215 protein-coding genes, 2 tRNA genes and 1 pseudogene (1 of these 218 cut by a window edge) are annotated in these 228,013 nt (G+C 71.2%); 139 read left to right on the top strand and 79 right to left on the bottom strand.

Annotated features, from left to right (window positions below):
* The 11 genes from H577_RS0106120 to H577_RS0106070 all read left to right on the top strand — a co-directional run.
* Positions 1-958 carry the 3' portion of a CTP synthase gene (locus H577_RS0106120; protein WP_029145208.1) on the top strand. It extends 755 nt beyond the left edge of the window, so the window shows 958 of its 1,713 coding nt (coding positions 756-1,713); its start codon lies off the left edge, out of view; it ends in the stop codon at positions 956-958.
* Complete coding sequence (locus H577_RS15360; RefSeq protein ID WP_036283984.1) at positions 951-1,538, top strand: NUDIX domain-containing protein; 588 nt, start codon at positions 951-953, stop codon at positions 1,536-1,538. The genes H577_RS0106120 and H577_RS15360 overlap by 8 nt, the downstream gene beginning before the upstream one ends.
* A 1-nt stretch (position 1,539) precedes the next feature.
* Positions 1,540-2,442: a site-specific tyrosine recombinase XerD gene (gene xerD, locus H577_RS0106110; RefSeq protein WP_029145207.1), complete on the top strand. Its 903-nt coding sequence runs from the start codon at positions 1,540-1,542 to the stop codon at positions 2,440-2,442.
* Between the two features lie 154 nt (positions 2,443-2,596).
* On the top strand, positions 2,597-3,436 hold the full coding sequence (locus H577_RS0106105; RefSeq protein ID WP_051191810.1) for a ParA family protein: 840 nt from the start codon (positions 2,597-2,599) through the stop codon (positions 3,434-3,436).
* A 118-nt stretch (positions 3,437-3,554) separates the two neighbouring features.
* Positions 3,555-4,370, top strand: coding sequence for a segregation and condensation protein A (locus H577_RS0106100; RefSeq protein ID WP_029145205.1), 816 nt, complete (start codon positions 3,555-3,557; stop codon positions 4,368-4,370).
* Entirely contained in the window at positions 4,360-4,977 is a 618-nt protein-coding gene (scpB, locus tag H577_RS0106095; protein ID WP_029145204.1) for an SMC-Scp complex subunit ScpB, read from the top strand. The genes H577_RS0106100 and scpB overlap by 11 nt, the downstream gene beginning before the upstream one ends.
* The gene (locus tag H577_RS0106090) at positions 4,977-5,750 is read left to right on the top strand and encodes a pseudouridine synthase (protein WP_036283980.1); all 774 of its coding nucleotides are present in this window, start codon (positions 4,977-4,979) and stop codon (positions 5,748-5,750) included. Before scpB ends, H577_RS0106090 begins: the two co-directional genes overlap by 1 nt.
* Positions 5,747-6,871: a prephenate dehydrogenase gene (locus H577_RS0106085; RefSeq protein WP_051191801.1), complete on the top strand. Its 1,125-nt coding sequence runs from the start codon at positions 5,747-5,749 to the stop codon at positions 6,869-6,871. Before H577_RS0106090 ends, H577_RS0106085 begins: the two co-directional genes overlap by 4 nt.
* Complete coding sequence (cmk, locus tag H577_RS0106080; protein ID WP_036283978.1) at positions 6,861-7,547, top strand: (d)CMP kinase; 687 nt, start codon at positions 6,861-6,863, stop codon at positions 7,545-7,547. Before H577_RS0106085 ends, cmk begins: the two co-directional genes overlap by 11 nt.
* Positions 7,537-9,063 carry a ribosome biogenesis GTPase Der gene (gene der, locus H577_RS0106075; protein WP_029145200.1) on the top strand — a complete coding sequence of 509 codons (1,527 nt, stop codon included), beginning with the start codon at positions 7,537-7,539 and terminating at the stop codon, positions 9,061-9,063. The genes cmk and der overlap by 11 nt, the downstream gene beginning before the upstream one ends.
* Positions 9,064-9,135: 72 nt before the next feature.
* Positions 9,136-10,044, top strand: a complete 909-nt coding sequence (locus tag H577_RS0106070; protein WP_029145199.1) for an NUDIX domain-containing protein — start codon at positions 9,136-9,138, stop codon at positions 10,042-10,044.
* Between the two features lies 1 nt (position 10,045).
* Here the strand turns inward: H577_RS0106070 and H577_RS0106065 are convergent, their stop codons facing one another.
* Complete coding sequence (locus H577_RS0106065; protein ID WP_029145198.1) at positions 10,046-10,405, bottom strand: RNA-binding S4 domain-containing protein; 360 nt, start codon at positions 10,403-10,405, stop codon at positions 10,046-10,048.
* Complete coding sequence (locus H577_RS0106060) at positions 10,398-11,066, bottom strand: lysoplasmalogenase (RefSeq protein WP_036283976.1); 669 nt, start codon at positions 11,064-11,066, stop codon at positions 10,398-10,400. The genes H577_RS0106065 and H577_RS0106060 overlap by 8 nt, the downstream gene beginning before the upstream one ends.
* Before the next feature lie 23 nt (positions 11,067-11,089).
* Between H577_RS0106060 and H577_RS0106055 the strand changes: the two genes are divergently transcribed.
* Positions 11,090-12,250, top strand: a complete 1,161-nt coding sequence (locus H577_RS0106055) for a low temperature requirement protein A (protein ID WP_051191800.1) — start codon at positions 11,090-11,092, stop codon at positions 12,248-12,250.
* Here H577_RS0106055 and H577_RS0106050 read toward each other — a convergent pair.
* Positions 12,238-12,825 carry a GNAT family N-acetyltransferase gene (locus tag H577_RS0106050; RefSeq protein WP_029145195.1) on the bottom strand — a complete coding sequence of 196 codons (588 nt, stop codon included), beginning with the start codon at positions 12,823-12,825 and terminating at the stop codon, positions 12,238-12,240. The two genes, H577_RS0106055 and H577_RS0106050, sit on opposite strands and share 13 nt — an antisense overlap.
* A gap of 135 nt (positions 12,826-12,960) precedes the next feature.
* Here H577_RS0106050 and H577_RS0106045 point away from each other — a divergent pair.
* The 4 genes from H577_RS0106045 to H577_RS17300 all read left to right on the top strand — a co-directional run bounded on the left by H577_RS0106045 (position 12,961) and on the right by H577_RS17300 (position 15,155).
* Positions 12,961-13,034 (top strand) — tRNA-Pro (locus H577_RS0106045).
* A gap of 473 nt (positions 13,035-13,507) precedes the next feature.
* Entirely contained in the window at positions 13,508-13,696 is a 189-nt protein-coding gene (locus H577_RS15355; protein WP_036283974.1) for a hypothetical protein, read from the top strand.
* Between the two features lie 38 nt (positions 13,697-13,734).
* Positions 13,735-14,259, top strand: coding sequence for a Fic family protein (locus H577_RS0106035; protein WP_169566254.1), 525 nt, complete (start codon positions 13,735-13,737; stop codon positions 14,257-14,259).
* Positions 14,260-14,618: 359 nt separating this feature from the next.
* Entirely contained in the window at positions 14,619-15,155 is a 537-nt protein-coding gene (locus tag H577_RS17300) for a putative immunity protein (RefSeq protein WP_084515871.1), read from the top strand.
* A gap of 128 nt (positions 15,156-15,283) precedes the next feature.
* Here H577_RS17300 and H577_RS0106030 read toward each other — a convergent pair whose 3' ends face one another.
* From H577_RS0106030 to H577_RS0106020, 3 genes are all read right to left on the bottom strand, one after another.
* Positions 15,284-15,751: a hypothetical protein gene (locus tag H577_RS0106030; RefSeq protein ID WP_029145193.1), complete on the bottom strand. Its 468-nt coding sequence runs from the start codon at positions 15,749-15,751 to the stop codon at positions 15,284-15,286.
* A gap of 165 nt (positions 15,752-15,916) precedes the next feature.
* Positions 15,917-16,633 (bottom strand): Type 1 glutamine amidotransferase-like domain-containing protein, encoded by a 717-nt coding sequence (locus H577_RS0106025; protein WP_029145192.1) that lies wholly within the window; start codon positions 16,631-16,633, stop codon positions 15,917-15,919.
* Positions 16,630-17,040 carry a MerR family transcriptional regulator gene (locus H577_RS0106020; RefSeq protein ID WP_029145191.1) on the bottom strand — a complete coding sequence of 137 codons (411 nt, stop codon included), beginning with the start codon at positions 17,038-17,040 and terminating at the stop codon, positions 16,630-16,632. Before H577_RS0106020 ends, H577_RS0106025 begins: the two co-directional genes overlap by 4 nt.
* Positions 17,041-17,097: 57 nt before the next feature.
* On the opposite strand from H577_RS0106020, the gene H577_RS0106015 reads away from it, so the two are divergent.
* Positions 17,098-18,306 carry an MFS transporter gene (locus H577_RS0106015; protein WP_029145190.1) on the top strand — a complete coding sequence of 403 codons (1,209 nt, stop codon included), beginning with the start codon at positions 17,098-17,100 and terminating at the stop codon, positions 18,304-18,306.
* 93 nt (positions 18,307-18,399) lie between these two features.
* Here the strand turns inward: H577_RS0106015 and H577_RS0106010 are convergent, their stop codons facing one another.
* Positions 18,400-18,885 (bottom strand): GNAT family N-acetyltransferase, encoded by a 486-nt coding sequence (locus H577_RS0106010; protein WP_029145189.1) that lies wholly within the window; start codon positions 18,883-18,885, stop codon positions 18,400-18,402.
* Positions 18,882-19,340: a DoxX family protein gene (locus H577_RS0106005; RefSeq protein WP_029145188.1), complete on the bottom strand. Its 459-nt coding sequence runs from the start codon at positions 19,338-19,340 to the stop codon at positions 18,882-18,884. Before H577_RS0106005 ends, H577_RS0106010 begins: the two co-directional genes overlap by 4 nt.
* An 88-nt stretch (positions 19,341-19,428) precedes the next feature.
* On the opposite strand from H577_RS0106005, the gene H577_RS15350 reads away from it, so the two are divergent.
* From H577_RS15350 to H577_RS0105985, 4 genes are all read left to right on the top strand, one after another.
* Positions 19,429-20,022: a TetR/AcrR family transcriptional regulator gene (locus H577_RS15350; protein WP_245570342.1), complete on the top strand. Its 594-nt coding sequence runs from the start codon at positions 19,429-19,431 to the stop codon at positions 20,020-20,022.
* Positions 20,019-20,579 (top strand): dihydrofolate reductase family protein, encoded by a 561-nt coding sequence (locus tag H577_RS0105995; RefSeq protein ID WP_029145187.1) that lies wholly within the window; start codon positions 20,019-20,021, stop codon positions 20,577-20,579. Before H577_RS15350 ends, H577_RS0105995 begins: the two co-directional genes overlap by 4 nt.
* Before the next feature lie 43 nt (positions 20,580-20,622).
* Positions 20,623-21,318 (top strand): lipoate--protein ligase family protein, encoded by a 696-nt coding sequence (locus H577_RS15345; protein ID WP_051191798.1) that lies wholly within the window; start codon positions 20,623-20,625, stop codon positions 21,316-21,318.
* 339 nt (positions 21,319-21,657) lie between these two features.
* Positions 21,658-22,614, top strand: coding sequence for a diacylglycerol/lipid kinase family protein (locus H577_RS0105985; protein WP_029145186.1), 957 nt, complete (start codon positions 21,658-21,660; stop codon positions 22,612-22,614).
* A gap of 71 nt (positions 22,615-22,685) precedes the next feature.
* Here H577_RS0105985 and H577_RS17920 read toward each other — a convergent pair whose 3' ends face one another.
* Both H577_RS17920 and H577_RS17915 read right to left on the bottom strand, forming a co-directional pair.
* The gene (locus H577_RS17920; RefSeq protein WP_029145185.1) at positions 22,686-23,285 is read right to left on the bottom strand and encodes a TetR/AcrR family transcriptional regulator; all 600 of its coding nucleotides are present in this window, start codon (positions 23,283-23,285) and stop codon (positions 22,686-22,688) included.
* Complete coding sequence (locus H577_RS17915) at positions 23,282-25,696, bottom strand: PEP/pyruvate-binding domain-containing protein (RefSeq protein WP_029145184.1); 2,415 nt, start codon at positions 25,694-25,696, stop codon at positions 23,282-23,284. The genes H577_RS17920 and H577_RS17915 overlap by 4 nt, the downstream gene beginning before the upstream one ends.
* Positions 25,697-25,961: 265 nt before the next feature.
* Here H577_RS17915 and H577_RS17810 point away from each other — a divergent pair, with 265 nt between their 5' ends.
* The 6 genes from H577_RS17810 to H577_RS0105945 all read left to right on the top strand — a co-directional run bounded on the left by H577_RS17810 (position 25,962) and on the right by H577_RS0105945 (position 32,837).
* Positions 25,962-26,123: a hypothetical protein gene (locus H577_RS17810; protein WP_169566251.1), complete on the top strand. Its 162-nt coding sequence runs from the start codon at positions 25,962-25,964 to the stop codon at positions 26,121-26,123.
* A 173-nt stretch (positions 26,124-26,296) separates the two neighbouring features.
* Positions 26,297-27,163: a Rieske (2Fe-2S) protein gene (locus tag H577_RS15340; protein ID WP_036283972.1), complete on the top strand. Its 867-nt coding sequence runs from the start codon at positions 26,297-26,299 to the stop codon at positions 27,161-27,163.
* On the top strand, positions 27,142-29,463 hold the full coding sequence (locus H577_RS0105960; RefSeq protein ID WP_029145183.1) for an FdhF/YdeP family oxidoreductase: 2,322 nt from the start codon (positions 27,142-27,144) through the stop codon (positions 29,461-29,463). Before H577_RS15340 ends, H577_RS0105960 begins: the two co-directional genes overlap by 22 nt.
* Before the next feature lie 8 nt (positions 29,464-29,471).
* Positions 29,472-29,876: a DoxX family protein gene (locus H577_RS0105955; RefSeq protein WP_036283970.1), complete on the top strand. Its 405-nt coding sequence runs from the start codon at positions 29,472-29,474 to the stop codon at positions 29,874-29,876.
* A 113-nt stretch (positions 29,877-29,989) separates the two neighbouring features.
* Positions 29,990-32,377 (top strand): molybdopterin oxidoreductase family protein, encoded by a 2,388-nt coding sequence (locus tag H577_RS15335; protein ID WP_036283968.1) that lies wholly within the window; start codon positions 29,990-29,992, stop codon positions 32,375-32,377.
* Between the two features lies 1 nt (position 32,378).
* Complete coding sequence (locus H577_RS0105945) at positions 32,379-32,837, top strand: hypothetical protein (protein WP_029145181.1); 459 nt, start codon at positions 32,379-32,381, stop codon at positions 32,835-32,837.
* 146 nt (positions 32,838-32,983) lie between these two features.
* On the opposite strand, the gene H577_RS0105940 is transcribed toward H577_RS0105945, so the two are convergent.
* Together H577_RS0105940 and H577_RS0105935 are read right to left on the bottom strand one after the other, a co-directional pair.
* Entirely contained in the window at positions 32,984-33,238 is a 255-nt protein-coding gene (locus H577_RS0105940; RefSeq protein WP_029145180.1) for a hypothetical protein, read from the bottom strand.
* A 341-nt stretch (positions 33,239-33,579) separates the two neighbouring features.
* Positions 33,580-34,086 (bottom strand): O-acetyl-ADP-ribose deacetylase, encoded by a 507-nt coding sequence (locus H577_RS0105935; protein WP_029145179.1) that lies wholly within the window; start codon positions 34,084-34,086, stop codon positions 33,580-33,582.
* A 361-nt stretch (positions 34,087-34,447) separates the two neighbouring features.
* Between H577_RS0105935 and H577_RS15325 the strand changes: the two genes are divergently transcribed.
* Positions 34,448-37,576 (top strand): tetratricopeptide repeat protein, encoded by a 3,129-nt coding sequence (locus H577_RS15325; protein WP_036283964.1) that lies wholly within the window; start codon positions 34,448-34,450, stop codon positions 37,574-37,576.
* 6 nt (positions 37,577-37,582) lie between these two features.
* Here H577_RS15325 and H577_RS0105925 read toward each other — a convergent pair whose 3' ends face one another.
* Positions 37,583-38,116: a DUF488 domain-containing protein gene (locus H577_RS0105925; RefSeq protein WP_029145178.1), complete on the bottom strand. Its 534-nt coding sequence runs from the start codon at positions 38,114-38,116 to the stop codon at positions 37,583-37,585.
* 49 nt (positions 38,117-38,165) lie between these two features.
* Here H577_RS0105925 and H577_RS0105920 point away from each other — a divergent pair, with 49 nt between their 5' ends.
* Together H577_RS0105920 and H577_RS0105915 are read left to right on the top strand one after the other, a co-directional pair.
* Positions 38,166-38,813: a helix-turn-helix transcriptional regulator gene (locus H577_RS0105920; protein WP_029145177.1), complete on the top strand. Its 648-nt coding sequence runs from the start codon at positions 38,166-38,168 to the stop codon at positions 38,811-38,813.
* Positions 38,810-40,027, top strand: coding sequence for an MFS transporter (locus H577_RS0105915; RefSeq protein ID WP_029145176.1), 1,218 nt, complete (start codon positions 38,810-38,812; stop codon positions 40,025-40,027). Before H577_RS0105920 ends, H577_RS0105915 begins: the two co-directional genes overlap by 4 nt.
* 185 nt (positions 40,028-40,212) lie before the next feature.
* On the opposite strand, the gene H577_RS0105910 is transcribed toward H577_RS0105915, so the two are convergent.
* Positions 40,213-40,662, bottom strand: a complete 450-nt coding sequence (locus H577_RS0105910; protein WP_029145175.1) for a hemerythrin domain-containing protein — start codon at positions 40,660-40,662, stop codon at positions 40,213-40,215.
* Complete coding sequence (locus tag H577_RS0105905; protein ID WP_029145174.1) at positions 40,662-41,105, bottom strand: OsmC family peroxiredoxin; 444 nt, start codon at positions 41,103-41,105, stop codon at positions 40,662-40,664. The genes H577_RS0105910 and H577_RS0105905 overlap by 1 nt, the downstream gene beginning before the upstream one ends.
* Positions 41,106-41,349: 244 nt before the next feature.
* Here H577_RS0105905 and H577_RS0105900 point away from each other — a divergent pair, with 244 nt between their 5' ends.
* Positions 41,350-43,068 carry an AMP-binding protein gene (locus tag H577_RS0105900; protein WP_029145173.1) on the top strand — a complete coding sequence of 573 codons (1,719 nt, stop codon included), beginning with the start codon at positions 41,350-41,352 and terminating at the stop codon, positions 43,066-43,068.
* Between the two features lie 183 nt (positions 43,069-43,251).
* Here the strand turns inward: H577_RS0105900 and H577_RS0105895 are convergent, their stop codons facing one another.
* The gene (locus H577_RS0105895) at positions 43,252-43,857 is read right to left on the bottom strand and encodes a TetR family transcriptional regulator (protein WP_036284039.1); all 606 of its coding nucleotides are present in this window, start codon (positions 43,855-43,857) and stop codon (positions 43,252-43,254) included.
* Positions 43,858-43,955: 98 nt separating this feature from the next.
* Here H577_RS0105895 and H577_RS0105890 point away from each other — a divergent pair, with 98 nt between their 5' ends.
* Positions 43,956-44,915: a quinone oxidoreductase family protein gene (locus H577_RS0105890; protein ID WP_029145171.1), complete on the top strand. Its 960-nt coding sequence runs from the start codon at positions 43,956-43,958 to the stop codon at positions 44,913-44,915.
* A gap of 38 nt (positions 44,916-44,953) precedes the next feature.
* On the opposite strand, the gene H577_RS0105885 is transcribed toward H577_RS0105890, so the two are convergent.
* Positions 44,954-46,096 (bottom strand): serine hydrolase domain-containing protein, encoded by a 1,143-nt coding sequence (locus H577_RS0105885; RefSeq protein WP_029145170.1) that lies wholly within the window; start codon positions 46,094-46,096, stop codon positions 44,954-44,956.
* A gap of 31 nt (positions 46,097-46,127) precedes the next feature.
* On the opposite strand from H577_RS0105885, the gene H577_RS15320 reads away from it, so the two are divergent.
* Positions 46,128-46,925, top strand: coding sequence for a glycosyltransferase family 2 protein (locus H577_RS15320; protein ID WP_084515888.1), 798 nt, complete (start codon positions 46,128-46,130; stop codon positions 46,923-46,925).
* A gap of 16 nt (positions 46,926-46,941) precedes the next feature.
* Positions 46,942-47,604, top strand: a complete 663-nt coding sequence (locus tag H577_RS0105875) for a prepilin peptidase (RefSeq protein WP_169566248.1) — start codon at positions 46,942-46,944, stop codon at positions 47,602-47,604.
* 122 nt (positions 47,605-47,726) lie between these two features.
* On the opposite strand, the gene pilO is transcribed toward H577_RS0105875, so the two are convergent.
* The 15 genes from pilO to H577_RS15290 form a co-directional block, all read right to left on the bottom strand.
* Positions 47,727-48,293, bottom strand: a complete 567-nt coding sequence (gene pilO / locus H577_RS0105870) for a type 4a pilus biogenesis protein PilO (protein ID WP_029145168.1) — start codon at positions 48,291-48,293, stop codon at positions 47,727-47,729.
* A 4-nt stretch (positions 48,294-48,297) separates the two neighbouring features.
* Positions 48,298-49,248: a hypothetical protein gene (locus tag H577_RS17805; RefSeq protein WP_029145167.1), complete on the bottom strand. Its 951-nt coding sequence runs from the start codon at positions 49,246-49,248 to the stop codon at positions 48,298-48,300.
* Positions 49,245-50,384 carry a type IV pilus assembly protein PilM gene (gene pilM / locus H577_RS0105860; RefSeq protein ID WP_029145166.1) on the bottom strand — a complete coding sequence of 380 codons (1,140 nt, stop codon included), beginning with the start codon at positions 50,382-50,384 and terminating at the stop codon, positions 49,245-49,247. Before pilM ends, H577_RS17805 begins: the two co-directional genes overlap by 4 nt.
* 16 nt (positions 50,385-50,400) lie before the next feature.
* Positions 50,401-51,210 carry a prepilin peptidase gene (locus H577_RS0105855; protein WP_029145165.1) on the bottom strand — a complete coding sequence of 270 codons (810 nt, stop codon included), beginning with the start codon at positions 51,208-51,210 and terminating at the stop codon, positions 50,401-50,403.
* Entirely contained in the window at positions 51,207-53,021 is a 1,815-nt protein-coding gene (locus tag H577_RS0105850) for a hypothetical protein (RefSeq protein ID WP_036283961.1), read from the bottom strand. The genes H577_RS0105855 and H577_RS0105850 overlap by 4 nt, the downstream gene beginning before the upstream one ends.
* Positions 53,021-53,716 carry a PulJ/GspJ family protein gene (locus tag H577_RS15315; protein WP_036283959.1) on the bottom strand — a complete coding sequence of 232 codons (696 nt, stop codon included), beginning with the start codon at positions 53,714-53,716 and terminating at the stop codon, positions 53,021-53,023. Before H577_RS15315 ends, H577_RS0105850 begins: the two co-directional genes overlap by 1 nt.
* A complete protein-coding gene (locus H577_RS0105840) occupies positions 53,713-55,041 on the bottom strand; it encodes a carboxypeptidase regulatory-like domain-containing protein (RefSeq protein ID WP_036283958.1) in 1,329 nt (442 codons plus the stop codon). Before H577_RS0105840 ends, H577_RS15315 begins: the two co-directional genes overlap by 4 nt.
* A 105-nt stretch (positions 55,042-55,146) precedes the next feature.
* Positions 55,147-55,590, bottom strand: coding sequence for a prepilin-type N-terminal cleavage/methylation domain-containing protein (locus H577_RS18205; RefSeq protein ID WP_051191796.1), 444 nt, complete (start codon positions 55,588-55,590; stop codon positions 55,147-55,149).
* 139 nt (positions 55,591-55,729) lie between these two features.
* Positions 55,730-56,974, bottom strand: coding sequence for a type II secretion system F family protein (locus H577_RS0105830; RefSeq protein WP_029145161.1), 1,245 nt, complete (start codon positions 56,972-56,974; stop codon positions 55,730-55,732).
* 2 nt (positions 56,975-56,976) lie between these two features.
* Positions 56,977-58,413: a type IV pilus twitching motility protein PilT gene (locus H577_RS15305; RefSeq protein WP_245570341.1), complete on the bottom strand. Its 1,437-nt coding sequence runs from the start codon at positions 58,411-58,413 to the stop codon at positions 56,977-56,979.
* Positions 58,414-58,467: 54 nt separating this feature from the next.
* Positions 58,468-60,558 carry a GspE/PulE family protein gene (locus H577_RS15300; protein WP_051191795.1) on the bottom strand — a complete coding sequence of 697 codons (2,091 nt, stop codon included), beginning with the start codon at positions 60,556-60,558 and terminating at the stop codon, positions 58,468-58,470.
* A gap of 353 nt (positions 60,559-60,911) precedes the next feature.
* Positions 60,912-62,093 (bottom strand): sensor histidine kinase, encoded by a 1,182-nt coding sequence (locus H577_RS0105810; protein ID WP_029145159.1) that lies wholly within the window; start codon positions 62,091-62,093, stop codon positions 60,912-60,914.
* On the bottom strand, positions 62,090-62,758 hold the full coding sequence (locus H577_RS15295) for a response regulator (RefSeq protein ID WP_036284028.1): 669 nt from the start codon (positions 62,756-62,758) through the stop codon (positions 62,090-62,092). Before H577_RS15295 ends, H577_RS0105810 begins: the two co-directional genes overlap by 4 nt.
* A 104-nt stretch (positions 62,759-62,862) precedes the next feature.
* Complete coding sequence (locus H577_RS0105800; RefSeq protein ID WP_156876566.1) at positions 62,863-64,587, bottom strand: signal peptidase I; 1,725 nt, start codon at positions 64,585-64,587, stop codon at positions 62,863-62,865.
* Positions 64,588-64,600: 13 nt separating this feature from the next.
* Positions 64,601-65,209 (bottom strand): hypothetical protein, encoded by a 609-nt coding sequence (locus tag H577_RS15290; protein ID WP_029145157.1) that lies wholly within the window; start codon positions 65,207-65,209, stop codon positions 64,601-64,603.
* Between the two features lie 439 nt (positions 65,210-65,648).
* Here H577_RS15290 and H577_RS0105790 point away from each other — a divergent pair, with 439 nt between their 5' ends.
* Complete coding sequence (locus tag H577_RS0105790; protein ID WP_029145156.1) at positions 65,649-66,644, top strand: YihY/virulence factor BrkB family protein; 996 nt, start codon at positions 65,649-65,651, stop codon at positions 66,642-66,644.
* Between the two features lie 217 nt (positions 66,645-66,861).
* Here the strand turns inward: H577_RS0105790 and H577_RS15285 are convergent, their stop codons facing one another.
* Positions 66,862-67,773: a LysR family transcriptional regulator gene (locus H577_RS15285; protein ID WP_036283955.1), complete on the bottom strand. Its 912-nt coding sequence runs from the start codon at positions 67,771-67,773 to the stop codon at positions 66,862-66,864.
* 148 nt (positions 67,774-67,921) lie between these two features.
* Here H577_RS15285 and H577_RS0105780 point away from each other — a divergent pair, with 148 nt between their 5' ends.
* The 4 genes from H577_RS0105780 to H577_RS0105765 are packed head-to-tail and all read left to right on the top strand — an operon-like array spanning position 67,922 to position 71,263.
* Positions 67,922-68,836 carry an NAD(P)-dependent oxidoreductase gene (locus H577_RS0105780; RefSeq protein WP_029145155.1) on the top strand — a complete coding sequence of 305 codons (915 nt, stop codon included), beginning with the start codon at positions 67,922-67,924 and terminating at the stop codon, positions 68,834-68,836.
* Positions 68,837-68,879: 43 nt separating this feature from the next.
* A complete protein-coding gene (locus H577_RS0105775) occupies positions 68,880-70,385 on the top strand; it encodes a CoA-acylating methylmalonate-semialdehyde dehydrogenase (RefSeq protein WP_029145154.1) in 1,506 nt (501 codons plus the stop codon).
* A gap of 24 nt (positions 70,386-70,409) precedes the next feature.
* Positions 70,410-70,637, top strand: a complete 228-nt coding sequence (locus tag H577_RS0105770; RefSeq protein WP_029145153.1) for a hypothetical protein — start codon at positions 70,410-70,412, stop codon at positions 70,635-70,637.
* Positions 70,634-71,263 (top strand): CYTH domain-containing protein, encoded by a 630-nt coding sequence (locus H577_RS0105765; RefSeq protein WP_029145152.1) that lies wholly within the window; start codon positions 70,634-70,636, stop codon positions 71,261-71,263. The genes H577_RS0105770 and H577_RS0105765 overlap by 4 nt, the downstream gene beginning before the upstream one ends.
* Before the next feature lie 163 nt (positions 71,264-71,426).
* On the opposite strand, the gene lpdA is transcribed toward H577_RS0105765, so the two are convergent.
* Together lpdA and H577_RS15280 are read right to left on the bottom strand one after the other, a co-directional pair.
* Complete coding sequence (gene lpdA, locus H577_RS0105760) at positions 71,427-72,824, bottom strand: dihydrolipoyl dehydrogenase (RefSeq protein WP_029145151.1); 1,398 nt, start codon at positions 72,822-72,824, stop codon at positions 71,427-71,429.
* Positions 72,825-72,833: 9 nt separating this feature from the next.
* Complete coding sequence (locus H577_RS15280; RefSeq protein WP_036283953.1) at positions 72,834-73,379, bottom strand: copper resistance CopC family protein; 546 nt, start codon at positions 73,377-73,379, stop codon at positions 72,834-72,836.
* 178 nt (positions 73,380-73,557) lie between these two features.
* Between H577_RS15280 and H577_RS0105750 the strand changes: the two genes are divergently transcribed.
* The 3 genes from H577_RS0105750 (at position 73,558) to H577_RS0105740 (ending at position 75,387) form a co-directional block, all read left to right on the top strand.
* Positions 73,558-74,052 (top strand): FHA domain-containing protein, encoded by a 495-nt coding sequence (locus H577_RS0105750; RefSeq protein WP_029145150.1) that lies wholly within the window; start codon positions 73,558-73,560, stop codon positions 74,050-74,052.
* A complete protein-coding gene (ftsR, locus tag H577_RS0105745; RefSeq protein WP_029145149.1) occupies positions 74,052-74,744 on the top strand; it encodes a transcriptional regulator FtsR in 693 nt (230 codons plus the stop codon). Before H577_RS0105750 ends, ftsR begins: the two co-directional genes overlap by 1 nt.
* A gap of 97 nt (positions 74,745-74,841) precedes the next feature.
* Positions 74,842-75,387 carry a MerR family transcriptional regulator gene (locus H577_RS0105740; protein ID WP_029145148.1) on the top strand — a complete coding sequence of 182 codons (546 nt, stop codon included), beginning with the start codon at positions 74,842-74,844 and terminating at the stop codon, positions 75,385-75,387.
* 113 nt (positions 75,388-75,500) lie between these two features.
* Here the strand turns inward: H577_RS0105740 and H577_RS0105735 are convergent, their stop codons facing one another.
* The gene (locus tag H577_RS0105735; protein WP_029145147.1) at positions 75,501-76,313 is read right to left on the bottom strand and encodes a ParA family protein; all 813 of its coding nucleotides are present in this window, start codon (positions 76,311-76,313) and stop codon (positions 75,501-75,503) included.
* Positions 76,314-76,407: 94 nt separating this feature from the next.
* Between H577_RS0105735 and H577_RS0105730 the strand changes: the two genes are divergently transcribed.
* From H577_RS0105730 to def, 3 genes are read left to right on the top strand one after another with little or no spacing between them, the layout of a single operon-like run.
* Complete coding sequence (locus tag H577_RS0105730) at positions 76,408-79,815, top strand: pyruvate carboxylase (RefSeq protein ID WP_029145146.1); 3,408 nt, start codon at positions 76,408-76,410, stop codon at positions 79,813-79,815.
* Positions 79,816-79,863: 48 nt separating this feature from the next.
* Positions 79,864-82,347, top strand: a complete 2,484-nt coding sequence (locus tag H577_RS17910) for a MinD/ParA family ATP-binding protein (protein ID WP_245570340.1) — start codon at positions 79,864-79,866, stop codon at positions 82,345-82,347.
* Positions 82,347-82,838, top strand: a complete 492-nt coding sequence (gene def / locus H577_RS0105720) for a peptide deformylase (RefSeq protein WP_029145145.1) — start codon at positions 82,347-82,349, stop codon at positions 82,836-82,838. The genes H577_RS17910 and def overlap by 1 nt, the downstream gene beginning before the upstream one ends.
* Before the next feature lie 6 nt (positions 82,839-82,844).
* Here the strand turns inward: def and H577_RS0105715 are convergent, their stop codons facing one another.
* The gene (locus tag H577_RS0105715) at positions 82,845-84,677 is read right to left on the bottom strand and encodes an AMP-dependent synthetase/ligase (RefSeq protein ID WP_029145144.1); all 1,833 of its coding nucleotides are present in this window, start codon (positions 84,675-84,677) and stop codon (positions 82,845-82,847) included.
* Positions 84,678-84,870: 193 nt separating this feature from the next.
* On the opposite strand from H577_RS0105715, the gene H577_RS15270 reads away from it, so the two are divergent.
* Positions 84,871-85,563, top strand: coding sequence for a lysophospholipid acyltransferase family protein (locus H577_RS15270; protein WP_036283950.1), 693 nt, complete (start codon positions 84,871-84,873; stop codon positions 85,561-85,563).
* A 26-nt stretch (positions 85,564-85,589) separates the two neighbouring features.
* Entirely contained in the window at positions 85,590-86,927 is a 1,338-nt protein-coding gene (locus tag H577_RS0105705) for a class II 3-deoxy-7-phosphoheptulonate synthase (RefSeq protein WP_029145143.1), read from the top strand.
* Between the two features lie 183 nt (positions 86,928-87,110).
* Here H577_RS0105705 and pknB read toward each other — a convergent pair whose 3' ends face one another.
* A complete protein-coding gene (gene pknB, locus H577_RS0105700; protein WP_029145142.1) occupies positions 87,111-89,084 on the bottom strand; it encodes a Stk1 family PASTA domain-containing Ser/Thr kinase in 1,974 nt (657 codons plus the stop codon).
* A gap of 59 nt (positions 89,085-89,143) precedes the next feature.
* The gene (locus tag H577_RS0105695) at positions 89,144-90,448 is read right to left on the bottom strand and encodes a LysM peptidoglycan-binding domain-containing protein (RefSeq protein ID WP_051191807.1); all 1,305 of its coding nucleotides are present in this window, start codon (positions 90,446-90,448) and stop codon (positions 89,144-89,146) included.
* A 192-nt stretch (positions 90,449-90,640) separates the two neighbouring features.
* Here H577_RS0105695 and H577_RS0105690 point away from each other — a divergent pair, with 192 nt between their 5' ends.
* The gene (locus H577_RS0105690; RefSeq protein ID WP_029145140.1) at positions 90,641-90,994 is read left to right on the top strand and encodes an Rv2175c family DNA-binding protein; all 354 of its coding nucleotides are present in this window, start codon (positions 90,641-90,643) and stop codon (positions 90,992-90,994) included.
* Positions 90,995-91,005: 11 nt separating this feature from the next.
* On the opposite strand, the gene H577_RS0105685 is transcribed toward H577_RS0105690, so the two are convergent.
* Positions 91,006-92,100 (bottom strand): polyprenyl synthetase family protein, encoded by a 1,095-nt coding sequence (locus H577_RS0105685; RefSeq protein WP_051191794.1) that lies wholly within the window; start codon positions 92,098-92,100, stop codon positions 91,006-91,008.
* A 64-nt stretch (positions 92,101-92,164) separates the two neighbouring features.
* On the opposite strand from H577_RS0105685, the gene H577_RS0105680 reads away from it, so the two are divergent.
* The 24 genes from H577_RS0105680 to H577_RS0105565 all read left to right on the top strand — a co-directional run bounded on the left by H577_RS0105680 (position 92,165) and on the right by H577_RS0105565 (position 118,238).
* Entirely contained in the window at positions 92,165-92,527 is a 363-nt protein-coding gene (locus tag H577_RS0105680; RefSeq protein ID WP_029145138.1) for a DUF3040 domain-containing protein, read from the top strand.
* A gap of 174 nt (positions 92,528-92,701) precedes the next feature.
* The gene (gene mraZ / locus H577_RS0105675; protein WP_029145137.1) at positions 92,702-93,133 is read left to right on the top strand and encodes a division/cell wall cluster transcriptional repressor MraZ; all 432 of its coding nucleotides are present in this window, start codon (positions 92,702-92,704) and stop codon (positions 93,131-93,133) included.
* Between the two features lie 104 nt (positions 93,134-93,237).
* Complete coding sequence (rsmH, locus tag H577_RS0105670; protein WP_029145136.1) at positions 93,238-94,206, top strand: 16S rRNA (cytosine(1402)-N(4))-methyltransferase RsmH; 969 nt, start codon at positions 93,238-93,240, stop codon at positions 94,204-94,206.
* The gene (gene ftsL, locus H577_RS0105665; protein ID WP_029145135.1) at positions 94,203-94,772 is read left to right on the top strand and encodes a cell division protein FtsL; all 570 of its coding nucleotides are present in this window, start codon (positions 94,203-94,205) and stop codon (positions 94,770-94,772) included. The genes rsmH and ftsL overlap by 4 nt, the downstream gene beginning before the upstream one ends.
* Before the next feature lie 4 nt (positions 94,773-94,776).
* Positions 94,777-96,558, top strand: coding sequence for a peptidoglycan D,D-transpeptidase FtsI family protein (locus H577_RS0105660; protein ID WP_029145134.1), 1,782 nt, complete (start codon positions 94,777-94,779; stop codon positions 96,556-96,558).
* A 6-nt stretch (positions 96,559-96,564) separates the two neighbouring features.
* Entirely contained in the window at positions 96,565-97,977 is a 1,413-nt protein-coding gene (locus tag H577_RS0105655) for a UDP-N-acetylmuramoyl-tripeptide--D-alanyl-D-alanine ligase (RefSeq protein WP_029145133.1), read from the top strand.
* Positions 97,974-99,083 carry a phospho-N-acetylmuramoyl-pentapeptide-transferase gene (mraY, locus tag H577_RS0105650; protein ID WP_029145132.1) on the top strand — a complete coding sequence of 370 codons (1,110 nt, stop codon included), beginning with the start codon at positions 97,974-97,976 and terminating at the stop codon, positions 99,081-99,083. The genes H577_RS0105655 and mraY overlap by 4 nt, the downstream gene beginning before the upstream one ends.
* Positions 99,080-100,615, top strand: coding sequence for a UDP-N-acetylmuramoyl-L-alanine--D-glutamate ligase (gene murD / locus H577_RS0105645; protein ID WP_029145131.1), 1,536 nt, complete (start codon positions 99,080-99,082; stop codon positions 100,613-100,615). The genes mraY and murD overlap by 4 nt, the downstream gene beginning before the upstream one ends.
* Positions 100,581-101,831 (top strand): putative lipid II flippase FtsW, encoded by a 1,251-nt coding sequence (gene ftsW, locus H577_RS0105640; protein ID WP_029145130.1) that lies wholly within the window; start codon positions 100,581-100,583, stop codon positions 101,829-101,831. Before murD ends, ftsW begins: the two co-directional genes overlap by 35 nt.
* A 9-nt stretch (positions 101,832-101,840) precedes the next feature.
* Positions 101,841-102,914, top strand: coding sequence for a UDP-N-acetylglucosamine--N-acetylmuramyl-(pentapeptide) pyrophosphoryl-undecaprenol N-acetylglucosamine transferase (locus H577_RS0105635; RefSeq protein ID WP_029145129.1), 1,074 nt, complete (start codon positions 101,841-101,843; stop codon positions 102,912-102,914).
* A 121-nt stretch (positions 102,915-103,035) separates the two neighbouring features.
* Positions 103,036-104,445, top strand: coding sequence for a UDP-N-acetylmuramate--L-alanine ligase (gene murC / locus H577_RS0105630; protein ID WP_029145128.1), 1,410 nt, complete (start codon positions 103,036-103,038; stop codon positions 104,443-104,445).
* An 84-nt stretch (positions 104,446-104,529) separates the two neighbouring features.
* Complete coding sequence (locus tag H577_RS0105625) at positions 104,530-105,546, top strand: cell division protein FtsQ/DivIB (protein WP_342664742.1); 1,017 nt, start codon at positions 104,530-104,532, stop codon at positions 105,544-105,546.
* Positions 105,547-105,724: 178 nt separating this feature from the next.
* Positions 105,725-106,864 (top strand): cell division protein FtsZ, encoded by a 1,140-nt coding sequence (gene ftsZ / locus H577_RS0105620; protein ID WP_029145126.1) that lies wholly within the window; start codon positions 105,725-105,727, stop codon positions 106,862-106,864.
* Positions 106,864-107,550, top strand: a complete 687-nt coding sequence (locus H577_RS0105615) for a YggS family pyridoxal phosphate-dependent enzyme (RefSeq protein WP_029145125.1) — start codon at positions 106,864-106,866, stop codon at positions 107,548-107,550. The genes ftsZ and H577_RS0105615 overlap by 1 nt, the downstream gene beginning before the upstream one ends.
* A gap of 31 nt (positions 107,551-107,581) precedes the next feature.
* Entirely contained in the window at positions 107,582-108,049 is a 468-nt protein-coding gene (locus tag H577_RS0105610; RefSeq protein ID WP_029145124.1) for a cell division protein SepF, read from the top strand.
* A 6-nt stretch (positions 108,050-108,055) separates the two neighbouring features.
* Positions 108,056-108,358, top strand: a complete 303-nt coding sequence (locus H577_RS0105605; protein WP_029145123.1) for a YggT family protein — start codon at positions 108,056-108,058, stop codon at positions 108,356-108,358.
* Between the two features lie 118 nt (positions 108,359-108,476).
* Positions 108,477-109,076, top strand: coding sequence for a DivIVA domain-containing protein (locus tag H577_RS0105600; protein ID WP_029145122.1), 600 nt, complete (start codon positions 108,477-108,479; stop codon positions 109,074-109,076).
* A 9-nt stretch (positions 109,077-109,085) separates the two neighbouring features.
* The gene (locus tag H577_RS0105595; RefSeq protein WP_029145121.1) at positions 109,086-109,646 is read left to right on the top strand and encodes a signal peptidase II; all 561 of its coding nucleotides are present in this window, start codon (positions 109,086-109,088) and stop codon (positions 109,644-109,646) included.
* 1 nt (position 109,647) lies between these two features.
* A complete protein-coding gene (locus tag H577_RS0105590) occupies positions 109,648-110,574 on the top strand; it encodes an RluA family pseudouridine synthase (protein ID WP_029145120.1) in 927 nt (308 codons plus the stop codon).
* 61 nt (positions 110,575-110,635) lie between these two features.
* Positions 110,636-114,154 carry a DNA polymerase III subunit alpha gene (dnaE, locus tag H577_RS0105585; protein ID WP_029145119.1) on the top strand — a complete coding sequence of 1,173 codons (3,519 nt, stop codon included), beginning with the start codon at positions 110,636-110,638 and terminating at the stop codon, positions 114,152-114,154.
* A 102-nt stretch (positions 114,155-114,256) separates the two neighbouring features.
* Complete coding sequence (locus tag H577_RS15265; RefSeq protein ID WP_245570338.1) at positions 114,257-115,345, top strand: hypothetical protein; 1,089 nt, start codon at positions 114,257-114,259, stop codon at positions 115,343-115,345.
* Between the two features lie 69 nt (positions 115,346-115,414).
* Positions 115,415-116,716, top strand: a complete 1,302-nt coding sequence (hisD, locus tag H577_RS0105575; RefSeq protein ID WP_029145118.1) for a histidinol dehydrogenase — start codon at positions 115,415-115,417, stop codon at positions 116,714-116,716.
* Between the two features lie 11 nt (positions 116,717-116,727).
* Positions 116,728-117,198 carry a transcriptional regulator NrdR gene (gene nrdR, locus H577_RS0105570; protein WP_029145117.1) on the top strand — a complete coding sequence of 157 codons (471 nt, stop codon included), beginning with the start codon at positions 116,728-116,730 and terminating at the stop codon, positions 117,196-117,198.
* Between the two features lie 17 nt (positions 117,199-117,215).
* The gene (locus H577_RS0105565; protein ID WP_029145116.1) at positions 117,216-118,238 is read left to right on the top strand and encodes a quinone-dependent dihydroorotate dehydrogenase; all 1,023 of its coding nucleotides are present in this window, start codon (positions 117,216-117,218) and stop codon (positions 118,236-118,238) included.
* Between the two features lie 110 nt (positions 118,239-118,348).
* On the opposite strand, the gene H577_RS0105560 is transcribed toward H577_RS0105565, so the two are convergent.
* A complete protein-coding gene (locus H577_RS0105560; protein ID WP_029145115.1) occupies positions 118,349-118,912 on the bottom strand; it encodes a DUF3043 domain-containing protein in 564 nt (187 codons plus the stop codon).
* A gap of 57 nt (positions 118,913-118,969) precedes the next feature.
* Here H577_RS0105560 and H577_RS0105555 point away from each other — a divergent pair, with 57 nt between their 5' ends.
* The 6 genes from H577_RS0105555 to H577_RS15260 all read left to right on the top strand — a co-directional run bounded on the left by H577_RS0105555 (position 118,970) and on the right by H577_RS15260 (position 124,702).
* Positions 118,970-120,364 (top strand): dipeptidase, encoded by a 1,395-nt coding sequence (locus H577_RS0105555; protein WP_029145114.1) that lies wholly within the window; start codon positions 118,970-118,972, stop codon positions 120,362-120,364.
* A gap of 78 nt (positions 120,365-120,442) precedes the next feature.
* On the top strand, positions 120,443-120,808 hold the full coding sequence (gene erpA / locus H577_RS0105550; protein WP_029145113.1) for an iron-sulfur cluster insertion protein ErpA: 366 nt from the start codon (positions 120,443-120,445) through the stop codon (positions 120,806-120,808).
* Positions 120,809-120,973: 165 nt separating this feature from the next.
* Positions 120,974-121,870 (top strand): aa3-type cytochrome oxidase subunit II, encoded by an 897-nt coding sequence (gene ctaC / locus H577_RS0105545; protein ID WP_029145112.1) that lies wholly within the window; start codon positions 120,974-120,976, stop codon positions 121,868-121,870.
* Position 121,871: 1 nt separating this feature from the next.
* A complete protein-coding gene (ctaD, locus tag H577_RS0105540; RefSeq protein WP_029145111.1) occupies positions 121,872-123,605 on the top strand; it encodes an aa3-type cytochrome oxidase subunit I in 1,734 nt (577 codons plus the stop codon).
* On the top strand, positions 123,606-124,040 hold the full coding sequence (ctaF, locus tag H577_RS0105535) for an aa3-type cytochrome oxidase subunit IV (RefSeq protein ID WP_029145110.1): 435 nt from the start codon (positions 123,606-123,608) through the stop codon (positions 124,038-124,040).
* 185 nt (positions 124,041-124,225) lie between these two features.
* Positions 124,226-124,702: a GNAT family N-acetyltransferase gene (locus H577_RS15260; protein ID WP_051191793.1), complete on the top strand. Its 477-nt coding sequence runs from the start codon at positions 124,226-124,228 to the stop codon at positions 124,700-124,702.
* A gap of 175 nt (positions 124,703-124,877) precedes the next feature.
* Here the strand turns inward: H577_RS15260 and qcrB are convergent, their stop codons facing one another.
* The 4 genes from qcrB to ctaE are packed head-to-tail and all read right to left on the bottom strand — an operon-like array spanning position 124,878 to position 129,262.
* A complete protein-coding gene (qcrB, locus tag H577_RS15255) occupies positions 124,878-126,698 on the bottom strand; it encodes a cytochrome bc1 complex cytochrome b subunit (RefSeq protein ID WP_051191792.1) in 1,821 nt (606 codons plus the stop codon).
* Positions 126,695-127,774 carry a cytochrome bc1 complex Rieske iron-sulfur subunit gene (qcrA, locus tag H577_RS0105520; RefSeq protein ID WP_029145109.1) on the bottom strand — a complete coding sequence of 360 codons (1,080 nt, stop codon included), beginning with the start codon at positions 127,772-127,774 and terminating at the stop codon, positions 126,695-126,697. Before qcrA ends, qcrB begins: the two co-directional genes overlap by 4 nt.
* A gap of 32 nt (positions 127,775-127,806) precedes the next feature.
* Positions 127,807-128,607 carry a cytochrome bc1 complex diheme cytochrome c subunit gene (gene qcrC, locus H577_RS0105515; protein WP_029145108.1) on the bottom strand — a complete coding sequence of 267 codons (801 nt, stop codon included), beginning with the start codon at positions 128,605-128,607 and terminating at the stop codon, positions 127,807-127,809.
* A 16-nt stretch (positions 128,608-128,623) separates the two neighbouring features.
* Positions 128,624-129,262: an aa3-type cytochrome oxidase subunit III gene (ctaE, locus tag H577_RS0105510; RefSeq protein WP_029145107.1), complete on the bottom strand. Its 639-nt coding sequence runs from the start codon at positions 129,260-129,262 to the stop codon at positions 128,624-128,626.
* A 221-nt stretch (positions 129,263-129,483) separates the two neighbouring features.
* On the opposite strand from ctaE, the gene trpD reads away from it, so the two are divergent.
* Positions 129,484-130,539 carry an anthranilate phosphoribosyltransferase gene (gene trpD, locus H577_RS0105505; RefSeq protein ID WP_029145106.1) on the top strand — a complete coding sequence of 352 codons (1,056 nt, stop codon included), beginning with the start codon at positions 129,484-129,486 and terminating at the stop codon, positions 130,537-130,539.
* A 51-nt stretch (positions 130,540-130,590) separates the two neighbouring features.
* On the opposite strand, the gene H577_RS0105500 is transcribed toward trpD, so the two are convergent.
* Together H577_RS0105500 and H577_RS0105495 are read right to left on the bottom strand one after the other, a co-directional pair.
* Positions 130,591-131,526, bottom strand: a complete 936-nt coding sequence (locus tag H577_RS0105500; protein WP_029145105.1) for a 5'-3' exonuclease — start codon at positions 131,524-131,526, stop codon at positions 130,591-130,593.
* A gap of 20 nt (positions 131,527-131,546) precedes the next feature.
* Positions 131,547-132,587: an FUSC family protein gene (locus H577_RS0105495; protein WP_029145104.1), complete on the bottom strand. Its 1,041-nt coding sequence runs from the start codon at positions 132,585-132,587 to the stop codon at positions 131,547-131,549.
* Between the two features lie 68 nt (positions 132,588-132,655).
* On the opposite strand from H577_RS0105495, the gene H577_RS0105490 reads away from it, so the two are divergent.
* Positions 132,656-133,018, top strand: a complete 363-nt coding sequence (locus tag H577_RS0105490; RefSeq protein WP_051191791.1) for a TraR/DksA family transcriptional regulator — start codon at positions 132,656-132,658, stop codon at positions 133,016-133,018.
* Between the two features lie 4 nt (positions 133,019-133,022).
* Here the strand turns inward: H577_RS0105490 and H577_RS0105485 are convergent, their stop codons facing one another.
* Positions 133,023-133,511, bottom strand: coding sequence for a hypothetical protein (locus tag H577_RS0105485; protein WP_029145102.1), 489 nt, complete (start codon positions 133,509-133,511; stop codon positions 133,023-133,025).
* Positions 133,512-133,714: 203 nt separating this feature from the next.
* Here H577_RS0105485 and rpsA point away from each other — a divergent pair, with 203 nt between their 5' ends.
* The 3 genes from rpsA to H577_RS0105470 all read left to right on the top strand — a co-directional run bounded on the left by rpsA (position 133,715) and on the right by H577_RS0105470 (position 138,097).
* Positions 133,715-135,172 carry a 30S ribosomal protein S1 gene (gene rpsA, locus H577_RS0105480; RefSeq protein WP_029145101.1) on the top strand — a complete coding sequence of 486 codons (1,458 nt, stop codon included), beginning with the start codon at positions 133,715-133,717 and terminating at the stop codon, positions 135,170-135,172.
* Positions 135,173-135,296: 124 nt separating this feature from the next.
* Entirely contained in the window at positions 135,297-136,931 is a 1,635-nt protein-coding gene (locus tag H577_RS0105475) for a sensor histidine kinase (protein WP_051191790.1), read from the top strand.
* The gene (locus H577_RS0105470) at positions 136,928-138,097 is read left to right on the top strand and encodes a PleD family two-component system response regulator (protein WP_245570337.1); all 1,170 of its coding nucleotides are present in this window, start codon (positions 136,928-136,930) and stop codon (positions 138,095-138,097) included. The genes H577_RS0105475 and H577_RS0105470 overlap by 4 nt, the downstream gene beginning before the upstream one ends.
* Here the strand turns inward: H577_RS0105470 and H577_RS0105465 are convergent.
* A complete protein-coding gene (locus H577_RS0105465; RefSeq protein ID WP_029145098.1) occupies positions 138,038-138,781 on the bottom strand; it encodes a response regulator transcription factor in 744 nt (247 codons plus the stop codon). The genes H577_RS0105470 and H577_RS0105465 overlap by 60 nt on opposite strands.
* A 110-nt stretch (positions 138,782-138,891) precedes the next feature.
* Between H577_RS0105465 and coaE the strand changes: the two genes are divergently transcribed.
* The 17 genes from coaE (at position 138,892) to H577_RS0105380 (ending at position 157,039) form a co-directional block, all read left to right on the top strand.
* Positions 138,892-139,503, top strand: a complete 612-nt coding sequence (gene coaE, locus H577_RS0105460) for a dephospho-CoA kinase (RefSeq protein ID WP_029145097.1) — start codon at positions 138,892-138,894, stop codon at positions 139,501-139,503.
* A 50-nt stretch (positions 139,504-139,553) separates the two neighbouring features.
* Positions 139,554-141,635, top strand: coding sequence for an excinuclease ABC subunit UvrB (gene uvrB / locus H577_RS0105455; protein ID WP_029145096.1), 2,082 nt, complete (start codon positions 139,554-139,556; stop codon positions 141,633-141,635).
* A 22-nt stretch (positions 141,636-141,657) separates the two neighbouring features.
* Positions 141,658-142,383 carry a DUF4129 domain-containing protein gene (locus tag H577_RS0105450; protein ID WP_029145095.1) on the top strand — a complete coding sequence of 242 codons (726 nt, stop codon included), beginning with the start codon at positions 141,658-141,660 and terminating at the stop codon, positions 142,381-142,383.
* Positions 142,380-142,865, top strand: a complete 486-nt coding sequence (locus H577_RS0105445) for a hypothetical protein (protein ID WP_156876565.1) — start codon at positions 142,380-142,382, stop codon at positions 142,863-142,865. The genes H577_RS0105450 and H577_RS0105445 overlap by 4 nt, the downstream gene beginning before the upstream one ends.
* Positions 142,862-143,860 (top strand): AAA family ATPase, encoded by a 999-nt coding sequence (locus H577_RS0105440; protein WP_029145093.1) that lies wholly within the window; start codon positions 142,862-142,864, stop codon positions 143,858-143,860. Before H577_RS0105445 ends, H577_RS0105440 begins: the two co-directional genes overlap by 4 nt.
* Complete coding sequence (locus H577_RS15250; protein WP_156876564.1) at positions 143,857-145,161, top strand: DUF58 domain-containing protein; 1,305 nt, start codon at positions 143,857-143,859, stop codon at positions 145,159-145,161. Before H577_RS0105440 ends, H577_RS15250 begins: the two co-directional genes overlap by 4 nt.
* Positions 145,158-145,673, top strand: a complete 516-nt coding sequence (locus tag H577_RS0105430) for a hypothetical protein (RefSeq protein WP_029145092.1) — start codon at positions 145,158-145,160, stop codon at positions 145,671-145,673. The genes H577_RS15250 and H577_RS0105430 overlap by 4 nt, the downstream gene beginning before the upstream one ends.
* Before the next feature lie 68 nt (positions 145,674-145,741).
* Complete coding sequence (uvrA, locus tag H577_RS0105425; RefSeq protein ID WP_029145091.1) at positions 145,742-148,639, top strand: excinuclease ABC subunit UvrA; 2,898 nt, start codon at positions 145,742-145,744, stop codon at positions 148,637-148,639.
* A gap of 10 nt (positions 148,640-148,649) precedes the next feature.
* The gene (gene uvrC / locus H577_RS0105420; protein ID WP_029145090.1) at positions 148,650-150,515 is read left to right on the top strand and encodes an excinuclease ABC subunit UvrC; all 1,866 of its coding nucleotides are present in this window, start codon (positions 148,650-148,652) and stop codon (positions 150,513-150,515) included.
* A gap of 41 nt (positions 150,516-150,556) precedes the next feature.
* Entirely contained in the window at positions 150,557-151,438 is an 882-nt protein-coding gene (gene rapZ, locus H577_RS0105415; RefSeq protein WP_029145089.1) for an RNase adapter RapZ, read from the top strand.
* A gap of 50 nt (positions 151,439-151,488) precedes the next feature.
* Complete coding sequence (gene whiA / locus H577_RS0105410) at positions 151,489-152,457, top strand: DNA-binding protein WhiA (RefSeq protein ID WP_029145088.1); 969 nt, start codon at positions 151,489-151,491, stop codon at positions 152,455-152,457.
* Between the two features lie 133 nt (positions 152,458-152,590).
* Entirely contained in the window at positions 152,591-153,217 is a 627-nt protein-coding gene (locus tag H577_RS0105405; protein ID WP_029145087.1) for a superoxide dismutase, read from the top strand.
* A gap of 94 nt (positions 153,218-153,311) precedes the next feature.
* Positions 153,312-154,322: a type I glyceraldehyde-3-phosphate dehydrogenase gene (gap, locus tag H577_RS0105400; RefSeq protein ID WP_029145086.1), complete on the top strand. Its 1,011-nt coding sequence runs from the start codon at positions 153,312-153,314 to the stop codon at positions 154,320-154,322.
* Between the two features lies 1 nt (position 154,323).
* Positions 154,324-155,541 (top strand): phosphoglycerate kinase, encoded by a 1,218-nt coding sequence (locus H577_RS0105395; protein ID WP_029145085.1) that lies wholly within the window; start codon positions 154,324-154,326, stop codon positions 155,539-155,541.
* The gene (gene tpiA / locus H577_RS0105390; protein WP_029145084.1) at positions 155,529-156,338 is read left to right on the top strand and encodes a triose-phosphate isomerase; all 810 of its coding nucleotides are present in this window, start codon (positions 155,529-155,531) and stop codon (positions 156,336-156,338) included. Before H577_RS0105395 ends, tpiA begins: the two co-directional genes overlap by 13 nt.
* Positions 156,339-156,435: 97 nt before the next feature.
* A complete protein-coding gene (secG, locus tag H577_RS0105385; protein ID WP_029145083.1) occupies positions 156,436-156,684 on the top strand; it encodes a preprotein translocase subunit SecG in 249 nt (82 codons plus the stop codon).
* A 1-nt stretch (position 156,685) separates the two neighbouring features.
* Positions 156,686-157,039, top strand: a complete 354-nt coding sequence (locus tag H577_RS0105380; protein WP_029145082.1) for an RNA polymerase-binding protein RbpA — start codon at positions 156,686-156,688, stop codon at positions 157,037-157,039.
* Between the two features lie 13 nt (positions 157,040-157,052).
* Here H577_RS0105380 and pgl read toward each other — a convergent pair whose 3' ends face one another.
* The 6 genes from pgl to tkt are packed head-to-tail and all read right to left on the bottom strand — an operon-like array spanning position 157,053 to position 165,229.
* A complete protein-coding gene (gene pgl, locus H577_RS0105375) occupies positions 157,053-157,853 on the bottom strand; it encodes a 6-phosphogluconolactonase (protein ID WP_029145081.1) in 801 nt (266 codons plus the stop codon).
* Positions 157,846-158,841: a glucose-6-phosphate dehydrogenase assembly protein OpcA gene (locus H577_RS15245; protein ID WP_051191789.1), complete on the bottom strand. Its 996-nt coding sequence runs from the start codon at positions 158,839-158,841 to the stop codon at positions 157,846-157,848. The genes pgl and H577_RS15245 overlap by 8 nt, the downstream gene beginning before the upstream one ends.
* A complete protein-coding gene (gene zwf / locus H577_RS0105365; RefSeq protein ID WP_029145080.1) occupies positions 158,838-160,388 on the bottom strand; it encodes a glucose-6-phosphate dehydrogenase in 1,551 nt (516 codons plus the stop codon). The genes H577_RS15245 and zwf overlap by 4 nt, the downstream gene beginning before the upstream one ends.
* 16 nt (positions 160,389-160,404) lie before the next feature.
* Positions 160,405-162,021, bottom strand: coding sequence for a glucose-6-phosphate isomerase (locus H577_RS0105360; RefSeq protein WP_029145079.1), 1,617 nt, complete (start codon positions 162,019-162,021; stop codon positions 160,405-160,407).
* Positions 162,018-163,136 carry a transaldolase gene (gene tal, locus H577_RS0105355; RefSeq protein ID WP_029145078.1) on the bottom strand — a complete coding sequence of 373 codons (1,119 nt, stop codon included), beginning with the start codon at positions 163,134-163,136 and terminating at the stop codon, positions 162,018-162,020. Before tal ends, H577_RS0105360 begins: the two co-directional genes overlap by 4 nt.
* Complete coding sequence (gene tkt, locus H577_RS0105350; protein ID WP_029145077.1) at positions 163,133-165,229, bottom strand: transketolase; 2,097 nt, start codon at positions 165,227-165,229, stop codon at positions 163,133-163,135. The genes tal and tkt overlap by 4 nt, the downstream gene beginning before the upstream one ends.
* 232 nt (positions 165,230-165,461) lie before the next feature.
* On the opposite strand from tkt, the gene H577_RS0105345 reads away from it, so the two are divergent.
* The gene (locus H577_RS0105345) at positions 165,462-166,394 is read left to right on the top strand and encodes a heme o synthase (RefSeq protein ID WP_051191804.1); all 933 of its coding nucleotides are present in this window, start codon (positions 165,462-165,464) and stop codon (positions 166,392-166,394) included.
* A 13-nt stretch (positions 166,395-166,407) separates the two neighbouring features.
* Here the strand turns inward: H577_RS0105345 and H577_RS0105340 are convergent, their stop codons facing one another.
* Positions 166,408-167,340: a COX15/CtaA family protein gene (locus H577_RS0105340; protein ID WP_029145075.1), complete on the bottom strand. Its 933-nt coding sequence runs from the start codon at positions 167,338-167,340 to the stop codon at positions 166,408-166,410.
* A 247-nt stretch (positions 167,341-167,587) separates the two neighbouring features.
* Between H577_RS0105340 and sufB the strand changes: the two genes are divergently transcribed.
* Genes sufB through H577_RS0105315 form a run of 5 tightly spaced genes read left to right on the top strand, consistent with a single transcriptional unit; the run spans position 167,588 to position 171,684 of the window.
* The gene (gene sufB, locus H577_RS0105335) at positions 167,588-169,006 is read left to right on the top strand and encodes a Fe-S cluster assembly protein SufB (RefSeq protein ID WP_029145074.1); all 1,419 of its coding nucleotides are present in this window, start codon (positions 167,588-167,590) and stop codon (positions 169,004-169,006) included.
* The gene (gene sufD, locus H577_RS0105330; protein ID WP_029145073.1) at positions 169,007-170,227 is read left to right on the top strand and encodes a Fe-S cluster assembly protein SufD; all 1,221 of its coding nucleotides are present in this window, start codon (positions 169,007-169,009) and stop codon (positions 170,225-170,227) included.
* The gene (locus H577_RS0105325) at positions 170,224-170,550 is read left to right on the top strand and encodes a non-heme iron oxygenase ferredoxin subunit (RefSeq protein WP_029145072.1); all 327 of its coding nucleotides are present in this window, start codon (positions 170,224-170,226) and stop codon (positions 170,548-170,550) included. Before sufD ends, H577_RS0105325 begins: the two co-directional genes overlap by 4 nt.
* Positions 170,551-171,345, top strand: coding sequence for a Fe-S cluster assembly ATPase SufC (gene sufC / locus H577_RS0105320; protein ID WP_029145071.1), 795 nt, complete (start codon positions 170,551-170,553; stop codon positions 171,343-171,345).
* A gap of 9 nt (positions 171,346-171,354) precedes the next feature.
* Positions 171,355-171,684, top strand: a complete 330-nt coding sequence (locus H577_RS0105315; RefSeq protein ID WP_029145070.1) for a metal-sulfur cluster assembly factor — start codon at positions 171,355-171,357, stop codon at positions 171,682-171,684.
* A 32-nt stretch (positions 171,685-171,716) separates the two neighbouring features.
* Here the strand turns inward: H577_RS0105315 and H577_RS0105310 are convergent, their stop codons facing one another.
* From H577_RS0105310 to H577_RS0105290, 5 genes are read right to left on the bottom strand one after another with little or no spacing between them, the layout of a single operon-like run.
* A complete protein-coding gene (locus H577_RS0105310) occupies positions 171,717-172,613 on the bottom strand; it encodes a siderophore-interacting protein (RefSeq protein ID WP_036283943.1) in 897 nt (298 codons plus the stop codon).
* A complete protein-coding gene (locus H577_RS0105305) occupies positions 172,610-173,437 on the bottom strand; it encodes an ABC transporter ATP-binding protein (protein ID WP_029145068.1) in 828 nt (275 codons plus the stop codon). The genes H577_RS0105310 and H577_RS0105305 overlap by 4 nt, the downstream gene beginning before the upstream one ends.
* Positions 173,434-174,489: a FecCD family ABC transporter permease gene (locus H577_RS0105300; RefSeq protein ID WP_029145067.1), complete on the bottom strand. Its 1,056-nt coding sequence runs from the start codon at positions 174,487-174,489 to the stop codon at positions 173,434-173,436. The genes H577_RS0105305 and H577_RS0105300 overlap by 4 nt, the downstream gene beginning before the upstream one ends.
* Complete coding sequence (locus H577_RS0105295) at positions 174,486-175,529, bottom strand: FecCD family ABC transporter permease (RefSeq protein ID WP_029145066.1); 1,044 nt, start codon at positions 175,527-175,529, stop codon at positions 174,486-174,488. The genes H577_RS0105300 and H577_RS0105295 overlap by 4 nt, the downstream gene beginning before the upstream one ends.
* Entirely contained in the window at positions 175,526-176,557 is a 1,032-nt protein-coding gene (locus H577_RS0105290; protein ID WP_029145065.1) for an iron-siderophore ABC transporter substrate-binding protein, read from the bottom strand. The genes H577_RS0105295 and H577_RS0105290 overlap by 4 nt, the downstream gene beginning before the upstream one ends.
* A gap of 337 nt (positions 176,558-176,894) precedes the next feature.
* Between H577_RS0105290 and H577_RS0105285 the strand changes: the two genes are divergently transcribed.
* Positions 176,895-178,493, top strand: coding sequence for an ABC-F family ATP-binding cassette domain-containing protein (locus H577_RS0105285; RefSeq protein ID WP_029145064.1), 1,599 nt, complete (start codon positions 176,895-176,897; stop codon positions 178,491-178,493).
* Positions 178,494-178,515: 22 nt separating this feature from the next.
* Here the strand turns inward: H577_RS0105285 and H577_RS0105280 are convergent, their stop codons facing one another.
* Genes H577_RS0105280 through H577_RS16905 form a run of 3 tightly spaced genes read right to left on the bottom strand, consistent with a single transcriptional unit; the run spans position 178,516 to position 180,007 of the window.
* Complete coding sequence (locus tag H577_RS0105280) at positions 178,516-179,427, bottom strand: SURF1 family cytochrome oxidase biogenesis protein (protein ID WP_029145063.1); 912 nt, start codon at positions 179,425-179,427, stop codon at positions 178,516-178,518.
* Positions 179,424-179,633, bottom strand: a complete 210-nt coding sequence (locus H577_RS0105275) for a hypothetical protein (RefSeq protein ID WP_029145062.1) — start codon at positions 179,631-179,633, stop codon at positions 179,424-179,426. Before H577_RS0105275 ends, H577_RS0105280 begins: the two co-directional genes overlap by 4 nt.
* The gene (locus H577_RS16905) at positions 179,630-180,007 is read right to left on the bottom strand and encodes a DUF3099 domain-containing protein (protein ID WP_051191788.1); all 378 of its coding nucleotides are present in this window, start codon (positions 180,005-180,007) and stop codon (positions 179,630-179,632) included. The genes H577_RS0105275 and H577_RS16905 overlap by 4 nt, the downstream gene beginning before the upstream one ends.
* Before the next feature lie 88 nt (positions 180,008-180,095).
* Here H577_RS16905 and fabG point away from each other — a divergent pair, with 88 nt between their 5' ends.
* Entirely contained in the window at positions 180,096-180,809 is a 714-nt protein-coding gene (gene fabG, locus H577_RS0105265; RefSeq protein WP_029145061.1) for a 3-oxoacyl-ACP reductase FabG, read from the top strand.
* Positions 180,810-180,826: 17 nt separating this feature from the next.
* Here the strand turns inward: fabG and H577_RS0105260 are convergent, their stop codons facing one another.
* Genes H577_RS0105260 through H577_RS0105245 form a run of 4 tightly spaced genes read right to left on the bottom strand, consistent with a single transcriptional unit; the run spans position 180,827 to position 184,147 of the window.
* Complete coding sequence (locus H577_RS0105260; RefSeq protein WP_029145060.1) at positions 180,827-181,459, bottom strand: HAD-IA family hydrolase; 633 nt, start codon at positions 181,457-181,459, stop codon at positions 180,827-180,829.
* 9 nt (positions 181,460-181,468) lie between these two features.
* A complete protein-coding gene (locus H577_RS15235) occupies positions 181,469-182,194 on the bottom strand; it encodes an alpha/beta fold hydrolase (RefSeq protein ID WP_051191787.1) in 726 nt (241 codons plus the stop codon).
* Between the two features lie 54 nt (positions 182,195-182,248).
* Positions 182,249-182,881 (bottom strand): phosphoserine phosphatase SerB, encoded by a 633-nt coding sequence (gene serB / locus H577_RS0105250; RefSeq protein WP_029145059.1) that lies wholly within the window; start codon positions 182,879-182,881, stop codon positions 182,249-182,251.
* Positions 182,882-182,902: 21 nt separating this feature from the next.
* Complete coding sequence (locus tag H577_RS0105245; protein ID WP_029145058.1) at positions 182,903-184,147, bottom strand: glucose-1-phosphate adenylyltransferase; 1,245 nt, start codon at positions 184,145-184,147, stop codon at positions 182,903-182,905.
* A gap of 46 nt (positions 184,148-184,193) precedes the next feature.
* On the opposite strand from H577_RS0105245, the gene glgA reads away from it, so the two are divergent.
* The 3 genes from glgA (at position 184,194) to H577_RS0105230 (ending at position 186,538) form a co-directional block, all read left to right on the top strand.
* Complete coding sequence (gene glgA, locus H577_RS0105240) at positions 184,194-185,408, top strand: glycogen synthase (protein ID WP_029145057.1); 1,215 nt, start codon at positions 184,194-184,196, stop codon at positions 185,406-185,408.
* 10 nt (positions 185,409-185,418) lie between these two features.
* Positions 185,419-186,222 carry an ABC transporter ATP-binding protein gene (locus tag H577_RS0105235; RefSeq protein WP_029145056.1) on the top strand — a complete coding sequence of 268 codons (804 nt, stop codon included), beginning with the start codon at positions 185,419-185,421 and terminating at the stop codon, positions 186,220-186,222.
* Positions 186,223-186,283: 61 nt separating this feature from the next.
* The gene (locus H577_RS0105230) at positions 186,284-186,538 is read left to right on the top strand and encodes a type B 50S ribosomal protein L31 (protein ID WP_029145055.1); all 255 of its coding nucleotides are present in this window, start codon (positions 186,284-186,286) and stop codon (positions 186,536-186,538) included.
* Between the two features lie 40 nt (positions 186,539-186,578).
* Here the strand turns inward: H577_RS0105230 and H577_RS0105225 are convergent, their stop codons facing one another.
* Complete coding sequence (locus tag H577_RS0105225) at positions 186,579-187,346, bottom strand: 3'-5' exonuclease (RefSeq protein ID WP_084515856.1); 768 nt, start codon at positions 187,344-187,346, stop codon at positions 186,579-186,581.
* Positions 187,347-187,414: 68 nt separating this feature from the next.
* Here H577_RS0105225 and H577_RS0105220 point away from each other — a divergent pair, with 68 nt between their 5' ends.
* On the top strand, positions 187,415-188,296 hold the full coding sequence (locus tag H577_RS0105220) for an alpha/beta fold hydrolase (protein WP_029145053.1): 882 nt from the start codon (positions 187,415-187,417) through the stop codon (positions 188,294-188,296).
* A gap of 14 nt (positions 188,297-188,310) precedes the next feature.
* Here the strand turns inward: H577_RS0105220 and H577_RS0105215 are convergent, their stop codons facing one another.
* On the bottom strand, positions 188,311-188,784 hold the full coding sequence (locus tag H577_RS0105215) for an Lrp/AsnC family transcriptional regulator (RefSeq protein ID WP_029145052.1): 474 nt from the start codon (positions 188,782-188,784) through the stop codon (positions 188,311-188,313).
* Positions 188,785-188,946: 162 nt separating this feature from the next.
* Between H577_RS0105215 and pdhA the strand changes: the two genes are divergently transcribed.
* From pdhA to H577_RS0105190, 5 genes are all read left to right on the top strand, one after another.
* Positions 188,947-190,083, top strand: coding sequence for a pyruvate dehydrogenase (acetyl-transferring) E1 component subunit alpha (gene pdhA / locus H577_RS0105210; RefSeq protein ID WP_029145051.1), 1,137 nt, complete (start codon positions 188,947-188,949; stop codon positions 190,081-190,083).
* The gene (locus H577_RS0105205; protein ID WP_029145050.1) at positions 190,080-191,090 is read left to right on the top strand and encodes an alpha-ketoacid dehydrogenase subunit beta; all 1,011 of its coding nucleotides are present in this window, start codon (positions 190,080-190,082) and stop codon (positions 191,088-191,090) included. Before pdhA ends, H577_RS0105205 begins: the two co-directional genes overlap by 4 nt.
* Complete coding sequence (locus H577_RS0105200; protein WP_029145049.1) at positions 191,087-192,481, top strand: dihydrolipoamide acetyltransferase family protein; 1,395 nt, start codon at positions 191,087-191,089, stop codon at positions 192,479-192,481. The genes H577_RS0105205 and H577_RS0105200 overlap by 4 nt, the downstream gene beginning before the upstream one ends.
* Positions 192,482-192,737: 256 nt before the next feature.
* On the top strand, positions 192,738-192,992 hold the full coding sequence (locus tag H577_RS15230) for a ribbon-helix-helix protein, CopG family (RefSeq protein WP_036283937.1): 255 nt from the start codon (positions 192,738-192,740) through the stop codon (positions 192,990-192,992).
* Entirely contained in the window at positions 192,989-193,369 is a 381-nt protein-coding gene (locus tag H577_RS0105190) for a type II toxin-antitoxin system VapC family toxin (RefSeq protein WP_029145048.1), read from the top strand. Before H577_RS15230 ends, H577_RS0105190 begins: the two co-directional genes overlap by 4 nt.
* A 349-nt stretch (positions 193,370-193,718) precedes the next feature.
* Here the strand turns inward: H577_RS0105190 and H577_RS0105185 are convergent, their stop codons facing one another.
* Complete coding sequence (locus tag H577_RS0105185) at positions 193,719-194,315, bottom strand: SACE_7040 family transcriptional regulator (RefSeq protein ID WP_029145047.1); 597 nt, start codon at positions 194,313-194,315, stop codon at positions 193,719-193,721.
* Between the two features lie 151 nt (positions 194,316-194,466).
* On the opposite strand from H577_RS0105185, the gene H577_RS0105180 reads away from it, so the two are divergent.
* Genes H577_RS0105180 through H577_RS0105160 form a run of 5 tightly spaced genes read left to right on the top strand, consistent with a single transcriptional unit; the run spans position 194,467 to position 200,465 of the window.
* Entirely contained in the window at positions 194,467-196,029 is a 1,563-nt protein-coding gene (locus H577_RS0105180) for a carboxyl transferase domain-containing protein (RefSeq protein ID WP_425411312.1), read from the top strand.
* A gap of 4 nt (positions 196,030-196,033) precedes the next feature.
* Positions 196,034-198,013, top strand: coding sequence for an ATP-binding protein (locus tag H577_RS15225; protein ID WP_036283935.1), 1,980 nt, complete (start codon positions 196,034-196,036; stop codon positions 198,011-198,013).
* A 9-nt stretch (positions 198,014-198,022) separates the two neighbouring features.
* Positions 198,023-199,183 carry an acyl-CoA dehydrogenase family protein gene (locus H577_RS0105170; protein ID WP_029145045.1) on the top strand — a complete coding sequence of 387 codons (1,161 nt, stop codon included), beginning with the start codon at positions 198,023-198,025 and terminating at the stop codon, positions 199,181-199,183.
* A 5-nt stretch (positions 199,184-199,188) separates the two neighbouring features.
* On the top strand, positions 199,189-199,665 hold the full coding sequence (locus H577_RS0105165) for a MaoC family dehydratase (protein ID WP_029145044.1): 477 nt from the start codon (positions 199,189-199,191) through the stop codon (positions 199,663-199,665).
* The gene (locus H577_RS0105160; RefSeq protein WP_029145043.1) at positions 199,662-200,465 is read left to right on the top strand and encodes an HpcH/HpaI aldolase/citrate lyase family protein; all 804 of its coding nucleotides are present in this window, start codon (positions 199,662-199,664) and stop codon (positions 200,463-200,465) included. The genes H577_RS0105165 and H577_RS0105160 overlap by 4 nt, the downstream gene beginning before the upstream one ends.
* A gap of 30 nt (positions 200,466-200,495) precedes the next feature.
* Here H577_RS0105160 and H577_RS0105155 read toward each other — a convergent pair whose 3' ends face one another.
* Positions 200,496-201,113, bottom strand: a complete 618-nt coding sequence (locus H577_RS0105155) for a histidine phosphatase family protein (protein ID WP_029145042.1) — start codon at positions 201,111-201,113, stop codon at positions 200,496-200,498.
* Positions 201,114-201,177: 64 nt separating this feature from the next.
* Positions 201,178-202,002, bottom strand: a complete 825-nt coding sequence (locus H577_RS0105150) for a Sir2 family NAD-dependent protein deacetylase (RefSeq protein ID WP_036283933.1) — start codon at positions 202,000-202,002, stop codon at positions 201,178-201,180.
* A 69-nt stretch (positions 202,003-202,071) separates the two neighbouring features.
* Between H577_RS0105150 and H577_RS0105145 the strand changes: the two genes are divergently transcribed.
* Complete coding sequence (locus H577_RS0105145) at positions 202,072-202,878, top strand: TrmH family RNA methyltransferase (protein WP_029145040.1); 807 nt, start codon at positions 202,072-202,074, stop codon at positions 202,876-202,878.
* A gap of 107 nt (positions 202,879-202,985) precedes the next feature.
* Here the strand turns inward: H577_RS0105145 and H577_RS15220 are convergent, their stop codons facing one another.
* Positions 202,986-204,878 carry an FUSC family protein gene (locus tag H577_RS15220; RefSeq protein WP_051191786.1) on the bottom strand — a complete coding sequence of 631 codons (1,893 nt, stop codon included), beginning with the start codon at positions 204,876-204,878 and terminating at the stop codon, positions 202,986-202,988.
* On the bottom strand, positions 204,878-205,732 hold the full coding sequence (locus tag H577_RS0105135) for an SGNH/GDSL hydrolase family protein (protein ID WP_029145039.1): 855 nt from the start codon (positions 205,730-205,732) through the stop codon (positions 204,878-204,880). Before H577_RS0105135 ends, H577_RS15220 begins: the two co-directional genes overlap by 1 nt.
* 124 nt (positions 205,733-205,856) lie before the next feature.
* Here H577_RS0105135 and H577_RS0105130 point away from each other — a divergent pair, with 124 nt between their 5' ends.
* From H577_RS0105130 to H577_RS0105090, 9 genes are all read left to right on the top strand, one after another.
* Complete coding sequence (locus H577_RS0105130) at positions 205,857-207,668, top strand: DEAD/DEAH box helicase (RefSeq protein WP_029145038.1); 1,812 nt, start codon at positions 205,857-205,859, stop codon at positions 207,666-207,668.
* 9 nt (positions 207,669-207,677) lie between these two features.
* Positions 207,678-208,196, top strand: coding sequence for an SRPBCC family protein (locus tag H577_RS0105125; protein ID WP_029145037.1), 519 nt, complete (start codon positions 207,678-207,680; stop codon positions 208,194-208,196).
* A 31-nt stretch (positions 208,197-208,227) separates the two neighbouring features.
* A complete protein-coding gene (locus H577_RS0105120; protein ID WP_029145036.1) occupies positions 208,228-209,313 on the top strand; it encodes a VIT1/CCC1 transporter family protein in 1,086 nt (361 codons plus the stop codon).
* Positions 209,314-209,430: 117 nt separating this feature from the next.
* Entirely contained in the window at positions 209,431-209,883 is a 453-nt protein-coding gene (locus tag H577_RS15215) for a DUF2871 domain-containing protein (RefSeq protein ID WP_036283929.1), read from the top strand.
* Positions 209,880-211,550, top strand: coding sequence for an MFS transporter (locus H577_RS15210; RefSeq protein WP_051191785.1), 1,671 nt, complete (start codon positions 209,880-209,882; stop codon positions 211,548-211,550). Before H577_RS15215 ends, H577_RS15210 begins: the two co-directional genes overlap by 4 nt.
* Positions 211,547-212,737: a cysteine desulfurase family protein gene (locus tag H577_RS0105105; RefSeq protein WP_029145035.1), complete on the top strand. Its 1,191-nt coding sequence runs from the start codon at positions 211,547-211,549 to the stop codon at positions 212,735-212,737. Before H577_RS15210 ends, H577_RS0105105 begins: the two co-directional genes overlap by 4 nt.
* A gap of 9 nt (positions 212,738-212,746) precedes the next feature.
* The gene (mnmA, locus tag H577_RS0105100; protein ID WP_029145034.1) at positions 212,747-213,838 is read left to right on the top strand and encodes a tRNA 2-thiouridine(34) synthase MnmA; all 1,092 of its coding nucleotides are present in this window, start codon (positions 212,747-212,749) and stop codon (positions 213,836-213,838) included.
* 388 nt (positions 213,839-214,226) lie between these two features.
* Entirely contained in the window at positions 214,227-216,530 is a 2,304-nt protein-coding gene (gene ligA / locus H577_RS0105095; RefSeq protein WP_029145033.1) for an NAD-dependent DNA ligase LigA, read from the top strand.
* Positions 216,531-216,635: 105 nt separating this feature from the next.
* Positions 216,636-217,682, top strand: coding sequence for a pentapeptide repeat-containing protein (locus H577_RS0105090; RefSeq protein WP_029145032.1), 1,047 nt, complete (start codon positions 216,636-216,638; stop codon positions 217,680-217,682).
* 1 nt (position 217,683) lies between these two features.
* Here H577_RS0105090 and H577_RS15205 read toward each other — a convergent pair whose 3' ends face one another.
* Together H577_RS15205 and H577_RS0105080 are read right to left on the bottom strand one after the other, a co-directional pair.
* A complete protein-coding gene (locus H577_RS15205; RefSeq protein ID WP_051191802.1) occupies positions 217,684-219,606 on the bottom strand; it encodes a DEAD/DEAH box helicase in 1,923 nt (640 codons plus the stop codon).
* Positions 219,607-219,656: 50 nt separating this feature from the next.
* Positions 219,657-221,360 carry a long-chain-fatty-acid--CoA ligase gene (locus tag H577_RS0105080; RefSeq protein WP_029145031.1) on the bottom strand — a complete coding sequence of 568 codons (1,704 nt, stop codon included), beginning with the start codon at positions 221,358-221,360 and terminating at the stop codon, positions 219,657-219,659.
* 137 nt (positions 221,361-221,497) lie between these two features.
* Between H577_RS0105080 and gatC the strand changes: the two genes are divergently transcribed.
* The 6 genes from gatC (at position 221,498) to H577_RS0105050 (ending at position 227,216) form a co-directional block, all read left to right on the top strand.
* On the top strand, positions 221,498-221,797 hold the full coding sequence (gene gatC, locus H577_RS0105075; protein WP_029145030.1) for an Asp-tRNA(Asn)/Glu-tRNA(Gln) amidotransferase subunit GatC: 300 nt from the start codon (positions 221,498-221,500) through the stop codon (positions 221,795-221,797).
* Entirely contained in the window at positions 221,794-223,305 is a 1,512-nt protein-coding gene (gatA, locus tag H577_RS0105070; protein ID WP_029145029.1) for an Asp-tRNA(Asn)/Glu-tRNA(Gln) amidotransferase subunit GatA, read from the top strand. The genes gatC and gatA overlap by 4 nt, the downstream gene beginning before the upstream one ends.
* Positions 223,305-224,810 carry an Asp-tRNA(Asn)/Glu-tRNA(Gln) amidotransferase subunit GatB gene (gene gatB, locus H577_RS0105065; RefSeq protein WP_036283926.1) on the top strand — a complete coding sequence of 502 codons (1,506 nt, stop codon included), beginning with the start codon at positions 223,305-223,307 and terminating at the stop codon, positions 224,808-224,810. The genes gatA and gatB overlap by 1 nt, the downstream gene beginning before the upstream one ends.
* A gap of 224 nt (positions 224,811-225,034) precedes the next feature.
* Positions 225,035-226,318 carry a DNA polymerase IV gene (gene dinB / locus H577_RS0105060; protein WP_029145027.1) on the top strand — a complete coding sequence of 428 codons (1,284 nt, stop codon included), beginning with the start codon at positions 225,035-225,037 and terminating at the stop codon, positions 226,316-226,318.
* Between the two features lie 9 nt (positions 226,319-226,327).
* On the top strand, positions 226,328-226,648 hold the full coding sequence (locus H577_RS0105055) for a hypothetical protein (RefSeq protein WP_029145026.1): 321 nt from the start codon (positions 226,328-226,330) through the stop codon (positions 226,646-226,648).
* Complete coding sequence (locus H577_RS0105050; RefSeq protein ID WP_029145025.1) at positions 226,623-227,216, top strand: nucleoside/nucleotide kinase family protein; 594 nt, start codon at positions 226,623-226,625, stop codon at positions 227,214-227,216. The genes H577_RS0105055 and H577_RS0105050 overlap by 26 nt, the downstream gene beginning before the upstream one ends.
* An 89-nt stretch (positions 227,217-227,305) precedes the next feature.
* Here H577_RS0105050 and H577_RS0105045 read toward each other — a convergent pair whose 3' ends face one another.
* Positions 227,306-227,518 (bottom strand): hypothetical protein, encoded by a 213-nt coding sequence (locus tag H577_RS0105045; protein ID WP_029145024.1) that lies wholly within the window; start codon positions 227,516-227,518, stop codon positions 227,306-227,308.
* A 102-nt stretch (positions 227,519-227,620) separates the two neighbouring features.
* Here H577_RS0105045 and H577_RS0105040 point away from each other — a divergent pair.
* A tRNA-Arg gene (locus tag H577_RS0105040) sits at positions 227,621-227,693 on the top strand.
* A gap of 47 nt (positions 227,694-227,740) precedes the next feature.
* Here the strand turns inward: H577_RS0105040 and H577_RS17800 are convergent.
* Positions 227,741-228,013 (bottom strand): annotated as a pseudogene (locus H577_RS17800) (IS481 family transposase); the annotation flags it as partial.

The raw sequence follows: 228,013 nt of genomic DNA, 5'->3' as shown, positions 1-228,013 counted from the left end.
CGAGCGCGCGGTGGTGAACGCCGTCGACGTGCCGAGCATCTACGACATCCCGTCGATGCTGCACGAACAGGGCCTGGACGAGTACATCGTCCGCGCGCTCGGGCTGACCCGCGTCACCGAGGTGGACTGGTCACGGTGGCAGAAGGTGCTGGGCGCGGTGCACAACCCCAAGCACGAGGTGACCATCGGCCTGGTCGGAAAGTACATCGACCTGCCCGACGCGTACCTGTCGGTGACCGAGGCGTTGCGCGCCGGCGGGTTCGCACACGAGACCCACGTGAACATCCGGTGGATCCCGTCGGACGAGTGCGAGACCCCCGAAGGTGCGCAGGAGGCCCTGGCGAGCCTGGACGGCATCGTGGTGCCGGGCGGCTTCGGCATCCGCGGCATCGAGGGCAAGCTCGGCGCGCTGCGGTTCGCGCGCGAGCAGGGCATCCCGACCCTCGGCATCTGCCTGGGCCTGCAGTGCATGGTGATCGAGTACGCGCGCAACGTGGCCGGCATCCCGGATGCCTCGTCCAGCGAGTTCGATCCCGATACCGCCGACCCGGTGATCGCGACCATGGCCGAACAGGTCGACATCCTCGCTGCCGGTGAGCTGGGCGGTACCATGCGGCTCGGGCTGTACCCGGCCGACCTGGCCGAGGGCTCGCTGGCCGCCGAGCTGTACGGTGCGACCACCGCGAGCGAGCGGCACCGGCACCGCTACGAGGTGAACAACGCCTACCGCGACCGCCTCGCGGGCGCCGGACTGGTGTTCTCGGGCCTCTCACCCGACCGCAACCTGGTCGAGTACGTCGAGTTGCCCCGCGACGTGCACCCGTACTACATCGCGACGCAGGCGCACCCCGAGCTGCGGTCCCGGCCGACCACGCCGCATCCGCTGTTCCGCGGACTGGTGGGCGCGGCGCTGGAGCGCCACCGTGCCAGCGAGCTGTTCGACGTCGACAATGACTGAGCCCGACACGCTGCGCGACGAGCCGTTCGATGCGCCCGTCGTCTCGAGCGAGCTGGTCTACCGGGGCCGGGTGTGGGACGTGCGGCGCGACACGCTGCGCTACAACGGCGACGAGATCGTGCGCGAATACGTCGCGCACACCGGCGCGGCGGCGGTCGTGGCACTCGACGACGACGGACGCGTGCTGCTGATCCAGCAGTACCGGCACCCGATCCGGCATCGCGACTGGGAGATCCCGGCCGGGCTGCTGGATGTCGCCGGGGAGCCGCCCGAGCAGGCGGCGCGCCGCGAGCTCGCCGAAGAGGCCGACATGCAGGCCGATGAGTGGTCCGAGCTGGCGAGCGTGTTCACCACCCCCGGCGGCAACGACGAGGTGGTGCACATCTTCCTCGCCCGCGGGCTGCGACCCGCCGGCGGAGAGTACGTGCGCGGCGACGAAGAGGCCGACATCCGGGTCGAATGGATGCCGTTGGCCGACGCGGTCAGCGCCGTCATGGCCGGGCGCATGCGCAACGGCATCCTCGCCGTCGGCGTGCTCGCTGCGGCCGAACATCTGCGTCGGGCAGCGGCCGAGGGGTGAGATGCGCCTTGACCGGGCGGTCGACGCCTACCTGCGGCACATCACCGTCGAGCGCGGCCTGAGCGACCACACGGTCGCCGCGTACCGGCGCGACCTGTCCGAGTACGTCCGGTGGCTAGCCACCCAGGGGGTCGACGACACCGCCGCAATCACCCCCGAGACGGTGGCCGGGTTCATCGCCGCGAGAGCGGGTGCGCAGCCGCAGCCGGCGGCATCCAGCCTCGCCCGGCTGCAGTCGTCGGTGCGCGGCCTGCACCGGTTCCTGGTGCGCGAGCAGATCGAGCAGGCCGACCCGACCGGCCGGCTTCGGCCACCGAAGCTGCCGCAGCGGCTGCCCAAGGCACTGACCGTCCACGAGGTGGAGCGGCTGCTGACGGCGCCCGATGCGAACGAGCCGCTGGGGCTGCGCGACCGCGCCCTGCTCGAACTGCTGTACGCGACCGGTGCCCGGGTGTCGGAGGCGGTGCAGTTGGACGTCGACGACGTGTCGCACGGCGACGTGTTGCGGGTGCGGGGCAAGGGCTCGAAGGAGCGGATCGTGCCACTCGGCGAGTACGCGCGGGACGCGGTCGACGCGTACCTGACCCGGGTGCGACCGGAGCTGTCGCGACGAGGCAAGGCGACGCCTCGACTGTTCCTCGGCGCGCGGGGAGCGCCGCTGTCGCGGCAGAGCGCGTGGTTGATCATCCAGGCGGCCGCGGAGCGGGCGCAGCTGACCGCCCACGTGTCGCCGCACACGCTGCGGCACTCGTTCGCGACGCACCTGCTGCAGGGCGGCGCCGACGTGCGGGTGGTGCAGGAGCTTCTCGGCCACGCGTCGGTGGCCACCACACAGATCTACACGCACGTGAGCATCGACGCGCTGCGCGACGTGTACACGACCTCGCATCCCCGGGCGCGGTAGACGCGATCGGGTCGGGTTGTGCGACATCCGCCGCCGCCACCGGAAGACCGGGCGCGGCTCTCGCTAGAATCGAGCGGACAGCATCCACGAGAGCAGGAGACCGGTGGCGGGCAGCACGGCGAAGAAGACGGCGAAGCCGAAGGCCGCGGACGACATGCCGATCGGCCCGACGGGTCGCCCGTACCACGGCTTCCCGACGCCGGCACCGCTGACAGGCCACGGTCCGGCGCGCATCATCGCGCTGTGCAACCAGAAGGGCGGGGTCGGCAAGACCACCACCACGATCAACCTCGCCGCCGCCCTCGCCGGGTACGGCCGAAGAGTGCTCGCCGTCGACTTCGACCCGCAGGGGGCCCTGTCGGCCGGGCTCGGCATCGCCACGCACGAGATCCCGACGATCTACGACCTGCTGCTGGACTCCAAGCGCGACCCGCACGACGCGATCGTGCACACCGCGACCGAGAACCTCGACGTCATCCCGGCGAACATCGACCTGTCGGCCGCCGAGGTGCACCTGGTCAACGAGGTCGCCCGCGAGCAGACCCTCGCCCGCGCCCTGCGCGGCGTCACCGGCGAGTACGACGTCATCCTCATCGACTGCCAACCCTCGCTCGGGCTGCTCACCGTGAACGCGCTCACGGCCAGCCACGGGGTGATCATCCCGCTGGAGTGCGAGTTCTTCGCGCTGCGCGGCGTCGCCCTGCTCATCGAGACGATCGACAAGGTGCGCGACCGGCTGAACCCCGCCATCACCCTGGACGGGGTGCTGGCCACCATGTACGACCCGCGCACGCTGCACTCGCGCGAGGTGCTCGAACGTGTCGTCGAGGCGTTCGGCGACGACGTGCTCGAGACGGTGATCGGTCGCACCGTGAAGTTCCCGGACGCCTCGGTGTCGGGCATGCCGATCACCGAGTTCGCCCCGGAGCACGCGGCGGCCCAGGCCTATCTGCGGCTCGCCCGGGAGCTGGTGGCCCGTGGCGCCGTCGCCTGAGGCGGCGCCCGAAGGCACCGCGCCGTCGCCTGAGGCGGCGCCCGAGGGTGGGATGCTGTCGTCTGAGGCGGCGCCCGAGGGTGGGATGCTGTCGTCTGAGGCGGCGCCCGAGGGTGGGATGCCGTCGCCTGAGGCGGCGCCCGAGGCTGGCGAGTCCGGGTTCCGGGTGTCGCTGGGGGTGTTCGACGGGCCGTTCGACCTGCTGCTGACGCTGCTGAGCAAGCATGAGCTCGACATCACCGAGGTGGCGTTGTCGCAGGTGACCGCCGAGTTCATCGCCTACCTGCGTGACCTGGAGTCCGATGCCGAGCTGGACGAGGCATCCGAGTTCCTCGTCGTGGCGGCCACCCTGCTCGACATGAAGGTGGCGGGCCTGCTGCCGCAGGGCGAGCTCGTCGACGCCGAGTCGGTCGCGCTGCTCGAGGCGCGTGACCTGCTGTTCGCCCGCCTGCTGCAGTACCGCGCGTTCAAAGAGGTGTCGGTGTGGTTCGCCCGGTGCCTGCAGCGCGAAGACCGCCGGCACACCCGCGCGGTGCGCCTGGACGAGAAGTACCGTCGGGCAGCGCCCGAGCTGGTGTGGACGCTGTCGCCGGACGACTTCGCGGCCATCGCGATGCTCGCCTTCGCACCCAAAGAGATCCCCACCGTCGGGCTCGACCACCTCCACGCGCCGCTGGTGAGCATCCGCGAGCAGGCCGCGGTAGTGGTGACGCTGCTGCGCTCGGCCGGGACGCTCTCGTTCCGCGAACTGGTCGCCGGCGTCACCCAGACCGGTGTGGTGGTCGCCCGTTTTCTGTCGGTGCTGGAGCTGTACCGGCACGCCGCGCTCTCGTTCGAGCAGCTCGAACCGCTCGGCGAGCTCACCCTGCGCTGGACCGCCGAACGCTGGAGCGAAGAGAACCTCGCGACCCTGGGAGCCGACTATGACCGATAGCCCCACCCCCGCCGATACCGCCGCGCCCGCCGGGCGTGAACCGCAGTCGGTCGCCCGCAAGCTCGAGGCGATCCTGCTGGTGGTCGAAGAGCCGCAGAGCCTGGTCGCGCTGGCGACCGCGGTCGGCGAGCCAGTGGCGGCGGTGCGCCAGGCCATCGAGGGACTGGTCGCCGACTACGACGGCGAGGCAGGCGGCCCGCAGCGCGGCTTCGAACTGCGCGAGGTCGGCGGCGGATGGCGACTGTACGTGCGCGAGGACTACGACGACCTGGTCGGCGAGTTCGTGAACGCGCAGGCGCCGTCGCGGCTGTCGCAGGCGGCGCTGGAGACCCTGGCGGTGATCGCGTACAAGCAGCCGGTCTCGCGCGGGCAGGTGGCATCCATTCGTGCCGTCAACGTGGACTCGGTAGTGCGCACGCTGCTCGCCCGGGGGCTGGTCACCGAGGTCGGGCATGACCCTGAGACCGGCGCCATCCTGTACGGCACCACCGATGCGCTGCTGGTGAACCTGGGCATCAACTCGCTCGACGAGCTGCCGCCGATCTCACCGCTGCTCGACGACGTCGACACGGTGGGCGATGTCGCCATCGACGAGGGGAGGGCGTGATGGCCGACGCCGAGGGCGTGCGCCTGCAGAAGGTGCTCGCGAACGCGGGCGTCGCCTCGCGGCGGGTCGCCGAACAGCTGATCGTCGCCGGGCGGGTGCGTGTGAACGGGGCCGTCGTCGACGAGCTGGGCGCCCGCATCGACCCGGCCGTCGACCTGGTCGACGTCGACGGCGTGGCCGTGCAGCTGGACCAGACCAAGCGCTACGTGATGCTCAACAAGCCCACCGGGGTGGTCAGTTCGATGCGTGACGACCGCGGGCGGCGTGACCTGCGCGAGTTCACCCGGGAGTGGGACGAGCGGCTGTTCAACGTGGGGCGGTTGGATGCCGACACCAGCGGTCTGCTCGTGCTCACGAACGACGGCGAGCTCGCGCACGTGCTCGCGCACCCGTCGTTCGGGGTCACCAAGGTCTACATCGCCCGGGTGCGCGGCGCGGTCACACCGCAGACGATCGGGCGGCTGACGCGCGGGATCGAGCTGGAGGACGGTCCGATCGCCGCCGACAAGGCGCGCCTGCTCGATCGGGGACGCGACTCGAGCCTGGTCGAGCTGACCCTGCATTCGGGCCGCAATCGCATCGTGCGGCGCATGATGGCCGAGGTGGGGCATCCGGTCGTCGACCTGGTGCGTCGCCGGTTCGGGCCGTTGCACCTGGGAACACTCCCAGTGGGCCGCGCCCGCGAATTGACTACAGTGGAACGCGGTGCGCTGCTGACCCTTTCGCGCGCACCGGGGGAGCCGGCGCCGCCGGGAGCCGAGGAGACCCAGTGAGCCAGACCACGACCGTGCCCGCACGCGGCCCCGCCCGCACGTCGGGGACGGTGCGGATCGTCGGCACCGGGCTGCTCGGGGCCAGCATCGGGCATGCGCTGACCGCGCTGGGTGTGGACGTCGCCCTGTTCGACACGTCGCCGGCGCAGCAGCGCCTGGCCGTCGACTACGGCGCCGGCCGGCCCGCACGCGCCGACGACGCACCGCGGCTGGTGGTCGTGGCGGTGCCGCCGGATGTCACGGCCGATGTGGTCGCCCACGAACTCGCCGCCCACCCCGACGCGGTGGTCACGGACGTGGCCAGCGTCAAGTTCGAACCGCTGCGCGCCCTGCGTGACCGTGGCGTCGACCTGACCCACTACATCGGGTCGCACCCGCTCGCCGGCCGGGAGCGCGGCGGCGCCATCTCGGCCCGTGCCGACATCTTCGTGGGGCGCCCGTGGGTGGTGTGCCGCGACGACGAGACCAGCCCGGCCGACCTCGCGGTCGTCGAGGGCCTGGCGCTCGACGTGGGGGCCACGCCCATCGAGATGGACCCGGCCGAGCACGACCGCTCGGTGGCGCTCGTCTCGCACGTGCCGCAGCTGGTCGCGAGCCTGCTCGCCGGACGGTTCGTGACCGCGCCGGAAGGCGCGCTGCGACTGGCCGGTCAGGGGGTGCGTGACACCACCCGCATCGCCGCATCGGCCCCCGAGCTGTGGGTGCAGATCCTCGGCGCGAACGCCACACCGGTCGTCGACGTGCTCGACGACCTGGCCGCCGACCTCGCCGGGGTCGCCGACGCGCTGCGCGCACCGGATGCGCCCGGTGCCCGGCGCACCGTCGCCGACACCATCCGGCGTGGCAACGAAGGGGTCGAGCGGCTGCCGGGCAAGCACGGCCAGAACCGCCGGTTCGCGCAGGTGGTCGTGATGGTCGACGACACCCCCGGCCAGCTCGGGCGGCTGTTCGGCGAACTGGGCGAGCTGGACGTGAACGTGGAGGACCTGCGCCTGGAGCATTCGCCCGGCGCCCAGTTCGGCCTCGCCGAGATCAGCGTGGTCCCCGGCGCCGTGCGGCGCACGGTGGACGGGCTGACCGCACGCGGCTGGAGGATTGCGAGCACCAGTGATGACTACTGACGTGACGATCGTGGCCGTCGACGGACCCGCCGGGTCGGGCAAGTCCAGCGTGTCGAAGCAGGCCGCGCGCACCCTCGGCTACGGCTACCTCGACACCGGTGCCGCCTACCGTGCCCTCGCCTGGCACGTGCTCGAGCGCGGCGCCGACACCGCGGACGCCGACGCGGTGCAGGCCGCGGCACGCGACTTTCCGTACGCCATCTCACTCGACCCCGACGACTACTGGGTGCGGGTGGGACAGACCGATGTGACCGCCGCGATCCGCGAACCGCGCGTCTCGGACGCGGTCAGCGCGGTGGCACGCGTGCCCGCGGTGCGCGCACAGGTCAACGACCTGTTCCGCGCGCTGGCGGCGGCATCCGACCGCCCCGGCGTCATCATCGAGGGCCGCGACATCACGACCGTGGTGGCCCCCGACGCGCCCGTGCGCGTGCTGCTGACCGCCGCTCCCCAGGTGCGTGCCGCACGCCGCGCCGCCGAGGTGAGCGACCAGGATGCTGAGGCCGTCGCGGCCGCGCTGCACCGGCGCGACGCATCCGACTCGGCGGTGGTCGACTTTCTGTCGGCCGCGCCGGGCGTCGAGGTCGTGGATTCCACCGACCTCGACTTCGCACAGACCGTCGATGCCGTGCTGCACGTCATCCGCCAGAAGCTGGAGGCCCGCGATGGGCGCTGAGGACGAATACGAGGCCGGTTCCGACCACCTCGCCGAACGGCTCGCCGAGATCGACGACGAACTCGCCGAGACGCGCGCGGCGGCGCTGCGCGCGTCGCTGGGCGACTACGAGCTCGAAGACGACGACGCCGCCCTGCTGGCCGGGATCGAACGCGGCGAGGACGGCATCGAATACCTGCCCGCGCTGCCGGTGGTCGCCATCGTGGGACGGCCGAATGTGGGCAAGTCGGCGCTGGTCAACCGCATCCTGGGCCGCCGCGAGGCAGTGGTCGAAGACACCCCCGGGGTCACCCGCGACCGCGTCACCTACAAGGCCGAGTGGATGGACCGCCGCTTCACGCTCGTGGACACCGGCGGGTGGGAACCGGATGCCCGCGGCATCGACCGCTCGGTCGCCGCGCAGGCCGAGGTCGCCATCGACCTGTCGGACGTGGTGCTGTTCGTCGTCGACGCGATGGTGGGCGCCACCTCGACCGACGAGCACGTGGTGCGCCTGCTGCGCACCTCGGGCAAGCCGGTGTTCCTGGTCGCGAACAAGATCGACGACGCCCGGCAGGAGCCCGAGGCCGCGGCGCTGTGGAGTCTCGGTCTGGGGGAGCCGTACCCGGTGTCGGCGATCCACGGCCGCGGTGTGGCGGATCTGCTCGACGCGGTCGTGAAGGTGCTGCCGGACGTGTCGGCGGTGGCCAAACAGGAGATCGGCGGCCCGCGTCGGGTGGCGATCCTGGGCCGGCCGAACGTGGGCAAGTCGTCGCTGCTGAACAAGGCGGCCGGCGAGGAGCGTGTGGTCGTCAACGAGCTGGCCGGCACCACCCGTGACCCGGTCGACGAGATCGTGGAGCTCGGCGGCAGACTGTGGCGGTTCGTCGACACCGCCGGCATCCGTCGTCGCGTGCACCTGCAGCAGGGCGCGGACTTCTACGCGTCGCTGCGCACGTCGGCGGCGCTCGAGAAGGCCGAGGTCGCGGTGGTGGTGCTGGATGTCTCGCAGCCGCTGAGCGAGCAGGATGTGCGCATCATCGACATGGTGCTGGAGTCGGGCCGGGCGCTGGTGCTCGCGTTCAACAAATGGGACCGGCTGTTCGACGGCGACATGGAGGACATCGACCGGCGCCGCTACCTGGAACGCGAGATCGAGCAGGATCTCGCGCACGTGGCGTGGGCGCCGCGGGTGAACATCTCGGCGCGTACCGGCCGGCACCTCGACAAGCTGGTGCCGGCGCTGGAGACCGCACTGGCGTCGTGGGACCAGCGCATCCCCACCGGCAAGTTCAACGCGTTCCTCTCGGAACTGGTCGCCGAGCACCCGCATCCGGTGCGCGGCGGAAAGCAGCCCCGCATCCTGTTCGGCACGCAGGCGAGCACGCGGCCACCGACGTTCGTGCTGTTCACGACCGGGTTCCTCGACCCCGGGTACCGTCGGTTCATCCAACGCCGGCTGCGCGAGCTGTTCGGGTTCGAGGGCACGCCGATCGTCGTCAACATGAGGGTGCGCGAGAAGCGGCAGCGGCGCTGAGAACCGTCCGCGGAGCTGTCGTTGCGTGACGCGCGCGGCCCGTGGCATCCGTCGCTGTGACAGGCTGGAACGGTGACGATCGAGTATCCCGTTCCGGGTGAACCGCGACGTCCGCACGGCCCGCGCGACCCCGGGGACGCGTGGGTGGTCACCGACAGCGGGGAACGGTACTGGGGGCGGTTCGGTGCCGCCGGGCTGCTCGCCTACGATCCACAGCGTGGCGTGCTGCTGCAGCACCGGGTGACGTGGAGTCACCACGGTGACACCTGGGCGCTGCCCGGTGGGGCACGGCATCTGGGCGAGTCGGCGCGTGCCGGGGCGTTGCGCGAGGCGCAAGAGGAGGCCGGGGTGCCCGACGGGGCGGTACGGGCACGGGTCGAGAGCGTGCTCGACCTCGACGTCTGGACCTACACGACCCTGATCGGCGATGTCACGACGCCGTTCGAGCCGGTGATCAGCGACCCCGAGAGCCGCGCGCTGGCCTGGGTGCCGCCCGGTGAGGTGACCGACCTGCCGCTGCATCCGGGGTTCGCTGGGTCGTGGCAGCGGTTGCGGCAGCTGCTCGAGGTGCGACCCGCGCTCGTGGTCGACGCGGCGAACGTGGTCGGCTCGGTGCCCGACGGCTGGTGGCGTGATCGGGCCGGCGCGGCGGCGCGGCTGGTCGACCGCCTCGGCGCGCTTGACGCACAGGGCGTGGGCGGGGCGGCCCTGGCATTGCCCGAGGATGTCTGGTTCCCCGAGATCTCGGTCGTCGTCGAGGGGCAGGCGAGGGCCCTGCACACGGCAACGGCCGGTGGGGTGCGGGTGGTGAGGGCGGATGCCGCGGGCGACGACGCGATCGTCGACGAGGCGCAGCGGCTGGTCGAGGCCGGCCGCACCGTGACCGTGGTGACCAGCGACCGCGAGTTGGCCGACCGCACCCGGGCGGTGGGGTCGGTCGTGCACGGCGCGCGCTGGCTGCGTGACCTGCTGCCGGGCTGAACTATGCCCGGCCGCGGAAGCGGTCGATCTCGCGACGTTCGCGTTTGGTCGGCCGGCCCGCGCCGCGATCGCGCTGGGCGACGGTCGGCACCGGGTCGCGCGGCGGTGTGCGGTCCTCCATCGCCGTGGCGGCGATCGCCGCGCCCACGCGCTTGGCGATCGGCTGGCGCACCACCAGGATCCGGTCGAACCCGGCGATGCGCACCCGCAGTTCGTCGCCGGGCCGCACCGGCTGCGCGGCCTTGGCCTTCTCGCCGTTCACGCGCACATGCCCCGCGCGGCATGCGCTGGTCGCGGCCGATCGCGTCTTGAAGACGCGAACCGCCCAGAGCCAGGCATCCACCCGCACCGCCTCAGCCACGGCTCCTCCCGAGGGCGCCCAGCACGCCGGCGGCCAGCAACCCTTGGCCCAGGCAATAAGTGAGCATGACCAGCGGACTCGTCCAGTCGGGCATGGCCTCGGGCAGGAACAGCCGGAACGCGAGGATCGAGTCCGATGCCAAGAAGAACACGCCGCCGACCGTGGTGATCGCGGTGCAGCGGGCGGCGCTCAGGGCAGTGCCGCCGAGCACGAGCCCGTACCCGGCGACCGCGACGGTGAGCACGCCCAGGTGCGGCACGAGGACGGCCAGCATCGCCACCCACCACGCCGCGTAGGCGAGCCACCAGCCGTGCACCGAGCGCCTGGTCAGGTGCCGCAGGAACAGCCAGATGTAGGCGAGATGCGCGAGCCCGAAGAACAGCAGCATGCCGGGGATCTCGGGGGCGAATGCGAAGAACACGCCCGTCTCGTCGCCCAGCCATGACAGTGTGATCGCGGCCAGCAGCAGTGCGATGGGGATGCCGCGTGCCCGGTCACGGGCGGCCCACAGCACACCGACGGCGAGCAGCGGCATGAGCAGCATCTTGGTGACCGCGGCGGTGGGGGTGGCATCCATCGCCAACGCGACCACGTGCACGGCCGAGACCATGGCGTAGGGGGCGAAGCCGACCCAGCGCAGGGCGGGGACGGTACGGGGCATGACGTCCATCGTATGCTCGCACTGTGATCCGCACCGGTCTGGGCCTGCGCCGCATGATGCCGCGTGACCGTACCGAGCCGTTCCGTGCCGCGTCGCCGCTGGAGCTGCTGTTCGATCTGGTGTTCGTGGTGGCGGTGTCGCAGGCGGCCGGCAGTCTGCACGAGCTGGTGAGTGCGGGGCGCGTCGGGCAGGGCGTGCTGGCGTACCTGATGGTGTTCTTCGCGATCTGGTGGGCGTGGATGAACTTCACCTGGTTCGCGTCGGCGTTCGACACCGACGACTGGGCGTACCGGTTGATGACGTTTCTGCAGATGGGCGGCGTGCTCGTGCTGGCCGCGGGGGTGCAGGATGCTGTCGCGTCGTACGACTTCGCGGTGGTGACGTGGGGCTACGTCATCATGCGGTTGGCAATGGTGGGGCAGTGGCTGCGGGCCGCGGCATCCCATCCGGGCTCTCGGCGCACGGCGGTGACGTTCGCGGTGGGGATCGCCGCGGTGCAGGTGCTCTGGGTGGCGCGACTGTACCTGCTGGATGTGACGTGGCAGTTCGCCACGTTCTTCGTGCTGGTGGTCGCCGAGATCGCCGTGCCGGTGATCGCCGAGCGGCAGGGGCGCACGGCGTGGCATCCGCATCACATCGCCGACCGGTACGGATGCTTCACGCTGATCGTGCTGGGCGAGAGCGTGCTGGCGTCGGCGACGGCGGTGTTCGCGGCACGCGGGCAGGGCGCGCACGCGCTGGCGCTGGTGGGGCTGGCTGCGGCGGGGCTGGCGATCGCGGCGGGGATGTGGTGGGTGTACTTCGTGCACGGGCAGGGGGATCGTCTGGCAGAGACAGGGCGGGGTTTCGGATTCGGGTACGCGCACTACCTGATCTTCGCGGCGGCGGGCGCCGTGTCGGCGGGGATCGGGGCGAGTGTGGATGTCGCGACCGGGCGTACCGCGTTGTCGGCGGCGGCCGCGGCGCTGGTGTTGACGGTGCCGGTCGGAGGGTTCGTCGTCGCGGTGTGGCTGATCATGCTGCGGCCGCTGATCTCGCGGACCGCGTCGGTGCTCGTGCTGGTCTCGGCGGCCGTGATCGTCGCGAGCGCGGCGGTACCGCAGGGCGCGGTGGCGGCGACCGCCGTGCTGCTGGCGGTCGTGGTGGTGGTGCTCGAGGTCGACCGGGGCCGTCAGGCCGGCTGAGTCAGATCGAGTTCGACGATCGCGAGCTTCGGCTTGGGTCGCGCGACCTCGCGGAACCCGGCGGCGAGGAACACCGAGAGCACACCGATGTACAGGTTGTTCGTCGGCGTCGTGCCGATGGAGGTGTCGATGGGGTACGCCTCGAGCACGCGGGCGCCGTTCGCGCGGGCGTGGGCGATGGCGGCGTCGAGCAGCCTGGCGTTCAGCCCGCGCCTGCGGAACTCTCGGCGCACCACGAAGCAGGTGACGGCCCAGACGTCGGGGTCGTCCCACGGGTGCGGGGATGCCGCGAAGTTTCGCGTGCGGGCGAGCTTGGACTGTGCGGTGCGCGGGCCGACGCGTACCCAGCCGGCGGCTTCGCCGTCGACGTAGGCGATGAGGGCGGGCGTCGGAGAGGTGCCGAGCTCGATGCGCAGGCGCTCCTCCTTCTCGGCGCGGGGGACGGTGTCGAACTCCTTGCCTGTCATCAGCCACCATTGGCACTGGCAGGCGGCGCCGTCGCCTCCGCCGGTGAGCGCGTGCTCTGCGTCTTCGAACCGGGCCGGTGTGGCGGGTTCGATCGTGATCGTGGACATGTGCGCGACGGTAGTACCGGGCTCCGACATCGACAAGCATGGTGCGGCCTACGGATCGTCGCGACGGCGTGCCGGCGGTTCGCGGCCATGGATCGGAGCGGGTAGGATGGGGGAGTTGTCCGCTCCGGCGGGCATCGGGATGTGGCGCAGCTTGGTAGCGCACCTGACTGGGGGTCAGGGGGTCGCAGGTTCAAATCCTGTCATCCCGACGTAAAAGCCCTGATGAGAAAACCATTTTCGTCAGGGCTTCGTCATGTTCGGCTGGCACTGGCGAGTCGCGGTATCGGAGGGCGCGACCGCCCGTGAATGCCTCCTGCCTGTGGATTGGGGGGACCAGAGCGCGCTCGGGGTCGGCTCGTGGCCGCTCCCGGGGTCACAGTCGGCGATCCTGCCGGCGTTACGTACCTTGGACCTCGCGGTCCCGTGCGCGGATCGGCGAAGGAAGGCGTTGGCCTGTTCCGTGGCAGACGCGAGGTGTTGGTCGTCGGGGCGCAGGTAGCCGCGGGTCGTATCGGTGGAGACGTGCCCGAGGAATCCTGGAGGACATGCACGGCGTTGAGAGGCTTCGTGCTATCCCAAGCGACCGTGAGGAGGCTGCTCTGCTGAAGCCCGTACAGGTGCGGTTGGTCGGGCGCCAGGGGCTCAGCGTGAGTAGGGTGCTGGGGAGTAAACTGGTCGCATCATGGGCGGCACGATCCAGGTCAGTCAGCCGGCGGCGGAGTCGCTGGCGCGTTGGCGTGCGCTCAATGCGGAGCAGAAGCGCGAGGCGCGGCTGGCGGTGATAGTCGATCGGGTCGCCGCGAGCATGGCGATGGAGAACGAACCGGTCTCGGACGCGTGGATTCGACAGGCGAAGAAGACGGGAGTCTGACCCGTCGGTTCGCCACCCGTCACGGCGACCTGACCTACGTGCAGCTCGCCGATGCGGTCGCGCCGCACCTGGCATCCTTGCTCGCTCGGATTGGGCGCGGCGAGTTCTTGCAGCAGCCATACAGCGACGAACTGATCCGTGACTTCCACCGGGAGATCATCGGCGACTTGATCCAGGAGATCGCGGGGCAGTGGCGACGCGAGCCGGTGCAGATCGGCAACCACGTCCCACCGGAGCACTTCCTTGTCCCGATGCTCATGCGCGACTATGCCGAGAATGTCCAAGCGCGCCTCGCGTACGCGGACTCGCTCGAATTCCAACTTGAGCTGCTCGCCTACGCCGAAGGCGAGTTCCTGCACATCCATCCGTTCGCGGACTTCAACGGCCGCACCATCCGGGCGCTGCTGAGCGAGCTGCTGGTCCGGATCGATTGGCCGTTCCTGGAGGTCGCGGTCGAACGCGGCACGCCGGCCTTCAACCAGTACCGCGCCGCACTGGCGGATTACGACAACGGGCAACCCGACCTGCTCGTCGAGTTCTGGACCCGACGCCTCGAATCGTGAACCCAGGAAGAAGCCGTAAATGACCCGCTGCGCCAGAGATCTCACGGGACCCAGCTCGTTCAGGTCGTGTCCACGCCGCGGGGGGACATCGTCGCCGACGTTGCTAGCCTTCCCGTGATCGCGGACGAGCGACGTCACCACGAGCTCGTCTGAGGCGTGACTGGTGCATGCCGTCACCGCAGCGGTCGGATCGACGTTTGCCGGAACCCTCGCTGGGGCAACTTTGGAGGGGGTGCTCGATCGCGGTAGCCATGCGCCCAGAGGCCGGAGCGGGTGCCGGTGGCCAGTCCGGCCATCTTTTCCGACCGTGGACACGTCCTGGCAGGGGAAGCCTCCGCAGAGGCCGCGAGAATGGTTGGATGGCATCTCCACAAGCGCTTAGCGAGGCAGATCGGCGTCTCGTGGCCATGTGGGCCGCCGACTGCGCTGAGCGTGTTCTCGCGTTATTCGAGGCGGAAGCGCTCACCGACGATCGTGCACGAGACGGCATCGCGCGTGCGCGAGCCTTCAGCCGCGGAGAGCTCAGTGCTGCCGGAGAGATCCGTCGCCGCTTTGTCGCTGGGCGGGCCGCACAGTCAGCGACGGGCCCCGCCGCCGTCGCGGCCGCGCGGGCCGCCGGCCAAGCGTCGGGGGTTGCCCACATGGGCGCGCATGCACTGGGTGCCGCCGCATATGCCGCGAAGGCTGCCGAACTGGCCGCACCTGATGACTTGGATGCCCGAGCAAGCGAGGTCCGCTGGCAACTGGCGCACATGACTGCGGAGGTCCGCGCCGCACATAAACGCCTGCCTGCGCTGGGAGAAGACTCGGCCGGACCTTTGGGCTCGGGCCTGCTGGCCTCCGGAGTGCTCGCTAAGACGATCCGCGACATTCAGGCGGAGTTGTCTTCGTCCTGATCGTCGGTCGCACTGTTGCCGGGGCCTCGCTCACCTTCGTGATGGGCGGGAGGCGATGCGACAGCGACGGTTTCGATACGTGTGATGTCGGCGGCGATGGCTACACGTACCTGCTCAAGTCTGTCGCCTTAGAGCAGATCGTTCTCTGCCTCTTCGATGAGCCCGCGCCACCATGAGTCCGGCCCGGTCGCGGTGCGATCGATCGCGTGTAGCCGCTTTCGGAGCTTCCTCAGCCGCACGCGGTGAGAGAGTTCCTTACCTGCGGGCAGGACGGGAGGACGAACCTGCCCGTCCCGGAAGGCACGAAGACGCTCCGCAGCCTGCGCAGCCGTCATCACCACTGGCGCTGGCGCAGCCGGCCCGGAACTCAGATACTCCGCGAAGGCCGCCAAGAAGCCCTCGGTGGCTTTCCGGTCGCGGTTGAGCGGGGAACAATGGCCCGTCGCAACGTCGCACACCGATATCGTCCCGTCACAGGCCTCCATGACCAGGAACTCCCCGCCATGGACATTGCCGATCTCGCGAGCCCCGGGAAGGGTTTCCTCTCTCACCATCGCCGGGTACAGCTGAATGCCGAACGGATGCTCCTCGCGCACGCTCGAATTCTATCGGCCGGCTCGAACCAGCCTGGAAGCGGGAACCTCGGTAAGTACGTGGTCGTGAGCGGTCGCACCTGTCCGATGTGACAGTGTCTATCGAGAAGCGCTCTGCGGTCGAGCGAGCGGGCTGTACATCCATCAACAGCGTGGACGGAATGCGGATCAGGCGCGGATCGTCGACACCACCACGCCATCCGATCCGCGTGTCACCTGCCACACGCTGCCGCTGCCCTCGACGCGCAACCCGTCGTCGCCGGCGATCAGCACGGTGCGCTCGTCGATGCCGAGGGCGCTGTCGATGAGCCCGGACTCCACCGCGGCGACCAGCCTCGAGAGCGTGCCGCGCTGTGCGACGTGCACGTCGATCGACCCGTCCACGAGCCCGATCCCGGCTTCCACTTCAAGCTGCTCCCCGGACTCGTCCGGCTCCTCCGGACAGACGGTCACGCCGCCGACGCGGGTGCCTCCGCCGAGCGCGCCCACGGCGGCCACCATCGCTCCGGCCGAGACACCAAGATACGGCACCCCCGCGGCCACCTGACCGCGGATCTCGTCGAAGAGAGACTCGAGCCCCGCCCGCACCGATTCGACGATGCCGCCGCCGACGAGGATGCCGTCGACACCGGCGATCGCGCCCGGTGACAGCTCCTCCCCGCCTCGCGAGCTCGTCACCGCCGTCTCGACCTGACCGGCCGCCGCGAGCACGCGGCGAAGCACCTCGGCGCGTTCCGGTCCGCCGGGATGAATCGACACGATCGCCACCCGCGGGACGGTACGCCCACCGGCGCGGGCGTGAGCGCGCGACTCCTCGAGGAACGGTGCGTACAGCGGGGCATCAGACGGCTCCAGTGCGCCACCGCCGAGCAGGTGGACGCTCATGCGGTGACCCGCTGGGGTTGCGGCGCCGACGGGGCGGCCGGCGCCAACTCCTCGTACCCGGCCGCGGTGAGCCATTGCCGCATCGTGGCACTGCTCTGCGACAGGCAGCGCAGTCTCTCCTCGACCCGAGCGAGTTCCTCAGCGACCTCGCCTGCGACAGTGCGTGTGCACTGCGCCGCCGTCACGCTGCCCCGCACGCCTTCCATGTCGAGGATCATGCGGATGAGCCGGGTCGTGAGACCGGCGGACAGCAGCCCGCGGATCTGCGTCACCGTGTCCACGTCCGCCTCGGTGTAGTCCCGGTATCCGTTGAGAGAGCGCGTGGACTCCAGCAGGCCCTGCGCCTCGTAGTACCGCAGGAGACGGGTCGCGACACCGGTGCGTCGAGAGAGCTCTCCGATCCTCATACTGTCTCCGGTTCCAGGCTTGACCTTCTCATTGATGTCAAAGTTTACGGTAACGACATGACCCCGTCCACGGCGACCGCCGACCTCTCATTGTCCACCCGACGCACCCGGGCACTGCTTCTCAGCCTCGGGCTCGTCCTCTTCGCATCGGTGAGCACGGAGTTGCTTCCACCCGCGCTGATCCTCGGAATGTCGTCGACGCTCGATGTCGACCCCTCAGCGATCGGCGTCCTCGTCTCGGTGTGGGCGCTGACGATCGTGGTCGGGACGGTCCCGGTCGTCAGAGCCACCCGCGCCGTCCCGCGCAAGCCGCTGCTCATCGGCTCCGTACTGGTCTTCGCCGCTGCGACACTCGTCGTCGCGACCGTGCCCGTCTACGGCGTGACGGTCGTAGCGCGCATCGTGTCGGCCCTGAGCGCGGCCGTCTCCTGGTCCGTCGTCTTCGCGTACGTCCCCACGCTGGTCCCGCCAGAGCGACTCGGGCGCGCGATGGCCATCGTCCTCGGCGGCGGCACGCTCGCATCCGTCCTGGGCGTACCGGTGGGGGCGGCGCTGGCGGCCGCGGGAGCCTGGCAATGGGCCTTCGCGGGCGCGGCCGGCATGCTGGCCGTCTCTGCGCTCGCACTGTCGCGGAGCTTGCCTCGGCTCGCTGACGCCGGCTCGACCCAGGCCTCTGGGCGGCGACTCGACCGTACGGCCGTCCCCGTCGGCGCGCTGCTGTCCGTCGGGGCCCTGCTGCTCACCGGCTACATGACCCTCTACGCCTACATCGTTCCGACGCTTTCAGCCGCCCGAATCAGCGCCGGTTCCGCCAGCGGAGTCCTCCTGGCCGCCGGGATCGCGGGTGCGGTCGCGCTCATGATCGGCGGGGCGGTCAGTGACCGCCACCCCAGCGCCACGCTGCTCGTGCTGGTGGCGACCGTGCCCGCCGGAGTGCTGCTGATCACCGTCGCACCCCCGTCCGCCTTCCCTCAGCCGCTGGCCGCCGTCGGCGCCGCGCTCGTCGGCTTCGGGATCGGCGGTCTGCCTCCGGTGTTCCAAGCCCGGGTCGCTCGAACCGCGTCACCGGGATTCCGTCCACTGGCGACGAGCCTCTTCGTGGTCGTGCTCAACATCGGGATCGCCGGCGGCTCCGCCCTGGGCGGGGGACTCATCGCGACAGCCGGCGTGGGAGCGCTCGGTCCCGCGGCGCTGGCTCTCACGGTGGCCTCGCTCGTGGCGATGGCGGCGCTCGTCCTGCGCCGACCGCCGGTCGTCGAACCGTAGACCGCTCGGCGGAAGCCCTTCGCCGGGCGGGTCGTCCGTCGCGCCGAGCCATGACGGGCACGGGTGCTCGGCCCTCAGGCATCCCTCGAATCGTCATCCCCTCAGACGTCGCTCGTATCGTCGGCACGGCACGAGGACGGGTCCTTCCGGTCCCTCGGCCGCATAGAGCAGCGGCCCGGTGTCGCGCCATCCCTCGCGCTCGTAGAAGCGACGGGCGCGGGAGTTGCCGGAGACCACAGCCAGCCACCCATCCGACCAGCCCTCCGAAGCGATGCGCTCCTCCGCCTCTCGAAGCAGCGCGATCGCGATGCCTGTGCCGCGTGCCCGGCCGTCGACGAACAGCTCTTCGACCTCATCGTCGACGACGGTGGCGAATCCCACCACGTCGCCTGCCCGTTCGGCGACGACGGTGAGCGGCACCCGGCGTTCGGCGCGCGGGAGGAACGACTCAGGGGTGCGGATGCTCTCGAGTGCGGGATCGACGTGACCGGCATGACCGTCGCGCCAGGCGGTCGCCCAGATGGTGCTGACGACGGGGACGTCCTGCTGGGTCATCGGGCGCAGTACGACGGCGGTCATTGCCGTGGCGCCATGCCGGCGACGGCGACGAACACGGCGGCGGCGACGAAGATCACCTGCAGTGCGGTGCGCAACGCAAGCGGCGTGGTCGGGGCCGCGGGATGATCGACACCGTGCGCGGCGCGCACATTGGCGGGGAACATCGCGACCAGGAGCGCCGCGAGGCAGATCGCCGCGACGACGCGAGTCGCCGGCACCAGCAGGCCGAGTGCGCCCAGAAGCTCCAGTGCGCCCGTGACCGTGACGACGAGGCTCGGATGCGGCACCCACGTCGGCACGATCGCGATCAGCCCGTCCCGTCGCGGCTGCACCCAATGGGATATCGCGGTCACCGTGAACATCACCGCCAGCCCCACGGCCAGAGCCGCCGACCAGGAGTTCAGGGCGTCGAGCCCGAATGCGCCGACCGCTCGGGCCGCCAGCGAGACCACGGTCAGGATGATCAGAGGAACCATGACGTGCCTTTCATCTAGTCAGTGCATAGATAGTGGACCACCGCGCGTGATCTTGTCAATGTCTAGATGCTCGATTAGACTGCCGGGTGTGGTCGACACCTACCATCACGGCAGGCTCCGCGAGCATCTGCTGTCCGCCGCCGCGGACGAGATCGCCCGGAACGGGCCGGAGACACTGTCATTGCGCGAGCTGGCGCGCCGTGCCGGCGTGACACACGGCGCCCCCGCACATCACTTCGGCTCACGACGAGGACTGTTCACGGCCCTGGCGATGGAGGGGTTCGAGGCTCTGGCCGATGCTCTCGCGCCGTCCGTCGAGCGTGGGGAGTTCGTGGAGACGGCAGTGGCGTACGTGCGATTCGCTCTGGAGAAGCCGGGGCATTACGCCGTCATGTTCCGGCCGGACCTGCTGGAGGAGACCGCGGGCCTTCGCGAACAGCGCGACCGTGCGGCAGCAGCCCTGACGTCCGGAATGGCGACTCTGGGCCGGGAGCAGCTCCGGACCCCCGAGGCGCAGGCCCGTCAGGCCGCGTGGGGTCTGGTCCACGGCATCGCATCGCTTTTCCTCTCCGGAGCCCTCGGCGACACCGACCCGCTGGCACTCGCCCGGGCCGGCGCCTGGCAGCTGTTCGGATCCGTGACGAGCGAAGAGAGCGCGCGTCGACCGGGGGTGAGCAGATGACCCGGATCGTCTACTACACCTCGACGTCTCTGGACGGCTACCTCGCTGATTCGAACGACTCCCTCGACTGGCTCTTCGCGGTCGAGGGCGGCCGAGAGGCCATCGCCGAAGGCGAGCAATTCGTCTCGGGCGTCACCGTGCAGGTGGAAGGCTCCACCACGTACCGATGGCTGATCGAGCATGAGGATCTCATCGCGCACCCCGAGAAGTGGCAGAAGTTCTACGGCGACCGCAAGACCTTCGTGTTCACCACCCGGACGGATCTGCCCGTCGTGCCCGGCGCCGACATCACCTTCGTCAGCGGACCGCCCGCCGACCACATCGACCGCATCCTCACCGCGGCAGGCGACGGGGACGTCTGGGTGATCGGCGGCGGTGCGCTTGCCGCAGAGTTCGCGAAGATCGGACACCTGGATGAGATCCGCCTGTCCATCGCGCCGGTCACGCTCGGATCCGGAGCGCCATTGCTTCCGGGAGGTTTCGACTCGACCCGGCTTCGACTCACGAGCGTCCACCAGACCGGCCAGTTCATCATGGCCACATTCGACGTGACGTGACGCGCGGGCCGTAGGCTGCGCCGGACCGTGGCAGGCTGAGGACGTGACCGCCCTGCAGCCCGCGCCGGCGACCCGCGTGATCCGCGAACGCGAGTCCGGCGGCGCGGCATCCCTTCTCGACCGCTCCGTCGAGCTGCTGCGTGCGGTCGCATCGGGTGTGATCGCCGACGCCCGCGTCGTGCGACTGTACGTGCCGCCGCCCACGGTCGCGATGAGCCGTCGTGAGAGCCGGATGCCCGGATTCGGGCGCGCCGCCGACGCCGCGCGCCGACGGGGCTTCACACCCGTCATCCGTCCCACCGGCGGACGTGCCGTCGCCTACGACGAGTCGTGCCTCGTGTTCGACCTGATCGAGCGCGAAGACGACCTCGCCGATCAACAGCGCCAGTTCGCCCGCGCCGGCACCGCCCTCGTGGCGGCACTTTCCAGACTCGGCGTCGACGCCCGCATCGGACCCGTGCCGGGGGAGTACTGCCCGGGCGAGTTCAGCGTCAACGCCCGTGGCCGGGCCAAGCTCGTCGGTACATCCCAGCGCGCCGTGCGCGGCGCACGTCTGCTCAGCGGGATGCTGCCGCTTCGCGCCGTCGCCCACCTGAGCGATGTGCTGCTCGAGGTCAATGACGCGCTCGGACTCGACTGGGATCCCGCGACCTTCGGCACCCTGCAGCACGAGGTCGGCGCCCTGCCCGCCGACCGTGTCGGCGACGCGATCGTCGGAGCCCTCGCCGCCATGCCCTGAACCGCGCGTCGGGGCCGTCTTCGACGGCTCCGAACGCTCACGTTCACCACGTGTCGTCGCTCAGACGATCCTCATCCCGCAACAGGCGGCGACCGTCGCCGCGGGGCGCGCCGGTGCGGAAGAGACGTCGGCGGCGCGCCGTGCCCGCGGGGGAGAGGCGACGACCGCACCGAGGTCAGCGACCTACTCGAGCGCGCCGTGCCCGCGGGGGAGAGAGGTGACGACCGCGCCGAGGTCAGCGACCTACTGTGGCGCGCCGTGCGCGCGGGAAAGACAGGCGGCCGATGCCGGCATCGGCTTGAATGGATGTCGCAACCGTCCGCGACGAAAGGCACCGCCATGACCGACCCCCGCATCGGCCTCGTCTGGAATCCGTCCAAGACCGGCCGCGACGACCTTGAGGCCGCGCTGACGGCCGCCGCCGACGGCCACGACGTCGACGTGACCTGGTTCGAGACCAGCGAGGACGACCCCGGTCGCGCCGCGACCCAGGCCGCGCTGGACGCGGGCGTCGACGTCGTCGCGGCGGCGGGCGGCGACGGCACCGTCCGCGCGGTCGCCGAGCACCTCGCCGACACCGGCGCCGATGTCGACCTGGCCGTCATCCCGCTGGGCACCGGCAACCTGCTCGCCCGCAACCTCGAGATCCCGCTCGGTGACACCGCCGCCGCGTTCGCCCGCGCCCTGACCGGCACCGCTCGCCCGATCGACATCGGCTGGGCCGAGGTGGCCGGGCCCGCCGGCGACCGACGGTGCGCGTTCGCCGTGATGGCCGGATTCGGCATCGACGCACACATGATCACCGAGACCGACGACGACCTGAAAGACAAGGCCGGCTGGCTCGCCTACGTCGAGTCGCTCGGGCGCGCCGTCTCGGCCAGCGAGGTCATCGACATCCGACTCGGCCTCGACGGGGCCGACCCGACCGGGCAACACGCGCACACGCTCATCGTCGGCAACTGCGGCACGCTGCAAGGTGGCATCACGTTGCTGCCCGACGCCGACCCCGCCGACGGCGAACTCGACCTGCTGTTGCTGAACGCCGACGGCGTCGCCGGCTGGATGGACACCCTGCGCACCATGGTGTGGGACAACGGACTGAAGCGTCTGCTGCCCGGTGCCGCCTCGGCGGGCGATGAGCGCGCCGTCAGCAGCGACAGCACCGAGCACCGCCGGCTGCGCATCCTCGAGGTCGAACTGGCCGAACCCCGCGCGTTCGAAGTCGACGGCGACCACCTCGGCGAGATCACCCGGGCGCGCATCACGGTGCAGCCGGGTGCCGTCCGCATCCGCTGAACGCGTCGCGCGTACGGAACGTGCGGCGGGCGGTGCGCGCACTCGAACCGGTGGACTGAGACCAGGCCCGCTCAGCCGGGCGCGCGCAGCAGGGGCAGCAGCACCTCGTCGACGAGGTCGACGAACAGGGCGTCGTCCAGAGCCTGGTCGCCGAGCAGAAAGTGGTGGCGAAGCAGCGCCGCCGGCACATCGAGCCGCGCCGGGGCGAGAGCGGATGCCGCCACCTCCCCGCGATCGACGGCACGCCGCACCAGCTCGGTCACGAGGCGGCGATTGCGACCCTGCGATCGGGCACGGATCTCCCGGGTGCGGTCGGCGTCGTCCCGCGACTCCGCGATGATCCCGCGCAACGCCTCGCCCGCCGGCCCCTGCAGCACGGCGGCGGCCTGACGCAGCATCTCGAGCAGATCGGTGCGCAGCGCACCGGTGTCCGGCGGATGCTCGGGGTCGGGCGCCACCCGGTACACCGCGTCGACCACCAGGGCCGCCCGCGACGGCCAGCGCCGGTACAGTGACGCCTTGCTCGCGCCGGCGCGGCGGGCTACGGCATCCATCGTCACCTGCGCATAGCCGACCTCGGCCAGCTCCGCCAACGCCGCCTCGAGGATCGCCGCAACGAGCGCGTCGCCGCGCCGCCGCGGACCGCTGCGGTGGTCGCTCGGCGGGTTCACGGCTGCGCCCTCGTGACCCGCCCACGCGTGCCGTCGACTCTGACGCGCTCGCCGTCGGCGATCGCGGTGGTGCCGTTGCCCGTGCCCATCACCGCGGGCAGCCCGTACTCGCGAGCGACGATGGCCGCGTGCGACGCGGACGAGCCGGTGTCGACCACGACGGCCGCGGCGCGCTGGAACAGCGGCGTCCACGACGGATTCGTGTACGGGCACACGAGCACCTCGCCCGCCTGCAGCCGGTCGAAGTCCGCCGCGCCGTGCACGACGCGGGCCACGCCCGTCGCCGTGCCCGCCCCCGCGGGCGTGCCCGTCACCAGGGCGTCGCCGCGCCCCGAAGCCGGGAACACGCTCGCCATGTCGATCAGCGGCACACCCGCCAGTACGGCGCGCCGGGCGGCCCGGCGGGTCACGAACCCGCGCAGCATGGCCGTCTGGGCGGCACTGACACGGTCGACGTCGGCGATGTGCGACACCTCCTCCCATCGCAGGTGCAGGATGTCGGCGGCGCGCTCGAGCACACCGGCATCGGCCATGCGGCGGCCGGTCTCGAGGATCGCCCGGCGCAGGGTGGGCAGGGACGCCGTGAAGAAGAAGTGCGTGTCTTCGCGGAACGCGACGGCATCCTGCGCCGCCGCCACCGCGCGAGCCACCCGCGCTGCGCGCCGCGGTGAGCGCAGCAGGGGATGCGCGAGCAGTCGCGCCAGGGCGTCGGCCGAGCGCGACATGGGCGACGGATGCGCGTCGACCGCCGCCAGCGCGAGCACCATGCCGAGGGCGACATCGGGCGATTCGGCCAGCGTCGGTGCGCTGATCAGCATGGGAGAGGTCGTCTCGCGCCGGCCGAACTCGCGCAGGAACGCGGTGATGTCGGTGCGCAGCCGGGCGAAGTCGTCGTCGTGTGCGACCAGCTGCCACCCCGCCTGCGCGTCGAGGCCGGTCAGCCGGTCGCGCAGGGCCGGCTCGGCACGCAGCCGCGCCGCCATCCGGCCGAGCGCCCGGGTGCCGTCCTCGGTGCGGGTGCGCGCCCCACCGAGCAGATCGGCGAGCAGGCGGCGTCGGCGCAGCAGCGTCAGCACGACGACCAGACGCAGCACGGCCAGCCCGGCGCCGGGCAGGTAGTCGATGCGCAGGTCGCGGCACAGCTCCTGGGCGGACAACGCCCGGTCGGGCACCGCCACGAGTTCGCGCCACGGCAGCGCGGGAAGGTCGAGCGTCTCGAGCCGGTCGATGCGGGCGAGGAACTCGCGCTGGCGTGGGTCATCGATCCAGCTGGCCGGGTGGAACCGGCGCGACTTGGCGATGAGTCGGAACGGTGTGGCCAGCGCCCGCAGCGACAGGTGCGGGCTGCCCGGGACGAGCTGCACCGCGACGCCGTCCTCTTCGCGCAGGAACCCCGTGAACAGCCCCTCGATGCCGTACTCGTGCGTCATCTGCGCCATCAGCAGCGCCGGCCCACGCAGCACCTGGGTGCTCACGTCCATCGGGTACGGGCGCACGGGCAGCAGCTCGGACAGGATCGCCGCCTGCAACCGCTGGAACCGGTTCAGGCGCTGCGGAGGTGGTGGCAGCGCCGTCATCGGTCGCGCCTGCAGGATCCACACCCGCCCCTGCGCGATCGCCCATTCGATGTCTTGCGGGCGGCCGAAGTGCCCGGCGATCGCGCGCGCCTGCTCGGCGAGTGCGGCCAGGTCCGCGGCATCCAGCAACGGTGCCGTACCGTCGGGTCGCAGCTGCAGCGACAGGCGGTGCCCCCGGTCATCGAGCTCGTAGTGGTCGGGGGTCACCTCGCCCGACACGACGGCCTCGCCCAGGCCCTGGCCCGCGTCGACGACGATGCGATCGCGCGCCCCGCTGGCCGGATCGGCCGTGAACATGACGCCGGCGACGTCGGCGTCGACCATGCGCTGCACGACCACCGCGATGCGCACGTCGGCGGGGTCGATCCGGCGCTCGCGGCGGTAGGCGATGGCACGGTCGGTCCACAGCGATGCCCAGCAGCGCCTCACCGCGTCGACCACCGCATCCGCGCCGACGACGTTCAGGTAGGTGTCCTGCTGGCCGGCGAAGGCGGCACCGGGCAGGTCTTCGGCGGTGGCGCTCGAACGCACGGCCACGGGCACGTCGTCGCCCAGCCGGGCGTACGCCGCGGTGACGGCATCCCGCACCGCGGCGGGCACCTCGACGTCTGTGATCGCCTGTCGCAGGGATGCCGGGGCCGTCGCCGGATCGGTGACCAACACGTCGATGCCCGCCTGCCGCGCGATGTCGATGTAGGCGGCGGTGGTCACGACGAACCCGGGCGGCACCGGGAGGCCCGCTCGCAACAGCTCGCCCAGGTTCGCGGCCTTGCCGCCGACGGCGGCCACGTCCGCGGCGCCGAACGACGACAGCGGTGCGACGATGTCGGTCATGGCAGCCTCCCTGTAGAGAACGTTGCGTTCTCTAACTGTAGCGCGCCGCCGGCACGGATGTCGCGGGCTCGCGCGGGCTCGTCACGGTCCCGGCCACACGACTGCGCCACGGATCGGCGACGGCGCCACAGATCGACGGTGCAGTCGCCGCGAACAGGCGCAGTCGTGTGACGGAGGATGTCGCGACGTCCGCGTCATGTCCGGTGGGCCTCGGCGATCAGTGACATCTGCGCGATCATGGACGTGAGGGATGAGGAGCGGATCCATGTTCGGTGAGAAGCGACGTCGCGAGGAAGAACTCGCACAGGCGAAGCAGCAGGCAGACGAAGCGGTGGAGGCGAGCGAGGTCGACGACTCGTTCGTCGATCCCGACGAAGACCTCGAGACCCAGGAGGAGCCCGATTCCGGCGACGCCCCACCGCGGTGACCGGCGGCCGAGCTTCACGAGCCGGTCAGCACGTCCCGCAACACGCATGGTCAGTGCGGGAGGCGCGACACCTGTCGCGTGACGGACGAATCCGCCTCTCGCTGTCGCAGGAGGGGCTGCGCGGCGTAGCCTGCTGGTGACCGCCGATGTGGGCGGGTGCGAGGAGGTCCGGCGTGGGACAGCTCAGGAGGAGTCTTCACTTCGTCATCGGTGCCGTGGAGGGTCTCAAGGCTCTGGACCGGGTGTCCGCCCCGGTTGCGGCGTCCGTCAAGAAGGTCACCGGAAGCCCGCCGGTCAAGAACGCGCTTTCGGGAACCTGGCTCGGCCACCAACTGCATCCGGCGCTCACCGACGTTCCGATCGGCCTGTGGACCGCGGCATCCGTCCTCGATCTCACCTCCGGGGACGCCGGCTCCGACGCCGCGCGCCGTCTGGTCGGGTTCGGCGCGCTCAGCTCGATCCCCACGGCGGCGGCAGGCGCCGCGGATTGGTCCGACAGCTATGGACCCGAGCAGCGGGTCGGGATCGTGCACGCCGCGCTGAACAGCACCGCCCTCGTGCTGCAGGTCTCGTCATGGCTGGTGCGGCGCCGCGGCTCGCGCGGCGTGGGCACGGTGCTCAGTCTCGCCGGCCTCGGCCTCACCCTCGCCTCGGCGTATCTCGGCGGCCATCTGTCGCTCGTGCGCGGCGTCGGCGTGAACCACACCGCGTTCCAGGAGGGGACGGAGAGCTGGACGGATGTCGCGGCCGACGGCGATCTCGCCGAGAACAAGCCGCTGCGGGTCGAGGCAGGTGGCGTGCCGGTGGTGCTCGTTCGGCGCGGCGGTGCCGTGCACGCGCTGTCGGCGACCTGCACGCACGCGGGAGGGCCGCTCGACGAGGGCACTGTCGACGAGAACGGATGCGTGCAGTGTCCCTGGCACGGCAGCAGGTTCTCGCTGGCCGACGGCACGGTCGCCCAGGGTCCGGCAACGGTGTCCGAGCCGGTCTGGGAAGTGAAGTCCGAGAAGGAGCGGATATGGGTGCGTCTGGCGGGCTGATGCCCGACGTTCCACGGCAAGGCGGGCTCGGGCCGGCGACCGATGGACCCTGGTCGAGCCGCCCCTACACCCACCCGGCCGCCGGATGGGGAGCCGCGTTCTCGGTGCTCGACGTGCTCGTGCGGGAGCGGGAACCGGTCACGGGCACTCGTGCGATGTTCACGATGAACCACCCGATCCGCGGCTTCGACTGTCCCGGCTGCGCGTGGCCCGACGACAAGGGCGTGCGCCTGGACATCTGCGAGAACGGCATCAAGCACGTCACATGGGAGATGACCGGCAAGCGCGTCGGGCCGGATTTCTTCGCCGCACACACCGTGACCGAACTGGCGGAGTGGACCGATTTCGCGCTCGAGGACCAGGGCCGCCTCACCCACCCCATGGTGTACGACGCGGCGACCGATCACTACGTCCCGATCGACTGGGACGACGCGTTCGCGCTCGTCGGCTCCCACCTGCGCGGCCTCGCGAGCCCCGACGAGGCGGCGTTCTACACATCCGGTCGGCTCGGCAACGAGGCATCCTTTCTGTACCAGCTGATGGTGCGGGAGTTCGGGACCAACAACCTGCCCGACTGCTCGAACATGTGCCATGAGGCCTCGGGACGCGCGTTGCTCGAGTCGTTGGCGACGGGCAAGGGCACCGCCGATCTCGACGACTGGGAGCAGTGCGATGCGCTGTTCATCTTCGGCGTCAACGCCGCCTCGAACGCGCCGCGCATGCTCACGACGCTCGCGGCCGCGGTGAACCGCGGCGCCCAGGTGGTGCACGTGAACCCGCTCGTCGAGGCCGGGGCCACACGCACGATCGTGCCCCACGAGATCGTCGACATGGCGAGGTTCAAGACCACGAGGACGAGCACCGGCAACCTGCAGGTGCGTCCGGGCGGCGACTTGGCGCTGGTGCGCGGCATGGCGAAGGCGGTGTTCGAAGCGGCGCAGGCAGACGCCGACGTGCTCGACCGCGAGTTCCTCGCGCAGTACACACACGGATTCGAGGAGTACCGCGCGCTGGTCGAAGCGACCGACTGGCACGAGCTCGTCCGCCAATCGGGACTCGCCGAATCCGCCATCCGAGGGGCGGCGGAGATCTACCTGGCCTCTGAGCGCACCGTGATCAGCTGGTGCCTCGGAGTCAGCCAGCACGAGCACGGCGTCGAGACGGCGCGCGAGATCGTCAATCTCCTGCTCCTGCGCGGCAACATCGGCCGGCCCGGCACCGGCCCCTCGCCGGTGCGCGGGCACAGCAACGTGCAGGGCAACCGCACATGCGGCATCGACCATCATCCGACGGATGCGTGGCTCGACCGGCTCGACGAGGTCTGCGGCATCCGGTCGCCGCGAACGCGTGGCCTCGACACCGTGCACACGGTCGCGGCCATGCACGACGGCTCGGTGAAGGTCTTCGTCGGCATGGGCGGCAACTTCGTTCGCGCCGCACCCGACACCGTCTACACCGCCGAGGGGCTGCGCGGCTGCGCCCTCACCGTGCAGGTGAGCACGAAGCTCAACCGCAGCCATCTCGTGCACGGGCGCGAGGCGCTCATCCTCCCGTGCCTGGGACGCACCGAGCGCGACGAGCAGCGCTCGGGCATCCAGGGCATCTCCATGGAGGATGCGATGAGTTCGGTGCAGCTGTCGATCGGGATGCGTCGGCCCGCGTCGGAGCACCTGCGCAGCGAACCCGCGATCATCGCCGGCATCGCGCAGGCGACCCTCCCGGGCTCCCGCACCCCCTGGGCGGAGTACGTCGACGACTACGACCGCATCCGCGACGTCATGGCGCGTGTGCTTGACGGGTTCGAGAGCTACAACGAACTCGTCCGACGCCCCTACGGATTCCGCATCCCGCAGCCCGCACGTGAGCGTGACTTCCGGACGCCGTCGGGCAAGGCGGAGTTCTCGCATGCACCCCTGCCGAACGTGATCCCGGACGATGCCGAGGTGCTCGTGCTGCAGACGATGCGCTCGCAAGACCAGTGGAACACGACGATCTACACGGCGAACGACCGCTACCGCGGGGTGAAGAACCTGCGCGAGCTCATCTTCATGAACGCGGCGGACATGCGCGATCGTGGACTGCGGGAGGGCGATTTCGTCGACATCGTCGCGACCTCCAAGGACGGATCGAAACGCGCGGTCCGCAGCTTCCGCGCGCTGGCCTACGACCTGCCGCGGGGAAGCGCCGCCGGGTACATGCCCGAGCTGAACGTGCTCATCGGGCCGGACGACTACAGCACACGCAGCGACCAGCCGCTGATGAAAGACATCCGGGTGCGGGTGACCGCGGCGGTGCGGTGAGTGGGGGGATGCTCATGATCGTGACGGGGCCGGGGCTTCTCGCCTCGATCGTGCTGTTGCTGGTGCGCGCGATGCTGACCGTCGCATTCGCGCACGAGTCGCAGTTGAAGCTGAAGGACATCCGCGGCTTCGCGAAGAACGACCAGGTGCCGCTTCCGGTCGCGTGGGTCGTCGCAATCGCCGAACTGGCGGCCGCGCTGTCGTTCGCGAGCGGGGTCCTCGCCCCGTGGGCCGGGCTCGGCGTCGTGGTGCTCATGCTCATCACGACGAGCATGCAGATCTTCCGCTGGCACAGCACCTACTGGGCGGCCAAGAGCGGCCCCGAGTACGACCTGCTCATGCTCACGCTCGCCGCGGTCATCGCGGTGTTCGGGCCGGGCGTGATCGCGATCCCGACGCTGTTCGGGCTCTGAGCCCGGGAGCGACCCGCCCTCAGGCCCCGTTGACCGCATCGGACGGCGGGACTAGACAGGGAAACAGCCGCAGGGCGCAGCAACGGGGCACACACGCGCGACGAGGGACGGACATGGCCGGTACGGAACGGATTCAGGACATCTGGGGTGCGCGCACCCCGTACGCGGCGGGGGATGCCTGGCCCGCCCGGGTGGACGAGTACCTCGTCGACGGGGTCGAGGCCGGCGACGTCGAGAAGTGGGTGCGCGGGGCGTGCCTGCTGTGCAGCAACGGCTGCGGTGTCGAGGTCGCCGTCGCCGGCGGCCGGATGGTGGGCATCCGCGGCCGCGCCGACGACCGGGTGAGCCACGGCCGGCTGGGGCCGAAAGGCCTCTACGGCTGGCGCGGCGAACAACGCGACCGGCTCACGACGCCGCTGATCCGCCGCGACGGCCGGCTGGTCGAGACCGACTGGCCGACGGCGATGGCGGCGATCGCGGAGCGCTCCCGCACCCTGCTCGAGACCAAGGGCCCGCTCTCGCACGGCTTCTACACCTCGGGCCAGTTGATGATCGAGGAGTACTACACCCTCGCCGTCATCGGCAAGGCCGGCATCGGCACCCCGCACATGGACGGCAACACCCGGCTGTGCACCGCGACCGCGTCGGCGGCGTTCCAAGAGACGTTCGGCACCGACGGGCAGCCCGGCTCGTACACCGACATCGACCACTGCGACACACTGTTCCTGTTCGGCCACAACGTCGCCGAGACCCAGACCGTGCTGTGGGCACGGATGCTCGACCGGCTCGACGGGCCCAACCCGCCGCAGCTGGTGTGCGTCGACCCGCGCCGCACCAAGGTCGCCGAACGGGCGACCGTGCACCTGGCGATCCGCAACGGCACCAACCTCGCGCTGATGAACGCGCTGGTGCACGAGCTGATCGCCGCCGGCGCGGTCGACCGCGAGTACGTCGACGCGCACACCGTCGGCTTCGACGACCTGGCAGCCGCCACCGCCGAGGCCACACCGGAGTGGGCCGCCGAGATCTGCGGGGTCGCGGCATCCGACATCCGCCGCGCCGCCGAGATCTTCGCCGGCGGGCAGCGGATCGTCTCCACCTGCTCGATGGGGTTCTACCAGTCCCACCAGGCGACGGCCGCGTCGTGCCAGGTCAACAACCTGCATCTGCTGCGGGGGATGATCGGTCGGGAAGGATGCGGCATCCTGCAGATGAATGGTCAGCCCTCGGCCGAGAACAACCGCGAGGCCGGATGCGGTGCCGCGCTGCCGGGTTTCCGCAACTGGAGCAACCCGGAACACGTCGACGAGCTGGCCGCGCTGTGGAACGTCGACCGCCTCGTCATCCCGCACTGGACCCCGCCGACCGACGCCATGACGATGTTCCGTTACGTGCAGGAGGGATCGATCTCGTTCCTGTGGATCGCCGGCACGAACCCGGCGGTGTCGATGCCCGACCTGGCCCGCATCCGCGCCACCCTCGGCGGTTCCCAGTGCTTCGTCGTCGTGTCGGACGGCTACCTCACCGAGACCGCCGAGCTCGCCGACGTCGTGCTGCCTGCGGCGCTGTGGGCCGAGAAGACCGGCACCTACACGAACGTCGACCGCACGGTGCACCTGCAAGAGAAGGCGGTCGATCCTCCCGGGCAGGCGCGCAGCGACCTGGACATCTGGGTCGACTACGCCCGCCGGCTCGGCCTGCACGACCGCGACGGCAACCCGCTGCCGGCCTGGGACACGCCCGAGCAGGCGTTCGCCGCCTGGCAGGCCTGCAGCGCCGGCCGCCCCTGCGACTACTCGGGCCTGAGCTACGAGCTGCTGCACGAGCGCGGCGGCATCCAGTGGCCGGTCACCGACACCGCGCCCGACGGAACCGAGCGGCTCTACGGCGACGGCGCGTTCGCCACGCACGCCGACTACTGCGAGACCTACGGCCACGACCTGACGACCGGAACCGCGGTGACGCGCACGCAATACCTCGCCGACCACCCCGACGGGCGGGCCGTGCTCAAGACCGCCCCGTACCAGCAGGCGTTCGAGACGCCCGACGACGAATACCCGCTGCGGTTGACCACCGGCCGCACCGTTTACCACTTCCACACCCGCACCAAGACCCGACGGGCCGGGCCGTTGCAGCAGGCTGCGCCGGCGATGTGGGTCGAGGTGTCGCCGACGGATGCCGCGGCCCGCGGCATCCGTGAAGGAGACATCGTGCGCGTCACCTCTCGGCGCGGACACATCGAGGCGCCGGCACGGGTCTCGCACGTGCGCGAGGGCGTGGTGTTCGCGCCCTGGCACTACGGCGGCGATACGCTGACCGCGGCCAACGAGCTGACCCTGACCGCGTGGGACCCGGTGTCGAAACAGCCCGAGTTCAAGGTCGCCGCGGTGCGGCTGCAGAAGGTGCGCGACGGCGACGGCCCCGCGCCGGCCCCGACGAACACGGCGTCCGCGCCCGCGGTGATGGGTGCGGCCGCCGCGCCGGCCGGAACGGAGGTGTGACATGCAGTTCCCGCGCTATCTGGCGATGCTCGTCGACGCCGAGCGGGCGCTGTCGGATGCGTACCGGGATGTCTCGGCCGCGCACGCCGGGGTCGCCGACGCGTCGCTGACCTGCCGGACGTTCGCGGCGCAGGCCCTCGAGCGGGCGATCGATCTGGCCCGGATCGGCGACGAGCGTTATCCGGCCGACGGCGACGACCTCGACGATCTGCGCGCGCCCGCTCTGGGCGGCACGCGCTCCGGCCCGCTCGGGCTGGTGCGCGACCTGCAGGAGCTGGCGCAGCTGTGCGCGTTCGTGCAGACGTCGTGGCAGCTGGCCGGTCAGGCGGCGAGTGGGCTGCGCGACCATGACCTCATCGCGCTGGCCGCGCACGGCGACGAGCAGTCCGGCACCGAGCTGGCCTGGATCCACACCAAGCTCAAGAACGAGGCGGCACAGGCGCTGCTGGTCGCCGAGTAGCCGGCGGGCGCGCGACCCGGCAGTCGTGTGCCGACGGATGCCGCGGGCCGCGCGATCACGCCAGCCGGGCGATCGCGTCCTGCACCGCGTCGTCGTGCGCGCGCTCGTCGAACGCGACGATGCGCTCACGCTTGGGCGTGATGGGTTCAGGTCTGGGCGTTCTCGGAAGGCGGGAGGCGGCGTGCGAGCGAGCGATGCACGAGGATGGCTCCCACGCCGATGACGACCGCGGCGATGAGCGCAGCCTGCGCCCAGCCGACGGTCGCATTGAATGCGGCAGATCCGCGGTCAAGACCCGTGAACGCGTAAATGGTCATGGTGATGCCGATCACCAGAAGCACGGCGGTCAGAGTCATCGACGTGTAGGTCAGCGCCTTGAAACGGCGAGGTGAGGCTGTCATCGGTCCGGTTCCCTTCTTGGGCGTGTGGTGCCTGATGAGGACCCTGCGAGGGACTCCCGGGGGTAATGCGTAGCCGTCCGGTGAGTTCCTCGCTGTCCAGTGTGACCCCTTACGGGCCCCAGCGGAACGGGGTACCCGTGTACAGCGTGTTTCAGTGCGTCCGGGCGCACGCGCGGCCCGGGCTGTGCACCACGACTGCGCCATGGTTCTGCGACTGCGCCACCGATCGACGGCGCAGCCGCCGGGAACTGGCGCAGTCGTGTGACGACGGATGCCGCGACCTGGCGCAGCCGCCGGGAACTGGCGCAGTCGTGTGACGACGGATGCCGCGGGCCGCGCGCTCACGCGAGCCGGGCGATCGCCTCCTGGACTGCGTCGTGTGTGCGCTCGTCGAACGCGACGATGCGCGCGTGCTGCACCGAGGTGGTGCTGCCGAGCACCGTCGAGACGGCGACCTCGACGGCATCCTGTTTCGGCCACCCGTAGATGCCGGCGCTGATCAGCGGGAACGCGATGCTGCGCACGCCCAGTTCGTCGGCCACCTGCAGGCTGCGCCGGTAGCACGACACCAGCAGTGACCGGTCGCGCTGGCCGGCGGCGTGGTTCGGGCCGACGGTGTGGATCACCCACCGCGCCGGCAGCGCCCCGGCGGTGGTCCAGCCCGCGTCGCCGGTGGGCAGCCCGTGCGGGAACCGGGCGATGCAGTCGCGCAGGATGTCGGGGCCGCCGGCGCGGTGGATGGCGCCGTCCACGCCGCCCCCGCCGCGCATCGCCGAGTTCGCGGCGTTCACGATCGCGTCGACGTCCTGGACGGTGATGTCGCCGTGTACGGCGATGAGCTCGGTCATGATCCTCCCGCACTGCGTGCGCTGAGATTCTCCCCCGAACCGCGCCGCGCCGCCACTCGCGACCACCCGCTGCCACCGCGAGCGGCCGTGCGTGGCGGACCGCCGTCGAACCCCGTCGCGGACGGCCAGGCGGTGCCCTGCCGTCGAACCCGTTGCGGACGGCCAGGCTGTGCCCCGCCGTCGAACCCCTTCGCGGACGGCCAGGCTGTGCCCCGCCGCCGGCCCGTGCGTGGCGGACCGGCCCGATAGAGTGGGGCCCGCAGCCGCAGGGGGATGACGCGGCCCGGCACGTATCGGCGCCCGGGTCCGGGCACGGCCCCGCACGGTCGAGGAGGCACCGGCCGGGATGGGGGGATCACGGATGGACGCGCACGGCGAGGGGCTCGGCGTCGCGCTGAACGCCGCGCGATCGGACGTCGACAGCGGCGATCCGCAGCGCATTCAGCAGGCGGTGACCCGCCTGCGTGTGCTCGTCGCGCGGGCGGTCGCCGAGCAGGGCGAGGGGTCGGGCGCCCACCGCGGCGCGCTGCGCCTGCTCGCATCGGGCCTGGAACAGCTCGATCACCCCGACGACGCCCGAGACCTGTATCTCACGCTGACCGACGTCATCGATGCGGCGTTGGCGCAGGCCGATCCGGACGACCCCGACCGGCAGGCGCTGCTCGAAGACCGGCTGTACGCGCGCGGCTGCGCGCTGGTGAGCGCCGATCACCACGGCGCCGATGCGGGCGCCGACGCATCCGAGCGGATCGCCGCGCTCGACGCCCTGATCGCGCAGGGGGAGCAGACCCTCGGCGGCGCGCACAGCGTCGTGCTCTGGCTGCTCGAGCAGCGCGCGCGCCGCCTGGTGCAGGTGGATCGCGACGAGGGCCTGCAGGCGTTCGATCTGCTCATCGCCCGGGCCGCGGCAGCGGACGAGGGCGGGGTGAACCACCTGACCGCGCTCGCCGCCAAGGCCGAGGCGCTGTCGCGCCTCGACGAGGATGAGCAGTCCGCGCTGCTGTGGGACCGGGTCCTCGCCGGGCGACGCGCGGTGCTCGGCCTCGACCATCCGGCGACGCTGGATGCCTGGGGCTGGCGCGCGCGCACCCGATTCTGGTCGGGAGACGTGGCTGCCGCCGACGCCGACCTGGCCCTGCTCATCCCCGCGCTCCAGCGCGCCCGTGGTGACGACGACCCCGCCGTGCTTCAGGCCATGCGGTTCCACGCCGGCGTGCTGCGGCGCCGGGGCGACCTGGCCGGCGCGGCAGCACTGCTGGAACGGATCACCCAGCTCGAGACGGCCCGCTTCGGCCCGCTGAGCCCCGACGTGCTGCGCACCCGCACCGTCGCGCTCGAGGCGCAGCTGGACCGTGACGACCGCACCGAGCGGATGCCGCAGCTGCTGAAGACGGCGCAGTCGCTCGTCGACGACGCCGAGGCCGCGGGCGAGGGCACCGGGCAGATCGGCCTGAACGCGCTGAAGATGCAGGCGCGCGTGCTGCGGGCCTCCTACGAACACGACGGATCCCCCGAGCTCGCCGAGCGCGCCCGGACCCAGGCCGACCTGTTCTGCGACCGGACAGAGCTCGCGTGCGAACGCTGGGCCGCCGAGCATCCGGCCGCCGACGGCCCCGGCGACGGACCGTTCGACACCCTTCGACAGGCGTTCATCGACCGGGCGCGGTGCGGAACACCCGACGAGGCGTTCGATGTGCTGCGGGGCGGCGCCGAACGGCTCGCCCGCTTCGGGTTGCCCGGCCGGGTGCACGAGATCGCGCTGCGCGACGAGCTCGCCGACCGGCTGCGCTCGGCCGGCCGGGGCGAGCAGGCGCTGGCCGAGCTGCGACACTCCCTGCAGCTGGAGACCGACCTCGCCTCGCGGGGTGCGTGGGGACCGGACGGTCAGGTCACCGCCGCGACCCGGATCGCGCAGGCACGCGGCGCGCTGGCGACCGCGCTGCGCGAACAGGGCGACACCGCCGAGGCCGACGACCTGCTCGCCCAGGCCATCGCCGAGGCCGAACAGGGATCGGCCGCGACCAGGGTCATCGACAGCCTGCGCCACGCCCGCGCCCTCGCGCTGCAGGAACTCGGCCGCCCCGACGAGGCGGCACGACAGCTGCGGGCGCTGTACGACGCGACCGGCGACATCGACGACGCCAACGACCTGGCCGTCGTCTACCTGAACCACGACCGGCCCGCCGAGGCCGAGGCGCTGCTGCGCCCGCTGCTGGCCGACCTCGAGCAGGCCGGCACCGCCGACAGCCCGACGGCGATGCGCGTGCGTGGCAACCTGGCGTTGGCCGCCTGTCGGCAGGGTCGTGACGCCGAGGCGGCCGCCGACTACGACCGGCTGCTCGACCTCCAGCTGCACACGCTCGGGCCGACGCACCGCGACACGCTCATCACCATGCACAACCGCGCGACCGAAGAGCGACACCTCGGCCGTCACGGCGAGGCGGTGCGGCGGTTGGAGAACGTGCTGCAGCTGCGCACCGACGCGCTGGGTGCGCGCGATCCGCAGACGTTGAGCACGCTCGCCGCCCTCGCCATCGCGGTGCGCGACACCGGCGACCTCGACCGCGCGCGAGGGATCGCGACCGAGGCGGTCACGCTCTCGCGCGAGGTGCTCGGCCCCACACATCCCGAGACGCTGAGTCGCATCCGCGACCTCGACCACATCCTGTCGCTGTGCGGTGCCGCCCCCGCCGAACACGACGCGTTGGCAGCCCAGACCCGCGCCGCATCCGGCGGGGCCGGGTCAGACGTGCTGGCGGCGCTGCGGTACGCCGACCACCTCGCCGAACAGGAGCGGTACGGCGACGCCCTCATCGAATACGGACGGGCGCGCGATGCCCTGGCCGACGACCCGGGCGTCGACTGGCTGCGCGCCGAACGCGGGGTGGCCGCCTGCGCCCGGGGATTGGGCGCGTACCGTGAGGCGGCCGAGGCATACGAGCGGATCGTGCCACAGCTCGAACGTCTGCTGCCCGACGACCGGTGGGCCCTCGCCGACGCCCTCGACGGGCTCAGCCTGATGCGGTTCCGGCTCGACCGCATCGACGAGGCGGTGCAGGCCGCGCACCGCGCGATCGAGATCGCCGACAATGCCGCATCCGACCCCGAGCGCACCATCCGGCTGCGCATCTGGCTCGGCCGCCGCCTGGCGGGTGCGAAGCACTTCGAGCAGGCGCTCGCCGCGTACCGGGATGCCGCAGAAACCGCGTCGGCCCGGATCGGCGCCGAGCACCCCCTCGCCGTGGACGCGACCGACGACGTGGCCGAGACACTCGCCGCCCTCGGCAGGCACCGCGACGCGCTGCGCGTGTACCGCCGGAACATCCCGGTCATGGAGCGCGTACTGGGGCCGGGGTCCGACGCGGTCGCCCGCGCCAAGCGCATGCGCACCCGGTCGGCGAACCACCTGAAGAAGCGCCGTCAGACGATCATCGGCGGCGTGGTCCTCGTGCTGATCCTCGTCTGCATCGTGTGGAGCCGGCTGTCCTGACCCCGGTCATCCCTCCGGTTCGGGCGGGTAGGTGATCGTCGTGCCCTCGACGTGCGCGAACGGGGTGATCGTCTCGTCGCGGGTCTTGCCCGCACCCATGATGTCGACGACGTGGATGCCACGCACCAGCAGTGCGTCGCCGACCAGCGACCGGTGGCACCGCCACGGCACCGCCTCGGCGCACATGATCGCCGTCGGGCGTTCGCCGGCGATGTGCATCAGCTCGTCGAGCCCGGCCGCGAACTCGGGGGTCTGCATGTAGTCGGCGTATCCGCGAAAGCTCGCGTTGCGCCATCCCGTGTTCGTCGATGCCTTCGTCGTGTGCCGCAGTCCGCCCAGCGCGCCCAGATGACAGTAGGCGATGTCGCGGGCGGCCAGGGCATCGCCCAGTGTGTCGGCGTTGAACTGCGGCGTGTGCCGTGAGCGCGGCACGGTGCGCACATCGACGATGCCGCGCACGCCGTTCTCGGCGAGCAGACCCGCGAACTCGTCGAGCGTTCGCGTGGAGTGCCCGATCGTCCAGACGGTGGTGGGCGCCATGTGCCGACTCTACGACGCCCGTCCCGGGTGCGGCCGGTAAACTGCCGATATGGCAACGGGCGTCCGGGCCAGCCGGCGAGAGGACGTGCTGCGCCTCCTCGATGAAGCACGGGAGCCGCAGACCATCGCAGCGCTCGCCGAGCGGCTCGGCGCGCACCCGAACACGGTGCGCCTGCATCTGGAGCGGCTGCTCGCCGACGGACGCATCGAGCGCACCGTCGACGACCGCGGTCTGCCCGGCCGACCGGCGCAGTTGTTCCGCCGGGTGCGCGCGATGGACGGCGCCGCGGCACGCCGGTACCGGATGTTGGCCGAGATCCTCGTCGACGAGTTGTCTCGCGCCGACGAACCGGCCCGGGCGGCGACCGAGGCCGGGCGGCGCTGGGGGCAGCGTGAGGCCGCGCAGACCGCCGGCGACGATCCGGTGACCGACCTGGTCGCGCTGTTGGAGCGCATCGGCTTCCGGCCGCGGATCGATCAGGCCGGCAGAGTCGATGTCTGCCACTGCCCGTTCCTCGAGCTCGCGCGGGAACGCCCCGACATCGTCTGCTCCATACACCTGGGTCTCATGCAGGGCGCTCTGCAGGCGTGGGATGCCGACACGTCGGTGGATCGGCTCGAACGCCGCGAATTGCCGGACGTGTGCACCGCGCATCTGTCCGGCACCCGTATCGCCGAGCCCGCACACACGCTATGACCGACGCACCCGTGCAGGGCGATTCCCTGCTGCGCCAGACCGGCCTGCCCTACTTCGTCATCGCGTTCATCGCACGCCTGCCGTTCGCCATGATGGTGGTCGGCGTGCTCACCCTGGTGGTGTCGGCGCGCGACTCCGTCGCCCTGGGTGGCATCACCTCGGCCGCGGTGGGGCTCGGCACCGCATGCTTCGGGCCGTTCCTCGGCGCCGCCGCCGACCGGTTCGGGCAACGACCCGTGCTGCTGATCGTGGGCGTGGCCAACGGGGTGCTGCTCGCCCTGTTCGCGGCGATCACCTACAGTTCGCTGCCGGATGCGGTCATGCTGACCAGTGCGTTCCTGATCGGTGCGACCGCCCCGCAGGTGGCGCCGCTGTCACGTTCACGACTGGTGACCATCATCGCCGAGCGGATCACCGCATCCCGCCGTCCCCAGGTGTTCAACTCGACGATGGCCTACGAATCCGCCGCCGACGAGACCGTGTTCGTGATCGGTCCGTTCGTGGTCGGCGTGCTCGCCTCGTGGATCGCACCCTGGGCGCCGCTGGTGGGGGCGGCCGCGCTGACCGTCGTGTTCGTGGGCGTCTTCGCGTTGCACCCGACCGCTCCGCCCCGGCAGACCCGGGCCCACGCCGACGCGCGCGGCGCGGTGTCGTCGCTGTTCCGGCCCGCGCTGGTGGTCGTCGTGGTCGGCATCCTCGGGGTCGGACTGTTCTTCGGATCGATGCTCACCTCGCTCACCTCGTTCATGGACGATCGCGGCGTGCCCGAGCAGGCCGGCCTGCTCTACGGCGTGATGGGCATCGGGTCGGCGGCGTTCGCGCTGGGCGTGGCGCTGTTCCCCGAGAGGTTCACCCGCGCGTGGCGCTGGCTGCTGTTCGGGGCCGTGATCCTGGGCGGCACGCTCACCCTGCCGCTCGTGCACTCGGTCGCGGCGATGGCGCTGGCGCTGGGGGTGATCGGCATCGGCATCGGCCCGACACTGGTCACGCAGTACAGCTTCGGCGCCGAGCGCAGCCCGGCGGGGCGGTCGGCGACGGTCATGACGATCCTCGGCTCAGCGGTCATCGTCGGCCAGTCGCTGGGCGCGGCGATCACCGGCGAGGTGGCGCAGCGGCTGGGGACGGATGCCGCGGTGCTGCTGCCCGCGGCATCGGCGGCCATCGTCGTGCTGACCGCGGTGGTCAACGTGTTCCTCTCACGCCCCGCCCGCTGAGCGAGCCGCCTGTTGAGCGACTCGCCCGCTGAGCGCACCGGCGCCGAGCACCCGACCTGCCGAGCACCCGGCCCGCTGAGCGACTCAACTACTGAGCGCCCCGCCTGCTGAGCACCCCGCCCGCTGAGCGGACCGGCGCAGCCGGCGAGACGGCACATCCCGAAGACCACCGCGGCCGGTGCCTGTCACGCCTTCTCGCACACCCACCCGTCGGGGAACGTGCCCTCCGCCAGGAACCGCGCGAGCTGGCCACGCACCTCGGGGGCCAGGTCGGCGTCCGCGTGCGGGTACACCACCGGTTCTTCCTTCTGGTTGTGCAGGTCGAGCAGCGACAACAGGTCGCGGCACCGCTCCGGCACATCCGCGCGGCCGGTCTCGAGTGCGGCGTCGACGGCATCCATCTCGTGCCACAGTTCGCCGTGCTCGCGCAGCATGACGAAGATCGGCATCATCATGGTCGCCCGCAGCGGCGGGAACAGGAACGTCTCTTCGAGGTAGATGTGGCGGCGCAGCGCGTGCATCGCCTCGCGCAACGGTTGCGGGTCGGTGTCGTCGGCGAGGTAGGCCTCGATGCCGGCGTCGATCGCGTGGTGCTCGCGGGTGAGCGCGTCGGCCAGCCGCGTGCCGTCGGTCATCAGCCCTCGAGCTGCGCGTCGACGGTGATCTCGGCACCCGCGAACAGACGCGAGACGGGGCACAGCTTGGCGGCCTCGTCGACGATCGACGCGAAGGTGGTGGCATCCACACCCGGCACCTGTGCGCGCACGGTGATCTTCGACGTCGTGATCGTCGGCACCCCGTCGACCGGGTCGAGACTCACCTCGCTGGTGACCACCAGGCGCTGCGGTGGCGTCTTGTGCTCACCGAGGGTCAGCGCCAGCGCCATCGAGAAGCACGACGAGTGTGCGGCGGCCAGCAGCTCTTCGGGGCTGGTCTTGCCGCCGGGCGCCTCGGTGCGCGAGACCCAGGTCACCTCTTGGCCGTCGAGCGCCCCGCTGCTGGTGTCACCGAAGGTGCCGGTGCCCTGTGCGAGGCTGCCGTCCCAGGTCGTCGTCGCGCTGCGAACCGCGATGCTCATGTCGCTCCCATCGTCGAGTGGTTGTCGTGGTTTTCCACAGGTAAGCCTGTGGAAAACACTCTACCGCGCCGGGACGGATGCCGCAGCCGGCCGCCGGGCGCGGTAGCGTCACGCCGAGACGGATGCCGCGGCCGGCCGCCGTCGTCGAACGCATCTCATCGGTGGGCCGGGCGCGAGTAGGCTTCGAGGGTCGCGACGCTGCGTTCAGGGTCGCGACCAGGCGACGACGAGCGAAGGAGCACGGATGCCGGCACAGGGACGCACCGCGACGCAGGCGACGAAGGCCGTTCGGGAGGCCCGGGACTTCCTGTTCGACCACGCGACCGATTACCAGGGCGCGGTCTCGCAGTTCACCTGGCCGCAGGTCGACGAGTTCAACTTCGCGCTCGAGTGGTTCGACGTGGTCACCGGCGAGCATCCCGACCGCCCCGCCGTGACGATCGTGGAGTCCGACCTGTCGGCCCGCTCCTGGACCTACGGGCAGCTGTCGCAGCGCAGCGACCAGGTGGCCAACTGGCTCGCCTCGCTCGGCGTGCGCCGCGGCTCGCACGTGATCGTGATGTTGAACAACACCATCGAGCTGTGGGAGGTGATGCTCGGCATCGGCAAGCTCGGCGCGGTGTCGATCCCGACCTCGACGCTGCTGTCGGCCGCCGACCTCGCCTATCGGGTCGAGAAGGGCGAGGTCGACGCCGTCGTGACGCTCACGGATCTGGCCGACCGGCTCGCGCAGGTGCCGGCATCCGTCACCCGCATCGGCGTCGGCGACGATCTGCCCGACGGCTGGGTGGGGTGGGATGCCTCGACCGCCGCGCCCGCGGACTTCGAGCCCGACGGCCCGACGCCCGCCGGCGACATCGGCCTGCTGTACTTCACCTCGGGCACCACGAACCGGCCCAAGCTCGTCGCGCACACCCAGATCTCGTACCCGATCGGGCACCTGTCGACGATGTGGTGGCTCGGTGTGCGGCCCGGCGACGTGCACCTGAACATCTCGTCGCCGGGCTGGGCCAAGCACGCGTGGAGCAGCTTCTACTCGCCGTTCCTCGCGCAGGCGACGGTGTTCGTGTTCACCTACGCCCGGTTCGACGCGGGCGAGCTGATGCGGGTCATGGACGCGCACCACGTCTCGACGCTGTGCGCGCCGCCGACGGTGTGGCGCATGCTCATCCAGTCCGACCTGCGTCAGCTCGCGCATCCGCCGCGCGAACTGGTCGGCGCGGGCGAGCCGCTGAACCCCGAGGTCATCCATCAGGTGCGGGATGCCTGGGGCTCGACGATCCGCGACGGGTACGGGCAGACCGAGATGACGTGCTGTGTGGGCAACTCGCCCGGGCAGCTCGTCAAGGACGGCTCGATGGGGCGGCCGACGCCGGGGTATCCGGTGGTGCTGGTCGATCCGGCGACGGGGGAGCAGGTGGCCGACGAGGGTGAGATCTGCCTCGACCTGTCGCAGCCCGTGCTGGGCCTGATGGCCGGGTACTACGAAGACGACGAGGCGACCGCCGCCTCTCGCGCCGGCGGCTACCACCACACCGGCGACATCGCGTCGCGGGATGCCGACGGGTATCTCACGTATGTGGGTCGCGCAGACGACGTGTTCAAGGCATCCGATTACAAGATCTCGCCGTTCGAGCTGGAGTCGGTGCTGCTCGAGCACGACCTGGTGATCGAGGCGGCGATCGTGCCGAGTCCCGATCCGGTGCGGCTGGCGGTGCCGAAGGCGTACGTGTGCGTGACGGCCGAGGCGGCCGCGGACCCGGCCCAGACCGCCCGTGCGATCTTCGTGCACGCGCATGAGCGGCTGAGTGCGCACCAGCGCGTACGCATCATCGAGTTCGTCGAGGAGCTGCCCAAGACGATCTCGGGCAAGATCCGGCGGGTCGAGCTGCGGGCGCGCGAGGCCGAGCGGGTGGCGTCGGGGGATGCCACCGGCCAGCACCTCGACCGCGACTACCGCTGACGCGGTGCCGGGCGGGCCCGGCGCGGCGGCCGGGGCTCCGTGCCGGAGGCCGCGGTGGCCCGTGCGGCTCCGGACCGCGGGCCCCGGTGGCCCGGGCTCCGGACCGCGGCAGAGTTGGCGACATCCTGCACCCGGTCCGTCGCGGGTGCGAGATCGTGCCGATTCTGTGTGTGGGGCCGCGCGTCACGATGACGCGAGGCCGACGACGACCCGCAGTGTGTCGGCGAAGACGTCATCGCCGGTGCGTCCGGCTGCGAAGTACTCGCGGATGGCGCGCACCGCCGTCGGCACGCGGCGTTCGAGTTCTGCGACATCGGGCCCGTCGCCGGTGGGGGCCGGTGCCTGCTCCTCGAGCACATAGCCGACGGTGAAGCGCTCGGCGGCGAGCACCCGCAGTCGCGCCTCGGCCAGCGGCACGCCCCGCTCCACGAGCGCGGCCATGGCGCCATCCGAGAACTCCGCTCGCGTGAATGAGTCACGGGCCCCCGCCACGACGCGGGCGCCGTCCCGGTGCGCGCGCAGTGCGTCGCGCATGGCGCATGCCGCCGCGAACAGCCACTCGCGCGCGTCGCGGATCTCGCCGAGCCCGGCCACCGCCTGCAACGCAGGAGCCATGATGCGGTCGGCCAGGGCCAGATGCAGCTCATCCTTGTCACGGATGTGCCAGTAGAGCGTCGACGCCGCCACGCCCGCCCGACGCGCGAGCACACGCATGGTCACCGCATCGAGCCCGTCGTCGTCGAGCAGTGCGAGTGCGGCCTGCACCACGGCATCCCGCGTCAGCGCCATGTTCGCTCCCTTGTCTCGCACTCGAAAGGTGTGAGACACTGTAGTTCTCGAACAGTGTTCGAGAGCTGTTCGAGGATCACGCCATCGAGGAGGGCGGCATGAAGGCTGCAGTGGTGACCGCGCGCGGGGGAGTTCCGGAGTATCGGGATGTACCCGACCCGCACCCCGCCGAGGGTCAGGCTGTGCTGCGCGTCGAGGCGGTCGCGGTCGAGAATGTGGATCGCGCGATCGTCGACGGCACCCATTACACCGCCGCGGCGTTCCAGGCCGCCCTGCCGGCGGTCCCGTGCTTCGACGGCGTAGGACGCACGCCCGACGGCACGCTGGTCGGCTTCGGCGGGCTGCAGCCGCCGCACGGCGCGCTCGCAGAGTACGTCGTCGTGCCCGACCGCCAGTGGGCGCCGATTCCTGAGGGCATCGAGGCGCCCACGGCCGCGGTGCTGGCGACGGCCATCACCGGCATGTGCATGAAGACGGCAGCGGGACTGCAGCCCGGCGAGACCGTGCTGGTGCAGGGCGCGACGGGCGTCGCCGGCCGACTCGCGGTGCAGATCGCGCGGCTGCTGGGCGCGGGGCGCGTCGTCGGCACGGGGCGGGATACCACGGCCCTGGCCTCGCTCGCAGACCTCGGCGTCGATGCGGTCATCGACACGACGGCGCCGGACGACGACCTCGTCCGGTCGTACCGCGACACCGCAGGCGAGGGCTACGACGTGATCGTGGACTTTCTTTGGGGGAGACCCACCGAGCTGCTGTGCCGGGCGCTCACACCCGAGAGCTTTGCTCTGCCGAAGCCGACCCGGCTGGTGCAGGTGGGCGAGGCGGCGGGGGAGGCGTTCGAGCTGCCCGCCCGCGCGCTGCGCACGTCGGGCCTGGAGATCTACGGCGCCGCGCGCAACCTCATGACCGGTATGGCCGACGCGTACGCGCAGGTCGTCGAGTGGGTGCGCAGTGGCGAGCTGCACGTCGACGTCACGACGATGCCTCTCAGCGGCATCGCCGAGGCGTGGCAGCGCACTGATCTGCGCGGCTCACGCCTGGTCATCGTCCCCGACTGATCCCGGGCGACCACTCCGGCCGGCCCGAGGCATCCGAGCTACCGACCGAGCCCCTCGTAGACGGCGTGCTCGAATGCTGCCACGCCCTGCTCGGCCACCGGGTCGAAGAACGGCAGCAGCTGCGTCGCCCACACGGCCGCGATGCCCGAGGAGCGGTCGATCCAGTAGAAGACGTTCGCCAGGCCCGCCCAGGTCAGCGACCCGGCCCGCCGCCCGCCGGGCACGTCGTCGTCGTTGCGCAGGAACGAGTACGCCCACGACTTGCGCGCGCCGGGAAAGAAGTCCGCCTCGCGCGTCAGCGCCGGGATCGCCGACGGCAGCGGCGTCACCTCGACCCCGGGCGCGCCCTGCACCGCCCACGCCACGGTCGCAGCCTGCAGCACCCGGCCGTGCGCACCCATCCCGTCGCCCAGCCACACCCGCAGCAGGGCCAGCAGGTCGGGCACCGTCGAGAACAGTCCCTGCCCGCCCATGTCGAGCTCCGGCACGTCCGGTGGCGACACCTTCGTCGGCACGATCGATCCGTCACGCTGCCGGCGGTACACCGTCGCTAGCCGCTCCCGCATCGCGGGCGACACATCGAACGACGTGGACCGCATGCCGCACGGAGCATATATCCGCTCGGCGAACACGTCCTCGAGCCGTTTGCCCCGCACCTCTGCGATCAGAAGGCCCATCCAGTCCATCGACGTGCCGTACGTCCACCGCTCGCCGGGGTCGTGCAGCAGCGGTGTGGTGATCGAGTCGCGCAGTGGGGTGGCGGACGGATGCCGCATCCGCTCCCGGGCGAGAATCGCGTACCGCCTGTCGAACATGTCGTAGGCGAGCCCCGACGTGTGCAGCAGCAGCATGCGCGGGGTGATGTCGCGCACCGGCGGCCGGGTGCGCACCGCGCCGTCGTCGCCCAGGTCGGTGAGCACCTGCAGCTCGCCGATGGTGGGCAGGTATTCCTTTGCCGGCACGTCCAGGTCGATCAGGCCGTCCTCGACGCACTGCAGCGCCGCCGTGGCGGTGAACGCCTTGGTCGCCGAATACAGGGCGATGACCGTGTCGGGCGCGGCGCCATCGCCTGCCGCATGCAGGTAGCCGGTGGCATCCGGGCCGGTCACTCCGGCGATGACGAGGGGGGCTCCGGCGCCGACGGCGGAATCGACGGCACTGTCGAGGTTGTGGGTTCGCACACCTTCACTGTGCCATGGGTAGGGTGTAGAGGTGCCTCTGCAGCCGCGTGTCACGGTCGTGATCCCGTGTCGCAACGACGCGGACTTTCTCGAACCCTGCCTGACCGCGCTGCGCGCGCAGACGCATGCCCCCGACCGCATCCTGGTGGTCGACAATGCGAGCACGGATGCCACGGCCGACGTCGCTCGCCGTTTCGGCGCCGACGTGGTGACCGAGAGCATGGTCGGCATCTGGCCTGCGGCCGCCCGCGGGTACGACGAGGCGATGGACTCGGCCGAGATCATCGCACGGGTGGATGCCGACTCGCGCCCACACCCGGACTGGATCGCCCGGATCGTGCGGGCATTCGTGCATGACCCGCACCTGGGCGTGCTCACCGGGGGCGCGGAGTTCTACGACGGCGGCCGGCTGACGAACTACTTCGGCTCGCACTGGTACATCGGCGGTGGCACGTACTGGGTCGAGAAGATCACCGGCGTACCGCTGGTGTTCGGGTCGAACTTCGCGATGCGCACCGCGGTCTGGGCGCGCGTGCGCGACCGTGTCGATCGCACGAACCCCGACATCCACGACGACCTCGACCTGACGATCCGGCTGCGCCCGTCCGACGGGGTGCGGTACGACCCGGCATTGCGGATGCCGGTGTCGGCGCGTCCGTTCGCTACCCCGGCGGCGCTCGGGCAGCGGCTGTACAAGGTGATCCCGACCTTCGCGGTGAGCTGGCCCGAGGGTGCGCGGTGGCTGCGGCAGGACGATGCGGCCGGTGACCGGTCGCCGGTGACGGGCTGGGAGGGCGACGAGCCCGAGCCGCGCGCACAGGACGCGTGAGGCACCGATGTCGGGTGTGGCGCTTGTGCTGACCGCCGTCGCGACCGGCGTGATCGGGCTGGGCACGGGGTGGCTGGTGCGTATCCTCGCCGGGCGCGCCCGCACCCGGGTTCCGGTGATCGAACTGGCGTGCGCGGTGGGGTTTTCGATCGTCACACTCTGGTGGATGGGGGGCCGGGGCGACGCGGCGTCCTGGTTTGCGCTGGCCGCGCTGCTGTACCTGGTGGCGATCACCCTGCTGCTCGGGCTCATCGACATCGCGGTGCACCGGCTGCCGAACCCGATCGTGCTGACCAGCTACCCGGTCGCCGCGGTGCTGCTGTCGGTGGCGTCGCTGCTGGGCCGCGACGGCGAGGCGCTGTTGCGTGCGGCGGTCGGGATGGTCGTGCTCTACCTCTTCTATGCGTTGCTGCGGCTGGTGCGCCCCGACGGCATGGGCGGCGGTGACGTGAAGCTCGCCGGCGTGCTCGGTCTGTATCTGGGCTGGTCGGGGTGGTCGTCGCTGGCGGTGGGCGCGTTCGCGGCGTTCCTGCTGGGCGGGGTGTTCGGCATCGCGCTCATGGTCGGCCGCCGCGCCGACCGGCGCACGGCGATCCCGTTCGGCCCCTTCATGCTGGCCGGCGCCTGGGTGGGGCTGATGGCCGGCCCCACCATCGGGCGCTGGTACTTAGGGCTGTAGCCGGCGGCTCCGGGGCCTGTTTTGGGGCGGATTCGTGCGGATTCGGCTGCACAGATGCGCCCCGAACGCACAAACCCGCCCCAAACCGCAAGCGCCGGTCGGCCGGGCATGTCAGCGGCGGGCTACTGCGCAGGCATCAGCACCCAGGTGGTGCCCGACAGGGTGAGCGAGGCATCCGCCGGCCCGGTGTAGTGGCTGTCGGCGATCGTGACGATCCGCCGGGAGCGCTGCAGGTTGGCGACGAACGACTCGAGGGCCGACCGCGAGCCGTCGACGGTCATGGTCAGCGGCACGGCCACGAGCGTTCCGCCCGTGGGCACGGGTGCGTTCACCTGCTGCGGCGGGGCGAACGTCGAGGCATCGGCGAACGCCAGCGTGCGGATCGTCACCTTCGCCGCACCGGCGGCCGCGTCGAACTGGTTGATCAGCGCCTGCTGCGAGCGGGATGTCGGGATCTCTTGCTGCAGTGAGGCGAGTTGCGCCTTGTCGTGGTCGAGGTGCTCGCTCTCTTTGCGCAGCGCCGCGTTCTTGATCTGCTGCACGTCGTTGAGCTGACGGATCGACGCGGTCTGCGCGTCGGCCGTCGAGATGCGGTCCAGCTGCGGCTGCACGCCGAGGAACCAGCCGCCGGCGAGGATCGCGACGGCGAGGGCGGCGATGACGATGAGGCTGAGGCGGTACTTGTCCATGTCGTCAGTTCCCCGTCGAATCGGTGCCGGTCGTGTCGGCGCCCGTGCCTGTGTCGTCAGCGGCGGTGCCGTCGCCGTCGGTGCCCTTACCTGCGGCGTCGTCACCGGCGGCCGTCGCGCCGGTGGCGGCATCCTGCAACTGCCGGTGCAGGTCGGCGAGCGTGTCGGCGTCGAGCGCGCCGGTGCGGGCGGTGCCGCCGAGGGCGTCGGCATCCAGTTGCACGATGCCGGTGATCACGTACCCGTCCTGATCCGACGCCGATACACCGTCGACGGTGGCGCTGACGTGCCCGGTGAGCTTCTGTAGCGCGTTCAGCAGCGGCGTCGGCGAGTCGAACGAGTCGGCGGTGGCGGTGAACGAGATCTCGATCACCCCGGGGGCATCCAGCCCTGTCGACTCGGCGGTTGCGCCGCCGGGCGCGACGCCCTTGACCGTGATCTGTTCGCTGGTCAGCGTGATCGTGTCGGGCAGCACGTCGTCGAGCTGGGTCATCAGCCGCGCCCAGTCCGCCTCGGCGAACAGGGCCGCCGTCTCGGCGCTCTCGTAGTCTTTCAGTTGCGACTTGACCGTCGAGACCTCGGCGTAGGTGCCCTGCTCGAGCTTGAGCATCTGGCTGCGCTGCTGTTCGGCACCAAGGCCCGCCTCGGCGGCACCGGCCAGGAACGAGACGGCGAGCCCGACCGCCGCCGAGACGAGCACGAGCCCGACGAGCCCGAGCATGAGCAGTCGGATGGTCCCTCGCTGCCGGCGCCGCACCTCGACGATCGGCGGCAGCAGGTCGACCCGTGCGAGAAAGGATGCCGGTGCCGCAGGCGCCGTGCCCACCTGCCCAGTGCCGGCCTGCCCCGTGCCGGCGTGCGCCGTGCCGGCGTGCGCCGTGCCGGCCGGCGCCGTGCCGGCCTGCCCCGTGTCGCGGCGGCGTCGAGGCGGAGTCTCGGTCAGTTCCGCGGTCACCTCGTGCCACCCTTCTGCGCCTTCTGCGCCCGTGACGCCCGCGGCGGCTTCGCCGGCTTCGCCGAAGCCGGCTTCGCCGACGCCGCCTTGGCCGAAGGCGTCTTCGCTCCGACGGTCACGCCCAGCGGGGCGGCGAGTTCCAGGGCCCAACGGTCGAGGTCGGCACCGCGCACCGAGCGTGAGAGAGCGAACGCCGACATCGTGTCGCCGTACTCGACCGGCACGCCCAGGGCGCGGTTGAGCACGGCGGCCAGCCCGTTGAGCCGACTGCCGCCGCCGGTGAGCACGGCGCTCGAGACGGGCAGTTCCGGGTGCGCGTGCGTCCAGAAGTTGAGCGTGTTGCGGATGCTGTCGATCAGGCCGGCCACGTTCTCGCGCAGCACCGTTTCGGCCTCGACGTCGCGGGTCGAGACCGCGCCGCCGCGCAGGCCGCGTGCCTTCTTGTCGGCCTCGGCCTCGGCGAAGCTGATGCCCAGGGCGCGTTCGATGCTGCGGGTGGCATCGTCGCCCCCGCTGGCGACGATGCGCGCGAACTGCGGCGCCTGTCCGGCCGAGATGACGACCGTGGTGGTGGCCGCGCCCACGTTGATGATGGCCTGCGCGCCCCGCTGCGGGGCCGGCAGCAGGCGTCGCAGCGCGAATCCCGAGAAGTCGATGGCGTCCACGTACCGGCCGGCGCGTTCCATCGCGGTGACCGTGGATTCGAGACTGCTGCGCACCGTGGCCACCAGAAGGCCCTCTTCGTGCGGTTCGCCTTTGACGGTGACATCCCGCAACGGCAGGAAGTCGAGGATCGCGTCGTCGAGGTCGATGGGCACCTGACCTTCGACGGCGAACCGCAGCGCGCTGCGGCGGCGGGGCCCGGTGGGTGTGGGCAGCGTCACTTCGCGCACCACGATCTTGCGGTTGCTGATGCCGAACACGACCTTCTTGGTGGTGAAGCCGCCGGCCTTCCACAGGCGTTTGAGGGCGTCGGCGCCGCGACGCTGGTCGAGGATCTCGCCGTCGAAGACCGTGCCGTCGGGCACGTCGACGGCGGCGAAGCGGCTGATCTTCGGGCGCGCGGTGTACGGCGCGTCCACCTGCACCCCGCGCAGTCCGCCTCGGCTGAGATCGAGCGCGACTACTGCTGCCATGTGTCCTCCGTATGTGTCATGCGAGCCCGGTCGCAGTGAGGTAGAGCCGTGCCAGCGCCGGCCCGGCGAACACGCCGATCCATGCGCCGGCGAGCATGAACGGGCCGAACGGGATGCGGGTGCGCCGGCCCGCGCCCCGCACCGCCATCAGCGCCACACCGAACACGCCGCCGACGACGAACGCACTGAATCCGCCGACGACCAGCTGTGGCCAGCCCAGCCAACCCAGCAGCATTCCGAGCGAGCCGGCGAGTTTCACATCGCCGAGCCCCATGCCGCCGGGATAGCCGAGGTGCAGCAGCAGATAGAGGCCGCCGAGCGCCGCCAGACCCGCGGCGGCCGACGCCAGCCGGGTGAACTCGCCACTCAGAGCGGATGCCACCACCACGAGCGCCGCCGTGACGATGTACGCCGGCAGGGTGATCACATCGGGAAGCTTCTGGTGGTCGAGGTCGATGAGCGCGAGGGCGATGCCGATCGCCGCCCAGTACAGCAGGACCGGCACGGCCGCGAGCGGGTAGGCGCCGGCCAGCCCTGCCCACACGACCACCGCGAACCAGACGGCGGTGCCCGCTTCGACTGCCGGGTAGCGCGCCGAGATCGGGGCCGCACACCCGCGGCAGCGTCCGCGCAGCACGAGGTACGAGAGCACCGGCACGTTGTCGTAGGGGGCGATCGCCCGCTCGCACTGCGGACAGGCGCTGGCCGGTCGCACGATGCTCATGCCGCGCGGCACCCGCCACACCACGACGTTGAGGAACGAGCCGATGAGCGCACCGAACACCCCGGCGGCCACCACCGGGAAGAAGATCGGGATGCCGGTCATCGCGCCGACCCGTCGGCGGCCCACACGGCGGCGGTCTCGACCCACGAGGTGACCCCGTAGGTGGTGGTCACCGGGTTCAGGAACTTGGGCGGCGCCTTGTACTTGAACCGGTCGTCGTAGACGTAGTTCTTGGCGTAACCCGTGGACAGGGTGACGCCGTCGCCGGTGCCGACGGGGCCGCGGTACTTCTGGGCGATCGCCCCCAGGATGGTCAGCGTTCCGCGGGTGGTGTCTTTGTCGTAGTTCTGCACCTGGAAGGTGTGCGCGACCGAGAGGATGGCGGCGTCGATCGTGCGGTTCTTGCCGGTGTCGAGCAGGTGGTAGGTGACGTTGCCTCTGCGGTCGGTGACCGCCCTGACCGGGTTGTACACCCAGACCGCGTTGTTGCCGACGAGCCCGAGCATGTCGTCCTGCGCATCGTCGTACACCAGGTCGCCGACGACGAAGACATAGTTCTCGGCGGCGAGGGTCGCCGAGCCGTTGAACGTGCCTTTCACGAACACGTCGCCCGAGCGGCAGCCGTAGGTGGTGGCGGTGGGTGCCGTTTCGGTCGTGGCCGCATCCGAGGTCTTTCGCGGATAGCCGGTGGCGTTCTTTCCGGTGCCGAACGTCCACCCCCGCGTACCGGCCGACCCGCTCGCGGTGCAGGTGAAGTCGCGCGGGTTGTCGGTCGGTGCCCAGTAGTTGACGTCGGCGGCGGTGGCCGGCACGTTCTGCACGTACATGACGTTGTTGTCGGGCACCGTGATCGTGGCGCCGGCGGGGGACTGCAGCGCGGCGATGGCACCACACTCGGTCGGAGTCGACCCGCTGGTGGCGTTCGCGTTGCCGATGCGGGTGTATCGGGTGAACGGTGAGATGACGTTGACGGTGCCGTTCGCGTAGAACGTGAACTGTGTCGGCCCGGTGTAGAGGCATCCCGGCCGGGGGACGTCGTCGTTCACGAGGTCGGTGCGGGTCTCTTTCTTCAGCTGCGAGTTGGTGGCTGGCATCCCGATGATCCCGCCGGACGGCGCGGGGTAGCCGGTGAGTCTGAACTTCGCGGCGTCGCAGGCGGCGTTGTTGGCGTCCCGGTTCAGATAGAACGGCGCGCTGGGCTTGGCGGTGGTGACGGCCCCGGTGAAAGTCGCCCCACAGGCGCGGATGGTGTCGTTCGAGTGCACCGGCCCGTTGTTGGTGTCGCTGCCACCGAACGCGATCTCGTTACAGGTGCTGCCGGCCGTGCGGCCTTCCCAGCTGTACTTCAACGTGCCGCTGGCGTTGTAACAGCTCGCGCCCGTCGAGGCGGCGATGCTCGGGTCTTGCACCTCGTAGTCGGTGAAGTAGAGGAAGTCGATGAACCCCTGCTGCTTGAGGTCGGCGATGACGGTGCGCGTGGCGGTGCCGACCTTTCCGGTGGAGCGGATGCGGATGCGGCCGGTGGTGGCGTACGTCGAGTTGTCGACCTCGTAGCGGAACTGCGCCGCGCCGCCGCTGCCGGCGACGGTGGCCCAGCTGCCACCGGGGCCGACGCCGAACGCCGGGTTGGCCGTCGGCGGCGCGGTCACCGTGCCGGAGCTGAACGGCGAGGCCGGGTTGCCGTATCGGTAGTAGCCGGTGTCTTCGGCCAGTCGGCTCTGGTACTCATCGACGCCGGCGTATGCGGCGGCGAGGGCCGCGTTCCAGTCGGCATCGGAGTGGGCCTGGCGCATGCCGTTGATCGAGAGCCCGACCAGCAGCGTCATCAGCATGGCCAGCACGGCGGCCACGGCGAGGACGATCAGCAGTGCGGCGCCTTCTTCGCCGTCGGCGGCCCGACGTGCCGGTGACATCAGTGCACCTCCACGCGGGCGACGCCGAGGTTCGGCAGGCCCACCATGTTGCGGATCTCGACGGGGTCGACGCGGCCGCTGCCGTCGCCTTGCACCTGCATGGTGATCTGCACGCTGGCGATGTTGCGGATCTGCGAGACCGAGAGGCTGCCGCCGCGCGGTGGCACCAACTCGGTACCGTCCGCGTCGTAGTACCGGAACAGCGGTGCGGCCGGGTCGGGCGGCAGCAGCGAACGGGCGATCAGGCGCGCGTAGGTCGAGGTGGTCTGGAACTTCCAGTACGTCGTGTGGTCGTGGTAGGCGCTCCACCGCGTCTCGGTGAGCTCGTTCTGGCCGTTGCGGGCGAACCGCACCCGCACCGGCGGCGGATCGTCGGAGGTGCCGGCGTCGATGAACGCATTGAGCGTGAGCTGTTCGGCGCCGGCCGAGACGAACACGGGGTCGTTCTCGGCGCTGCCCCACACCGGGATCTCGGTGCCGGCGCGGACGATGCGGGTCACCTCGTTCATCGAGGTCGAGGCGAGGCGGCTGTTGTCGACGGCGCCGCGCTCGTCGCTGAACGCGCGTGCGGTGGAGACGAACATCGACACCACCAGGGTCAGCAGCAGCGCGAACACGCCCATGGCGACGACGAGTTCGATCAGCGTCATCCCGTCGTCGTCGCCGTGCAGCCGTCGGCGCAGCGCCCGGATCATCCGGCCGTCCTCGGGTCGAGCACGATGCCCTGTGCGGTGATCGCGCCGTCGGTGAGCAGCGTGAGGCCGCTGTCGATCGCCGTGGTCTGCGCGTTCCTGCTTCCGCGGTAGAGCTTCCAGGTGCCGTAGGGCAGCGCGATCGTGGTGGTCGCCCTCGAGCTGAGCACGCTGCCGAACGTGTACGTCATGCCGCGCTTGCATCCGGGGTCGCCGTCGCCGCCGCCGACATACTCGGCCTTCAGGTAGGTGTTGGTGCCCGATACCGCCGGGATCCGGATGACGCCCATCCCAACGTCGACCGAGGCGGCGCCGCCGGGGGTGCCGGCGACCGGGGCGGGGCGTGTGGCGACCGTGTCGGACTCGGCCGCCCATTGGCCGGGGTCGGGGGCGAGGCAGGCCGAACCCGGGTCGGACGACTCGACGTAGGCGCCGGCGACCACGCTGTAGCCGGATGAGAAGGGGAACAGCGTGAACGTCTTCGTCAGGCCGGTGCCGCTGGTGGTGATCGGGAAGGTGCCGTAGGTGGACAGGAAGGTCGTGGTCAGGTCGGTGGGGACCAGCGTCGTCGCGGGGGCGTCGGGCGCGTAGGTCGCGGTGAACGTGGTGGCCTTATCGAACGCGAAGCTGACGCGCGACGAGTTGCCGGCGGTGACCGACACGGTGGCGCTGGGAGTGTCGACCAGCGCGCCGTTGGCATAGCCGACATAGCCGGGCTTCGAGACGGTGACGGTGTAGGTGTCGGCCGGGGGCACCTTGAGCAGGTACGCGCAGCCGTCGCTGTCGGTGGTGGCCGCGGGCACGTTCGCCGGGGCGAGGCTGACGGTGGCACCGGCCACAGCGGTGCCGGCGGCGTTGACGACACCCACCAGCACGGTGCCGAGGGTGGGGTTGTTGATCTTGGTCTTCGGGGCCATCACGGTGTCGCTGCGCACCGGCTGCGCGCCGCCTCGCATGTTGTCCCAGGTGACCTCGACCGAGACCTGCTTGTACGAGAGCGCCCCGGTGGCGGTGCCCGCCTCGCAGCTGGCGGCGGTGCCGCCGTCGGTGATCCACGAGGTCGTGACCGCCACGTGGAAGGTGTCGCCGTTGAGGGTGATCGGGGCGAGGGTGTGGTTGGTGATGTCGAAGACGCTGGCGGCCGAGCGGGCCAGGTCGATCTGCTGGGCGGCGAGATTGGCGGCCACCACCCGCGCTCGGGTATCGCGGGTGGTGACCAGGGCCGCGGTGACCGTGTAGAGGAAGCCGGTCATCACAATGGCGAACACGAGCATGGCGACGATCACCTCGACGAGCGTGAACCCGTCGTCGTTCGTGTGCGCGGTCATGACCACCGACCTCCCTCCTGTCTCGGTCTGCGGATCTGACGTGTTGTGCCTGCGCGGCGCCCGCGCAGGCACAACACGGTCGGGGTGAACTGACAGGCTCAGGCCCTACTTGTCATCCCACTTCTTGGAGCCGTCGCTGCTGATGTACGTGTACTTGTGGGCTTCGCCGTAGCTCTTGTTCGTGCCCACGACCGTGTAGGTGTTACCCGTGATGTCAACGGTGATGACGTTCCCGTCGCTCGCGGTGAACGCTTCGTTGCCGACCTTCCCCTGAACCGGCGTGGCGCCGGTGGCGTCGGCGACACCGTCCTCCAGCCCGTCGTAGGAGCCGTTGTTCGCCTGGGCGGCCTGCTCGACGGCGAGCACGGCGTTGTTGACGTCCGACTCCACGGAGGCCTTCCACGCACCGGTGCGCATGTTGAGGAAGACGGGGATGGCGATGGCGGCGAGGATGCCGATGATGATGACGACGACCAGGAGCTCGATCAGGGTGAAGCCCTGCTCGCCGTCCTTCCTCTTGGCCAGTGCCTGCGAAACAGCTTTGATCATTTCTTTTCCTTTGCCTGGGGTGCAAACGGTCGGGACGGGAGCCTCGACGGAGCCGACGCTAGCAGTCGGCCGAAATCGTGAGAAGACTCTCATATAACAAAAATGAAACGATTCTCATGAACCACTTCCGGCGCACCCGTCACATGGACTGGATGGTCTGGAAGACCATGAACATCGGCATGTAGAGCGCCACGATCATGAAGCCGAGCAGGCTTCCCATGAACACGATCATGAGCGGCTCGAGCATCGCGGTCAGCTGCGAGCTCATCTGCTCGACCTCGTCGTCGTAGAAGTCGGCGGTCTTCTCGAGCATGCTGTCGATCGCTCCGGACTCCTCGCCGATGCCCACCATCTGGATGAGCATCTCGGGAAAGATGCCCACGTCAGACAGCGATTCGGCGATCGGTCTGCCCTGCCGCACGCTCTCTTGCACGCGCTGCAGCGACGAGGTGATGACCTGGTTGCCGCTGGTCGCGCCGACGATCGACAGCGACTGCAGGATGGGCACGCCTGAGGCGAGCATCGTGGCGAAGTTGCGGGTGAACCGGGTCAGCGCGATCTTGGTGTTGAGCCTGCCGAACACCGGGATCTTGAGCTTGAGCGGGTCGACCACCCGACGCACCGCCGCGGTGTTCTTGTTGCGCCCCCACCAGATCGCGAACCCGACGCCGAGCACCAGGATCACCGGCCCGGCGATCGGCATCGCGTGGGACAGATCGACGAGCAACTGGGTCACCGCGGGCAGTCTGCCGCCGAGGTCTTTGAACATCTTGTCAAACACCGGCACGATGAAGATCAGCATCGCCGCCACCGCCACAAGCGCGATCACGAGCACGACCACCGGGTAGGTCAGCGCCGATTTCACCTTGCTGCGCAGCTTGGTCTCGGCCTCGAAGTTGTCGGCCACCATCACCAGTGACCGGTCGAGGAACCCGCCGGTCTCACCCGCTCGCACCAGGTGCACCATGATCGGCGGCACGATCCGGGGGAACTGTTCGAGCGCCGCCGACAGTGCCGTGCCGCCTTCGACCTGGGCCGCGACCTCTTCGAGCGTGCGTCTGAGCTTGGCGTTGTCGGTCTGTGCCTGCGCGATCGCCAACGCCCGCAGGATCGAGACCCCGGCGCCCACCATCGTCGCCAGCTGGCGGGTGAGGATCGCCAGGTCTTTCAGCGACGGCCCGCGCTCGAGCCCGGGGATCGTGATCTCTTGCTGCAGGCCGGTGCCGGCCCCCTTCTGCGCCAGCTTGTCGGGTTGGATGCCGCGGGCCCGCAGCAGCTGGATCGCCTGCCCCTCGCCGGTGGCCTCCAGCACGCCCTTGACGCGCTTTCCGGTCGGGTCGCTGCCGCGGTACGCCCACTGGCCCGTCTTGGTCGCCGTGGCCATGCTCACAGCCCTCCCACGGTGCCACCGGCGACCTGTCGCATGCCCTCGGGCACGACGGCGTCGGCCGCCTGACCCGACAGACCGCGGTTGCGCACCAGCTGGTCGAACTCGGTGACATCCTGCGCCAACTCGACGGCCTGCGCGTACTCGATCTCACCCGCCAGCACCAGCCGGGCCAGGTCTTGGTCGAGGGTGTGCATGCCGACCGCCTGCCCGCCCTGCAGGGCGGTGCGCAGCTGGTGCGTCTTGCCCGCGCGGATGAGCGCCTGGATCGCCGGGGTCGAGAACATCACCTCGGTCGCCACGGCGCGGCCGGTGCCGCCCGCGCGCCGGATGAGCGTCTGCACCACCACCGCCTTCAGCGTCGCGGCCAGCTGGGTGCGCACCTGCGCCTGCTGGTGGGCCGGATACACGTCGATCACCCGGTCGATGGTCTGCCCGGCATCCTGCGTGTGCAGGGTCGCGAACACCAGGTGCCCGGTCTCGGCGGCCGTCAGCGCGGTCGAGATGGTCTCGAGGTCGCGCATCTCGCCGACCAGGATGATGTCGGGGTCCTGCCGCAGCGCATGCTTGAGCGCGTGCGCGAAGCCGTGCGTGTCGGCGCCGACCTCGCGTTGGTTGATGATGCCGCGCTTGTGATGGTGCAAGAACTCGATCGGGTCCTCGACGGTGATGATGTGCGCAGCGCGCGACGCGTTGGCCTTGTCGATGATCGCCGCCAGCGTGGTCGACTTGCCCGACCCGGTGGGACCGCACACCAGCACCAGCCCGCGCGGCAGGTGCGCGAGGTCGACGAGCTCGGGGGGCAGCCCCAGCTGCGCGACCGACTTGATCTGGGTGGGGATCAGGCGCAGCGCCGCGCCCAGGCCGCGCTGGTCTTGGAAGATGTTGACGCGGAACCGGGCGAGATCGCCGACCGCGTACGCGAGGTCGAGCTCGAGCTCCTGCTCGAACACACGCAGCTGGTCGGCCGGGACGAACCCTTCGATGACCCGGCGCACGCGGTCGCGGCTCCAGATCGTCGTGCCGGCCACCGACTGCAGCTGCCCGTCGATGCGCACCACCGGCGTCGACTCGGCCACCAGGTGCAGATCGGATGCCCCCAACTCGAGCACGGCGCGGATCGCGGTGACGAACTCGGGGTCGACCTCGGGATTTCGGGCACGAAGCAGCGCGGGCACCTCGCCCGAGCGCGCCTGCGGCGAGGGAGGGGCGGCCGGGTCGCGGCGGGTGCGGCGCTGCCCGGTGGCAGGATCGAAGCCCCCGGGCGAGGGTGCCGCCGGCGCCGCGGTCGTGGCGGGCGCCGGGGCCGACGGCAGGGTCACCCCGGGCAGCCCGTCGAGCAGCGAGCGCAGCTCGGCGTCGCCGTCGTGCCCGCGCAGCAGCTCGTCGAAGCGGGAACCGCCGCGCCCGGGCGGGTATCCTTCCTCAGCCGTCACCGTGTTCGCCTTTCGTTGTGCGCCCCGCCGCGACGGGGTGATCGCCGTCGACCCTCAGACCGTGACCCGCAGGATCTCGTCGACGGATGTCTCCCCCAGAAGCACCTTCGCCCAGCCGTCCCCGCGCAGCCGGGTCATGCCGCTCGCCTCGGCGTGCGCGGCGATCTCAGCGGTGGGCGCGTTGGCCACGGCCAGCCGCTCGATCTCGTCGTCGATGGCCATCACCTCGTGCAGCGCGATGCGGCCCCGGTAGCCGGTGCCCGAGCACTGCGGGCATCCGGCGGGCCGGTACACCGTGGGAGGCTCTGCCGCGGCGTCGGGCGTCACCCCGAGGATGCGCAGCTCGGTCTCGGTGGCCGTCGACTCGGTGCGGCACCGGTGGCACAGCCGGCGGGCCAGCCGCTGCGCGACCACCGAGTCCAGCGCCGAGCCCACCAGGAACGGTTCGACGCCCATCTCGATGAGCCGGGTGACCGCGCTCGGCGCGTCGTTGGTGTGCAGCGTCGAGAGCACGAGATGGCCGGTCAGGGATGACTCGATGGCGATCTTCGCGGTCTCTTGGTCTCGGATCTCGCCGAGCAGGATGACGTCGGGGTCCGAGCGCAGGATGGAGCGCAGCGCCGCGGCGAAGGTCAGGCCCGCCTTCGGGTTCACCTGCACCTGGTTGATCCCCGCCATCCGGTATTCGACCGGGTCTTCGACGGTGATCACGTTCACCGACGGGGTCGAGATGGCCGCGAGCGTCGTGTACAGGGTGGTGGACTTGCCCGACCCGGTCGGGCCGGTGACCAGGATCATGCCGTACGGCTTCGAGAAGCTCGCGCGGAAGATCTGCATGTTGCGCTCGAGCATCGCCAGGTCGTCGAGCTTGAGGCTGGCGACCGGTGCGTCGAGCACGCGGGCGACGATCTTCTCACCCCACACCGTCGGCAGCGATGCCACACGCAGGTCGACGGTGCGGCCGGCGTGCACGATCGACAGCCGGCCGTCCTGGGGTTTGCGGCGCTCGCCGATGTCGAGCTCGGCCATGACCTTCAGCCGGCTGATCACACCGGGGATCATCGAGCGCGGCACGCTCTGCACCGTGGTGAGCACGCCGTCGATGCGGTAGCGCACCCGGAGGTCGTCGCGGCCGGGCTCGATGTGGATGTCGGAGGCGCGGTCCTGGATCGCCTGGCTGATGATGAGGTTGACGAACCGGATGATGGGGGCTTCGTCGTCGGCGGTGGCCCCGACATCCTGCGCCCACAGGTCGCCGTCGGCGTCGGGTCCGCCCTCGAACGCCGAGGTGAGCTCCTGCAGCTCGGAGTCGGCGCGCCGGTACCGGTCGATGGCGGCGAGGATCGCGTCGCGCTCGGCCACCACCGGCACGATCGCGGAGCCGGCCACGGCGGCGACGTCGTCGAGCACGATGACGTTCTCGGGGTCGGCCACCGCGACCATCAACCGTTCGCCCACCCGCGAGATCGCCAGCACCGCCTGCCGGCGGCACATCTGCTCGGGGATCAGATCGACGACGGCCTGGTCGACCGCGAACTCGGTGAGGTCGACATATGCCAGCCCCAGGCGCCCCGCCAGCGCGACGGCGGCATCGTGCGCGGTCACCGGCTGTGCGGGCGGCTCAGGCTCGGCCGGCTCGTCGTCGACCCCGACGGCCGCGTGGGGGTCGCCGTCGGCGTCGCCGGGGCGGGTCGCCTCGGCAATCAGGTCGTCTTTGACCCGGTCGGGGCTGCCGATGTACTGGTCCAGCCAGTCGAACGGGTCTTCCTCGTCGGGCTCGGGTTCTGCTGCGGCGGCGGGTTCGCCGGGCTCGACGCCGGCGGGCACAGGTTCTGCGGTCTCGGTGTCGTCGGTGTCGGCAGGGTGGGCGGGTTCAGCAGGCTGGAAGTCGGGCTCGGCGTCGGTGTCGGCGGCGTGGGCAGGTTCAGCAGGCCGGAAGACGTCCTCGTCGAGCAGGTTCGGGCGCTGTTGCAGTAGTGCCCGCCAGATCAGCCCGTCGGTGGCATCGTCGGCGGCGGTGGCATCGTCGCCGGCGGTGCGGTCGGCGCCGAACGCGCGCGCCGCGTCCTGCGCGGCGCCGAGGGCGGGTTCGAGCGTGCCCTCGACCTGCGCCTCGCGCCGCGAGCGACGACGAAACTGCTCCATGTGTCCCCTGTCACCCACCCGCCGGTCCACCGGATCTTCGGTGCGCGTCAGCTGCCCCGTTTCGGCGGGTGACGGCGACCGTTCTCCTCTGTCCCCCTAATCATGAGAGCATTCTCATGTTGTTGTCAACGAGAAAATCGTGACGGGTGTGACGCACGCCTCACGCGCGGGCGAACGCCACGGGGCGGTCGGGCATGACCGCGATAGGACGGTCGGGTGCGACCGTGACCGGACTGTCGCGCAGGACCGGGAACGGGCGGCCGGGCTCGCCCGTGACCGGACGGTCGGATGCGACCGTGACCGGGCCGTCGCGCGCGACCGCGACCAGTGACCGCCGCGCCACCCGCCGGGCCTCATTCGGCGGGGGTGAGGGATGTCGGCAGCTCGACGCGCAGGCAGGCGCCACCCATCGACGAACCGGTCAGAGCGGCCGTGCCGCCGCGCAGCGCGAGGCGCTCGGCGATCCGCGCCAGCCCGTTCCACGTCGCCGTCTCGGGCGCACCGGTGCCGTCGTCGTCGACGGTCAGCACGATGCGCGACGCCGCGGGGTCGAGCGCGATGCGGATGGCGAGGGCGGTCGCGGCCCCGTGGCGAAGGGCGTTGGTGATGCCCTCTTCGACGGCGCGCACCAGTGTGATGCGCCGTCCCACCGCGTCGGTGTCGGTGCCGTCGAGGGCGTGTCCGGCCTCGGGCGAGATGTCGGTGTCGACGGCGATGTCGGCGGGCAGCCGACGCACCAGCACCTGCACCGCGTGCGCGATGCCGACATCCACCCCCACCGGGTAGACGAGCTGGCTCAGCTCGCGCACGTCCCGCTCGCGGATCGACTCCAGATCGCGGCGGATGTCGTCCAGACGGGCCAGGTCTGCGGCATCCCACCCCGCCGCCTGGCCGCGACGGCGCAGCGCCGCCAGGGCGCTCTGCGTCACCACGAGGCGGCCCTGCAGCGTGCCGTGCAGGCCCTCGGCCACCTCGCGGCGCACCCGCATCTCTTCGGTCGCGAGTTCGGCGAGCGCGAGCGAGGCGCGGGTGCGGTGCTCGGCGGCCGCGCGCTCGTGCTCGCGCAGCCGCGCGCGGGCCCGCACCTGGGCCAGGGCGAGCAGCAGCGACACCGTGACGACGACGGCGACCGAGGTGATCTCGATGAGGCTCGTCTCCAGCGCGGGGCGCACATAGATGCCGAGCAGCAGCTGTGCCCCGTGGCGGAGCATCCCCGCCGCCACGCTCAGGGCGACGATGGCCGCCAACGCGACCGGCAGGCGCCGTTCGTTCAGCCGCACCGCGGCGCAGGCGACCAACACCGAGGCGACCGTGGCGACGTTCGTGAGCAGGCGCATCGGCAGCATCGAACTCTGTGCCAGCAGATGCGCGGCGTCGAGCCGTTCGGGGCGGAACACGAAGATGGCCTGCACGGTGGCGCCGATCGCGAAGGTGAGCAGCAGCGCCCCGGCGGCCAGCACGAGCACGCGCAGGTCGTCACGCCGGTCTCGGGCGGCGAGGGCCTCGGTGACCGGTGGTGGGGCGGGCGCGTTCATACGGCACCACTCGCGCCGTCGCGCACCAGGTGCAGCGCGGCGGCGACCCGGCTGTTCAGATCGCCGTCGTCGCGGACGCCGAGCGTGGTGTACACGCCGTTGAGCAGGTTGTCGACCGAATGCGCAGAGATGCCCATCTCGCGGGCGATCGCCGCGTTCGACAACCCCTGCGCGAGCAGTCGCAGCGCCGCCAGCTGGCGGGCGGTGAGCTCGGCCAGGGCGCTGCCCCGGCGGGGCGTGAGGCCGGCGACCAGGTCGGGGTCGAGCATGCTGCCGCCGTCTGCACTCAGGCGCAGCGCCCGCAGCAGCGTCTGCCGCGAGGTCGACGACACCTTCGACAGGTAGCTCCAGCCGCGTCGGTCGGACTCGGGCAGGGCCAGCAGCAGGTCCATCATGTCGTGCGCCGACAGCAGCACCACGCCGAGCTCGGGCCGCGCGGTGCGCAGCGATCGCCCCAGCGCGAAACCGTTGCCATCGGGCAGTTCGATGTCCAGCAGCAGCACGTCGACAGGACGCGTGGCCGCCAGCATGCGCGCCTCGGCGACGCTGCCGGTCGCCGCCACGAGCGCGAATCCGTCCTCGCGACGGATGAGGTCCCCCAGCAGCGAGCGGTACAGCGCCTGGTCCTCGACGAGGATCACGCGGACGATGCGCTCGGTCTCCATGTTCGCGCACAGTTTATCCGCGGCGAGCGCGTCATCCGCGTCGCGCGCGTCGGCATCGCGGTCAGGGTGAGGCATCCGTCGGCGGGTCGTGACGGATGCCTGCGTCAGGGCACCCCCGCCAGGTCGTGCGCCTTCACCTGCGCTGGGGTCAGCGCGACCGTGTAGACCGCCGCGTACTGCAGCCAGCCGTCGAAGTAGGACGGGCCGTTGTAGCCGGTGTTGTTGCCGCTCGTGACGGTGCCGTTGGCCCACGAGGTCAGATTGCCGCACCCGATCTTCCAGTAGCCGGCGTAGCTCTGCGCGGTGGTCACCGCCGGGTTGGATGCCGCGAGCTGCCCGTCCAGGTACAGGGCCATGCCGGCGGCGGGCGAGAGCGTGGCCACCACGTGGTGCCACCGGTCGTCGGCGTTGTTCGACGTCGTCGAGATCGTCCGCACGCTTCCCGGGTAGACGCCGAACACGACGCGTCCGCTGGAGTCGAGGTAGATGTGGCGGTCGTACGAGCCGTCGGCGGCCGATCCGTTGGCGTCGCCGAAACCGATGATCTTGCCGTTCGACTTCTTGTTCGTGCGGAACCACGCCTCCAGCGAGAACGTGCTCGGGTTGGTGAGACGCCCGGGCACGTACAGGCATTGGTTGGTGCCGTTGAAGGTCACCGACGCCAGCGGGGTGTCGCGCGTGCAACCGTACGAGTTCACGACCGAGCGTGAGCGCGCCCAGGTGCCGTCGCGGTTGTTCGTGGTGAGGTCCTGCTCGGTGGACGGGCCGCTCGTGCCCATCGCATACGCGGCGTAGGTGCCGGGTGCCGCCACGCTCGTGGCGGCGGCCTTGCAGGTGAAGTACGGCCGGGTGCCCGCCGTGTTCGCTGAGTCGGTGATGACGGCCGAGAACGCCGCCGTCGACCAGATCGTGTTCACCACCGCCACCAGCATCACCGCGAGGATCGTGACGGCCAGGACGATGATGCCCTTCGCGACCGGATGCGCCACGGCTGTGGCATCCGTGGCTGTGGCGCCATCGGCCGCGGCGGCGGGCACCGACACGGCAGGCGACGGCAGTAGCAGCGCGATGATCAGCGGCACGAGGCACACGACGAGGATGCCCAGCCGCCACGCCCACGACAGGTCGGGGACGGGCGCCAGCCCGTAGGCGCCGGACGGCAGCCGGTCGATCACGTGCACGAGCGCGTCCTGCCCGCTGCGCAGGCTGACCGATCCCGCCCGCACCGGGAAGAGTCCGGTGTTGACCACGTGCATGAGCACGCCGCGGTCCCCGGCGGGCTGCACGCTCAGCAGCGCGACGCCCACCCAGGGCCGCAGCCACAGCGAGACGATCGCGACGGTGAGCGCACAGCCCACCAGCCGGATGACGTGGCGCCCAGGCCCTCGCCCGGTGAGCCGGGCGAGGGTCTCGGTCAGCGCGATGCCGAGCACCAGCCAGGGCGCAGCCTGCAGCAGTCGGCCGAGCCCGGGGGCGATCCAGGCCGCGGCGCCGATGACGGCGTCGGGTGCGACGTGCCAGGCATCCGGCGCCGCATTCACATCGCCCTTCGTGGTGAACCCGGCCTCGTCGGCGGCGACGATGCGGTGGGTGACCACGCGCTCTTCCGCCCTGAACGAGATGACCTCGCCCACGTGGTACTCCGACTGCGGCTGGGCGACGACGAGGGATCCAACCGGTGCGGTCGTTCCCATGCTCGCCGTCGTGATCACCAGCATCCGCAGCCCGAACGCCGTGAGCGCCGCGACGGCCAGACCCACCACCGCGATGACGATCGCGACGCCGATCCATCCCGGCATCCGGGTGCGGCCGGCCGTCGCAGCGCTCACCGTCACCGCCGGTTCAGGAGCTGAACTGCCACACCAGCGGCTGCGATGCGGTCAGCCCCTGGTAGGCGTTGTCGGCGCTCGAGTCGATCGAGACGCTGAACGTGAACGTCGAACTGGCGCCCGCGGCCAGGGCGGGGCGCGAGAGGACCGCGGTGAACCCCGCGGCCGTACCCGCGTAGATCTGCGTGCCGTCCTGCGCGACGACGACGCGGAGCTTGTCGCACAGGTTGGCCGTCTGCGACGTCGGCGCGCTCGTGCACGCACCGGGTGCGAGCGTGAACGTGTTCGCCGGTGCGGTGCCGGTGTTGGTGATCGTGACCGTGGTCACCACCGGAGCGCCGCCGGGGACCATCGCGGTGTTGCCGCCGTACTTGTTGATGGTCGCGCAGGTGGCGGCCCCGGTGGGGCCGCTGGTGCAGGTCGCGGTGCCGCTGGACTCCTTCATGGCGAGCGTGCCGGTTGCGGCGGTGTTGCCGTTGTTGGCGATCTGCGCGGTGAACGCGGCCACCGACGGCGACAGGCTCAGCGCGAGCAGCAGGGATGCCGCGGCGCCGGCGACGACGACGGGGAGGGCCAGCCGCCTGCGGCGCGAGGCGGGACGCGGGGTGATGGGTTCGGACATGGGGGGCTCCTCTGGACGGACCCGCCGGGCGGGTGGTCGGTTGCGGTGTCTTCGACGCGCGCGAGCACGCCGCGACGGCGGGATGCCGCCGCAGAGGCTGCGGGCGATCGGGGACCGGACGGGGCGCATCCGAGCGGACGGTGCCGAATCTCAGGCGAGCCGTCCGTGCCGGGGAAGGGTGTCGTCTGACGTCTCGTAAGCGGATTCGGGTCCCGGCATCGCGAATGCGGGTTCACGGTAACAGCGGCGCCGGCGCCGTCGAGGCGGCGTGACCGATCCGTGACCTGACCGGGCTCCAGAAGGGGGAGAAACCTCCTGCCACCAGGGAGAAAACTCCTCGCCTCCCGCCTGAGAAGCCCCGAGCCGGCTGATCCTAGTCGAACGCACGGGGTCGGAACAGGCCGTTCGGCCCCGGCCGCGGTCCGGATAGGGTGGGCGCGTGCGAGAGACCATCCGCAGGGTCACCGCCTGGGCGCTGACGCTCACACCCGTCCGGGCGTTCCTGCACTACACCGAGCACGGCGGGCCGCGCCTGGCCGATGCGATCACCTATCGGGCCCTGTTCAGCGTCTTCGCCGCCGTGCTGCTCGGCTTCAGCGTCGCCGCGGCCTGGCTGGCCGGCGATCCCGATGCCATGCACCGGTTGACGACGACGGTGGATGCCGTCATCCCCGGCCTGGTCGGATCCGGCGGTCTGGTCGACCCGGCCGCGATCACCGCGCCGGCCGGCCTCACCATCGCCGGAGTGGTCGGCGCCGCAGGCCTGGTCGGCGCGGCGCTCGGCGCCATCGCCTCCACCCGCGCCGCCCTGCGCACCATCGCCGACCAGACCGGCGACGACGGCTTCTTCCTCTGGGTGCTGCTGCGCAACCTGGGTCTGGCCGTCGCGATCGCGCTCGGCATCGTGGCATCCGCCGCCGCCACCTTCTTCGTCACCGTGCTGGCAGGGCTTGTCCGCGACTGGGTCGGGCCGGCGGCCACCGCGCTCGTGCACACGCTCACCTACGCCGGCACGGTGCTGGTGGTCTTCGTGCTCGACGCCGGCATCGTCGCCCTGCTGTTCGTCGTGCTGTCGGGGCTGCGCGCGCCCGCCGGCGCGATCATCCCGGGCGCGGTGATCGGCGGTGTCGGCCTCACCGTGCTGCAACAGCTGTCGAGCCTGTTCGTCCGGGGCGCGACATCCAACCCGCTGCTCGCCTCGTTCGCGGCGCTGATCGCCCTGCTGCTGTGGATGAACCTGTCGGCGCAGGTGCTGCTGGTCGCCTGCTCGTACATCGTCGTCCGGGTGCGCGAGCGCGACGACCGCGTGCGCGAACGGTTCGGCAGCCCGACCATGGCGGCCCGCCGCATCCGCCGGGCCGAAGACGCCGTGCAGGTCGCCGTCGGCGAGCTCGAACGCGCCCGATCCGCCGCCGGCACGACCGCCGGGCGGTGAGCCACGCGTTCTGCCCACGTGCGGGTCCCCAGAACAGGAGATATCACCGGCTCAGGACGATCTCGGCCGGATCCTCCTGATTCCGTGTCATCTCCTGATCTCGAGACCCGCGCCGGCGGCCGCGCGGTGAGCCACGCGTTCTGCCCACGCGCGGGTCCCCAGAACAGGAGATATCACCGGCTCAGGACGATCTCGGCCGGATCCTCCTGATTCCGTGTCATCTCCTGATCTCGAGACCCGCGCCGGCGGCCGCGCGCGCCCGCCGCACCTGCGCGTGGACGGCCTCGAGCGTCGCCGCGACCGCCGCGTTGCGCGGACCCTCGTCGCGGGCGACCGCCCAGTATTCGAGCGGATGCGCGAAGTCATCGGCCAGCACCGGCACCAGGCGCGGATCGTGGTCGGCGAGGAAGTCCGGCAGCACGCCGATGCCCGCCCCGGCGGCCGTCGCCTCGACGTGCGCGAACACGCTGGTCGACCGGATCGACGGGGGAGAGGCGGGCAGGGTCTGCACCGCCCGGTCGAGCTCGTCGACCTGCAGGGATGATTCGACGTAGTAGATGACCGGATGCCGCGACAGCTCGTCGAGCGAGGCCGGTGCGCCGCGACGCGTGAGGTAGTCCGCGGTGGCGTACAGCCGCAGCGAGTAGTCGCACACCGGTGTCGCGAACGCCCGGTGCACCTGCGGGCGACCCACGACCACCTCGAGATCGACGCCCGACCGGTTCTGCCGCACCCGCTGGGTCGCCGCCAGCAATTCGACGGCCAGGGCGGGATGCTCGGCCTGCAGGACCGTCATCGCCGGAACCAGGAACGCCGAGGTGAACGCCTCGGGCGCGGCGATGCGCACCATGCCCTGCACCGGGTCGCCGCCGGTGTCTTCGCCGAGCGCCCGCAGCGACGCCTCGATCGCCTCGGCGGCCGCCACCGCGCGGCGGCCGAGGTCGGTCACCTCCCATCCGGCGCCGGTGCGCACCAGCACCCGTCCGCCCATCGCGTCTTCGAGCGCGGCGATGCGGCGTGACACGGTGGAGTGGTTGACGCCGAGCACCTCGGCGGCGGCGGTGTACCGGCCCAGCCGTGCCACGGCCAGGAACGTCGTCAGCGCCTCCGGCTGCGGTTCGTGCCCCATGGGTCCGAGTGTGCATCAGTGCACAGCGTGCGTGCAACTTTGCCACGTGTTCGTGCATTGATCTGCAGTGCCGGGCGTGCGTATCCTGGCCGTGACGCGGCCCCGGCTCTCGCGGCAGGCCGCTGCGGGCAACCTTCGAGGAGGCAGGATGTCGACGATCGCGTGGATCGGACTGGGGCACATGGGCGCGCCCATGGCCGCGAACCTCGTCGCCGCCGGGCACACCGTGCGCGGCTACGACATCGCGCCGGCGTGCGTGCAGGCCGCACAGGCGCGGGGCGTGACGACGGTCGCCAGCGTGGCCGAGGCGCTGGAGGGTGCCGAGGCGTGCTTCACGTCGCTGCCGATGCCGCAGCATGTGCGCGGCGTCTACGACGGACCCGACGGTATCTGGGCGCACGCCGCCGAGGGCACACTGCTGCTGGACACCTCGACCGTCGACGTCGAGACCTCGCGCTGGTGCCACGACGAGTCCGCCGCCCGCGGCTTCGCGTTCGTCGACAGTCCCGTCTCGGGCGGTACGGCCGGCGCCGAGGCGCACAGTCTGACGTTCATGCTCGGCGGGGCGCCCGGCGACCTCGACCGCGCGCGTGGGTACGTTCAGGCCATGGCCGGATCGGTGATCTCGTGCGGCGCCGGAACCGCCGGCATCGCCGCCAAACTCGTGAACAACATGATGCTGTTCGTCTCGATGATGGGCGTGGCCGAGGCCTCGCAGCTGGCCGAACAGCTCGGGCTGGACGCGCAGGTGTTCTACCAGGTCGCCGACGTCTCCAGCGGCCAGTCCTGGCCGCAGCGCACCTGGTACCCCGTGCCCGGCGTCGTTCCCACCGCGGCGGCCAACCGCAACTTCGACGCCACGTTCTCGGTCGACCTCGCCCGCAAGGACTGCTCGCTGGCCGTGCAGGCCGGGCAGACCACCGGCGTGCACCTTCCGGCCGCGACGCTCGCCCTCTCGCAGCTGGACGAACTGATCGCCGAGGGCTTCGGCGGCAAGGACTGCACGCTCGTCACCAAGTTCGCCTCACCCGACGGCACGCTGCGCGGCTGGGACGGCCGCTGACAGCCGGGCACCGAGGCATCCGACCCCTCACGAAGGAACACACATGAGCACCACCCTCTCCGACACCCTGACCCGCATCCCGCACATCGTCGGGGGCGAGCGCATCGACCCGGGCGAGCGTCGCGGCACCGTCTACAACCCGTCGCACGGGGTCGCCACCGCCGAGGTCGGCCTCGCATCGGCCGAGCTGGTCGCCCGCGCCGCCCGCACCGCGCAAGAAGCGCAGAAGAAGTGGCGGGATGTCGGTCTGGTCAAGCGCGCACAGCTGATGTTCCGGGTGCGCGAGATCATCACCTCGCGGGCCGAGGAGTTGGCGCGCATCATCACCGCCGAGCACGGCAAGACCGTTCCCGACGCGCTCGGTGAGGTCGCCCGCGGGCTCGAGAACGTCGAGTTCTGCACCGGCCTCATGCATCACATGAAGGGCGAGTACTCCGAGCAGATCGCCACCGGTCTGGACGTGCACCAGGTGCGCCAGCCGCTGGGCGTGGTCGCGTGCATCACGCCGTTCAACTTCCCGGCCATGCTGCCGCTGTGGATGGTACCCACCGCGATCGCCGCGGGCAACGCGGTCGTGCTCAAGCCCAGCGAGCGCGACCCCTCCGCCGCGGTGTGGATCGCCGATGCGTTCCGCGAGGCGGGTCTGCCGGACGGCGTGCTCAACGTCGTGCACGGCGACAAAGAGGCCGTCGACGCGATCCTCGCCGACCCGATCATCAAGGCGGTGTCGTTCGTCGGCTCGACCCCGATCGCGAAGTACATCTACACCGAGGCGGCGGCCCACGGCAAGCGGGTGCAGGCCCTCGGCGGCGCCAAGAACCACATGGTGGTCATGCCCGACGCCGACCTGGATGCCGCGGCCGACGCGGCGGTGTCGGCGGGCTTCGGTTCGGCGGGGGAGCGCTGCATGGCGATCTCGGCGGTGGTCGCCGTCGGCGGCGTCGGCGACGAACTGGTCGCCAAGATCGCCGAGCGCATGAAGAACCTGCGGATCGGCGACGGGTTCGACCCGGCCTCGGAGATCGGGCCGCTCATCACCGACGCCGCCCGCGAGCGGGTGCGCGGCTTCGTCGCCGGTGCCGAGGGCGAGGGCGCGAGACTGGTCGTCGACGGGCGCGAGCAGCAGTTCGACTCGGACGGCTTCTTCCTCGGGGCGTCGCTGGTCGACGACGTGAGGCCGGGTATGCGGGTGTACGACGAAGAGATCTTCGGCCCGGTGCTGTCTGTGGCGCGCGTGGACAGCTACGACGACGCGGTGCGGATGATCAACGAGAACCCGTACGGCAACGGCACCGCCATCTTCACCCGCGACGGCAAGACCGCCCGCCAGTTCGAGTACGACATCGAAGTGGGCATGGTCGGTGTCAACGTGCCGATCCCGGTGCCGGTCGGGTCGTTCTCGTTCGGCGGGTGGAAGAACTCGCTGTTCGGCGACACGCACATGTACGGGTCCGAGGCGTTCAACTTCTACACCCGGCGCAAGGTGGTCACCAGCCGGTGGCCCGAGCCCAGCGAGAGCCAGATCAGCCTCGGGTTCCCGTCGCACTGAGCCGGCACCCAGTACGCTGGGACCATGGCCATCGCACGTCTTTCCGGAGGCCCGCTCGACGGGCAGCTCATCCCGCTCGAACCCGGGGTGACAGACTCGCTGATCATGCCCTACGGCGAGGGACAGCTCATCTACCACCGTGCCGGGCGCGACGTGAACACCGGCGACCACGACGGACCGACCGAGGCGCGCTTCGTGTACGTTGAGGCGACCGAAGACATCAACCCGGACCCCGACGGCCGCGACGAGTGAGCGGCGCGCACTCGATCGAGATCGAGCGCGCCTACGACGTCGACGACGCCGCCGTGCTGCCCGACTGGACGGCGCTGCCCGGGGTCGTGCAGGTCGATGCGCCTGAGGTGCGCGAACTGGATGCCCGGTACGTCGACACCGCCGAGGCGACGCTCGCCCACGCCGGCGTCGCGGTGCGGCGCCGCGAGGGCGGGCCCGACGCCGGCTGGCACATCAAGGCGACCCGCCCCGATGGGCGGCACGAATGGCACTGGCCGCTGGATGCCACGCACCCCGCACCCGGCGAGGACACAGCGCCGGCGGTGCCCCACGAGGTCGCGGCCGCGCTGGCCGCGTACGCGTCGGGCCCCTACCTGCCGCTCGCGCGGATCCGCAACCACCGCATCGCCCACCTGCTGCGCGATGCGGCGGGAGACGTGGTCGCCGAGGTGGTCGACGATCACGTGATCGCGCGCAACGAGCGCACCGGCGCCGAATCGACCTGGCGGGAATGGGAGGTCGAACTCGGTCCCACCGCCCCGGCCGACACCGCGGCGTTCTTCGCCGCGGCCGACGCACTCGTGGCCGCCGCCGGCGGCCGGGTCGCGGCATCCGATTCGAAGCTCGCCCGCACGCTCTCGCTCTGACCCGCCCGCCGGCTCGGGCGCTCGGATGCGGCGACGCCGCCCCGAGTCGGCCGCCCGTGCACTCAAGCGAGCGCACGGCCGCCCGGACGCGGCGACGCCGCCCTCGGCTTCGTACAGGGCGGCGTCGTCGTGTTCCGGAAAAACCGGGGACCGGGCAGTCGGTCTAGAGGTTGATCATGTGCCCCACCAGGCCGTGGAAGGCCTCTTGCAGCGCCTCGGACAGCGTCGGGTGGGTGTGCACGTTGCGGGCCGCCTCCAGGGCGGTGAGGTCCCACTTCTGCGCGAGCGTCAACTCGGGCAGCAACTCCGACACGTCGGGGCCGATCAGGTGGCCGCCCAGCAGCTCGAGGTGCTCCGCGTCGGCGATGAGCTTGACGAACCCGACCGGCTCGCCCAGGCCGTTGGCCTTGCCGTTCGCCGAGAACGGGAACTTCGCGACCTTCACGTCGTAGCCGGCGTCGCGGGCCTGCTGCTCGGTGAGCCCGAACGACGCCACCTGCGGCGAGCAGAACGTCGCCCGCGGCATCATCCGGTAATCGCCCAGGGTCATGGTCTCGGCGCCCGCGATGGTCTCGGCGGCCACCACCGCCTGTGCCTCGGCCACGTGCGCGAGCTGCAGCTTCGCGGTGACGTCGCCGATCGCGTAGATGTGCGGCACGTTCGTGCGCATGTGGTCGTCGATGTCGATCGCGCCGCGCTCGGTGAGCTTCACGCCGGTCTTCTCGAGGTCGAAGCCCTCGACGTTCGGGGCGAATCCGACCGACATCAGCACCTTGTCGGCCTGGATCGAACCGGGCTGGCCGTCTTTGCCGGTGTAGGTGACGGTGACCTTCCCGCCCTCGTCGGTGACGGTCTCGACCTTCGTCGAGGTGAGGATCGGGATGCCGTAGCCCTTGTACTGCTTGGTGATCTCCTTCGAGACCTCGACGTCTTCGTTGGGCAGGGCGCGGTCGAGGAACTCGATGATCGTGACGTCGACGCCGTAGTTGCGCAGCACGAAGGCGAACTCCATGCCGATCGCGCCGGCACCGACGATGACGATCGATCCGGGCAGGTCGCGCGAGAGGATCTGCTCTTCGTAGGTCACGATGTTGCCGCCGATGGTCACACCCGGCAGGGTGCGCACCGTCGACCCGGTCGCGATGATCGCGTTGTCGAAGGTGACCTCTTCGGTGGTGCCGTCGGCCTTGGTCACCGTGATCGCGTTCGGGCCGGTGAACGCGCCGCGCCCCTCGTACTCGGTGACCTTGTTCTTCTTCATCAAGAAGTGGATGCCTTTGACGTGGGTCTCGGCGACCTTGCGGCTGCGGTCCCACGCGACGCCGAAGTCGAAGTGCACGTCGCCCGAGATGCCGAACAGGTCTGCCTTGTGCAGCACCTGGTGGGCGAGGTCGGCGTTCTTCAGGAGCGCCTTGGAGGGGATGCACCCGACGTTCAGGCACACACCGCCCCAGTACTTCTCTTCGATGATCGCGGTGGACAGTCCGAGCTGCGCGCTCCGCACGGCCGCGACGTACCCGCCGGGGCCGGCGCCGAGGATGACGACGTCGTAGTGTGGCATGGCTCCAGCCTACTGGTCGGCGCTGCGCCGCGAGCGGGTGATCAACAGATGCGCGATGCCCGCGATCACCACCACCAGCACGATGCCGGCGATGACCCAGGGCAGCGGCGACGCGCCCTGCTCGGCGTCGGCGGCAGGGGCGGCGTCGCCGGCCGCGCAGCTGGGGGATGCGGCGGCCTGGCCGTCGCCGACCGTGAACGAGAACTCACCCGAGACCGGATGGCCGTCGCGCGACACGGCCCGCCACAGCACCGTGATCGGGCCGGTGGCCTGGCCGTGCACCTGTTGCGTGATGGTGTTGTCTACGACCTTCGCGGCGCCGGTGTCCAGGCGCGTGCACGACGAGTCCAGCACGTGCACCTGGTTCGCGTCCCCGCCGGCGTCGGTGACCAGGTCGTTGAAGGTGAGCGTCACCTCGGCCGGCAGGGCGTCCACGTGCGACCCGTTCTCGGGCGAGGTCGACAGCAGCTGGTCGTGGGCGGATGCCGGTGCGGCCACGCCGAGGACGGCGAGGGCGGCAAGGGCCAGGGCGGCGAGGGCGGCGGCGGGTCTCACACCGCCGAGCCTACCCGCGCGGCCGACGGCGGGCAGGTCGCGCCCGGGCGTCGCCGGCGGTGGCACGGCCGTGCTCGAGTGGACGTACGGCGCCCGGTTTCATTAGGGTCGAAGACCCGGCACATCCCTCTCGCGGCGGTGCCGGGATCGGTTAGTCTGGGGGAAAGGGAGGACGACCGTGGACGAGACCCGGCGACACGATTCCGGCGAGATCCGGCGCGGCGCCGACGCGCCTGCGGGCCCGTCGCACGATGCGACGCAGACCTTCGGGCACGACTCCGACCTCTCGTTCGTCCCGTTCGGCAGCGACCTCAGCGAGGCCGAGCTCGACGCGATCGACGCGCTGCCGGCACGGTCCGCGCTGCTGATCGTGCGCTCGGGCCCCACCGCGGGCGCCCGCTACCTGCTCGACAGCGACGTGATGACCGTCGGGCGGCATCCCGAAGCCGACATCTTCTTCGACGACGTCACCGTCTCACGCCGGCACGCCGAGATCACCCGCGACGGCAGCCGCTTCGAGATCGTCGACCAGCGCTCGCTGAACGGCACCTACGTGAACGGCGAACGCGTCGACCGTGCCGAGTTGAGCAACGGCGCCGAGGTGCGCATCGGCAAGTTCCGCTTGAACTTCTTCGTCTCGCCCGCCGATCTTCCGGCCTCAGCGGAGGGCTGATGGCAGCGGCATCCGCCCCCCGTCGCGCGAGCGCGAGCGGGGGAGTCCTGAGCATCGGTCAGGTGCTCGCCCGCCTCAGCCCCGAATTCCCCGCCCTCACCGCCTCGAAGCTGCGGTTCCTTGAGATGCAGGGCATCGTCACCCCGCTGCGCACCCCGTCCGGGTACCGCAAGTTCACCCCCGCCGACGTGGAGCGGCTGCGGCTCGCGCTCACGCTGCAGCGCGACCATTACCTGCCGTTGGCGCGCATCCGCGAGTACATGGCCGACGTCGACGCCGGTCGCGACCCGTCGCCGCCGGCCGCGGTGCCGCCCTCGATCACGCCCGCCGCCCGCCGCTACCGTCGCGCCGAACTGCTCAGCGCCGCCGGGGCCGGCCCGCAGCTGCTCAACGATGCGATCAGCACCGGTGTGATCGGTGCCGCCGACACCTACACCGAGCAGACCCTCGCGGTGCTGCGGGCACTGGTCGCACTCGAGCGGCACGGTATCGAGCCGCGCCATCTGCGCCCGCTGCGCCAGTCGGCCGAGCGTGAGGCGGCGCTGATCGAGTCGGCGCTGGCGCCGCTGCTGCGGCGGACGGATGCCGCGTCCCGCGGCCGCGCCGGAGAACTCGCGCCCGAGATCGCCGGGCGCATCGACGAGGTGCGCACCCACTTCGTGCGCGCGGCGCTGGACCGCCTGCTGCGGTGACCGCGACACGCCGCACCGTCGGGAGCGGATGTCGTTGCCGCGGGGGCGGACGTCCTCTAGCGTGGAGTCAGGTGCTGTGCAGCAGAGGGGGATGTCGATGACCGCCGAGGATGCGGCAGGCGAACAGCGGTTCGCCGTGGACCTGCTGTTCACGGACGGGCTTCCCGCGATGGACGACGAGGTCGGCTACCGGGGAGCGGTCGCCGCGCGTGCGGCGGGCATCACCTACCGACAGCTGGACTACTGGGCCCGCACCGAGCTGGTCGAGCCGACCGTGCGCAGCGCGAGCGGGTCGGGGTCGCAGCGGCTGTACGGCTTCCGCGACATCCTGGTGCTCAAGCTCGTCAAGCGCCTGCTCGACACCGGCATCTCGCTGCAGCAGATCCGCACCGCGGTCGAGCAGTTGCGTGCCGCCGGCATCCGCGACCTCGCCGGAACGACGCTGATGAGCGACGGCGCCTCGGTGTACCTGTGCACCTCGAACGACGAGGTCATCGACCTGGTCAGCCGTGGACAGGGCGTGTTCGGCATCGCCGTGGGCAAGGTGCTCACCGAGGTCGAGTCGACGCTGCTGGACTTCGACCCGCAGAAGCCCGACCCGGTCGACGAGCTCGCCGCCCGCCGCGCCAAGCGCACCGCGTAGCCGCTCCGCGAGCCCGCGGCATCCGTCGCCACGGCGACGGGACCGATCCGGCGCGACCGAGGCGACGGGGTTCAGACGACCGGGCGCAGAGGACGGGGCTCAGACCACCGGGCTCAGACGACGGGGGACCCGTCGGGCGAGGGGATGCGACCGGTGCGCATCACCCGGTCCAGAAGTGCGTCGAAGTCGGCGGCCAACTCCTGCGCCGAGTCGCCCGGCCAGATGTGCAACGGCTTGGCGGCGCCCTGCGCCTGCTGCAGCGACGTGCGCTCGGGAAGCTGCGGGCTCAGCACCAGCGGCCCGAACATGTCGCGCAACTCCTTGATGCGGAACTGGTGCTCGATCGACTGCGGGCGCACCCGGTTCACGACGATGCCCAGCGGCTGCAGTCGCGGCGACAGTCCGCGGCGGATCTCTTCGATGGCACGCAGCGCGCGGTCGGCGGCGGCGACCGAGAACAGTCCCGGTTCGGTGACCACGATGACCCGGTCGCTGGCCGCCCACGCGGTGCGGGTCAGCGCATTCAGCGACGGCGCGCAGTCCACCAGCACCAGGTCGTAGTCGGCCTCGACCGCGGCCAGGGCCTCTTCGAGCTTCCACACGTCGCGCACGCTGGGATGCGGGCCGTCGAAGTTGATCGCCGAGGGGCTGCCGATCAGCACGTCGATGGTGCCGGGGTGCACCTTCGCCCAGCCACTGGAGGTGATCGCCTGACGGACCACCTTCTCCTTCGGGTTGGCCAGCACATCCGCGATGTTCAGGCGCCCGGCCACCTGGATGTCCATGCCGGTGGACACGTCGGACTGCGGGTCGAGGTCGACGACAAGGGTCTTCACACCGCGCGCGAACGCCGCCGAAGCGAGGCCGAGCGTCACGGTCGTCTTGCCGACGCCGCCCTTCAGGGAACTGACGGAGAGGACGTGCACAAGGCCCTACGTTACCGTCCCCTAGGCTGAGAGCACACTCAGCCACACAGGCGGCCGTCCGCCCGGGACGGTCGTCGCCCATCGGGGGGTCTGCATGTTCCGAAAGATCCTGGTCGCCAACCGCGGTGAGATCGCCATCCGTGCCTTCCGTGCCGCGTACGAGCTGGGGGCGCGCACGGTCGCCGTGTTCCCGTACGAGGATCGGCACTCGCTGCACCGGCTGAAGGCCGACGAGGCGTACCGGATCGGCGAGGCCGGGCATCCGGTGCGCGCCTACCTGGACGTGGACGAGATCATCCGCGTCGCCCGTGAAGCCGGCGCCGACGCCATCTACCCCGGCTACGGCTTCCTCTCTGAGAACCCCGAGCTGGCCGAGAAGGCCGCAGCCGCCGGCATCACCTTCATCGGGCCGCCTGCGGCGGTGCTCGAGATGGCCGGTGACAAGGTGCAGGCCAAGCACCACGCCATCGCCGCGGGCGTTCCGGTGCTGCGCTCCACCGAGGCATCCGACGACGTCGACGCCCTGGTCGCACAGAGCGACGACATCGGGTTCCCGCTGTTCGCCAAGGCGGTCGCCGGCGGCGGCGGGCGCGGGATGCGGCGGGTCGAGACCAAGGCCGAGCTCGCACCCGCCCTGGCCGAGGCCATGCGCGAAGCGGCCAGTGCCTTCGGCGACGCGCGCATGTTCCTCGAGCAGGCCGTCATCCGTCCCCGCCACATCGAGGTGCAGGTGCTCGCCGACGCGACCGGCGAGACCGTGCACCTGTTCGAGCGGGACTGCTCGGTGCAGCGCCGCCACCAGAAGGTGGTCGAGATCGCGCCCGCCCCGAACCTCGACGACGAGGTGCGGCAGCGGCTGCACCGGCACGCGGTCGCCTTCGCCCGCTCGATCGGCTACCAGAACGCCGGCACCGTCGAGTTCCTGCTCGAGACGGCGGGGGAGCGGGCCGGTGAGGTGGTGTTCATCGAGATGAACCCGCGCATCCAGGTCGAGCACACCGTCACCGAAGAGGTCACCGACGTCGACCTGGTGCAGGCGCAGATGCGCATCGCCGCCGGCGCCACACTCGCCGAGCTGGGGCTGCGGCAGGACGAGATCCAGCTGCGCGGCTCGGCGGTGCAGTGCCGCATCACCACCGAGGACCCCGCGCAGGGCTTCCGTCCCGACACCGGCAAGATCACCACGTACCGCTCGCCGGGCGGCGCCGGCATCCGCCTCGACGGCGGCACCACCGCGGCCGGCTCGCAGATCAGCCCGCACTTCGACTCCATGCTCGCCAAGCTCATCTGCCGGGGGCGCGACTTCCCCTCGGCGGTCAAGCGGGCCCGGCGGGCGCTGGCCGAGTTCCGCATCCGGGGAGTCGCCACCAACATCCCGTTCCTGCAGGCGGTGTTCGACGACCCGGAGTTCCTCGCCGGCGACGTGTCGACGCTGTTCATCGAGCAGCGCCCCGAACTGCTGCGCGGCCGCGTCTCGAAGGACCGCGGCACCAAGATCCTCACCTGGCTCGTCGACACCACCGTGAACAAGCCGAACGGTGCCAACCCGCTGTCGGTCGACCCCGCCGCCAAACTCCCCGCCGTCGACCTCGCCGCGCCGGTGCCCGACGGCTCCCGGCAGCGGCTGCGCGAGCTCGGTCCCGCCGGGTTCGCCGCCGATCTGCGCGCGCGCACCGCGCTCGCGGTGACCGACACCACGTTCCGCGACGCGCACCAGTCGCTGCTGGCCACCCGGGTGCGCACCAAGGACCTGGTAACCGTCGCGCCGTACGTGGCGCGGCTGACCCCGCAGCTGCTGTCGGTCGAGGCATGGGGCGGCGCCACCTACGACGTCGCCCTGCGGTTCCTGGGCGAGGACCCGTGGGAGCGGCTCGACAAGCTGCGCGAGGCGATGCCGAACCTCGCGATCCAGATGCTGCTGCGCGGCCGCAACACCGTCGGCTACACCCCGTACCCGACGCAGGTCACCGACGCGTTCGTCGCCGAGGCCGCCGCATCCGGCATCGACATCTTCCGCATCTTCGACGCCCTCAACGACGTGTCGCAGATGCGGCCCGCGATCGACGCGGTGCTCGGCACCGGCACCGCGGTCGCCGAGGTCGCCGTCTGCTACACCGGCGACCTGCTGAACCCCGCCGAGGACCTCTACACCCTCGACTACTACCTGCGCCTGGCCGAGCAGATCGCCGATGCCGGCGCCCACATCCTGGCGATCAAGGACATGGCCGGTCTGCTGCGGCCGACTGCGGCATCCCGCCTCGTCACCGCGCTGCGCGAGCGCTTCGACCTGCCGGTGCACGTGCACACGCACGACACCGCGGGCGGGCAGCTGGCGACGCTGCTGGCGGCGAGCGCGGCGGGGGCGGATGCCGTCGACGCGGCCGCCGCGCCCATGTCGGGCACGACCAGCCAGCCGTCACTGTCGGCACTGGTCGCCGCGCTCGCGCACACCGACCGCGACACCGGGCTCGACCTGGACGCGGTCGCGGCGCTCGAGCCGTACTGGGAGGCGGTGCGGCACCTGTACCGCCCGTTCGAGTCGGGGCTGCCCGGCCCCACCGGTCGGGTCTACCACCACGAGATCCCGGGCGGGCAGCTGTCGAACCTGCGCCAGCAGGCCATCGCCCTGGGACTGGCCGACGACTTCGAACTCATCGAGGACATGTACGCCGCGGCCGACGACATCCTCGGCCGGGTGCCCAAGGTCACCCCGTCGTCGAAGGTGGTCGGCGACCTGGCGCTGCACCTGGCGGCGGTCAAGGCCGACCCGGCCGACTTCGCGGCGAACCCCGAGCGGTACGATGTGCCCGACTCGGTGGTGTCGTTCATGGCGGGGGAGCTGGGCGACCTGCCCGGCGGCTGGCCCGAGCCGTTCCGCACCAAGGTGCTCGCCGGGCGTGCCGTCGACCCGCGGGTCACCCCGCTCACCGACGAGCAGCAGGCCGCGCTCGACGGCGATGCGGCCGGGCGGCGGCAGATGCTCAACGAGCTGCTGTTCCCCGCTCCCACGCGTGCGTTCCGCGAGCAGCGGGAGCGGTTCGGCGACCTCAGTGTGCTCGACACCGCCGACTACCTGTACGGGCTCACCCCCGGCGTCGAGCACGTCGTCGACCTCGAGCGCGGCGTGCAGCTGTACGTGGGCCTGGAGGCCATCGGCGAAGCCGACGACAAGGGGATGCGGTCGGTGATGACGACGTTGAACGGTCAGCTGCGACCGGTCTTCGTGCGTGATCGCAGCATCGAGGTCGCCGCCCGCCAGGCCGAGAAGGCCGACACGTCCAAGCCCGGTCAGGTGGCCGCACCGTTCTCGGGTGCGGTGACCGTCAAGGTGGCCGAAGGCGAGCGTGTCGAGGCCGGTGCGCCGGTCGCGTCGATCGAGGCGATGAAGATGGAGGCGGCGATCACCGCACCCGTCGGCGGACTGGTGGAACGGGTCGTGCTGCCGGGAACAGCCCAGGTCGAGGCGGGAGACCTTTTGGTCGTGATTCGCCCGGGGCAGTAACCTGGGGACGGGTTTGCCCGACCCGCACCAGTCCTGGAGAGTCCCGACGTGAGTCCCGATCAGCCCGATCATCATCCCGAGGACGCCGACGAGTTCGGCGTCCTGCCCGATGTACCCATGCCCGATACCGCCGTCCTCGGCATCCTCGGCGCCGCCACCGCACAGGTGAGCGTGTCGTTGTCGCTGCCCGTCGACGATGACGAGCTGAGCGATGACGATGTCGTCGGTGACGAGGTCGACTTCCGCCTCGACGACGACCTCGAGGTGATCGAGGCCGAGCACGTCGACGAGGTCGAGTCGCGTGAGACGGCGACGGATGCCACAGCCGGCGCGATCGCGTCCGCCGATGAGCGATCCACCTGGGAGGACGCCGTCGTCGTCGACGATGCGGCCGCCGATGCGCCCGCCGACGAGGGCGAGACGACGATCGCCATCGTCACCGGCGAGGTCGAATCGATCGGTGATTCCGGCGGCGAGCCGGGCACCGAGGTCGACGAGCTGGTCGACGCGGAGGAGCCGGTGGACGCTGACGAGGTGCCGGTCAGTGCCGCCGACGCCGACGCGGACGAGCCGGTCGACGACGACGGGCCGGTCGACGACGAGGCCGATGCGTTCGCACGGATCGACGCCGCCGCGGATGAGCCGGTCGATGCTGACGAAGCCGACGGGTTCGCGCGGATCGACGCCGCCGCTGACGAGCCGGTTGATGCTGACGAAGCCGACGCGTTCGCACGGATCGACGCCGCTGCGGATGAGCCGGTCGACGCTGTCGACGACGAGTTCGCCGGGTCCGCCGAGGCGGCGGGTGATGAGCCGGTGGGCCAGCCCGACGACGAGCCGGTCGTGGCTGACGAGCCGGGCGACGCTGAACGGCCGGTCGGCGCTGACGGGCCGGTCGACGCTGACGAGCCGGTCGGTGCCGCTGGCGCCGACGAGTTCGCGCGGATCGATGCCGCCGCGGACGAGCCGGTCAGTGCCGCCGGCGCCGACGCGTTCGCGCGGATCGATGCCGCCGTGGATGAGTCGGTCGACGCTGTCGACGCTGTCGACGGCGCCGAGTTCGCCGGGTCCGCCGAGGTGGCGGGCGATGAGCCGGTGGTCGAGCCCGACGTCGCTGTGGACGCCGACGACGAGCCCGCCGTGGCCGCGCAGGCGTCCGGGGATGAGCCGGAGGGCGATGTCGGCGACGAAGTAGAGGTCGACCTCATTCAGACCGAGCCCGCCGCTCGCATCCTGCCCGACGACGCGCCCGAACACGACGCGGCGATCGGCGGGCTTTCCGAGGCTTCGGCCGGCACCGTGCCCGGCGATACGGTCGCTGCCGGGCCGGAGCTGCTCGCCCCGGTCCGGCTTCCCATACGGTCGCAGGCTTCGGCCCACGCCGAGCCGGGCCCTGCCTCGCAGCCTGCGGAGGCAGCCGCCGTCGTGGCCGCGTCGATCGCGGGCGACACGTCCGATTCCACCGTGGAGGAGGCATCCATGGACCCCACACCAGACGCGCACCGGCGCGACGTCGAACGCGTGCGGCGCCACACGCCCGAGGTCTCGCTGACCTCGAAGCGCATCGGCGAGTTCGAGGCCGACAAAGAGACGTCCGACCTGCTCACCCCCGACCGGCTGCTCGAACACGGCCGCATCGGCCGCGGCGAGCCGGAGGGCGCGTGGCAGCACTTCGTGTACTCGATCTCGGGCGGGCGCATCAACCTCGGCGACGGCAAGCGCGCCCGGGCCCGCAAGCAGCTGACCGGTCGCATCGCGGCGCCGCTGTCGGGCGGCGCGCGGTTCGTGCCGGTGCTCTCGCGCAAGGGCGGGGTCGGCAAGACCACCGTCACCACCCTGCTCGGCATGGCCCTGGCCGACGCGCGCGACGACCGGGTCATCGCGATCGACGCGAACCCCGACCGCGGCACGCTCGCCGAGCGGATCGCCAAGCCCAGCGGCCGCACCGTGCGCGACCTGGTGCGGATGAAGGGCGAGGTCAACGGGTACAACGACGTGTCGACCGTGGTCGCCCGCGACGAGACCCGGCTGGACGTGCTCGCCTCGGACGCCGACCCGCACGTGTCCGAGGCGTTCAGCGACGCCGACTACGAGGATGTCGCGGCGTTGGCCGCGCACTACTACTCCATCGTGCTCACCGACACCGGCACCGGCATCGTGCACTCGGTGATGGGCTCGACCCTGGGCCTGGCCGACCAGCTGGTGATCGTGTCGGGCCTGAGCATCGACGAGGCGCGCCTGGCATCCGAGACCCTCACCTGGCTGGAATCGAACGGTTACGCCGCCGGGGTGCGCTCGGCCGTCGTGGTGCTCAACAACGCCCGACCGGGTGCCCCGCTGGTGCGCGAGGACGAACTGGAGGCGCACTTCGCCACCCGCGTGCGCGCCGTGGTGCGCATGCCGTACGACCCGCTCATCGCGACCGGCAGCGCCATCACCTTCCGAGACCTGCAGCCGGCCACGCGGCAGGCGGCGCGCGAACTGGCGGCGACGGTCGTGGAGGGCCTGCGGTCCCTGGCGGCGGCGGCCTGATGACCGTCCGGCAGATCCGCCTGTTCGGCGACCCCGTGCTGCGCAGCCCGTGCGCACCGATCGACCAGATCGACGACGGCGTGCGCGCTCTGGTGCGCGACCTGGTCGAGACCGTGGAACTGCCCGGTCGCGCCGGCGTCGCGGCGCCGCAGATCGGCGTCGGCCTGCGGGCGTTCAGCTACAACGTCGACGGGCGCATCGGCTATGTGCTCAACCCCGTGCTCGTCGACGTGTCGGGCGAGCCCGAGCTCATCGGCGAGGGATGCCTGTCGGTGCCGGGCCTGTGGCACGAGGTGCTGCGGCACCCGCACGCCACGGTCACCGGCATCGACCTCGACGGTGACGAGGTCACGCTCACCGGCGACGGCGTGCTCGCCCAGGCGCTGCAGCACGAGACCGACCACCTCGACGGCACCCTCTACATCGACCGGCTCGACCCGGCCACACGCCGCATCGCGATGCGCGAGATCCGCGAATCCGGTTGGTTCTGACCCGCGCTACGACAGCGAGGTGTTGGTGGTGGACACCGGCACGTTGTAGATCTCGTCGATCGCGTCGGCGAAGTCCTCGAGGATCACGTGGCGCTTGATGCTCAGCTTCGGGGTCAGGTGCCCGGATGCCTCGGTCCACTCGGTCGGCAGGATCGTGAACTTACGGATCGACTCGGCGCGCGAGACCAGCGCGTTGGCCTCGTCGACCGCCCGCTGCACCTCGGCCTGCACCTGCGGGTGCGCTGCGGCCTGCTCGAGGGTGAGGTCCGCGGGCAGGTTGTTGTTGGCCAGCCAGGTCGGCAGCATCTCGGAGTCCAACGTGATCAGCGCCGCGATGAACGGACGTTTCTCACCCACCACCACCACCTGACCGACCACCGGGTTGGCGCGGATCGGGTCTTCGAGCACCGCCGGGGCGACGTTCTTGCCGCCCGCGGTGACGATGATCTCCTTCTTGCGGCCGGTGATCGTGAGGAACCCGTCCGCGTCGAACGAGCCGATGTCGCCGGTGCGGAACCACCCGTCCTCGAACGCGGCCGCGGTGGCCTCGGGGTTGCGCCAGTACTCCTTGAACACGTCGATGCCGCGCACCTGCACCTCGCCGTCGTCGGCCAGCCGCACCGACACGCCCGGCAGTGCGGGGCCGACGGTGCCGATCTTGGTCTTGTCGGGCAGGTTCACCGTCGCCGGAGCCGTGGTCTCGGTCAGGCCGTAGCCTTCGAGCACGGTCACGCCCAGGCTCGCGAAGAAGTGCCCGAGTCGCTCGCCCAGCGGAGCCGACCCCGAGATCGCGTACACCACGCGGCCGCCCATCGCCTCGCGCAGCTTGCCGTAGACCAGCTTGTCGAACAGGCGGAACTTCACACCGAGCAGGAACGGGATCTTCTCGCCGGCCTGACGCCGCCGCGAGTGCTCGACCGCGGCGCGCGCCGCGGCGCGGAAGATCTTGCCCTTGCCGCCGGACTCGGCCTTCTGCTCGGCCGAGTTGTACACCTTCTCGAACACCCGTGGCACCGCGAGCAGGAAGGTCGGCCGGAACGAGCCGAGCGCGGGCAGCAGCTGCTTGGTGTCGGGCTGGTGACCGGTCTTCACCCCGGCGTGCACGTCGAGGATCGAGATGAACCGGGCGAACACGTGTGCGGTGGTGATGAACAGCAGCGTGGATGCCCCGGGGGTCTCGACCACCTCGTGCAGCGCGCGAGCCGAGTTGCGGGCCAGCTCGACGAAGTTGCTGTGCGTGAGCACGCATCCCTTCGGACGCCCCGTGGTGCCGGCGGTGTAGATCAGGGTGGCGATGTCGTCGCCGTTCGCCAGGCTGCGGCGCCGTTCGATCTCGGCGTCGTCCACCGACGCGCCCTGCGCGCGCAGCGCGTCCAGTGCGCCGGCGTGCATGTGCCACGTCGTGCGGATCAGCGGCAGCTCGGGCTGCGCCTGGGCGAGCCGCTCGGAATGCTCGGGCAGTTCGGCGATGCACGCGATCGCGCCCGAGTCCGACAGGTTCCACTGGATCTGCGCGGCCGAGCTGGTCTCGTAGATCGGCACCATCACCGCGCCCGCGTAGAACAATGCGAAGTCCACGAGCGTCCACTCGTAGGTGGTGCGGGCGATGAACCCCACCTTGTCGCCGGGCTCGATGCCGCCGGCGACCAGGCCCTTGGCGACGGCGATCACGTCGTCGCGGAACGCGGTGGCCGTGACATCCCGCCAGCCGTCGCCGTCGGGCACCGCGAACAGGGCGATCTGGGGTGTCGCCTTCACCCGCTCTTCGAGCAGGTCGGCGATGTTCGCCTTCGGGTCGGCTGTCACGATCGCGGGGGCGTCAAACTGGACGGGGGACATGTCCGGCATCTCCTTCGGTACCGTTCGGGCGGTGCGCTTGCTGCGAGTCTAGCCCGTGCCGGCGCTCCAACGCCCTGGGATTGAGTCTCACCGTAGGCGAGACGCGATCTCGCACCCGGTCGGTCGGGCGAGGGATGCCACCGGGCTCCGCACGCATCGTCGGTAGACTTTGGCACCGGAAGGAGGGTGGGCGATGTTCTACTGGCTGATGAAGTACGTCGTGATCGGGCCCGTGCTGAAGGCGATCTTCCGGCCGTGGATCGTCGGCCGGCGCAACGTGCCCGCCTCGGGCGCGGCCATCCTCGCCAGCAACCACCTCTCGTTCGCCGACTCGATCTTCCTGCCGCTGCTGGTCGACCGCCCGGTCGCGTTCCTCGCCAAGAGCGACTACTTCACCGGTCGGGGCATCACCGGCTGGGCGACCCGCATGTTCATGAAGGCCACCGGCCAACTGCCCATCGACCGTTCCGGAGGCAAGGCCTCCGAGGCATCCCTCAACACCGGCCTGCAGGTGCTCGGCCGCGGCGAACTGCTGGGCATCTACCCCGAGGGCACGCGCAGCCCCGACGGGCGGCTCTATCGCGGCCGCACCGGCATCGCACGGATGGCGCTGGAGGCGAAGGTGCCGGTGGTGCCGGTGGTGATGGTCGACACCGACACGATGATGCCGATCGGGCGACGGATGCCGCGCATCGTGCGCGTGGGGGTCGTGATCGGCGAGCCGTTGGACTTCTCGCGCTACGCCGGAATGGAGAACGACCGGTACATCCTGCGCTCGGTCGTCGACGAGATCATGGTCGCCCTGCAGCGGCTCGGTCAGCAGCGCTACGACGACGTGTACGCGTCCACCGTCAAGGATCGGCTGCCGTCATCTGCGAAGGGGTGAGAAAGGCCGGCCGGTAGACTGAACGGATGCTGCAGCAGCTCGACGCCCTCGACCACTGGCGGACTCTCCCCATCAAGCAGCAGCCGCAGTGGGACGACGCCGAAGCGGTGGCCGCGGCATCCGCCGAGATCGCCTCGATGCCGCCGCTGGTGTTCGCCGGCGAGGTCGACCAGTTGCGCACCAAGCTCGGCCGCGCCGCCGCTGGCAAGGCGTTCCTGCTGCAGGGCGGGGACTGCGCCGAGACCTTCGCGGGGGCGACCGCCGACAAGATCCGCAACCGCATCAAGACGGTGCTGCAGATGGCCGTCGTGCTCACCTATGGCGCCTCGCTGCCGGTGATCAAGATGGGGCGCATGGCGGGGCAGTTCGCCAAGCCGCGCTCGAGCGATTCCGAGACGCGGGGCGATGTGACGCTGCCGGCGTACCGCGGCGACATCGTCAACGGCTACGACTTCACCGATTTCTCGCGCCGGCCCGACCCGCAGCGGCTGCTGCGCGGGTACCACACCGCCTCGGCCACGCTGAACCTGATCCGCGCGTTCACGCAGGGTGGCTTCGCCGACCTGCGTGAGGTGCACAGCTGGAACCAGGGCTTCGCGAAGAACCCGGCCAACCAGCGGTACGAGCGCCTGGCGAGCGAGATCGACCGGGCCATCAAGTTCATGGAGGCCGCCGGTGCCGACTTCGACGAGCTGCGGCGCGTCGAGTTCTACACCGGGCACGAGGGCCTGCTGATGGACTACGAGCGACCGATGACCCGCATCGACTCGCGCACCGACACCCCGTACAACACGTCGGCACACTTCCTGTGGATCGGGGAGCGCACCCGCGACCTCGACGGGGCGCACGTGGACTACTTCTCGAAGATCCGCAACCCGATCGGGGTCAAGCTCGGCCCGACGACCTCGCCCGAGACCGCGCTGGCGCTGATCGACAAGCTCGACCCCGAGCGCGAGCCCGGCCGGCTCACGTTCATCACCCGGATGGGTGCGGGGCGCATCCGCGACGCACTGCCGCCGCTGCTTGAGGCGGTGAAGGATGCCGGGGCCACGCCGCTGTGGGTCACCGACCCCATGCACGGCAACGGCATCACCACGCCCACCGGGTACAAGACGCGCCGGTTCGACGACGTCGTCGACGAGGTGCGCGGATTCTTCGATGCGCACCGGCAGGTCGGCACGTTCCCCGGTGGCATCCATGTGGAGCTCACCGGCGACGACGTCACCGAGTGCCTGGGCGGCTCCGAGCACATCGACGAAGAGACCCTCGCCACCCGGTACGAGTCGTTGTGCGACCCACGGTTGAACCACATGCAGAGCCTGGAACTGGCGTTCCTGGTCGCCGAGGAGCTCGAGAAGCGCTGACGCGCCCGCCGCGGCATCCGGTGTGCATGGCCGCGGCGCCGGTTTGGGGCGGATTCGTGCGCGAACACCCGCACAGATCCGCCCCGAACGCACAAGTCCGCCCCGAACCGGGTGGGGTCCGCCGAACCGGGTGGGGTCCGCCCCGAACCCGGTGGGGTCCGCCCCAAACCGGGCGGGGTCCGCTCAGAACGGGACGGTGAGCGTCATCGTCAGGTGGATGACCGAGCCGTGCGTGCACATCAGCGAGCCATCGCCCGAACAGGTCGCGCTGCCGCTGAGCGGCGTGCTCGCGGTGACCTTGGTGGCCGAGTCGGCGATGGCGTTCCACGCGGGGTTGTAGTCGACCCCGAATCCCGCCTTCTTCAGCGCGTCGACGGCCTGGTCGCGGGTCAGATCGAGCACCGAGGGCACCGCGAACAGCTGCGGCCCCTTCGACACCACCAGCGTGACGGTGTCGCCCGGCCGCCAGTCACCGCCGCCGCTGCGATCCTTCATGCCGATCACCGAGCCCTGTGCCACCGAGTCGCTGAACTCCTGCGTGCTCTTGACCTTCAGCCCGATGTCGGTCAGTGCGGCGGTGGCATCCGCCAGCGGCTTGCCGACGACGTCGGGCACCGGACCGTTCGACACCGACAGCGTGGCCGTGCCGCCCTCGTACACGGTGCAGCCGCTCGCGCAGTCGACCTTCTTGTCGCTGCCGGCGGCGGTGAAGGATGCCGCGATGACGGTGCCGTCCTCGGCCTTGGTGAAGAACACCTGGGGGTCACCGACGCTGACCTTCGCCCGCTCCAGCTCGGCGCGCGCCTGCTGCTCGGTCATGCCGACCAACGCCGGCAGATCGTGGGGCGCCGGACCCTGCGAGACCACGACCTGCACGCGCGAGTCCTTCTCGACCCGTGCCCCCGCCGCCGGATCGGTCGAGATCACCTTTCCCGCCGCCACCTCGAGGCTGTACGCCTGCTTCTTCACGGCGACGAGGGTCTGTGCCTTCAGCGCCTGCTGCGCCACCTCGTAGGTCTGCCCGGTCACCTGCGGCACCGCGACCAGCGACCCGGGCCCCGAGCCGAACCACCAGCCCGTCGCCCCGGCCAGCGCGGCCAGCACGACGACCAGCACCAGCAGCCAGGCGCCCTTGGCCTGCCGGGCGCGGGTGCGCCGACGCAGGCGGGTGGCGTTGTCGTCGTCCTCGGCGGCCGGGGCGGTGGATGCCACGACCCCCGCCGGCAGCACTTTGGTGACCTCGTCCGAGTCCAGGCGGTCGGTGGTGACCGTGCCCGAGACGTTCAGGCTGCGCTGCACCTGCGGGGCGATTCCCAGCTGCTGCTCGATCTCGCGCAGCCGGCGCAGCATCTCGTCGGCGTCGGCGGGCCGCTCGTCGGGCACCTTCTCGGTCGCCCACAGCACGAGTTCGTCCAACTGTTCGGGCACGCCCGGGTTGCGCACGCTCGGGCGCGGCACCGAATCGGTGGCGTGCTGGAACGCGATCTGCATGGGCTGCTCGCCCTTGTACGGCTGCTCGCCGGTGAGCATCTCGTAGAGCATGATGCCCAGCGCGTAGATGTCGCTGCGGGCATCCGCCGTGCCGCGCGTGACCAGTTCGGGTGCGAGGTAGGCGATGGTGCCCATCAGCAGCTGGCCGCTCGCGGTGTTCGCGGTGGTGGCCCGCGCCAGGCCGAAGTCGCCGATCTTGATGCGACCGTCCTCGGCCAACAGCACGTTCTCGGGCTTCACGTCCCGGTGCACGATGCCGGCACGATGGGCCGCGGCCAGCCCCGACAGCACGGCATCCATGATCGTCACGGTCTGCGGCACGGTCAGCCGCTTCTGTTCGCGCAGCAGCTCGCGCAGCGTGATGCCGGGCAGGTATTCCATGACCAGGTAGGCCATCTCGCCTTCCTGGCCCTGGTCGAACACGTTCACCACGTGCGGATCGGCCAGCCGTGCGGCTGCACGTGCCTCTTGGATGAACCGGCTCTGGAACACGGCGTCGTCGCTGAGGTGGCTGTGCATCACCTTCAACGCCACGCGGCGCTCCAGGCGCAGGTCGGTGGCCACGTACACGGTCGCCATGCCGCCGCGCGCGATGCGCGCGCGCACCCGGTATCGGCCGTCGACCAGACGTCCGATCAGCGGGTCGGCCTGCTGACTCGTGCTCACCCTGGAAGTCTACGGAGAAGCGGGGCGAAGCCCGGGCAGCGGCTCACCCCCGCCGCCGCTCAGCCGATCGCGGCCAGCCACGCGTACGCGGGCTTCTCCCACTGGGCGTACAGGCTCGGGTAGGCCGAGATCTGCACCGCCTGTGCCGCATCGGCGAAGCCCATCGACTGCCACCCGGGGACATCGAGCAGCCCGCGGGTGCGGGTGCCGTTGGGGTCGGACGGCCCGCCGAAGAACACCCGGATGGACCGTTCGGCGTCGCGCACCTGCGCCGCGGTGCCCCACCCGGTGCTCGGGCGCTGCTGGAACAGCCCCAGCGAGTCGCGGTCGCCGTAGTCGAGGTTGCGCAGTCCGGACTCCTGCATCGCGGTGCCCAGCGCGATCGCGATGCCCCGATCGGGAACACCCAGCGCCCGACCCACCCGCACGATCAGCCGCGCGTTGGCGGCCTGCTCGGTGGTCAGGCCCGGCACGCCGCTGGTCGGGATGGTGATGCGCTGGCCCGGATAGATGATCGAGCTCCAGTCCATCTTGTTCGCGGCCAGCAGGGCGGTCACGCTCACGCCGTGGCGCGACGCGATCGCCGACATGGTGTCGCCGGCGCGCACCGTGTAGGCGTCGCCGGGTGAGACGGTTCCGGATGCCGCGGGCGCCGGCGCGGGCTTCGGAGCAGGCGCGGCGGCGGGAGCCGGCGCAGGCTTCGGGGCCGGCTTGGCGGCGGCGGTGCCGGGGATGACCAGCTTCTGCCCCGGATAGATGATCGACGACCAGCGCAGGCCGTTGGCGTTCAGCACCGCCTGCGTCGACTGGCCGTACCGCCGGGCGATGGCACTGACGGTGTCACCGCGGCGCACCGTGTACGTCGCCCGTGCGGTGCTGGGGGCCTTCGCCTTCGCCGGCGCGGGCTTGGCCTTCGCCTTCGGTGCGGCCCTGGCGGGAGCCGGCGCCGCGGCGGGCTTCGCGCTCGCGCCCGCCGGCGGCCGCAGCCGCAGCACCTGGCCGGGGTAGATGATCGTCGACCATCCCAGGCCGTTCCAGCCGAGCACGTCGGCGGTGCGCAGCCCGTAGCGCGCGGCGATCGCGCTGACCGTGTCGCCGCGCACGATGCGATATGTCGCGGGGGCGCGTCGCGCCGCGGGTAGGGCGGCGTGAGCGAGGGCGCCGGCGTGGGCGGCGGCATCGTGCACGACCGAGGAGGCCGCCAGCGCGGCCGACAGCTGCGCCACCGTCAGCGGTCCGGTCGCGGCGGCGTCGTGCGCGCGGTGCGGCACGTGTCCGCCCAGGTCTGCAGGAGCGGGTTCGGCGGCGTGCGCCGGCGCGGCGCTCAGCGACAGCGCCAGCGAGCCGGCGATGGCAGCGGGCAGCGCCGCGGTGGCGCGGCGGATGGACGGGTGCGGTTTCGGCACGAGCTTCCCCCCTCGGTGACCATCACACCGTGTCACGGATGGGTATTCGTGTCAACTGGTGATATAGGAGCGACGCATGTGAAAACTGTGAGAGAAGTATGCTCCTCGCGACCCGCCCGTCCCCGGCGGCAGTCGTGAGATAGTGGCCTGGTGACCGGTGAGAACACAGCACCCGCTCCGATCGAATGGCTGACCCTTCCCGAGCTCGCCGATCTGCTCGGCGAGACCGTCTCGCGCGTGCGCCGCATGCTCGACGACCGCCAGTTCGTGGCATCCCGCCGCGACGGCGGCGTGCTCAAGGTGCCCGCCGCGTTCGTGCTCGATGATCGCCCGCTGTCGTCGCTGCGTGGCACGCTGTTCGTGCTGCACGACGCCGGGTTCAGCGACGACGAGGCGATCGACTGGCTGTTCGCGCCCGAGGACACGATCGGCATGACCCCGCTTGACGCCCTGCGCGCGGGGCGCAAGAGCGAGGTGCGCCGGGTCGCACAGACCCTCGCCTGACAGCCCTGGGCTCAGGCCGCGCGCACCGCGGCGGCCCGGGCCAGATCGCGCAGTCGCCCCACGGCGGCGTTGCCCAGCCGCGCGCCCGACAGCGCCCGGTCACCGGCACGCACATAGTCGTCGATGAGTGCCTCGACCCGGGCGAGGGCCCCGCTGTCGCGGATCGTGTGCTGCAGCGCGGCGATCTGCGCGTCGTCGAGGTCGGGGTCGCCGACCAGCTCGTCGAGCGTGCGCCGGGCGCCGGCCGGCAGCGCCTCGCGCGCGTACGCGATGAGTACGGTGCGTTTGCCCTCGCGCAGGTCGTCGCCGGCGGGCTTGCCGGTCACCCGGGCGTCGCCGAACACGCCGAGCACGTCGTCGCGCAGCTGGAACGCCATGCCCACCGGGTGCCCGAACCCGCTCAGCGCACGGATCTGCGCGTCATCGGCACCGGCCAGGCGAGCACCGATCAGCAGCGGTTGTTCCACGCTGTACCGGGCCGACTTCAGCGATGCCACCCGCAGTGCCCGGCGCGCGTGTTCCGCGTCGGGGGCGACCGCGTGCGCCGACTCCTCGGCCACGTCGAGGAACTGCCCGATCGTGACCTCGCGTCGCATCGCCGCATACTGCGTGCGGGCGGGATGCGCCACCTCGGCCGGGAGGGTACGCAGCCCCTGCTCGAACAGGTCGTCACTGAACGCGACCAGCAGGTCTCCCAGCAACAGCCCGCCCGCACGCCCGAACGCCACGGCATCCCCGCTCCAGCCCGCCTCGCGGTGGGCGGCCTCGATCAGCCGATGCGCGGAACGGCGCCCGCGTCGGGTGTCGGAGTTGTCGATGATGTCGTCGTGCACGAGCGCGGCGGCGTGGAAGACCTCGAGTGCGGCCGCCGCGGTGACCACCTCGGGGCCGGGCTGGGCGCCGGGCACAGCGTGCTCGGCCACGGCCTGCCAGCCGGTCAGACAGAATCGGGCACGCAGGCGCTTTCCGCCCCCGATCGCGTCGGCCGCGGCATCCACCAGCATCGCCGCCTCGGCCCCGAGATCGGCCACCTCGGCCCGCTGCGCCGAGAAGAACTCATCGAGTTGCTGGGAAAGCGCCGCGATCGGTTCGGGGGAGGGTGCCACGGGCCTAGCCTAGTGATCGAAGCCACGAGTAGACTTGTGGGAAGAGCTCACCCGAGGGGGATGCATGCCACTCTCCGAACAAGAGCAGCGCCTGCTCGACGAGATGGAACGCCATCTCATGCACAACGACGCCGACGTCGTCCACGCGTCGCGCGATGGCCGCGCCCTGAGCTACCGCAACCTGGTCTACGGCACCGTGCTGGTCATCCTCGGCCTCGGCGGACTGATCGCCGGCGTCGCCGTCCCGCTCATCGTGGTGGGCGTGATCGGATTCGTCGTCATGCTCGGCGGCGTGATCCTCGCCGTCACGCCCACGCGCACCGCGACGCGGGATGCCTCCACCTCGCCTGCCGCGCCGCGAAAGACGTCGACCTCTTTCATGGACCGCATGAACGACCGCTGGGATCGCCGCCAAGAAGGGCGCTGATCCGCCGCAGCACACCACCGACACCGACCTTCGGGTCGGTGTTTTTTGTGCCCGGAAACAGGCCGGGGGAGCGCGAGTGGGGCGGACCGCGGCGGAATGGTGGTGAAGTGGAGGGTAGTGGAGTAAAGTGGCGGACAACCTCACGGGGGCCGGACGAAGGGGGGTGATGCGGCGATGCTGCTCGGAACACACACTCCGAAGCTCGATGACAAGGGTCGCGTCATCCTGCCCGCCAAGTTCCGCGACGACCTGGGCGCCGGAGTGGTCGTCACCCGCGGCCAGGAGCGCTGCCTGTACGTGTTCGCCGCCGACGAGTTCGAGCGCATCCATGAGCGCATCCGCGAGGCCCCGCTGACCAACAAGCAGGCGCGGGACTTCCTGCGCATGTTCCTCTCGGGCGCCAGCGCCGAAAAGCCCGACAGCCAGAACCGCATCACCATCCCCGTGCCGCTGCGCACCTACGCCGGACTGCAGAAGGAGCTCGTGGTCACCGGCGTCGGCGCACACGCCGAGATCTGGGACGCCGACGCGTGGAACGACTACGTGACCGGCAACGAAGCCACGTACGCCGAGATGGAGCAGGAGGTGATTCCGGGACTGTTCTGATCCCTGACCGTGATGCCCAGCCGCTCACGCCCTGACACACCTTCCCCGGTGCCAGGTCAGAGCGGATGGGGATCAGGGTTCGGGAGCAGGGCCCCGCCTGAGCCATGGACATCCGCGACATCCACACCCCGGTGCTGCTCGAGCGCTGCATCGACCTGCTCACTCCGGCGATGGACCGGCCCGACGCCGTGCTGGTCGACGCCACCCTCGGCATGGGAGGCCACGCCGAAGCGTTCCTCGAGCGCTTCGGATCGCTGCATCTGATCGGCCTGGACCGCGACACCGACGCGCTGCGCATCGCCGGTCGGCGACTGGAACGCTTCGCCGACCGGGTCACCCTGGTGCACACCGTCTATGACGGCATCGCCGACGCGATCGCCGGCACCGGCCGCACGGCGGTGGATGCGATCCTGTTCGATCTGGGTGTCTCGTCGCTGCAGCTGGACGAGGCCGAGCGCGGCTTCGCGTACGCGCAGGACGCCCCGCTGGACATGCGCATGGATCAGACCTCGGGGACCACCGCGGCCGACGTGCTCGCGTCGTACGGCGAAGGCGACCTGCGCCGCATCTTCGAGCGATACGGCGAAGAGAAGCTCGCCGGCCGCTATGCGCGCGCCATCATCGCCGCCCGCGGCCAGGCGCCGATCACCCGCTCGGGCCGGCTGGTGCAGATCATCTCCGACGCCACCCCGGCGGCGGCCGCGCGCACCGGCCACCCGGCCAAACGCGTCTTCCAGGCCCTGCGTATCGAGGTCAACGCCGAACTGGCAGCGCTCGAGCGCGCCGTCCCGGCTGCGCTGTCGCGACTGCGCGTGGGCGGACGCATGGTGGTGCTGTCGTACCAGTCGTTGGAGGACCGCCTGGTCAAGCGCGCGTTCGCGCAGGCGGTGGCATCCACGGCCCCTGCCGGCCTGCCCGTCGAACTGCCCGAGCACGCCCCCCGGTTCCGCGCCCTGGTCAAGGGCGCGGAGCTGGCCGGCGACGCCGAGCGCGCACGCAATCCGCGTGCCACACCGGTGCGCCTGCGCGCGATCGAGCGCGTCCGTCCCGACGCCGCGAAGGAGAACGCATGAGCACCCCGGTCGCGCTGGCCCGCCCCCTGCGGCAGCCGCACGAACAGAGCCCGCGCCGGCTGCGCGCCCTCGACGCCCCCGCGCCGCGCCGCCGGCCGAGGTTGCTGTACGGGCTGAGCGCCGTCGCCGTCGTGCTGGCCATCGTCGGCGCACAGATGGTGTTGTCGGTGATGAGCACGCAGAGCTCCTACGAGCTCGCCCGCCTGTCGAGTCAGCAGCGCGAGCTCACCTGGCAGAAGCAGATCCTGCGCGACGAGGTCACCGGACTCAACTCGCCGCAGTACCTGGCCGCCAACGCCGCTGCGCTGGGCATGGTCGTCGACCAGACGCCCGGCTACCTGCGGCTGAGCGACGGCAAGATCCTCGGCCCCGCCAAGGCCGCCCAGCGTTCGAGCGTCGACCCGCTGCACAGCGGTCCGGTCGCCAACGCGCTCATCGCCGACACCCCGCTCGTGACCGACCCGAAGACCACCATCGACGGCGCAGCCGACACACCCGACACGGCCACCGAATCGGTGACACCCGTGCCGGTGACCGACGGTTTGCCCACGGTGCGCACACACTGAGACCATGACGACGCGCAGCACCCGCAGCCCCCGCCGCCGCACCGTGGTGGCCCTCGCCGTCGTCCTGGTGGTGCTCGGCGCCTTCGTCGTGCGCCTCATCGACATCCAGGTCGTCAACGCGCGCGAGAACATCGCCAGCGCCATGGACTACGGGTTGGCCGGTTCGCAGGTGCTGTCGGGAACACGTGGATCCATCGTCGACGCGCAGGGCCGGCCGCTGGCGACCAGCGTGCTCGACTACGACTGCCAGTTCACGCCCGAGAACGTGCGCACCATCAGCCGGATGACCGCATCCGGCGACACCGTCAAGGTCACCTGGCCCAAGCTGTCCGACCAGATCGCGGCGATCACCGGGCAAAGCGGCGACCAGGTGCGCCAGATCGTGTCGGACGCGCTGACCGCCGATCCGCATTCGCAGTACGCCAAGCTGCAGAACGGGCTGAGCACCGAGCAGTACCGCGCGCTCATGGAGCTGGGCGCCGACTTCATCAGCTGCACGCCCACACCGTCGCGCACCTACCCGAACGGCGCGGTGGGCGGCAACCTGATCGGTTTCGTCGGCGGTGACGGCGAGCCGCTGGCCGGTCTCGAGAAGACCGACGACCAATGCCTGGCGCCCACCGACGGCAAGCTCACCTACCAGCGCGGCAAGGACGGGGTGATCATCCCCGGCACCGAGAGCGAGACGCCCGCCCAGGACGGCGGCACGCTGGCGCTCACCATCGACACCGACCTGCAGTGGTACATGAACCAGCTCACCAAGCAGGCCAAGCAGCAGACCCACGCCCAGTACGCGACCGCGACCGTCGTGGAGGTGAAGACCGGCAAGATCAAGGCGGCCGCCGAATACCCCGGCGTCGACCCCAACGACTTCACCGCCCGCGGGTCGTACCTGAACAGCCGCATCTTCAACGACACCTTCGAGCCGGGCTCGACCTTCAAGGGCATCACCGCCTCCACCCTCATCGACGCCGGCGGGCAGAGCCCCACCTCGACGGCGACGGTGCCCTGGAAGCGGTCGTTCCCCAACGGGGCGCAGGTCAACGACGCCACCCGACACCCCACCTACGACTACACACTGGCCGGGGTACTGATGGACTCGTCCAACGTCGGCGCCGCCACCTTCAGCCAACGGATCAGCCCCGACATCCGCTACGACTACCTGAAGAAGTTCGGCATCGGCTCGGGCAGCGCCGTCGGATTCCCCGGCGAGGCCCACGGTCTGGTGCACCCGGTGCAGGACTGGGACAACCAGATGCTGTACGACACCGCGTACGGGCAGGGTCTGACCACCACGATCCCGGAACTGCTCGGCGCCTACGACGGCATCATCAACGACGGCGTCAAGATGCCGCTGCGCCTGGTCGAGTCGTGCACCAAGCCCGACGGCACCGTGGTCACCCCCACCCTCCCCAAGCCCACCCGGGTGATCAGCGAGAAGACCTCGGCGCAGATGCGCGAGATCCTCGAGAACGTCGCACTGCAGGCCAGCTACAGCAAGATGATCAAGATCCCCGGCTACCGCATCGGCGTCAAGACCGGAACCGGCCAGATCTCGAACAACGGCCACGGCTACAAGAGCGGCGTCTACTACACGACGATGATCGGCTTCGCCCCCGCCGACGACCCGCAGTACCTGGTCGCGATCACGCTCGACGAGCCCACTACGGTAAGGTCGTCTTCGGCCAACGCGCCCTACTTCCAGAAGGCGATGACCCAGGTGCTGAAGACCTACCGGGTCATGCCCTCCACGTCGAAGCCGAAGATGCTGCCGAAGTTCGGCTGACCCGAAATGATCGCTCTCACCCTCGCCCAGATCGCCCACGCCGTCGGCGGAGAACTCCGCACCCACGGCACCGACACCGACGCCACCGTCGTCTGCGGCGACGTCGAGACCGACTCGCGCCTGCTCGAAGCGGGTTCGGTCTTCGTCGCCAAGCCCGGTGAGGTCACCGACGGGCACCTGTTCGTGGATGCCGCAGCCGCCGCCGGCGCGGCACTGGCGATCGTCGAGCACACGGTGCCGGCCCCGATCTCGCAGATCGTCGTCGCCGACGCGGTGCAGGCCCTGGCCGACCTCGCCCGTGAGGTGGTCGCCCGGGTGCGCGCAGGCGGACGGCTTCAGGTGATCGGCATCACCGGCTCCAACGGCAAGACCACCACCAAGAACCTGCTCGCCCGCATCCTGCAAGACGAAGGCGAGACCGTCGCCGCCCGCGCGTCGTTCAACAACGAGGTCGGCGCCCCGCTGACCATGCTGCGGGTGCGGGAGAGCACCCGCTTTCTGGTCAGCGAGTTCGGCGCATCGGGCCCCGGCGCCATCGCCCGACTGGCCGGGCTGGTCTCACCCGACGTCGGCATCGTGCTCATGGTCGGCATGGCCCACGCCGGTGGCTTCGGCAGCATCGAGGGCACCGTGAAGGCCAAGTCCGAACTGGTCCGTGCCGTGCGCGCCGGCGGGCTGGCCGTGCTCAACGCCGACGACGCCCGGGTGGCGTCGATGGCGCAGATCGCCGACGAGCGCGGGCTGCGGGTGCGCTGGTTCGGCACCGGCCCCGCGGCCGACGTGCGGGCCACCGACATCGACACGGATGCCGCGGGCACCAGCTGCACGGTCAGTGTCGACGGCGTCGCCCGGCCGCTGCGGCTGCAGGTGCTCGGGTCGCACCATGTCATGAACGCGCTGGCCGCGCTGACCGCCGCCGTCGCGCTCGGCGTCGACCCCGCGGCGGCGATCGCACGGCTTCAGACCGTCGAACTGGCCGAGCGCTGGCGGATGCAGCCGTTGGGCGGCGACCGGGTGCGCATCATCAACGACGCCTACAACGCCAGCCCCGACTCCATGGCGGCGGCGCTGCGCACCCTCGCGCAGATCACCGCGCCCGGCGAGCGCACCGTCGCCGTCCTGGGCGCGATGAGCGAACTGGGGGAGTACGCCGGCGAGGAGCACGACCGCATCGGCGAGCTCGCCGTGCGGCTGCGCATCCAGCGCATCGTCGTGATCGGCGCCGAGGCGCGCCGGCTGTACCTCGCCGCGGTCGGCGAGGGGTCGTGGGACGGCGAGGCGGTGTGGTTCGACACCGCCGACGAGGCCTACGACTACCTGATGGGCGAGTTGCGCGACGGCGACCGCGTGCTCGTGAAGTCGTCCAACTCCGCGGGGCTGCGGTTCCTCGGTGATCGTCTGGGAGAATCGTTCTCGTGAGGTCCCTCCTGACAGCTGCGGCGATCTCGCTGGCGTTCACGCTCTTCCTGACGCCGGTGTTCCTCAGGCTGTTCCGCCGATGGGGCTGGGGTCAGGTGATCCGCACCCCGGACGACATCCACAACCCCAGCCATTCCGCCAAGCGCGGCACGGTGACCATGGGCGGCACGATCTTCATCGTCGGCGCCATCGTCGGCTACCTGGTCGGCTGCTTCGTCGGCAACAACCCGCCGACCGCGTCGGGTCTGCTGGTGATCTGGATGATGGTCGGCTTCGGCGTCGTCGGGTTCATCGACGACTACATGAAGGTGCGCCGCCAGCGCAGCCTGGGGCTCAGCGGCTGGCGCAAGATCGTCGGGCAGGTGATCGTGACCGTGCCGTTCGGCGTGTTCGCGCTGCAGTTCCCCGATGCGTACCGGCAGACGCCCGCCTCCGGGTACGTCTCGGTGTTCCGTGACGTGCCCGTGCTGAACTTCTTCGCGCTGGGCGCCGTGGTCGGCTGGATCCTGTACCTGCTGTGGATCACGTTCATCGGTGTCGCCTGGTCGAACAGCACCAACGTCACCGACGGGCTGGACGGTCTGGCCACCGGCATCGGCATCTTCACGATCGCCGCGATGAGCCTGGCGACGTTCTGGCAGTTCCAGCAGACCTGCACCGGTGCCGCACTGGTCGACGTGTACCAGCCCGCCTGTTACAGCACCCGTGACCCGCTGGATCTGACCATCATCGCCGCCTCGTTCGTGAGCGCCCTCGTCGGCTTCCTGTGGTGGAACGCCCCCAAGGCGAAGGTGTTCATGGGCGACGTCGGGTCGATGTCGATCGGCGGCGTGATCGCGGCGATGTCGATCCTGTCGCACACCGAGCTGCTTGCGGTGCTGATCGCCGGCGCCTTCATCATCGGCCCCGGCTCGGTCATCCTGCAGCGGCTGTACTTCAAGGTGACCCGCGGCAAGCGGTTGTTCCTGATGAGCCCGTTCCACCACCACCTCGAGATGCGCGGCTGGCCCGAGATCACGATCGTGGTGCGGATGTGGATCATCGCCGGGATGCTGGCGGTGACCGGGATCGGTCTGTTCTACGTCGAGTGGCTCTCGCGCACATGAGCGGGCGGCTGGATGCGTTGACCGGCTGGAACGCCGACTGGTCCGGACTGCGGGTGGCGGTGCTGGGACTGTCGACCACCGGCTTCTCGGTCGCCGACACCCTCGCCGAACTCGGCGCCGAGGTGCTCGTGGTGACCGAGGATGCCGACCCGCAGTACTCCCGTCTGCTGCCGGTGATCGGCGCCGGACTGCACGTCGGCCCGCTCCATGAGGTGCCCGACGAGTTGGCGTCGTTCGCACCCGAGCTGGTGGTGGCATCCCCGGGCTTCGCGCCACACCACCCGCTCGTGCGGTGGGCGCAGGCCGCCGGCGTGCCGCTGTGGGGAGACATCGAGCTGGCGTGGCGGGTGCGTGACAAGGTCACCCGGCCCGACGGCACCCCCGCCGACTGGGTGATGATCACCGGCACGAACGGCAAGACCACCACCACGCAGATGACCGCGACGATGCTCGCCGTCGGCGGGCTGCGCGCCGCGCCCTGCGGCAACATCGGTGTGCCGGTGCTCGACGCGGTGCGCGACCCGGCCGGTTTCGACGTGCTCGTGGTCGAGGTCTCCAGCCACCAGCTCTGGTACCTGTCGCATCAGATGAGCGGGCCGGACCCGGTGTCGCCGCACGCCAGCGTCTGCCTGAACCTGGCCGCCGACCACCTGAAGTGGCACGGGTCGTTCGAGGCCTACCGCGACGCCAAGGCCGTCGTCTACGCGAACACCCGGGTCGCGTGCGTCTACAACCGCGCCGACGAGGCGACCCGGGCGATGGTCGAGCGTGCCGACGTGGTCGAGGGGGCGCGGGCGATCGGCTTCGGTCTGGACGTGCCCGGGCCGAGCGATCTCGGCGTGGTCGAAGGCATCCTCGTCGACCGGGCGTTCCTGGCCGAACGGCGCACCAGCGCGCTCGAGTTGTGCACGATCGCCGATCTGCGCGAGCGCGGTCTTGCCGCACCGCACGTGGTCGCCAACGCCCTGGCCGCCGCCGCGCTGGCACGCTCGCTCGAGGTCTCACCCGCCGCGATCCGCGACGCGCTGCTCGGCTTCCGCCTCGACGCCCACCGCATCGAGGTCGTCGCCGTCGCCGACGGGGTCACCTGGGTGGACGACTCGAAGGCGACCAATCCGCACGCCGCGTCATCCTCGCTGGCCGCCTACCCGGGAGCGGTGTGGGTCGTGGGGGGTTTGCTCAAGGGCGTCGACATCTCCGAGCTGGTCGCCGCACGCGGCCGGTCGGCGAAGGCGGCCGTGGTGATCGGCGTCGACCGCGAGCCGATCGTGGCGGCGTTCGCACGACACGCGCCGGCAGTGCCGGTGATCGAGGTCGACGCCGACCAGACTGAAGATGTCATGGCACGGGTCGTGCAACTGGCGGCCGAACTCGCCGGTGACGGGGACGTGGTCTTGCTCGCCCCCGCCGCGGCGTCGTTCGACCAGTTCGCGTCCTACGCCGACCGCGGGGAACGTTTCGCCGCGGCAGTGCACCGGATGATCGCGGAGGGGGCCGATGACCAGCACGACGACCCGGCCCCCGGCGCCTGAGGCCGCACCCGCCACGCGTGCGCGCTCGGCGCGGGTGGTGCTCGGCCGGGTGTTCGCCCCGGTGCCCAGCGAATTCCTGCTGATCCTGTCCACCGCGCTGCTGCTGACCGGGTTCGGGCTGGTGATGGTGCTGTCGGCGACCTCGGCCGTGGGCACCGCGAACGGCGACGCCCCCTACGAGGCGCTGCTCAAGCAGGCGGTGTTCGCCGCGATCGGTATTCCGCTCATGCTCATCGCGAGCCGGTTCTCGATCGGCTTCTGGAAGCGCATGGCCTGGCCGGTGCTCATCGGCGCGACCGCGTTCCAGCTGCTCGTGTTCGTGCCCGGCGTGGGCATCGACAACGACGGCAACCGCAACTGGATCTCGATCGGCGGCCTGCAGGCGCAGCCGTCCGAGTTCCTCAAGCTCGCCCTGGCGCTGTGGATGGGGTACGTGCTCTTCCGCAAGCAGACCCTGCTCGGGCTGTGGCGGCACGTGTTCATCCCGGTCGTGCCGGTGTCGGCGCTGGTGATGGCGACCGTGCTGGCCGGGCACGACCTGGGCACCACCAGCATCCTGGTCCTCGTCGTGCTGGCCGCGCTGTTCTTCTCCGGTGTCAAGCTGCGCATCTTCGTCATCCCGCTGATCCTGGCGGCGGGCGGGCTCGTGGCGTTCGCGGTGACCAGCCCGAACCGCATGCGCCGCATCCTGAGCTTCCTCGACCCGGTGTGCAGCGACTACTACAACGCCTGCTACCAGCCGTTGCACGGCATCTGGGGGTTGGCCAGCGGCGGGGTGTTCGGGCTCGGGCTGGGCAACTCGAAACAGAAGTACGACTGGCTGCCCGCCGCCTCCAGCGACTACATCTATGCGATCGTCGGCGAAGAGCTCGGACTCATCGGGTGCTGCGTCGTGCTCGTGCTGTTCGCGTTGTTCGCCGTCGGCGCCTTCCACATCGTGCGCAAGACCAACGACCCGTTCGTGCGCATCGTGGCCGGCTCGATCACGGTGTGGATCGTCGGTCAGGCCCTGTTGAACATCGCCGTGGTGCTGCGCCTGGCACCGACGTTGGGCGTGCCGCTGCCGTTCATGTCGCAGGGCGGCACCTCGCTGATGTCGGTGCTGCTGGCGTGCGGGGTGCTGCTCTCGTTCGCCCGTACCCTGCCGGCCCGGCACCCGGCCGCGCCCCCGGCGCGCACGGCCGCAGCGCCGGGGGCGCGGCCTGCGACGCGTTAGCCTTCAGAGGTGACGACCTACCTTCTGGCCGGCGGCGGCACCGCCGGTCATGTGAACCCGCTGCTGGCCGTCGCCGACGCGTTGCGCGAGCGTGACCCCGACGCCCGGATCCTCGTGCTCGGCACCCGGGAGGGGCTCGAGGCGCGCCTGGTGCCCGCCCGCGGATACGAGCTGCTGTTCGTCGACAAGGTGCCGTTCCCGCGGCGGCCGAACCGGGATGCCGCGGCCTTCCCCGTCCGCTTCCGTCGGGCGCTCGGGCAGGTGCGCCGCCACCTGCGTGAGCGTGGCGTCGACGTCGTGGTGGGCTTCGGCGGATACGCCTCGGCCCCCGCCTATGTGGCCGCGCGCCGCGAGAAGGTGCCGTTCGTGGTGCACGAGGCCAATGCCAAGCCCGGCATGGCGAATGTGCTCGGCGCCCGCCGCGCGGCCGCGGTCGGCGTGGCGTTCGAGGGCACGCCGCTGCGCGGCGGCGAGGTGGTGGGGATGCCGCTGCGCCGCGAGATCGTGGATCTGGACCGCGATCGGCTGCGGGAGGAGGCATCCGCGTTCTTCGGCCTCGACCCGCAGCTGCCGACGCTGCTCGTGTTCGGCGGGTCGCTGGGCGCCCTGCGGCTGAACGAGGCGTTCGCCGGCGCCTGGCAGGACGTCCTCGACGCCGGGTGGCAGCTGCTGCACGTGACCGGGGAGCGCAGCGAGCTGCCCGACCCCGGCGCACCCGGGTATGTCGTGCGTCGCTACGTCGACCGGATGGACCTGGCGTTCGCCGTCGCCGACGCGATCGTGTCGCGCTCGGGCGCGGCCACGGTCAGTGAGATCAGCGCGCTGGGCATCCCCGCGGTGTACGTGCCGTACGCCGTCGGCAACGGCGAGCAGAGCCTCAACGCCGCGTCGGCGGTGCGCGCCGGCGCCGCCCGGATCATCCCCGACGGCGAGTTCACCGCCGACCGGGTGCGCACCGAGGTCGTGGCGCTTCTGAACGATGACGCGGCGCTTGCGCGGATGCGGCAGGCCGCGGCGTCGGTCGGCACCCGTGCCGGCACCGAGAACGTCCTCGCGCTGATCGACCGCGCCCTCGGCCGGTAGTGCCGCCCGGTAGCGCCGCGCGGTAGCGCCGCGCGGTCACACCGCGCGCATCCGCCCCCCAGCGACCTCCCAGCGCGCCCTGACCGGGGCGCGAGGGCGGCCGACCTAGGATGGAGCCGACATGATCAGACCCGACCTGAGCCTCCCCATCCCCGACGAGATCCACGCCGCGCACTTCATCGGCATCGGAGGCTCGGGCATGTCGGGTCTGGCGAAGATGTTCCTCGAGCGCGGCATCCGCGTCTCGGGCTCCGACCGTGCCGACAGCGACAACGTGCGCGCGCTGGTCGCGCTCGGCGCCGATGTGCACGTCGGGCACGACGCCGCGCATCTGGGCGATGCCGACACGGTCGTGCACACCGGCGCGATCTGGCCCGAGAACCCCGAGTTCCTCGCCGCGAAACAGCGCGGACTCGCCGTCATCCACCGTTCGCAGGCGCTGCACTGGCTGATCGGCGGACGCCGGCTGGTGGCCGTCGCGGGCGCCCACGGCAAGACCACCTCGACCGGCATGATCGTCACCGCGCTGCAGGCGCTGAACGTGCACCCCACGTTCGTCAACGGTGGGGTCATCGCGCAGCTGGGCACCTCGAGCGCGACCGGATCGGACGAGATCGTCGTCATCGAGGCCGACGAGTCCGACGGCACCTTCCTGCTCTACGACACCGCGATCGCGCTGATCACCAACATCGACCCCGACCACCTCGACCACTACGGCAGCGCCGAGGCCTTCGACGCGGCGTTCGCGCAGTTCGCCGACAAGGCCCGCGAAGCCGTCGTCATCTCCGCCGACGACCCGGGCGCCCGGCGCGTGCGCGAACGCATCACCCACCCGCACGTGGTCACGTTCGGGCAGGATGCCTCCGCCGACGTGCGGGTCACCGGCATCCACACCGACGGTCCGGCATCGTTCACCGTGCTGCACGAGGGCACCTCGGTGACGGTGCAGTTGGCGGTGCCCGGCGCCCACAACGCCGTCAACGCCGCCGGCGCCATCGCGGTGCTGCTCACCCTCGGCCACCCGCTCAAGGACGCGGCCCGGGCCGTGGCCGGCTTCACCGGTACCGTGCGCCGCTTTCAGCTGCACGGCATCGAACGCGGCGTCAGCGTGTACGACGACTACGCGCACCACCCGACCGAGGTCGCCGCCGCCCTGACCGCCGCGCGCACCGTCGCCGGCTCCGGCCGGATCATCGCCGTGCACCAGCCGCACACCTACTCGCGCACGCAACAGATGCACCGCGAGTTCGCGCGGGTGCTCGAGTCGCTCGCCGACCACACCGTGGTGCTCGACGTGTACGGTGCCCGCGAAGACCCCATCCCGGGAGTGGGCGGCGAGCTGGTCAGCGCCGACTTCACCGACCCCGAGCGGGTGCACTTCGTCGCCGACTGGCAGGCCGCCGCCGAGCACACCGCCTCCGTCGCCCGCGAGGGCGACTTCGTCATCACCCTCGGCTGCGGCAACGTGTACCTGATCATCCCGCAGGTGCTCGAGGCGCTCTCCCGCATCCCCGCCGCGCCGGGGGAGTAGCCCATGCGTCGGCCCACGCCCCTGCCCGCAGCGCCCCGGCAGACGCCGAACCGGTCGACCAGGCCCGCCGCCACGCCCACGTCCGTGCCCACGCCCGAGCCCGAGACGGAACAGACCGCTCCGCTCCTGCCGCTGCGCGCCGCGGCGCGAGACCGACGGCATCCAGAATCCGACGCGCCGGACACGGCACCGGATGCCACGGCACCGGGCGCGGCGACGGATGCCACGACGCCGGGCGCCACGGCACCGGATGCCACGACGCCGGGCGCCACGGCACCGGATGCCACGGCACCGGGCACGGCGACGGATGCCACGGCACCGGCACCCGCGGACGACGCCGTCGGCATGCGCGACGTGTGGAAGGCGGCCCGGGCGCGCCGGCGGGCGCTGCGCGCGGAGATGCGGCGGTTCACCGCACGAGCGCGACGCCGCCGCGCGGTCTGGATCGGCATCGGCGTCGCCCTGGTCGTGCTCGTGGCCGGTACGCTCGCGGCGGCCTACAGTCCGTTGTTCGCGGTGCAGCGCGTGCACGTCGTCGGCACCCATGCGCTCGATGCCGCGGCCGTCGAGAAGGCGTTGGCCGACCAGGTGGGAACGCCGCTGCCCCTGGTCGACGAGGCCGAGATCAAAGCCGCGCTCGTGGCCTTTCCGCTCGTGCAGTCGTACTCGCTTCAGGCGCGGCCGCCGCACGAGCTCGTGGTGCGGATCGTCGAGCGCACGCCGGTGGGTGTCGTGAAGGGGCCGGCCGGGTACACGCTGGTCGACGCGGCCGGTGTCGCGCTGGCGACCACCGCGACCGCGCCGAAGGGGCAGCCGCTCATCGAGGTCGGCCCCGGTGTGCACTCCGACGCGTTCCGCGCCGCCGGGCAGGTCATGCGCTCGCTGCCGTCGGGCATCCGCAGTCAGGTCACCAAGGTCACCGCCACCACCCCCGACGACGTCACCCTGGCCCTCGGCAAGACCCGCACCACGGTGGTGTGGGGCAGCGCCGACGACTCGGCGTACAAGGCGCTCGTGCTGCAGACACTCATGAAGAAGGTGCCTCCGGCGAAGGTGTACTCGTACGACGTCTCGAGCCCGAACGCAGCCGTCGTCCGCTGAGACCCGGCTGTCGGATGGATTCCGCCCACGAAACCGGCGACACGCCCAGCATGTCGCAGCCGCCGGGCCCGGTGCCGCTTACCGTCAGACGAAAGGAATTGCATACCGGGCAATTCTTTAAACCTCTAGATGAGGTTGAAGGTTTACACGCTTGGTTCGGGACGAGACGGAGGCCGGCATGAGCCAGAACCAGAACTACCTCGCGGTGATCAAGGTGGTCGGCGTCGGCGGAGGCGGGGTGAACGCCGTCAACCGCATGATCGAGCTGGGTCTGCGCGGCGTGGAGTTCATCGCGATCAACACCGACGCCCAGGCACTGCTGATGAGCGACGCCGACATCAAGCTCGACGTCGGCCGCGAGCTCACCCGCGGGCTCGGCGCAGGCGCCGATCCCGAGGTCGGACGCCGCGCCGCCGAAGACCACGCGGAAGAGATCGAGGAGGCCCTCGCCGGCGCCGACATGGTCTTCGTGACCGCGGGCGAAGGCGGCGGCACCGGCACCGGCGGCGCGCCGGTGGTCGCCAAGATCGCCAAGTCGATCGGTGCCCTCACCATCGGCGTGGTCACCAAGCCGTTCTCGTTCGAGGGCCGCCGTCGGCAGAGCCAGGCCGAGGCCGGTGTCGCCAAGCTGAAAGAAGAGGTCGACACCCTCATCGTCGTGCCCAACGACCGGCTGCTCGAGATCAGCGACCGCGGCATCTCGATGATCGAGGCGTTCGCCACCGCCGACCAGGTGCTGCTGGCCGGTGTGCAGGGCATCACCGACCTGATCACCACGCCGGGGCTGATCAACCTCGACTTCGCCGACGTCAAGTCGGTGATGCAGGGGGCGGGCTCGGCGCTCATGGGCATCGGGTCGGCCCGCGGCGCGGACCGGGCGATCAAGGCCGCCGAGCTGGCGGTCGAATCCCCGCTGCTGGAGGCCTCGATCGAGGGTGCACACGGTGTGCTGCTGTCGATCCAGGGCGGCTCGAACCTGGGCATCTTCGAGATCAACGACGCCGCGCAGTTGGTGAAGGAGGCCGCGCACCCCGAGGCCAACATCATCTTCGGCACGGTCATCGACGACACCCTCGGCGACGAGGTGCGGGTCACCGTCATCGCCGCCGGGTTCGACGGTGGCGAGCCGCAGCCGCGCATCGAGCCGATCCTGGCCCGCTCGTCCGCTCCCGCCGTGCCGGCCACGCCCGCCGACGAGGCCGCCCGTGCGGTGCCCGACGAGGCCGAGAAGCCGGTGCCGGTGCCGGTGGTGGCCGAGTCCGGCTACGACTCGGCGTTCGGCGAGGACGACCTGGACATCCCGGACTTCCTGAAATAGTGGACGACCTCGCCGACCGGCTCGCCGCCGTCGACGCGCGCATCGCCGATGCCGCGCGCGCGGCGGGCCGGGACCCGTCCGCGATCACCCGGATCGTGGTCACCAAGTTCCACCCGGCCGAGATGGCCGCGCACCTGTACCGTCTCGGGGTGCGCGACCTGGGCGAGAACCGCCAGCAGGAGCTGACCGCCAAGTCCGCCGAACTGGGCGGGCTGGAGGGTCTGCGCTGGCACTTCATCGGGCAGGCGCAGACCAAGAAGGCGCGGGCGATCCGGGCGGCGGCATCCGTCGTGCACTCGGTGGACCGGGAACGTCTGGCCGACGCACTCGAGCAGGCCGCCGGGACCGGGGCCGATGTGCTCGACGTGCTGCTGCAGGTGAACCTCACCGACGACCCCGACCGGGGCGGCGTCACCCCCGACGCGCTGGAACGGCTCGCCGAGCATGTGGCGGGATGCCGCACCCTGCGCGTGCGCGGCATCATGGCCGTCGCTCCGCTCGACGAGCACCCCGCTGCGGCGTTCGCGCGCCTGGCCGGGTACGCGCAGCGGCTGCGCACCGTCGTGCCCGACGCCGACTGGATCTCGGCCGGCATGACCGCCGACTTCGCCGAAGCGATCGCCGCGGGCGCGACACACCTGCGCATCGGATCGGCAATCACGGGTTCCCGCCCCGTGCGCAATTAGCCTCGAACCAGACGAGCAAACGGAGGATGCGATGTCGAACCCGCTCAAGAAGACCATGGTGTACCTCGGTCTCGCCGACGAAGAGGAGGTGTACGACGAGGAGCCGGCCGAGCAGCAGCCTGCCGCCCGTGGCACCGCCAAGCCCGTCGAGAAGGCCGCCCCGGTGACCCCGATCCACCGTCCCGCCGTGGTGCGCCAGCCGGCGCCGAGCGCGGTCAGCGAGATCCTCACCGTGCACCCGAAGCAGTACCGCGACGCACAGCTGATCGCCGAGAACTTCCGCGAGGGCATCCCGGTGATCATCAACCTGTCGCAGATGAGCGATGCCGACGCGCGCCGCCTCGTCGACTTCGCGAGCGGCCTGTCGCTGGGCCTGTACGGGCGCATCGAACGCGTGACCAGCAAGGTGTTCCTGCTCTCGCCCGAGAACATCGCGGTCTCGGGCGACGGCACCGTCGCGCAGGCGGACCCCGAGGTCACGCCGTTCTCGCAGCCGTAGCCCGCCGTGGCGGTGGTGCACCTGGCGGCATCGATCCTGTACGGGGTCGTGCTGCTGTACATCCTCCTGCTGCTGGTGCGGATGGTCCTGGACTACATCCCGCTGTTCAACCGCGGCTGGCGACCCAAAGGAGCGGGCCTGATCGCCGCCGAGGTGGTCTACACCGTCACCGACCCGCCGATCCGGTTCCTCCGCCGGTTCATCCGCCCGCTGCGCATGGGCGGCGTGGCGATCGACCTCTCGTTCACGATCGTGTTGCTGGCCTGCTTCGTGCTGCTGTCGATCCTCCGGGTGATCGCCTCGTTGTGACGGCCGCACGTCTTCAGGTGCGCAAACCGTCGAGACTATGCTTTCCTGATATGACCGGTCGGCTGGGCCGGTTATCCTGACATCGGTCAGCACACTTCGAGCCCCGAAAGAGGAAGACATGCCTTTGACCCCGGATGACGTCGTCACCAAGCAGTTCCAGCACGTCCGGTTCAAGGAGGGCTTCGACCCGGATGAGGTCGATGACTTCCTCGACGAGATCGTGGTCGAGTGGCGCAAGACCATCGCCGAGAACGACGAGCTGAAGGCCAAGCTCGCCGCGTACGAGTCGGGCGCCGCCGCACCGGCCGAGGCTTCCGCCGAGGCGGCTCCCGCCGCGGCCGAGGCACCGGCACCGGCTCCGGCCCCCGCCGAGCAGCCGGCCGCCGGCGGCGCGGCGCAGAGCGCCGGCATCATCGAGCTCGCCCAGCGCCTGCACGACGAGCACGTCGCCGAGGGCAAGGCCCAGCGCGACAAGCTCATCGCCGACGCGCAGGCGCAGGCCGCCTCGATCGTCTCGGAGGCAGAGGCCCGCGGCCGCGAAGAGATCGCCCGGCTCGAGAAGGAGCGCGGCACCCTCGAGGCGAAGATCACCGAACTGCGCAACTTCGAGCGCGACTACCGCGCCCAGCTGCGCAGTTACATCGAGGGCAAGCTGCGTGACCTCGAGACCACCGCGACCGGGTCGGGCTCGGCCCAGGTCTCGGCCGTCGGTCTCTAGGCCGGTTCGTTGAGCCGCGCCCCCCTGCGTACGGCGGCGGCCGGCACCATCGTTGTGATCCTCGCAGCGGTGGTGCTGGCCGCCGACCAGTTCACCAAGTACCTCGCCCTGCAGCACCTGCCGCCCGAGCAGCCGGTGCACGTGGTCGGCAACGTCCTCATCTTCATCCTCACCGCCAACGCCGGCGCCGCCTTTTCGCTCGGCAGTGACGTGACCTGGGTGTTCACGATCGCGCTGGCCGTCGTCTCGCTCGCCATCATCTGGCTCGTCGGCACCCGGGTGCGCTCCCGTGCCTGGGCGATCATCCTCGGCCTGCTGCTGGGCGGCGTGCTGGGCAATCTCAGCGACCGGCTCTTCCGCGCGCCCGGGTTCGGGGTCGGGCACGTGGTCGACTTCATCAACACGCCGTGGATGATGCCGGCGATCTACAACGTCGCCGACATGTTCATCACCACGATGATGGTGGGCGTGGCGATCCTGGTGCTGGTCGGCCTGCGGTTGGACGGCACGCGCGACAAGCGGGCGACCGCGCCCGACTCCGCCGCAGCGCAGCACACGTCGGAGCACTGAGGTGGAGTCCCGCACGTTTGCGGTGCCGGACGGGCTGGACGGCGAGCGCGTCGACGCCGCCCTCGCCAAGATGCTCGGCTTCTCGCGGACGTTCGCCGCCGAGGTCGCCGACGCCGGCGGCGTGCAGGCCGACGGGCACACCCTCGGCAAGTCCGACCGGCTGCACGCCGGGTCCTGGCTCGAGGTGAGCTGGATGCCCAAGCAGCCGCCGCAGGTCGTGCCGCAGGCGGTGCCGGAGCTGGGCATCGTGTACCGCGACGACGACATCATCGTGGTCGACAAGCCGGCCGGTGTCGCCGCGCATCCCTCGCTCGGCTGGGAGGGCCCGACGGTGCTGGGCGCGCTGGCCGCCGCGGGGTTGCGCACCGCCACGAGCGGACCCGCCGAGCGGCAGGGCATCGTGCACCGATTGGATGCCGGGACCAGCGGCCTGATGGTCGTGGCATCCAGCGAGCGTGCCTATGCGGCGCTCAAGCATGCGTTCAAGGAACGCACCGTGCAGAAGGTGTACCACGCTGTGGTGCAGGGCCACCCCGACCCGCTCGCCGGCACGATCGACGCGCCCATCGGCCGGCATCGCACGCATCCGTGGAAGTTCACCGTCACCCCCGACGGCAAGGACTCGATCACGCACTACGAGACGATCGAGGCGTTCCGTGGGGCATCCCTGCTCGAGATCCATCTCGAGACCGGCCGTACCCACCAGATCCGGGTGCACATGGCCGCGCACCGGCACCCGTGTGTCGGCGACCCGCTGTACGGGGCGGACCCGACACTGTCGGCACGGCTGGGCCTCGACCGCCAGTGGCTGCACGCGCACCGGCTCGGATTCGCGCATCCCGCCACGGGGGAGCAGATCTCGTTCACCTCGCCGTACCCGGAGGACTTCCGGCACGCGCTCGCGGTGCTGCGCGCCGACGAGGCCTGAGCGCCAACCCGGTCGCACGCGTCGGGCCGCCGGCGTCCGAGGCGGTCCGTAGACTCGAACCGTGGCATCCGATTCCTTCGTCCATCTGCACGTGCACAGCGAGTATTCGATGCTGGACGGGGCCGCGCGCATCGGCGCGATGGTCGACGAGGCGGTGCGGCTGGGCATGCCCGCCATCGCGGTCACCGACCACGGCAACACGTTCGCCGCGTTCGAGTTCTACAAGACCGCCAAGGCCGCCGGCATCACACCGATCATCGGCATCGAGGCGTACGTCACCCCCGGCACCCACCGCTCCGACAAGTCGCGCGTGCGCTGGGGCACCCCCGAGCAGAACGACGACGACGTGTCGGGCTCGGGCGCCTACACCCACATGACACTGCTGAGCGAGACCACCGAAGGGATGCACAATCTCTTCCGGCTCTCGAGCCTGGCCAGCCTCGAGGGCTACTACTTCAAGTCGCGCATGGACCGCGAGTTGCTGCAGAAGTACAGCACGGGCCTGATCGCCACCACCGGCTGCCCGTCCGGCGAGATCCAGACCCGGCTGCGGCTCGGCCAGTACGAGGCGGCGCGCGCGGCCGCCGCCGAGTTCCAAGACATCTTCGGTCGCGACAACTACTTCTGCGAGATCATGGACCACGGCCTGTCGATCGAGCGCCGGATCGTCGACGATCTGCTGCGCATCGCGAAGGACCTGAAGATCCCGCTGGTCGCCACGAACGACTCGCACTACACGCACCGTGAGGACGCCACCAGCCACGCCGCGCTGCTGTGCGTGCAGTCCGGGTCGACCCTCGACGACCCCAAACGGTTCAAGTTCGACGGCGACGGCTACTACATCAAGTCTCCCGCCGAGATGCGGCAGCTGTTCCGGGAACGCCCACAGGCCTGCGACAGCACGCTGCTGATCGCCGAGCGGTGCAACGTCGAGTTCAACACGGCCGCCAACTACATGCCGCGCTTTCCGGTGCCCGACGGCGAGACCGAAGAGAGCTGGTTCATCAAAGAGGTCGAGAAGGGCCTGCACTTCCGCTACCCGAACGGCATCCCCGACGCGGTCCGGAAGCAGGCCGACTACGAGTGCGGCGTCATCGCGCAGATGGGCTTCCCCGGCTACTTCCTGGTCGTCGCCGACTTCATCAACTGGGCCAAGGACAACGGCATCCGGGTCGGCCCCGGCCGCGGCTCGGGCGCCGGGTCGATGGCCGCCTACGCGATGCGCATCACCGACCTCGACCCGCTCGAGCACGGGCTGATCTTCGAGCGCTTCCTCAACCCCGACCGGGTGTCGATGCCCGACTTCGACGTCGACTTCGACGACCGCCGCCGGGCAGAGGTCATCCAGTACGTCACCGAGAAGTACGGTGACGACCGGGTCGCCCAGATCGTCACGTACGGCACCATCAAGGCCAAGCAGGCGCTCAAGGACGCCGGGCGCGTGCTCGGCTTTCCGTTCAGCATGGGTGAGAAGCTCACCAAGGCGATGCCCCCCGCGGTGATGGGCAAGGACATGCCGCTGAACGGCATGTTCGACCCGGCCCACCCGCGCTACAAAGAGGCATCCGAGTTCCGCGCGGTCATCGAGACCGATCCCGAGGCCAAGACGGTGTTCGACACCGCTGTGGGGCTCGAGAACCTGAAGCGGCAATGGGGCGTGCACGCCGCGGGCGTCATCATGTCCAGTCACCCGCTGATCGACATCATCCCGATCATGCGCCGCGAACAGGACGGTCAGATCGTCACCCAGTTCGACTACCCGGCGTGCGAGACCCTCGGCCTGATCAAGATGGACTTCCTGGGGCTGCGCAACCTCACCATCATCAACGACGCCCTCGACAACATCGCAGCCAACCGCGGCCATCCGCTCGTGCTCGAAGAGCTGCCGCTGGACGACCGGCCCTCGTACGACCTGCTCGCCCGAGGCGACACGCTCGGAGTGTTCCAGCTCGACGGCGGCCCGATGCGATCGCTGCTGCGGCTGATGAAGCCCGACAACTTCGAGGACATCTCCGCCGTCATCGCGCTGTACCGGCCGGGCCCGATGGGCGCGAACTCGCACATCAACTACGCGCTGCGCAAGAACGGCCAGCAAGAGATCACGCCGATCCATCCGGAGCTCGCCGAGCCGCTGCAGGACATCCTCGAGACCAGCTACGGCCTGATCATCTACCAGGAACAGGTCATGGCGATCGCGCAGCGGGTCGCCGGGTTCTCGCTCGGCCAGGCCGACATCCTGCGCCGCGCCATGGGCAAGAAGAAGAAGTCCGAGCTCGACAAGCAGTACGAGGGCTTCCACCAGGGCATGGTCGACCGCGGTTACGGCGAGGGCGCCATCAAGGCACTGTGGGACATCCTGCTGCCGTTCTCGGACTACGCCTTCAACAAAGCCCACTCGGCCGCCTACGGGCTGGTCTCGTATTGGACGGCCTACCTGAAGGCGCACTACCCGGCGGAGTACATGGCGGCGCTGCTGACCAGCGTCGGCGACGCGAAAGACAAGCTGGCGCTGTATCTGAACGAGTGCCGCCGGATGGGCATCAAGGTGCTGCCGCCGGATGTGTCCGAGTCGATCAAGTACTTCGCGGCCGTCGGCGAAGACATCCGGTTCGGCCTGGGCGCCGTGCGCAACGTCGGCTCCAACGTCGTCGACGGCATCATCCAGGCGCGCGCGGAGGGCCCGTTCGCCTCGTTCCACGACTTCCTGCGCCGGGTGCCGGTGCACGTGGCCAACAAGCGCACGGTCGAGTCGCTCATCAAGGCGGGTGCGTTCGACTCGTTCGGCGTGAGCCGGCGCGCCCTGATGGAGATCCACGAGGACGCCACCGAGGCGGCCGTGCTCGACAAACGCCGCGAGGCGCATGGCGAGGTGGGGTTCGACTTCGACTCGCTGTGGGGCGACGACGAGCCCGCGCAGGACGCCAAGGTGCCCGACCGGCCGGAGTGGACCAAGAAGGACAAGCTGGCCTTCGAGCGCGAGATGCTCGGGCTCTACGTCTCCGACCACCCGCTGGCGGGTCTGGAGATTCCGCTGGCCAAGCACGCGTCCACGAACATCCACGACCTGCTCTCGAACGAGGACGTGCGTGACGGCGACCAGGTGACCGTGGCAGGACTGGTCACCAGCGTGCAGCACCGGGTCGCGAAATCCAGCGGCAACCCGTACGGCATGATCACCGTCGAGGACTTCGACGGCGAGGTCACCGTGATGTTCATGGGCAAGACGTACACCGAGTTCTCCGCGATGCTGCAGGCCGACTCCATCCTGGTCGTGCGCGGGCGGGTGTCGCGTCGTGACGACGGGCTCAACCTGCACGCCCAGTCGGCGTTCGCCCCCGACCTGGGCGTGGTGGACGTGTCGGGGCCGCTGGCCCTCACCATCCCTGAACACCGGGCCACGCAGCGGGTGGTGACCGAACTCGCCGAGATGCTGGCGCGTCACCGCGGTGACACCGAGGTGACGCTGCGGCTGCACCGCGGCGGGGTGGCGAAGGTGTTCGAGGTGCCCATGCCGGTGCGGGTCAGCGCCGACCTGTACGGCGAGTTGAAGAGCCTGCTCGGCCCGCAGTGCCTGGGGTGATGCACGTGATGCACCCCCGGGCGCACGCAGCACCGGGCGTCCGCGGCAGCGGGTAGTATCGGACGACGCGCGCCGCGGCGCGCCCACCGGAAGGAGCCACACGTGACCGACGAGAAGCTCAACGGCCCGGACCCCGACGACCTGGCGCACACCCGAGCGCGGGCGGACGAGTACGCGGTGGACGACACCGTGCCACGGGCATCCATCGCCGCCGATCCGACAGCCGGGAACCCGCCCGCCGAGGCGCAGGCGGCCGAATCGGCCTCGCAGCCGGCGGATGCCACCGAGCCGGGCGATCAGGCCGCATCCGGCGACGGGGCCGATGAGGCGGTGCCGGTGCAGTACGGGGTCGGCCCGTTCTCGCTGCGCGAGGTCATCCTCGCCGGGATCTGGCTCGTCGCATTCGTCGTCTCGTTCTTCTCCACGAGCAGCTACGTCTTCACCTCGGTGTTCACGCGCGGCATCGACTGGATCCTCACCATCGGCGTGCCCACCGTGGCGGTGTTCCTCATCGTGCTGCGCCGGCTCTCACCCAGCGGCATCCGCCGCGTCGGGTCGCTGGGCATCGACCAGTTCGCATCGGTGGGGTTCTCGGTGTCGGCCGTGGTGTGGCTCGGGCAGCTGTGGTCGCAGGTGTCGGTGGCGGTCTCGGGCGGACCGTGGGTGCTCTCGTGGGTGCCCTGGGTGGAGTTCGTGCTGATGCTGGCGGGCGTGGTCGCCACGGTGTTCGCGGTGCTCGTGCCCGGGCTGGCCGACGACTTCCGTCACCGCCCCGAGACCGTCGCACACCGCGCCGCGCGGCCGGCGCGGCCGGTGGCCGTGCGGCCCCGGCCGGTGCCCGCGCCCGCCGCCGAGCCCGTGGCCGCGCCGACCGCCGCGGCCGGTGCACACGACCCGGCCGCGGGCGAGCCCGCTGCGTACGAGCCCGCCGCATATGAGCCGACCGCACCAGAGCCGACCGACGATCGCACCCATGCGGTGCCCGTGGTCGCACCGGCGTCGCCGCAGCCGTTCTGGGCGCTCGTGCCCGAAGACCGCGACGTGGTGGACGACCACGGCGTGCCGCTGTTCCGCATCGGCCCGACCGCGTGGGCGCTCGTGATCGAAGACCGTGGCAGCGTCTTCGTCGTGCGGCACGAAGACGGCCGCGTCGGCTATCTGCACGACACCTCGGGCGTCACCCGCGGCTGACGCGGTGCCCGGCCGCACCGGCGCGTCACGGCGGCCGGGCCGGCGCATCCCACCGGTTAGCCTGGAAGGATGCTGCGCACCATCGATCTTCGCGGCCGGTCGCTGACGGCCGCCGAGCTGCTCGCCGTCGTCCCCCGTGCCCAGGCCGCCCGGGCCGACGCCCTGGCCGCCGCCGCGCAGCTGGTCCGAGACGTCGCCGAGCGGGGGGAACAGGCGCTGCGCGAGCAGGCGGAACGGTTCGACGCGGTCGCCGGCCACGCGATCCGGGTGCCCGCCGAGCACCTCGACGAGGCGGTCGAACGCCTCGACCCGCGGGTGCGCGCCGCACTCGACGAGGCCATCGCCCGCGTGCGTCGCGCATCGGCCGCCCAGGTGCCCGCGCCCGCGGTGACCGCGTTCGGCGACGGCGCCCGCGTCACGCAGCGCTGGCAGCCCGTGGCCCGTGCGGGCGTCTACGTTCCCGGCGGCAAGGCGGTCTACCCGTCCAGCGTCGTGATGAACGTGGTGCCCGCGCAGGTCGCCGGGGTCGGGGCCGTCGCCCTCGCCTCACCACCACAGGCGGCGTTCGACGGTCGTGTGCACCCCGACATCCTCGCCGCCGCCCGCCTGCTGGGCGTCGACGAGGTGTATGCGATGGGCGGCGCCGGGGCGGTCGCCGCGTTCGCCTACGGCGTGCACTCGATCGGACTCGATCCGGTCGACGTGGTGACCGGCCCGGGCAACAACTTCGTCGCGGCCGCCAAGCGCGCCGTCGCCGGCGTCGTCGGCGTCGATGCCGAGGCCGGCGCCACCGAGATCCTCGTCGTGGCGGATGCCACTGCCGACGCCGTGCTCGTGGCCGTCGACCTGATCAGCCAGGCCGAACACGACGAGCAGGCCTCGGCCGTGCTCGTCACCGATGACGCCGACCTCGCCGACCGGGTGCGCGCCGAGGTGCAGGCGCGGGTGGACCGGACCCGCAACGGCGCACGTGCCCGCACCGCGCTCGAGGGCGTGCAGTCGGCGATCGTGCTGGTGGACGACCTCGAGGCGGCCACCGCGTTCAGCAACGCCTACGCGCCCGAGCACCTGGAACTGCATCTGGCCGATCCGCGTCCGGAGCGCTTCACCAGCGCCGGCGCCGTGTTCGTCGGCCCGTACGCGCCGGTCAGCCTGGGCGACTACCTCGCCGGCAGCAACCATGTGCTGCCCACCGGCGGCCAGGCGCGCTACGCCGCCGGACTGTCGGCGGCGACCTTCCTGCGCCCGCAGCAGGTGATCACATACGACCGCGCGGCCCTCGCCGAGGTGGCCGACCACATCGTGGCCCTGGCCGACGACGAGGCGCTGCCCGCGCACGGCGAGGCCGTGAAGGCCCGGTTCGCCCGGTAGTCTGTCGGCTGATGCACTGCCCGTTCTGCCGCCACCCCGATTCCCGGGTCATCGACTCGCGCACCAGCGACGATGGCCTCAGCATCCGTCGCCGCCGGCAGTGCCCGGAGTGCGGCGGCCGGTTCTCGACGATCGAGACCGCCAGCCTCACCGTGATCAAACGGTCCGGCGTGGCCGAGCCGTTCAGTCGTGAGAAGGTCGCCGCCGGCGTACGCAAGGCCTGCCAGGGCCGGCCGGTGACCGACGACGACCTCGCGCTGCTCGCCCAGCGCGTCGAAGAAGACCTGCGCGGCACCGGCTCGTCGCAGATCGAGGCCGGCGACATCGGTCTGGCGATCCTCGGGCCGCTGCGCGAGCTCGACGAGGTCGCCTACCTGCGCTTCGCGAGCGTCTACCAGGGGTTCGACTCGCTCGAGGACTTCGAGACCGCGATCGCGCAGCTGCGCGCCGACCACGCCCGCGACGTGGCCGCCGAGGCCTGACCGTTACGCTGGAGGGGATGTATCCCTTCCTCTTCCGCGTCGTGCTGTCGCGCCTGGACGCCGAGTTCGCCCACCACTGCGGCATGGCCGTCGTCCGGGTGCTCGGCGTGCCGCCGTTCTCGTGGGCGGCCCGCGCGCTCACCCGGCCGGCGCCGCAGCTGCACACCACGGCGCTGGGGCTGAGCTTCGATTCGCCGTTCGGGGTCGCGGCGGGCTTCGACAAGAACGTCGTCGGTGTGCGCGGGCTCACCGCACTCGGATTCGGCCACGTCGAGGTGGGCACCGTCACCGCACTCCCGCAGCAGGGCAACCCCAAGCCGCGGCTGTTCCGGCTGATCGGCGACCGCGCGGTGGTCAACCGGATGGGCTTCAACAACCGCGGTGCCGCAGCGGCCGCGACCCGGCTGGCGAGACTGCGGCGCCGGCGGGGGCACCGCGCCGTGATCGGCGTGAACATCGGCAAGAGCCGCGTCGTCGACGTCGCCGACGCGACCGCCGACTACGTGCGAAGCGCACGTCTGCTGGCTCCGCTGGCCGACTACCTCGCCGTGAACGTGTCGTCGCCGAACACCCCGGGACTGCGCGGGCTGCAGGCGGTGCAGACGCTGCGGCCGCTGTTGCAGGCGGTGAAGGATGCCGCGGGCCCGACGCCCCTGCTGGTGAAGATCGCCCCCGACCTGTCCGACGACGAGATCGACCACATCGCACGGCTGGCCGTCGAGGTGGGTCTTGCCGGCATCATCGTCACCAACACCACGATCTCGCGCGAGGGCCTGTCGGCCGACCCGGCGACCGTCGCCGCAGCGGGGGAAGGCGGCCTGTCCGGCGCGCCGCTGAAGGCCCGCTCGATGGCCGTGCTGCGCCGGGTGCGCGCCGTGGTGCCCGCCGCGTTCACGGTGATCTCGGTCGGCGGGGTCGAGACCGCCGACGACGTGCGCGAGCGGCTGGAAGCCGGTGCGAACCTGGTGCAGGGGTACACCGCGTTCCTGTACCGCGGGCCGTTGTGGGCCCGGCAGATCAACCGCGGCCTGGCCCGCTGACCACCACCGGACGACCGACGCCGACCGGACGACCGACGCCGACCGGACGACCGACGCCGACCGGACGACTGTCGCCGACCGGACGACCGGACGACTGACCCCGGCCGAGGTCAGGCCGGATACTGCCCGCGCTTGACCTGCGGCTTGGGCAGCCGCATCCACCGCATCTGGATGGTGCGCATCGCGCCGTACCAGCCGAGCCCGCGCTCACGTCGGTCGCCGAACTTGCGGCTTGCGGCGCGTTTGACCCGGATCGAGGTGATCACCATGTCGATGATCACGATCACGACGTACGCCCACAGCACGATGAACGCGTAGAACTGCACCTCGGGCATCGACTGCAGGAACGTCACCAGGATCACCAGGATCATCAGCGGCATGATCAGCTCGCCGATGTGCCAGCCGGCATCGATGTAGTCGCGCACGAACCGGCGCTGCGGACCCTTGTCGCGTGCGGGCAGGTACTTGTCGTCACCGGCGGCCATGCCGATGCGGGCCCTCTCGCGCTGGGCGGCGAGTTCGGCCTTCTGCCGGGCGCGGGCCTCTTTGGTGTCCGCGACCAGCGGGCGCTTGCGCGCCGCCTCCCGCTCGGCCCGCGTCGGCGTCGGCCGGCCCTTGCCCGTCGCGGGCGTCGGCTCTGCCTCGGCAGGGGTGTCGGCGGTCTTCTTGGCCACGGATGATCCTCGATCGCGAAAGGGGGACGGAAAGGGCGTGCCCTTAAGATTACCCGCATGACATCCGAACAGTCCCGCCCCGCCGCGGTCCGCGAGGCCGCGGCCGGGAACATCCCCGCCGCCCTGGCCGACCTGGGATCGCTCGTGCGGATCCCGTCCGTCGCGTTCGACGGCTTCGACCACGCGCAGGTGCGCCGCAGCGCCGAGGCGGTCGCGGCCCTCGCCAAGAGCACCGGAGTGTTCGAGTCCGTGCAGATCCGCGATGCCGCCATCGACGGCGGCGACCGGCGCGGCATGCCCGCGGTGCTGGCCACCCGGGCCGCACGCGACGGGCGGCCCACGATCCTGCTGTACGCGCACCACGACGTGCAGCCGGTCGGCGACGAGGCACTGTGGGACACCCCGCCGTTCGAGCCGACGGTGCGCGACGGGCGGCTGTACGGCCGCGGCGCCGCCGACGACAAGGCGGGCGTCATGGTGCACATCGGCGCGCTGCGGACGCTGCGCGACACGCTCGGCGACGACATCCGCCTGGGCGTCGCCCTGTTCGTCGAGGGTGAAGAAGAGGCCGGATCCCGCTCGTTCGCGCAGTTTCTGGCCGACAACGCCGACGCGCTGCGCGCCGACGTGATCGTGGTCGCCGACTCCGGCAACTGGGATGCCACCACCCCGGCGCTCACCGTCTCGCTGCGCGGCAACGCACGGTTCACGCTGACGGTGCGCACCCTCGAGCACGCGTCGCACTCCGGCATGTTCGGGGGAGCGGTGCCCGACGCCATGATGGCGACCGTGAAACTGCTGGCCACACTGTGGGACGACGACGGCGCCGTCGCGGTGCCGGGCCTGGCGCAGCGGGATGCCGCCACCCCCGCCTACTCGGAGCAGACGCTGCGGGACGAGGCGGGCCTGCCCGACGCGGTCACCCCGATCGGACGCGACAGCATCCTCAGCCGCATCTGGAACAAGGCATCCATCACCGTCACCGGCATCGACGCGCCGAGCGTCGTGAACGCCTCGAACACGCTCACCCCCGAGGTGACCGTCGTCATCAGCGCCCGGATCGCACCGGGGCAGCCCGCCCGCGAGGCATACGAGGCGATCGCCGCACACCTGCGCGCGCACGCGCCGTTCGGCGCCGAACTCACCTTCTCGGACGTCGACTGCGGCGACGGATTCCTCGTCGACACCGGCGGGTGGGCGGTCGGTGAGGCGCGCGACGCGCTCGCGGCCGGTTACGGCGCCGACCCGGTCGAGCTCGGCGTGGGCGGGTCGATCCCGTTCATCGCCGACCTGGTGCGCACCTTCCCCGAGGCGCAGATCCTGGTCACCGGAGTGGAGGACCCGCACGCGCGGGCGCACAGCCCCAACGAATCGCTGCACCTGGACACGTTCCGGCACGCGCTGATCTCCGAGGCGCTGCTGCTGGAGCGCCTGGACGCGCGCGGTCGGTGACATGCCCCCTCGTCACGCCCGGGGTGGGCGGCGCGGCGTAGACTTGCGGCATCCGACGCCCACACCCGGAGGAAACACATGACCGACACCGCACTCACCGCCGACCAGCCCGTCCGCGACCACGGCGTGCTGCTGACCGATGCGGCCGCCGACAAGGTGAAGAGCCTCCTGGCGGCCGAGGGCCGTGACGACCTGCGGCTGCGCGTGGCCGTGCAGCCGGGCGGATGCAGCGGGCTGATCTACCAGCTCTACTTCGACGAGCGGTACCTCGACGGCGACCGCACCGTCGACTTCGACGGCGTCGAGGTCATCGTGGACGAGATGAGCATCCCGTACCTCGACGGCGCGACCATCGACTTCAAGGACACGATCGCCGAGCAGGGCTTCACGATCGACAACCCGAATGCGGCCGGCAGCTGCGCCTGCGGCGACAGCTTCCACTGAACCGGCCCGACCCTTCCACCGGCCGGTGGCCGGCGTTTCGCGTACCCGGAACATCCGTGTCGCGGCACCGTCGGCCTGCGCCCCGCCTGGGCGATTGGCCAGAATCCGGTGGGAGGTTGCTCTAGACTGGCCACTGTCAGTTCGTTGATCCCGGAAAGGTGCGCTGTGCCCTCGAAACGTCGCCTCCGCTGGGTCGCCCTCCCGCTCGGGACGGCCGCCGCCGTCCTACTCGCAGGATGCACCCCCACTCAGTTGCACGGGTTCCTGCCCGGCTTCGAGGATGCGAGTGCACCGCCGGCCACCAACCGCACCGAGATGGTGTCGGGGCTCTGGGTCAACTCGTGGGTGGTGCTGCTCGTGGTGGGCTTCATCACCTGGGGACTCATGCTGTGGGCGATGGTCGCGTACCGTCGCCGCAAGGGACAGACCGGCCTGCCGGTGCAGCTGCGCTACAACATGCCGATCGAGATCTTCTACACCGTCATCCCGGTGCTGCTGGTGGCGGGCATGTTCGCCTTCACCGCGCGCGACCAGGCGGTGCTCGAGACGCAGGACCAGCACCCCGACGTGTCGGTCGTGGCGATCGGCAAGCAGTGGTCGTGGGACTTCCAGTACAACGGTCAGGCCGCCGACAACTCCGACGCGGTGTGGACCATGGGCGTGCAGGCCGAGCCCGACAAGGCCGGCAACGTCGACCAGGACGCACTGCCCACCCTGTACCTGCCGGTGAACGAGCGGGTGCGCATCGACCTCGAGTCGCGCGATGTGGCGCACTCGTTCTGGATCATCGACTTCCTGTACAAGAAGGACCTCTACATCGGCCGCGACAACTCCTGGTCGTTCACGCCGACCCGTGAGGGCACCTATCAGGGGAAGTGCGCCGAACTCTGTGGCGAGTACCACTCGGCGATGCTCTTCCGCGTGAAGGTGGTCAGCGCAGACGAGTACCAGCAGTACCTGCAGAAGCTGCGTGACGAGGGCAACACCGGAGACATCACCGACGCCTACGACCGGCTCCAGAACGAGCCCGGGACCGGCGCGTCGACCAACGGAGGCAAGTGAGATGGCGACAACGCTCCCGCTTCAGGAATCCACGAAGAGCCGGACGACGACCCTGCCGCCGCGACAGGCCGCTCTGATGAGCTCCACCCGGGTGGAGCAGAAGGGCAACATCGTGGTGCGGTGGATCACCTCCACCGATCACAAGACCATCGGGTACATGTACCTGATCTCGTCGGTGATGTTCTTCATGCTCGGCGGCGTGATGGCGCTGATCATCCGCGCCGAGCTGTTCGAGCCGGGCATGCAGCTGATCCCGACCAAGGAGCAGTTCAACCAGCTGTTCACGATGCACGGCACGATCATGCTGCTGATGTTCGCGACGCCGCTGTTCGCCGGGTTCGCCAACGCGATCCTGCCGTTGCAGTTGGGGGCGCCGGATGTGGCGTTCCCTCGGCTGAACGCGTTCGCATTCTGGCTGTTCCTGTTCGGCTCGACCATCGCCACGGCCGGGTTCCTCACCCCGCAGGGTGCGGCCTCGTTCGGGTGGTTCGCGTACCAGCCGCTGGCGAACGCGACGTTCTCGCCGGGCGCGGGCGGCAACCTGTGGTTCCTGGGATTGGGCATCAGCGGTTTCGGCACGATCCTGGGTGCGGTGAACTTCATCACCACGGTGATCACGATGCGTGCCCCGGGGATGACCATGTGGCGCATGCCGATCTTCTCGTGGAACACCCTGATCACCAGCATCCTGATCATCATGGTCTTCCCGGTGCTGGCCGCCGCGGTCTTCGGCGCCGCCGCCGACCGCGTGCTCGGCGCGCACATCTACGACTCGGCCAACGGCGGTGTGCTGCTCTGGCAGCACCTGTTCTGGTTCTTCGGGCATCCCGAGGTGTACATCATCGCGCTGCCGTTCTTCGGCATCGTGTCCGAGGTGTTCCCGGTGTTCAGCCGCAAGCCGATCTTCGGGTACAAGACCCTGGTGTACGCCACGATCGCGATCGCGTCGCTGTCGGTGTCGGTGTGGGCGCACCACATGTACGTGACCGGCGCGGTGCTGCTGCCGTTCTTCTCACTGATGACCATGCTCATCGCGATCCCGACCGGCGTGAAGATCTTCAACTGGATCGGCACCATGTGGCGCGGCTCGATCACGTTCGAGACGCCCATGGTGTTCGCGATCGGGTTCCTCGCCTCGTTCGTGTTCGGCGGGCTCACCGGTGTGATCCTCGCGTCGCCGCCGCTGGACTTCTTCCTGTCGGACTCGTACTTCGTCGTCGCGCACTTCCACTACGTGGTGTTCGGCACCGTGGTGTTCGCGATGTTCTCGGGCTTCTATTTCTGGTGGCCGAAGTGGACCGGCAAGATGCTCAACGAGCGGCTCGGGATGGTGCACTTCTGGATGCTGTTCATCGGCTTCCACATGACCTTCCTCGTGCAGCACTGGGCGGGCGTCGACGGGATGCCGCGACGCTACGCCGACTACGCCCCGTCGGACGGCTGGACGTGGATGAACCAGGTGTCCACGATCGGTGCGATGCTGCTGGGCTCGTCGATGATCCCGTTCCTGCTGAACGTGTGGATCACCGCACGCAAGGCGCCGAAGGTCACGGTCAACGACCCGTGGGGCTACGGGGCGTCGTTGGAGTGGGCGACCAGCTGCCCGCCGCCGCGGCACAACTTCACGTCGATCCCGCGCATCCGCAGCGAGCGGCCGGCGTTCGACCTGAACCACCCCGAGGCGGCGCCGGACGGCATCCCGGTTCTGGCCGGTGCGAGCGGAGAGGTGAAATAAGTGCGCACGAACATCGGCATCTGGTGGGTCATCTGCGGCTTCTTCGTCGTGATGTCCGCGGTCTACACGTTCTGGAACATCGTCGACCACCCCGACATCGTGTGGTTCCACGCGATCGAGTGGGTCGGCACCATCGCGCTGCTGTTCGTCGGGTTCATGGCGGCACTGATCGCGTTCTACATCGGCCGCGTGCACCGCGCACAGGGCGGCGAGCTGCCTGAGGACGTGTTGACGGCCGACATCGACGACGGCGACCCCGAGATCGGCGAGTTCTCGCCGTGGTCGTGGTGGCCGATCGTGCTCGCCGGCTCGGCCGCGATCGCGGCGATCGGGCTGGCGGTGGGCTCCTGGATGCTGCCGATCGGATTCGGCGTGTTCGCCGTCGCGATCGTCGGCTGGGTGTACGAGTACTACCGCGGCAACTTCGCCCGCTGAGAGACTGTCGACGGGCCCCGCGCCGGGTGATGAACCCGGCTCGGGGCCCTTTGGCATCTCTCCGGAAAGGTCCATCGTCAGGCGCTCGGGGCGCCGTCGACAGCTCGGACACCATCGACAGCTCGGGCGCCGTCGACAGCTCGGACACCATCGACAGCTCGGGTGCCGTCGATAGGCTGGGTCGCATGGCGCTCTCGGTTCGTCTCGCCCGTCCCGCCGACATCGACGCGATCCTGCAGGTGCAGGCGCACGGCGACGGCGCGACGGGGGAGCGGTTCCGCGCGTGGGTGACCGGTGCCATCCCGACCGCGCACGAGCGCGTGTGCGTGGCCGTGCGCGACGGCACGGTCGTCGGCTGGGCGGCGACCCGCCGGTTCGACGATCCGACGGCCGACGCGCCCGCCGGCGAGTACCTCATGGGCGTGCGGGTGCGCACCGGGTCGCGACGTACCGGTGTCGGGTCCTGCCTGATCGCGGCGCGCCTGGAGCTGATCCGCCGCTCCGGTGCCCACAGCGCCTACTACGTCACGAACGTGCGGAACACCGCATCCATTGCCGCACACCGCCGCTGGGGCTTTCGGGAACTCGGCCGCGCGGCCCGGTTCCGTGACGTCCCGTTCGACGGGGGAGAGGGCATCCTGTTCGCGGCCGGGCTCTTGTAGCGGCACTGGCACCCGTAGCCGCCGAGGCGGCCGTGTGGACGATCGGAGTGCCGGCGGCCGCCCACGGCCCCCGGGGCGGCCGTGCGGGCCGATCAAACCGCGCCGGCGGCCGCCGCCCACGAGAAGGGCCCCGCCGCACGGTGTGCGGACGGGGCCCGGACGGAAGCGGCGGTGACTACCGGTCGCGGTCGCCCTCGTGGCTCGTTCCGGTCTCGTCGTCGGCGATCACCGTGGTCGGGTGCACCGGCAGCTCACCGGACGGTGCGTTCTCGTCCTCGGGATGCAGCGGCGCCTCGGGGTGGCCGGCACGCTCGTGCGCGCCCTGGATCTCGGCGTCCTCGACCGACTGCATCTGGTCGAGCGAGTGGTGCTGGTGGGCGACGGCCGCCTCGAGCTCGGCCTGCGTGATCGGGGTGAGCCGGTCCTCGAAGAACCAGCGCGAGAACGCGGCCCGCGTGTTCTGCCAGAAGCCGATCCGGCCCTTCGCGTTCGGGCGCACCACGAGCGGCTCGTACGTCTCGTAGTCGACGAGCTTGAACCGGTCGAAGTGGTCGACGGGACGGTGCACCTCGACGAACTCGCCGCCGGGCAGCCGCACGATGCGCCCGGACTCGTACCCGTGCAGCACGATCTCGCGGTCCTTCTTCTGCAGCGCGATCGCGATGCGCTTGGCGACGAAGTAGCCGATGATCGGGCCCAGGATGAGCAGCGCCTGCAGGGTGTGGATGACGCCCTCCATCGTCAGATGGAAGTGTGTGGCGATGAGGTCCGAGGATGCCGCGGCCCATAGCACCGCGTAGAAGATCACGCCGGCCACACCGATGGCGGTGCGGGTCGCGGCGTGCCGCGGACGCTGCGCGATGTGGTGCTCACGCTTGTCACCGGTCACCCACGCCTCGATGAACGGGTAGATCAGCACCAGCACGATGAACAGACCGAGCACCAGCACCGGGAGGATGATGTTGAACGACCAGGTGTGGTCGAGCCACACGAACTCCAGGTGCGGCGGCACCAGGCGCAGCGCGCCGTCGGCGAAGCCGATGTACCAGTCCGGCTGCGTACCCGCCGACACCGGGGAGGGGTCGTACGGACCGTAGTTCCAGATCGGGTTGATCGTGAACAGCGAGGCGATCAGCACGATCACACCGAAGACGATGAAGAAGAACCCGCCCATCTTCGACATGTAGACCGGCATCATCGGGTAGCCCACGACGTTGCTGTTCTTGCGCGCGGGACCGGCGAACTGGGTGTGCTTGTTGATCACCATCAGCATCAGGTGCAGCACGAGCAACCCGACCAGGATCGCCGGCAGCAGCAGGATGTGCAGGGTGTACAGGCGCCCCACGATCTGGTCACCGGGGAACTCCCCGCCGAACAGCAGGAACGAGGTCCAGGTGCCGATGACCGGCAGGCCCTTGATCATGCCGTCGATGATGCGCAGACCGTTGCCCGAGAGCAGGTCGTCGGGAAGGGAGTACCCGGTGAAGCCCTCGGCCATCGCCAGGATGAACAGGATGAATCCGATCACCCAGTTCAGCTCGCGCGGCTTGCGGAACGCGCCCGTGAAGAAGATGCGCAGCATGTGCACACCGATGCCGGCGACGAACACGAGCGCGGCCCAGTGGTGGATCTGACGCACCAGCAGCCCGCCGCGGATGTCGAACGACAGCCGCAGCGTGGAATCCAGCGCCGCCGACATCTCGACACCGCGCATCGGGATGAACGATCCGGCGTAGTGCGTGGGCACCATGGAGGCCTGGAAGAAGAACGTCAGGAAGGTGCCCGACAGCAGCACCACGACGAAGCTCCACAGCGCGATCTCACCCAGCATGAACGACCAGTGGTCGGGGAAGATCTTGCGGCCGAGCTCCTTGACGAAGCCCGACAGGCTGGTGCGCTCATCGAGGTAGTTCGCCGCCCAGCCGACGAAGCGACCGCCCAGCGGCTTCTGGCTCGTCTCCTCCGGGGCGGGGGAGGTGGTGGTTGCGGTACTCAATGGCGCTCCCAGAAGCTCGGGCCGACGGGTTCGTGGAAGTCGCTCTTGGCGACGATGTAGCCTTCGTCGTCGACTTCGATGGGCAGCTGCGGCAGCGGCCGCGCGGCCGGGCCGAAGATCACGCGCGCCCCGTGCGAGACGTCGAACTGCGACTGGTGGCACGGGCACAGCAGGTGATGCGTCTGCTGCTCGTACAGCGCCACCGGGCAGCCCACGTGGGTGCAGACCTTGGAGTAGGCGACGATGCCGTCGAAGCCCCAGTCCTCGTGGCCGGGCTCGGGGTGCAGCTGGTCGACCGGAAGTCGCATCAGCAGCACGATCGCCTTGGCCTTCTCTTCGAGGTAGCCGTCACCGTGGGCGACGTCCTTGAGCGGCTCGGGGATGACATGGAACGCCGAGCCCAGGGTGACGTCGGACGCCTTGATCGGCACACCGGAGGGGTCGTGCGCCAGGCGCATCCCCTTCTTCCACATGGTGTGGCTGAGCAGGTACACCGGGTCACCGGCGTGCGGGTCGCCCGGGCTGTTGTGCGGGGCGAGCCCCCGGAACAGCGTGATGCCGGGGATCACCGAGGCCACCAGGGCGGCGAACAGCGAGTTGCGGATCATCGCGCGGCGGCCGAACCCGGACTCCTCGTTCGCGTCCGCGAACGCCTGCACCGCCGCCTCACGGGTGGTGTCGCGCCCTCGGGTCGCATGCCGTGGCTCGATGAACTCCTTGTCCGACATGATCGCCTTCGACCAGTGGATGGCGCCGATGCCGATGGCCAGCAGCGCGAGCGCGATGCCCAGGCCGATGAACAGGTTGTTGTGCCGGATGCTGGTGATCCGGCCGTCCTCGATCGGGAAGATCATGTAGGCGGCCACGGCCCAGATGCTCGCGGCGACCGACAGGTAGAACAGCGTGTACACCGTGCGGACCGCGCGCTTCATGGCGGCCGGGTCCTTGTCCGTGACGCGCTCACGGTGCGGCGGCAACTCGGCGTTCTGCACCGGGTCGGGGACCGCGACGGCGAGCCCGGGGGAGGGCTTCCACGAAGCCCTCTCATGCTCGAGCGGGTCTTCCTCGTGTGCCATGGTGCTCCTCGTACGTGGGAATCAGTGAACGATCAGTTGGACTTCGCGGTGATCCACACCGTCACCCCGATGAGGGTGCCGATGCCGAAGATCCAGATGAACAGGCCCTCGGCCACCGGGCCGAGCGACCCGAGCGCGTAGCCGCCGGGCGACTCGTGCTGCTGCAGGTACAGCAGGTACGAGATGACGTCGCGCTTCTCTTCGAGGTTCAGGTTCAGGTTGCTGAACACCGGCATGTTCTGCGGGCCGGTGACCATCGCCGCGTACATGTGCAACGGGCTGGTGTTGGTCAGCGGGGGCGCGAACTTGCCCTCGGTGAGAGCACCGCCGGCGCCGGCGACGTTGTGGCACATGGCGCAGTTGACGCGGAAGATCTCGGCGCCTTCGGCGACGTCGCCCTTGCCGTCCAGCACCTCGTCGGACGGGTAGGTGGGGCCGGGCGAGACGGACTGCACGTACGCGGCCATCGCCTTGATCTGGTCTTCGGTGAACTGCGCCGGCTTCTGCGGGGCCTGCGGGCCCTGCTGTTCCAGAGGCATCCGACCGGTCGCCACCTGGAACTCGACCGACAGCTCGCCGACGCCGAACAACGACGGGCCGTTCTCGGTGCCCTGCAGGTCCATGCCGTGGCAGGTCGCACAGTTGGCCTGGAACAGCTTCTTGCCGTCCTCGACGGTCAGCGCCGTCGAGGTGGAGGTGTCGCCGGTGGCCGCCATCGCCGCCGATGCGCCGGCGTAGATCCCGCCGGTCATGAGCAGGCCGACGCCGATCAGGACGACGGCTGCCAGGGGACTACGGCGCCCGGAGGCGCGACGCTTCTTCTCACGTGCCATGTCAGGTGCGGCCTTCTTATTTCAGGAAGTAGATGACGAGGAACAGGGCGATCCAGACGACGTCGACGAAGTGCCAGTAGTACGACACCACGATCGAGGTCGTCATCTCTTTGCGACCGAAGTTCTTCACCGCGTAGGCGCGGCCGATCACGAGCAGGAACGCCACCAGTCCGCCGGTCACGTGCAGGGCGTGGAAGCCGGTGGTCAGATAGAACGCCGACGCGTAGGGGTTGGCGTAGATGGGCATGCCCTCCATGGTCAGCTGCGCGTACTCCCAGACCTGCCCGGACACGAAGATCGCGCCCATCGCGAAGGTGAGGAAGAACCACTCGACCATGCCCCAGCCCAGGGGCCCGCGTTTGCGCGTCGAGTACGGCTGGAATCGCTCCGCCGCGAACACGCCCATCTGGCAGGTCACCGACGAGAGCACGAGGATGATCGTGTTCACCGCGGCGTACGGCACGTTGAGGTGCTGCGTCATCTCCGCCCACAGATCAGGGGAGGTGCTGCGCAGCGTGAAGTAGATCGCGAACAGACCCGCGAAGAACATCACCTCGCTGCCGAGCCAGACGATCGTGCCGACGGCGACCGGGTCGGGTCGCTTCACTGTGCGCAAAGCCTGGTTGAAAGTCGCTGGGGTCGTCACGCTCCCCATTATGGCCGATTCCGCGCCCGGATTTTCGCATCGACGTGCCCCGGAACGGCCGGATCCGGACTTAGGGGAGCCTAAGAGAACGCCTCGGATCGGGCGAGCGTCACCCGCCGATGCGCTGGGAGCGGACTGAGAATCCCCGGTGAACGCCAGGATGGTCCGTGCCCGTCACAGAGCCGACGTCGGAGCGGGCCGGACCGGGCGCCTCGGTAGGATCTTCACTCATGGCAGACCTCACCTCGTGGCCGACGATCCTGACGACCCTTGTTCAGGGCCGCGATCTGAGCGTGTCGGAGGCCACCTGGGCGATGCGGCAGGTGATGGGCGGGACGGCGACGCCCTCGCAGCTGGCCGGGTTCCTCGTCGCCCTGCGGGTCAAGGGCGAGACCGTCGACGAGATCGTCGGGTTCCGGGATGCGATCCTCGAGGCCGCGCTGCCGTTGCCGGTGGACGCGGACGTGCTCGACATCGTCGGCACCGGGGGCGATCGGGTGGGCACCGTGAACATCTCGACCATGGCGGCCGTGGTGGCCGCGGCATCCGGCGTACCCGTGGTCAAGCACGGCAACAAGGCGGCCAGCTCGGCGTCGGGGTCGTCGGACGTGCTGTCGGCACTGGGCCTGGACCTCACCCTCGAGCCGGACCGGGTGGCCGACACGCTGCGCCGCGTGGGCATCACGTTCGCGTTCGCGTCGGCCTTCCACCCGGGGTTCCGGCACGCCGGCGCCACCCGCGCGGAGCTCGGCGTGCCCACCGTGTTCAACTTCCTCGGGCCGCTGTGCAATCCGGCCCGCGCCGAGGCCAACGCGGTCGGCGTCGCCCAACTGGACCGGGTGCCGCTGATCACCGGCGTCTTCCGCACCCGGGGCGCGACCGCGCTGGTGTTCCGTGGCGACGACGGGCTCGACGAGATGACCACCACCGGGCACAGCCGGCTCTGGGAGGTCAGCCTCGGCGACATCCACGAACACGACATCTACCCGCCCGACCTGGGCATCCCGCTCGCCGAGCTCGACGATCTGGTCGGCGGAAGCCCCCAGCACAACGCCGAGGTGGTGCGGCGCACGCTCGGCGGACAGACCGGCCCGGTGCGCGACATCGTGCTGCTGAACGCGGCGGCGGGGCTGGTCGCCTACCGCCTGTTCCGCGACCCGCTGCAGGTGCAGCGTCCGATCCTGGAACGGCTGGCCGAAGCCCTGCAGACGGCGGCGGCCACGATCGATTCGGGCGCGGCGATCGCCAAGCTCGACGCCTGGGTCGAGGCCACCCGGGCGATGTGACCTCCTCCGCGCTCCGCGCTCGCTGAGATCGCCGTCCGGCCCGAGGGGCGGTCAGACCGCGGCCGCGGCCTCAGCCACCGCGTCCAGGGCGCGCGTCATCGCGCCGCCCAGGCCCCATCGCCGCGCATGCTCCTCGGCGCGGGCGCGGGCGGTGGCATCCGGCACCTGCAGCCGCGCCGCGCCCGCCGTCACCGGCACGTCGCGGGCGACGGCCACGACCGTCGGGGCGACGTCGAGGTAGTCGGCGCCGTCGACCAGGCGACTGCGGACGCGTGCGGTCATGCCCTCGCCGGCCGCGGCGGCGGCCCGGATCCCGGCCAGGTCGCCGTGCGCCGCCAGCAGCGCGGCCGCGGACTTCTCGCCGATGCCGGCGATGCCGGGCAGGCCGTCCGACGGGTCCCCGCGCAGCGCCGCGAAATCGGCGTACTGGCGCCCGTGCACGCCGTACATCTCGACCAGGTCCCGGTCGGTCACGGTCTTCAGGTTCGACATGCCGCGGGCGGTGTACACGACGCGCACGTCGCGGTCGTCGTCGACGAGCTGGAACAGGTCACGGTCGCCGGTGACCACGTCGACCGGACCGCCGGCTCTCGCGGCCAGCGTGCCGATGACGTCGTCGGCCTCGTAGCCGGCCGCGCCGACCACCGGCACCGCCAGCACCGCCAGCGTCTCGCGGATCAGCGGCACCTGCGCGGCCAGGCGCTCGGGCACCTCTTCGACGTCGGGCCCGCCCGGAACAACACGGGCGACGCGGTGCGCCTTGTAGCCGGGCAGCAGTGCGACCCGCCACGCCGGGCGCCAATCGTCGTCCCAGCAGGCCACCAGCGCCTGCGGCCGGTAGGTCCTCACCAGTTTCGCGACGATGTCGAGCAGGCCGCGCACCGCATTCACCGGCGTGCCGTCGGGCGCGGTCACGGTGTCGGGCACGCCGTAGAAGGCCCGGAAGTACAGGCTCGCCGCATCGAGCAGCATCAGGCGGTCGGTCATCGGTTCAGCATGCCACGCGGTCACGACACCTCGTCGGTGAGCGTGTCGTGGATGCGGTGCAGGTCGACCAGCAGCGAGCCCACCAGCACCCAGTGACCCGAACGCGGCGCCGCCACCGACAGCGGTCGGGTCAGCGCCGGCTCGTCGGGCTCATCGGGCACCGGATCGGCTCCGTCCTCGAGCCGGTGCACGAGCAGACGCACGTCGTGCGCGGCACGTCGCAGCTGCTCGGCGATCGCCGCCACGCTCGGCTCGTGCCCCAGCGTGTCGTCGTACCGGTCGCAGAACGCGCGCGTCATCCCGATCGTCTGCGTCACCACCGTCGCGAACCGTTCCAGGAGCCGCCGCACCTCGTCGAGTTCGGCCCGGTGCCGGCCCGCCCGCGGGTTGAGCGTCAACGACTCGGCCGCGTCGGCGATCGCCCGCTCGGCGGACTCGCGCATCGGACGCAGCAGCCGTGCGGTCACGATCAACTCCGTCAGTGCCGCCCCGGTCTGGGGGCGGCCGAGCGCGGCAGCCAGCCGCTCCAACGTGTCGGCCAGTTCGGCGCCCAGCCGGTCGACGCTGCGGTGCGCCGCCGCCACCGCCACCGGCGGCACGATGACGATGTTGACGACGAACCCGATGGCGGCGCCGATCATCGTCTCCACGATCCGGTCGAACGCGTAGCCGGGGGTGCCGGTGCCCAGTGCGAGCACCAGCATCGCGCTGATCGCGACCTGGTTGGCGGTGCCGGTGGTCATCTTCAGCGCCCACGCCAGCACCAGCGCGATGAGGATCGACACGATGATGATCCAGGTGCCGTTGCCCAGGGCCAGGCCGAGCACCCCGGCCACCGCGACGCCGACGATCACCCCGACGGTGCGCTCCACCGCCTTCGCGAACGACTGGTTCAGGCTCGGCTGCACCACCAGCAGCGCCGCGATGGCCGCGAACACCGGCAGCGGCCCGGGCAGCAGCCATCCGGCCAGCAGCCAGGCCGCAACGGTCGCCACCGCCGACTTGATCACCTGCAGCAGCGGGGCACGGCGGGCGGCACGCAGGCTCACGGTCATGCGCATGCTCCCACGGTAGGCCGCGGCCCCGGCCCGCGCCCGCACCGGTGCCGCGCGCCCTATAGTCATCGACTATGGATGACGCACACCGCGCGGAGTTCGGCGCCCTGCTGCACGAGCGGCGCGCCGAGATCGAGCGCACCCTTGCTGCGCTGGCCGCCGACCTGGACGCGCTGGCGGTGGCGCGCACCGATGCCACCGCCGACGACGAGCACGACCCGGAGGGGGTGACCCTGTCGGGAGAGTGGTCGCGGCTCGAAGGCGTGCGCGCCGAGCAGGAACGTGAGCGCGCCCAGCTCGATGCGGCGCTGGCGCGGTGGGATGCCGGCAGCTACGGCGTGTGCGCATCGTGCGGCCGCCCGATCCCGGTGGGGCGGCTGCGGGTGCGGCCGGCCGCGACGCTGTGCGTGGCCTGCGCGGAACGCGCCGCCCGCTGACCGGTCAGGCCGGGCGACGCCGCTGCAGGTCGCGTGCCGCTTCGCCGGGGGAGCGGCCCAGCAGCCGGGCCGGCCAGACGAGGTCCCAGCCGGCGTTCTGCGCCCGCGACGCGCGCAGGCTCTCGGCGGTGTGGCCGGCACCGCGTGGGGCCGACGCGAGCAACGCGTCGTAGCGGCGCAGGCGGATGCCCAGCGCGGTGGTGGTCGAGCCGATCCGGTCGACGTCGGCCCACGGCACCCGCCCGCCGCCGCCGAACGCGATGCCCTCGTCGTCCGCGAGCACCACGACGCTGCGCCGCCACTGGCTGACGAACGCCCAGCCGCCGCCGACGCCGAAGAAGCCCACCGCTCCGGTGCCGACCACCACGTTCAGCGTCTTGGTGGGCGCCAGCAGCAGGATCACGACCCCCATCGCGGCGAACAGCGCGCACACCACGGCGAGCACGATGAGGCCGCGGCGCGGCGAGACGATTCTCAGAACGGGGTCGGCCATGACTCCACGGTAGACGGCGCCCGGGAACACCGCGGGCGCCGCGGGCGTTCTGATACTCTGGAGTGTCACGCCTGTGGCGATCTTTTCGCGCGCGCGTGACACGCAACACAATCCGCTCCGCCCCGGCATCCGTCGCCGCCGTCATCGGTGCCGCACGTTCGGCCGGGGCCCGACACCCCAACCCAACAAGGACAACCCACTACATGACTACCGCAACGACCGCCCCGGCCACCACGCAGGTCGCCATCAACGACATCGGATCTGCTGAGGACTTTCTGGCCGCGGTCGAGAAGACCCTGAAGTTCTTCAACGACGGCGACCTCATCGAAGGCACCGTGGTGAAGATCGACCGCGACGAGGTGCTCCTCGACGTCGGCTACAAGACCGAGGGCGTCATCCCCTCGCGCGAGCTTTCCATCAAGCACGACGTCGACCCCAACGAGGTCGTCGCCGTCGGCGACCAGGTCGAGGCCCTGGTCCTCCAGAAGGAGGACAAGGAAGGCCGTCTCATCCTCTCCAAGAAGCGGGCGCAGTACGAGCGCGCCTGGGGTGATGTGGAGAAGATCAAGGAGAACGACGGCGTCGTCACCGGCCAGGTCATCGAGGTGGTCAAGGGTGGTCTCATCGTCGACATCGGGCTGCGCGGCTTCCTGCCGGCGTCGCTGATCGAGCTGCGCCGCGTGCGCGACCTGACCCCGTACCTGGGTCAGGAGATCGAGGCGAAGATCCTCGAGCTCGACAAGAACCGCAACAACGTGGTGCTCTCGCGCCGCGCGCTGCTGGAGCAGACCCAGTCCGAGTCGCGCACCAACTTCCTCAACAACCTGCACAAGGGCCAGGTGCGCAAGGGCACCGTCTCGTCGATCGTCAACTTCGGCGCGTTCGTCGATCTGGGCGGCGTGGACGGCCTGGTGCACGTCTCCGAGCTGAGCTGGAAGCACATCGAGCACGCCAGCGAGGTCGTCGAGGTCGGCCAGGAGGTCACCGTCGAGATCCTCGAGGTCGACCTGGACCGCGAGCGCGTGTCGCTGTCGCTGAAGGCGACGCAGGAAGACCCGTGGCAGGTCTTCGCCCGCACCCACGCGATCGGTCAGATCGCCCCGGGCAAGGTCACCAAGCTCGTCCCCTTCGGCGCGTTCGTGCGCGTCGCGGACGGCATCGAGGGCCTCGTGCACATCTCGGAGCTGTCGGGCAAGCACGTCGAGCTGGCCGAGCAGGTCGTGTCGGTGGGCGAAGAGGTCTTCGTCAAGGTCATCGACATCGACCTGGAGCGCCGCCGCATCTCGCTGTCGCTGAAGCAGGCGAACGACGCGGTCGACCCGTTCGGCACCGAGTTCGACCCGGCCCTCTACGGCATGGCCACCGAGTACGACGAGAACGGGGAGTACAAGTACCCCGAGGGCTTCGACCCGGAGACCAACCAGTGGAAGGAAGGCTTCGACGAGCAGCGCGAGAAGTGGGAGCAGGAATACGCTGCCGCCCAGGCGCGCTGGGAGGCCCACAAGGCGCAGGTCGCCAAGGCGGCCGAGGCCGAGGCCACCGGCTTCGGCGGTGCGCCCGAATCGACCGCATCCACCTTCTCGAGCGAGTCCAGCCCGTCCGGCACCCTCGCCGACGACGAGGCGCTGGCCGCTCTGCGCGAGAAGCTCTCCGGTCGCTGATCGGCGACTGACACCGGGAAGGACCGGGGCCTGGCGGCCCCGGTCCTTCCCGCATGTGCGGGCTGCGGGCGTGTCCGTGTACACGCGCGCGCCCGCACGCGCGTGTACACGGTACGGTCGCTGTATGGCGGAGCCGAACCTGCAGACCGGGCCGCTGGCTCCGGACCGGACGCGGGATCGCACGGCCGTCCTGAACCAGCTCATGCTCAGCGCCGTCGTGGTCGCGCTGGCGGCGCTCGGGGTGATCACCACCCCGTTCCCGGGCGACATCGCACTGTTCTTCCTGGGCGTGCTCAGCGTGTTCGTGATGACCGCGCTCACGCTGCTGATTCCGTGGAACCGGGTGGCCGTGGGCTGGATGGCCGTGGTCCCCGCGGCGGACATGCTCGCCATCGCCGTGCTCCGAGCCTCGAGCCCGCCCTCGGGGCTCGGTCTGCTGTGGCTGTTCCCGGTGATGTGGCTGGCCAGCAGCTTCGGCCTGGCGGGACTGGTCGGGGGCGTGGTGGCCACCGTGGTGCTGTTCGCCACCGTGGTGCTGCTGGACCCGGCCCACCACGTCACCTACTCGACGTTCCTGCTGCCGCTGGTGCTGCTCGCACTGGCGGCCAGCTCCTACCTCACCGCCCGCCGGTTCGCCGCGCAGCGGTCGCTGCTCGACAAGCAGGCCCAGGTGCTCGCCGCGGCGCTGGAGCGCACCCGCCGGCAGGAGCAGGAGGTGACCGAGGTGTTGGATGCCGTCGACTTCGGCGTCGTCCGCATCGACGCCGACGGCAGCACCGCGGTCACCAACGAGGCGCATGGCCGGCTGCAGCGCGCGCTTCAGGTCGGCCACGCGCCGGCCGCCTACCAGGACGACGGCACGACCCCGCTGCCGCCCGACGAGTTCCCCCTCGAGCGCGCATTGCGCGGCGAGGCGTTCAGCGGCCAGCTGGTGTGGTTCGGCGACCCGACCGGCCCGCGCCACGTGCTCAGCGTGACCGCCCGCCGTCTCACCGACACCGCCGGGCACGACCTGGGTGCGGTCGTGGTCTCGCGCGACGTGACCGCCGAGCTCGCCGCACTGCAGGCGCGCGACGAGCTGGTGGCGTCGGTGTCGCACGAGCTGCGCACGCCGCTGACCTCCATCCTCGGCTACCTCGACCTGGTGCTCGACGACCCCAGCGTGCCCGTTGCCGCCAGGCGCAGCATCGAGATCGCCGAGCGCAACGCCGAACGGCTGCTGGCCATCGTGGCCGACATCCTGGCGGCATCCCGTCGCCCCCACGCGGTCACCGCGCAGCTGCCGATCGAGCCCGCCGACATCGACGTGCGCCCGCTCGTACGCGCCGCCGTCGAGTCGATGCTGCCGCGGGCCGCCGAACGCCGCGTGCGCATCGACGACACCGGAGTGGGCGAGGTGTGGGCGCACGTCGACGCGCACCGGCTGCGGCAGGTGCTCGACAACCTCATCGCCAACGCCGTGAAGTACAACGTCGACGGCGGCCAGGTGCGCATCGACGCGGCCGTCGACGGCTCCGACGTGTGCATCGAGGTGACCGACACCGGCGTCGGCATCGCCGAGCACGACCTGCAGCGACTGTTCCAGCGGTTCTACCGCGGCCGGTCGGTGCGTTCGTCGGGCATGACCGGCACCGGGCTCGGGTTGGCGATCAGTCGCGAGATCGTGCGTGCGCACGGCGGCGACATCACCGTACGCAGCGAGCCCGGCGTCGGCTCCACCTTCACCGTGCGGGTTCCGCAGGCAAGGAGTGTTCCGTGATCTTCGATCTGCCGTCCGTGGTGATGATGACCGCCGTGGTGGTGACCGTCACCGCGGCCGTGTTCATCCTCGAGACGATCCTGCGCCGCGACGAGGGCGCCGGCCGGCTCTGGTCGGTGGCCTTCTTGTCGGGCACCGTGTCGACCCTGGCCTACCTGGTCTGGGCGTTCGACCGCGGCGCCTGGTGGGCGGTCGCGGTCGGCAACGCGGCGTACGTCGCGGTGGCCGGCCTGCTGTGGCTGGGGTGCCGCTCGTTCAACGGCAGACGGATGCCACAGGCCGGGGCCCTGACCGCCGTGGGCATCGTCGCGGCCGGGGTCGCGGCGCTGGCGGCGGGTCCGGACGGCGGCGACTGGGCGGGGGCGGTCGTGATGTTCTGCGGCATCGCGCTGTTCTGCGTGCTGGGCTGCGTGGAGTGCCTGCGGGGCGAGCTCACCCGCACCCGCAGTGCGTGGGCGCTGGCCGCGGTGCTCGGGGTGGACGGCGCGTACTTCGTGGTGCGCACGGTCGTGTTCCTGGCCGCCGGGCCCGACTCCGACCTGTTCCGCACCTGGTTCGGCACCGTCACCGCGTGCGTGCTGCTGGTGACGTTCACGATCGTGTCGTTGACGGTGACCTCGGTGCTGCGGGCCGGTCGCACACCGGTGCGCAGCGTGGAACAGATCGCCCGCAGCACCGGCGCCGACACCGGGGTGATGCGTTACGAGCAGTTCGCCATCGCCGCGCGCGGCCTGCTCACCCGGGCGGCGTGGCACGACGAGCTGGTGGCGGTGTTCGCGGTGCGCATCGACGACCTCGACCAGATCTCCACCGCGTTCGGCAGCGAGGTCGCGCACGGCATCGTCGAGGCGTGGCGGCGGGGGGTGCGCCGGCACACCCCGGCCGCGGCCCGGGTGGGCGAGGACGGCACCCGTGGGCTCGTCGTCGCCACCGTCGTGCTCTCGGCGGCCGAGGCGCGCCGGATCGCCACCACGATCGCGCAGGGGGTGTTCGAAGAGCTGCGCGCGGTGCCCGGCTCGGTCATCCCGGTGGTCGGGGTCGGGCTCGCCCTGAGCGACACGCTCGGCGACGACCTCGACACCCTGCTGGCCGCGGCCCGCGCCGACTCAGCCGGGCGTCAGGCGGTAGCCGACTCCGCGGACGGTCTCGATCCAGCGGGGCTGTGACGGCGACTCGCCGAGTTTGCGCCGCAGGTTCGCCACGTGCACCTCGATCGCGCGGGCGTCGCTGTCGCTGACGTACTCGACACCGGTGTAGCGTCCTCCGCGCAGCGTGAGTGCCAGTTCGGCTTTGCCGAGCACCCGACGGCCGTGCACGAGCAGTTCGGCGAGGATGTCGAACTCGGTGCGGGTCAGGTCCAGTTCGGTGCCGTCCACGCTGGCCACCCGCATCTGTGGGTGCAGGCGCAGCCCGCGGTGCTCGAGCCACCCCTCGTCGGCGCGTGCCGGATCGGGGGTGGGCGGCGGGGCGAGCACGTGCGTGCGCGGCCGGCGCAGCATGGCGTCGATCCGGGCCCGCAGTTCGCGCGGCCGGAACGGCTTGGCGATGAAGTCGTCGGCACCGGCCTCCAGGCCCTGCAACGCGTCGATCTCTTCGGTGCGGGCGGTCAGGATGACCAGGTAGGTGGCACTGATCGCGCGGATGCGCCGCGCCGTCTCGAACCCGTCCATGCCCGGCATGTTCACGTCGAGCGTCGTCACCAGCGGGTCGGTCTGACGGATCAGCTCCAGCCCCTCGACACCGGTCGACGCGGTGCGCACGGTGAAGCCCGCCTGTTCGAGCACCGCGGCCAGCAGTGACCGGATGTCCTGCTCGTCCTCGATGACGACGGCGGTACGGGCCTCGTGCACGGCTGACCTCCGGGATGTCGATGACGACGACCCTCCCGGCCGCCCCCCAGCTCGGGCCAGAATACCGGACGATGCACGCGCGGGCGTCCGGGGGTGGCATCCTCGATGGCATGCCCCTTGTCGCACTCACCGGAGGCATCGCCTCGGGCAAGTCCACCATCGCCGGTCGCCTGGCCGCGCACGGTGCGGTCGTCGTCGACGCGGACGCCATCGTCCGCGAGGTGCAGACGCCGGGTTCGCCGGTGCTCGCCGCGATCGCCGACGCGTTCGGTGAGCGGATGCTGCGCCCCGACGGCACGCTCGACCGCCCCGCGCTCGGCGCGCACGTGTTCGGTCACCCCGACCGGGTGGCGCGGCTGAACGCCATCGTGCACCCCGCGGTCGCTGCCGAGTCGTCCCGGCGGTTCCGGGCCGCGTTCGACGCCGACCCGGACGCGGTGGTCGTCTACGACGTGCCGCTGCTGGTGGAGGCGCGCCGCGACGGCGAATGGGATCTGGTCGTGGTGGCGCACGCGCCCGCCGCGCTGCGGGCGCAGCGGCTGATCCGGCTGCGGCACCTCGCGGCGGCGGATGCCGAGGCGCGGATCGCCTCGCAGGCGTCCGACGACGAGCGTCTCGCCGTCGCGGACGTCGTGATCGACACGTCCGGGACGATGGCGGACACCCTCGCGCAGACCGATGCGCTCTGGGAACGCCTGACCGGCTCAGGTCGCAACGCCTGACGGGCTCCGGTCGCTGAGCCGGTGTCGGTGACCCGACGTAGCCTGGAGTGATGCAGACCACTCGCTCCGTGCGCCCGTTCGAGGTCGTCAGCGACTACGCGCCCAGCGGCGACCAGCCGCAGGCCATCGACGAGCTCGCCCGGCGCATCAACGCCGGCGAGACCGACGTGGTGCTGCTGGGCGCGACCGGCACCGGCAAGTCGGCGACCACCGCGTGGCTGATCGAGCGGGTGCAGCGACCGACCCTCGTGCTCGCCCACAACAAGACCCTGGCCGCGCAGCTGGCCAACGAGTTCCGCGAGCTCATGCCGCACAACGCGGTCGAATACTTCGTCAGCTACTACGACTACTACCAGCCCGAGGCCTACGTGCCGCAGACCGACACCTTCATCGAGAAGGACTCGTCGATCAACGCCGAGGTCGAGCGGCTGCGGCACTCCACCACGAACTCGCTGCTGAGCCGCCGCGACGTGGTGGTGGTCTCGACGGTGTCGTGCATCTACGGCCTGGGCGCCCCCGAGGAGTATCTGCGGGCCATGGTGGCCCTGCAGGTGGGGGAGCGGTACGACCGCGACGCGCTGATCCGGCAGTTCATCTCGATGCAGTACAACCGCAACGACGTCGACTTCTCGCGCGGCAACTTCCGGGTGCGGGGCGACACGATCGAGATCATCCCGGTGTACGAGGAGTACGCCATCCGCATCGAGCTGTTCGGCGACGAGATCGAGGCGCTGTACATGCTGCATCCGCTGACCGGGGACGTGGTGCAAAAGCTCGACTCGGTGCCCATCTTCCCGGCATCCCACTATGTCGCCGGTGCCGACGTCGTGCAGCGCGCGATCGGCACCATCGAGGCCGAGCTGGCCGAACGGCTGGGTGAGCTGGAACGGCAGGGCAAGCTGCTCGAGGCGCAGCGGCTGCGCATGCGCACCACGTTCGACCTCGAGATGCTGCAGCAGCTGGGGTTCTGCTCGGGAATCGAGAACTACTCACGGCACCTGGACGGACGGTCGCCGGGCGAGCCGCCGCACACCCTGCTGGACTTCTTCCCCGACGACTTCCTGCTGGTGATCGACGAGTCCCATGTCACGGTGCCGCAGGTCGGCGCCATGTACGAGGGGGATGCCTCGCGCAAGCGCACCCTCGTCGAGCACGGCTTCCGGCTGCCGTCGGCCCTCGACAACCGGCCGCTGCGGTGGGACGAGTTCAAGGAGCGCATCGGGCAGACCGTGTACCTGTCGGCCACGCCGGGTCGCTACGAGATGGGTGTCGCCGACGGGGTGGTGGAACAGATCATCCGGCCCACGGGCCTGGTCGACCCCGAGATCGTGGTCAAACCGTCCAAGGGGCAGATCGACGACCTGCTCGAAGAGATCCGGCTGCGGGTCGAACGCGACGAGCGCGTGCTGGTGACCACGCTCACCAAGAAGATGGCCGAAGAGCTCACCGACTTCCTCGGCGAGCACGGGGTGCGGGTGCGGTATCTGCACTCCGACGTCGACACCCTGCGGCGCGTCGAGCTGCTCACCGAGCTGCGCGCCGGGGTGTACGACGTGCTCGTCGGCATCAACCTGCTGCGCGAGGGCCTCGACCTGCCCGAGGTGTCGCTGGTGGCGATCCTCGACGCCGACAAAGAGGGATTCCTGCGCAGCGGCACCTCGCTGATCCAGACGATCGGCCGCGCCGCCCGCAACGTGTCGGGTCAGGTGCACATGTACGCCGACAACATGACTGACTCGATGCGCAGCGCCATCGACGAGACCGAGCGTCGCCGCGAGAAACAGATCGCGTACAACCGCGAACACGGCATCGACCCGCAGCCGCTGCGCAAGCGCATCGCCGACATCACCGAGGTGCTCGCGCGCGAGGCGTCCGACACCGACCGGATGATGCGGGGCAAGACGGCCGCGAAGACGAAGTCGGGCAAAGGCAAGAGCCCCACGCCGCAGTTGCGTCGCGAAGGCATCGCCGCCGAGGGGGCGACCCAGCTCGAGGCCACCATCGCCGACCTCACCGACCAGATGCTCGCCGCCGCCGGTGAGCTGAAGTTCGAGCTGGCCGCCCGTCTGCGCGACGAGGTGCAGGACCTCAAGAAGGAACTGCGGGCGATGGAGAAGGCGGGGCACGCCTGAGCCTCGCGATAGCGTGGAGCACGTGATCGGACAGCGGGGTCGTCGGTTGCTCGTGGCGGGCGTGGCGGCCGCCGGCGCACTCGCCGTCCTCGGCGTGCTCACCGCCGGGCCGCTGCCGGCCGGGCCGCCGCGCTGGCGTGATGCCGGACCGGCGGTGTGGCCGACCATGCCGCCGCAGCCCGAGTCGTCGTCGACGCTGCCACCGGTGAGCGTGCCCCCCGCGGCGGGAGCGGTGCTGCGCACGATCACCGCGGTGCTGTTCGCACTGGCCGTGCTCGCACTGCTGACGGTCGTGGCGCTGCTCGTGGTGCGGCTGATCCGCAATCGGCGTCGACGTGTGCGCCGTGCCGCGGCTGTGGCATCCGGTACCGGCGCCGCCGCCGTGCTCGACGCGCAGGCGATCGCCCCCGCGGTGCGGCGCGGCATCGCCCGCGCGCTGGCCGAGCTCGACGACGCGCGCGACGCGAACGACGCGATCGTTCAGGCCTGGCTGTGGCTCGAGGATGCCGCCCGGCAGGCGGGCGCGCCGCGGACGCCCTCCGAGACCCCGGCCGAATACGCGGTGCGCATCGTGCGCCGTTTCGAGGCCAACCGCGCGGCGGCCGACATCCTGCTGCGCCTGTACCAGGACGTGCGGTTCGGGGGCCGCACCGCCGACGCCGCCACCGTGCGCACCGCCCGCGAATGCCTGGAACACCTGGAGCGGTCATGGCATGCGCCCGCCGAACCGGCCGGGAGCGGCACATGAGGGTCGGACCGGTGCTCGCCGGCACGTTCGGGGGCCTGGTGGCCGGCTTCGTGCTGTGGGTGCTCGGTGTGGACTGGCCGGTGTCGGCCGCGGTCGTGCTGTTCGGGGTGGCCGCCGGGCTCGCCTGGGCGGGCTTCGCGGACGGGCAGCGCCCGGTGCTGGTGCGCCCGCAGCCCGAGCCCCGGCCCGGCACCCGCGGTGACGTGACGCAGATCGCCTGGGCACTGCGCGGCCGGCACGGCGAGATCGGCGACGCCGCGCGCAAACGGCTGCGGGCGTTCGCCCGGTCGCGCCTGGCCCGGCACGGCATCGACCTGGACGACGCCGCACACGCCGCCGGTGTCGCCGATCTGATCGGACCCGACGCGGCAGCGCTGCTGGACGGCGCCGCGCGCACCGTCGCCGACGTGCAACTGTGCCTCGATCGACTCGAGGCGCTCGGAGCCCACGGCCGCCCGCCGGCCCGGAGAGGAGAGGCATGACCACCGACCAGACACCGCCCGCACCCGCCGCACCCGACGAGGTGGGGGCCCTCGCCCGCCGCATCCTCGCCGAGGTCGGCACCGTCGTCATCGACCAGGAGGAGCCGCTGCGCCTGGCACTGGCCGCCGTCCTGGCCGGCGGGCACGTGCTGTTCGAAGACGTGCCGGGTCTGGGCAAGACGCTGGCCGCACGCTGTCTCGCCCAGGCGTGCGGGCTCGCGTTCCGGCGGTTGCAGTGCACCCCCGACCTGCTGCCCGCCGACATCACCGGGTCGTACGTGTACGCACCCGACACCGGCCGGTTCGAATTCCGACCCGGTCCCGTGTTCACCGGCCTGCTGCTGGCCGACGAGCTGAACCGCACCGCCCCCAAGACCCAGTCCGCGCTGCTGGAGGCCATGGCCGAAGGGCAGGTGACCGTCGAGGGCACGAGCTTTCCGCTGCCCGCGCCGTTCCACCTCATCGCCACCGCGAACCCGATCGAGTACGAAGGCACCTATGCGCTGCCCGAGGCGCAGCTGGACCGCTTTCTGGTGCGGCTGAGCGTCGGCTACCCCGACCGCGCCGGTGAAGAGCGCATCCTCGCCAACCGCCTGGCCCGCCGCACCGAGGCGGTGCGACTGCCCGAGGTCGTCGACGCCGGGCAGCTGCGCGCGATGCAGGCCGGCGTCGAGGCGGTGCACGTCGATCCCGACATCGTGCGCTACTGCGTCGACCTGGCCGCCGCGACCCGCACCGACCCGTCGGTCGAGGTGGGCGCCTCGCCCCGCGGGTCGCAGGCGCTCATGCTCGTCGGTCGCGCGCTCGCCGTGATCGACGGGCGCGATTATGTGGTGCCCGACGACGTCAAACGGGTGGCTGTGCCGGTGCTGGCACACCGGCTCACGCTGACCCCGGGCGCCTGGGCGGCCGGCACCGATCCGGCCCAGGTGGTCGCGGCGGTGCTGGCGGCCACCCCCACCCCGCCCACGCTCGCCCGTGCGGAGGTGCGATGACCCCGCCCGCGACGCGGCCGGCGGCACGGACGCTGACACCCGCGCCGATGGCGGGCATCGCGACGGGTGTGGTGCTGCTGGGCGCCGGGCTGGGGTTCTCCCGCGTCGAGATCGCCGTGATCGGCGTGGTGGTGCTGGTCGCCGTGGCGCTCGCGCTCGCCGCCGGCGGGCATCCGGATGTCTCGGGCCCACACCTGAACCTGACCCGGGCACCCGAACGAACCGGGCCCGACCGGCAGCGGGTCGTCCCGGTGCGGGTCGAGGCGGTGGCGCCCGGCGCCGAGATCGTGCTGGTCGACGCGACCGCCGCCCGCCACCGCACCGAGCGGATCGCCCTGGTCGGACCGACCGGGCACGTCGTGGTTCCGGTGCACACCGCGCACACCGGCGACCAGGAGCTGCTGGCGGCCGAGATGGTCGCCGTGGGTGCGGACGGCGCGTGGACCGCGCCCGCGCCGGCACGTGTGCGGCTCGCCGCACGGCTCGAACCGCAGGCCGTGCGACTGCCGTTTCTGCCGCTGCCGCCCGCCCCGGCCGGTCTCACCGGTGCCCACGACGCCGCCCGCCCCGGGGACGGCGGCGAGTTCCGTGACATCCACCCGTTCAGCTACGGCGATCGACTGCAGCGCATCGACTGGAAGGCCACCGCGCGTCTGGCGCGCCGCCCCGGCGACCTGTTCGTGCGACGCAGCTTCGCCACCTCGGACGTCGAGGTCGCCCTGATCCTCGACGACGCCGACGACCTCACCGGTCAGGTGGGGGATTGGGTGCGCGGGGCGCGGGGACTCGGCCTGCCGGGCTCGCTCGATGTGGCACGCGAGGCGGCCTGGTCGTTCGTGTGCGCCTACCTCGACGCCGGCGATCAGGTGTCGTTCCACGTGCTGTCACGCCCGGGCCAGGCGGTGCGGCACGGCTCGGGCGCCCGTCACCGGCAGCGGCTGCGGGCGGCGATATCGGCGACCTCGGCACAGCCGCGCATGAGCCGCACCCGCAGCCCGCACGTGGCCCGAGGCGCGTTGATCGTGCTGCTGTCGACGTTCCTCGACGACGAACCGGTGCGACTGGTGCGGCTGTGGCGTGCGAGCGGGCACCGCGTGGTGGCCGTCGACACCCTGCCTGCGTTGCGCGGTGAGCGGCTGCGGCTCGAAGAGATCGTCGCGTCGCGCATCGTGCTCGGGCTGCGCGCCGACCGCATCGACGAGGTCCGGGCGATGGGCGCGGACGCCCTGGTCTGGGACGGCGACGCCGGCGCCCGCATCGCCGCGCTGCGCACGATGAGCCGGCGCCGGCGGGTCGGATGACCCCGCACGACGCGCCCGGCGAGGGCCGCGGCATCCCCCTTCCACTGCTGCGCGGTGCGGCCGTGCTGGTCTCCTGCGCGGCGTTCGCCGCGGTGCCGGCGCCGTACGCGATCGCCGTGGTCGCGTTGACCGCACTGGGGGCGCTGCTGCCCACGACGCTGGCGACCTGGGGCGCCGTGCTCGTGGTGGGGCTCGGGCAGCTGCTGCACCCCGGCTGGCTCGCCACGCCCGCCCCGTTCGTGGCCCTCGCGCTCGCTCACGCCCTGCACGTGCTCGGCGGGTTCGGGCTGGCGCTGCCCGGCCGCGGCCGGCTGCAGCTGCGCGCCCTGATCGCGCCGGCACGCCGCTGGCTGGTGGTGCAACTTGTCGCGCAGCCGGTGCTGGCCGCCGCGCTGCTCGTGCAGCACGCGCCGGTGCGCGCACTGCTGCCGGCGTGGGCGGTCGTGATCGTCACGGCGCTGTGCGCCGTCGTGATCGTCGTGCTGCTGCGCCTGCTCGCCGCCCGGCGCTGACCCGGTGGTTCGCCCCGGGCGCAGCCGGCTCCCGGCCCGGTGTCGGAGGCCCCACCTAGACTTGTGCGGTGCCCATCATCCCTGTCGCCAGCACCGGAAACACGTCCGGAAAGCTCAGTGTGCGCGGCGCCCGCGTGCACAACCTCCAGGACGTCGACCTCGACATCCCGCGCGACGCCCTCGTCGTGTTCACCGGCCTGTCCGGGTCGGGCAAGTCGAGTCTGGCCTTCGACACGATCTTCGCCGAGGGCCAGCGCCGCTACGTCGAATCGCTCAGTGCCTACGCCCGCCAGTTCCTCGGCCAGGTCGACCGTCCCGACGTCGACTTCATCGAAGGGCTGAGCCCGGCCGTCTCGATCGACCAGAAGTCCACCAACCGCAACCCGCGTTCCACGGTCGGCACCATCACCGAGATCCACGACTACATGCGCCTGCTGTGGGCGCGCATCGGCGTGCCGCACTGCCCGGAGTGCGGCGAGGTGATCCAGCGGCAGACCGTGCAGCAGATCGCCGACCAGCTCATGGAGCTGCCCGAGCGCACCCGCTACCAGATCGTGGCGCCCGTGGTCACGCAGAAGAAGGGCGAGTTCGTCGATCTGTTCCGCGAACTCGGCGCCAAGGGCTACGCCCGGGCCGTCGTCGACGGCGAGCTGGTGCAGCTGGCCGAGCCGCCCACCCTGAAGAAGAGCTACAAGCACGACATCGCCGTCGTCGTCGACCGCCTGGTGGCCGGCCCCGACATCCTCGGGCGCGTCACCGACTCGGTCGAGACCGCACTGGGACTCGCGGGCGGCATCATGCAGGTGAACCTCGTCGACGAAGAAGGGGATGCCGCGTGGCAGAGCTTCTCCGAGAAGCTCGCCTGCCCGAACGGGCACCCCCTGCACCTGACCGAGATCGAACCTCGCACCTTCTCGTTCAACGCGCCGTTCGGCGCGTGCCCTGCCTGCTCGGGCCTGGGCACCCGCATGTCGGTGGACGTGGAGCTCATGCTCGGCGACGAGGATCTCTCCATCCGCGAGGGCGTCATCATCCCGTGGACCACCCAGGGCAAGGGACTGTTCCAGTACTATGAGCGGTTGCTCGAAGGGCTGGCCGACGACCTCGGCTTCTCGCTCGACACCCCGTGGCGGATGCTGCCGCAGCGAGTGACCGACGCGGTGCTGCACGGCAAGGACTTCAAGGTCACCGTGCGGTGGAAGAACCGGTATGGCCGCGAGATGCGCTACACGTCCGGGTTCGAGGGCGTGGTCCCCTACATCGAGCGGCAGTACCTGCAGGCCGAGTCCGACACGCAACGGCAGCGCTGGTCGGAGTTCCTGCGCGAGGTGCCCTGTCCGGTGTGCGACGGCGACCGGCTCAAGCCCGAGGTGCTCGCGGTCAAAGTGCACGGTCGCTCCATCGCCGAGGCATCCCGGCTCAGCCTCGCCGAGGCGCAGGAGTACTTCGCGAACCTGCGCCTGACCGAGCGCGAGGCCAAGATCGCCGCGCAGGTGCTGCGCGAGATCCGGGTGCGGCTCGACTTCCTCATCCAGGTCGGTCTGAACTACCTCAACCTGGGCCGCTCGGCCGGGTCGCTGTCGGGCGGTGAGGCGCAGCGCATCCGGCTGGCCACCCAGATCGGATCCGGCCTGACCGGGGTGCTCTACGTGCTCGACGAGCCCTCGATCGGCCTGCACCAGCGTGACAACCGCCGGCTCATCGAGACGCTGCTCACCCTGCGCGACCTGGGCAACACGCTCATCGTCGTCGAGCACGACGAAGAGACCATCCACGCCGCCGACTGGATCGTCGACATCGGGCCCCGCGCGGGCGTGGACGGCGGCACCGTCGTGCACTCCGGGCCGCTGGACGCGCTGCTGGCCGAGCGGGCCTCGCTCACCGGCGACTACCTGTCGGGGCGGCGCGAGATCGCGGTGCCCGAGCGGCGTCGCCGCATCGACAAGAAGCGACGGCTCTCGGTGGTCGGCGCCCGCGAGAACAATCTCAAGAACGTCACCGTCGACTTTCCGCTCGGCGTGATGACCGCCGTCACCGGCGTCAGCGGGTCGGGCAAGTCGTCGCTGGTCAACGACATCCTCTACCAGGTGCTGGCCGCACGCCTGAACGGCGCCCGCACCGTGCCCGGAAAGCACACCCGCGTCACCGGCCTCGACGACCTCGACAAGGTCGTGCACGTCGACCAGGCCCCGATCGGGCGCACACCCCGGTCGAACCCCGCCACCTACACCGGCGTGTTCGATCGCATCCGCACCCTGTTCAGCGAGACCCCCGAGGCCAAGGCGCGCGGCTACCGGCCGGGACGGTTCAGCTTCAACGTCAAGGGCGGCCGGTGCGAGGCGTGTTCGGGGGACGGCACCATCAAGATCGAGATGAACTTCCTGCCCGACGTGTACGTGGACTGCGAGGTCTGCCACGGCAAGCGGTACAACCGTGACACCCTCTCGGTGCACTACAAGGGCAAGAACATCGCCGAGGTGCTCGAGATGCCCATCAGCGAGGCGGCGGAGTTCTTCGAACCGATCCAGGCCATCCACCGTTACCTGCGCACCCTCGTCGACGTCGGCCTCGGCTACGTGCGGCTGGGGCAGTCCGCCACCACCCTGTCGGGCGGCGAGGCGCAGCGGGTCAAGCTCGCCACCGAGCTGCAGCGGCGGTCGAACGGCCGGTCGGTGTACGTCCTCGACGAGCCGACGACCGGGCTGCACTTCGAAGACGTCGCCCGCCTGCTCGAGGTGCTGAACGGCCTGGTCGACAAGGGCAACACCGTGATCGTCATCGAGCACAACCTCGACGTGATCAAGTCGGCCGACTGGATCATCGACCTCGGCCCCGAGGGCGGGTCCGGCGGCGGCACCATCGTGGCCTGCGGCACGCCGGAGCAGGTCGCCCGGGCCGACGGATCGCACACCGGTGTGTTCCTCGCCGAGATCCTCGGCGAAAACCGGCAACGCAAGGCGGGCTGACCACACCCCGATGGCCGATCAGCTCGCGTACAAGCCCCGGAACGGAGAGATCCCCACCGAACCGGGCGTCTACCGCTTCCGTGACCGCGACCGCCGCATCCTCTACGTCGGCAAGGCGAAGAACCTGCGTGCGCGGCTGTCGAACTACTTCGCCCCGCTGCACACCCTGCACGAGCGCACCCGGCGGATGGTCACCACCGCGGCATCCGTGGAATGGACCGTCGTCGGCAGCGACGTCGAGGCGTTGCAGCTGGAGTACATGTGGATCCAGGAGTTCAAACCGCCGTTCAACGTCCGGTACAAAGACGACAAGTCGTACCCGTACCTGGCGGTGACCCTGGCCGACGAAGCCCCGCGCGTGCTGGTCACCCGCAACCACAACATCCGCGGCGCCAAGTACTTCGGGCCCTACCCCAAGGTGTGGGCGGTGCACGACACCATCGACCTGATGATCAAGGTGTTCCCCATCCGCACCTGCTCGGACGCGTCGTACCGCAAGGCGATGGCCACCGGCCGGCCGTGCTTTCCCGGGCAGATCGGCCGCTGCGGCGGCCCGTGCTCGATGACCGTCACGATCGACGAGCACCGCGCGATCGTCGACGACTTCGTCGCGTTCCTCTCCGGCGGAGACGAGCGCTTCCGCCGCGATCTGACCCGGCGCATGAACGCGGCCGCGGCGGCGATGGACTACGAATCGGCCGCCGTCTACCGTGACAAGCTGCAGGCGATCGACGCGGTGCTCAGCCGCAGCGCCCTCGTGCTCTCACCCGACATGGACGCCGACCTGTTCGGCATCGCCGAAGACGAGCTGGCCGCCGCCGTGCAGCACTTCGTGGTGCGGGGCGGCCGGGTGCGCGGTGTGCGTGCCACCACCATCGAGAAGGAGCTCGACATCTCGGGCGCCGAACTGGTCGACCAGGTGCTGCAGCGGGTGTACGGCGACGCGGCGTCGGCCGACATCCCGCGGCAGATCCTCGTGCCGCACCTGCCCGAGGACGCCGCCGAGCTGCAGACATGGCTGAGCGGGCGGCGTGGGCGCAAGGTCACGATCGCCGTCGCGCAGCGGGGACGCAAGGCCGAACTGATGAAGACGGCCACCCGCAACGCCCAGCAGGCGCTCATGCTGCACAAGACCCGCCGCACCAGCGACTACGTCGCCCGCACCCAGGCGCTCACCGACCTGCAGGAGGCACTCGGGCTGGCCGAGGCGCCGTTGCGCATCGAGTGCTTCGACATCTCGCACCTGTCGGGCACCAACGTGGTCGCCTCGATGGTGGTCTTCGAAGACGGCCTGCCGCGCAAGGACCAGTACCGGTCGTTCACCGTCACCGACACCACCGACGACACCGACTCGATGCACCAGGTGCTCACCCGACGGCTGGCCCGCCTCGACGACCCGCACGAGACGGATGCCGTCGACTCCGGCACCAAACGGCGGTTCTCGTACCCGCCGCAGCTGCTGGTGGTCGACGGCGGGCAGCCGCAGGTGGCCGCCGCCGCCCGCGCGCTGACCGAGACCGGGCACACCGAGATCGCCCTGTGCGGCATCGCCAAGCGGCTCGAAGAGGTGTGGCTGCCCGACCAGGACTATCCGGTGATCCTGCCGCGCACCTCCGAGGCGCTCTACCTGCTGCAGCGGCTGCGCGACGAGGCGCACCGGTTCGCGATCACCCATCAGCGCAAGCGCCGCAAGCGCGACATCACCACGGTGCTCGCCGAGGTGCCGGGGCTCGGCCCGGCGCGCATCCGCGCCCTGCTGCGGCACTTCGGCTCGGTCGCCGCGCTGCGGCAGGCCACCCCCGAGCAGATCGCCGAGCTGCCCGGCATCGGCCCGACCCTGGCCGCGGCCGTGCACGGCCACTTGGCGCAGAGCTGACCGGCCTCGCTAGGCTGGAGCCGACAGGAGCGGGGGAGGCCATGGCCGACGGCGAGCACACGACCGGCGAGATCCTGATCGTCACCGGCATGTCCGGCGCGGGACGCTCCACCGTCGCGAACGCGCTCGAAGACATGGGCTGGTACGTCGTCGACAACCTGCCGCCGCAGATGCTTCGGCCTCTGCTCGACCTGTCGGGACTGGCCGGCGGCGCACTGCCGCGGGTGGCGGCGGTCGTCGACGTGCGCGGCGGGAGCCTGTTCACCGAACTGCCCGAGGTCACCCGGGCGCTGCGCGGCGCCCGACAACAGCTGCGGGTGGTGTTCCTGGATGCCTCCGACGACGTGCTGGTGCGTCGCTACGAGGCGGTGCGGCGCCCGCATCCGCTGCAGGAGGACGGCACCATCGTCGACGGCATCCGCCGCGAACGGGGGCGGCTGGCCTCCATCCGCGAGAGCGCGGACGTGGTCATCGACACCAGCGACTTCAACATCCACCAGCTCGCGAGCCACGTCGTGGAGCTGTTCAGCGAGAGCGGCGCGGCCCGGCACACGCTCACGATCCTCAGCTTCGGCTTCAAGTACGGGCTGCCCGTCGACGCCGACATGGTCGCGGACATGCGGTTTCTGCCCAACCCGTACTGGGAGGACGACCTGCGTGCGCTCACCGGCGAGGACGCCGCGGTGCGCGAGTTCGTGCTCGCCCAGGCCGGCGCGGCCGACTTCCTGGACGCCTACACCGCCGCGGTGACCCCGGTGCTGGAGGGCTACCAGCGCGAGAACAAGCGCCACAGCGTGATCGCCATCGGCTGCACCGGCGGCAAGCACCGTTCAGTGGCGATGGCCGCCGAGCTCGGCGCGCGACTGTCCGCGGTGCCCGGGGTCGCGGTGCGCGTCATGCACCGGGACCTGGGCCGCGAGTAGCACGGGTAGGCTAGGTGGCCGTCCCGCCGTTCGATTCCCCGAGGAGAGCCGTGCCGCTGACCGCCGACGTGAAGGCAGAGCTGACCGCCGTGCGCGACCCGCGACCCAGCGCGCGCGTCGCCGAGCTCACCGCGCTGCTGCGGTTCTCGGGCGGACTGCACTCCATCGCCAACCGGGTCGCCGTCGAGGCGGAACTGGACTCCGAAGTGCTCGCCACGCGGGTGGCCCGTGAACTGATGGAGCTGTACGGGGTGCGTCCCGGGCTCGTCCAGGTGCAGGCATCCGGTGCCCCCGGCGGCGCACGCTACGCGGTGCGCGTGATCGAAGGCGGCGAGACCCTCGCCCGGCAGACGGGCCTGCTCGACCAGCGCCGCCGCCCGGTGCGCGGCCTGCCCAACCGGCTCACCACCGGGTCGCGGCCCGACCTTGCGGCGGTGTGGCGCGGTGCGTTCCTGGCGGCCGGTTCGCTCAGCGACCCCGGCCGTTCGGCGGCGCTGGAGATCTCCTGCCCGTCGTCCGAAGCGGCCATGGCGCTGGTCGGCGCCGGGCACCGGCTGGGCGTGGCCGCCAAGGCGCGCGAGGTCCGCGGCATCCCGCGGGTGGTCGTGCGCGACGGCGAGGCCATCCGCGCGGCGCTGGCCGCCATGGGCGCCGTGCAGGCGGCCGCCGCCTGGGACCGGATGCGGCAGCGGCGCGAGGTGCGGGCGGGCGTGAACCGCCTGGTGAACTTCGACGACGCCAACCTGCGCCGCTCCGCGCAGGCCGCGGTCGCCGCGTGCGCCCGCGTCGAGCGTGCGCTCGAGATCCTCGGCGACGAGGTGCCCGACCACCTGCGCGAGGCCGGCCGGCTGCGGTTGGAACACCGCGACGCCAGCCTGGACGAGCTCGGTCACCACGCCGACCCGCCGCTGACCAAGGACGCGGTGGCCGGCCGCATCCGCAGGCTCCTGGCGATGGCCGACAAGAAGGCGGAACTGGACGGGATCCCGGGCACCGAATCGGCTGTTCCCGTCGACTGATCGGAACGGTCGATCGGGAAGCATGCCCCGGCCGGTGACGTTGGCCCTCAGTAGGATGAAGACGTCACCCTCGCTGCACCGGGGAGCGAGACCGCTTCCGCGATCGGTGCCGCGCCGACAGGAAGAAGAGAACATGGCGATCTACACGTTGCCCGACCTCCCGTACGATTACGCGGCGCTCGAGCCGCACATCAGCGGCAAGATCATGCAGCTGCACCACGACAAGCACCACGCCGCGTACGTCGCCGGTGCGAACACGGCGCTCGAAAAGCTCGCCGAGGCGCGCGAGTCGGGGGACCTCGGTGCGGTCAACAAGCTCGAGAAGGACCTCGCGTTCAACCTCGGCGGCCACGTCAACCACTCCATCTTCTGGACCAACCTGTCGCCGGACGGCGGCGGGCAGCCCGAGGGCGAGCTGAAGGCGGCCATCGACGAGTTCTTCGGTGGGTTCGAGAAGTTCCAGGCCCACTTCACCGCCGCCGCCACCGGCATCCAGGGCTCGGGCTGGGCCGTGCTCAGCTGGGACCCGATCGGGGCGCAGCTGATCATCCAGCAGCTGTTCGACCAGCAGGGCAACACCGCCCAGGGCACCATCCCGCTGTTCCAGCTGGACATGTGGGAGCACGCGTTCTACCTCGACTACCTCAACGTCAAGGCGGACTACGTCAAGGCGGTGTGGAACATCGCGAACTGGCAGAACGTGCAGCAGCGGTTCGACACAGCGCGCGAGAAGACCGCGGGCCTGCTGGTACTGTCATAGCCAGTGCGGGCGTCCCGGCGGGATGACCGCCGGGACGCCGTTGTCCCTTCGTGAAGAATCCGCGCATTCGCGCACAACCACAGGGAGATATTCCGTGACCGTCAAGATCGGAATCAACGGCTTCGGCCGCATCGGACGCAATTTCCTCCGAGCCGCACTCGCGCAGGGAGCTGACCTCGACCTGGTCGCCGTCAACGACCTCACCGACAACAAGACGCTCGCCGACCTGCTGAAGTACGACTCGGTGGGCGGACGGCTCGGCCGCGAGGTCAGCTACGACGCCGACGGCATCACCGTCGGCGACACCGCGATCCGCGTGTTCGAAGAGCGCGACCCGGCCAACCTGCCCTGGGGCGAGCTCGGCGTCGACATCGTCATCGAGTCCACCGGCCGGTTCACCAAGGCCGCCGATGCCGCCAAGCACATCGCCGGCGGAGCCAAGAAGGTCATCATCTCGGCCCCCGGCACCGACGTGGACGGCACGTTCGTGATGGGTGTGAACGAAGACACCTACGACCCGGCCACGATGAACGTCATCTCCAACGCGTCGTGCACCACCAACTGCCTGGCGCCGCTGGCCAAGGTCTTCAACGACGCGTTCGGCATCGAGCGCGGGTTCATGATGACCGCGCACGCCTACACCGCCGACCAGAACCTGCAGGACGGTCCGCACAAGGACCTGCGCCGCGCCCGCGCCGCCGCGATCAACATCGTGCCCGCCTCGACCGGTGCCGCCAAGGCCATCGGCCTGGTGCTGCCCGAGCTCAACGGCAAGCTCAGCGGCTCGTCGTACCGGGTTCCGGTGCCCACCGGCTCGATCGTCGACCTCACCATCGTCACCGGCCGCGACGGGCTCACCGTCGACGAGATCAATGCCGCCTACCGGGCTGCGGCCGCCGAGGGGCGCCTGGCCGGCTACCTGCAGTACACCGAGGACCCGATCGTCTCCAGCGACATCCAGCTGAACCCGCATTCGTCGATCTTCGACTCCGAGCTGACCAACGTCAGCGGCACCCTCGCCAAGGTGTCGGGCTGGTACGACAACGAGTGGGGCTACTCGAACCGCCTGGTCGACCTCACCGAGTACGTCGCGGAGCGCCTCTGACATGGCACTGCGCACCATCGCGTCGCTGGGCCCGCTCACCGGCCGCCGCGTCATCGTCCGTTGTGACCTGAACGTCCCGCTGGACGACGGCGTCATCACCGACGACGGTCGCGTGCGTGCGTCCCTTCCCACGCTGAACCGGCTCATCCACCAGGGCGCACGCGTCGTGGTCTGCTCGCACCTGGGCAGACCCGGCGGCGTTCCCGACCCGGCGTACAGTCTCGCCCCGGTCGCGCAGCGCCTGAGCGAACTGCTCGGCACCCCGGTCGCGTTCGCGCGCGACACCGTCGGGGAGTCGGCCCAGGAGGCGGTGGCAGCCCTGTCGGACGGCGACGTCGCGGTGATCGAGAACCTGCGGTTCAACCCGGGTGAGACCGCGAAGGACGACGCGACCCGACGCGCGTTCGCGCAGCAGCTGGCCGGGCTCGGCGACGCGCTGGTCTCGGACGGCTTCGGCGTCGTGCACCGCAAGCAGGCCAGTGTCTACGACCTCGCCGAGATCGTGCCGTCGGCGGCCGGGCTGCTCATTGAGAAGGAGGTCGACGTGCTCGACCGCCTGACCGAGAATCCGCAGCGGCCGTACACGGTCGTGCTGGGCGGCTCCAAGGTCAGCGACAAGCTCGGGGTGATCGAGCACCTGCTGCCCCGGGTCGACAAGCTGCTGGTCGGTGGCGGCATGATGTTCACGTTCCTGGCCGCGCAGGGCCACAAGGTGGGCAAGAGCCTGCTCGAGCAGGACCAGCTGGACACCGTCCGCCGCTACATCGACACCGCCCGCGATCGGGGGATCGACCTGGTACTGCCGGTGGATGCGGTGGTCGCGGCATCCTTCGACGCGTCGGCCGACCACGTGGTGGCCGCCGCGGACGCGCTCGAAGACACCCCGTTCGGCGCCGACGGGCTGGGGCTGGACATCGGACCGCGCACCGCGGAGCTGTTCGCCGACGCGATCCGCTCCAGCACCACGGTGTTCTGGAACGGGCCGATGGGCGTGTTCGAGATGCCGGCGTTCGCCGCCGGCACGAAGGCGGTCGCGCAGGCGCTCACCGAGGTCGACGGCCTGTCGGTGGTCGGCGGGGGAGACTCCGCCGCCGCGGTACGGCAGCTGGGCTTTTCGGACGACCGGTTCGGGCACATCTCGACCGGCGGAGGCGCCAGCCTGGAATTCCTCGAGGGCAAGACGCTGCCCGGACTGGAGGTGCTCGGATGGGAGCAGTGACCGAGACGGCGCTCGCGCGCCGCACGCCGCTGATCGCCGGCAACTGGAAGATGAACCTCGACCACCTGCAGGCGGTGGCACTGGTGCAGAAGCTGCACTGGACGCTCAAGGACGCCAAGCACGAGTCGGATTCGGTCGAGGTCGCCCTGTTCCCCCCGTTCACCGACCTGCGCACCGTGCAGACGCTGCTCGACGCCGACAAGATCCCGTTCGCACTGGGCGCGCAAGACCTGTCCGAGCACGACTCCGGTGCGTACACCGGTGAGGTCTCGGGTCAGTTCCTCGCCAAGCTCGACTGCCGGTACGTCCTCATCGGGCACTCCGAGCGGCGCGAGTACCACGCCGAGACCGACGAGGTCGTGGCGGCGAAGGTGAAGGCGGCGATCCGGCACGGGCTCGTGCCGGTGATCTGCGTGGGCGAGACCGCCGACGACCTTGCGCAGCACGGTGCCAGCGCGGTGCCGGTCGCGCAGCTGACTGCGGCGTTGTCGGGGCTGAAGGCGGGCACCGAGGTCGTCGTCGCCTACGAGCCGGTGTGGGCCATCGGGTCGGGGCAGGCTGCGACCCCCGAGCAGGCCCAGGACGTGTGTGCGCGGCTGCGCGAGGTCGTCGCCGACGCGCTCGGCGGCGACGCCGCCGACCGCACCCGTATCCTGTACGGCGGCTCGGTGAAATCGGGCAACATCGCCGGGTTCATGCGCGAGCCCGACGTCGACGGCGCTCTGGTCGGCGGCGCGAGCCTGGTGGCCGACGAGTTCGCCGCGATCATCCGCTACCAGAAGCACGTCGGCGTCTGAGCGTGCGGCGGGGCCCGGCCCCGCCGCATCCTCTCCCGTATACTTGACCGGTACTCGAGCACTGGGCGGCCCGCCGGGCCGCCGCGAAAGGCGAAGCGTGGAAATCCTGGAGTTCGTCCTGCAGGTGGTGCTGGGCATCACCAGCCTGCTGCTGACCCTGCTGATCCTGCTCCACAAGGGGCGCGGCGGCGGTCTGTCCGACATGTTCGGTGGCGGCATGAGCTCCTCGCTCGGGTCTTCGGGACTGGCCGAGCGCAACCTGAACCGGTTCACCGTGGTGCTGGCGCTCGTCTGGTTCATCGCGATCGTGGCACTCGGCCTGATCACGAAGCTGCAGGGGATCTGACATGGCCGCCGGAGGCAACGCGATCCGTGGCACCCGCGTCGGTGCCGGTCCGATGGGCGAGCAGGACCACGGCTTCCACGCGGAGCGCATCGCCGTCTCGTACTGGGACGCGCTGGGGAACGAGACCGTCCGCTACTTCGCCGCCGGGATCCCCGACGAAGAGATCCCCGACATCATCGACTCGCCGCACTCCGGACTTCCCGCCGGTCGCGACAAAGAGAACCCGCCCGAGGTCGCCAAGGCCGAGCCGTACAAGACGCACCTGGCCTATGTGAAGGAACGGCGCACCGACGAAGAGGCCGAGGCCCTGCTCGACGACGCGCTGCGTCAGCTGCGCGAGCGTCGCGGCCAGTGAGCGCGGCGACGGGTCAGTAGGACCCGTCGATGAGCTCCGGCGGCACCTGTGCGGCCGCGGCCTCGTCGACGAAGAAGACCGTGCGGCGCCGGCCCTTGGCACCGGCGGCCGGCACGCTGTGATAGCTGGCACCGGCCAGCGCCAGCCCCAGGGCGGATGCCTTGTCGGTGCCGGCGAGTACGAGCCACACCCGCTTCGAGGAGTTGATCACCGGGCGGGTGAGGGTGATCCGCTGCGGCGGCGGCTTCGGCGAGTCGAGCACCGGCACCGCGGCGCGGTCGGTGATGCGGATCTCGGGCCGGTCGGGGAACAGCGACGCGATGTGCGCGTCGGGGCCCACGCCGAGGAAGCAGATGTCGAACGACGGCCACGGTCCCGTGATGTAGCCCGTGGCCGCAGTCGCGGTGGGGCCGTACCCGGCGAGCTCGGCGGCGTAGTCGGCGGCGCCCTGCTCGATGGTGCGCCCCTGGTCGCTGGCGGCCATCCGGTGCACATTGCCGGCCGGGATGTCGATGGCGCGCAGCAGTGCCGTGTCGGCCGCGACGTCGTTGCGGTCGGACGAGTCGGCCGGCACGAACCGTTCGTCGCCCCACCACACGTGCACGAGCGACCAGTCGATGCGATCCCGTTGCGGGTGGGCGGATGCCGCGGCCAGCACGGCGGTGCCCATGCCGCCGCCGGTCAGGCACAGGTGCACGGTCTTGCCGGCACGCACCCGCTTTGCGATCCGGTCGTAGAGCCGGTCGGCGACCGCGCGGGCCACCGCATCCGGGTCGGGCCCGATCACGACCCGCTTTCCCGCCGTCTCAGTCATCTCGCTCCGCGTCATCTCGCTCCGCGTCATCTCGCCGCCGGTCCTCCCCGTCGAGGTGCAGCAGGTCCCAGCCTTGCGAGATGACCCGACCATACAGCAGGTCGGGGTCGAGGCTGCGCAGTTCCTCCGCGAGGCACTCGCGCAGTGTGCGGCGCGGGAATGCCAGTTCGTGCGAGGGTTGACCGGGCTGGGTGAGCACCGCGACGCCGGGCTCGGGGCGCTCCAGCAGGATGTCGCCGCTTGCCCGGGTCAGCCGCACCGACTTGATCCCGTGTGCCCACTCGGAGGCGTCCATGTACGTCCACGCCACCGGCGCGTCCAGCTTCAAGCGCAGCCACGCGGCCAGGAACGCGGTCGAGGGGGAGTCCGCCGCCCCGCGCACCTCGACGGCCGTGACCGGCTCGTACGGTGGCTGGTCGAGCACGGCGGCCAGCTGCTCGCGCCAGTGCGTCACGCGCGTCCACGCGAAGTCGGTGTCACCGGGGGCGTAATGCCCGGCCAGGCCCGCGACCCACGCCGCCGGGTCGGGCTGGGTCGCGGCATCCGTGATGCGACGCTGGGCGATGCGGCCGATCGAGGACCGTGACGGTTGGGTGGGAGTCTCGCGCGGCCACCACGCCACCACCGGGGCGTCAGGTAGCAGCAGCCCGGTGACCAGGCTCTCGGAGTTGTTGCCGGCCGCGCCGTACGCGCGCAGCACGATGACCTCGCTGGCCCCGGCGTCGCCGCCGACACGGATCTCGGCGTCCAGGCGCGGGTCGGTGTCGGCGCCGGGCCCGTGCGGGTCGCTCATCAGCACGATGACGCGCATGGGATGCTCGCGGGAGGCGTCGTTCGCGGCCTCGATGACCTCTTCTTCGGCGCCGTGCCGGGTGAGGATGATGAGCGTCAACACGCGGCCGAGCGCGACCGCGCCGCCCTCCTCACGGACGCTGACCAGCGCCTTGGCGATCTTGCTGACGGTGGTGTCGGGCAGGTCGATGATCACGGGCGCCTCCAGGTGCGGCCGTCGCGGGCGAGCAGTTCGTCGGCCGATCGCGGCCCCCAGCCACCGGGCGTGTACTGCTCGAGCGGTCCGCCCTGCTGCGCCCAGAACCGTTCGATCGGGTCGAGGATCTTCCAGCTGAGCTCGACCTCTTCGTGTCGGGGGAACAGCGGCGGGTCGCCCAGCAGCACGTCGAGGATGAGCCGCTCGTACGCCTCGGGGCTCGCCTCGGTGAACGCGTGTCCGTAGCCGAAGTCCATGGTCACATCGCGCACCTGGGTGCCCGCGCCGGGCACCTTGGAGCCGAACCGGATGGTGACGCCCTCGTCGGGCTGCACCCGGATCACCAGGGCGTTCTGGCCGAGACCGGAGGTCTGGCTGCGGCTGAACAGATGCTCGGGCGCCCGTTTGAACACCACCGCGATCTCGGTGACGCGGCGGCCGAGCCGCTTGCCGGTGCGCAGGTAGAACGGCACATCGGCCCAGCGCCGGGTGTTGATGCCGAGCTTGATCGCCGCGTACGTCTCCGTCGTCGAGTTCGGGTCCATCCCCTCCTCGTCGAGGAAGCTGCGCACCTTCTCACCGCCCTGCCAGCCGCCGCCGTACTGGCCGCGCGCGGTCGCCCGTGCCAGATCGGCGGGCAGGGTGACCGCGGCGAGCACCTTCTCCTTCTCGGCCCGCAGGTCACGGGCGTCGAACGAGATCGGCTCCTCCATGGCGGTGAGGGCCAGCAGCTGCAGCAGGTGGTTCTGGATGACGTCGCGGGCCGCGCCGATGCCGTCGTAGTAGCCGGCCCGGCCCCCGACGCCGATGTCTTCGGCCATCGTGATCTGCACGTGGTCGACGTAGTTGCGGTTCCAGATCGGCTCGTACAGCTCGTTCGCGAACCGCAACGCGAGGATGTTCTGGACGGTCTCCTTGCCCAGGTAGTGGTCGATGCGGAAGATCGAGTCGGCCGGGAACGCGCTGCGCAGGGCGCTGTTGAGTTCGCGCGCCGACGCCAGGTCGTGGCCGAACGGCTTCTCGATCACGACGCGACGCCACCGGTCGGGCTGGTCGGCGGTGTCGTCGACCAGGCCCGAACTCTTCAGCTGCTCGGCCACGGTGGCGAACGCCTTCGGCGGGATCGACAGGTAGTACGCGTGGTTGCCCATCGTGCCACGCTCGACGTCGAGTCGTTCGACGGTCTCACGCAGCCGGCGGAACGCGTCGGGGTCGTCGAACTCGCCCGAGACGAACCGGATGCCCTGCAGCAGCTGACGCCAGGTCTCTTCGCGGAACGCGGTGCGGGCGTTCTGTTTGACGGCCTCGTACACCACCTGCGCGAAGTCCTGGTCGGCCCAGTCGCGGCGGGCGAACCCCACCAGGGCGAATCCCGGCGGCAGCAGGCCCCGGTTGGCCAGGTCGTACACCGCCGGCATGAGCTTCTTGCGCGACAGGTCGCCGGTCACCCCGAAGATGACCAGGGCGCTCGGGCCGGCGATGCGGTTCAGACGGCGGTCGTCGGGGTCGCGCAGCGGATTGCGGTCCCGTGTGATCTGCACGGTCATGGGTGGAAAGCGACTCCTACTGTGCGGCCTCGAACAGGGCGAGCACCTCGGCCTGCGGGTCGGTCAGGGTGAGGGTGACCACGGGGCACCCGCGAGCGGCCAGCACCGCGGCATCCCCTGCCGCCTGTGCGGCGATCAGCTGACCGAACGTGAACGGCAGTCCAGGGATCTGCACGTCGAGGTCGGTGCGCTCGGTGATCTGCAGGAACACCCCGGTCGCGGGCCCGCCCTTGTGGTACTGGCCGGTCGAGTGCAGGAACCGGGGTCCCCAGCCGAACGTGGTGGGCCGGCCGGAATCGGCCGCGACCATTTCGCGCAGCCCCGCCAGTTCGGGCACACGCAGCCGGTCGACGTACGCCTGCACCGCCACGTAGCCGTCGGGGCCGAGCCGGGCCCACAGCGCGTCGAGCACGCCGGCGATGGTGCCGGATGCGGCCAGCGCCGGGTCCGAGACCCGCACCTCGACGCCGTCGACGGTGAACGCCGCCGGCACCGGGTCGGGCCGGCGCTCCAGCAGCTCGCGCGTCGCGGCCTTCGCCGACTCGACGTCGGGCTGGTCGAACGGGTCGATGCCGAGCAGACGCCCCGCGATCGCGACCGCGTACTCCCAGACCACGAACTGGGCGCCCAGCGACCCACTGATCTGGATCTCGTCTTCGGGGCGTTCGAACAGGCGCGGTTCGTCGGCCTCGTCGACCAGGCGCAGCACCTGCAGGTCGGCGGGCCGGCTCTCCAGCTCGGGCGAGACGGGCAGGGCGACGACGGGCAGGATGCCGGTGCCGGCCTTGCCGGTCGACTCCGCCACGAGCTGCTCGATCCAGTCGGGCAGCTGCTCGAGGTGCGTGCCGTCGGCGACCAGCGCCAGCTTGTCACGGCGGTCAGGGCCGCCCGCGATCGCGGCGGCCAGCACCAGGGCCGGGTTCTCGGGGCTGTCGATGGCGACCTCGAGCAGCGTGGCGTCGGCCTCGTCGAGCAGTTCGCCCAGGTCGGCGCCGGCCAGCCCCGACGGCACCAGGCCGAACGCGGTCAGGGCCGAATACCGACCGCCGACGGTCGGGTCGGCGTGGAACACGCGGTAGCCGGCCTCGGTCGCGGCCTGATCCAGTGCGGTGCCGGGATCGGTGACCACCACGATGCGCTCGGCGGGGTCGATGCCGACGTCGCGGAACGCCGCCTCGAACGTGCGGCGGGCGGCATCCGTCTCGACCGTCGTCCCCGACTTCGACGAGACCACGAGGGCGGTCTGGGCCAGGCCCCCGTCCTCGTCGCCGTCAATCGCGGCGAGCACTTCGCCGGGCGCGGTGGTGTCGAGCACCACCAGCGGCACCCCGGCGGTGCGGCAGATGACCTCGGGGGCCAGCGACGAGCCGCCCATGCCGGCCAGCACCACGCGGGTCACCCCGCCCTCGCGCAGCCGGTCGCGCAGCGACTCGATCTCGGCGACCAGCGGGCGCGAGACCGAGACCGCTTGCACCCAGCCCAGGCGCCGGGATGCCTCTGCCTCGGCGTCGGGCCCCCACAGGGTCGGGTCCTGTGCGGTGACGCCCGAGGCGACCAGGTCGGCCACCAACTGCGGCAGGGTGGCCTCGACGGCGGCGCGTGCGTGCCCGCTGACACGGATCTCGAAGCTCACCGGCTGCCGCCCCGGGCCGAGTCCAGCGCGGCGGTGACGGTGTCCTTGAGCTCGTGCCACGAGCCGATGAACTTCTGCACGCCCTCGTCCTCGAGCAGCTGGGTGACGTCGTCGATGTCGACGCCCACCGCGGCCAGGCCGTCCATCACCGCGTGCGCGTCGGCGTAGTTGCCGGTGACGGTGTCGCCGGTGATCACGGCGTGGTCGTACACGGCCTCAAGGGTCTTCTCGGGCATCGTGTTGACGGTGCCGGGCGCGACCAGATCGACCACGTACAGCGTGTCGGGCAGCGACGGGTCCTTCACTCCGGTCGAGGCCCACAGCGGCCGCTGCGGGCGGGCACCGGCATTCAGCAGCGCCTGGGCGCGGTCGGTGGCGAACGTCTGCTCGTACAGCTCGTACGCGAGCCGGGCGTTGGCGACGCCGGCCTTCGATCGCAGCGCGGCCGCGGCATCCGTGCCGATCGCGTCGAGGCGCTTGTCGACCTCGGTGTCCACGCGCGAAACGAAGAACGAGGCCACCGAGTGGATGCGGGACAGGTCCCGGCCGGCGTCACGGGCCTGCTCGAGTCCGGTGAGGTAGGCGTCCATCACCTCGGTGTAGCGCTGCAGCGAGAAGATCAGGGTCACGTTCACCGAGATCCCGGCCGCGATCGACGCGGTGATGGCGGCAAGGCCCGCCTTGGTGGCGGGGATCTTGATGAACGCGTTGTCGCGGTCGACGGCCTGCCACAGCTGCGCGGTCTGCGCGATGGTCGCGTCGGTGTCGTGCGCGAGGTCGGGCGAGACCTCGATCGACACCCGGCCGTCGACGCCGTCGGTGGCCGCGTTCACCGGCTTCATGATGTTGCACGCGTCGCGCACGTCGGTGGTGGTGATCTCGAAGATCGCGTCGTCGGTCGACGCGCCGCGGCCGGCCAGCTCGGCGATCTGGTCCTGGTAGCCCTCGCCGTGGCTGATCGCGCCGGCGAAGATCGTCGGGTTCGTGGTGATGCCGGTGACGTTGCGGTTCGCGATCAGGTCGGCGAGGTTCCCGGTGGTGATGCGGCGCCGCGCGAGGTCGTCGAGCCAGATGCTCACGCCCTGGGCGGCCAGCTGCTGGGTCGGGGTGCTCATGCGTTCTCCTTCAGGGTCTGCCGTGCCGCCTCGACGACGGCGTCGGTGGTGATGCCGAACTTCTCGAACAGCGTCTTGTAGTCGGCCGAGGCGCCGAAGTGCTCGATCGAGACCGAGCGGCCCCGGTCGCCGACAATGCCCCGCCAGGTGAGCGCGATGCCTGCTTCGACCGACACCCGGGCGGTCACCGACGCGGGCAGCACGTGCTCGCGGTAGGCCGCGTCCTGCTCGTCGAACCACTCCAGGCACGGCGCCGACACCACGCGCACGTTCACGCCGTCGGCCTGCAGCCGCTCGCGGGCGGCGAGTGCCAGCTGCACCTCGGAGCCGGTGCCGATGATGATGACGTCGGGGGTGCCGTTCGCGGCCTCGGCGAGGATGTAGGCGCCGCGGGCGACACCGGCCGCCGAGGCGAGCGTGTCGCCGGATGCCTCACCGGTGCCGCGGGCGAAGGTCGGCACGTTCTGCCGGGTCAGCGCGATGCCGGCCGGGCCGCCGTGGCGGCGCAGGATCTGCAGCCACGCCTGCGCGGTCTCGTTGGCGTCGGCCGGGCGCACGACCGACAGGTGGGGGATGGCGCGCAGCGAGGCGAGCTGCTCGATCGGCTGGTGGGTGGGCCCGTCTTCACCGAGCGCGACCGAATCGTGCGTCCACACGAACGTGGACGGGATGTTCATCAGGGCCGCCAGGCGCACCGCGGGCCGCATGTAGTCGCTGAAGATCAGGAACGTGCCGCCGAACGCGCGGGTCGGGCCGTGCAGCGTGATGCCGTTGAGGATCGCGGCCATCGCGTGCTCGCGGATGCCGAAGTGCATCACCCGGCCGTACGGGTTCGCGGTCCACTCGTGCGTCGACCACTCGACCGGGTTGAACGATCCACCGCCGGCGATGGTGGTGTTGTTCGATTCGGCGAGGTCGGCCGATCCGCCCCACAGCTCGGGCATGCGTTCGGCGAGCGCGTTGATCACCTTTCCGGACGCGGCGCGGGTCGAGACATCCGTGCCCGCCTCGAACACCGGAAGCGCCTCTTCGATGCCGTCGGGCAGCTCGTGGGCCTCGAGCCGGTCCAGCAGTGCCTTGCGCTCGGGGTTCGCGGCGGCCCACGCGTCGAACGCCTGCTGCCACTGCGCGTGCTCGGCGGCGCCGCGCTCCAGAAGCGCGCGGGTGTGCTCGAGCACGCCGTCCGGCACGTCGAAGCTGCGCTCGGGGTCGAACCCGAGCACCTTCTTGACGGCGGCGACCTCGTCGGCGCCCAGGGCCGAGCCGTGGATCTTGCCGGTGTTCTGCTTGCCGGGGCTCGGCCAGCCGATGATGGTCTTGAGGATGATGATGGAGGGCCGGTCGGTCTCGCCCTTGGCGGCCTCGATCGCGCGGTACAGTTCGGCGACGTCCTCGACGTACTGGCCGGTCTTCTTCCAGTCCACGGTCTGCACGTGCCAGCCGTAGGCGGCGTAGCGGGCGGCGACGTCCTCGGTGAACGCCACGTTCGTGTCGTCTTCGATGGAGATCTGGTTGGCGTCGTAGATCACCACGAGGTTGCCCAGGCGCTGGTGCCCGGCCAGCGACGACGCCTCGCTGGTGACGCCCTCCTGCAGGTCGCCGTCCGAGGCGATGACGTACACGAAGTGGTCGAACGGCGAGGTGCCCGCCGGCGCGTCCGGGTCGAACAGGCCGCGCTCGTAGCGGGACGCGTAGGCGAACCCGACCGCCGAGGCCAGGCCCTGGCCCAGCGGGCCGGTGGTGATCTCGACGCCGGCGGTGTGCCCGTACTCGGGGTGGCCGGGGGTCAGCGACCCCCAGGTGCGCAGCTGCTCGAGGTCGGCCAGCTCGAGGCCGAAACCGCCCAGGAACAGCTGGATGTACTGGGTGAGCGAGGAGTGCCCGCACGAGAGCACGAACCGGTCGCGGCCGATCCAGTGCACATCGGCCGGGTCGTGCCGCATCACCCGCTGATACAGCAGGTAGGCCGCCGGCGCCAGGCTCATCGCGGTGCCGGGGTGGCCGTTGCCCACCTTCTGCACCGCGTCCGCAGCGAGGACACGCACGGTGTCCACGGCACGCTCATCGATCTCTTCCCAAACCAGATCCGACACGAGGCCGCCTTTCGCAGGTAGGGCGCCCGACAACCGGTCGGCGAAGCGTCGCCACGGCAGGGATTCGGCGCAGGGCGCGCGTGTACGCCCCAGCATAGCGAAGCGACCGGGGCCCGCTCCCTTCGGCGACGGGGGTTGACAGCGGCCGCAGGGGGTGCTCCGCGCTGAGCCGGAACGGCCGGATGCCGTAGACTTGACAGGTTCCCGCGTCGGTTGTCAGGAGGCGATCGCCATCACCACGACGTCACGTGCCCAGGCACGTTCTGCTCGTCCCGCCGGCTCCCGTTCGATCGGCCGCACCGTGCGCGCCTACTTCCAACTCACCAAACCGCGCGTGATGGAACTGCTGCTGGTGACCGCGGTGCCGGTCATGTTCCTCGCCCAGCGCGGCCTGCCGAACCTGTGGCTGGTGGCGGCCACCGTGATCGGCGGGGCGATGTCGGCGGGGTCGGCGGCCTCGTTCAACATGTACCTCGACCGCGACATCGACCAGCACATGCACCGCACCGAGAACCGGCCGTTGGTCACCGGGGAGGTGTCGCCGCGCGGCGCGCTGATCTTCTCGTGGACCCTCGCCGTGCTCTCCACGGTGTGGCTGTGGCTGACCACGAACTGGCTGGCCGCCGTGCTGTCGGCGGTGGCGATCTTCTTCTACGTCGTCATCTACACCATGCTGCTCAAACGCCGCACCGAGCAGAACATCGTGTGGGGCGGCATCGCCGGCTGTTTCCCGGTGCTGATCGGCTGGACCGCAGTGACCGGGTCGCTGGCCTGGGCGCCGTTCGTGCTGTTCGCCGTCGTGTTCCTGTGGACGCCGCCGCACTACTGGCCGCTGTCGATGAAGTACAAGGACGACTACGACGACGTCGACGTGCCGATGCTGGGTGCGACCCGTGACGGCTCGCAGGTGGGGTTGCAGATCATCCTGTACGCCTGGGCGACGGTGGCGTGCTCGCTGCTGCTGATCCCCGTCGGGCACATGGGGCTGGTGTATTCGGTGTCGGCCCTGGTGTTCGGCGGCTGGTTCATCTACGAGTCGCACGTGCTCTACAACCGTGCGGTGCGGGATGCCGGTCCCAAGCCGATGCGTGTGTTCCACGCGTCGATCACCTATCTGACGCTGCTGTTCCTCGCCGTCGCCCTCGACCCGCTGCTGCCGTTCTGAGCCGCGGCGCGGGTCAGTCGGCCGGCTTCTTCAGCGCGAGCACGAGCGCGGTCATGGCCGCGACGGCAAGGCCGGCGAGCACCATGTGCACGCCCACGGCGAGGGCGGGAAGGCCGGTGCGTGCCTGATAGATCCCCACCGGGATCTGCACCACCAGCACGACCAGCAGCAGCACGCCCCAGCGCAGCGTCTGCAGGCGCTGCACGGATGCGGCGGCCACGAGCACGACGACCAGGCCGAACAGCGTGTACCCGGGGATCGAGTGCACGTGCGCGAGGATCTCGGCGCTCGGGCCGTGGCGCACTACGTCGGCGTCGCCGGAGTGCGGGCCGGAGCCGGTGGTCACGATGCCGACCGCGAGCGTGAGCACCAGGAACAGCGAGGTGACGTGCGCCAGGATCGCGTACCAGCGCGGCACCGCGAGGGTGCGCGGCCCGGGCGTCGCATACGCCCGCACCAGGTAGGCGGCCGAGGCGGCCACCAGCACCAGCGTGGCGAAGAAGTGGAAGCCGACGATCCAGGCGTTCAGACCGGTCAGCACGGTGATGCCGCCGACGACCGCCTGGGCGAGCACGCCGGCGACGACGACCACCGCGAGGACGAACAGTTCGCGGCGCTCGCGGCGCATCCGCAGTGTGAGGATCAGCACCGCCAGGGCGGCCAGGCCCACCACCCCGGTCATCAGGCGGTTGCCGAACTCGATGTACGAGTGCAGTCCCATCCCCGCGATCGGCACCAGCGAGTCGGGCGCGCACAGCGGCCACTCGCAGCCCAGCCCCGACCCGGTCAGGCGCACCGCACCGCCGGTGCCGATGATGAGCACCTCGGTGACGAACGAGATCCACGCCGCCACGATCACCCGCCGGTCCACCTGCGCGGGCAGCCACCGCCAGAAGCGGTTGCCCGGGACGGTGGTGCGGTCGGCGGTGGACAGATCGGTGGACACGGATGCCTCCAGCACGGTCCGCCACGCGGGCGGAGCGCCGCCCGGCCCGGGTGTCGGGCGGAACCTATAGAATCGAGGGGTCGGGTGCGCGGCAGGAACGCGGCGCATCACCGACAGTCTAGGCGCGGCGAACGCGCCGCGAAGCGGGCCCGGAAAGCGGCGTCCTCCCTCCAGCACTCCCGTGGAGGAACCGGGACGCCGGGACGGATGACACCGTTGCGGCCCATTGAGGAGAGTGTGTGACGTCATGTCCGATGTGCTGATCGAACGTCCCGAACTCGAAGGCCTCGGAGTCTACGAGTTCGGCTGGCACGACGAGGACGGCGCGGGGGCCAGTGCCCGCCGCGGCCTGTCCGAAGCCGTCGTGCGCGACATCTCGCGGTTGAAGGGCGAGCCGGAGTGGATGCTGAAGACCCGGCTCAAGGGTCTGGCGCTGTTCCAGCGCAAACCGATGCCGACGTGGGGTGCCGACCTCTCCGAGATCGACTTCGAGAACATCAAGTACTTCGTCCGCTCCACCGAGAAGCAGGCCCAGTCCTGGGAGGAGCTGCCCGAGGACATCCGCAACACGTACGAGCGGCTGGGCATCCCCGAGGCCGAACGGCAGCGCCTGGTCGCGGGTGTGGCCGCCCAGTACGAGTCCGAGGTCGTCTACCACCAGATCCGTGAAGACCTGGCCGCCCAGGGCGTCATCTTCCTCGACACCGACACCGCGCTGCGCGAGCGCCCAGAGTTCTTCGAGGAGTACTTCGGCACGATCATCCCGCCCGGAGACAACAAGTTCGCCGCACTGAACACCGCGGTGTGGTCGGGCGGCTCGTTCGTCTACGTCCCCAAGGGTGTGCACGTCGAGATCCCGCTGCAGGCCTACTTCCGGATCAACACCGAGAACATGGGCCAGTTCGAGCGGACCCTGATCATCGCCGACGAAGACTCCTACGTGCACTACATCGAAGGCTGCACCGCGCCGATCTACAAGTCCGACTCGCTGCACTCGGCGGTCGTCGAGATCGTCGTGAAGAAGGGCGCCCGGGTGCGCTACACGACGATCCAGAACTGGTCGAACAACGTGTACAACCTGGTCACCAAGCGGGCGATCGCGCACGAGGGCGCCACCATGGAGTGGGTCGACGGCAACATCGGCTCGAAGGTGACGATGAAGTACCCGTCGATCTACCTCGCCGGTGAGCACGCCAAGGGCGAGACCCTGTCGGTGGCGTTCGCCGGGCCCGGCCAGCACCAGGACGCCGGCGCGAAGATGATCCACCTCGCCCCGTACACGCAGTCGTCGATCATCTCGAAGTCGATCGCGCGCGGCGGCGGCCGCAGCGGCTACCGCGGGGAGGTGCGGGTGGAGCCGAACGCACACCACTCCGCCAACACCGTGCGCTGCGACGCGCTGCTGGTCGACACCATCTCGCGGTCCGACACCTACCCGGCCATCGACATCCGCGTCGACGACGTCGAGCTCGGCCACGAGGCGACGGTGTCGAAGGTCAGCGCCGAGCAGCTGTTCTACCTGCAGTCGCGCGGCGTGCCCGAAGACGAAGCGATGGCGATGATCGTGCGCGGCTTCATCGAGCCGATCGCGCGCGAACTGCCCATGGAATACGCCCTGGAACTGAACAAGCTCATCGAGATGGGCATGGAAGGATCGGTCGGCTAGATGGCGGCCACATCGACAGCGTCCGCGCAGGCATCCGCCGTGCGGACGGAGGACAACCACGCGCACATCGACCCGGCCGCAGCGCTGGGCGGCTACCGGCCCCCGGTGCAGACCCGCTCGGAACGGCCCCGCTCGTACGACCCGGCCGAGTTCGGCGTGCCCACCGGCCGCGAGGTGAACTGGAAGCACACCCCGATGGACCGCATCGCGCCGCTGCTGGACGCGCAGGCCGGCAGCGCGGACGCCGTCACCGTGCGCATCAGCGCGGGTGCGGCCGAGGGCCTGGCCGTCGGCGACGCCCCGCGCGGCAGCGTGTTCGAGCCCGAAGACCTGCCCGCCGCGATCGCCTGGACGAAGGCATCCGTCGCCCGCCACATCGTGGTCGACGGCGAACCCGCCGAACCGATCCTGGTCGAGGTGGTCGGCACCGGCGGGGTCGCGCACGAGCACCTCGTCATCGAGGCGCGGCCAAACGCCCACGGCACCGTGCTGCTGCGCCACTCGGGAAGCGTCGCCCTGGCCGAGAACGTCGAGATCATCGTGGCCGACGACGCGCACCTCGAGGTCGTCAGCGTGCAGGAGTGGCAGGACGACGCGGTGCACCTGGCCGCCCACCAGGCCACCGTCGGGCGCGGCGCCACGCTGCGCCACATCGTGGTGAGCTTCGGCGGCGGCGTGGTGCGGGTGAACCCGAACGTGCGCCTGGCCGGCACCGGCTCGCACGCCGACGTGTACGGCATCGGGTTCTGCGACGCCGACCAGCACCTCGAAAGCCAGGTGTACGTCTTCCACGAGGGCGCCGACACCAGCGCCGACGTGCTCTACAAGAGCGCGCTGCAGGGCGAGTCCGCGCACACCGTCTGGATCGGCGACGTGCTGATCGGCCCGAATGCGGTCGGCACCGACTCGTACGAGGCCAACCGCAACCTGGTGCTCACCGAGGGGGCGCGCGCCGACTCGATCCCGAACCTCGAGATCGAGATCGGCGACATCCGGGGCGCCGGCCACGCCAGCGCCACCGGCCGGTTCGACGACGAGCAGCTGTTCTACCTGCGCTCGCGCGGCATCAGCGAGCACGAGGCGCGTCGCCTGGTGGTGCTCGGGTTCCTCAGCGAGATCGTGCAGCGCATCGGCCTGCCCGAGATCGAGGCCGAGCTGATCGCCGAGATCGAAGGCGAGTTGGCGGCCGGGGCGATGGATGCCGCGGAGGTGGGCGCATGAGCGCATCCCGCGCGTGCGCGCTGGGCGAGCTCGAGCAGGACTCACCGCTGCGCGTGGTCATCGACGACGTGCCCATCTGCATCGTGAAGGACTCCGCCGGCGAGGTGCACGCGATCGGCGATACCTGCACGCACGGCAACATCTCACTGTCCGAGGGCTTCGTCGAGGACGACACGGTGGAGTGCTGGGCGCACGGCTCCCGGTTCTCGCTGCGCACCGGAGCGCCGTTGAACCTGCCCGCCTATGAACCTGTGCCCGTGTACGCCGTCGTCATCGACGGCGACGACGTGCTCATCGACCCGAACGTCACGAAGGAAGTCTGAATGTCAGTCCTGGAGATCCGAGACCTGCACGTGAGCGTGGAGACGGAGGCGGGCGTCACCCCGATCCTCAACGGCGTCACCCTCACCATCCGCACCGGAGAGACCCACGCCATCATGGGCCCGAACGGCTCCGGCAAGTCCACCCTCGCCTACACCATCGCCGGACACCCGAAGTACACCGTCACCGGTGGCACGATCACGCTGGACGGCGAGGACGTGCTGGCGATGACGGTGGACGAGCGGGCCCGTGCCGGCCTGTTCCTGGCCATGCAGTACCCGGTCGAGATCCCGGGCGTGACCGTGACGAACTTCCTGCGGACCGCGAAGACCGCCATCGACGGCGAGGCCCCGGCCGTGCGCACCTGGATGAAGGACATCAAGCAGGCGATGAAGAACCTGCGGATGGACCCGAAGTTCGCGCAGCGCAACGTCAACGAGGGTTTCTCGGGCGGCGAGAAGAAGCGGCACGAGATCCTGCAGCTCGAACTGCTGCGGCCCAAGATGGCGATCCTCGACGAGACCGACTCGGGCCTGGACGTCGACGCACTGAAGATCGTGTCGGAGGGCGTGAACCGTGCCAAGGCCGAGACGAACCTCGGCGTGCTGCTGATCACCCACTACACGCGCATCCTGCGCTACATCCACCCCGACTTCGTGCACGTGCTGGTGCAGGGGCGGGTGGCCGAAGAGGGCGGTCCCGAACTCGCCGAACGGCTCGAGGACGAGGGCTACGACCGGTATCTGACCACGGGTTCCGAGTCGGCGGCCGAGCCCGCCGAGCAGATCGACGCGTAGACTCGGACCATGACCGCGACCCTGTCACCCGAGAAGTACGACGAGGTCACCGAGGCGCTCAAAGACGTGATGGACCCCGAGCTGGGGATCAACGTCGTCGACCTCGGACTCATCTACGATCTCGCGTGGGACGACGAGAACGACGCGCTGGTCATCCACATGACGCTCACCAGCGCGGGATGTCCGCTCACGGACGTCCTCGAGGAGCAGACCGCCCAGGCGCTGGATGCGGTCGTCGACCGGTTCCGCATCAACTGGGTGTGGATGCCGCCGTGGGGGCCGGAGCGGATCACCGACGACGGCCGCGAGATGATGCGCGCCCTCGGCTTCGCGATCTGACCGACCGGTCCGCGATCTGACCTGCCCCGCCGTCACGCCTCGGCGCGGCCGAGCCGCCAGTACCCCATGAAGGCGACTGCGCGCCGGTCGACGCCGTGGTCGGCGACCAGGTGTCGGCGCAGCTGTCTGATCGCCCCGGCCTCGCCGGCCAGCCACGCGTACAGCGGCGCGCTGCGCAGGGCCGCCCCGCCGCGGGCGGTGCGCGGCACCTCCCAGAGCAGGCCGCCGTCGATGTCGACCTCTTCGACCTCGCTACCCCGGCCCGGCGGCACCAGCGCGGCCGCGGCCTCCTGCACCGCCGGCACCAGGTGTGTGTGCCGTGCGCCGTGGGCCCGTGCTGCCACCCGGTAGGTGAAACCGGGGTGGTGCGGCAGGTAGCCGACGTCGTCGGGGTGCGGCACCTCGACGACCACGATGCCACGGGCATCGGCCGGCACCTGTTCGAGGATCGCCGCGATCGCCGGCGCGGCGGTCTCGTCGCCGGCGAGCAGATAGGCGCCGGTGTGCGCCGGCGGCACGAAATCGACACCGAAGCTCACACCGTTGTGCGGTTCGGCGGGACCGAGGATCAGCACCTCGTCGCCGACGCCGGCACGGGCGATCCACGCCGACGCCGGCCCGATCACCTCGTGGGCGACCATGTCGACGTCCAGCTCCGGGATGCCACGGCGCACCGCCCGGGTCGTGTAGGTGCGGAACGGGGGACGGGCGTCGGCGTCCATGCGTCGCCACACGTCGTACCAGTCGTCGCCGGTCGGCATCGCTTCCAGCGCGGCGGCGGAGGCGGGGAAGACGATCTTGATCCGCTGGTCGAAGCCCGGGTCGGCGAACCCGGCCAGCTCGGGTCCGGTGAACGTGAAGCGGCGAAAACTCGGCGTCAGATCGGTGACCGCGCCCACCCGGGCGCGGAAGAAGCGGTACCCGCTCATCGGGCACCTTCCGTGCAGGCATTCTCACGCACGTGGTGCCGCCCGCGCGGCAGCACGATCGGGGCTCCTGAGACCGGGTCGGCGATCACCGCACAGTCCAGATCGAATACCTCGCGGATGAGCGTGGTGGTGACCACGTCGGCGGGGGCGCCGGATGCCACCACCCGGCCGTCGCGCATCGCGAACAGGTGGTCGGCGTACCGGGCGGCCAGGTTCATGTCGTGCAGCACCATCACGATGGTCGTCCCGTTGCGACGGTTCAGATCGGTGAGCAGGTCGAGCACCTCGACCTGGTGGGCCACGTCGAGGAACGTGGTCGGCTCGTCCAGCAGCAGGATGTCGGTCTGCTGCGCCAGGGCCATCGCGATCCACACCCGTTGACGCTGCCCGCCCGACAGTTCGTCGACGCAGCGGTCGGCCAGCTCGGCGGTGCCGGTGGCCTCCAGCGCCTGCGCCACCACCTCATCGTCGTGCGCGCTCCACCGTGCCAGCAGTCGCTGGTGCGGCTGACGGCCGCGTCCGACCAGGTCGGCGACGGCGATGCCCTCGGGCGCGACGGGGCTCTGCGGCAGCAGGCCGAGCGTGCGCGCGAGCTGTTTCGTGGGCCGACGGTGCAGCGGCTCGCCGTCCAGCAGCACCTCACCGGCGCGCGGCGCCAGCAGGCGGGCCAGGGCGCGCAGCAGGGTGGACTTGCCGCAGCCGTTCGCGCCGATCACGGCGGTGATGGCCCCGGCGGGAACGTCCAGGTCGATCTCGTGCACGACCACCCGGTCGCCGTAGGCGAGGGTGAGGTCGGCGGCACGCAGAGTGTGCGAGACGGTCACAGCGATGCTCCCGATCGGTTGAGGCGGATCAGCAGGAAGACGAGGAACGGCGCGCCGAGCACGCCGGTGACCACGCCCACGGGGTAACGGCCCTCGAACGCGAACCGGCCGACCAGGTCCGCCACCGTCACCAGCAGCGCGCCCACCAGGCCCGATGCCGCCGGCAACGCCGTGGACGGGCCGACCAGACGCACCGCGATCGGGCCCGACATGAACGCGACGAACGCGATCGGGCCGGCCGCCGAGGTCGCCACCGCCAGCAGCGTGACGGCGGCGATCAGGGCGAGGATGCGGGTGCGCCCGGTGCGCACGCCCAGCCCGGTGGCGGTGTCGTCACCGAGCCGCAGCGTGCCGAGCGCCCGGGACTGCGCCAACAGCAACGGCACGAGCACCACGGATGCCACCGCCAACGGCACGATCGACGGCCAGGCGGCCGCGTTCAGGCTGCCGGTGAGCCAGCGCGTGGCCGCCTGCAGGTCCCATGCGGCGGCGCGCGAGAGCACCCAGGTGGTGACGCTTGTCAGCATCGCGCCGACGCCGATGCCGATGAGGATCAGCCGGGTGCCGGCGAATCCGCCCCGGTGGGCCAGCAGGTAGATGGCGGCGGCGGTGATCAGGGCCCCTGCCACGGCGAGCAGCGACACGGCGGCCGGTTGCAGCGAGAACAACACGATGCCCGCCACCGCGGCCGCACCGGCGCCGGCGCTGATGCCGATCACATCGGGCGAGGCGAGCGGGTTGCGCAGCATGGTCTGGAACGTGACCCCCGCCAGCCCGAACGCCAGGCCCGACAGCACCGCCAAACTCGCGCGCGGCAGCCGCAGGTCGCCGACCGTGAACGACGCACCCGGCACGGCCTGACCGGCCAGCACCCGCAGCACCTCGTCGGGGGAGTAGAAGGCGTCGCCGATCATGAGGGCGGCGGCGAAGGCGGCCAGCACCGCCACACCCAGCCCGGCCACCACGAGGGTGCGCCGCCGGCGGCGCGCCCTCCGGCCGGCCGCGATCGCGCGCACGGTCGTGGCATCCGCTGTCAGTACGGGGGCGGTCACAGCTCGCGCACCTTCTGCCGACGCACGATCCAGATGAAGAACGGTGCGCCCACCAGCGCGGTGACGATGCCGACGTCGAGTTCGCCGGGACGGGCGACCAGGCGCCCGATCACGTCGGCGCCGACCAGCAGCCCGGCTCCGGCGACCGCCGAGAACGGCAGCAGCCAGCGATGGTCGGGCCCGGCCAGCAGCCGGCACAGGTGGGGCACCACGAGGCCGACGAAGCCGATCGGGCCGGCGATCGCGGTGGCGGCACCGCACAGCACCACGGCACCCGCCGAGGCCACCAGTCGGGTGCGGGTGACGTGGGTGCCCAGGCCCGCCGCCAGATCGTCGCCCAGCGCGAGGGCGTTCATGCCGCGCGCGCTCAGCAGGCACACCGCCGCGCCGACGACGAGGGCGGGCAGCACCAGCGCGATCCGGTCCCAGGTGGCGCCGCCCACGCCGCCGATCTCCCAGAACCGGAAGCTTTCCATCGCGTCGGCGCGGGGGAGCAGGATCGCCCGCACCAGTGAGGCGAAGGCGGCCGACGCGGCAGCGCCGGCGAGGGTGAGTTTCAACGGGGTCGCCCCGCCCGAGCCGAGGGAGCCGACCGCGTAGACGAGCACTGCGGCCGCCGCGGCGCCCAGCACGGCCGCACCCATGAGCGCGGCCGGGGCCGTGGTGCCCACCAGCACGATGCACACCACCACCGCCAGCGACGCCCCGCCCGACACGCCCAGGATGCCGGGGTCGGCGAGCGGGTTGCGGGTGACCGCCTGCATGGCGGCGCCCGACAGTGCGAGCGCGGCGCCGACGAGCACCGCCAGCACTGTGCGCGGCAGCCGGGCCAGGACCGCGGCCTCACCGACGGTGTCGGCCTGTCCGCCGAGCGCCGAGAACACCTCGCCCGGGGTCACCGCCCGCACGCCGAGTGCGACGGATGCCACGCACAGCACCGCCAGCACGGCCACCGCGGCGATCAGCCAGGCGGTGCGCGTGGTGCGGCGTCGCCGGACAGGGACCGCGGGTACCGCAGCCGCGGTCGCGGTCGCGGTCATTCGCCCAGGGCTCCGGACAGCAGTGCGAAGTAGTCGTGGATGCCCCAGCCGATCGACAGGGGAGACGGGTTCGCCGATGCGGCCAGCGGAGTGTTGTTGCGCAGCACGGCGATGTGTCCGGCGGCGACGGCCGGGATCTTGCCCAGCAGCGGGTCGGCCTTCAGCTTCGCGATCATCGCGTCGGCGTCGTCGCCGTAGGTGACGAACAGGTCGACGTCGGCGAACCGGTCGGCCTGCTCGGCGCTGACCGTCGTGTAGAACTGGTCGGTGGTGGCCGACTCGTCGGCGACCACCTGCGGCACCGGCATCCCGAGGCTCTGCAGAAACCCGGGCCGGGTGTCGTGGCTGGTGTAGAAGCCGATCTTGCTGAAGTCGGCGGGGTCGATGTACGAGAACAGCACCTTCGCGTCCTTCAGCTTGGGGAAGTCGGCGAGCGCGGCGTCGACCTCGCCGTGCAGCTTCTGAATGAGCGCGTCGCCTTCGGCCTTCTTGCCGATCGCCGCCGCATCCATGCGGATCATGTCCTCGTACGAGGTGCCCCAGGCGACGTCGGGGTAGGCGACGACCGGGGCGATCTTCGAGAGGGTGTCGTATTCGGTGCGACTCAGGCCCGAGTAGGCGGCGAGGATCACGTCGGGCTTGGTGGCGGCGACGGCCTCGAAGTCGATGCCGTCGGTCTCGTCGTAGAGGGCGGGGGTCGTGCCGCCGAGCTCGGCGATGCGGTCTTCGGCCCAGGGGAGGACTCCGTCGTGGTCGTCGTCGCCCCACGTGACCTTGGCCATGCCGACCGGCACCACGCCCAAGGCCAGCGGCACCTCGTCGTTGCCCCAGGCGACGGTGGCGATGCGGGTGGGCTGGGCGGGGATCGTGGTGGTGCCGTACGCGTGTGTGATCGTCACCGGAAAGCCGTCGGATGCCGGCGACGCCGGGCCGTCGGCCGCGGGTGCGGCGCTGCCGGAAGCGCAGCCGGTGAGGGTGAGGGAGAAGGCGGCGAGGCCGGCCAGGGCCAGGGACAGTGCGCGGCGGATGGGCACGGGGGACTCCTCGGGAAAGTGAATAGGTAAGGCTAGCCTAACAGCGCACAGGGAGTGGGTTCGTCCGGGCGACGGATGGAGCGGCCCGGCCGCACCCGCCGCGGCAGGGACCGACCGGACTGCCGCCGCAGGGATCGACCGTACCCGCCGCCGATGGCCTGGCTGCACCCGCCGCCGAGGCCCCGGCTGCACCCGCCGTGCCAGCGCCCCCTGCCCGCCGTCGAAGGCGCGACCACACCGCCGCCGCCGAAGGCCGGTGCGGGCGCCGCCGTATACTGGGAGGCTGGCCCCGTCGGGCCGAACACCCACCCCCACCGCGAAGGATGTCCCTGTGCTCGCCGTGCACGACCTGCAGATCCGCGTGGGCGCGCGCGTCCTGATGGAGGACGTGTCGTTCCGGGTGTCGGCCGGCGACAAGATCGGGCTCGTGGGGCGCAACGGCGCCGGCAAGACGACGCTGACCAAGGTCCTCGCCGGGGACCTGCTTCCCTCTGAGGGGCGCGTGGAACGCGGCGGCGAGCTCGGCTACCTGCCGCAGGATCCCCGGTCGGGCGACCCCGACATGCTCGCCCGCACGCGCATCCTCGACGCCCGGGGACTCGGGTCGATCCAGCTGGGCATGCGCGAGGCCTCGGAGCAGATGGGCAGCGACGACGTGGATGCCGCGGCCCGCGCGATGCGTCGCTACGGCACCCTCACCGAGCGGTTCGAGACCCTCGGCGGCTATGCGGCCGAGGCCGAGGCCGCCTCGATCGCCCACAACCTGGCGCTGCCCGACCGCATCCTCGACCAGCCGCTGCGCACCCTCTCGGGCGGTCAGCGCCGGCGCATCGAGCTGGCCCGCATCCTGTTCTCCGACGCCGAGACGATGATCCTCGACGAGCCGACCAACCACCTCGACGCCGACAGCGTGGTGTGGCTGCGCGAGTTCCTCAAGGGCTACAAGGGCGGGCTGATCGTGATCAGCCACGACGTCGAACTGGTCGGCGAGACCGTGAACCGGGTGTTCTACCTCGACGCGAACCGTCAGGTCATCGACATCTACAACATGAACTGGCGCAACTACCAGCGCCAGCGCGTCGCCGACGAGGAGCGTCGCAAGAAGGAACGCGCCAACGCCGAGAAGAAGGCGACCGCACTGCAGCAGCAGGCCGCCAAGTTCGGGGCGAAGGCCACCAAGGCCGCGGCCGCGCACCAGATGCTCGCGCGCGCCGAGAAACTGCTGAACGGCCTCGACGAGGTGCGCCAGGTCGACCGGGTCGCCAAGCTGCGGTTCCCCAAGCCTGCGCCGTGCGGCCGCACCCCGCTGACGGCCACCGGGCTGAGCAAGTCGTACGGGTCGCTGGAGATCTTCACCGACGTCGACCTCGCCATCGACCGCGGCTCGAAGGTCGTGGTGCTCGGGCTCAACGGCGCCGGAAAGACCACGCTGCTGCGCATCCTCGCCGGGGTCGACGAGCCCGACACCGGGCAGGTGGTGCCCGGGCACGGGCTGAAGATCGGCTACTACGCGCAGGAGCACGAGAACCTCGACGTCGGGCGGACCGTGCTCGAGAACATGACGTCGGCGGCGCCCGACATCACCGCGACCGACGCCCGCAAGGTGCTCGGATCGTTCCTGTTCACCGGCGACGACGTGCACAAGCCCGCGGGCGTGCTCTCGGGCGGCGAGAAGACGCGGCTGTCGCTGGCGACCCTGGTCGTCTCGAGCGCGAACGTGCTGCTGCTGGACGAGCCCACGAACAACCTCGACCCGGCCTCACGCGACGAGATCCTCGACGCGCTGGCGCACTACGAGGGCTCGGTCGTGCTCGTCTCGCACGACGAGGGGGCGGTGCAGGCGCTGAACCCCGAGCGGGTGCTCATCCTGCCCGACGGCGTCGAAGACATCTGGGGCCGCGACTACGCCGACCTCGTCGCGCTGGCGTAATCAGCGGACCCGCCCCGCGCGGTCAGCGGGATGCGTCGTCGAGGAGGGCGTCCTCGTCCTGCGCGTCGCGGTCGCGGCGTGCGGCCCGACGCTCCCGCATGCGGCGGGCGGATGCCTCGGCCTCGAGCGCCGCGGCCGCCTCGGGGTCGGTGGCGGCCAGAGCCGCCACGGCGGCGGCGTCCTCGGCGGCCTCGCGGCGCGCGCGGCGTTCGGATCGGATCACGTACCAGATGAACACGAAGCCCATCACCGCGAACATGATCCACTGGATGCCGTACGACAGGTACGGTCCCGGGTCCTCGGAGGGTGACTCGAACGCGGAGGGCACCTCGGCGGGCGCGGAGTCTTCGCTGATCAGCTCGCCGTAGGCGCCCCGGTCGAGGTCGGCCAGCCCGGTCTTGTGGGCGACCAGTGGCAGGTTCACCGACGGCACCTGTCCGGCGGGGGCTGCGGCCCCCGAGTTCGGCAGGCCCTCGCCGGGCACCAGCCGGGCGACGACGGTGACCTGACCGGTCGGCGCGGCCGGGATGCGGTCGGGGGTGGGCTGGCGGTTGCCCGGCGGCTCCCAGCCGCGGTCGATGAGGAACACGCGGCCGTCGGTGAGCTGGAAGGGCACGATGATCTCGTAGGCGGCGGTGCCTTCGTGCACGCGGTTGCGCACGAGCAGCTGGTCGTCGGTCAGGTAGTGCCCGGTGAGGGTCACCGGACGCCACTTGTCTGCTGCATCCAGCGTCGCCCCCGCCGGCAGCAGGCGGTCCAGTGCCACCGGCGCGGCGTCGTAGTTGCGTGAGATGAGTTCGAGCTGCGCGGTGCGGGCCACGTTCTTGCTCAGCTGCCAGTGGGCCAGGAACGCGCAGGCGATCGCGAACACGATGGCGACGCCGATGTAGGCGGTCCAGCGGACGGCGGCGGGGGCGGACTGGCGGCTGCTCATCGCGGCTCCGGCTCGTCGGCGGGCAACGGTTCGACCGCCACCGGAAAGCGGCGGGCGGCCAGGAAGTCGCGCAGGTAGTCGACGTGCGCGGGACAGGCGGGCCAGAGCTTGCGCCGGTCGGTGGCGTGGATGCGCGGGTTGCGCCACACCACGAGGGCCGTGGCGGCGGCGGTGCATCCGGCGCGCGCGCAGGTCGGGGCGCTCATTCCCGGCCGTCCCCGTCCACTCGGTCGGGCTGCGCGGCCCCGCCCACCTCGCGGGTCTCACGCACGCGGATCACCGTCTCGTGCCCGGCGTCGGCTGCCGCGGCCGGCAGCGCCCGCTCGGGCGGCACCGCGGCGACGGTCTTCGACTCCTGGCCGACGTTGGCGAGCACGACCGCGACGTACGGCAGGAAGATCGCTCCCGCGCCGAACACCCAGGTGTACCAGCCGAACGGCTGCACGAACACCATCGCGACGAAGCACGCCACGCGCACGGCCATCATGAGCAGGTAGCGCACCGAGCGCGCGCCCACCTCGTCGCGCGGCGCGCGCGGCAGCGAGGTCGCCGACTGGGGGTGTGACGGGGTGGTTTTCACGGTGCTCCCAGACTACGCCGCACCGGCCGTGCGGTCGTCGCCGCGTAGGCTGGTGCGAGCATCCGTCCCCGACCCTGTGGAGTGATCCATGTCAGCAGCAGACCGCGTCGTCCTGGTCACCGGCGGCAACCGCGGCATCGGCCGCGCCATCGCCGCCCGCTTCGTCGCCGACGGTTACAAGGTCGCCGTCACCGCGCGTTCGGGCGAGGGGCCGGCCGGCACACTGACGGTGCGGGCCGATGTGACGGATGCCGCGGCCGTGGACGCCGCGTTCACCGAGGTCGAGCAGAAGCTCGGGCCGGTGACGATCGTGGTGGCGAACGCCGGTATCACCAAGGACACGCTGCTGCTGCGCATGACCGAGGACGACTTCGACGCCGTCGTCGACACGAACCTGGGCGGCACCTTCCGGGTCGTCAAACGGGCCGCCAAGGGGATGCTGAAGGCCCGGTGGGGCCGCGTCATCCTCATCTCGTCGGTGGTCGGGCTGTACGGCTCGGCGGGACAGATCAACTACTCGAGCTCGAAGGCCGGGCTGGTGGGTTTCGCCCGGTCGCTGACGCGCGAACTCGGTGCCCGCGCGATCACCGCGAACGTGGTGGCGCCGGGCTTTATCGAGACCGAGATGACCGCGGAGCTGCCCGAGGAGAAGAAGGCCGAGTACAAGAAGGCGATCCCGGCCGGCCGCTACGCGTCGGCCGACGAGGTCGCCGGCGTCGTGGCCTGGCTCGCCTCGGACGAGGCGTCGTACATCTCCGGGGCCGTCATCCCCGTCGACGGCGGCCTCGGCATGGGGCACTAGGCCGGCGACTGCCCGGTCTACGCGGCGTACGCGGTGAGGAAGTCCTCGATCGTGGCGATCGTGGTCGCATTGTCGGTGTGCAGATGACCGCGGATGCCGAGGTCGGCGGCCCCGTCGAGCGACACCCGGTGGTCATCGATGAACAGCACGTCGTCGGCGCGGGCGCCCATCTGTGACAGCGCGGCCGTGTAGGCGGCGGCATCCGGCTTGGCGACCCCGATCTCGTGGCTGTACACGATCGGATCGACGACACCCGACAGACCGAAACGCCGCTCTTCCTCTTCGCGCGCGCCGTCCACAGAGTTCGAGAGGGCGGCTCGCCCGATGTGCGCGGGCAGCGAGCGTGCGTATGCGATCAGGTCGGCGTTGGCCGTGCCGCAGTAGGCATCCCAGAACTCGGTGCGCACCTCGTCGCGGGTCGCGGCATCGAAGCCCAGGGCGTCACCCAGGCGCCGCCAATACTCCGACTGCACGCCCTGCTCGAGGTCGAGGCGAGGAAGATCCGCCGCGTCGACGCGTTCAGCGAAGGCGTCGAGATCGAGCCCGGCCCGTTCGCGCAGACGCGCGGAGAACCGCGGCTGCCACTGGCCGTCGTCGGCGAGGGCGAACACGCCGCCGATGTCGAACAGGATCCACGGCTTCGTCGTCATCGCGCCACTCTAGCGGGCGCGTCCGATCGTCGGCCGGTCGACGCGTCGCCGCTGCAGCGCACGCACGATCGCGGTGGCCAGCCGACCGGGCTGCGACAGTTGCGGCCAATGCCCGGTGTCCAGATGGACGATGTCGACGTCGCGGATGGCCGCGAACTCGTCGTCCCAGGGGCCCCAGTGGGCCAGCTCGTTGCGCAACGCGGTCTCGTCCTGTCGGCCCGACAAGAGGGTCACCGGAATCGCGTGCCGTGCGGGGTCGCGCAACTCGACGGCGTCGGTCGGCACGCGCGCCGGCACCGAATGCATGCGCACCCGGCTGCGGACGGCGTCGTCGAGATCGGCGATGTCGGCGCCGTCGAAGTAGTCCCACCCGGGGAACGGCACCACCCCGTCGTGTGGGGGATACTGCGCGATGCCGAATCCGGATGCCGGTGGCACGGTGTCGACGAAGACCACGCGCGTCACGTGGGCGGCGCGGGCGTCGGCTGCGGCCCACACGACGTTTCCGCCGCCGGAATGGCCGACCAGGGCCGCCGGTCGTGGAGACGCGTCGATCTCGGCCACCACCGCCGCCACCCAATCCGCCATCCGGATGTGCGCCGACCGGGACGCCGGCTCACCGACGCCGGGCATGGTCAGCGGGCGCGGCACGTGGCCGGCACGCTCGAGCACCGGCACGACGCCGTCCCAGCACGACGCGTCCAGCCAGAGCCCCGGCACCAGGATCACGTCCATGACGGCACGGTAGCGCGCCGATGGGGGATCGCGGGGAGCGGGAGCGGCGTTCCGTCAGGGCAACAGCGGCACGATCTGCGACAGGTCGACGGGGCCGACGACCAGGTCGGCCTGCGCCCGCACCGCCGGCTTGGCATTGAAGGCCACGCCCAGGGCGGCGGCCGCCATCATCTGCAGGTCGTTCGCCCCGTCGCCGATCGCCAGGGTGCGCGCGGTCGGCACCTCGTACCCGGCGGCCCACTCGCCGAGGGCGGCGGCCTTGCCCGCGGCATCCACGATGTCGCCGTCGACCCGGCCGGTCAGCACGCCGTCCGAGGCCTCGAGCCGGTTCGCGCGCCAGACGTCCACGCCCAGGTCGGGCGCCACGGTGTCGAGGATCTCGTGGAACCCGCCCGAGACCACCCCGACGACGCCGCCGCGGTCGTGCACGGCGTCGATCAGCTCGCGCACCCCGGGCGTCGGTTCGATCCGCGCCAGCACGCGCGCGAACGCCGTCAGCGGCACGCCCGCCAGCGCCTGCACGCGCGAGCGCAGGCTGGAGGCGAAGTCGACCTCGCCGCGCATGGCCGCCTCGGTCGCCGCCGCCACCTCGGGCCCGCGCCCGGCCTCATCGGCGATCAACTCGATCACCTCGTTGCGGATGAGCGTGGAATCGGCATCGAGGACGACGAGCAGACGCGCGGGCACGCGTCCACAGTACCGGCGCGGTCAGGCCTCGACGTGCACGCCCTTGCCCACGATGGTGATGCCCGAATCGGTCACCGTGAACCCGCGCGCCAGGTCGCGCTCGCGGTCGACGCCCACGGTGGCACCGTCGGCGAGCACCACGTTCTTGTCGAGGATCGCGCGGTGCACCCGTGCGCCCTGACCGACCCGCACATGCTCGAACAGCACGGCGTCGGTGATCGTCGAGCCGCCGGCCGCCAGCGTCCACGGCCCCACCACACTGCGCTCCAGATGGGTGCCCGACAGCACCGACCCCAGCGAGACGATGGAGTCGATGGCGTTGCCGATGCGTCCCACCGAGTCGCGCACGAACTTCGCCGGCGGCGAGTTCACCGTCTGCGAGTGGATCGGCCAGTCCATGTTGTACAGGTTGAACACCGGCAGCGTCGAGATCAGGTCCATGTGTGCGTCGAAGAACGAATCGATCGTGCCCACGTCGCGCCAGTACGAGCGGTCGCGGTCGTTCGACCCGGGCACATCGTTGAGCTTCATGTCGTACACGCCCGCCTCGTCGCGGTCGACGAAGTAGGGCACGATGTCGCCGCCCATGTCGTGGTTGCTCGTGGTGTCTTCGCCGTCGGCGGTGACCGCCTCGATCAGCGCGTCGGCGTCGAAGATGTAGTTGCCCATCGAGGCGAGCACCTCGTCGGGCGCGTCGGCCAGCCCGGTCGCGCTCTGCGGCTTCTCGAGGAACCGCCGGATGCGCCCGGGATGCTCGGGGTCGACGTCGATGACACCGAACTGGTGGGCCAGGCCGAGGGGCTGACGGATGCCGGCCACCGTGGCCCGTGCGCCGGATTCGAGGTGCGCGTCGAGCATCTGCCGGAAGTCCATGCGGTACACGTGGTCGGCGCCGATGACGATGACGATGTCGGGCTGCTCGTCGTTGATCAGGTTCAGGCTCTGCAGGATCGCATCGGCCGACCCCGAGAACCAGCGCTTGCCCAGGCGCTGTTGCGCGGGCACCGAGGCGACGTAGGAGTCCAGCAGCGCCGACATGCGCCAGGTCTGCGAGATGTGCCGGTCGAGGCTGTGCGACTTGTACTGGGTCAGCACCACCACCTGCCGCAGCCCCGAGTTGATGAGGTTCGAGATCGCGAAATCGATCAGCCGGTACTGCCCGCCGAACGGCACCGCCGGCTTCGCCCGATCGGCCGTCAGCGGCATGAGTCGCTTGCCCTCACCACCGGCGAGGATGATTCCGAAGACCTTGGGCGAGGCTGGCATGGCACCACACTATGCCCGCCGCCCCGGCTGTACTAGCGTTCCTGACATGCGCGTCGACATCGTGACGAAGGAGTACCCGCCGGAGGTCTACGGCGGGGCGGGAGTGCACGTCGCCGAGCTCGTGAAGGCGCTGCGCCGGCTCGGTGTCGGCGAGGGCGGACCGGTCGACGCACGGGTGCGCGCGTTCGGCGCGCTGCGCGATGAGCGCGGCACCCGCTCCTACGGCGTGCCCGATGCGCTGCGCGACGCGAACCCCGCCGTGCAGACCCTGGGCACCGACCTCGAGATCGTGCCCGACATCGCCGGCGCCGACGTCGTGCACTCGCACACCTGGTACGCGAACTTCGCCGGGCATGTGGCATCCCTGCTGCACGGCATCCCGCACATCGTGACCGCCCACAGCCTCGAGCCGCTGCGTCCGTGGAAGGCCGAGCAGCTCGGCGGCGGGTATGCGCTCTCGAGTTTCGTGGAGCGCACCGCGTTCGCCTCTGCCGCGGCGGTCATCGCCGTCAGCGACGGCATGCGCTCCGACATCCTGCGCACCTACCCCGACCTCGATCCGCGCCGGGTGCGCGTGATCTACAACGGGATCGACGTGCAGGCGTGGCATCCCGTCGACGACCCGACGCTGCTCGCGACGCTCGGGGTCGACGCGTCGCGGCCGAGCGTCGTGTTCGTCGGCCGCATCACCCGGCAGAAGGGTCTGCCGCACCTGCTGCGGGCGGCTCGGATGCTGCCGCCGGAGGTGCAGCTGATCGTGTGCGCCGGCGCCCCCGACACCCCGCAGATCATGGCCGAGGTCACCGAGCTGGTGCAGGGGCTGCAGGCCGAGCGCGACGGTGTCGTCTGGATCGACCGGATGCTCAGCCGCCACGAGCTGTGCACGGTGCTGACGGCGGCGACCGTGTTCGTGTGCCCGTCGGTGTACGAACCGCTGGGCATCGTGAACCTGGAGGCGATGGCGTGCGGCGCCGCGGTGGTGGGCACCGCGACCGGTGGCATCCCCGAGGTCGTCCTCGACGGTGTCACCGGGCGGCTTGTGCCCATCGACCAGGCCGACGACGGCACCGGCACCCCGCGCGACCCGGAACGGTTCGCGGCCGACCTGGCCGCCGCGCTCACCGAGGTGGCGTGCGACCCCGAGCGTGCCGCCGCCTACGGCAGGGCCGGGCGCGAGCGGGCCGCGACCGACTTCGGATGGGACCAGATCGCCCGGCAGACCGCGGCGCTGTACGCGGAGGTGAGCGGGTCCGGCCGTTAGGCTGGATGCCATGCCCCAGGTCCTCGAGTTCGCCGACGTCGTCGTCCGCCGCAACGCCCGCAACATCGTCGATCACGTGGACTGGTCGGTGCGCGGCGACGAGCGCTGGGTGGTGCTCGGGGCCAACGGTGCCGGCAAGACCACGATCCTGCAGTTGGCGGCGACACTGCTGCATCCCACCAGCGGCACGGTCACCGTGCTCGACGAGCGGCTCGGCCGCACCGACGTGTTCGAGCTGCGCCCCCGCATCGGCTTCGCCTCGTCGGCGATGGCGCGCCGGGTACCGCCCGAAGAGACCGTGCTGAACGTGGTGATGACCGCGGCGTACTCGGTGCTCGGCCGGTGGAACGAGTCCTACGAAGACATCGACGAGCGTCGCGCCCTGCGGGTGCTGGCCGAGTGGCGGCTCGACCACCTCGCCGACCGCACCTTCGGCACCCTGTCGGAGGGGGAGCAGAAGCGCGTGCAGATCGCCCGTGCCGTGATGACCGATCCCGAGCTGCTGCTGCTGGACGAGCCGAGCGCGAGCCTGGACCTGGGGGCCCGGGAGGAGCTGCTGCAGTTGCTCGGCGGATACGCGCAGGCGCCGACCACTCCGGCCATGATCATGGTCACCCACCACGTCGAAGAGATCCCGGTCGGGTTCACGCACGTGCTGCTGCTGCGGGACGGTGCGGTCGTGGCATCCGGCCCGCTAGAGGAGACCCTCACCGCCGAGAACCTCAGCGCCACGTTCGGCATGCCGATCACCCTGGCCACCGAGGACGGGCGCTACGCCGCCCGTGCCGCGTCGCAGAACCCCGGCGATCGCTGATAGACTCGATCCTTGGTGCTTCGGCGCCGCAGATTTCCCTTCCGCACCGCAAGGAATCCCAATGAAGACTGACATCCACCCCGACTACCACGCCGTTGTCTTCCGCGACCTCGGCTCGGGCGAGACCTTCCTGACCCGCTCGACCGCGACCAGCGACAAGACCATCGAGCTCGATGGCGTCGAGTACCCCGTCATCGACGTCGAGATCTCGTCGGCGTCGCACCCGTTCTACACGGGCAAGCAGCGCATCCTCGACTCGGCCGGCCGCGTCGAGAAGTTCAACCAGCGCTTCAAGGGCTTCGGCGCCGCCAAGTAATCGCGCACCCGGTGAAGGCCCCGCTGCGGCGGGGTCTTCGTCATGTGCGGGCGCGGATCGGCCAGCTGCCGTCGAGGGTGTCGGCCGGATCGATCCGCCCGATGCGCACGAAGTACTCGGTGAGGCTTTCGGCCTGGTCGCGCGCCCAGCCGATCTGCCGGGTGTGCAGTTCGACCGCCGATGCGGGCAACGCCGTCGCGTACCGCTGGGCGAGGGCCAACGCCACCCGACCGGCCGCGACCGCGTCGGACGCCGCCTCGTGCGCGTCCTCGAGCGCCACCGCATAATGCGCGGCCACCGCGGTGAGGGTGCGCTTTCCGCGCCGATACCGGTCGAGCGCCTTGTCGAGCACGAGCGGGTCGATCACCGGCTCGGGACGTGCGATCTCGGCCACGCCGTGTCGCCGGCACTCGTGGGCCAACAGCGAGAAGTCGTACGGCGCGTTGTAGGCGACCACCGGAACACCCGCCTCGAACAGGGCCCGCAGCGCCGCGGTCACCTCGGCGACCACGTCGGCCGCGGGTCGGCCATGGGCACGGGCGTACTCGGTGGTGACACCGTGCACCGCCGCCGCGGCATCCGGGATCTCGACCCCCGGGTCGGCGAGCCAGTCCTGCGCCTGCACCACCGCACCGGTGCCGTCGAGCACACCGACGTGTGCGGTCACCACGCGATCGCCGGTGACATCGATGCCCGTGGTCTCGAGATCGAACACGCCCACCCGGCGCGACCAGTCCGGCACGGCCGCGTCCGTGTGCGGGGTGGCGGCGTCGTCGGGATCGAGGTCGAAGAGTGCCGGCTGGTCCATGCCGCCCACGGTAGGGCACACCTCCGACAACGCCCGGCAGCGACGCCGCGGCATCCTAGACTCGACGGGTGAGCGCCCCGAACCCGTACGCCGCACAGCTGGCCGAGATCCCGGTCACCCGTCGCGAGGCGACCGTGCTCGGCGGCACCACCGCCTACTGGGTGTACGGGCCCGACGACGCCGCGGTGACGATCCTGGCCGTGCACGGGTTCCGTGGCGAGCATCACGGTCTCGAACCGATCGTGGCGTTCCTGCCCGGCATCCGCGTCATCTCGCCCGACCTGCCGGGATTCGGCGAGACCGCGCCGCTGCCGGGGCGCCGCCACGACCTGGGCGGATACGTCGATTGGCTCACGTCGTTCGCCGCCGACACCTGCCCCGGCGCCGTCGTGCTCGGCCACAGCTTCGGGTCGATCGTGGCGGCGGCCGCCGTCGCCGCCGGCCTGCCGACGCCGGGGCTGATCCTGGTCAACCCGATCGGCGCGCCCGCACTCGCCGGGCCGCGCGGGGTGTTCACCCGCCTGGCCGTGCTCTACTACCTGCTGGGCGCGCGGCTGCCGCGCCGTGTGGGCGAGGCGCTGCTGCGCAACCGGATGATCGTGCGGGTCATGAGCCTGGCGATGGTCAAGACGCGGGATGCCACGCTGCGTCGCTTCGTGCACGACCAGCACGACACCTACTTCTCGCGCTTCGCCGACCGCGATGTGCTGCACGAGGCGTTCGTGACCAGCGTGTCGCACGACGTGCGGCAGTCGGCCGCGGGCATCGCGCAGCCCACGCTGCTGATCGCCGCCGAACGCGACGACATCACCCCGATCGAGAAGGAACGGGAACTGGTGCGGTTGTTCCCGGACGCCCGCCTGTACGAGATCCCCGCGGTCGGGCACCTCATCCATTACGAGACGCCGCGACCGGCCGCCGAGGCGATCATGCGCTTTCTCGCACGCTGAGCCGCGCCGGGGGACTATGCGCCTTCGCGGGCCAGGTCCATGAGCGGACGCACCCGGTAACCGATGACCTCGCCCATCGCCAGCGAGGTCTCGGTGCGCTCCACCCCGTCGATGGCGAGGATGCGGGCATCCGTCTCGAACAGGTGCTGGGTGTCACGGCACGCCACATGCACGAGCAGATCGACCTGGCCGCTCATCCCATGCGCCTGCAACACCTCGGGGATGCGGTGCAGTTCGCCGGTGATGTAGGGCAGATCGGCCTGCCTGACCGTGACGGCGATGAACGCCTCGATGGGAAAGCCGAGCGCGGTCGCCGAGATCGCCCGCTCGAAGGAGAGGAACACCCCCGACCGCTCCAGTCGCGCCATCCGCGCCTGCACCGTGTTGCGACTCATCCCGAGCTTCTCGGCGAGCGCGACGACGGTGGCGCGCGGATCCTGCGACAAGGTGGCCAGAAGCTCCAGATCGACACTGTCCAGGTGGGCCATAGTGCGAAACACTAGCACGACGCTGCCGGGTGATACTGCGCAACATGCTCAGTCGGCTTCGTGTTGCTTGAGCTAGGTGCAAAATGCACGTACTCTCACGGTATCCGGCGGTGTAGCCGGCTCATCACGCGGCGCCCCACGAGGGTGCCGCGAGAAGGAGGGATGACGATGGTGCACACCCTGACTGGGACAGCCGACCTCAAGACGGATGTCGACGACGTCGCACGACTGCTGACCGCCGACGGCGAGCGGATCGCCGACCACGACCTGGACCCGTGGGTCGCCGACATCGACGTGCAGGCGCTGCGCGACCTGTACCGCGACATGGTCGTGCTGCGCCGGATCGACGCCGAGGGCATGGCGCTGCAGCGTCAGGGGCAGGTGGGCCTGTGGGCGCCCTGCCAGGGCCAGGAGGCCACCCAGATCGGAACCGCCCGTGCGATGCGGGCCGACGACTTCGCGTTCCCGAGCTACCGCGAGACCGGGGTGACGTACGCCCGCGGCGCGAAGCCCGAGGGGTACATCCGTGCCTGGCGGGGCGAGGCGCACTCCAGCTACGACCCGAACGAGATCGGCGCCGCCATCCCGCAGATCATCATCGGTGCGCAGACCCTGCACGCGGTCGGCTACGCCATGGGCATCCAGCGCGACGGCACCGACCAGGTCGTGGCGACCTGGTTCGGCGACGGCGCCACCAGCCAGGGCGACGTGAACGAGGCCATGGTGTTCGCCGCGTCGTACCACGCGCCGGTGGTGTTCGTCTGCTCCAACAACCAGTACGCGATCAGCGAGCCGGTCGGCGTGCAGGCCACCGCGCCCATCGCCGGCCGTGCGCCCGGGTTCGGCATCCCGAGCATGCGCGTGGACGGCAACGACGTGCTCGCCGTCACCGCCGCGATGCGCTGGGCGCTCGATCACGCCCGCAGCGGCAAGGGACCGGCGTTCATCGAGGCGGTCACCTACCGGATGGGCCCGCACACCACCAGCGACGACCCCACGCGCTACCGCAGCCCGGGCGAGCTCGATGCCTGGCGCGGCCGCGACCCGCTGACCCGTGTCGAGGCGTACCTGCGCAGCCAGGGCGCGTTCGACGACGAGTTCGCCGCCGTCGTCGCCGCGGCCTCGGACGAGATGGCCGCCGCCGTGCGCAGCACCTGCCTGGCCATGACGACGGCACCGGCGCTGAGCATCCTGGACGATGTCTACGCCGAGCCGCACGCCGGCCTCGACGAAGAGCGCACCTGGTTCTCGGCCTACCTCGACGGCTTCCAGGACGAGTCGGCGGAGGTGGCACGATGACCCAGCTCACCATGGGCAAGGCCCTGAACGAGGGCCTGCGTCGCGCCATGCGCGATGACGACAAGGTGCTCATCATGGGTGAGGACATCGGCAAGCTCGGCGGGGTGTTCCGCATCACCGACGGCCTGCAGACCGAGTTCGGCGCGCAGCGCGTGGTCGACACCCCGCTCGCCGAGTCCGGCATCGTGGGCACCGCCGTGGGCCTGGCCTACCGCGGGTACCGGCCGGTGGTCGAGATCCAGTTCGACGGCTTCGTGTACCCCGCGTTCGACCAGATCGTCTCGAACGTCGCCAAGCTGCACTACCGCTCGCAGGGTGCGGTGAAGATGCCCATCACCATCCGCATCCCGTGGGCCGGCGGCGTGGGTGCCGCGGAACACCACTCCGAGTCGCCCGAGGCGTACTTCGTGCACACCGCGGGTCTGCGGGTGGTGGCCGTCTCGAACCCGCAGGACGCCTACACGGTGCTGCGGCAGGCGATCGCCTGCGACGACCCGGTCGTGTTCTTCGAGCCCAAGCGGCTCTACCACACCAAGGGCGAGGTGGAGCTCGACGGCGACCTCGCCGACGCCGCGCCGATGGGCCTGGCGCGCATCGCCCGGCCCGGCCGCGACGTGACGCTGCTCACCTACGGTGCGCAGGTGTCGACGGCGATGGATGCCGCGACCGCCGCCGAGGACGAGGGCGTCGACATCGAGGTGATCGACCTGCGGTCGCTGTCGCCGGTGGACTACAAGACCATCACCGCCTCGGTGCGCAAGACCGGCCGTGTCGTGGTCACGCACGAGGCGGCCCGCGAGGCGGGGATGGGCGCCGAACTGATCGCCAGCGTCACCGAACGCTGCTTCAACCACCTCGAGTCGGCACCGGTGCGGGTGACCGGGTGGGACATCCCGTACCCGCCGGCGAAGCTCGAGAAGCACCATGTGCCCGACCTCGACCGCATCCTCGACGCGGTGGACAGCGTGCTGGACCGGCCGAACAGCCTGACCGGAGTCGAACTGTGAGCCAGGATTTCCGTCTGCCCGACCTCGGTGAGGGACTGCCCGACGCCGAGCTGGTCTCGTGGCTGGTCGCCGAGGGCGACGAGGTCGCCCTGAACCAGAACATCGCCGAGGTCGAGACCGCCAAGGCCGTCATCGAGCTGCCGAGTCCCTTCGCCGGTACGGTGCAGAAGCTGCACCATGCCGCCGGAGACGTCGTCGAGGTGGGTGAGGTGCTCATCACGTTCGGCGGCGGGGAACCGGATGCCGCAGCCCCTGCGGCGGCCGACGAGGACGCCGCCGAGGAAGAGGAGAAGGCCACGCCGAACCTCGTGGGCTACGGTGCCGCGCCGCGCAAGTCGGCTCGGCCGCAGCGGCGCGCCCGCGCCGCCCGCACCGGTGGCGCAGGTACCGGTGCCGAGACGGCCGTGCTCGAGGCGGCCCCGCACGACGCGATCGTCGAGCAGCCCCTGGAACGCCCGATCGAGCGTCCGCGGTCCACACCGCCGGTGCGCAAGCTCGCCAAGGACCTGGGCATCGACCTGGCGCTCGTCGAGGCCACCGGGGCCACCGGTCTGATCACCCGTGCCGACGTCGAGGCCTATGCCGCACGGGTCGGTCTCGACGCACACCCGGCCGCCGACGAGGCGCGCACGGCCGGTGCGGCGGGAACCGGGCAGTCGGTGGCCGCCGGGCGTGAGGCGGCACCGGGTGAGCGGGTCACCCGCATCCCGATCCGTGGGGTACGCAAGGTCACCGCCCAGGCCATGGTGCGCAGCGCGTTCACCGCGCCGCACGTGACGACGTTCCACACCGTCGACATCACCGAGACGATGCGGCTGGTCGCGTCGCTGAAGGCCGACCGGTCGCTGGAGGGGCACCGCATCGGCGTGATGGCGGTCGCCGCGAAGGCCGTCTGCCTGGCACTCGGGCGCAACCCGAGCCTGAACGCCAAGTGGGATGCCGATGCGGGCGAGATCGTCGAGCACCACTACGTCAACCTCGGCATCGCCGCGGCCACCGAGCGCGGGCTGATCGTGCCCGTGATCCCGGACGCCGACGCGATGACCCTGGTCGAGCTGGCCGACGCGATCACCGAGCTCGCCCAGGTCGCGCGCTCGGGCAAGACGCCGCCGTCGGCGATGACCGGTGGCACGTTCTCGATCACGAACTTCGGCGTGTTCGGGGTCGAGGCCGGCACCCCCATCCTGAACCCGGGGGAGTCGGGCATCCTCGGCCTGGGCTCGGTGGCACGGCGGCCGTGGGAGCACGACGGCGAGATCGCCCTGCGCGACGTGATGACCCTGAGCCTCTCGTTCGACCACCGGCTGGTGGACGGCGCCGAGGGATCGCGTTTCCTCGTCGACGTCGCCCGGGTGCTCGAAGAGCCCGGGCGGGCGATGCTGCTGCGCTGAGTCGGCACGGACTGCCCGTCGCGTGGACCGGCGCGAACTGCCGGTCGCGTGCACCGGCGCGGTGCGCCGTGGCACCGGGTTTGGGGCGGATCTGTGCGTTTGGGGCGGATCTGTGCGGCCGAATCCGCACAAACCCGCCCCAAACCCGCGGCAAACCCGCGGCCAGGGTCAGGCGCGCAGCGCGGCACGGGCGAGCTGCTCGAGCAGCGCGCGCATCGAACGAGCCGGTATTCGGATGATGTAGTAGTATTACATCATGGTCCTGTCGCGCACCCAGATCTCCCTGAGCGAGGACGACCGGAGAATCCTCGACGTGGCCGCCCGGCGGACCGGGTTGTCGATGAGCGCGCTCATCCGTGATGCGATCCATTCGACCTACGGCGCGCCGACTGCTGCCGACGCCGTGCGCACCGCGATCGACACGTCATTCGGTGTTGTGGCGATCGAGCATGACGGAGAACGCGAGGTCGAGCGGCTACGCAGCGGGCGGAGACTGGCAGAGCTCGCATGACCGCGTGGTTCATCGACACATCGGTGCTGATCGATCACACCCGGGGGGTGGCAGGGGCGCGCGATGCGCTGCTTCGCGCAGCGGAGAGCGGAGAACTGCATTCGAGTGAAGTTGTGCGAGCGGAGCTGCTGGTGCTGATCCGGCCTGCCGAACGCGAGGCCGTCTCTCCGCTCCTGAAAGTCATCACCTGGCATCCCGTCGATGAGCCGGTGGCTGAGCGCGCCGGTGAACTGGGGCGGCGCTGGCTTCCGTCGCACAACGGCATCGATGTGGCGGACTTCCTCATCGCTGCGACCGCGACGCTGATCGGCGCGGAGCTTCTGACGAAGAACATCACGCACTTCCCGATGTTCCCGGGCCTCGTGGCGCCCTACTAGCGATGGAGAAGGCGAGTCGCTCCGCGCCATGCGGAACGGCGCGCCCTCGCAGCTTGGGCGCAGCCGGCAACGCACCGACGAACTCGTCGCGGCTCGGGCGCGGCCGGGAACGCGACGAACTCGCGCCTCCGCTGCGGCGAGGTGATCTCGCGGCGTTCGGCGACCGGGTGGAGGTCGAGCTGAGCAAGGCGGTGGGCGGGTTCAGGCCGGGTTCGTCCGCTGACGGGGCGCGGGCTGCTCTCACAGACTCCGGATGATCGCACGTACGTCGGGTGATTCTGCGGGAATCGTCCGAGGTACGTCGACTTCTCCGAAGTCTGTGCTCCAAAGTCTGTGCACCGCAGCGGGCTCACGCGCGCAGCGCGGCGCTCGCCAACTGCTCGAGCGTCGCGCGCACCTCGGCTTCTGCCGGTGCCGCCCGTAGGCCGCGCACGCTGTGCGGCGTCGAGTTGATGAGCCCGAACACGGCGTGTGCGCGCACGCGCAGGTCGGCGTCGGTGCGCTGGGGGTGGATGCCGCGGAGTACGCCGACCCACAACTCCACGTACTCGCGCTGCAGTCGCCGCACCCGGTGCCGGTCGGCGTCGGCAAGCGATGCGAGGTCGCGGTCCTGCACGCGGATGACGTCGGCATCGGTCAGGGCGAAGTCGACGTGGAACCGGATCAGCGCATCCAACCGCGCCGTGGCATCCGTCTCACGTTCGAGCACCGCGGTGCCCCCGTCGCGCAGTCGTTCGCTCACCCCGACGAGGATGGCCGCCAGCAGCGCCTGCTTGCTGGCGAAGTGCCGATACACGGCCGGGCCGCTCACGCCCACGGCGGCTCCCAGGTCCTCCAGGCTCACCCCGGCGAACCCGCGCTCGGCGAACAGCCGCGCCGCGGCACGCAGCAGCGCGGACTGCCGATCCGACTTCGCCCGCTCACGATCGGTGGGGACCGTTGCCATTTCAGTTAATCCTCGCTAACATGACTTCTCAGTTAGTGAACACTAACAGCAGTGGCGGCATCCGTGCACGGGGCCGCAGGACGTCGAGGGAGATGGCATGGCCCCACTGGCTCCGGTGATCGACACCGCCCCGGCCGCGGGCGACGCGTTCATGCGAACCGCGCAGGCGCAGCGCGACCTGGCCGCGCAGCTGCGCGAACGCCTGGCGGCCGCCGCGCTGGGCGGCCCCGAGGCATCCCGCGAGCGCCACGTGAAGCGCGGCAAGCTGCTGCCGCGCGACCGTGTGAGGCGGCTGCTCGACGAGGGCAGCCCGTTCCTCGAGATCGCGCCGCTGGCCGCGAACGGGCTCTACGACGACCAGGCGCCCGCGGCGGGCGTCATCGCCGGCATCGGGCTGGTGCACGGTCGGCACGTCATGGTGGTGTGCAACGACGCCACCGTCAAGGGCGGCACGTACTACCCGATGACGGTCAAGAAGCACCTGCGCGCCCAGGAGATCGCCCTCGAGAACCGGCTGCCCTGCGTGTACCTGGTCGACTCGGGCGGTGCCTTCCTGCCCATGCAGGACGAGGTGTTCCCCGACCGCGATCACTTCGGCCGCATCTTCTACAACCAGGCGCGGCTGTCGGCCGAAGGCATCCCTCAGATCGCCGCCGTGCTCGGCTCATGCACCGCCGGCGGTGCGTACGTGCCGGCGATGAGCGACGAGACGGTCATCGTGCGGAACCAGGGCACGATCTTCCTCGGCGGACCGCCGCTGGTGAAGGCGGCGATCGGCGAGATCGTGACCGCTGAAGAGCTCGGCGGGGGAGAGCTGCACGCCCGCCGCTCGGGCGTGGTCGACCATCTCGCCGAAGACGACGAGCACGCCCTGCAGATCGTCCGCGACATCGTGGCCACGCTGCCGCCGCCGGCGGACCCGGCGTGGGAGGTGCTCGACTCGCGCGAGCCGGTGGCCGACCCGGGCGAGCTGTACGGTGTGGTGCCGGTTGACGTGAACCAGCCGTACGACGTGCGCGAGGTCATCGCGCGCCTCGTCGACGGCAGCGAGCTGCACGAGTTCAAGAAGGAGTACGGCACCACCCTGGTCACCGGCTTCGCGCACATCCACGGTCATCCGGTGGGCATCGTCGCCAACAACGGCGTGCTGTTCGGCGAGTCGGCGCTGAAGGGCGCCCACTTCATCGAACTGTGCGACCAGCGGGGCATCCCGCTGCTGTTCCTGCAGAACATCTCGGGCTTCATGGTGGGGCGGGATGCCGAAGCCGGCGGCATCGCCAAAGACGGGGCCAAGATGGTCACGGCCGTCGCCACCACCCGCGTGCCCAAGCTGACCGTCGTGATCGGCGGCTCGTTCGGCGCCGGCAACTACTCGATGTGCGGCCGCGCGTACTCGCCCAGGTTCCTGTGGACGTGGCCGGCCAGCCGCATCTCGGTGATGGGCGGACCGCAGGCCGCCTCGGTGCTGGCGACCGTCAAACGCGACCAGCTCGCCGCGCGCGGCCAGGAGTGGTCGGCCGACGAGCAGGCCGAGTTCGAGGCGCCCATCCGTGCGCAGTACGACGAGCAGGGCAGCCCCTACTACGCCACCGCGCGGCTGTGGGACGACGGTGTCGTCGACCCCGCCGACACCCGCGACCTGTTGGGCCTCGCGCTCGACGTCGTCTCCCGTTCCCCCCTGCCCGAGCCGCGCTTCGGCGTCTTCCGGATGTGAGGATATGACCCCGCTCACCGAGGTGTTCGACACCGTCCTCGTCGCCAACCGCGGCGAGATCGCCCGCCGCGTCATCCGCACGCTGCGCCGTCTGGGCATCCGCTCGGTCGCCGTCTACAGCGACGCCGACGCCGACGCCCCGCACACCCGCGAGGCCGACGTCGCCGTGCGCATCGGCCCCGCCGCGGCGGCGCAGTCCTACCTGGACATCGACGCGATCATCGCCGCCGCCCGCGCCACCGGCGCCCGCGCGATCCACCCCGGCTACGGGTTCCTGTCGGAGAACCCGGCGTTCGGCGCCGCGTGCGCCGCGGCCGGCATCGTGTTCGTCGGGCCCGGCGCGCAGGCGCTCGAGGTGATGGCCGACAAGATCCGTGCCCGCGACCACGTCGCCGCCTCCGGCGTGCCGATCGTGCCCGGGTTCAGCGCCGCCGGCATGACCGACGCCGAGATCACCGCGGCCGCCGTCGCGGCCGGCTTTCCGCTGCTCATCAAACCGTCCGCGGGCGGCGGCGGCAAGGGGATGCAGGAGGTGCACGACGCGGCGCAGATCCCGGATGCCGTGGCCACCGCCCGTCGCGTCGCGAAGGCCGCGTTCGGCGACGACACGCTGCTGTTCGAACGACTGATCCGGACCCCGCGCCACATCGAAGTGCAGGTGCTCGGCGACACCCACGGCCACGTCATGCATCTGGGCGAGCGCGAATGCACGCTGCAGCGCCGCCACCAGAAGGTGATCGAAGAGGCGCCGTCGCCGATCATCGACGCGGTCACCCGAGCCCGACTGGGCGAGGCCGCCTGCGCGGCCGCGGCATCCGTGGCCTACACGGGTGCCGGCACCGTGGAGTTCATCGTCTCGGCCGACGCGCCCGACGAGTTCTTCTTCATGGAGATGAACACCCGGCTGCAGGTCGAGCACCCGGTGACCGAACTGGTCACCGGCATCGACCTGGTCGAACAGCAGCTGCGCATCGCCGCCGGCGAGCCGCTCGCCCTCGGCGAGGTCGTGCTCGACGGCCACGCGATCGAGGCGCGCGTGTACGCCGAGGCCCCCTCGCGCGGCTTTCTGCCCGCCACCGGCGATGTGCTGCGGTGGCAGCCGGCGCCCGGGGTGCGCACCGATGCCGCGGTCGAGTCCGGCAGCGTCGTCACCGCCGACTACGACCCGATGATCGCCAAGGTCATCGCCCACGGTGACGACCGCGCCACCGCGCTGGCCGCACTGGACGCCGCCCTGGCCGACACGGTGCTGCTGGGCGTCGACTCGAACATCGCGTTCCTGCGCACGCTGCTGGCCGACCCCGCCGTCATCGAGGGACGGATGGACACCGGTCTCATCGACCGGATGCCGCCGTTCGAAGACCCCGTACCGGCGGATGCCGCGTTGGCGGCCGCCGCCGCCGTCGTGCCGGCGGCCGCGGAGCGCGGGCACGCCTCGCCGCTGTGGCTGGCGGGGTCGGGGTGGCGGATGGGCGAAGAGCCCGTGCCCGCCCGGGTGTGGTTCGCCACGTCCGACGGCGCGATCATGGTCGCCGAGCGGGCGCCGCGGGCCGAAATGACGATCGCGGCGCAGGCCGACCGGGCCGCGGTCGGACCCGACGGCCAGATCTGGGTGCACGCCGACGGCGTCAACACCGCGCTGACCCCCCTCAGTCGACGGCAGCTGCTGGCACGGCGCCTGGCCGAACGCGAACGGGCGGATGCGGCATCCGACCCCGACCTGCGTGCCCCGATGCCGGGGGCCGTCGTCGCCGTGCACGTCGCCGACGGCGCCCGGGTCGCCGCCGGAGACAAGATCCTCTCGATCGAGGCGATGAAGATGGAGCATCCGCTCACCGCACCGCACGACGGCGTCCTCGCCCTGTCGACCGCCGTCGGCGACCAGGTGCGCCGCGACCAGGTGCTCGCCCGCGTCATCGCCGACACCCCCGCACCCGAGACCACGGACGCTGCGGCATCCGTGACCACCGACAGCCCCGAATGAAGGACCCGCATGGACACCTACAGCACCTATGACGTCACCGACGACGAGCGCGACCTCGCCGGCATGGTGCGCGATTTCGCCGACACCGTCGTCGCCCCGGTCGCCTACGAGGCCGACCGCACCCACACCCTGCCGTTGGACGTCGTCGCCCAGATGGGCGAGATGGGCCTGTTCGGCCTGCCGTTCCCCGAGGAGTACGGCGGGCAGGGCGGTGACTACTTCGCCCTGTGCCTGGCGATCGAGGCGCTCGGCCGGGTCGACCAGTCCCTGGCGATCACCCTCGAGGCGGGTGTGAGCCTGGGCGCGATGCCGGTGTTCCGGTTCGGCAACGAGGAGCAGAAGCAGCAGTATCTGCCCGACCTGCTGGCCGGCCGTGCGCTCGCCGGGTTCGGGCTCACCGAGCCCGACGCGGGGTCGGATGCCGGGGCCACCCGCACCACGGCGCGCCTCGAGGACGGCCACTGGGTGATCAACGGCGCCAAACAGTTCATCACCAACTCGGGTACCGACATCACCCGGTTCGTGACCGTCACCGCCGTCACCGGCGAAAGCGACGGGCGCAAGGAGATCTCGACGATCGTCGTACCGAACGGCACCCCCGGCTTCACCGTCGAGCCCGCCTACGACAAGGTCGGCTGGCACGCCTCCGACACGCACCCGCTCACCTTCGCGGACGCGCGGGTGCCCGAGCAGAACCTGCTCGGTGAGCGTGGCCGCGGATTCGCGAACTTCCTGCACATCCTCGACGAGGGGCGCATAGCGATCGCCGCGCTGTCCGCCGGCGCCGCCGAGGGATGTGTGGACGCGGCCGTCGACTATGCGCACAGCCGCACCGTGTTCGGGCAGCCGCTGGCGAGCAAGCAGGCCATCCAGTTCATGATCGCCCGCATGCACGCCCGGGTGCACAACGCGCGCCTGGCCTGGCACCACGCGGCCCGGCTGCGCGACGCCGGCAAGCCGTTCAAGACCGAGGCCGCGATCGCCAAGATGACCGCCAGCGACGCCGCCATGGACAACGCCCGCGACGCCACCCAGATCTTCGGCGGCAACGGGTTCATGAACGAATACCCGGTCGCCCGGCACTACCGCGACTCCAAGATCCTCGAGGTCGGGGAGGGCACCACCGAGGTGCAGCTGCTGGTCATCGCCCGTTCACTCGGACTGGCGTGACGGCGATGACCGAGATCGTCCAGCGCGGGCTGTACTACGAGGAGTGCGAGGCCGGCGCGCGCTACCTGCACCGGCCCGGTCGCACCGTCACCGAAGCCGACAACATGCTGTTCTCGGCGCTGACGATGAACACCCAGGCGCTGCATCTGGACGCCGCCTACGCGGCCACGCAGCCGTTCGGCCGGTTGTTGATGAACTCGATGTGGACGCTGTCGACGCTGGTCGGCATGTCGGTGGCGCAGATCACCCAGGGCACCCTGGTCGCCCAGCTCGGGCTCAGTGACATCGCCTTCCCGCATCCGGTGTTCGCCGGCGACACCCTGTACGGCGACACCGAGATCGTCGCCAAACGCCTGTCGAAGTCGCGGCCCGGTCAGGGGCTGGTGACCATGACCCACACCGGACGCAACCAGAACGACGAGATCGTCGCCACCGTCACGCGCGTCGCGCTGATGTGGTGCCTGCCGCAGGAGGACGCATGAGCTTCGCCATGGGCCCGGCGCTGCTGTTCTGCCCGGCCGACCGGCCGGAACGGTACGCGAAGGCGGCCGAGCGCGCCGACGCGGTGATCCTCGACCTCGAAGACGCGGTGTCGCCGGATGCCAAGGCCGCCGCCCGCGGGCATGTGATCGAGAGCGACCTGGACCCGGCCCGGACCATCGTGCGCATCAATCCGCTCGACTCCGACCACCTGGCATCCGATCTGTCGACCGTGCTGCAGACCGACTACCGCACCGTCATGGTCGCCAAGGCCGAGTCGGCGAAGCGGATCGGCCGGCTCGACCCGCGGCTGCGCGTCGTCGCGCTGTGCGAGACCGCGCGCGGGGTCGAGCGGGCCGAGAAGATCGCCGCGCTCGAGAACGTCGACGCGCTGATGTGGGGCGCCGAAGACCTGGTCGCCTCGCTGGGCGGCACCTCCAGCCGCAAGCGCAACGGCCGCTACCGCGACATCGCCCGCTACGCGCGGGCGCGGGTGCTCCTGGCCGCCGGCGCGCACGGCAGGGCCGCGGTCGACGCGGTGCACCTCGACATCGCCGACGCGAAAGGGCTCGCCCGCGAGGCCGAAGATGCCGCGGCGACGGGTTTCGCCGCGACGGCGTGCATCCATCCCTCGCAGGTCGAGATCATCCGTGCCGCGTACCGGCCCGACGCCGACACCGTCGCCTGGGCGAAGGCGGTGCTGGCTGCGGCCGAGGGCGAACGGGGCGTGTTCTCGTTCCGGGGCCGGATGGTCGACGAGCCGGTGCTGCGGCACGCCCGGGCGGTGCTGGGCCGGGCCTGAATCCGAGAACCGGCGGCTCAGACCCACGGCTCAGACCCGCTCGGCCTGCGCGGCGCCGCTGCGGGCGGCATCCACCAGACGCAGCCGTTCGCGCTCGAACAGCAGCGTGTAGCCGCCGCCGTTGGGCAGTGACGTGCCCGGCTCCGGCAGGTCGCCGTGCGTGACGTGCCGCACCAGTTCGCGGATGAGCGCGCCGTGCGAGACGACGATGACGGATGCCGCGGCGGGCGCGGTGGCGCGGCGCACATCGTGCGCGACCCGGCGCACCGCGGCGACGGCGCGGCGGCGCAACCGGTCGGCGGTCTCGGCGCCGGGCACCTGGGCCGTGGCCCACGGACCGAACCGCGCCGCGAACTCGTCGCCCGTGATCCCTTCGGCGGCGCCGTACCCCCGCTCGCGCAGACCGGGGTACAGCCGCGGCACGGGCAGTCCGAGCTCGCCGGCGATGATCTCGGCGGTCTCGCGGGCGCGCGACAGGTCGCTGGCGACGATCGCGACCGGACCGTGCAGCCGCTCGCCCAGGTCGGCGGCGGCCTCGCGCGCCTGACGGCGACCGGTGTCGTTGAGCGGGATGTCGGTGGCGCCCTGGATGCGTCCGACGAGGTTCCAGTCGGTCTCGCCATGGCGCACGAGGGTCAGCGAAGTCACGCCGCGAGCCTACCGACCCGCACCGAGCGGATGCCGAGCGGACGCTGAACGATGCCGAGCACGCTCAACCGGCCGGGCGGGGGAGCCGGGCGGCGAGGCTGCCCAGCACATCGCTGGTGCCCGCGTCGATCTTCACCGCGGCGGATGCGTCGGCCCGGGTCGCACCCCGGTTCACGATCACCACCGGCAGGGCGCGGCGATGCGCGCGCTGGATCAGCCGCATCCCCGAGTTCACCGCCAGCGACGAGCCCGCCACCAGCAGCGCCTGCGCCGCGGCGAGCAGCTGCGCGGCCCCGGCGAACCGTGCGGGCGGGATCGTCTCACCGAAAAACACCACCTCGGGCTTGAGCATCCCGCCGCACACGCTGCACACCGGGATGCGGAACCCGTCCACCGAGTCGGGGTTCACGTCGCCGTCGGGCAGCAGCACCGCCTGCTCGTCGGTGACCAGCCAGGGGTTGTCGGCCTCGATGCGGGCGGCGAGGTCACGGCGGTCGAACACCTGGCCGCAGCGCAGGCATGCCACCCGGCGCATGGTGCCGTGCAGCTCGACCACGCGCCCCGACCCGGCCTGCAGGTGCAGGCCATCGACGTTCTGCGTGATGACCCCGGTGGCGGTGCCGAGGTGCTCCAGCCGGGCGAGCGCCGCGTGCCCGGGGTTGGGATGCGCCGCCGAGAACCGCTTCCAGCCCAGGTGACTGCCCACCCAGTACCGGCGACGGGCCTGCTCGGAGCCGAGGAACTGCTGCACGGTCATCGGGGTGCGCACCGGGGCTCCCTCGCCGCGGTAGTCCGGGATCCCCGAGTCGGTCGAGACGCCCGCGCCGGTGAGCACCGCCAGCCGGCGGCCCGAGAGCACCGTCACCGCCTGGTCGATCGCGTCCGTCATCCGCACCCCCGCCCGTCCAGGCTACGCCCGCGGTTTGGGATCGTGCAGCGGCGGCGGCATCCTGGATGCGTGATCGTCACCCGCATCGACGACGCGGACGACCCGCGTCTGGCCGACTACCGCGACCTCACCGACGTCGCACTGCGGCGGGTGATCGAGCCCGCCGGCGGCCTGTACATGGCCGAATCGGCGAAGGTGCTCGCCCGGGCGCTGGCGGCGGGGCACCGGCCGCGGTCGGTGTTGATCCAAGACAAGTGGATGCCGGATGCCGAAGCCCTGCTCGCCAGGCGCCCCGACGTGCCCGTGTACACGGTGCCCGCCGAGGTCGCCGAGCAGGTCACCGGATACGCGGTGCACCGCGGCGTGCTCGCGGCCATGCACCGGCCGGCGCTGCCGGAGCCGGCGGAGGTGCTGGCCGCTGCCCGGCGGGTGCTCGTGCTCGACGACATCGTCGACCACACCAATGTCGGGGCGATGTTCCGGGGGGCCGCGGGCCTGGGCGCCGACGCGGTGCTGGTCGGTCCGCGCTGTGCCGACCCGTTGTACCGGCGCAGCGTGCGGGTGAGCATGGGCACGGTGTTCCAGGTGCCGTGGACCCGGCTGCCCGACTGGCCCGAGGCCGCCGACGTGCTGCACGACGCCGGCTTCGTGCTCGCCGCACTCGCGCTCGCCGACGACGCGGTGCCGCTCGATGAGTTCGCCGCGGACCCGCCGGAGCGGGTCGCACTGATGCTCGGCGCCGAGGGCGACGGGCTGGGACGCCGGGCGCTGGCCGCCGCCGACCAGATCGTGACGATCCCGATGCGCGGCGGGGTCGACTCGCTCAATGTGGCAGCTGCCGCGGCGGTGGCGATGTGGGCGTTGCGTATGGAGTGACGGGCGGGCCGCCGACATGCTCGGATGCGTTCGGAGAGGCTCAGAAACGGCCCTGTGCACATCTCGGCCTGTTGGCGGTCCGCCGCGCCCCGCCCGGCGGGCGGGGCTCAGCCGGCATCCGGTCCGGCCGCGGCGGCCGGGGCGGGCAGTGACGCGGCGAGCGCGTCGATCTCGGGCCCGAACAGGCGCGGCAGCGCCGGCAGCGGCGCCGGCTCCGACCCGTCACGCACCGCGGCGGCCACCGCCGCCAGCGCATCGTGGATCCGCGACATCCCGTCACGACCGTCGCCGAACGCGTCGTCGCGCTCGGCGGAGATGTCGCGGTCGCCGTGCTCGAGCATCCAGCAGGCGGCCAGCGCGCCGTAGCCGAGTTCCTGCACCGCGGTCACCGCGGGCCAGTGCTGCTCGGCGGTGCGTCGCTGCGCCGCCGATCCGCCGACGGCCGCCGTGTACGCGTTGCCGACGGCGAACAGCGCGGACTGCAGCCGGTGCCGGGCACGGTGCGCCTGCGGCGAGCCCGGATCGGCCGCCGCGACGTGCACGATGACCGCCTCCGCGCTCTGCACGGCCGCCACGATGGCGTCGGGGATGCGGGTCGGGCGGTTGCGGGCGGTCGCCGCCCGCAACGCGAAGAACACGAGCACGCCGATGGCGCACCCGATCGTGGTGTCGACGCCCCGGGCCAGCAGCAGGCCGGGGATGTCGCCCTCGCCCTGCGCGCCCGCGGCGATCACCACGGCCGACACCGTGATGAACACCACCGCGAGCGAATAGTTGCGCATCACCGTCACCTCGATGACGAACTGCGCGACCATCACCACGAGCACCAGCCACGGCCCCTGCGGATGCGCGACGAGCACCGCGCCGGCCAGCAACAGGCCGACCCACGTTCCCACCATGCGCTCGGCGCCGCGCTGCACGGTGCGGATCCAGTCCAGCCCCGCGTGCAGCACGAGAACCGCCGCGGCCACCGCCCAGTACGCGCGCTCCAGGCCGAGCAGCCCGCCCGCGATGCCGGCGAGCAGGGCCGCGACACCGACCCGCAGCACGATCAGCCGCGCCGGGGCACCCGGGCGCAGCCCGGCGCGCAACGCGTTCCACGGGCTCGCGGCGCCGAGCGGCAGGAACCCGTCATGCCCCTGGTCCGCGGGCCGCTGCCGCGCCCGCTCGACCAGCTCGACGGCGGTGTCGATGATGACCGGGTCGGCGGATGCTCCACGTGCGGCCGCACGGACGCTCCGTGCGAACAGCAGGTGCAGGCGGCGGTTCAGCCCTTGCAGATGCCGCAGCGTCGCCGTGGCGGGCAGGCGCGTCGGCTGCTCGGTGACGAGTGTGGTCCACGCGGCGTTCAGCGCGAGCGCGGCGCGGTGCCGGGCGTCCTGCTGCCGCGGGGATCCGACGGCCGCCGCGTGTGCGGCCACGGCCCGGACGGCGGCGGCGACGGCGAGCCCCTCGGGCCCGCGTGGACGAGCGACGGCGGGCACCATGTGCACGACCCACGCGACCGCGCCCCCGGCCAGCACGAGCAGTCCGGCGTGCCAGGGTGCGATGCTCGCCGTGGGCAGCGTCGTCCCGGCCGCGCACGCGAGGGTGAACATGTAGGCGCCGGGCGGGCCGACGCGCAGCGCGCTGCACATGTACGTCGAGACCATCGCGATGACCACGACGGTGGGCACCACCAGCAGCGGCACTCCCTCGACCGCCATGCCGAGCGCGACGGCGAGCGCGAACGACAGGGCGATCAGCGCCAGATGTCCGGCCCGGTTCAGGTAGGGGCGCCCGCTGCCGTACAACGACGTGAAGGCCCCGAGACTCGCCATCATCCCGGCATCCATGTGCCCGCTGAGCCACCCGACGGTCAGCGGCACGCCCATGCAGATCGACGCCCGCAGCGCGCTCGGCCAGCGGCGCGGGGCCGGTCGGAGGGTGAACAGCGGACGGATGCCGTGGGTGGGCGGGCCGGGCGAAGGAGGCAGCGCCGCCCCGGACGGCGTCGCCACTACGCGCTCTCGCCGCGGTGCGCGGCGGCATCCTTCCCCGGCGCCAGCGTCGTGACCGGCAGCGGCTCGGGGCGTTTGGCGGTGACGTTGTCGCCGGATGACTGGTGCCGCAGCCGGCGCAGCACCCACGGCACCAGGTGCGCACGCGCCCACACCAGGTCTTCGGCGCGAGCCTCACGCCAGGTGCGCTGCGGCAGCGGATCGGGCTGCATCGGCGTCAGCTCGTTCGGCACGTTCAGCGCCCGCAGCACCATGCGTGCGACCTCGTGGTGACCCAGCGCGTTGAAGTGCAACCGGTCGTCGGTGAAGAACCGCGGGTCCTGCACGGTCTTCAGCGCCCACTGGTCGGCCACGATGCAGTCGTACTGGTCGGCGACGGCGCGCACGTTCTCGTTGTAGATGGCCACCTTGCCGCGGATCGCGCGGAACACCGGGGTGAAGTCGGTGTCGATGCCGGTGAACACCACCACCGTCGCGCCGGTGGCCGACAGACGCGCCACCGCGTCGCGGAAGATCTCGGCGACGGCATCCGGGTCCGACCCGGGCCGGATGACGTCGTTGCCGCCCGCGCAGAACGTGATCAGGTCGGGCTTGAGTTCCAGGGCCGGATCCACCTGCTCGTCGACGATCTGACGGATGAGCTTGCCGCGCACGGCGAGGTTCGCGTATGCGAAGTCGTCCACCTGGCTCGACAGCACCTCGGCGACCCGGTCGGCCCAGCCCCGGTACACGTCCGGACGAGTCGGGTCGGGGTCGCCCACCCCCTCGGTGAACGAGTCGCCCAGTGCGACGAAGCGCCGCCACGGGTGCGGCTGCGCGTTCTCGACGTACGGGCTGCGAAGATCGTCCGACATGGGGCCTCCCGGTTCGTGACCGAGTCTCACCCTAGCCCGCCGGGGGAGGTCGTCGGTGTCGCCTAAGGTGGAATCTCGTCGCGCCGACGACGCGGCGCGCACACTGTCGCGGAAGGGAGTCCGGGTGGTCGAGCACGCCTCACTCGGGAGCTCCGCCGCCGAACACCTCTCGCCCACCTACCCGCAGCGCGCCCCGTGGGGCACCGCGCAGCGGCTGCGCGCCTGGCAGGCCGAGGCGCTCGACCTCTACTTCGGCCTGGACGGCCCCGACGGCATCGGCAAGGGCCCTCGCGACTTCCTCGCCGCGGCCACCCCGGGCGCCGGCAAGACCACGTTCGCCCTGCGGCTGGCCAGCGAGCTGCTGCGCCGCGAGGTCGTCGACCGCATCGTCGTGGTGGCGCCCACCGAACACCTGAAGACGCAGTGGGCGGATGCTGCGGCCCGGGTCTCGATCCGGCTCGACCCGGCGTTCAGCAACCGGCACGCCACCCCTGCCCGGCACTACCACGGCGTCGCGGTGACCTACGCGCAGGTCGCGGTCAAGGCATCCGTGCACCAACGGCTGGTGCTCGAGCGGCGCACCCTGGTCATCCTCGACGAGGTGCACCACGGCGGCGACGCGCTCAGCTGGGGCGACGCGCTGCGCGAGGCGTACCAGCGGGCCACCCGCCGACTGTTGCTTTCGGGCACCCCGTTCCGCAGCGACACCGCCCCCATCCCGTTCGTCGAGTACCACCCGAACGAGCACGGCATCCGCATCTCACGCACCGATTACAGCTACGGGTATCGGCGCGCCCTCGAAGACGGCGTGGTGCGGCCGGTCATCTTCCTCGTCTACGCCGGGCAGATGCGGTGGCGCACCAAGGCCGGCGACGAGATGGAGGCCCAGCTCGGCCAGGACAACACCAAGGACGTCACCGCGCAGGCCTGGCGCACCGCGCTCGACCCGCAGGGCGACTGGATCCCCGCCGTGCTGCGCAGCGCCGACCGGCGGCTGAGCGAGGTGCGCGAGCAGGTGCCGGATGCCGGTGGGCTGGTCATCGCGACCGACCAGACCGCCGCCCGGGCCTATGCCGACATCCTCGCCCGGCTGAGCGGCGAGGCGCCCACCGTCGTCCTCTCGGACGAGGCCGAGGCATCCGCCCGCATCGAGGCGTTCTCGCAGGGCACGAGCCGCTGGATGGTGGCGGTGCGGATGGTGTCGGAGGGCGTCGACGTGCCCCGCCTGGCGGTCGGCGTGTACGCCACCAGCGCGTCCACGCCGCTGTTCTTCGCCCAGGCCATCGGCCGGTTCGTGCGGGCGCGGCGCCGCGGCGAGACCGCGAGCGTGTTCCTGCCGAACGTGCCGCAGCTGCTGGCGCTGGCGAACGAGCTGGAGCGGCAGCGCGACCATGCCCTGGACCGCGACGCGGAGGGCGACGAGTGGAACGCCGAAGAAGACCTGATGGATGCCGCGGCGCGCGACGAGAAGGCCTCGGACGCGCTCACCGAGGAGTTCACGTATCAGGCGCTGGGATCGGTTGCCCACTTCGACCGGGTGCTGTACGACGGCCGTGAGTTCGGTCAGCTCGCCGTGCCCGGCACGCCCGAAGAGGAGGAGTTCCTCGGGCTTCCGGGTCTGCTCGAACCCGAGCACGTGCACGAGCTGCTCATGCAGCGGCAGGCCCGGCAGAGCCGGCGCCGCACCGAACGCGAGGCGCGCGAGGGCGCGCACCCCGCCGGCGACGCCCCGCCGGTCGCCCTGCATCGCACGCTCAAAGAGCAGCGGCAGCTGCTGAACAGCCTCGTCGGCCTGTATGCGCGGCAGAGCGGGCAGCCGCACGGACTGGTGCACGCGGAGCTTCGGCGCATGTGCGGCGGCCCCGAGGTGTCGCGCGCCACCGTCGCCCAGCTGCAGGCCCGCATCGACCTGCTGCGCCGCCGCGTGCACTCGTAGACTCGCCGCGTGCGGTACTCGTTCGACTCGCGCTGGCACATCCCGGCGCCGCCCGAACGCTGCTGGGCGGAACTGGAACGGATGCTGCGCACCGGCGCGGCGCCGTGGTGGCCGGCCGTTCAGGTGGCCGACGTGACGATCGGGATGCCGCAGGCGCGGCCCGTGGCGCTGACGCTTCTCGTGCGCAGCCCGCTCGGGTACCGGCTGCGCACGCGCCTGACCGTCACGCGCTGGCAGGCGGGGCGTGCCGTCGCGGCCGACAGCCGCGGCGACCTGCGCGGCCACGGCAGCATTCGGCTGCGTGCGGCGTGCGACGGCAGCGTGCTCGACGTGCACTGGGAGGTGGCCACCACCCGCCGGTGGATGAACCTGTCCGCGCCCCTGCTGCGTCCGGTCTTCGTCGCCGCCCACCGCCGGGTGATGCGCGCCGGCGAAGCCGGGCTGCGAGCGGCCGTCTCGCGCGGTTCGGACCCCCGAAATGCTGGCAATCCCGCAGAACCGCCGGGCGCGGCATCCCGCCCTCGATAGCCTCGAACGGTCGTCGACCCCGGGGAGAGCTGTGACACCCGTACCCGACCCCACGGCGCGTGAGCGCCGGCTGTGGGCCCAGTACCTCGTGAACGAGCGTGCCGAGGCGCGCGTGTATCGCGAGCTCGCAGGGCGCCGCACCGGGCAGGAGCGCGAGATCCTGCTCGCACTCGCCGACGCCGAAGGGCGACACGAGGCGCACTGGCTGGCGCTGCTCGGCGGCGAACCGGCGACCCTGCCGCGTGCCTCGACGCGCACGCGGCTGCTGGGCTGGATGGCACGCCACTTCGGGTCGATCTTCGTGCTCGCCCTCGCCCAGAACGCCGAGGGGCGCTCGCCGTACGACGCCGACCCGCACGCGACTGCGGCGATGGCCGCCGACGAGAAGGTGCACCAGGAGGTGGTGCGCGGGCTGGCCGCCCGCGGCCGCCGGCGGCTGTCGGGCGGCTTCCGCGCCGCGGTGTTCGGCGCGAACGACGGGCTCGTCTCGAACCTCGCGCTGGTGCTGGGCATCGGCGCGACCGGGGTGTCGGCCCAGTTCGTGCTGTTCAGCGGGGTCGCCGGACTGCTCGCCGGCGCCCTGTCGATGGGGGCGGGGGAATACGTGTCGGTGCGCTCGCAGCGCGAGCTGCTCGAAGCCACCGAGCCCGGCGAGTTCGCCGACGGCATCCTGCCCGACCTCGACCTGGACGCCAACGAGCTCGCGCTCGTCTACCGCAGCCGCGGGCTCGGCGCCGACGAGGCGATCGCCCGCGCCGAGCGGATGCTGGCCCGAGCCCGCCGGGCCGATGCCGTGCCCGCCACCACCGGGCCGGTCGGCGCCGACGCGCACGAGGTCGTCGGCGGCGCGTGGCGGGCGGCGATCTCGAGCTTTCTGTTCTTCGCCGTCGGCGCGGTCATCCCGGTGCTGCCGTGGCTGTTCGGGATGTCGGGAACCGGGGCGGTGGTCGTCGCCCTGGCCCTGGTCGGGGCCGCGCTGCTGGCCACCGGTGCCATGGTGGGGCTGCTGTCGGGGGCGCCTCCGCTGCGGCGTGCGGTGCGCCAGCTGCTGATCGGATGCGGTGCGGCGGCGGTCACCTACGTGCTCGGGGCGCTGTTCGGCGTCGCCCTGGGGTGATGGTTCGGTGTCGCCCTGGGCGACAGCCGGCACCGATCGGAACGAGCGGGGTGCGGAATCACTCTCCTTCAGTTACACTGAAGCTATATCAGTCGTACTGAAGGTTGGAGTCATCCCGTGTCGAAGCACTCGCAGCGCTTCCTCCTCGTCGCCACGGCGGTCTACCTCGTGCTCGGACTGGGCGCCGGGCTCGTCTACCGCGAGCTGACCAAGAACGCCGGACTGGCAGCGGGCCGGCCGCTGCAGCTGGGCGTGCTGCACACCCACCTGCTCACGCTCGGGTTCCTCGTCGGCCTGATCGTGCTCGTGCTCGACCGGGTCTTCGCGCTCGGACACCATCGGCTGTTCCCGGTGTTCTTCTGGGTCTACAACGCCGGGGTGGTGCTCAGCGCCGCGATGATGGCCGTGCACGGGCTCACCGAACTCGGCGGCGGCGAGGTCACGGCCGCGACCGCGGGGATCGCCGGGATGGGCCACATCGCGCTGACGATCGGCCTGGTCCTGCTCGTCGTGATGCTGGGGCAGGCGGTGTGGACGGCCCACCCACAGGAGCGGGAGCAGGTGCGATGACCGGCTCGGCATCGGCATCGCCAGCGGTGGCCGCCCCGACCCGGCGGGACTGGCTGGGCCTGGCGACCCTCGCCGCAGGGCTCGGCATGATCGTCCTGGACGGCACGATCGTCGGCGTCGCCCTGCCCGACATCGTCCGTGACCTGCACCTGACCCTGAGCGACGCGCAGTGGGTCGGCAGCCTGTATGCCGCGATCCTGGCCGCGCTGCTGCTGTCGGCCGGCCGCATCGCCGACCGATTCGGCCGCAAGCGACTGTTCCTGGCCGGCATCGTCGTGTTCGTCGCCGGCAGCATGTGGGCCGGGGCCGCCGACGCCTCGTCCGGGCTCATCGCGGCCCGCGCCGTGCAGGCGCTGGGTGCGTCGCTGATCCTGCCCACGACGCTCTCGAGCGTGAACGCCACCTTCCGCGGCCGCTACCGTGCCGCCGCGTTCGGGGTGTGGGGGGCGGTGATCTCGGGCGCCGCCGCCATCGGGCCGCTGGCCGGCGGGGCGCTCACCCAGTGGGCGTCCTGGCCGTGGATCTTCTTCGTCAACCTGCCGGTCGGTGCGATCGTGTTCGTCGCGGCACTGTTCACGGTGCGCGAGACCCGCGACCGGCAGGCTGCGGCATCCGCCGGCGGACCCGACATCGTCGGCGCCCTGCTCAGCGCGGTCGGCTTCGCCGCCCTCGTGTTCGTCGTCATCGAGGGACCCGACCTGGGCTGGTGGGCCCCCGCCGAGGACTTTCAGATCTTCGGTCTGGTCTGGCCGCACACGGCGCCGATCTCGCTCATCCCGGTGCTGGCGGTCATCGCCGTCGCCGGCATCGCCGGGTTCGTCGCGTGGGAGTGGCGCCGGGCGCGCGCCGGCCGCGGCGTGCTTCTGCAGCTGTCGCTGTTCCGGCTGCCGACGTTCGCGTGGGGCAACGTCACGGCGGGAACGGTCGCCGTCGGCGAGTTCGCCATCGTCTTCGTGCTGCCGCTGTTCCTGGTCAACGCGCTCGGCCTGGACGTGTTCGGCGCCGGTCTGGTGCTGGCCGGCATGGCCGTGGGCGCGTTCGCCTCGGGCGCGTTCGCCCGGCACCTGGCCGGATGGTTGGGGGCGCCCGGGGTGGTGATCCTGGGACTGGCGATGGAAGTGCTCGGCGTCGTCGCGGTCGCGCTCACCGTGCGGCCGGATGCCTCGGCCTGGGTCATCGCGGCACCGCTGGTCGTCTACGGGCTCGGGCTGGGGCTGGCCTCGGCGCAGCTGACCGGCACCGTGCTGCGCGATGTGCCGACGGCGATGTCGGGACAGGGCTCGGCGACGCAGAGCACGTTCCGCCAGGTGGGCAGTGCTCTGGGCACCGCGCTGTCGGGAGCCGCCCTGTCGGTCGCGCTGGCGGTGACGCTGCCGGCCGCGACCCGGGCAGCGCACCTGACCGGGCCGAACGTCGACCGGCTGGTGGATGCCACCCGCTCGAGCGCCGGCGCCACCATCGCGCAGCTGCGCGCCCAGCACTCCGACGCGTTGGTGGCGGCCCTCTCGAGCGGGTTCGCCGACGCCACGCGCATCTCGCTGCTGGTGGCGGCCGGCTTTCTGCTGCTCGGGTTCGTCGGTGCACTGCGCGTGCGGGCGGTGGCGACCCGCGAGCCGATGCCGCAGCCTGCGCCCGCCGCCCGGCGGCGTGCCAGAGTGGAACGGTGACGATCTACCTCGACCACGCCGCGACCACACCGCTGCGGCCCGAGGCGCGCGACGCGTGGCTTGCGGCCGCGCAGCGCGTGGGCAACGCATCGTCCATCCACCGCGCCGGGCAGGACGCCCGGCGGCTGCTGGCCGAATCCCGGGAGCGGCTGGCGGCGGTGCTGGACTGCGACCCGATCGAGGTCGTGCTCACCAGCGGCGGCACCGAATCGATCAACACGGCACTGAAGGGCCTGTGGTGGGCGCGGCCGGCCGGCCGGGAGGCGATCGTACTGCCCGACGGCGAGCACCACGCCACGGTCGACACCGTCGAATGGCTGCACACCCATGAGGGGGCCCGGGTGGTGCCGGTGCCGCTGGATCGGGTCGGCCGGATCGAGCCGGATGTCTTCGCCGCCGCCCTTCCCGGTGCCGCGCTGGCCACCGCGCTGGCCGCCAACAACGAGGTGGGCACGGTCAACGACATCGCGGCGCTGTCGGCCGCGGCCGCCGCGGCCGACGTGCCGCTGCACGCCGACGCCGTGGCCGCGTTCGGACACGTCCCGGTCTCGTTCCGCTCCTGGCGGGGCGAGGCGACCGGACCGCGAGGCCTGGTGGCGCTGAGCGTGTCGGCCCACAAGATCGGCGGACCCGTCGGCGTCGGCGCGCTGGTGGTGGCGCGGGAAAGCGAGCCGGCCGCGCTGCTGCACGGCGGCGGGCAGCAGCGCGGGCTGCGCAGCGGGACCCAGGATGTCGCCGGCGCGGCCGCGTTCGCGGTCGCGGCCGAGCTCGCCGCCGCCGAGCGTGAGAGCGAATCCGTCCGGCTGGCGGGCCTGCGGGGCCGCCTGGTGCGTGGCATCCTGAACACCGTCGCCGACGCCGAACTGCTCGGTGACCCGATCGACCGGCTGCCGGGCAACGCCCATGTGCTGTTCTCGGGCGCCCTCGGCGAGACGCTGCTGTTCCTGCTGGATGCGGCGGGGGTGTGCGCGTCCACCGGATCGGCGTGCCAGGCCGGCATCCCCGAGCCCTCGCACGTGGTGACCGCGATGGGCCGGACCGAGACCGAGGCCCGCCAGGTGCTGCGGTTCACCCTCGGCCGCGACACCACCGAAGCCGATGTCGACGCGGCCCTGGCGGTGCTGCCGCAGGCCGTCGAACGCGCGCGGGCCGCGGCATCCGGCCCCCGCCCAGCGGGCCGCTCGTAGACTTGTCGCATGCGGATCCTGGCGGCGATGAGCGGTGGCGTCGACTCGGCCGTCGCGGCCGCGCGGGCCGTCGAGGCCGGGCACGACGTGGTCGGCGTGCATCTGGCGCTCTCGCGCGCGGGCGGCACGCTGCGCACCGGCAGCCGCGGCTGCTGCACCATCGAGGATGCCATGGACGCCCGCCGGGTGGCCGACGTGCTCGGCATCCCGTTCTATGTATGGGACTTCTCGGAGCGGTTCCGGCAGGACGTCGTCGACGACTTCATCGCCGAGTATCAGGCCGGGCGCACCCCGAACCCGTGCATGCGCTGCAACCAGCACATCAAGTTCGCCGCCCTGCTCGAGCGCGGTCTCGAGCTCGGCTTCGACGCGGTGTGCACCGGGCATTACGCGAAGCTCGTCGACACCCCGGCCGGCCACGAGCTGCACCGGGCGAGCGAGGCGGCGAAGGACCAGTCGTACGTGCTGGGGGTGCTCACCGCCGAGCAACTGGCGCACACGTATTTTCCGCTGGGCGACACGCCGTCGAAGGAACTCGTGCGCGCGGAGGCCGAGCGGCGCGGGCTGGCCGTAGCGCGCAAGCCCGACAGCTACGACATCTGCTTCATCCCCGACGGCGACACCCGCGGCTGGCTCGCCGAGCGCGTGGGTGAGGCCGACGGCGAGATCGTGGATCGCTCCGGCGCTGTCGTGGGCACACACCACGGCGCGCACTCGTACACCGTCGGGCAGCGCCGCGGCCTGCAGTTGGGCGTGCCCGCCCCCGACGGCAAGCCGCGGTTCGTGCTCGAGGTACGCCCCGTCAGCAACACCGTCGTGGTCGGGCCGAAAGAGGCGCTGGCGACCGCCGAGATCGCGGGGGAGCGGTTCAGCTGGGCGGGCCGGGAGCCCGAGCCGGGCGGGTTCGACTGCGAGGTGCAGATCCGTGCGCACGCCGATCCGGTGCCCGCGCAGGCGGTGTATGCGGACGGCCTCGTCACGGTGCGGCCGCAGCATCCGTTCGACGGCGTCGCGCCGGGCCAGACCGCCGTGCTCTACGACGGCACCCGGGTGATCGGCCAGTTCACGATCGACCGCACCGTATCGGCGGTTCCCGTCTAGGCAGCGGGTCCGAGGGTGCCCCAGGTGCGGCGCGGGAACGCGGGAGATGTCACTGCGAACGCGTCGCGAACACAGGAGATACCACCTCGAACACAGGAGATATCACCGGGACAGGACGAGAGCGGCCGGATCGTCCTGTCCTCGTGAGATCTCCTGTTGCGGGGATGCCGCACGGCGCGAGCGTCGCCTGATGTCGGGCGTGTCCCACAACGTGCGACCTGACGGCACCGGAGCCCGCATTTTATGGGACACGGCTGCCGGGTGTGTCCCACAAGATGCGACCTCCGGGCGGCGGGACCCACATCTTGTGGGACACGGTCGGCGTGCCAGATCGCGGGCCCGCACCGCGCGCCGCTCGCGTGTCGGGGCCCGCTCATAGACTTGGGGCGTGCCGCAGCAGATCTCAAGGGACGACGCCCGTGCCGAGGCCGAGGGGCTGATCGACCGCATCATCCAGGCGCGCGACGCCTATTACGGGCGTGACGCCGAGATCGTCGACGACGCCACCTACGACGGGTGGATGCGGCGGCTCGAGGAGCTCGAGCGGCTCTACCCCGAACTGCAGGGGCAGGACTCGCCGACCCTCACCGTAGGTGCCGCCGAGAACACGCCGTTCGCGCCGGTCGAGCATGCCGAACGGATGCTGAGCCTGGACAACGTGTTCTCGCTGGACGAGCTGCGGGACTGGTGCCTGAAGACCGCGGCCGCTGCCGGGCGACCGGTGCGCTGGCTGACCGAGCTGAAGATCGACGGACTCGCGATCAGCCTCCGCTACGAGCACGGGCGACTCACCTCCGCCGCCACCCGCGGCGATGGGCGGGTCGGTGAGGACATCACCCGCAATGCGCTGCGGGTCGCCGGCATCCCCGAGCGACTGGCCGGGTCGGGGCATCCACCCCTCGTCGAGGTGCGCGGCGAGGTGTTCATCCCTGTCGCGGCGTTCGACGAGCTCAACGCCTTCCAGGCCGAGCTGCGCGATCGCGCCGTCGACGAGGCCCGTGCCCGCGGACGCGGGTTCGACGAGGCGAAGGCGCTGGTCAGCGCGGGGCGTCGGTTCCCCGCGTTTGCGAATCCGCGCAACGCCGCCAGCGGCGGGCTGCGCCAGCAGCTGGAGAAGAAGGACGGCCTCGAACTCGAGTCGGGGCGTCGGCGGCTGGCGTCGCTGCGTCTGCTCGTGCACGGCATCGGCGCCTGGTCAGATCCGCCGGTGGCGTCGCAGAGCGAGGTGTACGAGCTGCTGGCCGGCTGGGGGCTGCCCACGAGCCCGTACTACCGCACCCCCGACACGATCGACGGGGTGCTCGAGTTCGTCGCGTACTACGGCGAGCACCGGCACGACGTCGAGCACGAGATCGACGGCATCGTCGTGAAGGTCGACGAGCTCGCGCTGCACGACGAGCTGGGCGCGACCAGCCGGGCGCCGCGCTGGGCGATCGCGTACAAGTACCCGCCCGAGCAGGTCAACACCAAGCTGCTCGACATCGTGGTGTCGGTGGGCCGCACCGGCCGTGCCACGCCGTACGCGGTGATGGAACCGGCCCGGGTGGCAGGATCCGTCGTGCGGCAGGCGACGCTGCACAACCAGGATGTCGTCAAGGCCAAGGGCGTGCTGATCGGTGACACGGTCGCGCTGCGCAAGGCGGGGGATGTGATCCCCGAGGTGCTCGGCCCCGTCGTCGAGCTGCGCGACGGCACCGAGCGGGCGTTCGTGATGCCGGAGTTCTGCCCCGAGTGCGGGTCGCCGCTGCGCCCGGCGAAGGAGGGCGACATCGATCTGCGCTGCCCGAACGCGCGGTCGTGCCCGGCGCAGGTGCGGGGGCGTGTCGAGCACATCGGCTCGCGCGGGGCGCTGGATGTCGAGGCGCTCGGCGAGGTGACCGCGGCGGCGCTCACCCAGCCGTCGCACCCGGCCGAGCCGCCGCTGCGCACCGAGGCGGGACTGTTCGACCTGACCCTGGACGAGCTGGTGCCGATCGAGGTCGTCGTGCGCGATGCCGAGACCGGGCTGCCGAAGGAGGATGAGGACGGCGTCGTGAAGACGCGCGCGCCGTTCCGGCGCAACCCCACGGCCGCCGAGCGCAGAGAGGGTCTGACCGGCCAGCAGCCGTCGTCGCAGGCGCTGAAGCTGCTGGAGGAGCTCGAGAAGGCGAAGTCGAAGGAGCTGTGGCGGTTCCTCGTCGCGCTGAACATCCGGCACGTCGGGCCGGTGGCCGCCCGCGCCCTGGCGCAATGGTTCGGGTCGCTCGACGCGATCCGGGCAGCGTCCCGCGACCAGCTGGCGGCGGTGGAGGGCGTCGGCGGGATCATCGCCGACTCGCTGCGGGACTGGTTCGACGTGGACTGGCACCGCGAGATCGTCGACCGGTGGCGCGCCGCCGGGGTGCCGTGGGTCATCCCCGGCCATCCGGGGCCGGGCGCCGCGTCGACCGGGGGAGTGCTCGAGGGGATCACCGTGGTCGCCACCGGGTCGCTCGAGGGCTACACCCGTGAAGGTGCGCAAGAGGCGATCATCGCCGCCGGCGGCAAGGCCGCGTCATCCGTCTCGAAGAAGACCGATTTCGTCGCGGCGGGGCCCGGCGCGGGCTCGAAGCTCGCCAAGGCCGAAGAGCTCGGCGTGCGTATCATCGACGCCGCCCAGTTCAAGGTGCTCGTCGAGCAGGGCCCGGATGCGCTGGGCGCTCCGGGGGCCTGATCGACTCGTCATTGCCGCACGTGGTGATCCGCGTCTGACCGTGCTCGGCCCCGTGCGACGCGGCGCGCGTGGTGGGGGATCACACTCGGCGGGTAGCCTGGTCGCATGCGCGGGGGCGGCGTGACGGGCAGACGATGGACGACACCGGAGGGTGAGTTGCGCGCGCTCACCGTGCTCGACGCGTGGCGGGCCGGCACCCCTCTCACCGAACTCGGGTTCGACCAGCGGGATGGCCGCGTCGACCTGCGCGGGCTGACCCTGCCCGACATCCCTGTCGATGAGATCGTGTCGGCCGGCCGGGTCGAGGTGGGCCTGCTCGCCACCGCACCGCCCCGGGTGACGGACGCCCGCATCGCCGGTGTCGACCTCACCGGTGCGCGACTGGACCGGATCGTGTTCGACGGGTGCGAGTTCGAGGATGTCGTGTTCGCACGGGCGCACCTGGAATCGACGGCGTTCCTCGGGTGCACCATGGTGGGCGTCGACTTCGACCGTGCACGCATCGGCGGGGTGCTGTCCACCGGTGTTGTGAACCGATTCCGCACGCCGCCGGTGATGCGCGGGTCGGTGTACCGCGACTGCCGGTTCACCGGTGCACGGATCACCGATGCGCCCTGCGACCATGCGCTGTTCGAACGGTGCGACTTCACCGGGGCGACACTGCGCGGTCTCGATGTCGCGCTGTCGATGCTGCGCGACTGTGCGCTGGGCGCGACGCTGGCGGATGTGCTGTTCAACGGCACCGAGGGCGTGTGTGAGGGACCCGAGTGCGAGGTCGGCCTCGAGCGAGCGGACTTCACCGACGCCCGCTTCGACGACGTCGACTTCCGGGCGATCCGGATCACCGAGCCGCGGTGGCCGACCCGGCAGCGGTATGTGCTGCTGCGCGGCGACGTGGCCGGCTTCTTCCACCGCGCGGCGGCACTGATCGAGACGATCCCCGCACACGAGCGGGTGCTCATCGACGAGTATGTGACCCGCAATCTCGATGTCGTCCCCGGGCAGCGCGAGTGGATCGTGCTGACCGACATGCTGCGCCGGCCGTCCGAGCACGCCTACGAAGTCGTGGCGGAACAGCAGCTGCTGGAGTTGGCGGACCAGGCGGCGGCAAGCGGCGTCGACATCGTTGCGACGGTGCACGCCGCGTCGTGACTCAGCCTTTGTGGCGCGGCTTGCGCGGCGGTCGATCGTCGCGGTCACGCGCAGACGTGCGATCGTCGCGGTCCCGCGCAGACGTGCGGTCGTCGCGGTCCCGGGCAGACGGGCGGTCGTCGCGGTCGCGCGCGGACGGGCGCTCGTCTCGGCGTGGCCGGTCGTCGCGGTCCCGCCATGCCGGCCGCTCGCCGCGCTCGCGTCGATCGTCGCCCGTGGGACGGCGCCGGTTCGGCACACCCCGGTCGGGTCGCATCTGGATGAGCCGGCCCGAGATGCGGGTGCCGCTCAACCTGTCGAGCACCTTCGGATCGAGGTTCGCGGGCAACTCGACGATCGAGAACTCCGGCTTGATCGTGATCGCGCCGAAGTCGTCGCGACGCAGCCCGCCCTCGTTCGCCAGCGCGCCCACGATCTGCCGCGGCTCCACCCGGTGACGTCGACCCACCTCGATCCGATACGGGGCGTAGTCGCCACGCCCGCGGCGCGGTTCGCGCGGTCCGCGATCGTCGCGGGCGGCACGGTCCTTCGGGGGACGGTTCACGGCGTCGACGGATGCCGCGAGCGGGTCGTTCTCGGGATCCAGCAGCAGCGGCGTCTCGCCCTGTGCCACGACCGCGAGCGCGGCAGCGACATCCGTCTCGGGCACGTCGTGGTGACGCACGTAGTGGGCGATGACGTCGCGGAACCCCGCGATCCGGTCGGTCTGTTCCAGCGCCGTCGTGATGGCGTCGTCGAAGCGCGCCAGCCGGGTGGTGTTGACGTCCTCGGTGGTGGGCAGCTGCATCTGCTCGGGCCGCTGCCGCGTGGCCTTCTCGATGTGCGCGAGCAGGTACCGTTCGCGGGGCGTGATGAAGCTGATCGCGTCGCCGGTGCGCCCGGCGCGGCCGGTGCGGCCGATGCGGTGCACGTACGACTCGGTGTCGGTCGGGATGTCGAAGTTGACCACGTGGCTGATCCGCTCGACGTCCAGCCCGCGCGCGGCGACGTCGGTCGCGACGAGGATGTCGAGCTTGCCGTCCTTGAGCTGGTTCACCGAGCGCTCACGCTGGGCCTGCGGCACGTCGCCGTTGATCGCGGCGGCGGAGTAGCCGCGGGCCCGCAGCTTCTCGGCGAGGGTCTCGGTCTCGTTCTTGGTGCGCACGAACACGATGACCCCGTCGAAGTTCTCCACCTCGAGGATGCGGGTCAGCGCGTCGACCTTCTGCGCGTAGGAGACCACCAGGTAGCGCTGCGTGATGTTCTGGTTGGTGGTGGTCTTGGTCTTGATCGCGATCTCTTCGGGGTCGTGCAGGTATTGCTGCGCGAGGCGTCGGATCGCCGACGGCATGGTCGCCGAGAACAGCGCGACCTGCTTGTCCTCCGGCGTCTGCGCGAGGATCTGCTCGACGTCCTCGGCGAAGCCCATCTTGAGCATCTCGTCGGCCTCGTCGAGCACCAGGTAGCTCAGGTGAGACAGGTCGAGGGTGCCCTTGGCCTGGTGGTCCATGATGCGGCCGGGTGTGCCCACCACGATGTGCACACCGCGCCGCAGCGCCGACAGTTGCTGACCGTACCCCTGCCCGCCGTAGACCGGCAGCACGTGCACGCCCTTCATGCGGGCGGCATACGACTCGAACGCCTCGCACACCTGCAGTGCGAGCTCGCGGGTCGGGGCCAGCACCAGCGCCTGCGGGGTCTTCTGCGACAGGTCGAGCCGCTCCAGCAGCGGCAGCGCGAACGCCGCGGTCTTGCCGGTTCCGGTCTGTGCGGTGCCCAGCACGTCACGGCCGGCCAGCAGCGGCGGGATCGTCGCCGCCTGGATGGCCGACGGCGTCTCGTAGCCGAGATCGCGGATCGCGGCGAGCACCGGTCCGGTGATGCCGAGGTCGTCGAAGCCGGGGACCAGCGTCTCGTCCGCGCCTGCGGCATCCGTCGCCGGCATGCCGTCACCGGTGTCGGCTGGCGTCGTGCCCGTGGCATCCGTCGCATCTGTCATCGTCCCGCTCCCGTCAGATCCATGAGCTTGTCGCGCACCTGGCGGCGCAGCACCTTGCCGATGAGCGATCGCGGCAGCTCGTCGACGACGAACACACGCCGTGGCACCTTGTAGGGGGTCAGGATGCCGCGGGCGAACGCGCGCAGCTCGTCCACGTCGACCTCGCGGTCGGGCGCGGGGACCACGGCGGCGACGACCTCTTCGCCGGAGTGCTCGCTGGGCAGGCCCACCACGGCGACGTCATCGACGTCGGGGTGCTGGCGCAGTGCGTTCTCGACCTCGGTGGGGGCGACGTTGAAACCGCCGGTGATGATCAGTTCTTTGATGCGGTCGACGATGCGCACGAAGCCGCCCTCGTCGATCGTGACGATGTCGCCGGTGCGGAACCAGCCGTCCACGAAGACCGCCTCGGTCTCTTCGGGGCGGCCGTGGTAGCCGCCGAACACCTGCGGGCCCCGCACGATCAGCTCGCCGGCGGTGCCTGGGGCGACGTCCGTCGTCGGGTCGTCGGGGTCGACCACGCGGCATTCGGTGCCCGGCAGCGGCAGACCGACGGTGCCGGGCACCCGGTTCTCGGCGACCGGGTTCGCCATCAGCACGGGCGAGCACTCGCTCAGGCCGTAGCCTTCGACCAGGTACCCGCCGGTGGCCTTCTCGAACGGCACGACCAAATCGTGCGGCAACGCCATCGCGCCCGAGATCGCGATCTCGGTGCCCGCCAGCGACACGCCCTTCTCCTGCGCAGCGTTCAGCAGACGTTCGGCGATGGGCGGCACGAGCGGCAGGAACGTGGCCGGGCGTTTCGCGGTGACGGCGAGCACCATGTCGGGGTCGAACTTGGGGAACAGCACGAGCCGCGCGCCCATCGACATCGCGAACGCCAGGCAGAGGGTCAGGCCGTACGCGTGGAACATCGGCAGCACCGCGTACACCACGCATCCCTCGCCCGCGCGGATCTGCGGCACCCACGCCCGCGCCTGCGCCGCGTTGGCCAGCAGGTTGCGGTGGGTCAGTTCGGCGCCCTTGGGCGACCCGGTGGTGCCGCTCGTGTACTGGATGATCGCGAGGTCGTCGGTGGTCGGCTTCGGGTGGGTGGATGCCAGCGGCTCGGCCGCGACGACGTGTCGCCAAGGGATCGTTCCGGTCACCCGTGACGCCAGCGCGTCGCGGGATGCGCGGGCCTTGGCGATGGGCAGCCGCAACGCGAGGCGGGTCGTCACTGGCATCGCCTGGATCACATCGACGGAGATGAGGTTGTCGACGGCCAGGTCGGCGGGGAAGTCCTGGATGGTTGCGGCGACCTTGGTCCACACGATCGCCGTTGTGGCGCCGTGGTCCTCGAACTGCTTGCGCAGTTCGCGCGGCGTATACAGCGGGTTGTGCTCGATGGCGACGGCCCCCAGCCGCAGGATCGCGTAGAACGCGACGATGTGCTGCGGACAGTTCGGCAGCACGAGCGCGACGGTGTCGCCGGCGCCGACGCCCAGGGCCTTCAGGCCGGCCGCGGCGCGGTCGATCTGCTGCTGCAGCTGCCGGTAGGTGGTGACGCGGCCGAAGAACTCCAGCGCCGGCGCATCCGGGTAGGTGCGCGCGGATGCCGCGACCAGGTCGACGAGCGAGCCGCTGACGGGTTCGAGATCCTCGGGCACCCCGGTCGCGTAGCTGGCGGTCCACGGGCGCGGCGGATCGAACGACGTCATCCACCCAGCCTACGCGTCGAGGCCACGGGACTTCGTGCCCGCGGGCCGGCCGTGCGGGCCGCATCCGCATCCGATGGGGCGTGCTCGGCACCGTCGGCCGAAGGGGGACGGCATCGGCGCGCCCATAGACTGGAGGGGTGTCTGAAATCACCCCCGATCTCGTGCGCCATCTCGGCGTGCTCGCGCGCATCCGGCTGAGCGATGACGAGGTCGAGCGCCTCACCGGTCAGCTCGACGTCATCGTCGACAACATCGCCAAGGTGTCCGAGGTGGCCACCCCCGACGTGCCCGCCACCAGCCACCCGATCGCGCTGCAGAACGTGTTCCGCCCCGACGAGGTCGGCCAGACCCTGACCCGTGAGCAGGCGCTGCAGAATGCTCCGGATGCCGCGGACGGGCGTTTCCGCGTGACGGCGATCCTGGGGGAGGAACAGTGAACGACATCACCCGGCTGACCGCCGCCGAACTGGCCGACAAGCTCGCCGCGGGCGAGGTCTCGGCCGTCGAGGCGACGCAGGCGCACCTCGACCGCATCGCCGCCGTCGACGGCGACGTGCACGCGTTCCTGCACGTGAACGAGCACGCGCTGGATGCGGCGTCCGACATCGACCGCCGGCGTGCGGCCGGCGAGCAGCTCGGCCCTGTCGCCGGAGTGCCGCTGGCGATCAAGGACGTCCTGGTCACCACCGACATGCCGTCCACGAGCGGCTCGAGGATCCTCGAGGGCTACATGTCACCGTTCGACGCCACGGTCGTGGCCCGCTCACGCGTGGCCGGCCTGGTGCCGCTCGGCAAGACGAACATGGACGAGTTTGCGATGGGCTCGTCCACCGAGCACTCCGCGTACGGTCCCACGCACAATCCGTGGGACCTGGAGCGCATCCCGGGCGGCTCCGGCGGCGGCTCGGCCGCCGCGGTCGCCGCGTTCGAGGCGCCGCTGGCGCTCGGCTCCGACACCGGCGGCTCCATCCGTCAGCCCGCACATGTCACCGGCACCGTCGGCATGAAGCCGACGTACGGGGGAGTGAGCCGGTACGGCGCGATCGCCCTGGCCTCATCGCTCGACCAGGTCGGTCCGGTGACCCGCACCGTGCTCGACGCAGGCCTGCTGCACGACGTCATCGGCGGGCACGACCCGCACGACTCGACCTCGCTGACCGACGATTGGCCGTCGTTCGCCGACGTCGCCCGCGAGGGCGCACGCGGTGAGGTGCTGAAGGGCCTGAAGGTCGGCGTGATCACCGAACTGCCCGACAGCGGCTTCCAGCCCGGCGTCGCCGAGTCGTTCCGTGCCTCGCTCGAGATTCTGCAGGCGCACGGCGCCGAGATCATCGAGGTCAGCGCCCCCCACTTCGAGTACGGCGTCGCCGCGTACTACCTGATCCTGCCGGCCGAGGCATCCAGCAACCTCGCGAAGTTCGACTCGGTGCGGTTCGGGATGCGCGTGGACGTGCCCGGTGGCACCGTGGAAGACGTCATGGCCGCCACCCGCGACGCCGGGTTCGGCGACGAGGTCAAACGCCGCGTGATCCTGGGTACCTACGCCCTGTCTGCCGGCTATTACGACGCCTATTACGGCTCGGCGCAGAAGGTGCGCACGCTCATCCAGCAGGACTTCACGACCGCTTTCGGTCAGGTCGACGTCATTGCGACGCCGTCGGCGCCGACCACGGCGTTCAAGATCGGCGAGAAGATCGACGACCCGCTGCAGATGTATCTGAACGACCTGACCACCATCCCGGCGAACCTCGCGGGTGTTCCCGGCATCTCGATCCCGTCGGGCCTGGCATCCGACGACGGCCTGCCCGTCGGCATCCAATTCCTCGCACCGGCGCGTGAAGACGCCCGGCTGTACCGTGTGGGCGCTGCGCTCGAGGCTGCGCTCGTCGACTCATGGGGCGGCCCGCTGCTGGGTCGCGCCCCCGTTCTGGGAGGGGCGCGCTGATGGCCGCGAAGATCATGGACTTCGACAAGGCCCTCGAACTGTTCGAGCCCGTGCTCGGCTTCGAGGTGCACGTCGAGCTGAACACGAAGACCAAGATGTTCTCCGACGCGCCGAACTCGTTCGGCCGCGAGCCGAACACCGATCTCGCGCCCGTCGACCTGGGCCTGCCGGGGTCGATGCCGGTGGTCAACGAGCAGGCGGTGCGGTACTCGATCAGCCTGGGACTCGCCCTGGGCTGCGAGATCGCGCAGTCGTGCCGCTTCGCGCGCAAGAACTACTTCTACCCCGACCTGGGGAAGAACTACCAGATCTCGCAGTATGACGAGCCGATCGCCTACGAGGGGCAGGTCGAGGTCGAGCTCGAAGACGGCACGCTGGTGCAGGTGCCGATCGAGCGTGCGCATATGGAAGAGGATGCCGGCAAGCTGACTCACGTGGGCGGGTCAGCCGGCCGCATCCAGGGTGCCGAGTACTCACTCGTCGACTACAACCGCGCGGGCGTGCCGCTCGTCGAGATCGTCACGAAGCCGATCTTCGGGGCCGAGCACAACGCGCCGCAGCTGGGCGCGGCCTATGTGCGCACGATCCGCGACATCGTGCGGGCGCTGGGCATCTCGGACGCCCGCATGGAGCGCGGCAACATCCGGTGCGATGCCAACGTGTCGCTGCGTCCGCGCGGCCAGGAGAAACTCGGCACCCGCACCGAGACCAAGAACGTCAACTCGATGCGCTCTGTCGAGCGCGCAGTCCGCTACGAGATCCAGCGTCAGGCGGCGATCCTCGCCGACGGAGGCACGATCACGCAGGAGACCCGGCACTGGCATGAAGACACCGGCGTGACCTCGCCGGGACGCCCCAAGTCGGACGCCGACGACTACCGGTACTTCCCCGAGCCCGACCTGCTGCCCGTCGTGCCCTCGCGCGAACTGGTGGAAGAGCTGCGCGCGGCGCTCCCCGAACCACCCGCGGCCCGCCGGCGACGGTTGAAGGCCGAATGGGGCTTCACTGACCTCGAGTTCCAGGACGTCGCCAACGGCGGCGTGCTGGCCGAGGTCGAGCAGACCATCGCCGCAGGCACGACGCCGGCCGCCGCCCGCAAGTGGTGGACCGGCGAGATCGCCCGGCTCGCGAACGAGGCAGGCTGCGAGACCAGTGACCTCGTCGAGCCCACCGCGGTCGCCGAGCTGCAGAAGCTCGTCGACGCGGGCACGCTCACCGACAAGCTCGCCCGCCAGGTGCTCGAGGGCATGGTCGCCGGTGAGGGCACCCCGCAGCAGATCGTGGATGCCCGCGGGCTGGCGGTCGTCTCGGATGACGGCGCGCTGATCGCGGCGATCGACGAGGCGTTGAAGGCGCAGCCCGACGTGCTCGCGAAGATCCGCGACGGCAAGGTGCAGGCCGCCGGTGCTGTCATCGGCGCCGTCATGAAGGCGATGCGCGGCCAGGCCGATGCGGCGCGCGTGCGCGAGCTCGTTCTGGAGCGCGCGAGCGCACCGGAAGCGTAGGCAGAGGCTGGAGCGCCCCGCCCGCGAGGCGCCGCCCGGTCGGTGAGTGAGGCCGCGCGGAAGGTGCTGCTCGGTCGCTGAGCCAGGCCGCGCACCGTGTGGCCCACCGGTCGTTGAGCGCGCGCAGCGCGGCCCAGTCGACACGCACTCGACACCGCCTCGACGGGCTGCGCCCGCCCGACGACCGGGAACGCGATGTCGGACGTCTCGGCGAGAATGGAGCCATGGGACGGGGCGACGGATCGGGCAGGCAGGTCTCGCCCGACGACGCCGACGACACCGGCGCCGGCATCCTGCATGTCGACATGGACGCGTTCTACGCGTCGGTCGAGGTGCTCGACGACCCGTCGCTGCGCGGAAAGCCCGTGATCGTCGGCTCGCCCGAAGGCCGCGGCGTCGTCTCCAGCGCCACGTACGAGGCGCGTCGGTTCGGTGTGCGCTCGGCGATGCCGGTGTCGCAGGCGCTGCGCCTGTGCCCGGTGGCGGTCGTCGTGCCGCCCCACTTCGCGCGCTACCTCGAGCTGTCGGGGCAGGTCATGGCGATCTTCCACGAGATCACGCCGCTGGTCGAGCCGCTGTCGATCGACGAGGCGTTCCTCGACGTGCGCGGGGCGCGCCGGCTGCTCGGCCCGCCGGGACGGATCGCCCGGATGCTTCGGGCCCGGGTGCGCGAACAGACCGGGCTCACCTGCAGCGTGGGTGCGGCATCCACGAAACACGTCGCCAAGATCGCCTCGACCATGAGCAAACCCGACGGGCTGCTCATCGTCGCCGCGCGCGACACCGCCGACTTCCTCGCCCCTCTCAGTGTGCGCGCGATCTGGGGCGTGGGTCCGAAGTCCGCGGATGCGTTGGAATCGCGCGGTATCCGCACCATCCGCGACATCCGCGAGAGCCCGCCGGGCGTGCTCGACCGGGTGCTCGGACCGACCGGCGCCGCGCGCATCCGGCAGCTCGCGCAGGGCGAGGACCCACGGACGGTCGAGCCCGAGCGCATCGAGAAGAGCGTCGGTCACGAAGAGACCTTCCAGGTCGACATCGCCGATGCCACGGTGCTGCGCGCCGAGCTGCGCCGGCTCGCCGATCGGGTCGGTGCCCGCCTCCGGCAGGCCGGGTGGGAGGCGGCGACGGTGTCGATCAAGATCCGCTTCGCCGATTTCACCACCCTGACCCGCACGCAGACGCTCGGTGAGCCGACCTCCGTCGGCCAGCGGATCGGGGCCGCCGCGATCGACCTGTTCGACGCGCTCGACCGGCCGCTGCCGGTGCGGCTGGTCGGGGTGCGCGCCGAGCGCCTGATGCCCGCCGGGGCCGGTGGCCTGGCGCTGTGGGATGACGATGCCGAGTGGCGGCAGGTCGACAAGGCCCTCGACGATGCGGCCGCCCGGTTCGGCGCCGGCACGATCACGCGTGCGGCATTCCTCGGCCCCAAACGCGACGTCGGCGGGGTGACCCATCATCCGCCGATGCGCGCGCCCGGGGTGGGCAGCGGCCGCTCGGACGACTAGCGTGGAGGCATGCCCAACATCGCACTCGAACTCGGCAAACAGGCGGCATCCTTCGGGGTGAACAGCGCGTACGGCCAGCAGCAGGATGTCGACGGCGTCCGCATCATCCCGGTCGCCATCAGCTGGTCGGGCTATGGCGGCGGATCCGATGACGCCGGCAACGGTGGCGGAGGCGGCGGCGGGTACGCCGTGCCGATCGGTGCTTACGTGCGCCGCGGTGACGACCTGCGCTTCGAGCCGAACGTGGTGTCGTTCCTGGCCGTGGCGATCCCGTTCGTGTGGGTCTGCGGTCGCGCGCTGAGTCGTGTCATCCGCGCCCTCAAGAAGTAGCGTCGACCCCGTCGCGCACGCACTCACGCGTGCCGTGACGGCGGTGCGGGATGCCGTGACGGCGGTGTCCGCGGCGAATCCGGTCGTGCTCATCGACGGGCGCAGCGGAGCGGGCAAGTCGTCGCTGGCGCGGCTGCTGGTCGCGGGCTGGCCGGGCGGTGCACCGGTGCAGTTGATCGCCTTGGACTCGCTGTACCCGGGGTGGGACGGGCTGGACGAGGGAGTGCGGGCGGCCTGCGAGACGATCCTGCTGCCGCACGCGCGCGGCAGAGTCGGCGTCTGGCGGCGGTGGGACTGGGATGCCGAGGCGCCCGCCGAGGCCCACGCGGTCGACCCGTCGCTGCCGTTGGTCGTCGAAGGCGCCGGTCTGCTCACACCTCAGACCGCACCGCTGGGCGATGTGCGGGTGTGGGTACAGGCGCCTGACGCGTCCCGTCGGCGCCGCGCCCTGGACCGGGACGGCGACGGCTATCGACCACACTGGGAGCGCTGGGCGGCGCAGGAACGTCGGCACCTGGAGCGGGACCGCCCGGTGGCTCTGGCGACCGTCGTGTGCGACGTGCCCTGACCGGCGGGGCCATGGCGGGACCGCACGCGCGGGATCGCACGAGCGGGATCGCACGCACGGTTGGCCGTCGTGACGAGCCGTGCCGCGGGTCAGTGCTGCTCGAACCGCGGCCAGTCGCTGCCGGCGGGCATCGCCGAGTACAGCGCGGACTTGGCGACGTCCATCGACGGGTAGGTGCCCAGTGACGCGTCGGCACCGGCCATCGTGACCACGTACCCGTCGTCGGTCTCGCGGATGCTGCCCACGACCCCGGTGGTCCCGAAGGCCACCCACACGGAATGACGCCGATCGGTCTGCTCCATCTCGAACTCCTTCCGCTGTACTGCCGACCGTACGCCACGGGGCGCATCGCCGCCAGGCGTTCCCGTCGTCACACAGATCCGGGTAGGCTGAAGGGCACCCTTCCCTCCGTAGCTCAGGGGACAGAGCGAGCGGTTTCTACCCGCCAGGTCGGGGGTTCGAATCCTCCCGGGGGGGCTTTGTCATGAGTCGCGTCATAGGTCCCACCTGAGTCGCGACTTAGGTCACTGTTTGGAAGCCCTGGGCCATCGGCCTTGGGCTTTCATCGTGTTGCGCCAGTAGGTGCGGTCGGGGTCGATGGTGTTGGTCGCGATGATCTCTCCGGTGTTCAGGTGGACGACGGTGGTGGTTTGCTGGTCGGCGAGGATGAGGACGCGTTTGCCGGCGTGGTCGGCGCCGATGCCGAGGTGGTGCATGCGGCCGGCGCGGCGGAAGCTGATCTTCCCGTTGCTGCCGACGTGGTCGTAGCGCAGCCGGTAGTGCGTGGTGTCGGTGTT

Origin of the sequence: Microbacterium luticocti DSM 19459 (genome assembly GCF_000422405.1) — a bacterium.
Lineage (GTDB): Bacteria > Actinomycetota > Actinomycetes > Actinomycetales > Microbacteriaceae > Microbacterium > Microbacterium luticocti.
The sequence above is the reverse complement of the archived record's forward strand: the minus strand, read 5'-3'. Positions and strand labels throughout refer to the sequence as shown.

What these genes read in the sequence shown, in the direction of transcription:
- pgl (WP_029145081.1), bottom strand. Translation starts at nt 157,853, where the DNA reads ATGACTGAGACGGCGGGAAAGCGGGTCGTGATCGGGCCCGACCCGGAT.
- H577_RS0105955 (WP_036283970.1), top strand. Translation starts at nt 29,472, where the DNA reads ATGCTCATGATCGTGACGGGGCCGGGGCTTCTCGCCTCGATCGTGCTG.
- ftsL (WP_029145135.1), top strand. Translation starts at nt 94,203, where the DNA reads ATGAGCACCCCGGTCGCGCTGGCCCGCCCCCTGCGGCAGCCGCACGAA.
- H577_RS15300 (WP_051191795.1), bottom strand. Translation starts at nt 60,558, where the DNA reads ATGGAGCAGTTTCGTCGTCGCTCGCGGCGCGAGGCGCAGGTCGAGGGC.
- coaE (WP_029145097.1), top strand. Translation starts at nt 138,892, where the DNA reads ATGCCCCTTGTCGCACTCACCGGAGGCATCGCCTCGGGCAAGTCCACC.
- glgA (WP_029145057.1), top strand. Translation starts at nt 184,194, where the DNA reads ATGCGCGTCGACATCGTGACGAAGGAGTACCCGCCGGAGGTCTACGGC.
- H577_RS0105555 (WP_029145114.1), top strand. Translation starts at nt 118,970, where the DNA reads ATGACATCCGAACAGTCCCGCCCCGCCGCGGTCCGCGAGGCCGCGGCC.
- H577_RS0105985 (WP_029145186.1), top strand. Translation starts at nt 21,658, where the DNA reads ATGACCGACCCCCGCATCGGCCTCGTCTGGAATCCGTCCAAGACCGGC.
- H577_RS15295 (WP_036284028.1), bottom strand. Translation starts at nt 62,758, where the DNA reads ATGGAGACCGAGCGCATCGTCCGCGTGATCCTCGTCGAGGACCAGGCG.
- H577_RS0105160 (WP_029145043.1), top strand. Translation starts at nt 199,662, where the DNA reads ATGAGCTTCGCCATGGGCCCGGCGCTGCTGTTCTGCCCGGCCGACCGG.
- H577_RS0105205 (WP_029145050.1), top strand. Translation starts at nt 190,080, where the DNA reads ATGACCCAGCTCACCATGGGCAAGGCCCTGAACGAGGGCCTGCGTCGC.
- mnmA (WP_029145034.1), top strand. Translation starts at nt 212,747, where the DNA reads ATGCGGATCCTGGCGGCGATGAGCGGTGGCGTCGACTCGGCCGTCGCG.
- H577_RS0105090 (WP_029145032.1), top strand. Translation starts at nt 216,636, where the DNA reads ATGCGCGGGGGCGGCGTGACGGGCAGACGATGGACGACACCGGAGGGT.
- H577_RS0105900 (WP_029145173.1), top strand. Translation starts at nt 41,350, where the DNA reads ATGCCGGCACAGGGACGCACCGCGACGCAGGCGACGAAGGCCGTTCGG.
- scpB (WP_029145204.1), top strand. Translation starts at nt 4,360, where the DNA reads ATGACCGATAGCCCCACCCCCGCCGATACCGCCGCGCCCGCCGGGCGT.
- H577_RS15285 (WP_036283955.1), bottom strand. Translation starts at nt 67,773, where the DNA reads ATGGGGCACGAACCGCAGCCGGAGGCGCTGACGACGTTCCTGGCCGTG.
- H577_RS0105190 (WP_029145048.1), top strand. Translation starts at nt 192,989, where the DNA reads ATGACCGCGTGGTTCATCGACACATCGGTGCTGATCGATCACACCCGG.
- H577_RS0105740 (WP_029145148.1), top strand. Translation starts at nt 74,842, where the DNA reads ATGACCGCCGAGGATGCGGCAGGCGAACAGCGGTTCGCCGTGGACCTG.
- H577_RS0105165 (WP_029145044.1), top strand. Translation starts at nt 199,189, where the DNA reads ATGACCGAGATCGTCCAGCGCGGGCTGTACTACGAGGAGTGCGAGGCC.
- H577_RS0106105 (WP_051191810.1), top strand. Translation starts at nt 2,597, where the DNA reads ATGCCGATCGGCCCGACGGGTCGCCCGTACCACGGCTTCCCGACGCCG.
- H577_RS15325 (WP_036283964.1), top strand. Translation starts at nt 34,448, where the DNA reads ATGGACGCGCACGGCGAGGGGCTCGGCGTCGCGCTGAACGCCGCGCGA.
- H577_RS15360 (WP_036283984.1), top strand. Translation starts at nt 951, where the DNA reads ATGACTGAGCCCGACACGCTGCGCGACGAGCCGTTCGATGCGCCCGTC.
- H577_RS0105280 (WP_029145063.1), bottom strand. Translation starts at nt 179,427, where the DNA reads ATGAGCAGCCGCCAGTCCGCCCCCGCCGCCGTCCGCTGGACCGCCTAC.
- H577_RS0105055 (WP_029145026.1), top strand. Translation starts at nt 226,328, where the DNA reads ATGCCCAACATCGCACTCGAACTCGGCAAACAGGCGGCATCCTTCGGG.
- tal (WP_029145078.1), bottom strand. Translation starts at nt 163,136, where the DNA reads ATGAGCACCCCGACCCAGCAGCTGGCCGCCCAGGGCGTGAGCATCTGG.
- H577_RS15335 (WP_036283968.1), top strand. Translation starts at nt 29,990, where the DNA reads ATGGCCGGTACGGAACGGATTCAGGACATCTGGGGTGCGCGCACCCCG.
- H577_RS0105485 (WP_029145102.1), bottom strand. Translation starts at nt 133,511, where the DNA reads ATGGCCGACCCCGTTCTGAGAATCGTCTCGCCGCGCCGCGGCCTCATC.
- H577_RS15205 (WP_051191802.1), bottom strand. Translation starts at nt 219,606, where the DNA reads ATGCCGGCGACGGATGCCGCAGGCGCGGACGAGACGCTGGTCCCCGGC.
- H577_RS0105230 (WP_029145055.1), top strand. Translation starts at nt 186,284, where the DNA reads ATGAAGACTGACATCCACCCCGACTACCACGCCGTTGTCTTCCGCGAC.
- gatB (WP_036283926.1), top strand. Translation starts at nt 223,305, where the DNA reads ATGGCCGCGAAGATCATGGACTTCGACAAGGCCCTCGAACTGTTCGAG.
- murC (WP_029145128.1), top strand. Translation starts at nt 103,036, where the DNA reads ATGATCAGACCCGACCTGAGCCTCCCCATCCCCGACGAGATCCACGCC.
- def (WP_029145145.1), top strand. Translation starts at nt 82,347, where the DNA reads ATGACCGTCCGGCAGATCCGCCTGTTCGGCGACCCCGTGCTGCGCAGC.
- rapZ (WP_029145089.1), top strand. Translation starts at nt 150,557, where the DNA reads ATGGCCGACGGCGAGCACACGACCGGCGAGATCCTGATCGTCACCGGC.
- mraZ (WP_029145137.1), top strand. Translation starts at nt 92,702, where the DNA reads ATGCTGCTCGGAACACACACTCCGAAGCTCGATGACAAGGGTCGCGTC.
- erpA (WP_029145113.1), top strand. Translation starts at nt 120,443, where the DNA reads ATGACCGACACCGCACTCACCGCCGACCAGCCCGTCCGCGACCACGGC.
- H577_RS0105730 (WP_029145146.1), top strand. Translation starts at nt 76,408, where the DNA reads ATGTTCCGAAAGATCCTGGTCGCCAACCGCGGTGAGATCGCCATCCGT.
- H577_RS17300 (WP_084515871.1), top strand. Translation starts at nt 14,619, where the DNA reads ATGGCATCTCCACAAGCGCTTAGCGAGGCAGATCGGCGTCTCGTGGCC.
- H577_RS0106010 (WP_029145189.1), bottom strand. Translation starts at nt 18,885, where the DNA reads ATGACCGCCGTCGTACTGCGCCCGATGACCCAGCAGGACGTCCCCGTC.
- H577_RS0105440 (WP_029145093.1), top strand. Translation starts at nt 142,862, where the DNA reads ATGACCACCGACCAGACACCGCCCGCACCCGCCGCACCCGACGAGGTG.
- pilO (WP_029145168.1), bottom strand. Translation starts at nt 48,293, where the DNA reads ATGGACAAGTACCGCCTCAGCCTCATCGTCATCGCCGCCCTCGCCGTC.
- H577_RS0105430 (WP_029145092.1), top strand. Translation starts at nt 145,158, where the DNA reads ATGACCCCGCACGACGCGCCCGGCGAGGGCCGCGGCATCCCCCTTCCA.
- tpiA (WP_029145084.1), top strand. Translation starts at nt 155,529, where the DNA reads ATGGGAGCAGTGACCGAGACGGCGCTCGCGCGCCGCACGCCGCTGATC.
- H577_RS0106005 (WP_029145188.1), bottom strand. Translation starts at nt 19,340, where the DNA reads ATGGTTCCTCTGATCATCCTGACCGTGGTCTCGCTGGCGGCCCGAGCG.
- nrdR (WP_029145117.1), top strand. Translation starts at nt 116,728, where the DNA reads ATGCACTGCCCGTTCTGCCGCCACCCCGATTCCCGGGTCATCGACTCG.
- H577_RS15250 (WP_156876564.1), top strand. Translation starts at nt 143,857, where the DNA reads ATGACCCCGCCCGCGACGCGGCCGGCGGCACGGACGCTGACACCCGCG.
- H577_RS0105655 (WP_029145133.1), top strand. Translation starts at nt 96,565, where the DNA reads ATGATCGCTCTCACCCTCGCCCAGATCGCCCACGCCGTCGGCGGAGAA.
- pilM (WP_029145166.1), bottom strand. Translation starts at nt 50,384, where the DNA reads ATGGCAGCAGTAGTCGCGCTCGATCTCAGCCGAGGCGGACTGCGCGGG.
- der (WP_029145200.1), top strand. Translation starts at nt 7,537, where the DNA reads ATGGGCGCTGAGGACGAATACGAGGCCGGTTCCGACCACCTCGCCGAA.
- H577_RS0106100 (WP_029145205.1), top strand. Translation starts at nt 3,555, where the DNA reads ATGCCGTCGCCTGAGGCGGCGCCCGAGGCTGGCGAGTCCGGGTTCCGG.
- H577_RS0105475 (WP_051191790.1), top strand. Translation starts at nt 135,297, where the DNA reads ATGGCGGAGCCGAACCTGCAGACCGGGCCGCTGGCTCCGGACCGGACG.
- H577_RS0105905 (WP_029145174.1), bottom strand. Translation starts at nt 41,105, where the DNA reads ATGAGCATCGCGGTTCGCAGCGCGACGACGACCTGGGACGGCAGCCTC.
- H577_RS0105325 (WP_029145072.1), top strand. Translation starts at nt 170,224, where the DNA reads ATGAGCGCATCCCGCGCGTGCGCGCTGGGCGAGCTCGAGCAGGACTCA.
- qcrC (WP_029145108.1), bottom strand. Translation starts at nt 128,607, where the DNA reads ATGGCACGTGAGAAGAAGCGTCGCGCCTCCGGGCGCCGTAGTCCCCTG.
- trpD (WP_029145106.1), top strand. Translation starts at nt 129,484, where the DNA reads ATGGCAGACCTCACCTCGTGGCCGACGATCCTGACGACCCTTGTTCAG.
- H577_RS0105915 (WP_029145176.1), top strand. Translation starts at nt 38,810, where the DNA reads ATGACCGACGCACCCGTGCAGGGCGATTCCCTGCTGCGCCAGACCGGC.
- sufB (WP_029145074.1), top strand. Translation starts at nt 167,588, where the DNA reads ATGTCCGATGTGCTGATCGAACGTCCCGAACTCGAAGGCCTCGGAGTC.
- H577_RS0105445 (WP_156876565.1), top strand. Translation starts at nt 142,380, where the DNA reads ATGAGGGTCGGACCGGTGCTCGCCGGCACGTTCGGGGGCCTGGTGGCC.
- sufD (WP_029145073.1), top strand. Translation starts at nt 169,007, where the DNA reads ATGGCGGCCACATCGACAGCGTCCGCGCAGGCATCCGCCGTGCGGACG.
- xerD (WP_029145207.1), top strand. Translation starts at nt 1,540, where the DNA reads ATGCGCCTTGACCGGGCGGTCGACGCCTACCTGCGGCACATCACCGTC.
- ftsZ (WP_029145126.1), top strand. Translation starts at nt 105,725, where the DNA reads ATGAGCCAGAACCAGAACTACCTCGCGGTGATCAAGGTGGTCGGCGTC.
- H577_RS15235 (WP_051191787.1), bottom strand. Translation starts at nt 182,194, where the DNA reads ATGGACGTGATCCTGGTGCCGGGGCTCTGGCTGGACGCGTCGTGCTGG.
- fabG (WP_029145061.1), top strand. Translation starts at nt 180,096, where the DNA reads ATGTCAGCAGCAGACCGCGTCGTCCTGGTCACCGGCGGCAACCGCGGC.
- H577_RS0105180 (WP_425411312.1), top strand. Translation starts at nt 194,467, where the DNA reads ATGCGAACCGCGCAGGCGCAGCGCGACCTGGCCGCGCAGCTGCGCGAA.
- lpdA (WP_029145151.1), bottom strand. Translation starts at nt 72,824, where the DNA reads ATGCCACACTACGACGTCGTCATCCTCGGCGCCGGCCCCGGCGGGTAC.
- H577_RS0105895 (WP_036284039.1), bottom strand. Translation starts at nt 43,857, where the DNA reads ATGGCGCTGACGCGGGATGCCGTGGTGCAGGCCGCACTCGCACTGCTC.
- H577_RS0105770 (WP_029145153.1), top strand. Translation starts at nt 70,410, where the DNA reads ATGGCCATCGCACGTCTTTCCGGAGGCCCGCTCGACGGGCAGCTCATC.
- H577_RS0105500 (WP_029145105.1), bottom strand. Translation starts at nt 131,526, where the DNA reads ATGACCGACCGCCTGATGCTGCTCGATGCGGCGAGCCTGTACTTCCGG.
- H577_RS0105490 (WP_051191791.1), top strand. Translation starts at nt 132,656, where the DNA reads ATGGATGACGCACACCGCGCGGAGTTCGGCGCCCTGCTGCACGAGCGG.
- H577_RS0105495 (WP_029145104.1), bottom strand. Translation starts at nt 132,587, where the DNA reads ATGCGCATGACCGTGAGCCTGCGTGCCGCCCGCCGTGCCCCGCTGCTG.
- H577_RS15355 (WP_036283974.1), top strand. Translation starts at nt 13,508, where the DNA reads ATGGGCGGCACGATCCAGGTCAGTCAGCCGGCGGCGGAGTCGCTGGCG.
- H577_RS15290 (WP_029145157.1), bottom strand. Translation starts at nt 65,209, where the DNA reads ATGTCCGAACCCATCACCCCGCGTCCCGCCTCGCGCCGCAGGCGGCTG.
- H577_RS0105705 (WP_029145143.1), top strand. Translation starts at nt 85,590, where the DNA reads ATGCTGCAGCAGCTCGACGCCCTCGACCACTGGCGGACTCTCCCCATC.
- H577_RS0106060 (WP_036283976.1), bottom strand. Translation starts at nt 11,066, where the DNA reads ATGCCCCGTACCGTCCCCGCCCTGCGCTGGGTCGGCTTCGCCCCCTAC.
- H577_RS0105855 (WP_029145165.1), bottom strand. Translation starts at nt 51,210, where the DNA reads ATGACCGGCATCCCGATCTTCTTCCCGGTGGTGGCCGCCGGGGTGTTC.
- H577_RS0105925 (WP_029145178.1), bottom strand. Translation starts at nt 38,116, where the DNA reads ATGGCGCCCACCACCGTCTGGACGATCGGGCACTCCACGCGAACGCTC.
- H577_RS0105380 (WP_029145082.1), top strand. Translation starts at nt 156,686, where the DNA reads ATGGCCGCCGGAGGCAACGCGATCCGTGGCACCCGCGTCGGTGCCGGT.
- H577_RS0105245 (WP_029145058.1), bottom strand. Translation starts at nt 184,147, where the DNA reads ATGCCAGCCTCGCCCAAGGTCTTCGGAATCATCCTCGCCGGTGGTGAG.
- H577_RS0105405 (WP_029145087.1), top strand. Translation starts at nt 152,591, where the DNA reads ATGGCGATCTACACGTTGCCCGACCTCCCGTACGATTACGCGGCGCTC.
- H577_RS0105850 (WP_036283961.1), bottom strand. Translation starts at nt 53,021, where the DNA reads ATGTCACCGGCACGTCGGGCCGCCGACGGCGAAGAAGGCGCCGCACTG.
- H577_RS0105775 (WP_029145154.1), top strand. Translation starts at nt 68,880, where the DNA reads ATGAGCACCACCCTCTCCGACACCCTGACCCGCATCCCGCACATCGTC.
- murD (WP_029145131.1), top strand. Translation starts at nt 99,080, where the DNA reads ATGAGCGGGCGGCTGGATGCGTTGACCGGCTGGAACGCCGACTGGTCC.
- ftsR (WP_029145149.1), top strand. Translation starts at nt 74,052, where the DNA reads ATGGCAGCGGCATCCGCCCCCCGTCGCGCGAGCGCGAGCGGGGGAGTC.
- sufC (WP_029145071.1), top strand. Translation starts at nt 170,551, where the DNA reads ATGTCAGTCCTGGAGATCCGAGACCTGCACGTGAGCGTGGAGACGGAG.
- dinB (WP_029145027.1), top strand. Translation starts at nt 225,035, where the DNA reads ATGGGACGGGGCGACGGATCGGGCAGGCAGGTCTCGCCCGACGACGCC.
- H577_RS0105780 (WP_029145155.1), top strand. Translation starts at nt 67,922, where the DNA reads ATGTCGACGATCGCGTGGATCGGACTGGGGCACATGGGCGCGCCCATG.
- H577_RS0105310 (WP_036283943.1), bottom strand. Translation starts at nt 172,613, where the DNA reads ATGAGCGGGTACCGCTTCTTCCGCGCCCGGGTGGGCGCGGTCACCGAT.
- H577_RS0105080 (WP_029145031.1), bottom strand. Translation starts at nt 221,360, where the DNA reads ATGACGTCGTTCGATCCGCCGCGCCCGTGGACCGCCAGCTACGCGACC.
- H577_RS17810 (WP_169566251.1), top strand. Translation starts at nt 25,962, where the DNA reads ATGTTCGGTGAGAAGCGACGTCGCGAGGAAGAACTCGCACAGGCGAAG.
- H577_RS0105315 (WP_029145070.1), top strand. Translation starts at nt 171,355, where the DNA reads ATGACCGCGACCCTGTCACCCGAGAAGTACGACGAGGTCACCGAGGCG.
- H577_RS15315 (WP_036283959.1), bottom strand. Translation starts at nt 53,716, where the DNA reads ATGATCCGGGCGCTGCGCCGACGGCTGCACGGCGACGACGACGGGATG.
- H577_RS17915 (WP_029145184.1), bottom strand. Translation starts at nt 25,696, where the DNA reads ATGACCGACATCGTCGCACCGCTGTCGTCGTTCGGCGCCGCGGACGTG.
- H577_RS0105840 (WP_036283958.1), bottom strand. Translation starts at nt 55,041, where the DNA reads ATGACCGCGCACACGAACGACGACGGGTTCACGCTCGTCGAGGTGATC.
- rpsA (WP_029145101.1), top strand. Translation starts at nt 133,715, where the DNA reads ATGACTACCGCAACGACCGCCCCGGCCACCACGCAGGTCGCCATCAAC.
- zwf (WP_029145080.1), bottom strand. Translation starts at nt 160,388, where the DNA reads ATGACCGTGCAGATCACACGGGACCGCAATCCGCTGCGCGACCCCGAC.
- H577_RS0105185 (WP_029145047.1), bottom strand. Translation starts at nt 194,315, where the DNA reads ATGGCAACGGTCCCCACCGATCGTGAGCGGGCGAAGTCGGATCGGCAG.
- H577_RS15210 (WP_051191785.1), top strand. Translation starts at nt 209,880, where the DNA reads ATGACCGGCTCGGCATCGGCATCGCCAGCGGTGGCCGCCCCGACCCGG.
- H577_RS0105235 (WP_029145056.1), top strand. Translation starts at nt 185,419, where the DNA reads ATGCCCCAGGTCCTCGAGTTCGCCGACGTCGTCGTCCGCCGCAACGCC.
- H577_RS18205 (WP_051191796.1), bottom strand. Translation starts at nt 55,590, where the DNA reads ATGATCAAAGCTGTTTCGCAGGCACTGGCCAAGAGGAAGGACGGCGAG.
- H577_RS0105660 (WP_029145134.1), top strand. Translation starts at nt 94,777, where the DNA reads ATGACGACGCGCAGCACCCGCAGCCCCCGCCGCCGCACCGTGGTGGCC.
- H577_RS0106015 (WP_029145190.1), top strand. Translation starts at nt 17,098, where the DNA reads ATGACCCCGTCCACGGCGACCGCCGACCTCTCATTGTCCACCCGACGC.
- rsmH (WP_029145136.1), top strand. Translation starts at nt 93,238, where the DNA reads ATGGACATCCGCGACATCCACACCCCGGTGCTGCTCGAGCGCTGCATC.
- H577_RS0106020 (WP_029145191.1), bottom strand. Translation starts at nt 17,040, where the DNA reads ATGAGGATCGGAGAGCTCTCTCGACGCACCGGTGTCGCGACCCGTCTC.
- H577_RS0106050 (WP_029145195.1), bottom strand. Translation starts at nt 12,825, where the DNA reads ATGTCCACGATCACGATCGAACCCGCCACACCGGCCCGGTTCGAAGAC.
- H577_RS0105395 (WP_029145085.1), top strand. Translation starts at nt 154,324, where the DNA reads ATGGCACTGCGCACCATCGCGTCGCTGGGCCCGCTCACCGGCCGCCGC.
- ctaE (WP_029145107.1), bottom strand. Translation starts at nt 129,262, where the DNA reads ATGGGGAGCGTGACGACCCCAGCGACTTTCAACCAGGCTTTGCGCACA.
- H577_RS0105960 (WP_029145183.1), top strand. Translation starts at nt 27,142, where the DNA reads ATGGGTGCGTCTGGCGGGCTGATGCCCGACGTTCCACGGCAAGGCGGG.
- H577_RS0105940 (WP_029145180.1), bottom strand. Translation starts at nt 33,238, where the DNA reads ATGACAGCCTCACCTCGCCGTTTCAAGGCGCTGACCTACACGTCGATG.
- H577_RS15260 (WP_051191793.1), top strand. Translation starts at nt 124,226, where the DNA reads ATGGCGCTCTCGGTTCGTCTCGCCCGTCCCGCCGACATCGACGCGATC.
- H577_RS15225 (WP_036283935.1), top strand. Translation starts at nt 196,034, where the DNA reads ATGACCCCGCTCACCGAGGTGTTCGACACCGTCCTCGTCGCCAACCGC.
- uvrB (WP_029145096.1), top strand. Translation starts at nt 139,554, where the DNA reads ATGCAGACCACTCGCTCCGTGCGCCCGTTCGAGGTCGTCAGCGACTAC.
- H577_RS0105170 (WP_029145045.1), top strand. Translation starts at nt 198,023, where the DNA reads ATGGACACCTACAGCACCTATGACGTCACCGACGACGAGCGCGACCTC.
- H577_RS0105890 (WP_029145171.1), top strand. Translation starts at nt 43,956, where the DNA reads ATGAAGGCTGCAGTGGTGACCGCGCGCGGGGGAGTTCCGGAGTATCGG.
- H577_RS0105565 (WP_029145116.1), top strand. Translation starts at nt 117,216, where the DNA reads ATGTATCCCTTCCTCTTCCGCGTCGTGCTGTCGCGCCTGGACGCCGAG.
- ftsW (WP_029145130.1), top strand. Translation starts at nt 100,581, where the DNA reads ATGACCAGCACGACGACCCGGCCCCCGGCGCCTGAGGCCGCACCCGCC.
- H577_RS0105920 (WP_029145177.1), top strand. Translation starts at nt 38,166, where the DNA reads ATGGCAACGGGCGTCCGGGCCAGCCGGCGAGAGGACGTGCTGCGCCTC.
- H577_RS0105135 (WP_029145039.1), bottom strand. Translation starts at nt 205,732, where the DNA reads ATGTCGGACGATCTTCGCAGCCCGTACGTCGAGAACGCGCAGCCGCAC.
- H577_RS0105945 (WP_029145181.1), top strand. Translation starts at nt 32,379, where the DNA reads ATGCAGTTCCCGCGCTATCTGGCGATGCTCGTCGACGCCGAGCGGGCG.
- pdhA (WP_029145051.1), top strand. Translation starts at nt 188,947, where the DNA reads ATGACGATGGTGCACACCCTGACTGGGACAGCCGACCTCAAGACGGAT.
- H577_RS0105610 (WP_029145124.1), top strand. Translation starts at nt 107,582, where the DNA reads ATGTCGAACCCGCTCAAGAAGACCATGGTGTACCTCGGTCTCGCCGAC.
- H577_RS0105600 (WP_029145122.1), top strand. Translation starts at nt 108,477, where the DNA reads ATGCCTTTGACCCCGGATGACGTCGTCACCAAGCAGTTCCAGCACGTC.
- H577_RS0105150 (WP_036283933.1), bottom strand. Translation starts at nt 202,002, where the DNA reads ATGACGGACGCGATCGACCAGGCGGTGACGGTGCTCTCGGGCCGCCGG.
- H577_RS0105910 (WP_029145175.1), bottom strand. Translation starts at nt 40,662, where the DNA reads ATGACCGACGGCACGCGGCTGGCCGACGCGCTCACCCGCGAGCACCAC.
- H577_RS0105260 (WP_029145060.1), bottom strand. Translation starts at nt 181,459, where the DNA reads ATGACGACGAAGCCGTGGATCCTGTTCGACATCGGCGGCGTGTTCGCC.
- H577_RS15230 (WP_036283937.1), top strand. Translation starts at nt 192,738, where the DNA reads ATGGTCCTGTCGCGCACCCAGATCTCCCTGAGCGAGGACGACCGGAGA.
- H577_RS0105830 (WP_029145161.1), bottom strand. Translation starts at nt 56,974, where the DNA reads ATGGCCACGGCGACCAAGACGGGCCAGTGGGCGTACCGCGGCAGCGAC.
- H577_RS15270 (WP_036283950.1), top strand. Translation starts at nt 84,871, where the DNA reads ATGTTCTACTGGCTGATGAAGTACGTCGTGATCGGGCCCGTGCTGAAG.
- qcrA (WP_029145109.1), bottom strand. Translation starts at nt 127,774, where the DNA reads ATGGCACACGAGGAAGACCCGCTCGAGCATGAGAGGGCTTCGTGGAAG.
- H577_RS0105225 (WP_084515856.1), bottom strand. Translation starts at nt 187,346, where the DNA reads ATGGACCAGCCGGCACTCTTCGACCTCGATCCCGACGACGCCGCCACC.
- H577_RS0105810 (WP_029145159.1), bottom strand. Translation starts at nt 62,093, where the DNA reads ATGAACGCGCCCGCCCCACCACCGGTCACCGAGGCCCTCGCCGCCCGA.
- H577_RS0105275 (WP_029145062.1), bottom strand. Translation starts at nt 179,633, where the DNA reads ATGAGCGCCCCGACCTGCGCGCGCGCCGGATGCACCGCCGCCGCCACG.
- uvrC (WP_029145090.1), top strand. Translation starts at nt 148,650, where the DNA reads ATGGCCGATCAGCTCGCGTACAAGCCCCGGAACGGAGAGATCCCCACC.
- cmk (WP_036283978.1), top strand. Translation starts at nt 6,861, where the DNA reads ATGACTACTGACGTGACGATCGTGGCCGTCGACGGACCCGCCGGGTCG.
- H577_RS0105045 (WP_029145024.1), bottom strand. Translation starts at nt 227,518, where the DNA reads ATGGAGCAGACCGATCGGCGTCATTCCGTGTGGGTGGCCTTCGGGACC.
- H577_RS0105935 (WP_029145179.1), bottom strand. Translation starts at nt 34,086, where the DNA reads ATGACCGAGCTCATCGCCGTACACGGCGACATCACCGTCCAGGACGTC.
- H577_RS0106025 (WP_029145192.1), bottom strand. Translation starts at nt 16,633, where the DNA reads ATGAGCGTCCACCTGCTCGGCGGTGGCGCACTGGAGCCGTCTGATGCC.
- ctaD (WP_029145111.1), top strand. Translation starts at nt 121,872, where the DNA reads ATGGCGACAACGCTCCCGCTTCAGGAATCCACGAAGAGCCGGACGACG.
- H577_RS0105215 (WP_029145052.1), bottom strand. Translation starts at nt 188,784, where the DNA reads ATGGCCCACCTGGACAGTGTCGATCTGGAGCTTCTGGCCACCTTGTCG.
- H577_RS0105295 (WP_029145066.1), bottom strand. Translation starts at nt 175,529, where the DNA reads ATGACCGCGACCGCGACCGCGGCTGCGGTACCCGCGGTCCCTGTCCGG.
- H577_RS0105680 (WP_029145138.1), top strand. Translation starts at nt 92,165, where the DNA reads ATGCCACTCTCCGAACAAGAGCAGCGCCTGCTCGACGAGATGGAACGC.
- H577_RS0106090 (WP_036283980.1), top strand. Translation starts at nt 4,977, where the DNA reads ATGGCCGACGCCGAGGGCGTGCGCCTGCAGAAGGTGCTCGCGAACGCG.
- H577_RS0105995 (WP_029145187.1), top strand. Translation starts at nt 20,019, where the DNA reads ATGACCCGGATCGTCTACTACACCTCGACGTCTCTGGACGGCTACCTC.
- H577_RS0105715 (WP_029145144.1), bottom strand. Translation starts at nt 84,677, where the DNA reads ATGTCCCCCGTCCAGTTTGACGCCCCCGCGATCGTGACAGCCGACCCG.
- hisD (WP_029145118.1), top strand. Translation starts at nt 115,415, where the DNA reads ATGCTGCGCACCATCGATCTTCGCGGCCGGTCGCTGACGGCCGCCGAG.